This is a genomic window from Paraburkholderia sp. SIMBA_054, from assembly GCF_046534875.1.
In the GTDB taxonomy this organism is placed as follows: domain Bacteria; phylum Pseudomonadota; class Gammaproteobacteria; order Burkholderiales; family Burkholderiaceae; genus Paraburkholderia; species Paraburkholderia hospita.
Window position 1 is genome coordinate 1 of sequence record NZ_JAWRXV010000007.1, and the last position, 230686, is coordinate 230686.

Below are 230686 nucleotides of genomic sequence, written 5' to 3' on the forward strand. Positions count from 1 at the left end.
CTTCCCGGGCAAAAATCGAGAATGTACGCAGTTCACCCCGAAGTTAACAGGGGTGCCGTCACTACCGTTGCGCGTAATCGTCAGATCGGCGCGCGGTACACCGATTTATGCAACAACGCCACCTTCGGCCGTCAGTACTCATTCTCGACCGACTACATCGGCGCGAACTACACGATGGGCAGCCAGACGCCCGCCGGCAACTACGCGTATCACATCAACGATCTCGACCAGTTGACGTCGAGCCGTATCAACAACGCAGTGAAGTTCAGCAGCGCGAACTTCGCGGGCCTCACGTTCGGCGCGATGTACGGCTTCTCGAACTCGACGCAGTTCGCCGGCACGCCGACCACGACGGGCACGGGCGGCGCGCAAGGCTCGTCGAGCACGTACAGCTTCGGCGCGAACTATGCGACGGGTCCGTTCGGCATCGGCGCGGCGTACACGAACATCCGCTTCCCGAACGGCGCGACGCCGGCGTTCAGCGTGAGCATCGCGAACGTCAACACGCTCGGCCTGCGCGACCTCGAAACCTTCGGCATCGGCGCGCGCTACGCGATCGCTTCCGGTCTCGTGTTCGCGAACTGGACGCACACGAAGTTCGAGCCGCTCACGGGCGAATCGTCGAAGCTGAACAACTATGAAATCGGCGGCCGCTGGGGCTTTACGCCCGCGCTGTCGGCTGGCCTCGGCTACACGTTCTCGAAGCTCGATGACCGCTTCGAAGGCAAGTGGCATCAGATCAACAGTTCGGTCGACTACGCGCTGTCCAAGCGCACCGATGTCTACCTGCTGGGGATCTATCAGAAGGCTTCGGGCAGCAACGTCGTGGCGGGCCGCAACGTGCCCGTGCAGGCTGAGATCGGCTCGTCTTCGTCGTTCATCGGCAATGCGGGTGCGAACACGCAGTTCGTGACGCGCGTCGGTCTGCGTCACCGCTTCTGATCGTGTGATGGTCGCCGCTGCGCCGAAGGCGCGCGGCCACATCAGCGCATCCAGTCTCCAATCGCGGTACCCTTACGGGTTTTGACCGACCCACAAAGGACCGCGATGTCTGCTTTTCCCTTCGACGCCGTGTTATTCGACTGCGACGGCGTGCTCGTCGATTCGGAAACGATCACCAACACCGTGCTGGCAGCAATGCTCGGCGAACTGGGCTGGTGTCTGACTGTCGACGAAGCGATGTCGATCTTCGTCGGCAAGACCGTGATGGACGAGGCGCCGCTGATCGAAGCGAAAACGGGCGTGCGTATCACGCCCGCCTGGCTCGAAACGTTTCGCGAGCGCCGCAACGCTGCGCTCGAACGTGAAGTGACGGCGATCGAAGGCATTGTCGAAACCGTCGCCGCGTTGCATACGCGGCTCGATGGACAGATCGCCGTCGCATCCGGCGCGGACCGCGTCAAGCTACGCTTGCAGCTCGCGAAAGCCGGCCTGCTCGACGACTTCGAAGGACGCATCTTCAGCGGGCAAGAGACGCCGCGCAACAAGCCGCACCCGGACGTTTATCTCGCCGCAGCCGCGGGACTCGGCGTCGATCCTTCGCGTTGCGCCGTGATCGAAGACACCGTGACGGGCGCCACGGCAGGCCGCGCGGCGGGCGCGACCGTGTTCGGCTACAGTCCCAGTGAAAAAGGCCATAGCTCGAAAGAAGCGTTGAGAGCCGTCGGCGTCGCCGACGTGTTCGAAGAGATGGCGCACTTGCCCGCACTGCTGGCGGGCTGGCAACGCTGAACGCCTTTGCGTCGACGCGTGCCCGCGTCGCGCACGGCAAGCTCAAAGCATTTCAGCTTCTTCGAGATTCGCGCCGAAAAAGAAACGGCTCAGCTCACGCGTCAGCTCGTTGAGGATCGCCATTTCCGGTTGCGTGATCTTGTGGACGGCCTGCACGTCGGTCCAGTCGCCGTAAGCGAGCGCGACCGTGGTGTCGTTGGCCTTCACGGGCAGCAGCACGAACGCCTGCGCATCGGCGAGATGCGCCTTGAACCAGTCCGGCAGACGCGCTTCCATACGCGGCTCGCGCGCGTTCTCGATGAAGATGCCGACGGGGTTCGCAATGGCCAGATGGAACACGTCGGGCTGGAATCCCGCGCCGAAATTGAGCGTCGGCAGCATGCGTTCCATGTCGGGGCCGAAACCGATGCGCGCGTGATAGCGCGCGTCGGCCTGGCGCACGAACACGAGCGTGCGCGACATCGACAGGCCCGCCAGAATGGTTTCGGAAGCGAGCGTCAGCACGGGCAAGAGCGCCTTGCTCGACGGCAGCGCGCGCAAGTCTTCGAGACCTGCCGAAAGACGTGCCTGCGCGGACTTCCCGGTGCGCACGATCGCATCGGCATGCGCGCGCAGTTCGGAAATCTCCTGCATCAGCCCTTCATTGCTTTCTTCGTCGATCAACGCGGCGCTCAGGGCGTCGAGCCTGCCCGCATCGATCCTCAGCGCGTCGCTATAGAGGCTCGCGAGTTCGGCGAGGCAGCGTTCCAGTTCGTCGCCCGGCGGCTGGGTGACAAGCAGGTTGGCCACTTCCGTCGAATAGCTGTTGACGGCCCGCAGCCAGCGCACATGCTCCGAGAGCGGCTCGTCCGATCCCGCGCCGATGGCCTGCATCCCCGCCGAGATCGTTTCCGGCAGGCGCCAGCGGCGCGCCGCCTCGCTGCCAATGTCCTCGAAGCTCACGCCGAGCAGTTGCGCGCACGCGTCGCTATCGTCGATCTGGTCGGTCGCCGCCGTGCGGCGCAGCCGGTCCCATTCGCTTTCCAGATAGAACGCCACCAGTAGCCTGCCCACCTGACGCATCAGCGCGCACACCACAGCTTCTTCCGCCACGCGCAGATCGACGCCTTCCGTGATGCGCCGCGCAACCGTTCCGCATAGCAGCGCGCGGTTCAGTTCGAGCTTCGCGTCGATCCGGTGCGGCGCGCTGTGATGAAAGTGATCGACGATCTTCATCCCGACCACGAGATGGCCGACGGTATCCATGCCGAGCACCATCAGCGCGCGGGTCACGGTGGTGATATTGCCGCCGAATGCGACATACATCGCCGAATTGGCGAGCCGCAGCACCTTTTGCGTGAGGCCGACATCCGAAAGCACGACCTGCACGAGCGACGTGAAGTCCAGATCGTCGTTATTCATCGCCGACACGGTGGTGCGCAGCGCCTGTGAGAGCATCGGGAAATCCCCGCGCTCGCTCATGCGCGCCCACAGTTTTTCCAGCAGTTCGGACTTGACGACGGGGGACATCTGATGGTGATGGAGAACAGATACGTTGAAAGACAACCACAGTACCCGTGATTAAAACACAACCCGTCGTCCATCATCGTGCCGGCAAGTCTCAGACAGCCTGCAAACCGTCGGCCTGTTGCGTGATTGCGCATCGATTGCGCATTATTTCGAAGTCTTTCCGTGTCTCCATTGCGCGACATTCCACCCTGGCCGGGCGCCACAAGCGGCTTTCAACGCCCTATGAGCCATCAGATATCGACGCCTGACGCGACGATCATCGCGCCCGCATTACCCGGAGGCGTGCCGTTCGCGCGCGGGCAGTAAACGGTTTCGCCTGCAGCGATCGTGCGGCCCGTCAGCACGCATTGTCCGGCCCGGCGCGCGATGTTCACGCGCCATGTCTGATAGCCGTAGTGACCCGTGCGCGCGTCGCACCATGAAACCGTCAGCGTCTGCGCGGTCGGCTTGTCGAGCACGCGCACGGTCGGCTGGCTTCGCCCGTCCCAGCATGCGGCCGAGCGCGGCCTGCGCCGCGCCTGGCGCGGTGGGCGCGGTGGGCGCGGGGTTTCGACGGGGTCCGGCGTGACGTCGAAGTTGCGGATCGCCACAACAGTCCGGCACCAGACATCGGCATGCTCTTCGATCCAAATGCGCTCTGACATGATTAATTCAACACGTGATGAATATCGAGATCGTAGCGTCGCCGGGCACGCGTGTCAAACGAATGTGCCGCGAGGCCCACTTCCGCCCCCGTCCGGGCGCTCGGTTAAACTCCCACCTGATCTGACGATCGGCAGGCTGATTCGAATGAAAGATGTGACGGCAACAGCAGAACCCCAAAAGGACAAGAAACGCGCGCGCGGACGCCCGGCGTCGAGCGCATCGGTTGGGCCGGACGCGATCCTGCGCAATGCGCGCAGGACTTTCGGCAAACGGGGATTCGAGGCAACGAGCGTGCGTGAGATCGCCCGCGACTCAGGCGTCGATGCGGCACTCGTCGCACATCATTTCGGGTCGAAAGAGACGTTATGGCTGGCCGTCGTCGAGCAGATCGCCGGGCAGATGGCGCCGATGATCGACGCAACGTCAGCGTTGCGGACCGCGCCGCTGGGCGCGAAAGCGCGCGTGGAAATGGCGGTGGCGAGATTCATCGACGAGGTGTTCGACGACCCCGACGTCGGCATTTTCTTTTCGACGGCGGCGACGGAAGAAGGCGAGCGGCTCAATGTGCTGATCGAGCGGCTGGTGCGCCCTTATCACGACGTGATGGTGCCGTTGTTCGCCGACGCGGCGCGGCAAGACGAACTGAAGGTCAAGGACGCGGAGCTGCTGTTTTTCATGCTGCTGAACGCGATCAGCAAGACGGTCGCGTACAGCCATCTGATGCTGGCGTTCTCGTCGCTGCCGCAGCATGAGAAGAAGTTCAAGCGCATGGTGCTGGAGACGGCGCTGGCCATGCTTGCCTAGTCGATCCGCGTGGCGGCGCGACGAAATTGACGCAGTGCGGATCGAAGCCAGCAGCGTTCAGACGGCGGCCGCGCGGCGCGCCTGATACAGTATTTCCCGTTCGAGCAGATCGAGCAGCGCGATGATCCGCTGCCGTTGCGTCGTCACCAGATCGTAGGTCTGCGCGAGTTTGCGCAGGCGCTTCGCCCAGTATTCGTAGTCGAGCTTTGACACGTCGTCCGTTTCGGTCCGGCGAACCACGTACTGAACCATTCTTTCCAGATGTTCCAGCTCCACGTCTGCCAGGCTCGCTGAGCGCAGCGTCCCGACACCCGTCGGCGCGTCCATTCTTGTTACCGCCATGTTGGCCCCCGATCTTCACCCGTAGCTGCCCGGCAGGCCGCGCTCGACTGTCCTCGGCGACAGCGGAGCGACGTCATCGCGCGCACGGTGCCGTCGATCTCCATGACGCACCGCCGCGCGACCTGTCCGGTTCTTTTCGAACAACGATAACCTCGCTTGGCGGCGAGGCTTTACCGTGCGTCTCAGTTGGGCGCGCGGGCGGTAGAAATCTGACGCGGCGTTACGTCAGCGCAGGCAGGAAAAGGTGTATCGCAAACGATTGCGCCAACTACGAAGTCCGCTCGACAGCGAACTTTCTATACGGCGCGAAGCGCGTATCGCCATGCAGCGCGGAGAAGACTTCGATCAGATGATCGGTGAAAAGCCGCACCTTCTGCGACGGCTGTGCGCCCTCTGGAAAAACGGCATGAATCGGCGCGGGCGGCAGGCGGTAGTCGTCCAGTACCGTGACCAGTTGTCCCGATCGCAGCTCCGGCTCGCAAAGCCATTGTTTCCCCACCGCAATTCCGAGGCCTTCGCGGGCGCAGGCAATCACGCCCTCCGCCGCGCCAACGAATATGCGCGCGCGGACCTTGATCGAGACGGGAATGCCGTCGTGCTCGAAGGTCCACGTTTCGTGCGACGGGCCCAACGGGCCTGTGACGATGTCGTGCGCGGCGAGGTCGTCCAGCGTGGCCGGGATGCCGCGCTCCTTCAGATAGGCGGGAGAAGCGACCAGCATGCGCGGCACCATGCCGATCTTGCGCGCGCCGAAGCCGGAATCCTCCAGCTCGCCGAAGCGGACGGCGAGGTCGGCGCCTTCGGCGATCAGATCCTGAATGCTGTCGGATGTCAGAAGCTCGATGCGCAACGCCGGATGCGCCTTCAGGAACACAGGCAGGCTCGGAATCACCGTGCGCACGCCGACGATGGCCGACGTCGCCACGCGCAGCACGCCGCTCAGGCCGCCGACATGCCGCGCTTCGTCGTCGGCCTCTTCGAGTTCGCGCAGCAGCTTGCGGGCTCTAAGCAGGAACGCTTTGCCTGCCTCCGTCGGCACGATGTTGCGCGTGCTTCGCAACAGCAGCGTCGTGCCGAGACGCGCTTCGAGCTCGGAAACGATCCGCGACACGGAAGGCTGAGACAGCCCGAGTTCGCGCGCCGTCGCGGAGAAGCTGCCCGTTTCGGCAGCGCGCACGAACACATGCAGTTCCTGGAATCGATCACTCATTTGCTTCACGAATAGGTGTTGTTCGCCGCGAGCCCGTAGTGCGGCACGCGCGGCTCGTACATGATGCCACCAACGGCCTGGCGGTTCAGTTCGACGGTTCGGACGCACTCCGCTGCTGGCGCACTCATTCAGGATCTGCAAAATGAACGATCGTATCTATCCAGCTCAAACCACGGCACTCGTGCTCATCGACGTGCTGAACGACTTTCTCGCCGATGACGGCAAGCTGCACGCGTCGATTGCACCCATGCTCGACAAGACAGGTTTCGTGGCGCACGTCGCGCAACTGCTCGAAGGCGCGCGCGCAGCGGGTGTGAAGATCATCTTCGCGCCGCACGGCACCGACGATCATAGTTTCGACGACATCAAGCATGTCCATCCGCGCATGCAATGGGCGCTCGCCAATGAGGTGCTGCGCAAAGGGACTTACGGTGCGGACTTCTACGCGCCGCTGCGTCCGCGTGAAGGCGAAATCGTGGTGAGTCATCACCGGATGTTCGACTCGTTCATCGGCACGGATCTGGAAGCGCAACTCCGGGCGAACGGCATCGAGAAGGTCGTGCTGGCCGGTCTGACATCGCAGACCTGCATCGAAGGCACCGGCCGTCATGCGCTTGAAGCCGGCTTTCACGTGACGTTCATCACCGACGCGGTCGCCGACTTTACGGAAGCGGCGCACGAGGCCGCGCTGTCGATCTCGTATCCGACGTTCGGCCACGACGCAATGACCGTTACCGAGTTTCTCGAAGCCGTCGATTCCGTCGCCGCGTGATTCGCGGCATGACAAACCGCGTTGCCACGACCGTGGCAGCACGTTCATCCGTTGCCCGATCGCGAATCCCGGACGGGCATCTCTCCACCAGGCGACATGTATTCGACAACCACCATGGAAGAAGTCACGATCGCAATCGTATTTCATAGCGGCTTCGGCCACACCGCGCGTCAGGCGCAGGCCGTCGGCGCCGGCGTCGCGCAAACGCCCGGCGCCAGGGCGTTGCTGCTGAGCGTCGAGCAGGCGCAAGACGAATGGGCCGCGCTCGAATCCGCCGACGCGATCGTCTTCGGCGCGCCGACGTATATGGGCAGCGCGTCGGCAGCGTTCAAATCGTTCATGGACGCAAGTTCCGGCGCGTTCTTCAAGAGCGCGTGGAAAGACAAGCTGGCGGCCGGCTTCACGAACTCCGCATCGCGATCGGGCGACAAGCTCGCGACGTTGATGCAGTTCGCAATCTTCGCTGCCCAGCACGGCATGCATTGGATCAGCCTCGGCTTGCCGCCCGGCAACAACAGCACGCGCGGCAGCGAACAGGACGCGAACCGGCTGGGCTTCTTTCTGGGCGCGGCCGCCCAGTCGAACGCCGACGAAGGCGCGGACGCCGCGCCGCCGCAAGCCGACCTGGACACGGCACGACACCTTGGCCAACGTGTCGCGCAAGCGGCCATTCAGTTTGCGCGCGGACGGGCCGCGTCGCGTGAATTCGAAACCTTGTCACACGAAGGAGAACCGTCTTGACGGCTTACATGATTTTCACGCGCGAAAGCACGCAGGACCAGGCGGCGCTCGACGCATACCGCTCGAAGGTGCGTGACACCTTCGACGGATACACGCACAAGGTGCTCGCCGCGAATGGCACGCAACAGGTGCTGGAAGGCGATCCAGCTGAAGCGACCGTCGTGCTCGAATTTCCGTCGCTCACGGCGGCCCGCGCCTGGTACGACAGCGATGCGTATCAGCAAGTCGCGCAGCACAGGCTCACAGGATCACGTCACCGTGTCGTGCTGATCGAAGGACTTTGAAACGGCAGCGCCGTCACTTCGCTGCAATGCAAAAAGCCAGTAACCCCGACGTCACCTCGTCGATGATCTGCTTCATCTCCGGATACGGCGGATGGAACGGCGTCGGATTGTCGGGGCTGCCCCATTCGATCGTATACGAGAACACCTTCGCCTTCTTCGCATCGACGATGTGACGGCTGAATGCATAGTCGTCGGACGTGCCCGCCGTCGGATACAGGCTCATCGACTGCTCCGTCTTGTAGACGCGGCCGCGCGAAGCCTTGATCGCGTCGCGCATTTCGTGCGCGAGATCGACGGCGATCTTCTTGTCCGCTGTCGCGATGTACTCGCGATACGCCTTGTCGTTGGCAATGCCGCGCTTGCCGTCGTACGCGGCATTCTGGAAGTTCATGTCGGGGTGACCGCTCTGGTTCTCGTCGTCGCCCCAGTTGTACAGAATGTCCTCCGAATAGCTGTGCAGATCGACGAAATAGCGGATGTTCGGGTAGGTGTCGAACATCCACACGGCGTTCTTCGTTTCCGGCTCCGATTCGGCGGCGGGACCGATATACACCTCGTAGTCGCAGGGATCGGTGGAATTGGCGATCGGACTTTCGGGATCGAAGTACTGCGGGAAATTCCACAGAAAATTGTAGTTGCGGTTGATATCGACGCCGCAGCATTGCGGCTTGCTATGCCCCGCAGGCGCGGGCCGGCGGTTCTTGCGCCACATCGACTCGGTCGACATGCTGTAGTGGCGGCCATCGGGATTCGCCTGCGGAAACACGTACAGGTCTTTGCTTTCGATCACATGCTTGATGTCCGCCGCCTTGAACGTACGGCTGCCGATCTTGATCGGTTTGTGCGTGGTGTACGCGTTGGCGAGCAGTTGCACGAAATGGATCAGGATATCCGGGCTTCCCCATTCGCGCGCGTGCACGCCGCCAAGGAAATAGATGCCGGGACGCCCCGCTGCGCTGCCTTTGCCGATTTTCAACGCGTGGCAGCTGCGCTTTTCCCAGGTTGGATGAGGCAGCTTGATCAGCTTCGTGAACGCATCATTGGGCGCATTGCTTGCGGCGGCAAGCGCCGCCTCGATTTGCGCAACATCGAGATAGCCGGTTCCCGCCGCGACGGATAACGCATCCAGCGCGTGCGGCGCGGCCAGTTGCGCGCGCGTCTCGGCCTGGCGCACCTTGCCTTGCGCTTCGGCGTCCTCCAGCCGTTCGACCTGGTAGCCGTCCGCTTCGAGCGCCTTGATCTGCGCATTGGTGGCGTGCGCGTCGACGCGATAGCCGCCGTGGACCTTCTCGATCGTATGGCGCGCGACCGTAACCTTATGCTTCGTCACGAGATCGGCCAATGCGGCCTGATCTTTTCCTGTGATGCGTGCGTGGTAGCGGGACATGTTCGTTCTCCGGTCAGACGGGCCGGTCCAGACGGTCCGGTCCTTCTAACCGAGAACGGCGGACGCGGCGGACATTTCAATCGTCCCGCCGCAGCCCTTGCGCTTCACTTCAGATCGACAGTCACGAAACTGCGTGCATGGTTACGCTGGATCAGCAGCGCCGCCTTCTTCCCCGCCTTCGCCGCGAGCGCCGCCAGTTCATCCTGCGATGCAACCAGCGTGCCGTTCAGCGACAACACCACATCGCCCGGCTTGATGCCGGCCGTGCCCGCCGTCCCCGACACGTCCTCGACCATCAGCCCTTCGGCGAGGCCCGTCGAGCGCCGTTCGTCGTCCGTCAGCGGATGCATGCTGAGGCCGAGATGATCCAGCGGCCCGACATCGCTCACGCCCGTGCTCGCGTATTGCGCCGATGGCGTCAGGTTAACCATGATCGTCATCTGCTTGCGATTACGAATCAGCTTCACAGGGACTTTCGTGCCCGACTGCGGCACCGCATCCTGATCGGTGAGATCCGCGCTGTGCTCGACGGGCTTGTCGCCGATCTGCACGATCACGTCGCCGGGCTTCAGCTTGCTCGTGGCGGCGGGACTGCCGGGCTCGACGGCAATCACCAGTACGCCCGCCGCGCGCGGCAGACCGAACGCGCCGGCAAGGCCCGGATCGACGTCCTGCACCTGCATGCCGAACGCACCGTGCGCGGCGTCTGCGTCCTGAGACTTTGACTGCGCCTGCAACTGCGCGCGCACCTTGTTTGCCATCGCGATCGGGATGGCAAAAGTCAGACTCTGGAAACGATCGCCGTCGGCGTAAACCTGCACGTGTATGCCGACCACTTCCCCCGCGCGATTGAACACCGGGCCGCCCGAGTTGTCGGGATTCAATGCGCCGTTGGTCTGGAAGAACGGAAACGTCGTGCCATCGGACAGCGTGCGGGACGTCGCGCTGACGATGCCCGCCGTCACCGTGTTCTGATAGCTATCCGGTGAGCCGATCGTCAGCACCTGTTCGCCGACGCGCACCCGCGTCGAATCGCCGAGCTTGACGACAGGCAGCTTCGTCGCTTCGATCTGGATCACGGCGACATCGCTTGGGCCATCGACGGCGACGACTTTTGCCTTGAACTCGCGCCGGTCAGTGAGGCGCACCGTCACGTCATCGGAGCCGTCGACGACATGGGCCGTCGTCAGAATCAAGCCGTTGGGGCTGACGATGAAGCCCGAGCCCACACCCGACATTGCACGCGGTGAGCTGCCCTGCCCGTCTTGCGACTGCGGCATGGCCTGCCGGAAGAACGCGAACAGCGGGTCGTCACCGTCGATCGCTTCGGAGCTCGCGCCCGAAGCGGGCGCCGGCGACGCAGCTGGCGCCGGCTGCGTTGCCACCGCCAGCGCCTTCTCCGGCAGGATCGCGCGGATGTTCACGACGGCGGGTCCGTAGCGCTCGACGATTGCCGGGAAGTCGAGCGGCGCGCTCGCATTCCCGGGCGCCATTCGCTTCTCTTTCACTGGCGCGGACGCAGGCGACGGCGCGGAAGCAGGCGCAACATGCGGTGCTATCGCTTCGGCGTTGGCGTAGGGGTATCCGGTGAGGCAGGCCGTTGTCACGGCGGTGCAAAACCAGGTGCGGAATAGAGTTGAGTGAAACACAGCGCACCTCCATGGCGTTAGTTATGCCTGGCACTGTGAAGACATTATTTAGCGCGTGGCGGCCGGCGACTGTGACATAGCACACCGAAGAGTTCGAAAAGAAAGAGAACCCATCCGGCCGACGCAAACCATATCGCATCGCAATCCAACCGCGAGCGCAGACGGATGCGATCGACCCTCGATGTCTGTCTGGGTGGATCGAAGTCGACGTGAGATTCAGTTGCATGTTTGCCCGCAATGGACAATCAGGGACGCGAACGGTTGACCCGTTCGTCCTGATTCATTTATAGAAAGCGGGCAGCAAAATTGCAGCGAGTACAAATCCTGGCGTGCGCCGATGGTGGCTCTGCCGGTACGCTGGTAGTCCGCGCTGATAGTTCGCGCTGGCAATTCGACAAGCGTTAGTCGCTACGCCGTCGTGACGCGATTACTGTCACGCAAAACGCGTCATCCATTTGTGTCAGTTGTGCGTCGATGATGCGGGCGGCCAAACGCTCGCGGCAGCGCATGTTCGAAAACGCTCATGTCCGCTGCTTCGCGTTTCGACTTCGAAAGTCGAGGCCGCCCGCCTGCGTGTTTCGTCAGCTACGCGCGCCCATCATGTCGACGCCGACAACGCCTGCGCGACGCCCTCCGCCGTCGCCGCCGACAGCGTCCATCCGTGCAGCGCCGGCTCGATCGAACGGATTTCGTCTGGCGTGACAGAGCGCCGCTCGAGCCCGCCTTCGCGCAGCAGCGCGTTGACCTTCAGCGCGGACTCATACTCCTTGCGCGCCGCGTAGAAGTGCAGGATGCCGCGCCGTTCGAGATCGAAGTCGATGCCTTCCCGCGCTGCAATGCCGAACAGATGTTCGCGCGCGGCAATGGCACGCCGCACCGTCTCGATCGTGTTCGCGCGGTAGTGCGGAATCTGCCGCGTGAACATCCAGCGCAGCCCCTTGATGATGGTGGCGCGGCTGTTCCAGACTTCGGCGTTGCTCGCCGACAGTTGTCCGCCGTTGGTAAACGAGGTTTCCATCGCCGCGTAGCGGTGACGCTCGAAGACGGTGACGCGATAGCCGCGTTGCGCGAGGGCGTTAGCGGTCGTGACGCCGGTGATCCCGGCGCCGATGATGGCGATTCGTGAGATGACATGGTCCAGTGTTCGTTGAGCATCGCCGGCCGCGCTTCGTGCTGCTGCCGGCGCCGATGCCCCATCTGTCCATGTACCTGAGCGTTTCGCCCGCGCGCCGCGAATGGCGTGGGCTCCCCTTCGGTGGGCGCGCGTGGCGCCGCTCTCCAGATGTTCCGGCTGCACGGTCCTTTTGCCTGAGAGTTTCCGGGGCGGTTGCTCCGTCGGCGTCGTCGCTGGGGACGATCTCTCCCGTGCTGCGTGGTGGAACAGTGCGACCTTACCGAAGCAAAAAGAACCGGGCAAGCCCCCAACTTCCGGGCAACGATCCACCGTGGGTTCAGTCCGCCGTCAGGTCGGCGCGCGGCGCAGCCGGGGAGAAACCTCTTCGGAAGTATTCGATCGTGAAGTCCACGAAGGTGCGCACTTTCGCCGACACATGGCGCCGGCCGGGATAGACGAGCGACAATTCCTTGAGACCGTTGGTCACCCGATACTCAGCAAGGACACGCAGCAACGCGCCGCTCGCAATGTCGCCGACGACGTAGTCCTCAGGCAGGATAGCGAGACCCATGTCGGCGAGTACCAGTTGCCGCAGCATGATCATGCTATTGACCCTGCACACGGAGTCGAGATTCAAGGTCTCCTCGCGACCGTCGGCGCTCGCGAATGACCACTCGGTTCCATGCATATCTCGCGAAGGCGCGAGGAAACTGTGCGATGCAAGCTGTTCGAGCGAGGTCGGCGCGCCGTGCCGTTCGATATAGCCGGTAGACGCGACCACGATGGGCCGCACCGACAGCACAGGACGCTTCACCAGCGTGCTGCCGTTCACCTGCCACGATGCGACGATGCCGACGTCGAACCCGTCTTCGACGAGATCGACGGACTGATGCAATAGCGTGACGTCCAGCTTCACCTTCGGATGACGTATCCGGTAGCGGTGCAGCAAAGGCGCTAGCGCCGCGAGTGAAAACGAGGCCGCCGCCGCGACCTTGAGCGTGCCCGTGGGCTCGCCCGCTTCTTCTGTCACGGCCGATTCCATCGAATCCAGCAGCTCCAGCAGTTGCTGGCACCCCCTTGCATAGGCGCGGCCCGCTTCCGTCAGCGAAACGCTACGCGTCGTGCGATTGACGAGGCGCGCATTGAGATGCGCCTCCAGCAGCGCCACATAGCGCGTCACAACAGCATTTGACAGATTGAGACTCGACGCAGCGCGACTGAAAGAGTTGTTCTCGGCGACTCTTAGGAATATTCGTATTGCCTGCAGCTTATTCAGCATGAGCAACAGAAATAAAACAGATTAGACATATATATCAACATTAAACTACCTTACCCCATTTAAAGCCGCAGTTTCAGCCAACATAAATACGATTATCACCCATGGAAACCCATCATGTAGCACCGTCACAACATATTATCAAACAAGCACCATTCACGACTTAAATATCGAGATGAATTTCATTTGAATATACATCGCCTTATCATTAAACATTAATTTTATTTCGAATTACTAAAAAATAGTTTTCAATTATTAAACATAACGAAACATCGACTTACCTCTATAGTTCGCCCTGCGTGATCGATGTGTGCCGTGAATTTGCAAAAGCTACGCACCGCGGCTATCTCGCACACGGAAGACAGCACATTCATTCAAGTCGTCAGGCTTAGTACGGAATACGAACATGAAAAAAACCACCTTGATTTTCGCGGCTGCTTCAGCGGCCTTTGCGGGTGCGGCGCACGCGCAGAGCAGCGTCACGCTTTATGGCCTCGTCGACGCGGGCCTGACTTACGTGAGCAACGAAGCCACGCGCAATTCGCCCATCACGCCGAATGGCTTGAATGACGGCAAGGCAGTGTTCGGCATGACAAGCGGCAATGTGCAGCAAAGCCGCTGGGGCATGCGCGGAGTGGAAGATCTGGGCGGCGGCCTGAAGGCCGTCTTCAACCTCGAAAGCGGGTTCAACGTGAACAATGGCAGTCTGGCCAATAACAATGCGTCCAATAACAGCCTGTTCAACCGCCAGGCGTACGTCGGACTGTCTGCTATCGATTACGGCACGCTGACCCTCGGCCGCCAGTACGACTCGGTCGTCGATTACCTGGGCCCGGTCTCCGCGGCCGGCACCTGGGGTGGCACGTACTTCGCGCACCGCGGCGATAACGACAACCTGAACAGCACGTTCAGCATCAGCAATTCGGTCAAGTATCAAAGCGTGAACTACGCTGGGGCTTCGTTCAACGCGCTGTACGGTTTCTCAAACTCGGCGAACGGCTTTGCGAACAACCGCGCGTATAGCGTCGGTGCTGGCTATGAGTACGCCGGTGTGCATTTCGCAGCTGCCTATCTGCAGATTCAGGGGCTGAATTCCAACAACAGCTCGGGCGCGATCCAGAACCTTCCGACCTTGGCGATGACAAACCTTCCGGGTCTTCAGAATCAGCGTACCTGGGGTCTTGGCTCGAATTATGAAATTGGACCGTTTACGCTCGGCGCGCTGTTCACACAGACCCGCTATCAGGACAACATCGGCGATTCTTCCGTGCGTTACAACAACCACGAAATCCACGCCCGCTATAGCGTCACGCCTGCGTTGAGCCTCGGCGCGGCTTACACGTACACGCAAGGCTTGCGCAGCACGCCGCGTACGTCTACGACGAGCAACAGCTCGGCTCACTGGAACCAGTTTGGCGTGCAGGCCGACTACGCGCTGTCGAAGCGCACCGACATCTACGCTGAAAGCGTCATGCAGATCGGTGCAGATAATCAGGTCGGCGCGAACGTGACGCAAGTCAACGGCACTTCGGAACCCTCCACGAGCAAGAGCCAATACGTCGTTTCGGCAGGTATCCGGCACCGCTTTTGATCGATTCACCAATCTTTAAGAGTCTTCTCTGGTCTCCGCCAGTTTTAACCGCCCCTTTCAGGGGCGGCTTTTTTCTTTTGGACAAGCAACCGATAACTGGATGAGGTATCTCGAAGATGAACGCAAACTTTAAAGAGCGCGGCGCGAAGTTGAGACTGACTCAGATCGTCGCTCGGTGTTGACGCTCACCGCATTCACCTGGGAACTCCCGCCGTCGTACGCAGCGACTGCCCCTGTGCCCGCGACGCAGGCTGACTGGCCACGCAACTTTGAAGCGAGTGGCGAGCATGTCGAGATGTATCAGCCGCAAATCGAGAAGTGGGACGGCAATCGCATCTCGGGGCGCGCTGCAGTTGCCGTCGGCAAGGCCAACGGAACGCCGACCTTCGGCGTCGCGCATTTCGCCGCCAATGCCTATATCGACAAGCCATCGGGACTGGTCCGTCTGACTGCTATCCAGATCAATAGCGTCGAAGTCCCAACCGATGCGAGCCTCGCTGACAGCGTTCGTCGATCGTTGCTCGCGCGGCTGCCGGAAACGGGCATGAGCGTGCCGCTCGACGAACTGCAGACGAGCTACGCGGCATCGCAAGAGCTGTCGCAAACGATGCGCATGCCGGTGAAAAACGACCCGCCACAAATCGTGTTCGCCACGCAGCCTACCGTGCTCGTGCTGGTCGACGGCGAGCCTGCGTGGCAAAACGTCGGACGCACGGGGTTCCAGCGCGCGCTGAACAGCCGCGCGCTGCTGATGCGTGAGGCCGACGGCACGCTGTATCTGCATGCGGCCGGCTACTGGTTCAACGCGCGCGATACGAACGGACCGTGGAGCGTGCTCGCAACGCCGTCGCAAACGCTGTCGAATGCCGCGAAGCAGTCGTCCGCAAGAAACGCCGCCGACCCGATGCTACCCGCCAGCGGCAAGCCAGCTGCACAGGCGCCCGCCCTGCTCGTCGCGACGCGTCCGGCAGAGCTGATCGTGACGGACGGTCCCGCGCAGTTGAAGCCCGTCGACGGCACGGGACTGCTGACCGTCACCAATACCGATCACGCCGTGTTCGTGAATCCCACGACGAACCAGTACTACGTGCTCGTGTCGGGGCGCTGGTTCCAGGCCACGACGACTAACGGCCCCTGGGCTTACGTTCCGGGCAATCAGCTTCCTGCAGACTTCGCGAAGATTTCTCCGAACGATCCGAAGGCCAATGTGCTGGTGTCCGTGCCGGGCACGCCTCAAGCGAGAGAAGCGGCGATTGCTGCCTCTATTCCGCAGACGGCCTCGGTATCCCGTCAGAAAGCCTCCACCACCGTTTCGTACGACGGCGCGCCGCGCTTCGAGCCGATCGCGGGCACGCCGCTGCGGTATGCGGTCAATACAGCAACGCCCGTGATCGAAGTCGACTCGACGCATTTCTACGCCGTAGCTAACGGCGTCTGGTTCGTCTCGATTTCGCCGATGGGCGGCTGGACCGTCGCGACCGACGTCCCGCCCGTGATCTACACGATTCCCATCAGCGCGCCGCTGCACTACGTGACGTATGTCCACATCTATTCGGTGACGCCGGATACCGTCGTCGTCGGCTATACGCCGGGGTATCTCGGGGTCGTCGTCGATGCGCAAGGCACGGTCGTCTACGGCACGGGTTATGTGTATCCGCCGTATGTCGGCGCGTATTACTACGGCTACCCGCAGACCTATGGATACGGCGCGAGTTTCGCGCTGGGCGCGGCAGAGGGCTTTGCGTTCGGCTTTGCAGCGGGAGCCATCTGGGGATGTGCGTCGCCTTACTGGGGACCGTATTGGGGCGGCGGATACTGGGGCGGCGGCTGGAACAACGTGAATATCAACCAGGCGAATTCCTACGGCCGCTGGGGCCAGGGCACCGTTACGCACACGGCAGGCTGGAATGCATGGACGGGTACGCAATGGCGCGGCACGGCGGGCTCGGGCTATAACCCCGTCACGGGCGCGCACTTTCAGGGCGCACGCGGGGCCGCGTTCAATCCGTATTCGGGCAACTATGCAGCCGGCCGGCAAGGCTCGTTCGCCAATCCCACCACCGGCCGAGAAGGCGCGGGTCGCGGCGGTATCGTCGGCAACCAGTACAGCGGCAACTATGCGGCTGGCCGTCAGGTCGCCGGCTACGACGCCCGCACGGGCCGCGCTGGCGCTGCTGAGTTCGGCGTTTCCGGCAATGCGCAGACGGGGCAATATCAGACCGCCAGCAAAGGCATCGTGACCAACCAGTCGCGAGGCAATGCCGTTGCCTGGAACAACGGCGACGTCTAGGCGGGACACGACGGAAATGTCTATCGTCGATCGGACGGCGGGTCGTGGGAACAGCACACGTCGAACGGCTGGCAATCGGCCCAACCGGACGGCAGGGTCGGCAGCGATCTCGACCAGCAGCGTGACGCGCGCACGACGGGCGAGCAGCGCTTCAGCCAGCATGCCGGCGGATTCGGCGGAGGCGACGGATTTGGCGGCCAGCACTTCGGCGGATTTGGCGGGGGTAACGGATTCAGCGGCGCGCATTTCGGCGGCGGGGGATTCCACGGCGGGCGGCGCTGAGGGTACGCGGCGGCATTTCGGCGCTGCGGTGTTTCTGCGCTTCGGGCGTGGGCGCGCACAAAACGCGCCTCGCCCGTTGCGTCAGCAGTCGGGACATAGCTCATGCAGTGCTGCATGATAGAGTTTGCTGAACGCGTCACCGTCGGGCGTATCTTCGTGGACACGCCCGCTCCCAGCACCTGATCCGTCATTGCGAGGCCGAGCATGGAGACGAAACTGACCGCCCACCTGCCCACCGTCGATATAGAAATTACGCGACGCAAACTGCCCGACCGCAATGCGGAGAGCGTCGCGATTCACATTACCGCCGTACCATCGGTCGAAGCCGCCGCGCGGTGGTTTCTGCAACCGGATCTTTTCTCGCTCGCGTCGCCGCTGTCGATGTTCTCGATGTGGTCGATGTGGATGCGGGCGTGGCAGCCGTGGGTCCCGTCGATTGCTGCGCCCGCTCAGCCATCTCAGGAGCCTGAGAAGCGGCTCACGGATGACGCGGCATCCGCGCCGCGTGGTTGAGCTATCGCGCGTCGCCGCGCGCGTGACGCGGCATTGGCGGATTCCACGCGAGGAGGATCGAACATGCGCGCAATGGTTTTCGACGGATCGCGTCCCACGCTGTCCGAACGCGAGTTGCCCCAGCGAGCGCCATCAGCGGGAGAGTTGCTGATCGACGTGCTGGCATGCGGCGTGTGCCGGACCGATCTGCATGTCGTGGATGGCGAATTGAGCGAGCCGAAACGGCCTGTGATTCCGGGGCATGAAATCGTCGGCCGGGTCGCGGCGCGCGGCGCGGACGTAACGGCATTCGATATCGGCGATCGTGTCGGCGTGCCGTGGCTTGGCAGCACGTGCGGCGTCTGTCCGTATTGTGCGAGCGGCCGCGAGAACCTCTGCGACGCGCCCGGTTTCACCGGCTATACGATCGACGGCGGCTACGCCGAACAGGTGATCGCCGATCACCGTTATTGCCTGCCGTTGCCCGAGCGCTACGACGACGCGCAGGCTGCGCCGCTGCTGTGCGCCGGTCTCATCGGCTACAGGACGCTCAGCATGGCAGGCGACGCGAAGCGCATCGGCATTTATGGCTTCGGCGCGGCGGCGCACATCGTCGCGCAGGTCGCGCGTCACCAGGGCCGCACGGTGTACGCGTTCACGCGACCCGGCGACGACACCGCGCAACAACTCGCGCGTAGGCTCGGCGCGACATGGGCAGGCGGCAGCGATGACGCGCCGCCCGAACCGCTCGATGCCGCGCTGATCTTCGCGCCCGTTGGCGCGCTCGTGCCGGCTGCGCTGAAGGCGGTCGTCAAGGGCGGTATCGTCGTGTGCGGCGGCATTCACATGAGCGACATTCCCGCGTTTCCGTATGCGTTTTTGTGGGGTGAACGCCGCGTCGTATCGGTTGCGAACCTGACGAGAGCCGATGGCGCAGCGTTCATGAAGATCGCCGGCGACACGCAGCTCGATATCGAAGTGACGCGCTATCCGCTCGCTGACGCAAACCGCGCGCTCGACGATCTACGCAGCGGGCGGCTGTCGGGCGCGGCGGTGTTGATGATGCGCTGAGTGCGGCGGGTTCGAACGCCGTCAGAAGATCGACCGCCCTGTGTAGGTGGTCAACCACGCTAAAGCCAGCACGATGGCGCTATGCCAATAGATACTACGTAGCTCGACCATAAGAACGACATCGACTTATGGAAAAGCCACGTGTGTTCAGCTACTTACGGTTCTCCAGCCCAGGCCAGGCCAGGCAGCGGAACATCTGTTGCGCGACAGACTGAGCCTGCCGTTCTGTATGCCGCTGACCACGGCTTCACGCTCGACGCCAGCCTAAGTTTGAGAGACGAAGGGCTTAGTGCCTACCACCAGAAACACGTGACGACGGGCGCGCTCGGGCTTTTTCTGCGAGCCGTCGAGGACGCCAAGGTTCCACCCGGAAGCGTGCTTATCGTTGAGGGCCTGGATCGCCTGAGCCGGGCCGAGCCGATCCTCGCACAAGGCCAGCTTTCGGCCATTCTCGGAGCGGGAATCCGGGTTGTGCCCGCCGCGGACGGCCGCGAGTACAGCCGTGAGATCCTGAAGAAAGATCCAATGGGGCTCGTGTACAGCCTGCTCACCATGATTCGGGCGCACGAGGAATCCGAGACAAAGTCAAAGCGGGTCAAGGCGGCGATTGTAGCTCGGTGCAAGCAATGGCTCGCCGGCACCTATCGCGGGTCCATAGGCGCACCGCAGACTGACCCCGCATGGGTCTCGCACACCTGACGGCTTCACTCTTCACCCCGAACGAGCCGCCGCCGTCGAACTCACGCTGTGACGACGACAAACTCTCTGCCAAGCACACTATGAGGGACGCTTCAAACACGAGCGCGTTATCGTGCCACGTATCCCTCGACGACCCTGCGAAATGGCTTATACGTCAGCGAATGCGCGCACGGTCCAACAGTTCTTCCAGATAACTTCTCGCTAGCCTTGCATTGAGCGCTACCTTGTCCACCAGGTCCACGCGCTCGAAGTAGGTCAATTTACTTTTGCCGGCGACACGCGTAATCACTGGCACGAAGTCATTCGGATAATCCAGCAGTCGAAGGATATCAACCTCAGACGCGCGTCTCAGATCGGCGATGCGTATGGGTTGTTGCAGCATGGCATCGCCAAACCGTCGGCGCAGCCTTTCCGCGGTGAGATCCACCTTGGTTGCCCGTTCATTAATGTGATTGCCTATCGTGTCTTTGAACGCACGAGCCCACTCAACCACCAGTTGGTCGATCCCGACTGCCATGTCGTCGTTTATCAAGTGTCGGCCCTGCATCGATGTCAAAAACGTGCTCGTCGCGATCACTGGTGGCTCGAGCGTCGTGAGAATCGCGTTGATGGAGAGTTGACCGACGAAGCGTTCGTCGCGGAGGACAGAAGAATCATGCACCGCCGCAGTGGATTGTTCCGGGTTGTCGGTTGGCCGTGAATCGACCACCAGAATGCGCTGCACATGGGTGAAACAGCTGGCAAGCGCTGCAATCAGGTAAAGACGCGTCGACCACCAACTCGTGGCGAGGTCGATTTTCAAGGCGCGCCCGATGTCGCCCGCGGCGATGATCGCATTCTTGATGCCTTCTGCAGCCGAACTGTCGCTCGCCACTCCCGCCTCCGAGGGAAGCAACTGCGCTTCTTCCAGATTGAGCTGACGCGTGAGTCCCGCCATCGTCACCGCTGTGCCGACACGCGCTTCCAGGTCTGTCGGCGTGGTGAACCACGAGACGATCCGTTCCAGTTGGAGCTTCTCCCGGAGGGCCCGAATCTTTTTGGTGTTCGGCTGCGCTTGCGGCCGCGCGGCATCGAAGCCATCGATCAATTGCGGCGGCCACGGATATTGCTCGTCGAGCAGAAAAGCCATGACCGGGATTTCGCGCTCCAATGCGCGGAGATACTCGAAGTGCGTAATCGACGTCTCACCGTCCGCGATCGAGTCGGCAGAGGGCACGTTGTCCGTTTTATTGCCCTTGCGTTTGGACCCCGCACCCGGGACGTAACCGTAGCGCCACCCGAATAGCCCCACATAGGCATCGCTGCGGTCTACCATTTCCAGGACCTTGTTGAGCGGCGTGGAAGCTGCCGCGACCAGGTCCTCCATCGCGAGCACCTCGTGGCCGAGCTGTCTCAGGACGCGGATCGCCGCGGCGCGATGTTCTTTCAGATCCTCGAACGAGGACGACACGAAGATGCGCACAGTCCCTCCGTCTGCCTGCTCCCCGCCGCTTGTCTCCTAAAGGCGACGGCCTTTTGCAAGGGTAGGAGAAATATCTGTTCCGCGCTTGTCGACAATCGGCGCGGCGCTCCAATTGGAGCCAAAGGTGGTTGATTCAGATCATTGACCGTGTGCCCAGCGTACGATTTGTTCCGCTTTCTGACGGCACGCAAGCTTACTGTCAGATTGTGCATGCGGGTGGACCTGGCGCCAAGCGTGCCTATCAAATCTTCCCGCCGAGGCGGCGCAGGAAATTCTGGCTGGGTTGCATATTCGCGTTCGCCTGCACGCGCAACCGTGTCTCAAGGCGAAGGTCCGTTACCTGCCCTGAACGGTCTTCCAAATGATCGTGCAAGGACGAGAACAAACGGCTGGAATGGGCCGCGTCCAGAAATTCATCGCCGACCGGCACCCTGCGACTCAGCAATGGAGCAGGCTTGACACGCCTTCCCCCTTTGCTGCGCGGGCGCGCGTCCCGTTTCGGCTGGGTTTGTCAAGGCGAACCTCGCCAGATCAACTTAATCGTGGCAAAAACACAAACCGCATTTTTTGCTCAGAATAGTCCGCAAACGATTGCTTATACTCTCTGCATCTCGTTGTCCGAAGCGCATGGTATGCCGCAGGAATGGCTCGAATATCTTCAGCGACTTAGCTGGAACTCCCCGATGGCTTCGGCGTTGGCGTCAAGCGCGATCGGTTCCGTCATCACGCTCGCATGGATCTCTGCAAGAGGTGTCTGGGAACACAGGTCCCAACGACGCGATACTGCGCTAGAACTGGCGCTGTCGCTGGAGAGCTATGCCCGAACATGCCGGACGATGATGCATAAAGCCGCTTGGGCGGCGGCGGTGCCGACCGGCTCGATGAGCCGTGAAGTGACCAGGAACGTGTCCGTCGCAGCCTTTGCCTATCCAGACAAGCTTCGATGGAACGTCCTGAGCCGCAAAGTCGTTTCTGAACTCCGCGAATATCCGGCCACGGTGCACGCCACTCGCGAGTATGTAGAAGCATTCCGGGAATTCGGTGAGCCCATCGACCTTTGCAGTCTGGTTGAATACGAATGTGCAAAGGCTGCAATGACTGCGTTAGCACTTGCCCGGACCACGCGTCGACGGCACGGCGCCGCAAGGTGGAAACCCGGCGCCAAAAATTCAGCCATGGAGCGTGAACTGTCTGACTTCATCGAGACCGCTGAGGAAGAACGCAAGGCGTTGCTCCAGCGTCGAGCGGAGTCTGTGATTAGTCGGCGAGCTGACACACAGGGATTCAAAGAGGCACTAAGAGGCGTTAACAAAATGAGTTCTTCAGTTTTCGCCAACAGATTATGCAGCAGGCGAGTTTCATGAAGGCTTCGTGGATAAATGCAAGACGTTCGAAGCGGATGCGCAGTCTTCGGAAGTTGTGAAGCCACGAGATGGTTCGCTCGACGACCCAGCGGGTTTTACCAAGGCCGCTGCCATGAGGCTGGCCACGTCGGGCGATTTCAGTGGCGATGCCGGCTGCATGTAGCGGGCGCCGGTATTTGTCGTGATCATATCCCCGGTCACCCTGAACGATGCGGGGCTTCGAGAGCGGCCGACCGCGCTTTCCAGCGATGGGCGGGATGGCGTCAACCAAGGCGTGAAGCTGGGTGACATCGTGGCGGTTGGCGCCGGTGAGAATTACCGCGAGCGGGATGCCCTGCGCTTCGGTAATGAGGTGATGTTTTGAACCAGGTCGCGCGCGGTCGGTGGGATTGGGTCCCGTTTTTGACCTGCGCCCACCGCGCGGATGGAGGAGGAATCGACAACGACGCGGGACCAGTCAATCTGTTCGGCCTCACGCAACCTGGCGAGCAAGACTTCGTGCAGCCGGTCCCAGACACCGGCGGTCTGCCAGTCGCGTAGACGGCGCCAGCAACTCATGCCACTGCCGCAACCCATCTCGCGCGGCAGCAGGTCCCAGCGCAGGCCTGTCTGCAGGATGAACAGGATGCCGGTAAGCATGGCCCGGTCATCCAGTGGTTTGCGTCCGGGATACCGTGAACGGCGAGGTTTGGGTGGGGGCAGCAAGGGTTCAATGAGTGCCCACAACTCATCATCGAGTATCGGTTTGGCCATGGCCTCCTCGTCATCGAAACAATGTTGAGGTTAACAGCAATCGTTGGAAGTTAACAGACCCAAGCAATCATTTTGTTAAGGGTTCTAAGCACCTGACGCCACCCACACTAACGGAAAAATCAACCCGTCGGGCGCAGCGCGACCCACTTCCGCCGGTCGCTCGGTCAGGCATTCAACGGCAGCTAACAGATGCGGACCTGACGTCGAAACGAGCGACCCGCTGAGCGCGCCCGGTTGCCAATGCACACAACGCCTCTGTGGTGCCCCAATACTCAGCGTTTGAGATCGCCTCAAGCTCAACTAGCGATGGCTCGAACCCGCCGTGATGCTGCACGCATTCGTCGACACTTCTGTTTTTCCAACCAATGCAACGACTCCTGCACGACCTCAGGTGGGACTTCGTTGAATGACGCGCTGCGAATCAGGGTCTCACTTGCGGCAATGTCGTTGAACTGTCCCAGCTTGTTTTGCACGGACGTCAATTGTTTGATCGTGCGACCGTGCCCGCCTTTGATAAAGGGTTGAAAAAACTCGAGCAGATACCTCAACTTCTTGCCCGCCTTTCGAACATCGTGAAGATTTTCCTCGTGGGCGGTCTCGCTGCGTGCTGCGCGCCTGCTTCGCTTTCGAAGTGCGCGCTGAGCAAGACGAACCCGCGCCTCGGCGAACGCTCGAACAGGAAGATCGTTGCAACGCGACTGCAGCGTAGTTTGCGCGCGAAGCAAGACATCGTTCAAGAACACCTCGACATCGTCGCTTTTGATCATCGTCTGGCTATGCACCACCGCCTGTGCGCGCTTCTCGCGTGCTGCGGCCACGAGCAGCGCGATCGATGCGCGTGACTCCTGGGCGGATTTCAGGAGACCGTTTGCGATATCCCAATCACGCGTTCCGCCTGCCAAGGCAGCAAGACGCTTGAATTCTTCGGTGGTTTGTGCGGTCGCTTCCTCTCCGAGATAAGGGGAGTACGCCCAGTACAAAGCACGAAGCTTTCTGAAGGCGACTCGAAGCTGATGAAACCCCTCAGCATCGCTCTGCGTGGACAGCTCTCTCGCCCTTTGCACTGCTTCCGCTACCACCGGCGTCGCCAGTGATGCGAAGGTACTGGCGATAGAACTCGATTTTGAAAGTGATGAACCGGGCGGCCGCCGGTCAACTTTGAAGCGATTGTTTAGCCGCGGCAAGGGCCAGTCACCATCCATATCCATTTCAGCCTCGAGTCGGACAAAAATACATTTGCCCGGACCTTACCATACTCATCTCCGAGCGCCCGCGCTCTTCGTGACGTTTCAATGACATGCCTTTAAAGTGTGGCGCGTACGCCTCCCGCGCTTCGCGAAATCGCCGTGCTTCCGCTGTTTTGCATTAGGATGCCTGGTTACGTCATGCACTGCCCGATACGCTCGCGCATCGGGCAGTGCATGAAAATTCCTGGAACATACGTGGGAGTTCGTCTTGAAGAAACGCGCCACCGTGGTCTGCCGCAGAGGCAAGCGAATCCTCCTGGTCGCACGTAGTGAATCAAAGTGGGCTTTGCCGGGCGGGATCCTCAAGCGTGGAGAACATCGCTCGGACGCCGCGCTTCGAGAACTCAAGGAAGAAACGCGGCTTACCGGGAAGTCAGCCAAGCATCTCTTCGACTTCCGTGGCAAGCAGAAGCACCATCACGTGTTCTCCTGCGAAATCCCGAATCGCGCCAAAGCTCGCCCGAGTAACGAAATATCCAGGTGTCGCTGGGTTCACCTCGACGACATCGCTCGCCTCATGACGAGCGGCCCGACGACCAACATCGTGAAGCTCATGAGTCAACAGCGCAGGAAGTAGCCTCGTTTTCGAGATGGATAGCACGCAGCCAACCGCGTGCAGAAGTCGCGTCTCGTCCACGGGTCGTTCGGCCATGGCAGCTAGGCCGCGCTTCCGGCGCTGTGCAAGCTGGCCGGAAAACTCGCATGAGCCTCGTTCTGGATTCGACTCGTCGCACAAGATCAGAAATTAACCATTTCGCAACCAGTTCCGGACTCGTGACTCCATATTCCGCAAACTTGATTTCACTCCCGTAATAGACAATCACACTGCCACTCATTATGCGATACCGTCCCTGGCGATTGACGCCGTCAACATCAATTCTGATTTCCCGCGAAATTTCATAATCAAATTGCAGGCAGACGCGATTCCCATATAAGTTCGTAAAGGCTGAACTTGTCGAATCGACTGATTCAAGTCAAGGCGCACGCAGCCCAGGCAAGTCGAATTAATATGCGATTACTTAAGGAATAGCCTCTCCGGCACCGACTCAGTGCCCACTTCGCAAGCTCTGCCGCACACGTCTCTCAGCAAACAGAGCCACATAGTCCAAAATTCGCGCTTCCTTGCTGTACTCGGCCCATGCCTCCTGGTACAGCCTTAATACCATCTCCATCGGAGCGAGGGTGTCAGCGGCAAATGCCTTGACGATGTTCTCAACGGCAGCCTGGTTCATATCGCACTCCTGGCGTTGAAGGTGACAGAGACGACTTGCGCGGGACATCCATTAGACGGGGATGCATTTCGGATCGCCAATTAATTTAGCCTATCCACTGCAACGGTCTGGTTGACCAAGATTCGTCTGGCTACAGCCTGCCGATTTCCATACAATCAAATCGATTTACGCGCGCCGGTACGGACCGACTTCCGCTTGTCATTCTGCTTCACGGATCCGGCGGCATTTCGGGGTATATCGTCGAATGGGAGCAGGAATTGCTCGCGATGGGCATTGCTACCTTTGTTGTAGACAGTTTCACAAGCCGTGGCATCGCTAATACAACGAATGACCAGGCCCAGCTTGGTCGCCTTGCACAAACCGAGGACGCATACCGTGCATTGGCAGTGCTCGCAAGACATCCCAGAATCGACCCGGCGCGCGTCATTCTGATGGGATTCTCCAGAGGCGGCCAAAACGCGCTCTATTCGAGCCTGACGCGTTTTCAACGAATGCATCTCTCCGCGTCTGGCGCCCGGTTTGCTGCGCATATCGCGTTCTATCCTGACTGCACCTACACCTATCACGACGACGACGACCTTGCTGCGCCCGTGCGCATATTTCACGGAGGCGCTGATAACTACAACCCCATTGGGCCATGCCGCGCCTACGTCGAGAGAGTAAGAGCCAAGGGTAAAGATATCCAGATTACGGAGTATCCCGGAGCAAGCCACGTCTTCGACGGGAGAGCATACAAACCGCCCGTGTCGATTCCGCAGGCCCAAACGACACGGAACTGCGCGTGGCAAGAAGGGGACGGCGGACAGCTTTTCAACGCGAAGACAAGACAACCGTATTCCTACAGCGACCCCTGCGTCGAGCGTGGAGTAACCATCGCTTATGACGAACAAGCGGCAATGGAAGCCCGAAAGGCCGTTGCAGAATTCATTGCTGCCACGCTAAAACTTCGCAAGGAGTAACTGCGCGACGATGCCCCCATGAAGTCGCCTATCGAAAGTGAGGTTGACAGATGAGCGGCAGCAATCACGGCACAGGCGGAACTGGACGCCGAGCGTCAATCTTCTCACCTCGCTCAGCAACCGGATCCACCTGCCGGCGAAACGCCCACGGATGCCTTGAAAGCAGAACCCGCGCTGGCTGCAGCCACACCGAGATAGGCTTGCTCGCGACTGGCTTGCGTCGTTTTACGATGTCGACAATCGGCCCATCCGCTGACTCAGCGGGTAGTGCAGCCGTCTGAGCATCCTGGCGATCTCAGGCAACCATGTCGTGCGCGGAGTCCTGGTCATCGCGATCCCTCATCCATGTACGTCTGCCCAATTTTTAAGTTAACGCCTTGTCGCGACAAAACCGTCAAACGTAGTCTCATTCGCGTTCGGGACTGTGTCAGCGAGAATCATGTCAAAGGCGTTCTTCGGTGTGGCGTCGCCGCGTTGGAGCGGCCGGAATACGGGGTCACCGCGCCGCACGGGCTTGCCCGTCAGGCCGCAAATACCATCGGTGCGGGCAAAGCCGGCGCGCCACGTCTGGTCCACATAACGACCGAGTGTCGAATCGCTCCACGAAACCAGAATCGTGCAGGTCGTTTGCCACTCGATGCGGCTGATGGACGAAGCATTGGCCATTGCGGACCTCATTGAAGTACAGCTTTTGAGCAAGCGGTGAGCGACGGGTTCTTGAATTGGCTCGACTGCAGATACAGAACGGCTGTGCAAGCCACCGACGATCTGAACCCATGGATCGGCTCTGTTCACGTGGATCCTTAGAAAGCTGCGGCGTTCTACACCCTTGTTGTCGTTTGCTCAAACGTGTTATCACGAACAGCTCGATCGCATGAGATCGAGTGTCGCGCGAAAGAATTTGTGCAAAGGCGACGCGTCTCGTGGCCTGACAGCTTCACGTCCGAGCCCACGCCGGGAGCAGACATTGACCTAAATTCACGCCAGGCGAAGACGCAGCGCATTGGCGATGATCGAGAGTGAGCTGAGGCTCATGGCCGCAGCGGCTAACATCGGACTGCGAAGCAGTCCGAACGTTGGATAGAGCACACCCGCCGCCACCGGCACGCCAGGAATGTTATAGACGAAGCCAAGAGCCAGGACTTCGAGATATGGGTTGCCCTGCAAAGCGAGGCTGGTGCGATCCATCCGACAACCGCGCCAGCCAGCAGGCGGCGACCCGGTGCCCCCTGCTTGCTCCAGGGATCTGGATCAGGGCGCCAGATGGGCCTTGATCTCGGCCGATATCTGACGGATCGCAGCCTGGGGCTCGGGGTCGGTCTGGATGCCATTCAGCAGGACGAAGTCGTGGATCATCCCGTTGTAACGGGTAGCAATCACGGAAACCCCGGCCTCCTTGAGCTTGCGGGCGTAAGCCTCGCCTTCGTCGCGCAACGGGTCGTTCTCCGCGGTGACGACCAGAGCCGGCGGAAGTCCTTGCAGCTGCTGCAAGCTGGCGCGCAGCGGCGAGACATAAGGGTTGTTGCGCGCCGCTGCATCCGGTGCGTACAGATCCCAGCCGTACTTCATGAAGGCGCGGGCGAGGAATCGCCCCGTGCCGTATTCATGGTAGGACGCGCTGTCCACGCTGGCGTCGGTCGCCGGGATCATCAGGACCTGGTAGCTGATCTTGGGGCCGCCGCGGTCTTTGGCCATGAGCGTCAGCGCCGCGGTCATGTTGCCGCCCACCGAATTGCCGGCCACTGCGATCCGGCTGCCGTCCGCGCCGAATTCGTCGGCATGGGTCGCCACCCACTTCAGCACGGCGTAGGACTGATCGAGCTGAGTGGGGAAGCGCGCCTCGGGAAGGGAGGTGTACTCAACGAACACGCCGATCTGGCCAGAGTTGACGACCAGGTCCCGCAGCAGTCGCTGATGGTTCTGGAAGTTCCCGACGATCCAGACGCCGCCGTGAATGAACAGCAGCACGCCGGGCTTACCGGTAATCTGCTCGGGTTTCATGATATAGATTTTCACGGCTTGACCATCCTGGGTGATGGTCTGCTCGGTCGTGTTGACTCCCGACATATCGACCGGGGTCTTGTTCTGAAGGCCGGTCAGGATCTCTTGCGGCTTCGGCTGGGGGAGTTCCCAGAACGGGCTCGGGTCCTTGTTGATCTCATGCAGGAAGGCGCGAACCTGGGGATCGATCCGAGGGTCGGTGGCGGCGTCCGGGGCGGCAAAAACGGTTTGCGTCATGAGAGCTGCTCCTAGGGTTATTGTTGCGAGTAAAAACACGAGCTTCATGGTCATCCTCTCCAAGGTTTGTTTGGAGTGATGCAGTTTGCTCGGGAGAAGGAGGCGCCCGCTTCTGTCAAATGACCAGTCCGATGACAGATCGGCCGTCAACCTGCGGGGTTTTCAACGTCGGCAAGAATAGAACCCAGTGAAGCGCGGGATGTAATCCCGGTCTTCGCAAAGATCTGGTGGAGGTGATATCCAACAGTTCGGTGAGACAGGTACAGCCTGATACCAATTTCCTTGTTAGAAAGCCCTTCAGCAGCGAGCTGCGCGACGTGAAGCTCCTGTGGGGTCAGCGTCTCCCATATACGCTCCGTTCGCCGACGGCTGGATTCGCCGGAAGCACGCAGTTCCTCGCGCGCGCGGTCGCTCCAGGGCGAAGCACCGAGCGCATCGAAGATATCGCGAGCCTCACGCAACGGAGCTCTCGCGTTGGCCGACTTACGCTGACGACGCAGCCACCCGCCGTAAGCCAGGAGAAGGCGTCCTCGTAAAAACGGCCAGTTCTTCGCGGCCGGCCCAAGGCCTTGCAGGAATAATGGCTCGGCGTCTGCAGGCGCGGCGAGCAGCGCCTTGCCATACAGCAGCATCGTCTCGACCCACGGCACCGGCACCGGAGCCGAGACACGCTCCACCTCCTCGATCACGGCACGGGCCGCCTCCGCATTGCCGGAAAAGACGCCGGCTTCCACGAAATCTGCGAGTGCGAAGAACTGAAGGCCGGAATTGAACGCCGGATCGGCAGGGGCGAAAAGGCGCCGCAGATGTTCGTACGCCTCCCAATGCCGGCCCGCGCCAATAGCCGATATACCTCGCGCGATCTGCAACATCGCCAGCAAAAAACTGGCGCCGATGGAGAGAACCAGGCGTTCCGCCTCCGCCGCATGGGCTTCGGATTGCTCCAGATTGCCTTGCATTCCTGCCAGCCTGGCTTTCACGATCGTGGCCGCGGCGATCCACGGGATCCCACCTGTCTCTTCGGCGAAGCGGACGGCTTCCTCGACCTCCCTCATCGCGCTCGTCCAGTCGCCGACCTCCATCTCGGCCCAGCCTTGCGCGAAAAGTACGCGCGCGAGGTCGCTGAGCCTCCCCTGTTCTCGCAGCGCGGCGCTGGATTCGGAGAGAAAGCTTACGCCGAGGTCGAAGGCGCCAATGACATTGGCCGTGCTGCCGAGGACTCGCGCAACGGCAGGATCGCCATCTCTTGTTTCAGAAAGGCGCTGGAACTTGACGCGCAAGTCGCCTCCGAGGCGAAGCGGTTCGACGTAGGCGGATATGGCTACCAGGCGCGGGTCCGTCTCCGGCAACTCAAGCCGGCTTGCAGCAGCGAGAACCCTCGTGCGGAGTTCGTCGCTTGCGCTGCTCCACCAGCAGCGTTGCGCGGCGCGCAACAGGAGATTGCTCGCCAGATCTTTCGCGCCGGCGGCGTGGGCCTGAGCGGCGAAGCCAATCAAAGCCGGAATCTTCGCGGAATCATTGATTGCCGGAGGCCGGCTGATCTCTCGACACCAGCCGACCCGTACCGGAGCGAGCGGATCAGATTCGTCCACATCGGCCTGACGCAGCAGACGCTCCAACAGTTCCGGCTGACCCAGATCGGCGGCAAGCTCGGCAGCCCGCAAAAGCCGGTCGCTCCTGGCTTTCGCCGTGCCGCTCAGTCGCGCTGCGTTTTCAAGTACCTCGATTGCCATGGCCACAGCGCCCCGCCGCAGCGCCCGCGCCGCCATCCGATCGTAGTCGTCCGCGAGTTCGTCGTCGGATCCGATGGTTGCTGCCGCACGATGCCATAGCCGACGATCCAGTTGATCCTGAATGATCGCCGCGAGCGCAGCGTGAATTCTTTGGCGCGTCGCCAGATCGGCCGCCTGATGCATCGCGGAGCGAACGAGCGGGTGCCGGAACCGTACCTCCGTTCCATCGATCTCGATTAGCTTGGCGGCGATCGCTGGCGCCAGCGCATCGATTCCCGCCCGCTCACCCAGCACGGCTTCGCCGGCGGAGAGGATTTCGTGGAGCGATGTCCCGTCGTTTTCCGCCGCCACAAACAGCAGAGTTCGAGCCGCATCCGGAAGATCGGACAAACGACTCGAGAAGGCGCGCTCCAGGCGTTCCGTCAGAGGAAGCCACGGCGTATCTTGAGCCTGCGCGACCCGCTCGCCGCGAGGCAGTTCGAGAAGCGCCAAAGGATTGCCCGATGCCTCTTTGAGAAAGCGGCTGCGTAGGTCGGCCGAGAGGTCCTGGGCGTGGGTATCCAGCAGGCGCTCGGCATCGGGCTCGTCAAGTCCTGAAAGTCGCAGCCTTAGGGTGGAGGCGTCGCCGAGCGAACGGTTAAAGTCATCGCGCATGGCCACCAGGAGAACGACGGGGTCCGAACTCAATCTGCGCGAGATGAAGGCCAGCACCTCATAGGTTGCCTGATCCAGCCATTGGGCATCGTCAGCAACGAGCAGGATAGGTTTGCGGGTTGCGCTTTCGGTCAGGAGGGTCAGCGTCGCGAGCGCGACCAGAAAGATATCCGGCGCCCCTATGTCATCGGACGTGCCGAGGGCCGCCAGCAAGGCGGATCGCTGACGAGGGACGAGGCTCGCCGCCCGCTTCATAAGCGGGCGCAGTGCCTGTTCAAGTGCGGCGAACGGCAAATGGACTTCGGCCAGGACGCCGGCCATCGTTAGTACGGAGACCCCGCGTTCACTGGCTCGATGCCTGGCGACCTCGAGCAGCGCAGATTTCCCGATCCCAGGCTCACCGCTGATAACGAGTGTCGATCCACCTCGATCGATCCGGTCGATCAGATGATCGATCAGAGCAATGTCCTGCTCTCGACCCTGCAAAACGAGGGGCGCAGATTGGGTGGCATCCGTGCGCCGCTCCGGCGGCGGCGAGTATGCCTTTTTCGTCCGTTTGGCCATCCCACAACCGTCGCAGAGGTGCCGCCAAGCCTATGTCAAGCACTCGCACATCCTACCATCTGCCGGGTCGGGGGTGCCCCTATGTGATTCGTCAGCGGTAGGGGCGGAATCCGGTTGATGGAGGTTGCCGTCACGCGGCATGGCGAACACCACCTCGTACCGTCGCCGGGCAAAGGCGATGTGCCTGATGGTGGCGCTTGTGCGTGCATCAGGCGTGCAACTTCGCCGGCAACCGTGGTCGCATTGATTGCGCAAAGATGCGAGCTGCTTGACTAGACGCGGCATACCGATGGTTGCTGGCTGAGTACCCGATACTGCCACTACTACCACAGCCTGTGCGCTAAGCGCCTGAACGATTTCGACAGTCAGAGTCTTGCCCATGCGAGGTTCGAGTTTGTTGAGGCGGTTGGAGCGTGTTTTTTCGCCGGTCGTATGGTGAGCCAGGCGAGCTGTTCATCAGCAAGTCGAAGTGAGCGCAGCGTGGCGACGCAGGTGATACAGGACAAGCCGCCCATTGGTGCTCATCTCCTTGCAGGGTTGCCCGCTTCCGAGTTGAGCGATGCACTGAAGCAAATCAGGGAGCTGCAGCGCTTGCTGGGAAAGAAAGCCACGGAGAACGAGATTCTTCGTGAGGCGGTGGAGGTGTCCAGCGTGGTGTCGGAATTTCGATCACCCGCGCATGGTAGAAGGCTCGCAAGCCGGCGTCGAAATCCTGACCACGCCAAACTGTGATGAGTTCTGGATCGCGATCGAGTTGCTGTAGGTGGCGTTGGGCACCTCGACGGTGTTGCCGACGGCCGGCAGCTTACCGTCGACACCAGGCGTTCGCTTGTCCGACCACACGACGTCGTAGACCTTCTCCTGCAATTCGCCCCGCCGGTCCAGCCAGCCCTTGACAACCTGGATGCGGTCGCGATTGGCGCCGATCGAATCGTTGAGTGGCGGGTTGCGCACGGCTGACGCTGTGAAAGAGACGAGGCAATTGCGGTCGCCCTGATGGAAACCCGCGGTGCCTGTCGAGTCTCCCGCCGGGATCGCCATGAACATGAACGTCGGGGCTACGTCGTTCGCCGGGGCCGGGCGCTGCCCGGGACGTAGTTGATTTGACACCCAGTGACCGCTAAACACCCCTCGGAACGGAGTGCGTGCCTTTGCTACACCTGGACCAAAGTAGCATATCAGCAGCACGCCGCCAGTCATAGACTAGGATATCAGGGAGCTTGTCGGTGGCTACTGCCGCGCGCGGTGTGGCAGATGATTGGTTCCCCATGCAGATGCCCACATCATTGCATCATTGCGAACTGGAATGCGATGTCCGGCAGTCACGCACGCAACATGCAGCCGGGAGGACTCCATCGTGAGACTGTCCGGAGCACGGATACCATGCGTGCTGCTTCTTTACCGGCCCGCGGTGAAGCTTCAGCGTTTCAAAGGAGCCGTCCATGACGAACGCAAAATTTCTGATCATCGCCGCCCTGGTGGCCGTGGCGCCTGCAGCATGGGCGCAGCAGGAAGCCAACGTGCAAATGTCGAAAGCGCCTGGCACGGCAACCATCAAGGGAACCACGAGGGTGACTGCCACGGTTCAGCACATTGATCCCGCCACCAGGACCGTTTTACTAAAGAGCCCAAACGGCAAGGTCGTTGAGGTGCAGGTGGGGGACGAGGCACGGAACTTTGACCAGCTCAAGGTCGGCGACGTCGTTACAGCCGTCTACCGGGAATCACTTACCCTGAACCTGAAGAAAGAAGGTGACGGCATCACTTCGGTCGAAGAGCATCCATCGATGGAGCGCGCGCCTGCTGGCGGCAAGCCCGGCGGCACCTTGGGCCGGGAAGTGAAAATCGTGGCCAACGTCGTCGCGGTCAACCCAAAAAGCAGGACAGTCACGCTGAAAGGTCCCAAGGGCAACACACTAGACCTGAAAGTGGAGGACCCTGCACAGTTCGCTAACATCAAGAAGGGTGATCAGGTGGAGGCCGTGTACACCGAAGCCCTCGCGATTTCCGTGGAGCCGGCTGTCAAGAAGTAGATGCGCCGCCCGGTCGCCTCAATGTGCGGCGGCCGGAACGATTGGCAACTGAGGGTAAGCAGGCCAACTGGCTCGCCACCGTGCCCGGCAATCGCTACTTCGCCATCCTCAGGCTCTACTGCTCAAGTTTGGGCCCCGGAGCGGCAACGTTCAAGTATCTGCAATCGCAGCGCCCTTCTTACTCCCCGCCCCTCTCTCCGAGTTCAAGCAAAGCGTCCAGCGCCCGCTCAAAAGCGCCCGTGTCGCCCGTTGCCGCCTGCATTATCAGTGTTCCCTGCAACCGCGCAATCCAGTCTCCCGCAAACATCCTGGCGCGCTGTGACGGCATGCCGCTTTCCTCGGCCAGTGAGGCAATCGCATCGATCCAGAGTTCGAATGCGGCACGCAAGCCGGCAGTTGCCTCCAACCTCACTGTGGAGGTTGCCAGTTGACCAAGCACGCAATGCGCGCGTCCACCGGCATAGATCTGATTTAGCAAAGCCACGATCTTGCGCAGGCGCGCTTTCAGCGGCAAAGAACTTCTCGCCACCTTGGCGATTTCGTTGTCGATTACGGCAGTGGCTCGATCAAGCACCGCCTCCGCCATCTGCAGCTTGCCGTCCGGAAAATGATGATAAAGGCTCGATTTGCCAAGGCCGGTCGCACGCGACAAGTCGCTGAGCGACGCCCCGTCGAAGCCGTGCTCCTGGAAGACTGCGAACAACCGTTCGACTATTTCATCCTTCGAAACCGTAGCGGCAGGCATCATACGCTCCAAAAAATACGAACCGATCGTTCGGTTCAATTCATTCATTCGGAGTATAACAGTCCAAGAAAAATTTGACGAAACGCGATTCGCCGCCTATTGTACCGATCGTTCGGTTCAGTCAATCTTGTGCCGCACCCGCCCGGATATCCCGCCAAACTGGAGGTTGTCATGTCTGCTACGCCCACGTATCAAACCGTCTCTGTTGCTGATCGTCGTACGGGTTCAACCATCGATGTGTTCTATCGTGATGCCGGACACAAGGACGCTCCCGTTGTTCTTTTGCTGCACGGCTTTCCGACCTCGAGCCACCAGTATCGCGGGCTCATCAGCCGGCTTGCCGACAAATACCGTGTGGTGGCCCCCGACCTGCCCGGCTTTGGTTTCTCCGGTGCACCTGAAGCCAACACCTTTGCCTACACGTTCGACCATCTGGCCGAAGTGGTCGAAAGCTTCACCGATACGATTGGGCTGAATCGCTACGCGCTTTATGTGTTTGACTACGGCGCCCCCGTTGGCTTTCGACTGGCTGCGTCGCGGCCGGAGCGCGTGAGCGCGCTGATTTCACAGAACGGCAATGCCTACGAGGAAGGTCTCAGTGAGGGCTGGAATCCGATTCGCGCTTACTGGGAAGCGGCAACGGACGAGAACCGCAACAACCTCCGCGCGTTCCTGAAGTCCGAGACGACGTCGTTTCAGTACACGCACGGGGAGTCGGATACATCGCTGATCGCCCCCGAGTCGTACACGCTTGACCAGCATTTCCTCGATCGGCCGGGCAACGCCGACATTCAACTCGATCTGTTCGGCGACTACAAATCGAACGTAGCGGCGTATCCCCGCTTCCACGAATACTTCCGTACGCATCGTCCGCCGACGCTGGCTGTCTGGGGAAAGAACGATCCTTTCTTTCTGCCCGCTGGCGCTGAAGCCTTCCGCCGCGATCTTCCGGAAGCCGAAGTTCACTTCGTCGACGCGGGTCACTTCCCGCTAGAAACGCATCTCGACGAAGTCGCGGCAATCATCCGGGCATTTCTGGCCCGGACCGTGGATTCGGCGCAAGGCGCGGCGCTGTTCGGAGACCTCGGAGAAGCATCGGCACCTGCCGAGGCGAAAGAATTGCTCGACGGCATGCGTGGCGTGTTCGGCTTCGTGCCTAACCTGGGCTACGCGATTGCGGCCGAACCGTCGGTGCTTGGAGCCTATATCGCGATGCTCCAGTCGCTTGGGGCAAGTTCGCTCGACCCGGTCGCACAGCAAGTCGCAATGGTCTCCGCAAGCCGCGCAAACTCTGCGGATTACGGCATTGCCGTGCATGCAACGCTCGCAGCCAAACTGGGCGCATCGGCCGACGTCGTCCAGGCACTGCGGAACGGCGGCACGATTCAGGATCCCAGGCTGGAAGCCGTGCGTCGCTTTGCTGCCGCAATCGCGACGAACCGGACGCAGGTATCGGACAGCGACGTCAATGCCCTGAAAGCCGCGGGATTCGATCAACGCGCGATGGTGACCATAGCATTGGCTGCCGCCGCAAAGACACTCGTGAACACGGTTGCTCATCTGGCGCGGCCTGAAATCGACGCCGCTTTCCGCGCCGACTAATCCGACAACAAAAAGCCTGACGGGACGGTAGCGTAACTGCCGTCCCGCGATTGCCCATCGCGATGCATCGCGAGCAGCATGGACACGACATTGACCAGCGCCTGCCCGATTCGACCGACGGTGATCCATGCTGGCCAGCGCGCTCCAACTTCTGACGTTGCTACTCGTCCCGCACGCCCCGCCTGTCGGTCGCACTCGATCTGCGTCGAAAAGCGGTCGGATCCATGTCGTGCATTGCGTGAAACGCCTGAGAGAAGTTACTTCGGCTCGAAAAGCCGACCATCCTTGCGACCTCGGCGACGGGAACATCAGTCGTCGCCAACAATTCCGCAGCCTTGCGCAGCCGCACGACTTTCAACATGGCCATCGGCGGTTGCCCGAACGCCTTCATGAACTGGGCAGCAAATGCCGAACGGCTCATTCCGGCGATATCGGCTAGCCGTTCCACTGACAACGGCGATGCCAGGCGCTCGAAGATCGCTTCAAGTGCCGCTGCGAGTCGTTTGTCGGCAAAGCCCGCGGCCCAAGGAAGGTCGGCGCCGCCACTATCGATTTGCCGCCGCATTACCATGATCAGACACTGCTTGAGCAGTGCTTCGACCAATGCGCGTGAACCCAGCCCCGGACGAGCGCATTCCGCGAGCAGCAATACGAATTGATCCTTTAAGCCTGACTGCGTGTCGAACTGTGCGATCAGCGGCCGGCGCATCGTCCTGAACGGGTCGCCGCCATAGTTGGTATCCAGCTTGACTTCGCCGCACGCCGTCGCGATGCCTGCTTCGCCTCCACCGACCAGGATCGTCGGGATCGTTTCCCGCGAAGGCCATTCACAAAGACGCCCGTGATTCGTCTCACCAACGGGCGACGTACTGTCGCTTTCGATCCGGTAGCCGATTCCCGGCGGCAACAGCACGAAGCTGTGCGGAATCAAAGCCACGCGCTCGCCGTCTTGCGTCACCAACGCACCACGCCCTTCCATGCAGTAGTGAAGACTGGCCGTCGCGCAAGCGTCGAAGCGGGCACTCCAGCCATCGCGTATATCGCAAAGCGTGAAATTAGCCACGCCAATGTCGAGCGCTGCCAGAAAGCGTTCCAGAACTGGAAGCCCGAAGAGGAGATGGTTAGTCATGGACGAATTCGAACCAAGTCGAGACCACATGGAACATGGACTTCTCTACTATTTGCCTGTAGACCTTTGATAACTGGAGAAAAGCATGTTCGACATGAAACATCTTACACGACTGAAGAAGCTGGACGAAAACGCACCGGAAGCCATGAAAAGTTTTTGGGCATTTGAAAAACAGGTCTTTGAAGACGGCGCTTTGAGCGCGCAACAGAAGCAGCTCATTGCGGTTGCCGTCGCGTTGACGACGCAATGCCCCTACTGCATTGAACTGCACACTAAAGCTGCTCGCGACGCCGGCGCTAACGATGCTCAACTGTCCGAAGCTACGCTTGTAGCTGCGGCCATCCGTGCGGGCGGTGCCGTGACCCACGCTTCGCATCTCTTCAAAAACTAAGCCCATACGAGAGTCCGGTCTGGACCGGACTCTCGACCTCTACGGATAAACGAACACGCGTGACCGACTCCAACGACGTTCGAACCCGGACCTGGTTCAATGCGGCTGAAGCGGTATGAGTCGATGCGCGTATCCGGTCCCGACACGGCAGTGAACCGTTGCGACACGACGCGCGCAAGGTGACGTGCGATCGCATGGCTGAACGTCGTCACTTCGTCCCAGTTGCGCTTTCCGGAAAGCAGGACAACGATATGGACTTTCCCGCCGCTCGTCTTGCAGAACGATGCAGCACGGAATCTGCGCCCCGCGACTTCGCGTTTGTTGAGTCTTCGCGATATGTGCGGCCGTGATTTGACGTTCGGCTTGCTGCAATCGACAAGCGGCGTCCCGCGCCGAGCTTGGTTTCGTCAATTCCTGGTGCTTACGCGTTTTGACACGCTCTGGGCCGTTCCCAGAAAAGTCGCCAGCCACTCAGGTTAGCGGCGCATAGGCGCGAGTTTTTGCTCATTTCGCAGGCGTCGCCGAGAGCGCTTCGAGCCCGTTCCTCGAAATCGCAGACGCCGCGTCCGGCGACGACAGATAATGGATCAGCGCCTCTGCGCCGGCCGGATTTTTCGCATTGGTGCCGATTCCCCCGGAAAACACCGTGTACCTCTGCACCTCTGCGGGCAAACTGCCGACCACCGTCACCCGTTTCACCGATAACAGTTCGACGACCTCCTGAATTCCGATCTCAGCTTCTCCATTCGCAACGGCATCGGCGACCTGCGCGACCGGAAGCATGCGGCTCTTGCTCTCCATCGGCCCCGCGATGCCGAGACGCCGAAACAGTTCGCCGCCGACATAGACGCCGCTCGGGCTGTCCGGATAGACGATCGACTTCGCTGCGAGCAGCGCTCGCCGCAATGCGTCGGCCGAGCTGATATCCGGCTTGGGCGTCCCCTCGCGAACCACCATGCCGATTGCTGAGCGTGCGAAGTCCACCTTGCTGTCAGGCAAGACCTTGCCGGCATTGATCTGTTCGTCGAGTACATAGCCAACCACGATCAGCACGTCGGCCCACTCGCCGCGCGTAAGCCGCACAGGGATCGCATTCGCGGCCGTACCCACCGCGGGCCCCCAAACGGTGATTAGCTTACGCCCGGAGGCCTCCTCGAATTGCGGGCCCAGTTCGCGATAGGCCGATGCAAACCCGCCCGAGATCATCACCTTGACTTCGTCTGCCAATGCGATGCCGCTACCCAGTAGCGCGCCCACTACGCAGAATGCAAGTGCGCGAATCCTCAGCTTGCGCTTGGCCACGGCCCCGCCCCAATCTCGATCGGATGACCCCGTCCGGACATGCATCGTGTCCGGATGCCAGTCATCATGTTAGCCGGCATCGCGGCAGCAGGCCTGCTTTATCACGGCCACCGCTTTCCAGCAGCCGTTTTCAGCTGCGCCGTGCACTGGTATTTCCAGTTTCAGCCAGGCCTTCGCGACCTCGAAGCGTTGCTGTTCGAGCGCGGGGTCGTCGTCAGCTTGAATCGATTCGACGCTGGTGCGACAAATTCGGCGCGGGCTTTGCGCGTCGAGGTCGGCCCCAGCAATACTACGTCGCGAACAATTTAACGTGACAGTGCCTGTTGAACGGCTCGCTGTGAACAATAATCGTATGCGTGTTACAGGCGATACGGTTGGTCGCGCGACTTTGTGCGTAACATGAACTTCCGTGCGCGTAACATGGTGCAGGCCCGCGAATGACGGGAGCCTGACTGCAGCGCCGGGATTGACGCCATCGAGTGTTTCATCATGCATACCAGGGTGCGCGCGACGTCTGCCTTTCGTGCGGCGGCGACCACGCCAAGGGGCGTGGCGATGGTCGCTGCGCAGCCAACGTCCGGTTGGCGTGGCTGGGCCGTCTCGCCGTGCAATGCCTTGCTCGCAGTGGCCTGCGCGCTGAGCGCGGCACCGGCCGCGCTCGCCGAGACACCCGCCAATGCGGCCGGTCCAGCGGGCGCCGCGCCCGCCGTCAACAGCGCGAGCCAGCCCGAACCCGCCATTTCACCGAGCGACGCCGCCGTACGCCAGGTCGTGCTAGGCATTGTGAGCTTCACGCACTGGCCGACGCCGCCAACCCGCCTGCGCATGTGCGTGACGGGCCGCCCCGACTACGCCCACGGTCTGGTCGACACGCTGCAGGTCGGCTCGACGCCGCTCGACGTGCAGCGCATCGGCTTTGGTGACCCCGCCATCGGCGCACGCTGCGACGTCGTCTATTTCGGCTATCTGAGCGACGATGAGAGAGAGCAGATCAGAGCCGCCGTGGTGGGCCACCCGGTGCTGACCATCTCGGAACACAACCCGTCCTGCACCGTCGGCAGCATGTTCTGCCTCAATGTCGATGGCGAACGCGTCACCTTCGAGATCAATCTCGACGCCGTGGCGCGCAGCGGCGTACGGGTTCACCCGAATGTGCTCGGGCTCGCACGGCCGGCGCTGACGCCATGAGACAGCCCGCCGCCCCCGCTTCCCCTCCGCGCCCGACGCTGCAGAGCGTGTTGCGCCGCGCGCACCTGCGCCTCGCGTTCGTCGCCATCGCGATGGCCGCCGTGTCGTTGATCCTCGTCGCCGTGATCGCGCTACGTGCTTATGCCGGCAACAATCTGAATCTGCTGGTCCGCTCGCTCGGCTATACGGTCGAGGCAGCGCTGGTATTCGGCGATCGCGTCGCGGCGGCCGAGGCGATCGGGCTGATCGCTAACAAGGAGGACGTAGCCGAGGTCATCGTCACAGATGGCAAGGGCTTGCCGTTCGCGGCGTGGCAGGCGCCCACCGGAAGTGCGATCGCAAGGCTCGAGCGGGACGTCGCTGACATTGCCTTGCCCGGGCCCGTGACCACACTGGTGCTGCACGATGGCATCGTCGTCGGTCAGGTCGAAGTGCGCGGACAGGGTCACCAGTTCTTCGGCTTCCTGCTCGGTGGCATCGGCGGTATCCTGGCCTGCCTTGCCGTCAGCGTGCTTGGCGCCTATGTCAGCTCGCAGCGCCTGCTGCACAGTATCGTCGCGCCGCTGCGCGCGCTGGCCCGCGTCGCCCACGCGGTGCGGCGCGAGCGCGCGTTCGGGCAGCGGGTCGAGCCTGCGGCGATCGCCGAACTGAACGAGCTCGGCGACGACTTCAACGCCTTGCTCGACGAATTCGAAGACTGGCAAAACAACCTGCGCGAAGCAAACTTGGCGCTCGAACACCAGGCCAACCACGACGCCCTCACGGGTCTACCCAACCGCGTTCAGTTCGAGTCGCGCCTCGCGAGCTCCCTCAGCGCGGCCGCGGTCACGGGCCAGCGGGTCGCTGTGCTATATCTCGACTGTGACCGTTTCAAGGAGATCAATGACTGCCTCGGCCATGAAGCCGGCGACGTGGTGCTGGTCGGCATCGGGGCGCGGCTGCGCACCCAGTTGCGCGAGATCGATCTGGTCGCGCGCCTCGGTGGCGACGAATTCGCCGTGATGTTGGCGCCAATGCGCGAAGCGGCAAGCGCCGGCCGTATCGCCGAGGGCCTGCTGGCCAGCATGGCGCCGATGATCGTTTTGCCCGATGGCCGCACGGTGGCCACCATGATGAGCATCGGCGTTGCGCTATATCCCGATCATGCGTGCGACGCCGTCGGCTTGCTGCGCGCCGCCGATGCAGCGATGTACCGGGCCAAGCGCGCGCGACCTGGCTCGTGGCAGTTTGCCGAAGGCGTCGCCGGACCGGCCTGAAGCCAACGCCTGGCGTAGCAGCCGGGATAACGGATGGGTTCGAAAGAGCGCATGCAAGGCGGACGCACTCAAGGGGAATGGGATGATGAGACACTGGTTTCCTGCAAACATCTGGCGGATGTCCATTGGGAGCGCAATGCTTCTGTGCATGCTGCTCGAGGGCTGCCAGACGCAGACGCAGCCGCAGCCGCTTTACCGCGGACTGACTCAGACGCAAGTCAACGCGCTCAAGTCGGAAGGATTCCACGAGACCGACGAGGGCTTCGAGCTCGGCTCGAGCGAACCGATCCTGTTCGACTTCGACCGATACGACCTCAAGCCGGACGTCCGCCGGATCGTCGAGCGGATCGGCCACACTCTCGTGTCGGTCGGCGTCGTCAGCGTCCGCGTCTACGGCTACACCGACGCAGTTGGCACGAACGCCTACAACTTCCGGTTGTCCGAGCGCCGTGCCGAGACAGTGGCGGCCGAACTCGTCGACATCGGCCTTGCTCCCGGCCGTGTCTACGCCATCGGGAAAGGCAAGCGCGACCCGGTGGGTGACAACCGCACGGACGCGGGCCGGGCCCAGAACCGCCGCGCGGCGATCGTCGTCTCGCCGCCTTGAGCCGGCGCGGCTTTCTGTTCGATTATGTCAGTCGAGCATCGGCATGCAGACCGTTTCGACATCACGAACAAGAAGCTTGCAAAAAGGCGTCGGTGCCATACATGCACGGAAAGTACGATCACCGCCTAGAAGCGCTTTTTGACAAAATAGCCCCGTCTAGAAGAACGGAGATTCGATCGAGTGCCCTGAGGTGACGGTTACGCGCAAGTTCTTTTGGCCGCGCTCGGGAAGTTCTCCTATCCTAGAAAGCGGTCCGCGCTTTTTTGATGGGTTTCCGTGTGCGCGGCCGCCAATGGGACGGAGGTTGGCTGCCGGCCCACAGTGCATCGAACATCCGTTCCAATGGTTCAGGTGAGCGTGACTTCGGGCGCATGAAAACCTTGGCATCGACGACGGGGAGCAGGAGTCAGAGATGGCGCGCCGCATACTTTTTGTCCCCTTTATCAAGGCCCCAATCGTCGGTGGGAGACCCGGCCGTGCCTACGTCAACAAGAACCTGGGTTGGATCAACAGCTACAACGCTAAAGAAGTAAAAAAGAAAGCGGTTCTGGAGGGGGCCGTGGCCCACGACATTCACGAGTGCTGGTATATCCCCCGCACGCCGAACTCCATGATCGCATCGCTCGGTCCAGACGATCAGCTCTATATTCGCGGTCACAGCCTGATCGGCCTGGAAGGGATATTTGATGAGGCCACCAAAGACGAACAGGGCAAGCCGATCCATCAGTCGAAGATGGATCAGGAACTGTTGGTGAAACTCAACGAGGGCAACGACACTGGCACGAAGAAACTCGCATTTATGCTGAAGGCGTCCGACGTTGTCACCCGTCTGTTCGAAAGCGGCCTTCGACAAGATTTCTCCGGTACGATCAAGTGCTACAACTGTCACAGCGCCGAGGGCGAACAAAACTTCGCCAAAGCACTTGAGAAGGCGCTCACTGAGCGCGGCTATAAGAAATGCCGCATCTATGGCTACACGGGCGCGCTGTCGTCGATGTATGACGGCGAACACAAGACCAGCACTGACCCGAATGGACGCGCGCGTGATGCAAGAGTCGAGATCAAACGAACCTGACCGGGTGCCAACCAGGTCATTATGCCGACATCACTTCCGCTGCCAATCGAGATCAACGGATGGCGCTTGGTCGGCCTTATGAAAAACGGTTTGTCGCAGTAAGGCGCACGGCGCGAACAAGGTTGATATGCGAAGTACTGCGTATGTTGCGAGGTCGTAGAATTGAACAGAAACGGACCGACGGGTTCCGCTCGCGCACGTCCTTTTCGTGCATTTTCTGGCGGTTTGCACGAGAAAATGCTTTCAGATCAACCAGTTGAAAATTCGTCAAGTTGCAAAAGCGTGTGAGGCCGCTCAGCCTTGCTAGAAGCGTCTTCGTACGCCGTTACCGACAGAAAATGCATGAAAAGCACGAATACCCCCAATGGGCACTTTAGTCGCAGCGTGTTCGATAATATCGCTTACGATCGACTGAATGCGACGCAAGACGAGGTCCTTGCCGCGCCGCGGGCTATTCGAGTTCCTGCAACTGCTGATGCAAAACCTCTACCCGTTGCAAATGTGCGTTACCTCGTTCGCGCAAACGTTCCGCAACTAGCGAGCAAAGCAGATTAACCAGAGACGCGACTCCGGCCACGCTGTCGAACATCATCATGCCGTCGGTGTGGCAGCGGATGACCCAGCGCGCAAGACGCGCCGGCTTGCCCGCGATGACATCCGACACGTAAAGCGTGCTAATGCCCGCATCAGCGAGCGCCGCCATCGCAAGTTCGATAGCGGGCACGCGCCGGCGTAATCCAATCACGATAGCGAGATCCTTCGCTCCGAGATCGCCGATGTATTCCGCTAGCGTGTCGCCCGGCGCGGGCAACACGGTCACGTCGCTGCGCACTTGCACGAGCTCCCGACGAATCATCGTCGCAATGGTGTGACTGTGCCGATATCCGATAATGACCACTCGGCGCGCGCTCGCGATGCCGCTAACCACTTCTGCCAGCATCTGCCTGTCAAGAGAACGGTAAGTGTTTGCGAGATTGGTCACCTCGTGTTTTAGATGCGCTTCAATGACTTCATCGAGACCGCCTTCCGACTCCTTCCTTCCGCGCTCCTGCAAGTAGAGCGGCGAACCGCCCATCAGCGCGGCTTTTGCCGTTTCGCGTGCGTCGTCGTAGGAGGCATAGCCCAGCTTCTGGAAGAACCGCGTGGCCGTGGCTTTTGATACCTGCGCGTTCGCTGCAAGCTCCGTCGCGGTCTGCATGGCGAGTTGTCCCGGCGCGCTGAGGATAACGTCAGCGAGACGTTGATCGATCTCCGACAACTGGTCATAACACTCCGCGATACGGCTCTCGATCGAAGCCGGACGCTTGTTTTTCTTCGCCTGTGATGAAGCCATGAATGTTCGATAGATGCAGGAATAAGGGGAAAGCTCACCGCGGTGCAGATCCAGCACCACGCCGGTGCACCAAGACCGCCTTGCACGTTTGCCGAGCAGTCACCGCGTTCGCTGGCCTCTCCATTCTGTCACAGCAGCGCCGCGTTTTGAAATGGATGTTTCTCATCTTTCCTTTAAGAATCACTTGTTTCCATAAACTCCACTCAGAAACTATCGTTTCTTGACAAACATTGGTACGGATCCTGCCTTATATGCAGCGTCGAAAATCGAACAAACCCTCTCCACGGAGTCTGATCCGATGTCACTGCCGCGCCTTTCCCGTCTCGCGCTCACCGCCCTCGTTCCAGCGGCCGCGCTGCTTCATGCCTCCACGTCGAAAGCCGATACACTCGACGATATCAAGAGCCGCGGCAAGATGATCGTCGCCATCGACCCGACATTTGCGCCGTACGAATACACCGACGCGAATAACAACATCGTCGGCTACGATCCGGCCATTCTCGACACGGTGGCGAAGCGTCTCGGCGTGAAGATCGAATATCAACGCATGGCGTTCAGCGGCATCATTCCTGGCCTGCTATCGCATTCGTTCGATCTGGAAGGCTCCGCGCTGAACGTGACGGCGGAACGAGCGAAGCGTATCGCGTATGTGGTGCCCACCAGCAAGACTGCGAATGGCGCACTGGTTCGCTCGGATTTCTCGAAGATCCCTTCGAATCCGACACCGGAATCGCTCGCGGGCCTGACCGTCGCGGTCAAGTCCGGCAGCGCGCCCGAGACAATCATCAAGCAGTTCAACGAAACACTGAAGACCAAGAACCTCGCGCCGATCAATATCTTGAGCGTGGACAGCGTGGACCAGACCGTCGCCGCAGTCATGACTCGCCGCGCCGATTTCCTGTTCGACGACCTGACCGTTCTTGCGGGCGTCATCAAGCAGAACCCCGGCAAGATGAAGCTAACCGGCGAACTCGGTCCTTCTCAATGGATTTCGCTGGCTACGCGCCCCGAAGACACACGTCTGAACAAGGCGATCAACGACGAAATTCTCGCGATGAAGAAAAGCGGCGAACTCGCGCGCCTTCAGAAGCAGTATCTCGGCGTAACGTTCGATACGCCGTCGGCCGATTTCATTCCTGCACAGTGAGACGCATCGGCATGAGCAATCCCATATTCGAGCTGACCGTGAAAGCCGGTCACGGTCGCGCCTTCGAAGTAAAGGCGGGCCAATTCCTGACTATCACCGACGTCGAAGGCCAGCAGGCCGCGGACTTTGTCGCGGTTACATCATCCGACAAGAGCGAAAAGCTCTCGCCCACGCATACGCGCCGCCAGTTGCGTTCGCTGTTCTTCAATGTGGGCGACGCGCTGTATTCGTCGCTCGGCCGTCCGCTGTTGCGCGTGGTCGAAGATACGGTGGGTGTGCACGATGCCAATGTGCCTGCGTGCGACGACACCCGCTTCACTGTCGACTTCAACGTGACCGGGCATCGCAACTGTCTCGACAACATGCATTCCGGGCTCGCGCTGCATGGCCTTTCACCATTCGATGTGCCCGAGCCGTTCAACCTGTTCCAGAACGGTCCCGTAACCCCCGATCGGCGCATGCAGGTGACCGACCCAACCAGCAAGCCCGGCGATCACATCACGTTCGAAGCCCTCGAAGACCTGCTGTGCGCGGTGTCGTCCTGCCCGCAGGACATCATTCCTGGCAACGGCCTGCGCGTAACCGACATCGCGGTTTCAATCCACGCCGCTAATCCGTCCGCTCTCCCAACCGCATAAGCGCATCGACATTCATGCTTCTACTCAAAGCTCCCCCTGAACGTTCGCCACTGCCGCCGACCCGCGTCGTTGTGCCGGCAGGCGAAAGCCGCGCCATCAACGTGAACGCTGGTCAGATTCTGCGTATCGAAGCGAACGAAGCCGGCGCGACGGCGGCGATGTTCGCCTTCAGCCGCTCGAACCCGGATATCTACATGTCCGTGCATCACACGCGCGTGTTCAGCAACTCGTATGTCTTGCAGGCAGGCATGCGCATTGTCAGCAACCGGCGTCGCGCCCTGATGGTGCTCGGTAAAGACAGCATCGGCCGTCACGATCTGCTGCTGCCCGCGTCGACGACGGCGTTCCTCGAAGCAAATGGTTACGCGGGTCAGACCGGCTGCGTCGAATCGGTCGCGAAGGTCGTCGCCGAAGAAGGACTGACGCCGCCGAAGCTGCCCGATCCGATCAATCTCTTCATGCACGCCGATCTGCACCAGGACGGCAGTATCGAGCCGAAGGCGAACGCCACGCGTGCGGGCGATTTCGTCGCGTGCCGGGTCGTCGCGGACATGACGTTCGTCGTGTCGGCGTGTTGCACCGGCATCGCAGGCAACGACACGCCGGGCATGCTGGAACTCGCCACCGCCGAAGAACTGATAGAGCTCTAAGGGCGAGGACGACTGCATGTGGCTCGACCCTCAGGTCATTCAAAGCGTGCCGTCGCTGCTGGACGGCTGGATGCTGACCGTGGAGCTGACGCTGCTGGGCGCGGCAGGCAGTCTCGCGTGCGGGCATCTGGCGCTCGCGATGCAGTTGACGCGCATCGCGCCCTTGCGATGGCTCGCACGCCTGTACATCAGCTTTATGCGCGGCACGCCGTCGCTCGTGCAGTTGTTCATGGTGTTCTTCGCGTTGCCGCTGATCGGCCTCGGCGGTCGACCCATGCTGGCCGCCGCACTTACGCTCGGCCTGAACAGCGGAGCGTACACGGCGGAGATCCTGCGCGGCAACATGCGCGTCGTGGCGCGCGGGCAGATCGAGGCAGCGACCGCGCTCGGCATGGCGCCATGGCTTATCACGCTGCGTATCGCACTGCCGCAGATGCTCAAGGCGAGCCTGCCCGCGCTCGTCAACGAGTTCACGATCCTGCTGAAAACGACACCACTCGCCTCTGTCGTCGCCGTCACCGAACTGGTGTATGCCGGCCAGATGGTGATCGCGCGCATCTATACGTCTACTCAGATCATGCTGCTCGTGAGCGTTGGATATCTCGCCGTAGTGCTGCCAGTGATCTGGCTCGGCAGGCGATTGCGGCAACGTGCATCTTCGACGATGCGAGGCACATGAGATGACTTTCGATCTTGCTGTACTCACCGCTTACGTGCCCGCCTTGCTGCACGGGTTCGTCGATACGATCTGGCTGTGCGTTCTGAGCGGCGCGCTGGCCTGCGCACTCGGCATCGCGCTCACGGTCGGTCAACGGCGCGGGTCGCGCCTGCTCGTCGTGCTGATCGATGGTTATGTGGCGCTCACGCTCGCGTTGCCACTGCTCGTGCTGCTATACGTGACGTTCTATGTGCTCCCCGACTTCGGTCTGATGCTTCCCGCCTCGGTGGTCGGCGTACTCACGCTCGCGATCTACTATGCCCCCTACGTCGCGCAGGTGATTCAGGCCGCTATCGACGCCGTGCCTGCGGGAACGATCGAAGCAGGCGTCGCGATCGGCATGTCGCCGCTTGCGATCGGGCGCCGCATCGTCGCGCCACAGGCCCTGCCCTTACTGCTGCCCACGCTGACCGGGCTGATGATCGGCCTCTTCAAGGACTCGGCGCTCCTGTCCGTCATTTCGGTGCACGAGCTCATGTTCACCGCCAAGGGCGTCGTGTCCGATACCTACGCGCCGCTCGAAGTCTATTTCGCCGTGGCGCTCGTCTACTGGGCGACAACAGCCACGCTCAATCATGCGACCCGGCAGTGGGAACACCGGCTCGCGCTTGCACACGGCGTCGCGCTCGAACGGTAAATTCCGATGAAACTCAACGCAGCCCCTGCCATACGCGCCCGCGACATCGTCAAGTCGTTCGGTGCGCAACGCATTCTCGATGGCGTCAGTCTCGATGTCGCACGAGGCGAAGTCATCTGCATCCTCGGGCCGTCTGGTTCGGGAAAATCCACGCTGCTGCGCTGCCTCAACTGGCTCTCGCCGCCCGATGCGGGTGAGGTGTGGATCGGCGATGAGCGCGTCGGCATGCGCAATGCGTCCGTGCCGCGGCCCGAACGGGAGATTCGCGCGCAACGCAGCCGCATCGGCATGGTGTTTCAAAGTTTCAATCTCTGGCCGCATATGAGCGTGCTGGAAAACGTGATGGAAGGTCTGCTCTCCGTCAAACGCATGACGCGCCTCGACGCGAGCGACGTTGCCGTGGAAGCATTGCGACGGGTCGGCTTGTCCGGCAAACACACAGCGATGCCCGGGAGCCTGTCGGGCGGTCAGCAGCAGCGCGTTGGCATCGCCCGCACGCTCGCGATGGCACCGGAAGTCATCCTCTTCGACGAACCGACTAGCGCGCTTGATCCCGAACTCGTCGGCGAAGTGCTCGCGGTGATGCGCGGCCTCGCCGACACGCAGACGACGATGATCGTCGTCACGCACGAAATCGGCTTCGCACGCGACGTGGCCGACCGCATCGTCTTTATGGACGGTGGCAAGATCGTCGAAATGGGACTGCCCGCGCAGATCATCGATCACCCTTCGTCGGCGCGTCTGCGCCAGTTTCTTCACCGCTTCACACCGCACGGATCCCACTCATGACTTCTTCTCCTACACCCATCACTGTGCCCGCCGGACACGGCAAGGCGGTCCGTCTCAACGCAGGCCAGGCGGTGCGCGTGATCAACACGCACGGCACACAGGTCGCCGATTGCTGGGCGTGGAACGCCTACGATCTCGCCGAATACATGTGCATGGAGACGACGCGCGTCTGGAACCAGCGCCTCAATCCCGTTGTCGGAGACAGCTTCGTCACCAATCAGCGTCATCCCATCCTCACTGTCGTCGAAGACACGACGCCTGGCGTGCACGACACCTTCATGGCCGCCTGTGACCGCAAGCGCTATCAGTTGCTCGGCGTGCACGGCTATCACCGCAACTGCTGCGACAACATGTTCGAAGGCATGTTCGAACTCGGCGTGACGCCACCGCGCGCCAATCTCGCGTCGTTCAACATCTTCATGAACATTCGCGTGCAGCCGGACGGCATCACTCTGCATACGCTGCCAACCGTAACCAGACCCGGCGAATACATCACGCTGCGCGCGGAGATGGACTGCTTTGTCGCGTTTTCCGCGTGCCCGCAGGACATCGTGAAGATTCAGGGACAAGGCGACAACACGCCGAAGCCCGTCGATATCGTCGTGCTCAGCGATTTCCACTCCGACTTGCCCGGCACGCAAACCTGGGTTCCGCAAGCCTGACAACCCGCCATCGCCAAACATGCCAATCCCAACAGTCGATGTCAGCGCGCCTGCCGTCGCGCGCATACCTTCGACCTGAACGCAGCGCCCGTCGTGACGCATGCGCGCTTCAACATCTTCCGGGACGAGGGCGTTTTGCGCCTGAAGCTGATCGGCGTTGCGGTGGGCCAGGCGCAAAGCGACTTGCGCTGCGCGGTGCGCGCCTGGTGGACGTCCTGCAACAGACGGATAAATAGCTCCGCGCTGGGCGCAAGCTGGCGGTCTTCGACCTTGATCAGCGCGAAGACCGACGTATAGCTGAGCGGCTCGGCATTCGCGACCGGCGCGAAGGGGTATATCGAATGCAGCGCGCCCGCATAGTGCGTCGGGAGGAATCTGCGCGCAGCCACGCTGGGCGGCCCGGCGGCTCGCACGCCCGTGCTGATAGCCGGTGGGAGCGTACAGTTGACTCAATTGGCCCCGTTCGTGCTTGCATGAGGTGCAGGAGGACACGCCATGTACCGAGCCGCTTTCGTCACGCCTGAGATGTTGCTGATCGAATGTTCGATGGCGCAATCGCCCGAAATGACGAAGCACGGGTTCGCTAGCGCTGCGCAGCAACTGCGAGAACTGAATCAGACCGCGCTTGCCTTCGTCTTGCGACTGACGTACACGCTCTGCGGACTCCGATAACTACATCTTCGCCCCGACGGTGCGCCGCCCTTGCCATACTCCCAACTGGTGCATCGCCACGCGCGGCGGTGCATTCGCATCTCTTCACTTCTCCTGTTTCGGTGCACACGGAAACGCCCAGCAGCCGGCACATCGGAGAGGCACCGGATAGTTCTATCGCATCTGTTCGATCACGCCGGACTTCACCGCGACTCCCTCCCGAAGTACGTTGCGAATTTTTTTAATAGATCGCGCACCATCTTTACTTCGGCCAGTTCCCGCTTGACCCGCCCGAGCTCAGCTTCGATCTCCGTTAACGGCTTTTGATGTTGACCTACACGCTCCAGCTTGCCGGCCTTCGCAGCACGCACCCAGTTTGCCACTGTCTTCATTGATATCGACAGCCGACCCGCAGCCTCCGATACGCCAACGCCCTCGGTCATTGCAAGCTTCACCGCCTCTTCACGGAATTCCTTCGTGTAGACGGTTTTGGGGATTCGGTTCATGTATGCCTCCATTCCTGAAATTTCCGGAATGTTGGCTTCCGCTTTTTCCGGGCGGCCTCACCTCTTCGCGCAGCCTGTGCTCGGAGCGAATGCCTAGGCAGTAGCCCACGATCAGCATACGGACTATCAACTCTGGATCGACCGAGGGACGCCCCGTATGGCTATAGAACGGTGCGAGGTGCTGCCGCAGATCGTCAGCGTCAAAGAAGCGGTCGATCCCGCGCAGCAGGTGGTCGAGCAGAGCAGCCAACAACCGAAGGAATACCTGCACGTCGCGCCTGATCAGCAGCCTCCCTAATACGTGAAACGTACGCAGGTGAGGACCGGCTTCATTACGCTATGGAATAGTGTCTATGACTCTACACACATAGATGGGTTATTTTGGCGGGTCTAATGTCGTTGCACGAAGTTGGTTCGCAATATCCGTTGTCTCAACCACATCAGGAATCCGCTCCATTGCTGGGAAATCGGTAGATCGGTTGACATTGGGAGAATTGAAATCTCATGCCCGTAACGATGGCAGCAACGCCTTCCGCTCGAATCCACGCATTAGACCCAGCCTGCCGCCAGAAAATGAAAAGCTAGATGTTAAAAAGTATTTCGATAACCCGATCAATCGGTCGCATACAAACCACTGCGATCATTTAACTGGGTACATCCCTATCTATCGATGAGGTATTCGACTTCTGTAAAAGCTTCATCGTCTGGACAACCGAATTGCAAGATAACCTGAGCCGGGATCATGACTTTCTCAGACATCAAAGCTGACGCAACAACCACGAACGGATGGCGTTTCAAACTTGGAATGGGCCTCTTTGTCTCCGCTTTTGCGTTGTTGCCAATCGTACCTATCGCCGCTTCTCTCGGCACACCCGCACCAACCATGGCTGCTCTGACGGGGATCATTCTCGTCGCGAACAAGGTTCTGCTTATGACTTGTGTGGCTGTGATGGGCAAGCCCGGATTTCAACGGCTCAAGGCGACCGTGATGGGCTATGTAAAACGTTTGGCCCCAACGAGGACTGGTGGCTCTGCCCGCCACCTGAGCAGGCTGATGAAGTCTGTCACGAACCGGGGACGCAGACGCGCTCAGCAGCGCGTTGATTCAGATGACAGCGCCGCATAAATGCCACCAGTGATAGGTAGTTGAGGCAGACCCGCATGCTTTGCACGTTGCAGGATATCTCAATGGAGTCACTCACCGTGCGCTTTGCTAGCTAGCGTGTCGTAATTCAATGATGTCAGGTTAGTCCACTTCCCCAGATCCCCGAGGCGACTCAATCGCCGCGTTGTCTAACAATTCTCCGGGCAGCTTTGACGTCTCCATTCGGAATTGGCCCACAAACTTATCTAACGCATAGTCACAATCTCGGCTACCGCGGGCGGCATGGTAAAAGGTCGACCGACCGGTGAAGTGAAATAACCGCGCCGAACAAGGCCATTCGCAGTAGGGTTTGACTGGCACTTTCGCATTCGCGCGGGCGGTGCATCGTATTGAATAACTCGATCGATATAGCGTCGACGTGTGCTTCGGCTAGCGTGCCGTCTTCACGAAGGTGGAGTTGACCGGGAGAAGAATCGAGTCCGCGAAGTTCGAAAAGATCGGCTTCATTACGATGGGTAATAGTATCTATGACGCTGAGCCCGTAGAGAGATTAATTTGGCGAGCCTAATGTAGTTGAACGGCATCACTCGCAGTATGCAGCGTCCCAACTGACGGCAAGTCCGCTGCAATGCACGGAAATCCGTAGGTCGGCTCGACATCAGGAGAAGCGGAATGTCATACGCGCTACGACAGCATCATGGCTTACCCGGTGAACTCAAGCGCGAACACGCCCTCTTTTCCGGCATTAGTCCGCCGTCGAGCAGCCTCCAGTCAACCCCTCTCCCTAAGGCGGAACCGCGATCCACGATCAGCACGACTATCGAAGGCGAACACAAGCAGGCCTTCACACGAATCAAACCCTTTCGGAATGGCACGCCTAAAGGCAGTTATGGGATTGCCGTTGCGCGCTTGACCGGATTGGAATCCACGCCGATGTCGACTTTTCCGTGGGGTCTCGGCCATCAAAATGTTGAGAAGTCTTTTGTTCACACTCCGCGCCTCCCGTTGGCGTAACCATACGTGCTCGCATAGGCGTTCCGGGTCGATGGGCAGACATATGCGCCACTAACGCGCTCCGTTTTTCCATCCCGCACAAGGAAACTCATCAATAGCGCCGTTCGAAGTCGGACGGGCGCAAAGGGGAAGTTATGCCTTTTTTCGAGTTTGGCGGCTGTTGTCGTTCGATAGGTGTCACCCTGCTGGCGAGCGCCATGCTTGCGTCAAGCTGGACAACGACCACGCATGCCACGGAAGGCGGCGGGAGCAACTATCCCGTCGGCGTGAACACGCTACTTTCGGGCGTTCAGCCTCCGCCGGGCAGCCACATCTATGTCTATCTGCAGGCATACGAGGCAACGACGCTCGAAGGCAATAACGGAAGCCCGACCGCCAGCGTATCGGAGTTCTCACTGCACGCGCAGGCGGCAGCTTTCAGACTGTCCCATGTCTGGCGGGATGTAACGTTCCTCGGTGCAACCCTCGAGTCGCGGACGAATATTCCATTTGTGAATCTCGATCTGCACTTCGACGCGCACACGCCGAAAGGTACGGTCTACAAAAGCGGCACAGCGACCGGATTGTCGGACCTGACTGTCGGGCCACTCTTCCTCGGATGGCATCTCGGCAACCTGCATCAAATCCTGGGCCTCGAGTTCTTCTTGCCGACGGGCAGTTACGACACAAGCCGGCTCGTGAACCCGGGGCGGCACTACTACTCGATGCAGCCGAACTACGCCGTCACGTGGATGCCAGTGCCGAATGTGGAGTTCAGTGCTCGTGCGCTTTACAGCATCAATTCCGTCAACCACGCAACCGACTATCACTCGGGGAACGAGTTTATCGTCGACTACAACGCCGGGTTTCGCTTCACTCCGATGTGGCAGATCGGGGTGAGTGGCTATTTCTATAGACAGGTGACAGACGATACACAGCACGGTCAGTCGGTAAATGGCAACGGGAACCGCGGAGAGGTTCTTGCTGTGGGCCCGTCGATCGCCTACGGCACACGTAAGTTCTCTGTGGCGCTCAAGTACCAGCGCGAAATGATGGCTCGCAATCGGCCCGAAGGGAATCGGATCTGGCTGCAGATGTATATGCCTTTTCAATAGACGTCGTCCTGTCGTCGATCGACGGGGTCTGGCCTTCGCGATCGCAACATCACGCAATCCGTCGACTGCTCGTCATGCAGGCTCCGCTTCATTCCGCGACGGAATAGTGTCTATGAGGCTGCATCCGTAGAGTTAGGTGTTTGATCGGTGTACTGTAGATCAGACGAAACACCCGAAATATCTCGTCGTAGATCGAATACGATGAGCGCCCCCACCGCCCGGATTTTAGGCTATTTGCCGTTCCACCCGATCGACCTGAGAGAGGAGTTATTTCCCCAATGTGTACAACTTATTTGATCCATGCGAGTGCGCTTATGCGCTCTGTTAAGTCATCCCCGACGCGCCCTGAAATGGAGGTGACCTCATGGCAGTCGCGCTGATCACGGGAGCCAGTCGAGGCATTGGTGCGGTCATTTCGATGACTCTGGCCCAGCAAGGGTACAAGGTGGTTGTCAACCATCGTGCCAGTGCACCGCATGCCGAAGACGTCGCTGCGACGATCGTCGCGGCAGGCGGAGAAGCCATGGTGATCAAAGCCGACGTCACCGAGCCGAACGATGTCGCCGCCATGACCGACGAAATCAATCAGCGATGGGGCGGAGTCGACGTTCTCGTGCACAACGCGTTGACGCCGTATGACGTCACTTCATTCGCCAACCTGAACTGGGAACAACTCGGCGGTAAGGTCGACACTGAACTGCGCGCCGCCTTCCTGTCAACGAAAGCGGTTGTGCCCGGAATGATTTCTCGCGGCCACGGGCGGTTGATCTACCTGAGTACTCTGCTATCGCGTCGCCCACGCGACGGGATGATTACGTTGGGCACGGCCAAGGCTGCCTTGGACCAGTTCGTGCGATACGTCGCATTGGAGCTGGCCCCTAACGGCATCACCGCCAATCTCGTCGCGCCGACCACGGTGGAGGGCGCTACTTCAGCCGGGCTGATCTCCGCTGAACGGCTGAAAGCGATCGCCGCATCTATCCCGATGGGACGGCTTGCCCGTCCAGACGAGGTCGCCAATACAGTGGCGTACCTGGCAAGTGATGCGTCGGGCTTCACCACTGGCCACTACATTCCCGTAAGCGGTGGCTTTGGAATGGAATGACCTTGAAGAGCACCCGGATCGTATCCGAGGCTCGAAAAGGAACGACTTCTCCGATCCACCTGTTTGACCTGACAGAGGTGTTAATTGCCAATGCTCTCGATTGACCTCACTTATGTAGGGGCTGGTATTCACGAGGAACTGATCGCACACGTAGCCGATCAAGAAGGATATTTCGAAGATGAAGGTGTTCGCGTCGCGCTCCGCGACGGAGCCGTCTGGAATACCGAGCGCGTGCGCGCCGGAGCAACCATCGGTCTCGGCCGCGCACTGATCTCGCGGATGACCAGCGGCATCCAATGGACCGCCCTGAGCGTCAACACGCACCGACCGCTCTTCTGGTTCGTCGGCGCCAACGGCGTGAAGTCAATGGAAGATCTCCGAGGCCGTCGACTGGCGGTCCACGGACCACGTACTGCTCCTGGGGTTTTCGCGCGGATCGTGTTACGCAAGCACGGGCTGGATCCCGACCGGGACGTCGAATGCGTGGAGCGAATCCCAGGTGACTATCAAATGGACCTGCGACGCCTTCGCGACGGGTCGATTGATGCGGCGTACGTGGGCAGCACCTTATCGGCTGAACAGGTGGTCCAGGAGGAAGGTTTTTCGCTGCTGTCCTGGGTGGGCGACCATTTCCAGATTCCCACCGTTGGACTCGCCGTGGACCCTTCGCGCATCTCGCTCGACGATCCAGCTTTGCAGGCGTTGGTACGGGCCTATAAACGGTCGCTCAAGACGATCGCCGAACAGCCCAGTCTGGCCATCGAACATATCGCCTCGATGTTAGGCCGACTGACTCACGCTGAAGCGGAGCAACACTACGAGCGCTACATCCGGCCACATTTCACCACTGACGGCCGGGTGGACCTCAAGGTTGCCAAAGAAGGCGTTGCTGCCGTTGCCGCTGAACTCGGTGTCTCTGCAGGTACCGCCGACCAGATGTATCTGTCGACCTTATAAGCGGGCCGTTGCATCGATCTGGAATGCGTGCAGTGCCGTCTCATGAAGCTATTTCCGGCCTGCACGCCCCCGCAATATAGACTCAGCAGAGAATTTTGCCCAGCCGCGTTAATGCGTTCGACTTGGCTGGGATCTTAGTCTGGTTGGTTCATTTCGAATAAACCAGAAAGAATTTGGCGTGACCGCCAAACGCACGCGCGGCTCTGACGTTACGGCTTTTCCTAGGGCGAATTATCCAACGAAGCGGACGTGAACATCTTTTATCTTCACGTCCATGTATCGAAGGAATAGTGTTTATTCCGCTAATCCGTAGATTCCTCCAAAAGAATCGATAACAATAAATTCCAGTAACAGAAAGGAAAACAGTCACCCGAGTAACCTTCCATCTGGAGACGCGGTATGCCTAGCAAGCAGAAAACCCAAGAGTCAGAACCCGGCTTCACAATTGCCGCGCGGCAGGCAAATCTTCCGGAAACAGAATTCACCGAAGTAAGCGCGACTGAGATGAGAGACGCGCTTTCCAAGGCAATCACTCCCGTGACTGTCCTCGCTACAGACGGCCCGAGTGGGAGAGCTGGTGTCACCTGCTCTGCCGTCTGCTCGGTTTGTGACACGCCGCCAACTATCCTGGTTTGCGTCAACCGCAATAGCTTCACCAACGGTGTAATCAAAGCGAACGGGATACTCACTGTGAACTGGCTGAGCGCCGATCAAAGTGAACTGTCGCAGCTTTTTGCCGGGGTCGGTGGGTTATCGATGCCAGAACGGTTTGCGAGAAGTCAATGGGGAACGCTGGCGAGTGGCGCACCTTACTGCAAAGAAGCAATGATGACGCTCGACTGTCGTGTTGCAGATGCCATTGAAGTTGGAACGCACAGCCTTATTTTCGCGCGCGTCATTGCAACCACGAAGGCAGATGAGCGTCACCCCCTCGCTTACTATCAGCGCGCCTACGCAACGACCCACCCCGCAACACTTTAACCAGTCGTTTTCATTTAAATACTCGAAGGAGAAAACCATGATCCGAACCGGTCGTCAATACCTCGAATCGCTGAATGACGGGCGTCAAGTCTGGGTTGGAAACGAAAAGATCGATAACATCGCTACGCATCCGAAAACGCGTGACTATGCGCAGCGTCATGCAGATTTCTACGATCTGCATCATCGGGCCGATTTGCAAGACGTCATGACCTATGTCGACGAAAATGGCAAACGCCGTTCAATGCAATGGTTCGGTCATCACAACAAGGACCAGCTCCGTCGTAAGCGGAAGTACCACGAGACGGTGATGCGCGAAATGGCTGGCGCATCTTTTCCCCGAAGCCCCGATGTGAACAACTACGTCTTGCAGACGTACCTCGATGATCCCACGCCATGGGAGACCCAATCTATCGGCGCGGAAGGTCACATCAAGGCAAAAAACATCGTGAACTTCGTCAATTTTGCGAAGGACAATGATTTCAATTGCGCGCCGCAATTTGTCGATCCGCAAATGGATCGCTCCAACCCCGAAGCACAGGCTCGCTCGCCGGGTCTGCGTATCGTCGAACAGAACGAGAAGGGAATCGTTGTCAACGGTATCAAGGCAATCGGCACTGGCGTCGCCTTTGCCGACTGGATCCATATCGGCGTGTTCTTCCGTCCGGGTATTCCCGGCGAGCAGGTTATTTTCGCGGCGACGCCCGTCAATACAAAAGGGGTGACGATCGTTTGCCGTGAAGGCGTCGTGAAGGATGATCCGATCGAACACCCGCTCGCCTCCCAAGGCGACGAACTCGACGGCATGACCCTTTTCGAAAACGTCTTCATTCCGTGGACGCATGTCTTCCATATCGGCAATCCTGAGCATGCGAAGCTTTACCCGCAACGTGTGTTCGATTGGCTGCATTACCATGCGCTGGTTCGTCAGATGGTGCGTGCAGAACTGATGGCAGGACTGGCTGTACTGATCACCGAGCATATCGGAACCAACAAGATTCCGGCCGTCATGACCCGCGTTGCGAAACTGATCGGGTTTCACCAGGCGATGTTAGCCCACGTCATCGCGGCCGAAGAGTTGGGCTTCCATACACCTGGAGGACACTACAAGCCGAATATTCTGGTCTACGACTTTGGCCGCGCGCTCTATCTGGAGAACTTCTCGCAGATGATCTACGAGCTGGTCGATCTTTCCGGACGCAGTGCACTGATCTTCGCCAGCGAAGACCAATGGAACGATGCAACGCTTAATCCGTGGTTTGAACGCCTGAACAGCGGCCCCGTTGGCAAGCCGCATGACCGCGTGCAGATCGGCCGTGTGATTCGCGACCTGTTCCTGACGGACTGGGGCAGCCGCCTGTTCGTTTTCGAAAACTTCAACGGTACGCCGTTGCAAGCCATTCGCACCCTCACCATGCAACGCGCCGAATTCTCGGGGTCGGGCCCGTACGCAAAGCTCGCTCGCAAGGTTTGCGGAATCGAGCTGGAATCCGATGCCAACAGCGATTACAAAGCGACTGCCGACTACGCGAAAGCGCTCGATTCGGCACGACATCAGGAATCGCTGGCACTCAGCGGCACCATGGCCATCTGACGCATTGGCAGCCTGCGTTCGTTAGCTGCCTGCGCCGGAACCGATGGAAGTACCGTGCTTTCGCACGGTACTGTTTCTCTCCAGAGAAGGTGACAAACTATGGTTGAAGAGAACTTTTTGGACCGTGTGTTTCGCAAGGGTCGTAGCCAGAACGGATGGCTCGACGAACCGGTATCGGACGAACAGTTGAAGCAGGTTTACGAACTGATGAAGTGGTGCCCCACTTCAGTCAATTGTTCACCGGCGCGAATCGTTTTCGTACGTAGTGAGGCTGGAAAGGCGAAACTGAAAGACGCTTTGAGCCCAGGGAATATCGAAAAAACCATGACTGCGCCTGTACTCGCAGTCGTCGGCTATGAGACGCGGTTCTATGAGGAGTTGCCAAGACTCTTTCCGCATAATCCTGCGGTCAGGGCCTGGTTCGAAGGCGAAGCAAAGATCGGGTTCGCAGAAACTACTGCCTTCCGCAATGGAACCTTGCAAGGCGGATATCTGATCGCAGCGGCGCGTGCGGTCGGCCTGGACTGTGGTCCGATGTCCGGTTTCGACAATGCAAAAGTCGACGCCACGGTGTTTGCTGGCACATCGATCAAGTCGAACTTCATTTGCGGCCTTGGTCGCGGGGACCCTTCCAGGTTGTTTGCTCGCAGCCCGCGGCTCTCTTTTGAAGAAGTCTGCAAGGTAATCTGATCCGCTGTTAATGACGCGTATGGGAGTCTTCCATGATAGTCATCTCCGATCCAGGTGAGTTAAATCTGTCCGGGTCGGCCGTGTCGATCGGGATGTTCGATGGCGTTCACCGTGGACACAGGCGTGTTTTGCGGAACCTGCGAGATCAAGGATCGGTCTTGCAGATTCCCACCGTTCTCGTCACGTTTGATCCTCACCCGCTTGCCACGTTGCGTCCTGAGTCGTGCCCACCGCTCCTATCCACGCTTGATGGTCGCATGGATCTGTTAGCGTCCACCGGATGTGTCGACTACTGCGTCGTTCTGAGATTCGATCGACGGCGAAGTACCGAATCGGCGGATGATTTTGTACGGGGAACGTTGGTTGACCGTTTGGGCATACGCTCATTGATCGTCGGCGAGAATTTCGCGTGCGGCAGTGGTCGACAAGGGAATATCGCGTACTTGCGCAATCTCGGCGATCGCCTGGGATTTGAAGTACGCCCCGTGCCGCTCCGGTCGACTACCCGCATTGAGAACGGCGTGCATTGTTCTTCGAGCGAAACACGAAGGCTAATCCAGCAAGGTGATATCGCTGGCGCAAATGCAATGCTGGATCGCCCGCATGAGTTGTCCGGGACGGTGTACGGCCCGAATGAATCTGCTTGCCGCGTGATCGACCTCCTGGTTCCCCGCGATATGTGTTCACCGCCGTCGGGAGATTACGCTGGAACGGTGAGAAAGCACAATGCTGCGGCGCCATGGATTGGCGCGATCTTGCAGGTTCGAGGACAACATCCATCTGTTGGTGCGCGCACGCTGCGCCTGCTTGTTGAGAAGGACACGGAAAGCGCGCCCGGTGACGCGATGACCGTCCGATTTCACGACACAGCGAGATCGGCTACGAGCCGCTTCGCATTCGCCAATATGGCCTCTATGTGACGAATCCAGGTGAGAACAATCATGAACAACTTTACCTATACGAGCCGTCCGCAGCGAGTTGTCTTTGGCGTCGGCGCTCTAGCCCAGATTGAAGCGGAAGTCGATCTACTTGGCGCCCGTCGCGCACTCGTGCTCGCCACACCTGATCAGCGTCGGGATGCCGAACGAATAGCGGAGATGCTCGGACCTCGCGTCGCCGGCGTGTTCGATCGGGCGACCATGCATGTACCCGTTGAGATTGCCCGCGAAGCACGCGATCTTGCGCGCCGTCTCGATGCCGACTGCGCAATAGCAATTGGCGGTGGGTCGACGACAGGACTTGGAAAAGCTATTGCACTCGAGTCTGACTTTCCGATTCTTGCCGTTCCGACTACCTATGCGGGTTCCGAAATGACACCGATCTACGGCATAACCGAAGCGGGGTTGAAGAAGACCGGCCGCGATATTCGTGTGATGCCAAAGACAGTGATCTACGATCCCGAACTCACGTATTCGCTGCCAGTTTCGTTGAGCGTTAGCAGCGGGATCAATGCGATCGCTCACGCGGCCGAAGGTCTTTACGCCATAGACGCCAATCCGATTACAAACCTGATGGCGGCCGAGGGCATTGCCGCCATCGGACGATCGCTACCGCTTCTGACACTCGACGCTGACAATGCGGAAGTTCGGCGTGCGCGCTCGGACGTGCTCTATGGTGCGTGGCTGTGTGGATCCGTGCTAGGGAACGTCAGCATGGCTCTGCATCATAAACTGTGCCATACGTTAGGCGGCACTTTCAACCTGCCGCACGCAGAAACTCACACCATTGTCTTGCCACATGCACTTGCCTATAACGCAATGGCCGCCTGCCGTTCAATGGAGCGCATCGCTGGCGCGCTAAATGGCAACAGCGCGCCGCAAGCCACTTTCGATCTGGCGAAAATGAATGGCGCACCTCTGGCACTGAAGGATATCGGAATGAAAGCCTCGGATCTCGACAAGGCATGCGCGATCGCGCTGGAGAATCAGTATCCCAACCCTCGTCCGCTAGAGAAAGTGGCGATAAGACAATTGCTACAGGATGCGTACGAAGGTGCACGACCGCCTATCTGATCGCACGATGCACGGCATAAGGCACTGTTTAATTTAGACGTCTCGTTTGATCAACAGCACTCAACATTGAGAGACAAACATGCGCAACCTCGACGAACACACCGTGACGCAAGCAGTGGTCGATCTCTTATCCGGCACCCCCGATCCTCGCCTGAAGTTGATACTCGTCCGTTTGATCACTCATTTGCATAACTTCGCGCGGGAGGTCGAACTGACTGAAGAAGAGTTGCTTGAAGCGATCTTGTTTCTGACGGCGACAGGGCAGAAATGTAGCGAAAAGCGGCAGGAATTCATCTTGTTGAGCGACGTCCTCGGGTTATCGATGCTGACAGTTGCGATGAACAACAAAAAGCCAGAGGGCTGTACGGAATCGACTGTTTTCGGACCGTTTCATGTAGAGGGCGCGCCCGTGTATGACAATGGTGCCGATATTGCCAACGGCGCGGTGGGTGAACCTTGCCTCGTACGCGGTACCGTGAAGGATCGAAACGGCGTACCCATTGCTGGGGCAGAGCTGGAAGTCTGGCAGGCCGACGCAGAAGGAAACTACGACGTTCAGTATCCGGATCTGAAGACCCATCAAGCTAGAGGTGTGCTCAGATCGCGACCGGACGGAAGTTTTGAGTTTCGTACCGTTGTCGCTGTCGCCTACCCTATTCCCGTCGATGGTCCAGTGGGTGACTTGCTGCGTGCAACCGGACGCCACCCGTGGCGCCCCGCGCATCTTCATTTCATGATCAAGGCGAAACAGTACCAGACGTTGGTTACACACGTGTTTCGTAACGGCGACCAGTATCTGGATTCCGACGCTGTTTTTGGCGTACGACAAACATTGGTGGCCGACTGGATCAGGCAGCCCGACGGAGGCTATACATTGAATTACGATTTCGTCTTGAACCCGGCAGACTAAGGCAACGCGCAGAAGCGGCATTCCAACAGATAGAAAGCCTCGGTTTCAGGTCTGCATCAGATTTCTGTTCGATGCAGACCCGAACGCGTTCACGCTTTACGCCGGTGTCGAAAACAGCTTGCGAAACACATTTCGGAGCCATTGATTGCCGGGCTCAAGGTGGCACCGATCGTGCCAATACTGTGCGATCTGAAGCTTGGGCAAAGAAATTGGTGGCTCGACCAATTGGAGGTCGAGGTCGCGGCTCATTGTCACCGCGAGCGTCTTTGGCACAGTCGCGATTACGTCGGAGTGTTTCGTGATTTGTGCTGCCGAGGTAAATACGGGAACGCGACATACGATATTTCTGCGCGGCACCTCCGACTCAATGATCCGCTCAATTGACAGGTGCTCGTGCCCAGTGCCCAGCGCGGACACGAGCGCGTGCTTCTCAGCGACAAACTGTTCTTTGCTTGGATGCGCACCTATCCGCGGATGGTCTTTGCGCACCAGGCTGACGTACGTCTCGGTCCACAGTGGCAGACGCCGAATACCCATGGTCAGCGAAGGGAAGGAACCGATCGCCAGATCGACGAGCCCCGATTCGAGCCACAAATCCAAATGTTGTGCATCGCACGGAATCGACTGGACGCATATGCCAGGCGCTTCAGAAGCCAGGTAGTTCAACAGTGTCGGGAATATCTTCACCACACCCGCATCTATAAGAAAGAAACTGAACTTTCGCGTAGACGTTTTTGGATCGAATGACGCATGCTCCGAGCGCAGCGTGCTCACTTTCTTTAGTATCGTCCTCACGGGTTCTGCGAGTTCAAGCGCCTTCGGAGTGGGCTCCATCCGCAGTGCGACACGCACAAAAAGCGGGTCTCCAAAATACAGCCGCAGTCGCGCCAGCGTTTTGCTCAACGCAGGCTGCGAAAGATTCAGCACACGCGCAGCCTTGGTCAGGCTATGTTCGGCCAGCAACACGTCGAATACTTGCAAGTGGTGGAGGTCGAGGTCGACATCACCTTCATTTCTTTGCGGAATAGTGTCCATGCGGTAGCGGTCCCGTCAGAGCTAATTTGGCGAGTCAACTGTATCTGATTCAAAAACCGCTGCCACTCGGAATATTCACCGACTTACAACAGCTACTGGGAAATCATTCTTGCCCGGAAAGCGCGCGAATCTGGCATCTGCAGATGCGGCCATGAACACTATGAACCTCTAACGCAAATGACCATGTCATGCAAGCCCAGTAGTTCGAATACTGGCATTGCCGACGCCGACTCGATGCCTCGTCTTCACTTTCTCGATTTACTTCGCGTCAGCCATTCCTTCGACGCCGATGCTTGGTGACCTTCGCCGCTCCCGTCAACGGTGTTCTCGCTCATCGGTCGGACTGTTCGAAAATGTCGAGATCGGCAAAGAGAACGGCAGCGCAAGAATCATCAACAACATCAGTGAGACGGCGCGACGACTGCGCGAAGCGGTGATGATTGCGGCGCCGGAAATCGGAACGCTTACTGACTGATCACGACAGTCGTGCGGCGTCTGCCGCGCCCAACGTTGCTCACTCGCGGGCGGCAGCAGATCCGCGGTTGGCGGATCGTCCGATATTCAGCGACTAAGCTGCTCGGACTTCACTGAACTTTGATGTGAGATTTTGCGCGCGGATGGGGGTGGACGCATCGCGAAACTCTCCCCCAGACTTCGCGGAAGTTTGATGGCGAACTCGTTGACGATATTCGCTAGGGTTGGTATCAAGCCTCCTTGCGAATATCGCCCGCATTTGACTACTGCTGTGGAACCCACATCGATACGCCACCGTTTTTAGAGGCAGATCGGTCTCCCCCAGCAACTTGCGCGAGAAATCAATGCGGATCTGCTCCACGAAGGCTGACGGCGTCATATTGGCGTGTTTTGCGAAGGTCCGCGAGAACGTGCGCCGACTGACGCCTACGGCGTCAGCCAACTGTTCGATAGACAGCTGCTCGCTGATGTTATCAGTGACATAGCGCAAGACCTTCGCGACGACGGTCTCCTCCTTCGGGCCCACAGCCAGATAGGGACTGTATTGCGACTGTCCACCTTCACGGCGTATATATACTATCAGCCGCTTCGCAATGCGCAGCGCAATCTCGTGACCCCAGTCCTCAGACACCAGAGCAAGACAGAGGTCGACGCCCGCCGCAACGCCTGCAGAGGTGAAGAGATTGCCGTCACGAACAAAAATCTTGTCGGGCTGAACGTAAGCGTCTGGAAACTGTAGCGCGAGGCGGTCTACGTCATGCCAATGCGCGGTCACCTCTTTGCCGTCGAGCAGTCCGGCGTGTCCCAAAAGGAAAGCGCCATTACAAACCGATCCAAAGCGCGCGCAACTTTCCGACTTCGTCCTGAGCCACTGGAGAAAACTGGTCGGAGGGCATAGATCGGGAAGTCTCGGGCCGCCCGCCACGAGGAGCAGATCGGGCTGATCCTCATATTGCAGGTAATCGATCCCAACCTTGAGTTCCAGACCATTGGAGCACCGGACGCTCTCAGAATGCATCCCAACGAGCGTGATTTCGTACTGTTGATCCCGCGGCAGGAACGCATTCGCCTCGGCAAACACATCCAGTGGCCCTGCAACGTCCAGCGCCATTACCCCTTCGAACACGACAATCGCTACCTTCATGGCTTGAAATCCTTGTCGGCAGCGACATTCGACATCATCGCGTTGCTTTTTCCTATCGAATCGTGCTCCATACTGCTACGCCCTCCAGTCTGATTTCCGCCGTACGATTATTGGCAATATATCTGCAAAGTCAGATAAATGAAAGCTCGTTTTCTGGTATTGTCAATTTCAGGAATCGGGAAGTGGTTCGCGCACATGCGCCACGCAGACACGTTGGCAAAATCACGGAACGTCGGCGTCGATGCACCAGGACAGTCCTCGCGCCCGCGCGCCCTATCACCGCGTGCGATGGCTCTTCACGCGCGGTATCTGGGCGCTGCATGCCTGACGGCGTCCCACCTTCATACGAAGCATCCAGTCTTCTGGGTCTACAGGTTATCCCAGTACGGAGGCGACCCGATTGCCTTGACAAGAAAAGCAGATACTTCGCGTACCTTATGGGAGCGCAGTCTGTTCTCAGGCGAAAGAATTTGAATGTACAACTCTTCAGCCGACGCTGAGATATCCCAGTCTGTCAGCAAGCTCACGAGTTTCCCGTCTTTGAAGCTTGTCGGAGCGAACAGCCAGCTCGGAAAGAGCACGATTCCCCGTCCTGCCAAAGCAGCCGCAACCAGCGCCTCTGCATTGTTACTTCGCAAGGAGCCGCTCACATCGAGCGACTCGAAGTTCTCTTTGGAGGAGCGCCTGAAATACCATCTCTGCGATCCCTGCTGCCCCTTGTACAAGAGACAATTGTGCTGCATGAGGTCTGCCGGGGTCTGCGGAATACCACGCCCTGCGAGGTATTCAGGACTCGCGGCAATCCGGTATTGGTGGGCACTCACAACTTTACCTATCAACCCCGAATCCACCAGCCGCCCTACCCGAATCGTCACATCAGTACCTTCTTGCACCGGATCGATGAAGGCATCCGTGAGCGTAAGTTCGACCGACAAGTCCGGATATAAGCCCTGCAGTTCGTTGACCAGCCCGGCAATATGCAGCCTGCCAAGCGCTTCTGGCGCATTGATCTTTACTAATCCCCGGATACCGGTACCCCGGTTCGCGAGTTGGTCCGCCGCGCTATCCAGCAACTCCACGGCCTCACGTACCTGCGTGTAGTAGCGTTGCCCTTGCTCGGTGAGCCTGACCGCACGCGTGCTCCGATAAAACAGTTGCTGTCCCAGTTCTTTTTCCAACGACGCAACAAATCTCGACACTGATGACGCAGGGACCTCAAAGTGCCGCGCGGTGGCGAGAAAACTGCCAGTCGTCGAGACCATCAAAAAATAGCGTAAGGCCTGGAGGTTCATGGGTGTCTCTTAGCGATGAAGCGGCCCGTTCCCCTGAAGACGCCTGCCGGGGCTACGGGTAGCACCGCGTCAGTCCGCGCGAGTCTCTGAGAGCTGGACTGTCCCGGACTCATCCGCAAGCGAACCGCAGGGCAAATGGGACCAAAAATGCTGTTTCGACAAAAAAGATTTGCTGCCTCGACGAATTGTTGCAGATATCACATTCACCTACCATCCTCTTCGTCAGGTTCCTCTCCATGCGCTCCCGGGTTTTGCGATGTACACGGGGTTAGAAATCCAAACGTCACGGCGCCGTGTCTATGCAGCATTGCTCCGTAGCTTGCAGTCTCCCCGTCATTACGATCAATCATGCAGGTCCCCCACACGATGAACAGCCTCTTTGAAACCTTCGATCTCCATGGCATGGCTCTCAGGAATCGTATCGTCATGGCACCGCTTACGCGCTCACGTGCCCGCCACGACATCGCGGACGAGCGCATTGCGCTCTACTACACGCAACGAGCCACCGCCGGGTTGATCGTCAGCGAGGGCACGCCAATATCTCGCGAGGGGCAGGGATACCTGTTCAATCCCGGCATTTTCTCCGCAGAGCAGATTGCCGGATGGCGATTGACCACCCAGTCCGTCCATTCCGTCGGCGGAAAGATTTTTGCGCAGATCTGGCATGTTGGCCGGGTGTCACATCCGTCGATCTTTCAGGACCGGCAACTGCCTGTGAGTGGATCGTCGAAGCGCGCAGTGGGTGCAGCGGCTTTTGGATATGACGACAAGGGAAAGCCTGGCTTCGTTGAACCGCCCGCCCCTCGTCAGCTCGAAACCAGCGAGATCGCACGAGTCGTGGAAGAGTTTGCACAGGCTGCTCAGAACGCGATCGAAGCAGGCTTCGACGGCGTAGAAATTCATGGAGCAAACGGGTACCTGCTGGAGCAGTTCATGAACCCGCTTGTCAATGATCGAACCGATCGCTACGCCGGAGACACGATCGGCAACCGGTTGCGTTTCGTCCTTGAGGTGATCGATGCGGTCGTGCAACGGATCGGCGCCCAGCGTGTGGGTATCCGCATCTCTCCGTATGGGAAGCTTTTCGACATGCCTCTCTATGAAGAGATCGACAGTACGTACACGGAACTTGCCGAACAGATCGGCCAGCGAAAGCTTGCCTATCTCCATGTCATGAATCAGTCGGGGTTCGCTCGACCGGATAACGTCATAGAAACCGAGGGCGCGTCAGGGTTCAATGGGTTGCTGCGGAAAATGAAACTCCATCTTTCACGTACTGCGCTCGTTCTGGCAGGCGGAATGACGCGGGAACACGCCGAGCAGATGATCGAAAGCAATCTCATTGACCTCGCTGCGTTTGGGGCTAGCTTTGTTAGCAATCCAGATCTCGTCGCCAGGCTTCAGAACGGTTGGCCGCTGACACCCCCTGATCCCGACACTTTTTACGGCGGTGGTGCGGAAGGCTACATCGACTACATGCCTTATACAGCCAGTTAGTTTGCGCTGCCGGGTATCGCCATCGCAAGAGGCGCCATGTCGAGAGCGCCCAGCATGCAAGTTCGCTTACTGCTGACCATCTCGCTCCCTGACGAATTGACCTGTCGTGCGGGCTTAACCGCTTGCCTGCACGGCGAGGCATCTCGTTTCCACGTTCAATGGACGCCAAAAAAACCATCGTTCCGTGTGGCGTCAAAGTCAGACAAATACATTCTCGGAGTAAAGCATGAGCACATCACAGAAGGTTGTCGTCGTTACCGGTGCATCGCAAGGAATTGGTGCCGATGTCGTCAAGGCATTTCGCAAGCTCGACTACCGCGTCGTCGCAACCTCACGTTCGATCAAACCATCAGAAGATCCGAACATTCTGACCGTTGCCGGCGATATCGGCGACCCCGAAACCGCTCAACGCGTCATTTCGGAAGGCGTCGCGAAGTTCGGCCGGATCGACACGCTGGTGAACAACGCCGGCATTTACATCGGCAAGCCTTTCACGGAAAACACCAGGGAAGACTATGCCGCTGTCACGAATGTGAATATTGCGGGCTTCTATTACATCACGCAGCTTGCCATCGCCGAAATGGAAAAGCATTCGAGCGGCCACGTGGTCAGTGTGACCGCAAGCGTCGTGGATCAGGCGATCAGCGGCGTGTATTCGGTGCTGGCAGCGCTGACAAAGGGTGGTCTGAACGCCGCCACGAAGTCACTGGCGATTGAGTACGCAAAGAAAGGTATTCGCGTCAATGCCGTAGCGCCGGGGGTGATCAAGACTCCAATGCACCCGTCGGAGTATCACGACATGCTCGATGGCCTCCATCCACTGGGCCGCATGGGCGAAATGAGCGATATCACGAACGCGATCCTGTTCCTTGATTCGGCACCGTTCATTACGGGAGAGATCCTGCACGTCGACGGCGGCCAGAGTGCAGGCCGTTAAATAACACGAGGTTCAGCGGCCGCTATAACTTCCTTGTTGCGTTGCGACCGCTCGCCACTCGAATCAGGATAGATATGGACATCCCCACTTGCGACTCATCCGTAAGCGCGTTTGACGGTATCCACACGGTCTCGCCAGCGCTTGAACGCTATACGACTGACGTCCTGCTGGGCGATCTGTGGAAGCGCCCGCAATTGTCGCCACGAGACCGCAGCATCGTGACGCTGTCCGTGTTGATTGCGCGCAATCAGAGCGCCGAACTGCCGTATTACGTCGATCTGGGGCTCGATAGCGGCCTCGAACCTGGCGAGATTTCCGAGCTCATCACGCACCTCGCGTTTTATTCGGGCTGGGCCAATGCGCTGGCAGCCGTGAAGGCAACGAACCCCGTCTTTGAACGACGCGCAATCGCTGCAACCCAGCTGGCGCCTGCCTCCGTCGATCTTCTTCCCATCGACGCGGCAGCCGTCTCACAACTCGAGACCGCAGCGCAGAACTTCGGTGCGGTGGCGCCGGGACTTGTGCAGTTCTCTACCGAGGTACTCTTTGGCAACCTGTGGCTGCGGCCAGGCCTCGCGCCGCGAGACCGCAGTCTCGCGACGCTCAGTACGGTGGTTGCCACGGGGCAGTTCCCACAATTGGCCAGTTACATCAGCCGGGCCATGGACAACGGATTAACCCGGGCGCAGATGGCGGAAGTGATGACACAACTGGCGTTTTACTCGGGTTGGTCCAGCGCCTTTACGGCACTGCCAATCGTGAAGGATGTCTTTGAGAAGCGGCCCCGGCAATCGTGAGACTCATGTCTATGAGCCGTTTGCCGAAAGGCAATCCAATAACCTTTATCGAAGTGACTAAAATGACACCTGGTGATATTCAGGAAATCAAGGCATTAAACGCAAAATACAACTTCTCGATCGACGAAGGCGACGCTGAAGCATGGGCAGGTTGCTTCACCACCGACGGAGCCTTCAATGCTGCGATCGAGGGAGAAACACCAAAAGGCACCGAGCAATTGAAGGCTTTCGTTCCTACGGGCATCGCAACGTTCGGGACCATGTATCACCTCACAACCAACGAGATTATTTCGGTCGACGGTGAAAACGCCCGTCAAAAGTGCTATCTCCAGTTCTTCACGAAAAAGGACGGTGCCATTGACGGCTACATTTGCGTCTATGACGATTGGCTCAAGCGCGAGAACGGCGCCTGGAAGTACAGCCGTCGAGACGTGATATCAAAAGACAGATTTAGTCATCTGGAAGTTTGATGCAGCGCATACCAGAAACCTTGACGCCTGTTGGAGTGGCTATAAAACGCGTGACTGCATAGGATTACGCTCAACCTTTAGCTCGCGATCAGCGACGGCACCTTGCATGATGCAATTGTTCGCAATCGTTGCGGGGATCGCTCCTGGCCGAAACCGGAAGGGCGCTCTCCTATGTCAGAAACTGCGCTAGAACAGCGATGCTTCGCGAGGATCACGTGTGGGAGGACGCGAAGTAACGGCCGCCCTTGCACCGCGCGTCGTCGAGCGTCGCATGTTCGATGTCGATATAGAGGTGCCGAAGCCTCACCGGTGTAGAACTCTGCGGGAGCAAACCCGTCGCGACGCCTGAAGGCAACATCCGCGCCCCAGCTTCGATCTGGACCACATGTACGACACCACGGGCTGCGCACGCACTTTGTTTCAGCGTTCGTCGGCTATCTCGGTCATGGTGAAGCCGCATCCTCGATCGAGCCCGCTTCGCAGAAAGGACCCTGTGGACGGGCCGATTCTGGCCAACGCGTCCGGCTTGAGCCGGACGCGAGCGGCGCATCATTTACCGGACCTGCCATCAACCGGCCGTCTGGTTACCGGATCAGGAGTCCGCCAGCGTCGCCTCAATACCCTGCACTGGTGCCGGACTCGATGTTGCCTCTTTAGCACGCTCCCTGGCGGGCGAGCGGGTTCGCCGCGCGCCTGTTTTCCCGTTTCGTTGAAAGACACGTACACCGGGTTGAAGATCGCGAAGTATCAGGCTGGAGTTAGCGAGTCCGAGCTTGCCAGCTCAACGCGCCCTTTTCCCTTTCGCTTCGCACGATACAACGCTGCGTCAGCGCGACTTATCAGGTCGCTGAGCGTATCGTCAAAACCGCATTCGTCGATACCTGCACTGAAGGTCCATCGAGGCTGATCTTCTTGTGTTTTGCTAACGCCGGCTGACGACAGAATGGATTCAATCAGTCCAGCCGCCTGTTCCCGTCCGGTCTGTGGAAAGAAAATTGCAAACTCTTCACCACCAAGTCGCCCGAAAAGGTCCGTACGTCGAAGCTGCCGGGACACCTCGATGGCAAAATTCTGCAGGACGCGGTCGCCAGCAGGATGCCCGTAATGGTCGTTGATGACCTTGAAGTCGTCGAGATCAATGATGGCAACCGAAAGCAGCGAACGGTCGGAAAGAGAGCCCTTCAAAAGCTCTCCCCCACGTAACAGGAGCTCACGTCTTGCAAGCAGACCTGTCAGCTCGTCGACTGTTGCGAGGCGTTGCGCATGATCCACGAGACTGTCGTTCACCAGCATCACGAGGCCGATTGACAGCAGTAGCAGCGAAAGGATGCCCGCTGAAATGAAGGCGATATTCCATGCCGACGGCTCCAGAACCCTCGCCGTGACATTTGCGAAGAAAATGCACTGAACGACTCTCGACGCATGTACCACCGTGCCTGCAGCCGCTCCCACCAGGACCACCCAATGACCATACTGACGCCGACGCGACGTGCGGGAATTCCAGATGGTCCAGCCCACGGCCATCCGTGTATAGCCGAGCAGACCGGACATCACGGCTGCTCGCGCGTTCTCGTTGGGCGAAAACATGGTCCAATAAAAAACGGCGCCGACCGACACGGCCAGGCCAAGGTGCTCGTATCGCCCGATCGTCGGCCGGCCGGCAAAGCGACGACAGCCTTGCAAAATCAGCACCGCAGCCGTGAGGACACACGAACACGCAGTGAGTACGATCGGTGGCGGGTAATTACCGCGCCTTGAAACGAGTATTCCGAATGCCACAAATAACATGCAGTGCGCGGCGAGCCATCGGTCAAGACCTGCAATGCGATGACGCGCGAGGCTGCCAAGTACGGCAGCGCTTGCGATGCATGACACCATGGCGAAGACAAGAAGGACGTCAGTGCTGGACATTGGTCTGCTTACGTTGTTGTTAGCCTCAGCCTGTCGTTCAGGAAACGCCGCAGGGCTGTGCACAGGCGATCTCAGTGAAGCTTTCGGAATCGCTCCCCGGATGGGGACCGCCAAAAGAAGCACGTCATTGCTCATCGAGCGAAACCCGCTTGTTCGCTAGGACGCTCGCCCATCAGCGATTGCAGTCGTGTCTCTGAGACCGACGCATTTTATCTCGCGAGCCAGTTTGGAGGCGGTGTTTCTCGATGAGGATGAGCGCACTCAGCTGGAAGCTTGTTGTAGTAACCGTAATCTTGATGTTGTAAGGAAGGCTGTACCTCTCATGCCCCGGCCTGTCATCAGCCCATTCATATCTGATGCATTCACGGGAAAGAAGCCCAACGGGGCAGATCTGCGCGCGGTAGTGAAAAAGGCTTGTGAACGTCGTATGGGTTACGTTTCGTCGTGGTAAAGAAACTGCACCACCGGAAAACCCACTACGTCCAGCCGGGCGAATCCGTTCATTGGCAAACGGCGCGATGTCTTCGGGCCGCTCCAGAAGATACCCCTTCCGGTTCTGAAAGATCTCACTACGGAGTGGCTGCTCCGTCGATGATGGGAACGTCGTCTCGGCCCCCGCATTGCGAGCGACCTGACTCGCCCGGATCTCGAGGTTAGAACCGAATTAACTCCTGGAAATCCTCACCTTTTGCTGGTTCTGATAGCCGGGACAAATGACAGGTGCCTGCCCGCTTCCTGAATCTACCGAGCCCGGTGGCGTTGCAGGACAATCATTTGAGTGCATGTTTTAAGGCATTTTCTTGACACACCGACGATCTGAACCTCCTCCTCACCCAATTCTTCCGCGACCGATCAGATTCATGATCTGAACAGACGCAGGAGCGCATCGCGAAGGTCCGATACGTCCAGCACGTGCTGCGCACGCGTGAACGCGACGTAGAGCAGCCGCAGCTCGTCCTCCTCCACAGTCAGGCGACCATCGACGTATTTGAACAGAAAATCGTTGATGACTTTCACCCGCTTCCATTCGAGGCCCTTGGCCCGGTGCACCGTGGATATCACGTAATCGGCCTGCGCTTCAGGCGTAATCCGTTGTGCCAGCGAGCGCAGATAGCCGGTTCCGAATTCATCGACAATCCGCACGATGGGAAGCAGATCGGCGCCGGCCGCGCTGCGAGCGAAAGTCTGTGCATCGTCCCACGTCTCAAACAGCGAAAAGGCTGCAGGTCTGTAGGCCCGCCGCCCCGCAATCAACCTGTCGGCCCCATCTGCATACGCAACAATTTCGGTGGGACTCATGCGGATTGACGGTCGGTGGCCCGCCTCCACGCCTGCGGCCAGATGCCAGATGCCAGATGGCTGACACATTCTTGCGGCAAAGGATGGCATCAACGGGTGGAGCGATCATCGGGTCTTCGACGATGATCGAGCCGATCGTGCCCTGGCCGCGAACGGCTGTCTGCTCGCCCAGCAGCCCGAGTAGCCGGCTGGCGAGCGTGGCGAACGTGTGACCGAAACGGAAGGACTCGGTCAGCGCGTGTTGGGGTGCATCGATCTGCGCCATGGCGTTCACTGCGCCACGCCATTCGTATATCTGCTGGTACGGGTCACCAACGTAGACGATCTGGGCATGTGGCTGCCGGTTCAGAAGCCACAGCATCACGCCATCGCTGTCCTGCGCCTCGTCGAAGAGGATGAAGTCGGATTCGATGCGCGGGTGCCCTTGCGCCCAGACCTTCAGATAGACGTCGGGAATGATGGCGCTGCGGCCACGCGGGTCCGTGCTCTCACTCCACAGGCGAGCGACATAGGGGCTCAGTCCTTCCCGCAGCCAGTCGGCGGCTTTATCGTCGATCTTCTCGTCGACGGGAACATGGATAGCCTTCGGCGCGTCGTCAGCCGAGCGGCAGAACCTGCCCAGTCCATCGACAATCATGCGACCGAGCTCGAACGGTGTGAGTTCGACGGTTTTTCCCGTCACGAGGGGCACCTCTACCGGACCGATGCCATAGCGAGCAGCAAGTTCGTGAGGCGGCTCCGCGGGGTGGTTCACCCGCGCGGCAAGCGCGGGCGCCACCGATCGGTAGGCCAGCGAGTGGACGGTTCCGGCCATCACGTTGGGCGGAAAGCCGCGCCGCGCGTGCTCTGCAATCTCGCGGTTAAACGCCAGATAGATGCCACGCTGATGGGCGAGGCGGTTTGCGACAAGCCGCAGTGTCGAGGTCTTGCCCGCACCCGCGTACGCCTTGATCTTGAGATTGCCGCCACCGGCGACAGCATCGACGATCGCCTGCTGTTCAGGTGTCGGTCTTATCAAACGAGCCATTTGCAGTTCGGGAGCAGATGAACCGACAGTCTACGCGGAACGCAAAGGCCGCAACTGCAATGCGCTGCGCCGACCGGCCAACCACGGCGTCCAGCGAACTGGACAGAATACGGTCCGTCCGTGGCGTAGTCGTCCCGATCGTCGCGGACGTGTTGCACATCGGGTGAGAGTCCCGCGGCGCTCATTCCTCGAACCTGCCGCACATTGCCGTCCCCGGTCTGTCCGACGGACGTGTGATCGATGGCAGCCGCGGTGGCAACAGCGCCCGACTCCTGAACCATGCGTGCGTCCCGATCTGCGAGGCCAGCGCGATCGGTGATGATGTGCGTGGTTGACACGCAATTTCGTCAGGCTCTGTGTATATCGCCACGCAGAGCCGGCCCGTCTTGCGCTGATGCCCATACCCATCCACGCTGCGCAGCCTGACCTTCAATGACGCGTGCTCGAACGCTGGGATTCAAGGATCTCAGCGAGCACGGCTGCGACCGTTTTCGATGCTAGCGTCGTTCTCACGGTTTCGTGAATCGAATCGTACACGTGGCTCAACGTCGAGCCGATACCCCGCCCGACAGGGCAAGCCTGGCTCGGTTGCGTCGGGTGCAACCCGAACTGGCTGCCCTCTTCCAGCGCGTCGAACACATCGAGCAGCGAGATCTTTTCAGCGGGCCTGGCGAGGCGCCAACCCGCATTGATGCCGCGATAGCTTTGCACAAGCCCAGCTTTAGACAGGACGCCGAGCGTCCGTCGGATCACAACGGGATTGGTCTTCACGCTCGCGGCGATCCGCTCGGAGGTGACGGGGTCATCAGGATGATCGCGTGCGACGAGCGCCATCCAGGCCAGAATGTGGGTTGCCACCGTAAGACGGCTATTGGCGCTCATATCACAACCTAATTCAATTCAGATATAACTATATTAGTTACATCTAAATCTGTCAAATTGCCTTCGGACCGTACCCGTTTCCCGTTGCCGACAGCAAACATTGATGCGCCATGCTCGATTCCGGGTTCGATTCGACCCTGAACTGCACCAAAACATTGTTTCCGACCGAAAACCACCATTCACGCCACCCGCACGTAAAGGAACATCGGTCTATTGCGAAATTTGAATCTTGTCGGTACGATTCGACTCGACTACGATGTAACAACATTAGTTACATCAAGGCGGGTTGTAATGCGTGGATATGGGATGGCAATTGCTCGCCAACCGCGCATTGCCGCATCTCATTGAATATCCAGACGAGGTTCACGCAATGTCCACACTCTTCGATCCGATCCAGATCGGCGCACTGAAACTGCCGAATCGCATCATCATGGCACCGCTTACCCGCATGCGAGCCTTCGACGAACGCGCGCCCGGTCCACTCAACGCGCAGCATTACGCGCTGCGCGCGAGCGCTGGGCTGATCATCACTGAAGCCACGTCCGTGACGCAGCAGGGTGTTGGCTACCCGAACACGCCGGGCATCTGGAGCGAGAAGCAGGTCGAAGGATGGAAGAAAGTCACCTCGGCGGTTCACGCCAACGGCGGCCTGATTGTGTCGCAACTGTGGCACGTCGGCCGCGTCTCCGACCCGGTCTACCATCACGGGCAAGCGCCCGTCGCTCCGAGCGCCATCGCCCCGGAAGGCCATGTAACGCGAATTCGTCCAATGCGCGCTTATTCGGTGCCGCGCGCGTTGGAGACGGATGAGATTCCCGGCATCGTCGAAGATTTCCGGCGTGGCGCAGAGAATGCGAAACGTGCCGGTTTCGATGGCGTCGAGCTGCATGCGGCGAATGGCTATCTCTTTGATCAGTTCCTTCATGACGGCTCGAACGAACGGACGGATCGCTATGGCGGCTCGATTGAAAACCGCGCACGCTTTCTTCTCGAAGCCGTCGACGCGCTGCTCACCGTGTGGCCCGCCAATCGGGTCGGTGTGCATCTGAATCTGATGTCGAGCTCGTATTCGATGCACGACTCGAATCCGCGCGCGCTGTTCCGCTATGTCGCCGAGCAACTGAACGCACGCCACATCGCGTTCATCTTTGCGCGCGAGTCGCTCGATCGTGGCGATCAGCGCATCGGGCGTGACGTGCGGCGCGTCTTCAATGGCGCGTATATTCTCAACGAAGGACTGACGAAGGAAAGCGGGGAGCAGGCTATTCAACGCGGAGAAGGCGACGCTGCGGCATTTGGACGTCCCTTTGTCGCCAATCCCGATCTGGTGGAACGATTCCGACGCGGCGCGGCGCTGAATGCGATCAACCCGGAAACGATCTATGCGGACGACGAAGCGGGCTATAACGACTACCCGTTGCTTGGTGAAATCGCTGAAGCCGCGGGCGGATAGAAGTCCGCGGAACAAAAGAGGTAACTGCTTGAACGCGCAAAGGCGCGGCCCGTCCCGCATCCAGTTGACTGCCGATCGACGTGTCCGCGCCGGGGTTCTGATGTGATGGACGACTCCCGCTAAACGGCGAGAGATTCATGCCAGAGTGGGCAGGTCGTGATGCCCACGGAAAAGGAGCGTTCATCATGAAGATAGCAACTGTTGGACTGGATCTGGCCAAGAATGGGTTGCAGCTTGACGGAGTGGATTCGCAAGGTCGCCTTCTTGTGCGCAAGTAGTTGAGACGCACAGAAGTACTCCGGTATTTCGCGAAGCTTGAACCGTGCGTGGTCGGCATGGAAGCGTGTGGCCCACGACTTCAACAGCTTGCTCACGGTACTGTCAATTCGTCTACCCGCCAAGCCGAACGCCTGTCGTATTCGTATTCGCTTTAGAGCGTCGTGCCGACATCGACAAATCGACGACACGGCGCGTGGACTCACCGTGCGCGGCGCCATGCACATCAAAAAGACGCGCACGCATCCGTCAGCACGAGGCCGACTGCCTGTTGACGGAACCGCTTGATGTACTCGCGGCGAATCTCGCCGAGATAATCTAGCGTGTCCTGCGTGCCCGTCGCGACGATATTCACGACGAAGCCATCTTCTCGCACGACGTGCCGCGTGTCCCTGTCTAGCCATTGACCCTGCGTGTGCCACGTGGTGAAGCCGCCGGGAAAGCGTGGTGTCACGACGTCCGCGAGAAACTGCCTGATCTCCGCGTCGGAAACGGGACGTCCTCCCTTCACGTCGCGGCCGAAGAACAGGTCGGCGGCGATTTCCTTCGTGCCATTGATTTTGCCGCACAGCGATTGTGCCGAACGCGCTGCATCCGATGCGCCGACAACTGCTGCGGCACCGCCGGTCGCAACGTCGCCGCCGGGTCCGTTCGCAGCCGCGCCAATCTGCATGGGATGACTGCTCACCTGGCAAGCGGTAAGCGTAACGAACGACAACGACGCAGCGAGCATCCTGGTCCGGAAAGTCTGCATGGTGATTTCTTTTCGAAATGAGCTGTTCAAAGTGCCGACGGGGCAGCTGGTGGATTCAACCGATGGACGCAATAGTTTGCTGGAACCGTGGGGCTGGCGTTCGTAGTCCAGCGTCTGTCTCGGACGCTCGTTCAATCGCGTCTCGCCTCGGCGACGCTGACAGGTCGCCACAGGCGTTTCAACCAAAACAGAACAAAATTACATTAACAACCACTGCCAGACCATCGATATTATTTTTGGAATTGCTGCCTGCAGCCCTATACACCGGCGGGCATGCCGGCGCGCCTCATGCGTGCCGCCCCCGATTCCCGCACGCATCCGTTTCGATGCATCCGTCGCAACCTGCGTGCGTTAGCGTCGGCTAAACCCTCCCGCGCCAGCGGCTCGCGGGTTCGGGTGAGCGTCTTACGAATCGCATAAATCAAATAATTTCGCGTGAGACATGCAGTTCACACAGGAGGCAATATGCATATAGGCGTTCCGAAGGAGATCAAGAACCACGAATATCGCGTCGGCCTCACGCCGTCATCCGTGCGGGAGATCATTGCACACGGACACAAGGTCAGCGTGGAGACGGGTGCGGGCAGTGGCATCGGCGCATCCGACGATGCGTACAGAACAGCAGGTGCAGAAGTGCTGCCTGGCGCCGAGGCGGTCTTTGCGGCCGCCGACATGATCGTCAAGGTCAAAGAGCCGCAAGCTGTCGAGCGCGCGATGCTGCGCGACGGACAGGTTCTCTTCACCTACCTGCACCTCGCACCCGACCCGCAGCAGTGCGCCGATCTCGTGAGAAGCAAAGCAGTCTGCATCGCGTACGAAACCGTCACTCAGCCCGCTGGCGGACTGCCACTGCTTGCGCCGATGTCCGAAGTCGCGGGGCGCATGTCGATTCAGGCGGGAGCGTTTTGCCTGGAGCGCGCTCACGGCGGCAAGGGCATCTTGCTCGGCGGCGTGGCGGGCGTGCCGTCCGCGAGAATCGTCATTCTCGGCGGCGGCGTGGTCGGCTCGAACGCGGCGCAGATCGCCGTCGGCACGGGTGCGCAGGTCGTTGTGATCGACCGCAACGTCGACGTGTTGCGGCGCATGGACCGCCTGCTTGGCGCGCGCGTGATCACCGTGTATTCGAATCAGGACAACATCGAACAACACGTGCTCGATGCCGACCTCGTGATTGGCGGTGTGCTGGTGCCCGGCGCGGCCGCGCCCAAGCTGGTGACGCGCAAGATGGTCGAAGCGATGCGTCCGGGTTCCGCGATCGTCGATGTCGCCATCGATCAGGGCGGATGCTGCGAAACAGCACGTGCCACGACGCACGCTGAACCGACGTACAAGGTCGGCGAGATCGTGCATTACTGCGTGGCGAACATGCCGGGAGGCGTGCCGCGCACGTCCACCTACGCGCTGAACAACGCGACACTGCCTTTCGTCCTGCAGATCGCGGACAAAGGCTGGCGCAAGGCGCTCACCGACGACGAGCATCTCCGTCGCGGCCTGAATGTGGCGTTCGGCGCGGTGACCTGTCCTGAAGTCGCCGAAGCACTTGGCTACGCTTGTGAAGACGCAGGCGTCGTCGCCGCTGGATAGTCCAGAGATGAAGCTCGGTTATCGAACGATGGTGGCGACCGCTGGCCGTCGGTGGTTCGCTGCCGTTCGGGCAGACGACGGGCACGGGCCGCCTCGTCCGTGAAATCATCTTCGGCAGTATCGATCGGGAAAAAGGGACGATCAACGCGCAAACGTGCCCAGCCCTTCCGCGTTGTAGTACTCGAGCGTCACCTGATTGCTCAGGAACGACACCTTCGAAATCGTCCCAGGTGCAGCGTTTTCGTTGACGAGCGTGAACGTGAAGGTATCGCCGTCCCAGTGCGACAGCGGCAAGCGCAATGGCGTTGCGCCGATCGTCAAAAGCAGCGATCCGCCCGCGTCGCTGATCTGCGCTGGCCCGTAGTAGTCGTTGTTGTAGGTGCCCGTGTACGTGGAAAGCGCGCGCGCCGGGAATGGCGACACGGGCGGCGCTACGCCGACGAGCGAGCCCGCTGGCCTGGCGAGACCGGCTAACGCGTCGTTATAGAGCTTGAACCAGTCGCGCTGGATCGAGCCGAACTGCACGAGATCGAAGAACTGCGCGGTGAGCGTTTCGGGAACGCCGATCGGCCAGCCATTGGTGAGCACCACGATTGCGCAGCCCGTCGAAGGCACCACGACGAAGTTCGTCGCTGCTCCCGCGCCGAATGCGCCCGAATGGCTATAGCTCGCACGGCCCGCCGCCGTCGTGCCGACGTTGAAGCCGAAGCCATAGTAGCTCGCGCTCTGCCCGTTGCCCGCCGGGGCCGTCTGCGATTGCGGGCTGATCGCTGCATTGAGCGCCGTCGCATCGACGAGGCGATTGCCGTTGAAGACACCGTTGCCGAGCATCATGGCGAGCCACTTCGCCATGTCGTTTGCAGAAGAGCTGACGCCGCCAGCAGGCGATTGCGCGTCGGGCATCGAACCGAGGCCGATCACCCATTGGCCGTTGCGCTTCACGTGGCCGGTGGCCCGGTTCGCGCGCGCAATGAAATCGGCGTAGCGCGAGCTCGTGCTCGCCATGCCGAGCGGCTGATAGAGCGTTTGCTCCGACAGGGTCGCCCAATCGACGCCCGCCGCCGATGCCACTGAAATCGCGCCCGCTGTCAGACCGAAGTTCGTGTAGGCGTACGAGCGGCGAAACGGCGCAAGCGGCAGAGAGCGCAGGCGCTGCAAGATCGTCGTCTGGTCGTAGCCCATGTCCTCCAGCAGATCGCCCGCGTGATCCGGCAAGCCCGAGCGGTGCGAGTACAAGTCGCCGATGGAGACTTGCGCGCTCACATCCGCGTCCGACAGCGTGAACCACGGCAGATGCGCGCGCACGGGCGTGTCCCATGACACCGTGCCGATGCCGATCTGATGCGCGACCACCATCGAGCCGACCGGCTTCGACAGCGACGCGATCTGAAACACCGTGTCGGGATCGACGGCGAGTCCCGAACCAAGGAGCCGCGTGCCGAAGCCCTTCGCGTAGACCGTCTGAAGATTGCGCACGACGGCGACCGACATGCCGGGCACGCCTGTGGACGTCATCAGGTTGTTGGCGAGCGTGTCGAGTTGCGCGATGGCGGCATCGATCTGCGCGCCGGGTACGGGTGCTTCCGCGTTAGCGCTATTGCTGCCGCTGGCCGAATCGCTGGAGCCGCCGCACGCAGCGACGGCCCCGCACATCGCGGCGCCGAGAAAGCGCCGCCGTCCTTGCCCTGAGGTCATGCCACATCTCCGGATGACTGCTGCCGCGGTCGAAGGGTCGTGCCGACGCCGCTGTCGTGCTCGCCGCGCCCGGCTTTCAGTTATAGATCATCGCCGAACGGAGTTGAAAGCCCAACGTTCGAGTAGGCTCGACATTTTGGTCCTCCTCACTCGAGCAGGCGTGGCCAATTTGTCGGTTCAAGTCACGGCTGTGCTGATTGTCTTTCGTTCTTTCTGCAGTTCATTTTGGGCTGCATCGTCAAAATTGATGAGCATAAAGGGGTCAGGCAACGCAGGGTGCCGCCGATCTCCGGAGCTCTTATCGGCGCACTGTCGGGATCAATCGGTCTCGCATGGCACACGCCAAACCTGAGCCAATTTGGAGACGTCCATCGTCAATCGTCTGGTATCTGGCGGAAACACGCACCACGAGCCGTCTGCGTGTCGAAAAAAGATAAGTTCAAGCGTGCCGGCAGAACGTGTGGCCTCGACACGGACGCACCTCCACTGTTTGCATCGGATGTGCCTGGATCGCGTGACTCGTGCGCGTGCATTTGACCCGGCACCAAACCATTTCTCCACCACTGATCGCAAGGATCCTTCACGGAAACTCATCGCCCACCTCCATGCGCCACGATTGACTGACACTTACCCGTAATCCGTAACCGCTGCGGAGTTAGGAACGTCTTGCGTCCACAACGGTACGTTTGCGAAAAAAAGCCCGGGAATACCGGGCAAAAGGCTCGCGCTCTCACACGCGAACATCGGAGATGCATGCGCGCTCTGAAGCTTTCCGCCGCTCTATGCCACGCTTCGTCGTGGTAACGTGCGATTCGCCTTTTCGTCCCATCGTCGACTGCTCAGCCGGGCGGCTCGTATCGCGTGATCAAAATTTTCGTCCGTCGCAACGTGCCTGTGATCGACACTCACCAACCAGCTGCCGTCAGCAAGGCACCAACGGATACGACGCTCCTCGACCAGGCCTGCAAACCATCGCCAAATGTCTGCGTCCTCTGCATTGACCGCATTCGCGGCGTTTTGCCGGATCTGAGTTGAGATATCCAAAGGCTCCTCCTTCAGTGAAAGGGCTGAAATCTCAAGGAGTTCAGATGCCGGCTACCAGCTCTGGCACGACCGCAAACAGATCGCCGACGAGGCCATAATCTGCGACGCTGAAGATCGGCGCTTCTTCGTCCTTGTTGATTGCGACGATCACCTTCGAGTCCTTCATGCCAGCCAGATGCTGGATCGCGCCGGAGATGCCGACCGCGATGTAAAGCTGCGGCGCGACGATCTTGCCGGTTTGACCGACCTGATAGTCGTTCGGCACGTAGCCAGCATCGACGGCTGCGCGCGATGCGCCCATTGCCGCGCCGAGCTTGTCGGCCAGTGGCTCCAGCACTTTCGTGTAGTTCTCGCCGCTGCCCAGACCACGACCGCCCGACACAATGACATGCGCCGACGTCAGTTCCGGACGATCCAGCTTCGTCACTTCACGGCTCACGAACTGCGAGATGCCCGTATCGGCTGCCGCTTCGATCTTCTCGACCGATGCGCTGCCACCTTCCGCTGCAACCGGATCAAAGCCCGTCGATCGAACCGTGATGACCTTGATGGAATCTTGAGATTGCACGATCGCAATCGCATTGCCAGCGTAGATCGGGCGCTCAAAGGTATCGGCCGAATCAACTGCCGTGATGTCGCTGATCTGCGCGACGTCGAGCTTCGCCGCGATACGCGGTGCGATGTTCTTACCGTAAGCCGTAGCCGGCGCGAGGATGTGCGAGTAATCCTTCGCGATGTTCAGCACCGTCGCCTCGACGTTTTCCGCGAGGCCTGCTGCCAGTTGCGGCGCGTCAGCGAGCAGCACCTTCGCCACGCCTGCCACCTTCGCAGCCGCTTCAGCCGCGCCTTGCGCGTTGTGACCCGCCACCAGCACATGAACCTCGCCACCGACGGATGTGCAAACTGCGTGCGCGGCAGCAACCGTATTGAGCGTCGCTGCCTTCAGCGCCGCGTTGTCGTGTTCAGCAATTACCAGAATCGTCATTTCATTCGTCTCCGCGTGTCCGTAGATCAAAGCACTTTGGCTTCGGTCTTCAGCTTCTCGACCAGCGTCTTCACATCGGCCACCTTCAAGCCAGACGAGCGCTTCGGCGGCTCGCTGACCTTCAGCGTCTTCAGACGTGGCGTGACATCGACGTCAAGGTCTTCGGGCCTCACGATTTCGAGCGGCTTCTTCTTCGCCTTCATGATGTTCGGCAGCGTCACGTAGCGCGGCTCGTTCAGGCGCAGATCGGTTGTGATGACTGCGGGCAACGTCAGCGACAACGTTTCCGCACCACCATCGACTTCACGCGACACCGTCGCCTTGCCATCCGCCACCACAACCTTCGATGCAAACGTCGCCTGCGGGAGATTCGCCAGCGCAGCGAGCATCTGGCCCGTCTGATTGGAATCGTCGTCGATGGCCTGCTTACCGAGAATCACCAGTTGCGGCTGTTCCCTGTCGACCAGCGCCTTGAGCAGCTTCGCCACAGCCAGCGGCTGCAGGTCTTCACCCGATTCGATCAGGATCGCGCGGTCCGCACCGATCGCCAGCGCCGTGCGCAGCGTTTCCTGACATTGCGTCACGCCCGCCGACACAGCGATCACTTCCGTCGCCACGCCCGCTTCCCGCAGACGCACGGCTTCCTCGACGGCGATTTCGTCGAACGGATTCATCGACATCTTCACATTCGCGATGTCGACGCCCGTGTTGTCCGACTTCACGCGGACCTTCACGTTGTAATCGATGACACGTTTGACTGGCACCACAATTTTCATGAGCATCCTCCAATCAGGTTGGTGACAAGTTTGCTCACTACCGCCGGTAGACGGAATTCGCCATTCACAAACGGCGCGTTTCAACGACTCGAACGCTTTTAAGCCCAATCACCAGAGACAGAATCGTTAACCTGAAGCTAACCACGCCTTCCGGAATCACAAATTGAGTGAATGGTGTCGCCAGGGCACGCTGTAATGCATGACGACGCGTCGATACAACAACTGACGTCGCGTCCCTTTTCAACTCATCAACGTGATTTCGACACCATGTCCGTTACCTGGCCTGAAGCAATCTTCGAGCATTTCAAAGCCGCTGATGTGCGGCAAGTCGCGTATGTGCCTGACGCGGGACACAAACGCCTGATCAACCTTTGCGAAGAAGATGCGGAGATCCACGCCGTTTCGCTTACTACCGAAGAAGAAGGCGTTGCCATGATGGGCGGCGCCTGGGTCGGCGGGCAACGTGGCGTACTGCTTTTGCAATCGAGCGGTGTAGGCAACTGCATCAACATGCTTTCCCTGCAGCACGAATGTCGCATGCCCATCGTCATGCTCGTCACCATGCGCGGCGAGTGGGGCGAATTCAATCCGTGGCAAGTTGCGATGGGAAAGTCGACGCAGGACGCACTCGAGTCGGCAGGTGTCTACGTCTACCGCGCCGACGATGCGGACGACGTCGCGGAAACCGTCCAGGCAGCGCTGAACTTCGGCTACAACACCTCCCGTATGGTTGCCGTCCTCATCGGACAGCGTGTGATCGGCACCAAGAACTTCAAAAAGTGAGTACAGACATGACACAGCAGACGAAGCCCTTGAACCGTCGGCTGGCGGTGAAGCGGATCCTCCGCGATCGACAGCAGGACGTCCTTGTTGTAACGAGCCTCGGCAATCCGACGTTCGATGTCGCCGCCGCCGGCGACACCCCTCAGAACTTCTATCTATGGGGTGCAATGGGCGGTGCCGTGACGTTCGGCCTCGGCGTCGCGCTGGCACAACCGAAAAAGCGCGTCGTCGTATTCGTCGGCGACGGTGAAATGATGATGGGCCTCGGGTCGCTCGCGACGGTCGGTGTCGACAAACCGTCGAACCTGTCCATCGTCGTCATCGATAACGAACACTACGCCGAAACGGGAATGCAACTGGCGCACGCCGGGCGTGGCGTTGACATCACCGCCATCGCGCGCGCGGCAGGCTTCGAAAACGCGGCAACGATCGAACGCGAGCGAGAACTCGAGGAGTTCGTCGACGTCATTCTGAAAGCCACGGGCCCGGTCCTGGCAACGGTCAAGGTTGGCACCGATCCAGAACCGACCAGCCTTCCCCCGCGCGACGGCCCATGGCTGCGCAGCCGCTTCCGTGAAGCGTTGCTCGGAAGCGCCGCACACGCGAGTCAGTAAGTTCTGGCGGTAGCGCCTATCGCGGGGCGGGCCAGCGTACGCTGCCCGCCTTTTTCCGTTCCGGTTCAATTTTTTCGAGCCTGTACAATCGGAGTCAACGTGACCTAGACGCTGACTCCATGCCGCCCCCGAAGGTCTTCTCCGATATGTTGGTTGAGGTACTGAAACAACTGGACAGGCAGCCCGATTTGCTGGCACGCGTGTTCGATTGCTTGCCGGATGTCCTTTACTACATCAAGGACGCGGAGGCGCGCTATCTCTCGTTCAATCAAACGCTGATCGAGCGCAGCGGCCTTCAGCGCGACGAAGTAGTCGGGAAGACTGCCGACCAACTGTTTCCGGTAACGGGTGCGAGCACGAATGCACAGGATCTCGGCGTCATCGAAAGCCGTGCACCCATTCTTGAACGGCTGCGTCTTTACTCGACAGCGTCAGGACATCGGTACTGGTGTCTCAGCTCCAAATTCCCCGTTCTCGACGACCGCGGACACGCTATAGGCTTGATTGGCATTTCCCGCGATCTGCCGAGGCCGGACGAGCGTCATCACGGCTACAGGCGCTTGCAGGCCTATCTCGAGTATCTTGAGGGAAACCTCGGACAGAACATTCTCGTCAGTGAAGTCGCCGAGCGTGCGTCGATATCGGTCGACACGTTGGAGAGGCTTTCGCGCGAAGTCTTTCATCTCACGCCAAAGCAGATGCTCATGAAGCTTCGCGTCGATCACGCATGCAAGCTTCTTGAGACAACGGACCGCAGCATTACGGATATTGCGGGCGAGTGCGGATATGCCGACCATAGTGCATTCACCCGGCAATTCAAAACGGCCACGCACCTCACACCCCGGCAGTACCGGAACGTTCGAGGGCGCGGCCTGAACCCGCACTGATGTGCGGGCTTCCGTCAGTAGACGCCCTCTTCGACGATCAGATTGCCGGAGGACAGTCGAGCCGGCGACAACGACGACAGGTCAATGGTGCGGAACTCGCCAAAGCCAAGCAATTCCGCCATGCCTCGTCCTACGCCGGGACTATGCATCATGCCGTGACCGCTGAATCCTGCTGCCACGTATGAGTTCTCCGGCCCCATCTGCCCGACGAGGCCGTTATGGTCCAGGTAGTTGTACTCGTAATAGCCTGCCCAGGTGTGTTCGATACGTAATGCCTCGAACGCAGAGATTCGTTCCGCCAGAGCCGGCCAGATGATCTCTTCGAATTCGGCAAAATTCGCATCGAGCGGCAAGTCGTCAAGGTCCTGTTCAGCAGTTGGCGATACGATACAAAGAAAGTGATTCTGCTCGCGACGCAGATAAACGCCTGACGTATCGATCAGGATCGGGAGATCCGCTATCGGCGTCGGGCAAGACACGACAAAAGCAGAGCGCCTTCGCGCACGCACAGGCAGCTCAACGCCTAGCGAGCGAGCCAACGGCGCACACCACGCACCGGCCGCATTGACAAACACATCCCCTGCGATCTCCCTGCCGTCGGACAGTTCGACGTGCGTGATCCGCTCGCGCGCTGTTCGATACCGAACAGCTTCTCCAGTCACGAAGTGAACCCGCGCTTCGCGTGCACGATTGCGGAACCATTGCATGACGCTATAACCGTCGAACCACCCTTCTCCGCCCAGTCCTTCGACGGCGTAGGCCAGGTCGTCGGCGTTGATCCAGGGGTAACGTTCCTTTAGGGCATCGGGCGTGTATTCGCGCAGGTTCACGCCGAGCGACCTGGAGAGCACACTGCGCCGCCGCAGCGCTTCTTCCTGTTGCTCATTACCGAGGAACAGGTATCCGCAGTCCACGAGATCGACGCCCGCGCCATACCGTGTCTTTTCGCGCTCGCACGTTGCGAAGAACTCGTAGCCGAACTGCGACAACTCGATGCAAACCGGCGTAGAGAACTGTTGTCGAATGGAACTCGCCGAAAGCGCCGACGAGGCTTTCTGGTAGGTGGGGTCTCGCTCGATGACCCAGATTTCCCGATCAGCGGATTGCTGGCTCAGGAAGTAGGCGATGGAACAGCCAATGGCGCCGCCGCCGACAATTACGACACGTTCACTCATGATTTACCTTTAACCGCACGAATGACCTTCGGTAGCCACCGTGATGCAGCAATGGTTCAGGCTGTCACAGCCTCAAGGGATTCACACGCGGACCGGATTCGGCCGAGTGCCTCGTTCAATTCTTCGACCGACGCCGCATACGACAGCCGGAAATAGGGCGACAGCAGGAAACCCGAGCCGGACACCACTGCGACATTTGCATCCTCAAGCAGATACAGGACGAAGTCCTGATCCGTGGTGAGCAGCTTTCCGGTCGCAGTGCGACGGCCCAGCACGCCGTGGCAACCCACAAATGCGTAGAACGCGCCTTCCGGTTCGTGCACCCGCAAGCCCTGGATCTCGCGCAGCCCGTTCACCACGCGATTGCGTCGCTCATCAAACGCTGCCAGCGACGCTGCCACGAACGACTGGTCGCCCGTCAGGGCCTCCAACGCAGCGTACTGCGACACAGAAGACGCACTCGTGATGATTTGCCCCTGCACGAGGTTCATGGCCTGGATCAGCGCCTTCGGTGCGGCTGAATATCCGATCCGCCAGCCCGTCATCGAATAGACCTTCGAGACACCGTTGATGACCAACGTTCGGTCGTAGAGGTCGGGCGCCACGTTCAGGATGTTCACAAACGGCCGCGACGTGTAGACGAGTTTCTCGTAGATGTCGTCAGACAGCACCCACACATGCTCGTGACGCCGCAGGACTTCTGCGAGCGCCTGTAGTTCTTCAGCCGAATACACTGCGCCCGTCGGGTTTGACGGCGAGTTGAGCATCAGCCATTTAGTCTTCGGCGTGATCGACGCCTCCAGTTGTGCCGCCGTCAGCTTGAAACCGGATTCTTCGCCGCAGGTCACAACGACAGGCGTCCCTCCGGACATCTTGACGATCTCCGGATAGGAGACCCAACACGGAGCGGGAACGATCACTTCGTCGCCGGCGTTCAGCGTTGCGAAGAAAGCAGCAAAGATCGCCTGCTTGGCGCCTACCGACACACTGATTGCGTCGGCCGCATACGCAAGGCCGTTGTCGATCTTCAGCTTCGCTGCGATAGCTTCACGTAATTCCCGCGTACCGGCTGCTTCCGTGTAGCGGGTCTTTCCGTTCCGCATCGCCCTGATAGCAGCTTCCTGGATGTTCGCGGGCGTGTGGAAATCCGGTTCACCCTGGGACAGGGAAATCACATTCTTTCCAGCGCGGCGCAGTTCGGCCGCCTTCGCCGCCATTGCCATTGTTTGCGCGGGCGCAATCTGGCCAATGCGGTCTGCGATGAAACCCATTCTCGTGTTTTCCGTTTGTGAGTGACAAGAGACGTGTGCTCGGAGCGCCATAGAAGCGACGCTCCGACTTTCGCCTGTGATTACAGGCGCTCGGCGACTGCCTTCATCTGCAGGAATTGCAGCAGATAGTCAGGACCACCCGTCTTGGTGTCGGTGCCCGTGAGGTTGAAACCGCCGAATGGCTGAATGCCAACCAGCGCACCCGTGCACTTGCGATTGAAGTACAGATTGCCCACGTGGAAGTCCCTGCGTGCACGTTCGATCCGCGCGCGGTCGTTCGAGAACAGTGCCCCCGTCAGTCCATACACCGTGTCGTTGACGACGGCCAGTCCTTCCTCAAAGTCCTTCACCCGAATCGCAGCGACAAACGGACCGAACACCTCTTCCTGTGCAATGCGTGCTTTCGGCAAGACATCGCCGAAAATCGTCGGTTCGATAAGGTACCCAGCCGCGCCTTCGACAGCCTTGCCGCCTGTGAGCAGCTTGCCCTCGCTGCGACCCACTTCGATGTAGGATAGTACCTTCTTGTACTGCAATTCGTTGCAGACCGGACCGAAACTCGGGTTGTCCTGCGCCTGCGCCACGACCAGTTCCTTCGCCTTTGCGACGACCTTCTCCAGCAACGCATCGTAGACGGAGTCGACCACGATCAGGCGCGAGCAGGCTGAACACTTCTGGCCTGAATAGCCGAACGCCGCCTGAATGACGGCTGCAGCCGCGTCGTCGAGATTCGCGGTTTCGTCAACGAGGATTGCATCCTTCCCGCCCAGTTCCAGAAACACGCGCTTGAACCACCGCTGGCCATCCGCGAGTTTCGCTGCCGACTCGTTGATCTGCGCTCCAGTTGCGAGCGATCCGGTGAAGTTGATGAAGCGCGTCTTGGGATGCGCGACGAGATAGGAACCGATATCGCGACCCGTGCCCGGAAGATAGTTCACAACGCCCGGCGGCAGACCCGCCTCGGCGAAGATATCGAAGATCTTTGCCAACGACACGATCGTGTCCTCGGCTGGCTTGCAAACGAGCGTATTGCCGACGACGATCGCGCCCACCGTCATGCCCGTCATAAGCGCCATCGGGAAATTCCAGGGCGAGATCGTCACCCCTGCACCCAGCGGAATGTAGAAACTTTCGTTCTCCTCTCCCGGGTAGTGGATCAGCGAACCCAAGCCACCCATGTGCTTCAGCGCCTGTCGGGCATAGTATTCGGTGAAGTCGATCATTTCGGCGACTTCGGCGCTCGCTTCGACATAGTTCTTGCCGATCTCGTAGACGAGCCATGCTTCGAGCTCGCGCTTGCGGCGGCGCATGATCGCGGCGGCCTTCAGCATCACCCGGCTACGGTCTTCCTGGGTCCACCGTTTCCACGATTCGAATGCCTGCCACGCAGCGTTGAGGGCCGCGTCGGCATGTTCTTTCGTTGCTTTCGCCGTATATCCGACGACTTCCGAAGGATTCGACGGGTTCGTCGACGTCAGCTTTTCCAACGTCTGAATCCGTTCGCCATTGACGATGAGCGGATAAGTCTGACCGAACTCGGCATGCACCTTTTTCAATGCCTGCTGCATCTCGGCCTTCGCGCTATCGGTGTCGTAGAGATCGAACGGCTCGTTCTTGTACGGCGCAATCAACATTGCATTCTCCAGGTTGAATGATTCTGGTCGCAGCGCTCGACGAGGCGCGCTTCCGTTCATTGATTGTCCCGGGCGAAAAACCAGTCGTCTTGATCTGCCTCCACGATTTTCTGCGGAAATTTGCACAGTCATAAAACAATGTACGAATACCACTCCCAATTAAACTGCGCCTGATAAGGAAAAAGTCGCCGCTATCCTGCTCGTACAAAGAATTAGGTATTGCGGTTTTTCGTCACTTGGTAGACCATGAAAAAGCAACGAGACTTTTCAGGACACGCAAAATGGGCATGCACTTCGATCTTGTCGATCTTCGCCTGATTACCTGCATCGCGGAGACCGACAGCCTGACGCGAGGAGCGGAACGGTTTCACATGTCGGTCCCGGCAGCGAGCACGCGCATCAAGAACCTCGAAGAGAGCATGGGCACGAAGCTGCTCTATCGAACGAGCCAGGGGGTCACGCTTACTCCGCCCGGACAGGCGTTCTTGCATCACGCGCGGCTCGTGCTGTCGCAACTTGAACAGTTGCGCGGTGACATGCAGGAATATGCGCGCGGCGTTAAGGGGCATGTCCGCATTTTCGCCAACACGACGGCCACGACCGAGTTCCTGCCGAATGATCTGAGGGACTATCTGGCGAGTCATCCTGACGTCAACATCGATCTCCGCGAGCGTCTGAGTCACGATATCGTGCGCGCCGTCAGCGAAGGCACGGCAGACGTGGGTATCGTTGCGGGCAATGTACGTCCCGAGTCGCTACAGACACTTCCCTATCGATCAGATCGCCTGATACTCGCTGTCTCGACCTCGCATCCATTGGCCGAACGTGAATCGACGCCATTTCGCGACGTTGCGAACTATGACTTCGTCGGGTTGCCCGAGGCCAGTGCAATCCACACATTTCTGATCCGTGTCGCCAGCGATCTGCATACGAAGCTGCACGTGCGAATCGAAGTTGGAAATTTTGAAGCGCTCTGCCGGATGATCGAAGCAAATGTCGGTATCGGCGTATTGCCAAGGTCTTCGGCCATACGCTACGCGAAGACCATGCAGATCCGTCTGGTCGAGATTGAAGATGAATGGGCAACCCGCGACCTGCTCATTTGCGTGCGCAGTCTCGATCTCCTCCCCTCGTTCGCGCGCGAACTTGTCGATCAACTGACCCAGAAGTGCGCTGGCACGGTGCAAGCCTGACATCAGCAACCAGTTAGGCTCTGCTTAAAGCCCCCTTCTCCACACACAAATTGTAGTCAGCGGTCCGGTGCGTCAATCTATTGTGACTGACGCTAAAGGACTGCAAATGCCCTCCAACAACGATCACCTGCGCTCATGGATCGGCCGCACGCAGACCGAGAGTGAGCTGGTCTCCCCTCGCCTTGCCCAACAGTTGGCCGCGACGTTGGACTACGAACGTGCGCCGAAGGCGGGGGAAACGTTGCCCCCTCTTTGGCACTGGGCTCTTTTTCCACATATCGCGACGCAATCGCATATCAGCGCAGACGGGCATCCGCAGCGCGGCGGGTTCCTTCCACCCATTCCGCTACCCAGGCGCATGTGGGCGGGAAGCCGGGTCCGGTTCGAGCGCCCCGTTGTGGTCGGTAGCCAGGTGACGCGCACGTCTCAGATTATCGACGTCGCGAGCAAGGACGGTCGAAGCGGAAAGCTGGTGTTTGTTCGCATCCGCCACGAACTCGAAGATTGCGAAGGGCCGCTCATCTCCGAGGAACAGGATGTCGTCTATCGCGAAGCCGCGGACGAGCCTTTCACGCCCGCGACAAGCCCGCTGGCCCCGGTCGAAACGACGTGGAGCCGGACGATAGTCCCTGACCCGGTTCTGCTGTTCCGCTATTCGGCAGACACGTTCAACGGTCATCGCATTCACTACGACCGGGCGTATGCAACCAGCCAGGAAGGTTATCCCGCACTCGTCGTACACGGCCCGCTCACCGCAACTCTCCTGGTCGATCTCGTGACGCGTAGTGCACCGGACGAGGACGTCGCATCGTTCTCGTTCAAGGCGGTGAATCCTCTTTTCGACAACGCACCTTTTCAGGTCTGTGCTGCGCGTCTGCCTGACTCGGACGAAGTCCGATTGTGGGCAGTCAATGAGGCCGGCGTTCTGTGCGTCGAAGCGACCGCAAAGCTACGGGCATCGGCAATTGCCCTTTGAACATTGATACGACAGGAGTAGACACAAAGTGACGCACACCGTTGACTCATACCAGGACATCCGTGAAGCCGTCCGCGACCTTTGCTCGAACTTTCCCCCCGAGTATTTCCGGAAGATCGACGAGGAGCGAGCCTATCCGGAGGCGTTCGTTCAGGCACTGACCGACGCCGGCTGGCTGGCCGCGCTGATCCCGCAGGAATACGGCGGATCGGGACTCGGCCTGACTGAGGCGTCGGTCATCATGGAAGAGATCAACCGCAGCGGCGGGAATTCGGGGGCTTGTCATGGCCAGATGTACAACATGGGCACCTTGTTGCGGCACGGTTCGAAGGAACAAAAGGACCACTATCTGCCGCAGATCGCTAGCGGCAAGCTCCGGCTTCAGTCGATGGGTGTCACCGAGCCGACGACCGGCACCGATACGACGAAGCTGAAGACGACCGCGGTCCGTCAAGGCGACCGGTACGTCATCAACGGACAGAAGGTCTGGATTTCGCGTGTCCAACACTCCGATCTGATGATCCTGCTGGCCCGCACCACACCCATCGACAAGGTCGCAAAGAAATCTGAAGGGATGTCTATCTTTCTGGTCGATCTGCGCGAGGCAGTTGGAAAGGGAATGACAGTGCAACCCATTCCGAACATGGTCAATCACGAGACCAACGAACTGTTCTTCGACAACCTCGAGATTCCGGCAGACAGCCTCATCGGCGAGGAAGGCAAGGGCTTCAAGTACATCCTTGATGGCCTCAATGCCGAACGCACGCTGATCGCCGCCGAATGCATCGGCGACGGGTACTGGTTCCTCGACAAGGTAACCGCGTACGTCAAGGAGCGTGTCGTGTTCGGCCGGCCAATCGGACAGAACCAGGGTGTGCAGTTCCCGATCGCCCGCGCATTCATCAACGTCGAAGCCGCGAGCCTCATGCGCTACAAGGCATGCGAGCTGTTCGACGCAAAGCAGCCGGCCGGCGCGCAAGCCAACATGGCGAAGTTGCTTGCCGCAGATGCCTCATGGGAAGCCGCCAACGCGTGCCTTCAGTTCCACGGCGGATTTGGCTTTGCCAACGAGTACGACGTCGAACGCAAATTCCGCGAAACCCGCCTTTACCATGTCGCACCGATCTCGACGAACCTGATTCTCTCGTATGTGGCCGAGCATCTGCTGGGACTGCCGCGTTCATTCTAAGGAGGCTGTCATGAAACCGCTGGACGGGGTCAAGGTCATCACGCTCGAGCATGCAATCGCAGCGCCGTTCTGTACGCGCCAGTTGGCCGACCTTGGCGCGCGCGTGATCAAGGTTGAGCGGCCGGGAGTGGGTGACTTCGCGCGTGCGTACGACGAAAGAGTGAACGGACTGGCCTCCCATTTTGTCTGGTGCAATCGTTCGAAGGAGAGCCTCTCTCTCGACGTCAAGGCGCCACAGGCTGAAGCCATCCTGGACGGTCTGCTCCGAGACGCCGACGTGCTTGTGCAGAATCTGGCACCTGGCGCCGCCGCGCGCTTGGGTCTGTCTTTCGAGGCACTGCACGACAGGTATCCGAAGCTGATCGTCTGCAACATCTCCGGATATGGAGCGGACGGTCCCTACCGCGACAAGAAGGCGTACGACCTGCTCATCCAGAGCGAATCGGGTTTTCTGTCAATTACCGGCGCTGCCGAATCACCTGCGAAGGCGGGTTGCTCGATTGCAGACATTGCCGCAGGCATGTACGCGTACACCAACATTCTCTCGGCACTGCTGCAACGCGCGAAGACGGGGCTGGGGCGCGAGATCGACGTTTCGATGCTCGAAAGCATGGTGGAGTGGATGTCGTATCCCCTGTACTACGCCTACGACGGCGCGTCACCACCTCCTCGCGCCGGCGCAGCTCACGCGACGATTTACCCGTACGGCCCCTTCCCGGCGGGAGACGGCAAGACGGTGATGCTCGGCCTGCAGAACGAGCGTGAATGGGCGGTGTTCTGTTCGAAGGTACTGCTCGACCCGGAACTCGCGATTGAATCACGCTTCAGCTCGAACTCGAAACGGGTAGCCGCTCGCGAGGCGTTGAGAGACATCATCTGCGCCGCATTCAGCGAATTGTCATCGGAGGAGGTAATCCGTCGGCTCGATGCTGCGCAGATTGCCAATGCACGGATGAACTCGATGGAGGACGTCTGGACGCATGAGCAGCTGAAAGCACGAGGACGCTGGACCACGGTCGGAACGCCGACAGGTGATGTTCCGGCGCTGCTTCCGCCAGGCATCGCTCATGTCGAAGCAATGCAACTGGGTGCTGTCCCGGCCCTCGGTCAACACACAGAAGCGCTCCTTCTGGAACTGGGCTATATGCCTGAAATGATCCGTGACCTACGCAATGCGGCCGTTGTTTGATGAAGTCATCTCGTCCGGAACCCTGACATGACCAATACCGAAATCCTGGCTGCCTTCGCAGCCAATCTGAAATACGAACAGATTCCCACGGAAGTCGTACGACGCACCGAAGACCTTTTTCTGGACTGGTTCGGCGCAGCGTTGGCGGGACGCGGCGCCCGCCCGGTGGAATCGATCCAGAAGCTCGCGCTGGATTTTGGCCCGCAATCGGGCCCCTGCGAAATCCTGATATCGAGCCGCACGACGAGCCCGCTGTTTGCGGCCATGGTGAATGCCGCCGCGTCGCACTTTGCAGAACAGGATGACCTGCACAACAGTTCGGTGCTGCATCCGGCCACGGTTGTGTTTCCCGCAGCATGGGCTGCGGCTCAGGCGTTGGGACGCAGTGGCAAGGAATTCATCGCGGCCTCAGTCGCCGGCTATGAGGTTGGCATCCGGGTCGGCGAGTTTCTCGGCCGATCTCACTACAAGATTTTTCATACGACCGGCACGGTCGGCACATTGGCCGCCGCAGCCGCCGTCGGCAACCTGCTTCGTCTTGACGAGGTACAGATGCTTCACGCTTTCGGTTCGGCAGGCACGCAAGCGGCCGGACTGTGGGAGTTCCTGCGCGATGCGGCCGATTCCAAGCAGTTGCATACCGCGAAAGCCGCAGCGAACGGGCTCCTCGCCGCCTACCTTGCAGCGGACGGATTCACCGGCGCGGAGGACATTCTGGAAGGCGTCAAGGGTATGGGCGCCGGCATGTCGGCGCAGACGGACCCGCAGAAGCTTGTCGACCGGTTGAGCGAGCGTTGGGCGCTCGTCGAAACTTCCTTCAAGTTCCATGCGTCCTGCCGGCACACCCACCCGGCCGCAGATGCACTTCTCCATGTGTTGAGACGCGAGAAGCTTTCTCCTGGCGACATTGAAACGGTCGTAACGCATGTGCACCAGGCCGCGATCGACGTTCTCGGACCGGTCACGGACCCGAAGACGATTCACCAGGCGAAGTTCTCAATGGGCACCGTCCTTGCATTGGCCGCCGAATACGGTCACGCGGGCGTTCGCGAGTTCGATGCGCACTACAAGGAAAACCGTATCGCGCAGTTCCGCGACAAGGTTTCCATGGTGCTCGATCCCGAAGTCGACACGGCCTACCCTGCGCGATGGATCGGCAAGATCACCGTCCAGACAAAGGACGGACAGACATTTACTGGCCGGATCGACGACCCGAAAGGCGATCCTGGCAATACGCTGACGCGCGCCGAACTCGAGCATAAAACCACTACGCTGGGTCTCTACGGCAACGCAGCCGCCGAGGAGGAAATCCAGCATGCGATCGCGTCGGTATGGTCTCTTGCCGATTGTCCCGTCGTTCCACGGCTGCTCCCCGAAGTCTCACTGGAGTCACAACATGGCTGATCTCGCCCCCCGTTCATACCTTTTTGTTCCGGGTAACCGGCCCGACCGGTTCGCCAAGGCGGCCGCGTCGGGCGTCGACGTGGTTGTCATCGATCTTGAAGACGCCGTCCCTCCCGACGAAAAGAAAGTGGCTCGCGCTGCACTCTCAGAATGGCTTTCCGCGAATGACACACCGATTGCAGTGCGCGTGAACGATGTCAACAGCGAGTGGTTTCGCGACGATATCACCCTGTGTCGTGCGCCCTCCGTTAAGGCAGTGATGCTGCCCAAAACGGAACGGATCGACGATATCTTCCTGTGCGAATTCGCCGGCAAGCCGACCGACATCCTGCCGATGATCGAGACGGCCCAAGGGTTTCGGAACGTCGTCGCGATCGCCCAACATCGCCTGACGACTCGACTCGTATTTGGCAACGTCGACTTCCAGCTGGATCTGGGCATCGACGGCGACGATGAGCAGCTGTTGTATTTCAGGTCTCAAATCGTGCTGGCCTCGCGTATCGGCAACCTTCTGGCGCCGGTTGACGGGGTCAGCATCACCCTCGACGACGCAGCGCAAATCGAACGCGACACGCTTCGCGCCAGGCGGTTGGGTTTTGGGGCCAAACTCTGCATTCATCCCAAACAGGTCGCAGCTGTCAATGCTGCCTTTGTCCCGACTGCAAAGGACGTGGAATGGGCCAGGAAAGTACTCGCTGCGGCAGCAGCGTCGCATGGCGCGGCTGTCGCTGTCGACGGCCGTATGGTCGATCGGCCCGTCATCCTTAAGGCTCAGGAAATTCTTGCTGAATCGCAGCGGCGCGTGCCTGTCGCGGCCTGACATAAGTGGAGCGTTCAAAATCATGCAGCAATTCGAAATGTACATTAACGGCGAATCTGTTTCCGCCTCCTCGGGTGAATGGTTCGATACCGAAAATCCGTTCACCGGCGAAGCATGGGCGAGGATTGCCAAGGGCAACGCCGCCGACGTGAACCGCGCGGTGGAGGCGGCTCATGCAGCGTTCAGCACTGGGCCGTGGGCGCAGATGACGCCAAGCCAGCGCGGTCTCCTGCTGCACCGTGTCGGCGACCTTATCGCACGGGACGCTAAGCGGCTGGCGGAACTGGAAGTACAGGACAACGGCAAGCTGATGGCCGAGATGTACGGGCAGTGTCAGTATCTTCCGCAGTGGTACTACTACTTTGGCGGTCTCGCTGACAAGATTCAGGGCGCGGTCATCCCGCTCGACAAGAAGGGGTACTTCAATTTCACGCGCAATGAACCGCTCGGCGTCGTGGCGGCGATCACGCCGTGGAACTCGCCTCTGCTCCTCGCGACCTGGAAGATCGCTCCAGCTCTGGCTGCGGGCTGCACTGTCGTCATTAAGCCCTCGGAATTCACTTCGGCATCCACGATCGAGTTCGCGAAGCTGTTCACCGAAGCGGGCTTTCCGCCAGGCGTCATTAACGTCGTCACCGGCTTCGGCAAGGATGTGGGCTCTCCGCTCGTTGAACATCCGCTCGTGAAGAAGATCACGTTTACGGGCGCGGACTCGACGGGACGCGCCATTAACGAAGCCGCTGCGCGTCAGTTCAAACATGTCAGTCTCGAACTGGGCGGCAAGTCGCCGAACATCGTGTTCGAGGACGCAGACCTTGAAGACGCCGTGAACGGCGCCGTATCGGGCATTTTCGCCGCGACCGGCCAGACGTGCATCGCGGGCTCGCGACTGCTATTGCAGGACAGCATCTACGATGCCTTCGTCGATCGGCTTGTGACGCTCGCTCGCACCGCCAGGATGGGCAATCCATCGAAAATGGATACGCAGGTCGGTCCGGTGACGACGCGCCCGCAATATCTGAAGGTCCTGTCTTATATCGAAACCGCGAAGGAGGACGGGGCAACGCTGTTGCTCGGTGGCAAACCCGGCACAGCACCTGAATGCGGCCGCGGCTGGTTCGTCGAGCCTACGATCTTTGGTGACGTGAAAAACAGCATGCGAATCGCTCAGGAAGAAGTATTCGGCCCGGTGCTTTCTATTATCCGGTTCAAGGATGAAGACGAAGCCGTTGCCATCGCGAACGATGTGCGGTTTGGCCTGGGTGCCGGCGTGTGGACCAAGGATATCGGTCGATCCATCCGGGTAGCAGAAAAGATCCAGGCTGGCATGGTTTGGGTCAACAGCTACCGCGCTGTCAGCTACATGTCCCCATTTGGCGGCTATAAGGACTCCGGCCTCGGGCGCGAGAACGGCATCGACGCGATCCGGGAGTATCTGCAGACCAAGAGCGTGTGGATCAACACCGGCGTGAAGACTGCAAATCCGTTCGTCATGCGATGAAACGAAGTGCTCGACGGCGTAGCGACCGTTGAGCCGCAACATTCCGATAACGCCCTCGTTGTTCACACAACCGGGGCATTGTCATGTTCAGCCAGGCGCATCCTGCGCCAGATGCAGCGCCGTGCGCTGCGCTCATGCTTTCAACGCGACCGATCAAATGTGTCCCGCTCCCCTTATGCAAGATTGCCCGCTCGACAATCCTTTCCTCGAAAGTCTCGGCGTGCACCTCTGTATGGCGCGACGGCTATGCGGAACTGACAATGCCGATCGACGCAACCAAGCTTAACCGGCAACACGTTCTGCAAGGCGGTGCAATCGCCACCTTGCTGGATGCGGCCGCCGGCTACGCGGGAATCTTCTCGATGCCGGGAGAAGTCGAACAGCACGCATTTACCCTGTCTCTGACGACGAACCTCCTCGACAAGGGTCAAGGGCACCACGTTAAGGCGATCGGCATGCTGGAGCTGGAGCGAAACGGAAGGTCGATCTTCTTTGCGCGCGCCGAAACGTGGGTCGATGACACGCTGCTTGTTGCAACCGCCCAAGGGACGTTCAAGTACGTAGGTGCCCCGCGCTAAGCACCTCTTCAAGGCGCTGTGTGGCGCATATCCGACGTGATCATTCTGGGGAGCACGACCAGTACGGCATACGGCCAAATAAGGCCTTTACCACAAGGCAGCAAGCAACAGGATGGCGGGATCGATTCGAACCTGGTCCGCTGAATCACTGCTGGGCGCATAGAGTTCACGCTCAATCCCGGCCAGCGGATTGAACACGGCGGCGCAGCAAGCCTTCAGTTTTTCCCCGAAAGACACAGCCGCACTACTGTCGATTACATTTGAGCGAGGGGCTGGGTGCGACGGACGCATAAGTTGCTCTCTTCAGAAAGGGGGACCATCGATACTCAGATCGCCCCCCTTTGTTCCGCTGTGCGCGCCGGAAGGACTCAGCTCTTGATGCCCTTGCTCGCGTTAGCGCTCGCCTGGCGAACTTCAAGCGTTACACCTGCACCTCTATCAGCGGTGTTGAAATAGGTAAATCCGCTGCGATCGTCGAGTCGCCCCGATCCAAGAAGAGGCAAGCCAGCGTCGATTCCCTGTTGCTGAGCCGCGTCTACGCTGTCAACCGTGAATCCCAGGTGGAAGACGCCTTCGCCCCGTGCGTCGAGAAAGCGGCGCTGCGGTGTATCGCCCTGCCCCGGTTGGCACAACTGGATTTGCACGTTATCCAACGTCGCAAACTTGTAGCGCATCTGCAGAAACGCTTCACGGTTATAGCCGTTGAGTTCATATGCATCCATCGGCGGGAAGTCTTTCCACGGGCCCACACCCGCAGATTCATAGAACGTTACAGCTTTTTCTATATCGCGCACGACGATGCAAACATGGTGCAACTGCCGGAAAATGCCAAGGTCTTTCATACGTACCCTCACCTTCAGTTAACCACAACAACCGCACGCGCAAATGACGCGCGCGCCCCCGGCAATGACCAGTTCAACCGGCACTTGCGACCTTGCGGGTGAATTCGTCAGCCGCGTCATCGTGTGCCTGCCCTGCGCCAGGATTCCATTGAAAACCCGAGCGTGCGATCACACCGGGCTTCAGACGTTGGTCCGGACCGTAGTCAGCGAACGGATGGAAGAACAGTGGCTCGGTGTTCTCGATTTGACGAAGACGCGTCGCATAGGAGTCGAGATACGCCTGACGCTCGTCCGCCGACACCCGCGACGGCATCCACGATACGTGTGGAGGCAGGACGTCGAAACCGAGGTAGCGGAAGATCCCATTGTGAATCGGCCAGAGAATGTGATTGATCGCTCCGTCGACGCCGTCGGGCTCATACAAGCTGGAGGCAGTGCCCGTCGTCGTCGATACCATCGCTTGCTTACCGTTGAACATCCCCGTGTCGTACTTGCGGCCCGTCGCATAGGCGAACCCACGCGTCATCACGCGATCCACCCAGCCCTTCAGGATGGCGGGCATGCCGAACCACCACATCGGATACTGGAAGATCACCATGTCGCACCAGAGCAGCTTCTGCTGTTCCGCGTGAACATCGGGTGTTGGCGGTGTCGACGTCGTGAACATATGTTCCTGTTCGGCCGAAAGATCGAGGAAATCGTCGTTCAAACGGTCGCCTGTGAAATCGTCGACGTTCAGGTCCGCGCGCCAGTTCAGCTTGTACAGATCGCTGACCTGAACTTCGTGACCGAGCGCCTCCAGTGTCGCGACGGCAGTATCCTTGAGCGCGCCGTTGAACGACTTCGGTTCGGGGTGTGCAAATACGATGAGGACTTTCATCCGATAACTCCTGAATTTCTTCGCATTGAAGGCGAGCCACTAACGCCCGTCTTCCTCCGTGTTCCTCGCCGAGGATGGCTCCCCGCTTTTCGAGCTCGTCGCGTAGCGACGACGTCACCTCTTGATCGTTATTCTGCACTGTTCACTGCTCTCCGGCTTGAACTGGTTCAAGGCCGGTGCTGCGGAATTCTGCACAATCGATCACCGAGTGCAGGGACGGAAAATCACCCAACGCTTTCTTCATGAGACGTATGAGGATTCGATGGCGATACGGATATCCGCCGGATACTCGCCTTCCCCTGCCGCGCGGTCAGGCTGCGTCCAGCTGAGCCGTATCACCCTCCAGATAGGCTGCGCGCACCGCAGGGTTGGCAAGTAACTCGCTTCCCGAACCTTCCAGCGCGATCTCCCCATGCTGGAGAACATATCCGCGATGGGCTACGCGCAATGCGTGGTGAGCATTCTGTTCAACCAGCAGGATCGTCATGCCCATCTGCTCGTTCAACTCCTTCACCACGGAAAAGATCTTGCGGATGAAGAGCGGGGCGAGTCCGAGCGACGGCTCATCAAGCAGCAGCAATCTCGGGTGCGACATGAGCGCCCGTCCGATGGCCAGCATCTGCTGCTCTCCACCCGACAGGGTCCCCGCACGCTGCGAGGCTCGGCTCTTCAGGATCGGAAACATCTCGTACATCCGATCGAGATCCTGCGCAGTCGTGCGCCGATCCGCAGTACAACCCATCAGCAGGTTCTCGAGGACAGTCATCCGCTGGAAGATGCGACGCCCCTCAGGCACCACGGCAATGTCCAGCCTCCCAATCGCATGTGATGGAAGCTTCGTTATATCCTGCCCCTCGAACAGGATCCGGCCACCGCTCGCGCGCGGGACACCGAAGATCGAATTCATCAGCGTCGATTTTCCGGCACCGTTCGCACCGATCAGGGTGACGACTTCGCCTTCGTTGACCCGGAGGTTAACGCCGCGCAACGCCTGAACGCTTCGATAGTGCGCACTCAGATTCTGAATTTCAAGCATGAGCGGACCTCTCATGGGGCATCAGTTCGTCCGACGATGAATCATCGTCTTCGCCAAGATAGGCACTGATGACGTCCGGATTGGATTTGATCCCGGCCGGGCAACCTTCGGCGATCTTCTTGCCGTGATTCAGAACCACGATGTGATCGGAGACTTTCATGACAACGCTCATGTCATGCTCGATCAAAAGGATGCCGATGCCCTGCTCTTTTGCGAGCGACCTGAGAAGCGCCGTCAACTCCGCGGATTCGCGCGGATTCAGCCCTGCAGCCGGCTCGTCAAGGCAAAGCAGGATAGGACCAGCACACATGGCACGCGCAATCTCCACCCGGCGTTGTACGCCGTAGGGCATATCGCCGGCGGCCTTTTCGGCCACATCCCGTACACCAAGCCGCCCCAGCCACGTCAAGGCGTTGTCAATCGCCTGTTCACTCGCACGCCGGTACGATGCCAGCTTGAGTGCGCCCGCGATCGAGAAGCGTGAGGCCTCCTGCAGAGTATTGTGCTGAGCGACCATCAGGTTTTCGAGCACCGTCATACGAGGAAACAGACGAATGTTCTGGAAGGTGCGGACAACCTGTGCAGTGCGCGCCACATTGACGCTGCGCATCGCATCCAGACGCAGTTCGCCACGTCGCGGATGAGACAAGGTGAGCGCGCCTCGTGTCGGCCGATAAAAGCCAGTCAGACAGTTAAAAAAGGTTGTCTTTCCTGCGCCATTCGGACCGATCACCGACGTGACCTGAGCCGCATACGCGTGCATCGAGAGGTTCTCGATTGCGCGCAAACCGCCGAATTGCATGGTCAGGTTTTCAACACGAAGCAAAGGACGATCGATTGTCATTGCTTTGCCTCCGACGGCACGTTGACGGTGGCACGACGGTGGCTAATCAACCCACCCGGCCGCACGATCATGATCAGCACCATCGCCACGCCGAACGCGAGCATGCGGTATTCTGAAAAGTCACGTCCGAGTTCGGGCAATACCACCAGGACGCTTGCGGCAAACACGACGCCGAGTTGACTGCCCATACCTCCGAGCACCACGATGGCCAGAATGGTGGCCGATTCTGGAAACGTGAAGCTCTCCGGCGAAATAAACCCCTGACGCGCAGCGAAAAACACGCCAGCGAATCCGGCAAGCATTGCGCCCGTCGCGAACGCTGAGAGCTTGACGTTGGTCACGTTGATGCCCATCGCCTTGCAGGCGATCTCGTCCTCGCGCACGGCCTCCCACGCGCGACCGACCGGCAGCCGTCGAAGTCGGTTGACGAGCAGGCTGGTCAGAAGCGCCAGTCCGAGGATGAGGTAGTAAAGAAATACAACTCGCTGTCCCGGGGTGTAGTCGATGCCGAACACGCTGGCAAAGGTTGGCCCCTCGCCGGAGGCAGCCATTGGCAAACCGAAAAACGTCGGCTTCGGAATCGACGAGATGCCGTTTGGCCCGCCTGTAAGGTCGCCCCAATTCACCAGCACCAGGCGGATGATCTCCCCGAAACCAAGCGTGACGATTGCCAGATAGTCGCCGCGCAGCCGCAAAGTCGGATAGCCGAGTACCATCCCGAACAACGCTGCAAGGGCACCAGCAACCGGGAGCGCCTGCCAGAAGCCAAATCCGAAGTGCGTCGACAGAAGCCCATAGGTATACGCACCAACAGCATAGAAAGCGACGTATCCCAGGTCTAGCAGCCCCGCAAGACCGACGACCACGTTCAACCCCCAGCCCAGCATCACGTAGATGAGTACCGTCGTAGCTGTATCGACCACATATCTGTTACCGGCAAACAATGCGGGCAGCAGAACGGCGAACGCGACACATCCTGCGCCCAGCCAGGCGAGCGCACCGTTACCCACGACACCTGGAGCGGGCCGTGTCGATGCCCGCCGCTTCGGGGCAATCTTGAACCGGTGCATCACAGTCTGGAGAGCGAACCGCCCGGCAAACGCGATCGCAATGAACGCGGCCAGCAGCGGCCAGCGAGTCTCGACCTGCAATCCGTGCATTCCATCCCGTGTCGTCAGGCCAAGCAACGGAAGACCAATCAGACCGGCAACAACCGATGCCCACAGGGCATCGCGTATCCTCAGTGACAGGTCAGATTCTTTCATCATGGTTGCGCTCATTACACTTTCTCCACTTCCGGGCGTCCAAGCAAACCTGAGGGACGAAACATCAGGACTACGATCAGGATGACGAACGTCGCGACGTCTTTGTACTCGGGCGAAAGATAAGCCGCCCAGAATGCTTCGATGAGTCCAATGATGACGCCGCCAAGCATGGCTCCCGGTAGCGAACCGATGCCTCCCAGGACTGCCGCGGTGAACGCCTTGATGCCCGCCTGGAAGCCGATCGAGAAGTCCACTACACCGTAGTAGAGCGTCACCATCACGCCAGCGACCGCTGCCAGGCCCGCACCGATCATGAAAGTCAATGCAATGATTCTGTCGACGTTGTAGCCGAGGAACTGCATCATGCGCTGGTCCTGTTCGCACGCACGCTGCTGCCGGCCGAACGAGGTTCGGTTGATAAAAAGCGTGAACCCGCACATCAGTAAAACCGTTACGGCGACGATCAGGATCTGCGTGTAAGAGACGTACGCACCGTGATGACCTTCCGCTGCAATCAGATTCACGCCACCCGTCACCAGCGGCTGGATCGACTTCACCCGTGCGCCCTGTGTGATCTGCACTGCGTTCTGAAGGAAGATGGATATCCCGATGGATGAAATCAGCGGTGCCAGGCGGCTCGAACTGCGCAGCGGACGATAGCCGACGCGCTCCACCGTCCAGCCAAATGCCGATGTGAGTGCGATGCAAACGACAAGCGTGATCGCGATACTCGCGACCACCGACGATATGCCGGAACTCGCCACCAATGTGAAGCAGGTCACGGCAATGAAAGCGCTGACCATATAGATGTCGCCGTGCGCAAAGTTGATCATGCCGATGATGCCGTAGACCATCGTATAGCCGATCGCAATCAGGCCATAAATGGCACCCAGGGTGATACCGTTAATCAATTGCTGCAACGCCTGGCTCATGTCTACTCCGGTGAGGCTTGTTCGGAGGCGGTGCAACGTACACGCACCGCCGTATTTCATGGCAGTCCAGGCGCTTACTTGTTCACGTACTCATAGTTATTGCCTTTCCATCGATAGACGACGTAACCGGGGCTTTTGAGGTCCCCCTTCGCGTCGAAGTCGACCGGGCCCACCACCGTGTTGAAGCTCGCGTTGTGCAGCTGCTTGACAACAGCCGCGTAGTCCGTCGAGTTCGCACGTTTTGCAGCGTCGGCAAAAACCTGCATGGCAGCGTACGAATACAGCATGTAGCCTTCAGGTTCGATCTTTTGCGCCCGCAATGCTTCTACGACTTTCGCTGCAGCGGCGTTCTTTCGCGGGTCTGGCGGGAAGGTAAAGATGACCTTGTTGATTTCGGGTCCCGCAGCATTGACCAGCTCGTTGTTGGTCAAGGTATCGCCGCCGATCAGCGCCAGCTTCAGGCCCGCCTGGGCGGCCTGCCGCAGAATCAGCGCAACCTCCTGGTAGTAGCCACCGTAGGCAAGAACCTCGACGCCGTTTGCCTTGAGCTTGCTGACGAGGCCCGAGTAGTCCTTCTCTCCCGCGGTGATCGACTGGCGTAGTACGACGGGGGTCTGTTTTGCCGAAAGTTCCTTGGCGATTTCGTCAGCGAGCCCGCCGCCATAGGCGGTCTTGTCGTCGACGACGGCAATCTTCTTCCCCTTGAAATTCTCAGCAATGTAGTCGCCCGCTACCTGCCCTTGCTGATCGTCCCTGCCGGTAATACGGAAGATGCCCTGGATGCCGCGCTCGGTAATTTTCGGGTTAGTCGAAACGGTCACCTGAGGAATCTGAGCATCGTTGTAGACATCCGATGCGGGCAACGTCGAGCTGGAGCACCAGTGTCCGTCGACGAATGCAACTTTCTTATTCACGAAGCTATTGGCGACCGAGACAGCCTGCTTCGGATCACATACATCGTCGCCCACGACCAGATCCACTTTCTGGCCAAGCAAGCCGCCGGCCGCGTTGATGTCCTTCACAGCCTGCTCGGCGCCTTTTCGGAACTGCTCGCCGCCCGACGCATATTCGCCCGTCATCGGACCCGCAACCCCGACAACGAGGTTTGCACACGCGGCAACTGACCAGGTCAGTGCGAGGCCACCCAACCCGATCCCCGCAACTACGTTCATTGAATGCTTCAGGCCGTTCATTCCCATCTCCAAGTGCTCGCTTTCGACGCGGAAACGATCGGTGCTTACTTCGATCGCCTCCTGTGGGGCCTCGTTAATCACGAGGTTGCCTGGAGGTTGCCGAAGCCAAAATTCATCCGGAATTTGATTGTGCGAAAGTTGGGATTAGGCCGTGGTTAATGATGCGAAATCCGTTTGCCCCATCGCGGAAAACTGCACATTTGGGCACTAACGCTGCCCGTCGGGGGCATCTCTCAAGCTGTTAGTGAAAACCCCAAGACGCTGTGCCGGCGGAGGCATTGGGAGCGTGCGGGATGCGATGCAAATGAAACTTCCTTTCGCCGAGGACTCAGATGCACGTGACCGCGAGTCGTTTTGGTGGTCGCTGCGGGAAATAAGAGGTGCTGTCCTGCATGCGGCCGGCAGTGTGGTTGAAGGAGGCCACTTACACTTAAGTCACCGCCCTTGAGCGGGACAACCACGACGATCATCCATCGAACTGGCGCGCTACACGCGACAGGCCGTCCGGTTTATGACGGTTGGGGGCAGAGGCTGGTCGGGTAACCGAAGGGCTATGTGTCGACGGCGCCCGTATCCGATGAGATCGACGACGCTGCAGCAAAAGGCAATGGCGTCGGCTAACTAGAGCGAACCGGCCGCTCGAATGACCGTGTGGCGGTTATGGCGAACGACGCCTTCTGGGGCCGAACCCGGCCACCGGAGATGGCGTGACGTTCGCCTGCTCGTCGTCGTGTGGCGCAGAGAAACAGGCGTAAATCGCTTTGTGAATCGCTTACGCTGCTTCCGGCTGCTCCGCCAGATGCAAGCCGTCGCGGCTCGTCTTGTGCGCGTCGATCAACCGGTAAACCGTTTCACCCGGCACCGTCTCCGATTCGAGCAACTGGTCGGCAATGGCTCGCAGCACGGGCTCGTTGTCGCGCAGCAGCGCATAGCATGCGTCGCTCAGATCCTTGAGCAGGATGTTCGCGTGCTCGATGGCGCCCTTCATCTGCAAACCCGCGTATTGCGCAGGCAGCGCAGCCAGGCTGAACAGATTGCCGTCCGCGTTGAAGCCGAACTTCGACACCATGTCCAGACTGATGCGCGAGGCTTCCTGCAAGTCCGACGCGGCACCGCTCGACGCTTCAGAGAACATCAGCAACTCGGCATTGCGCCCGCCCAGCAGCACCTGAATCTCGTTGCGCATTTCGGTTTCGCGGTACAGGTGCTTGTCCTGCGTCTTCGTGATCAGCGCGACGCCCAATGCGCCGCCGCGCGGCAGAATCGTCACTTCTTCGAGGATGCCCGTGTCAAGCAGGGCCGCAACGAGTCCGTGTCCGGCTTCATGAACGGCAATACGGGTGCGCTCTTCTTCCGTGAGCGCACGTTCCGCGCCGTTCACATCGCCGATACGTGCAATCTTGATCGCTTCGACGAAATGCTTCGCGGCCACTGTGTTGTCGCCCGCCTTGCGTGCGACAAGTCCAGCCTGATTGACCACCATCGCGAGCGTCGCGGGCGACAGGCCCGTGGTCAAACGCGCGAGCTGATTGAAATCGATATCGTCCGCCTTCGAGGTCAGCCGCTCCGCATAGAAGCGGATGATATCCGCGCGATCTTCGAGATCGGGCAGACGCACCTGCACCGTGCGGTCGAAACGGCCAGGACGGCGCAACGCTTCGTCGAGATTGTCCGGGTGATTCGTCGCCGCGACGATAATCACGCCCTCGTTCGATTCGAAGCCGTCCATCTCCGCGAGCAACTGGTTGATGACGCGATTGCTCTCGGCTTCGACGGGCCCGCCGCCCGTATCGGTGCGCTTCGCGAGGCCATCGGCTTCGTCGATGAAGATGACGGTCGGCGCGTTCTTGCGCGCGAGTTCGAACAGATGCTTGACCTTCTGAATGCCGACGCCGTAGTACTTCGCGCTGAAATAGCTGCCCGTGATCGAAATGAAATTCGCGCCGCACTCGCCCGCGAGCGCCTGTGCGAGACGCGTCTTGCCGACGCCCGGTCCACCCGTCATCAGGATGCCGCACGGCGCGCGCACACCCATTCCCGTGAACTGTTTCGGATTGGTCAGATAGGCCTGGATGTCGGACAGCGCGGCCTTCGCCTCGCCTGCGCCGATCACGTCTTCGAATGAAAGCGCCGGCGTTCTTTCCAGCAGACGCGCGCCGCTCGTCATTTCGCGGCGCATGAACCACACGAGTCCGCCGATCAACAGCAGCGGCAGCAGTACGCTGATCGCGTCACGAGCTTTGTCGAAAGCATCCATCCAGCGCGCGGAGCCCGTGTGAATATCGGCGTCCGGCAGATACACCATTTGATACGGCGTATGCGCGTCCGCTTTCATTTCGCCCAGCAGCAGCGCATTCGAGAAGGCGCCGTTGTGATCGGTGACGTAGTACTTCGCTCCATCTGCCGTCGACACGAGAATCGCATTCGGACTCACGCCGACTGCCGTGACGTTGTGCTCGCGAATGTCGCGCAGCATCTCCGACGCATCGCGCTCCTGATGTGTCCACGCCGTCGTGTCCTTGCGCATTTCGCTCGCGACGCCCGTCAGTACCGGCGAGCCTTGCACGTTACGCTGATCGTGACGCAGATGCAGGAACGTCACGAGCGCCGCGAAGGCCGTCGCGGTCACGCCAAGCATTACATAGCGGCCGTAGCGCGACCAGAACGTGTTCTTTGCCGGTTTCATCAGTTGATTCCTAAAACGGGCCACATCGTGGCCGACGCGCATTTGCGCGGACAAAATAAAACGGAGCACGCGCGCGCGATGCGCGTAACGGGACTGGATTGGAATGTGGCCGCAGCCGCGAACGAGGAAGGGACCAGTTCTTTCGTGCAATGACGTCGGTAAAAAAGACACGCTTATGCGTCCCTCTTTCGACCGCTGTGTGTCTATCGCATTATGCCCAGGCTTATGCCATTTCCAAAACGGTAGAAAAGGGCGTATTTAAGGGCTGATTCGCGCAATCGAACCGATTGGCCTTATAGAAGGCGCATTGCGGGAAGAAGTACCAATTGATGTTTGGATGGCAAAACACTTTTATCTTCGCAAGGCAGCGAAGACACATCACGCGGACGTTGCATCCGCGACAGGGTCGGTCATACGAAGATCGGGCACAGGCAAACCGGAAGCGGCCCGCCTGTGCCCGAGACAGCGTCAGCGTCTCACGACACCCATGAGCAACGTGACGATAAAGATGACGAGGAACAGGACGAACAGGATCTTCGCGATGCCGGCCGCTCCCGCTGCAATCCCGCCGAAGCCGAATACAGCAGCGATCAGCGCAATGACGAAGAAAACCAAGGCGTAATAAAGCATGTTCCGACCTCCGTTGCTTGAGTTGTGGTCCCGGGCTGCTTGCGCGGCGACGTCCAACCACTTGAGCAAGCCGTGTACCTGACAGTGAGCAACGGAGTCTCGAACGTACGAGCCGGAAACCTACGCAATGGCGGCAACCGCCGCGCGCAAACCGAGCAGATAGCTGTCCACGCCGAACCCGCAAATCTGGCCCTTCACGATCTCCGCGAAAACCGATTGATGGCGAAACGGCTCGCGCGCATGAATGTTCGACATATGAATCTCGACGACAGGGACGGTCAGTATCGCCAGCGCATCGCGGATCCCGTAGCTGTAGTGCGTCCACGCGCCCGCGTTGATCAGAACGGCGTCCGCGCCGTCAGTGAAAGCCTGGTGAATGCGCTCGCACATGTCGCCTTCATGGTTGGTCTGATAGCTTTCGACCTCGACATTCAACTCGCGCCCCAGCGCCTGCAAGGCACCGTCGATTTCCGCGAGCGTCACCGTGCCGTATTGCGCCGGATCGCGCTTGCCGAACATGTTGTGATTGATCCCATGCAGCATCAGTACTTTTTTCATGTGTCCTCCGTTGGTTCGAGATCAGAGCATCAGACCGTCGCGCGGACTCGCGTATCGATGATCGCGCCGGTTCGAGCCGATTCCGCGATGGCTTCCGTAATGCGCAGGTTTTGCAGGCCATCGCGCACGGTGACGAGCGGCTGCGCGCTGCCTTCAATCACGTCGCAGAAGTGATCCAGTTGCCGCTCGAGCGGGTCCGTTCGCTCGATGCTCGCAGTGGACACCTGGAACGGCTTCCACCACGTGCGCTCTTCTTTAGTAGCGTAGGTCTTCAGGCGCATCGTGGGCACCGACAATGAACCCATGTCGCCCGCGATCACGTAGCAGTCTTCGTCGTCGTAGGACGCATAGCTCTTGTTTTCCTGCGAGGTCTGTTCCCAGCTACGCGGCGAAGCCGCCGTGTCCGACAACAGAAACGTGCCGAGCGCGCCATTCTCGAAGCGCAGATTGATCGCCACCGTATCTTCGACGGCAAACCCGCGCGCCGCGTTCGACGCGAACGCCTGCACCGCGACGATCTCGCCGCACAACGAACGCAGATTGCCGATCTCGTGAATCATGTTGATGAGAATCGGGCCGCCGCCCGCCTCGCGCCGCCACGGCGCGGCGTCGAAGTATTCGTCGGGTTTGAAGAACACGGCGCTGCCCATCACGCCGACAACCTTCCCGATCCGCCCTTCCCCGATGATCTCGCGTGCCTTCGCGAGAATCGGGCTGTGCGCGCGATGATGGCCGACCAGAAGCGGCACGCCGGCCTCATCAGCCGCGGCGCGCAGGCGTTCGCCTTCATCAAGGGTATGCGCGACGGGCTTCTCGATCAGCGCGGGAATGCGCGCGCCGATGCATTCGAGCGCCTGCTCGACATGCAACTGGTTCGGCGTGGCAAGCACCACGCCATCGGGACGGCTGGCGGCGAACAGTTCGCCGAGCGTGCGAAAGAGCGGCACGTCGACCTGTTTCGCCACTTCCTGCGCGGCGGGACCCGGATCGACGATTGCAGCCAGGCGGCAACGCGGACTCTGCTGGATCAGTTCGATGTGACGTCGGCCGATAAGCCCGGCGCCGGCGACGGCAAGCTGCATTTGTCTCATGATTTCGTCGTGTTTAGCGCCCAGGGATTGGACGTCTTCGTGAATTGAGACTAGATTACTCGTGCCGATCACCAACACAATGCAGCCGAATGGAAAATCATCATGCGCTATTAGCCAATAATGACGGCTTCCTGCGCGATCTTCAGTTGTTCTGCACCGTTGCCCGCCGGGCGAGCTTCATCACCGCGTCGACCGAAATGGGCATCTCGCCTTCGCACGTGAGCAAGCGCATCGCGTTGCTCGAAAAGAGTCTAGGCGTGAAGCTCTTCTTACGCACGACCCGTCGCGTCAGCGTAACGAGCGACGGCGAAGCGGCGTTCCAGTGGGCGCAAAAAATCCTCGACGACGTGCAAGGCATGTCCGACGCGTTCGCCGGGCTGAAGAGCGATCCGCGCGGCGTGATCCGCATCAGCACGAGCCTGCGCCTCGGCCGCGACCACGTATCGCCGATTCTCATGCTGTTGAGAAAGCGCTATGCCGCGCTCGAAATCTGGCTCGAACTGCTCGACCGGCGCGTCGATCTCGTCGGCGAAAACTTCGATATCGACGTGCGTGTCGGCAACATCCAGGAGCCGCATCTGATCGCGCACAAGATCGTCGACAGCGCGCGCATCCTGTGCGCGTCGCCTGCCTATCTGAAGCGCGCGGGGACGCCGCGCACGCTCGCCGATCTCGCGCAGCACGATTGCCTGCTGTTTCGCGATCGCGACCAGCGCTTCGGCGTGTGGCGCCTGACGGGGCCGGACGGCGAGAAGTCGGTCAAGGTCACAGGCCCGATCGCGTCGAATCACAGCGACATCGTGCAACGCTGGGCGCTCGAAGGCTATGGCGTGATCATGGCGTCGATCTGGGACGTCGCATCGAGCCTGGAATCGGGCGCGCTCGTGCGCGTGCTGCCGCAACACCAGCAACCCGCCGATGTCTGGGCCGTGACGTCGGCGCGCGCGTCATCGTCCGCGAAGATTCGCGTGTGCGTGGAGTTTCTGAAGGAACAGTTGACGCGTGGACCTTACGCGTTGAAAACGCGCAGCGTGGCCGGGTTTTGACAGAAACGTGCGGTGCAGTTTTCAGCGGCCTCAACCCGCCGAACGCGGCGCAGGCCCTAGCCTCTCGGCAACAGCCGCACACGCGGCGCGCAGCGGCTCGACATAGGTTTCCAAAGGCGTGTCGTTGCGCCTGAATAGCGGAATGCTCACGCTGATGCACGCAATGGGCAAACCGTCCGCAGCACGAATCGCGCATCCATAGCAGAAGATCTGCGGTTCGTTTTCCTCGCGGTCTTCCGCATAACCGCGCTCGCGCGTCTCATCCAGTTCGGCGCGCAAGGCATCCGGTTCGACGATCGTATTGGCCGTGAAGCGCGTGAGCGTCAGACCTTCGAGCAGCGCATCGCGCGCCGCATTGTCCAGCGCGGCGAGATACGCCTTGCCGACCGAACTCGAATACAAGGTCACGCGCGTGCCGATACGCGACGCCATGCGCACCGCGTGCGGGCTTTCCAGTTTCTCGATGTAGACCATCTCGCTGCCGCTGCGCACGGCGAGGTGCACGGTTTCCTGCGTCGCGTCGCGCAGCGCCTGCAACGCATCCGCCGCCGCGACGCGCACATCCGAGCGTTCCCAGCTGCGGCTGGCGAGCGTCATCAGGCGCGGCCCCAGCTCGAACGTACCGCCGCGCAGACTCTCGACGACCAGCCCTTCGGCCATCAACGCGCCGACGATCCGATACACCGTCGGACGCGGAAAGCCGCTCGCCGCCGCCAGTTGCGGCACGCTGGGCGCATCCTTCGCATCGGCGATCAACTGCAGCACCGACATGAACTTCGAAAAGGCGGCGGTGCCTGTGGCGCGTGCGGCTTCGAGCGCATCGGCGGCGGGTGTCGGCATGGTCGTTTGATGAACGTGAAAGGCGACGCGATTATAGCGAGGCGCGGCGCCGTGCCATCACGCGACCAGATATCCGCCGTCGACGGGCAGCACGGTGCCCGTGATGAACGACGCGCCCGGCGAGCACAGAAACGCGACGGCCGGGCCGATGTCGTCGGGCGAACCCCAGCGTCCGAGCGGCGTGCGATCGAGTATCGCCTTCGAACGTTCGTCGTTCTGCTGCAGCGACTGCGTCAAAGGCGTGGCGATCCAGCCCGGCGCTACCGCATTCACGCGGATGCGGTCGGGCGCGTACGCGATGGCGAGCGACTTCGTAAGTTGCGCGACGCCGCCCTTGCTCGCGCTGTAGGCCGGTACCAGTCCGCCGCCGAAGAAGCTCAGCATCGAAGCCGTGTTGACGATCGCGCCGCCCTGCGCGCGCAACAGCGGCCGCGCCGCCGCGCACGCTCGCATCGTGCCCGTGAGGTTCACGTCGATCACCTGCGCGAATACTTCGGGGTCGAGTTCGTCGCCACGGCGGATCACGCCGGCGCAATTCACCAGCATGTCGAGCGAGGTCAACGACGCAAACAGCGCATCGACACTCTCTTTCGATGCGACGTCGAGCGGCACCGCTTCGATGCCATCAGCAGCGAGCGCGCTGCGTTGCTCGTCGGTCGGCGCGAGTCCCGCCGCGATCACGCGCGCGCCGAGCGCCGCGAGTTGCCGCGCGATGCCCGCGCCGATGCCTTGCGTGCCGCCCGTGACGACGGCCGTTTTGCCTGCAAACAGATCGTGTTGAAACGTCATATCGATTGATGAAGTTCAGGAGTGAGTCATGCGGGTTTCAGCTGTCGCGCCCTCGTCCGCGCGCTCGGCGACCGGCACGCGCACGACGAACATGTAGACGAGCGCCGCCGCGAACGCGACGCCCGCGCTGATCAGAAACGCGTTGACGAACGAATGCGTCTTGTCGACGACCACGCCCGTGATGAACGGCGCGAACGATCCGCCGAAATAGCCGCCGAAGTTCTGGATGCTGCCCAGCGACGCCACCAGGTGCCGCGGCGCGGCCACGCTGACGAGCGCCCATGCCGCGCCGCTTGCCAGGTTGACGAAGTACATCGCCAGAGAGAGGTACACGATTGCGAGCGTCAGCGTCGGCGTGAACGCGGCGGGCACCGTGAACACGGCCGCGCCGATCAGGCCGCAGCAGATCGGCCACTTGCGGCTGCGGATCGGCGCCATGCCGCGCGCCATCAGACCATCGGCGACGAAACCGCTCGACAGCATGCCGAGCGTGCCGAAGATGTACGGAATCGACACGACCCAGCCAGTCTTCGCGATGGTCAGATGCCGTTCGTGTTCCAGATACGCGGGCAGCCACGTCAGATACAGCCACACCATATAGATCACGCCCATGAAGCCGAAGATCATGCCCCACGTCGTCGCGTTGCCGAACAGGCCGCGCCATTCGGCGAACGTCATCTTGCGTTCCGCGCGCGCGAGCGGCTCTTCTTCCGTCAGATGCTTCACCTCGTTCGGTTCGAGGGTGATGTCGGCGCGATTGCGATAGATCAGGTACCAGCCAATCGACACCGCAATCCCGAGCACGCCCATCACGACGAACATCCAGCGCCAGCCGAACGACAGCAGCAGCACGGTGAGAATGGGCGGCGCGAGCGCCGGTCCGATCGTCGAGGACGTGGTGAAAATGCCCGTCGGGCGACCACGTTCGCGCAGCGCATACCATTCGCTGACGACTTTCGCGCCCGCCGGAAATTGCGGCGCTTCGCCGATGCCGAGCGCGATGCGCGCCGCGAGAAACTGCGGCAACGTATGCACGAGGCCGCCGCACAGCTGCGCGCACGACCACACGAACATGCCGAGGCCGAGCATCACACGCGCGCCGAAGCGGTCGAGCATCGCGCCGACGGGAAGCTGCGAAAACGCGTACGCAAACGAAAAGGCCGACAGCAGCAGCCCCATTTGCGACGCCGACAGACCTAGCTCGCCGCTCACCGAATGATTGGCGATCGACAGCGTGCTGCGGTCCAGATAATTGACGATGCCCGCCAGCGTCAGGAACGTTAGCGCGATCCATTGAATGCGCCTGAGGCGCGGTGATTTTGCTTGCATGTGTATGTCTCCTCCGTTGCTCTTGTGAGTCTGTGTGGAAGTTACTGCGTGAATGGCATGGGGTTGCCGGTGAATCAGTAAGTGGCGCGTCCTCCGGAAAGATCGAATACCGCGCCCGTGCTGAACGTGCATGACGACGAGCAGAGCCACAACGTCAGTTCAGCGACTTCGCCCGGCTCGCCGAGACGCTTCATCGGGCTTTTGTCGATCATCGTCTGCACGTGCGCCGGTGACATCTGTTCGAGCAGCGACGTGCGCACGGCTGCGGGTGCAATGGCGTTGACGAGCACGTTGCCTTGCGCCAGTTCCTTGCCAAGCGACTTCGTCAGCACCAGCACGCCCGCTTTCGCAGCGCTGTATGCTGACGCATTCGGCGTGCCCTCCTTGCCCGCGAGCGACGCGATGTTGACGATGCGCGCATCGCGCGCGCGGCGCAGCGTGGGCACCAGTTGCCGGCACACGTTGAACGTCCCTTTGAGATTCACATCGACGATGCGCGACCATTCGGCAGGATCGTATTCGTCGAGTGGCATCGTCGGTCCCGCGTAGCCCGCGTTATTGACGAGCACGTTGACGCCGCCGAATCGTTCGAGCGTCGCCTGCGCGGCGCGCTCTACTGATGCGATTTCCACGATATCGACTGCAAAACACGCGATGCGCGGGCTATCAGCGAATGAAGCATCCGTATCGCGATCCCACACGGCCACGGATGCGCCGCAGTCCGCGAGCCGGCGCACAATCTCCGCGCCGATCCCGCGTGCACCGCCCGTCACGACGGCCACCGCGCCCGTGAAGTCGTACGACGCGCGGCGCAATTCGAAAGGAGCATTCACCGCTCACCTCACGAACTGGTCGACATAGTTCGCGCCGAGTCCGACGCGCTCGTAGTGCGCGCGGCACATGTCGAGCTTCGTAAATACGTCTTCGTAGCCGGTGTAGTTACCGTATGGATCGCAGTAGTACATGACGCCGTTGACCTGGAAGTACGTGATCATTTCTTCGACGTCTTCGGGTACATAGAGCGTATGCGTTTCGCCCGGCGGCTCGAAGACGTAGCTGCCTTCCGTCGCAATCCAGTCGTGCTCCAGATAGCGCCAGCGTCCTTTGAGCACCATGCCATGCACGGCCTGCGGATGACGATGGCGGCTCAGCACGCCCGACTTGCGCACGCGCAGCAGATTCATCCAGTAACCGCTCGACACGTTCAGACACAGCGGCCGGAACGAGACGTTCTCTCCCTGCGGCACCCACACGCGTTCATCCTGCGGAATCGCCGATTCGACGACGATCTCACGCAGCGCTTCGGGCGGATTGGGGAGCTGATAAGGCGTCATCGCATCGACGCCGTTTGTTGGGGCTGTCATTGTGTCTCCGAAGATTTAGTCCATATTATGGACTTGAAAATCGTATTGTGGACACAATGGTCGGACGGATCGAAAGCGGTGTCAAGCGTTGATTACGCGATAGCGCACGCGCGCAGAAAAGAGAAAACCGCTGGTCAACAAAGCGCTCAAGCCGCGCTTTCCGTCGCGCCGCCGACACGCGTTTCCAGAAAACGCAGCAGCGCTTTCACCTTGCTCGAATGACGGCGGTTGGGCAAATACGCGGCATACACGACGGCCTCGTCGTTCTGCGGTGTCACATTGCAGTCCGCGAAGAGGCGCATCAGACGCCCGGCGTTGATCTCGTGATTGACGAGCCAGTCCGGCAACAGCGCCAGCCCTTGCCCGGCGAGCACTGCTTCGAGCAGCATCTCCAGGCTGTTCGAAATGAGCCGTCCGCGCACATCGATACGCTCATGCTCCGCGCCCCGGCTAAACGTCCACACCTGGCGCGCGCGATAACTGCCGCCATACGCGATGCGCAGACATTCGTGTTCGGCGAGCGCGGCGGGCGTCGGCGGCGTGCCCGCGCGTTGCAGATAGTCGTGGCTCGCAACGATGTAGCGCGGATTGTCCGCCAGCTTCTTCACGACGAGATTCGGATCGCGCGTCAGCATGCCGATTCGCACGGCGACATCGATGCGATCGAGCGCCAAGTCTGCGTAGTGATCGGCAACCACGACATCGAGCGCGACGCGCGGATATTCGGCGAGAAACGCGGCGAGATGCGGCGCGAGCTGCACACGGTTGTATGCGGACGGCACGGTGATACGCAGCGCGCCGACGGGCGCAGCGCCGCTGTCGAGAATGCTCTCGTCGGCCTCGGCGAGATCGTCGAGTACCTTCGATATCTGCTCGACGTAAGCGGTGCCCGCATCCGTCAGGCTGACCTTGCGCGGCGTGCGCGTGAGCAAGGCTGTGCCGAGCGATGCTTCGAGCGCATCCATGAGCCGCGTCACCGACGACGTCGCCACGCCGAGGCGCTGCGCGGCCTTGGCGAAACCGCCCGCATCGGCGACTTCGAGCAGTGTGTTCAACGCGAGCAATTTGTCCATGCGGGCGATTATGCCCACGAAGACGATTGCGCTCCACGCAACGGACGTTTGCACTCAGCGCCTATTCAAACAGTGCGTTACAACGGCTAATCTGTGTTGGTGGCAGCCGCGTTGTGTCTTTGGTGCTTCCAGTGTTGCCTTTGCGTGGCGCACGCTGTGGGGTTTGCTTGTGGGTTTGCTTGTGGTTTCGCTGGCATCCGCGGTTTGTTAGCGTGCTTCACGCGTCGCCCCTGTGCGGGGCGGCACCTACTTTTCTTTGCCGCCGCAAAGAAAAGTAGGCAAAAGAAAGCGGCTAACACCGCCAATTCTAGTTCTTGCCTGAGGGCCCCCAACCGGTCTTACGCTTCACACGGCGGCATCTTTGTTTGCGTGCGTTGCCAACGCTTCGAATGAATGCCTCACCCACTTCAAGCACCCGCGCACGAGCTAACGGCAGCGAATGGCATGTGCCGCCCAGGTGGCAAACTGTGTGTAGGTTGTCGCGTCGTATAGCTTGGCGCTCTTACATGGTGGAACGCGTACGCTATCGGTCCGAAGTGAGGCGTGCGGGTCACTACGACCTACACACAGTTTGCCACCTGGGCGGCGGTGGAATATCCGGCACGGCGTGCGGCGACGCGGGCGCGCGAAGCGGGTGAGGCGCACGGCGAGAGCGCTGGCAACGAACGTAGGTCACGTGGTTGCCGGGTGAAGCGTAAGAACCTTCGGGGGCCCTCAGGCAGGAAGAAGAGTTAGCGGTGTTAGCCGCTTTCTTTTGCCTACTTTTCTTTGCGGCGGCAAAGAAAAGTAGGTGCCGCCCCGCACAGGGGCGACGCGTGAAGCACGCTAACAAACCGCGGATGCCAGCGAATCCACAAGCAAACCACACAGCTTGCGCCACGCAAAGGCAACACTGGAAGCACCAAAAACACAACACGGATACCAGCGCAACGGCCAGATGCCACCGGCGCGTCATCCGATTACGCAAAGCTTGCACACGCACCGAATACACGCCATGCGCAGCGTTCACTGCAATTCGCTATGCTGCAAGGCAACACTGAAACACAACACGCAGCGCAAGCATTCAGGTCATAGCCAACCATTGGCTAAAGAAAAAGGAGTCAGCATGTCCAGCAGTTCCTCGACGCTCGCACGCAGCGACACAGCCACCGGGCTAACACGCGGCCTGATCGCGCTATTCGCATTCAGTTGCGGCGCGATCGTCGCCAACCTGTACTACGCGCAACCGATCACCGAACTGATCGCGCCGTCGATCCACATGTCGAGCGGCATGGCGAGCCTGATCGTCTCGCTCACGCAGATCGGCTACGCGCTCGGCCTGTTCTTTCTCGTGCCGCTCGGCGATCTGCTCGAGAACCGCAAGCTGATGATTGCGACGGCGCTGGTATCGATTGCGAGCCTCGCGGCTGCGACTTTCACGCACGCACCGGGTGCTTTCCTCGCGGTCTCGCTGCTAATCGGCTTTAGCTCCGTGGCGGTGCAGATATTGATTCCCCTAGCCGCGCATCTCGCGCCGGATGAAACGCGTGGACGCGTCGTCGGCACGATCATGGGCGGGCTTCTGCTCGGCATTCTGCTGTCGCGGCCCATTTCGAGCATCGTCGCGGGTCATTTCGGATGGCGTGTCGTGTTCGGCTCGGCTGCCGTGCTGATGGCGATCGTCACGACCGTGCTGGCTCTGACGATTCCGAAGCGCCAGCCCTCGCATCAGGCGACGTATCCTCAACTGATCGCGTCGCTCGGCCATCTGATTCGCACGATGCCTGTGCTGCGTCATCGCGCGCTGTATCAGGCATTGATGTTCGGCTCGTTCAGCCTGTTCTGGACAGCCGTGCCCGTCGAGTTGACGCGCCATTACGGGCTGTCGCAGACGGCGATCGCCGTGTTCGCGCTGGTCGGCGCAATCGGCGCGACGTCGGCGCCCATCGCGGGCCGGCTCGCCGACGCGGGCCACACGGTGCGCGCGACGCTGATCGCGCTGGTGGTCGGCGCGCTCGCCTATACGCCTGGCTTGGTCCATCCGGCGTGGGGCGTTGGCGGTCTCGTCGTGACGGGCGTCGTGCTCGACTTCGCGGTGCAGATGAATATGGTGCTCGGCCAGCGCGAGATTTACGCGCTGCACGCCGCGAGCCGCAACCGGCTGAACGCGCTGTATATGACGAGCATCTTTGTCGGTGGCGCGATCGGTTCGGCGCTTGCCAGCCCGCTCTACGATCACGGAGGCTGGACGCTGGTGGCAAGCGTCGCGACGGCGTTCCCGGTGATCGCGCTCGCGCATTACCTGGTGATCGGCCGGCCGCATGCCGCGGGCCACGCATGAAGATCTGAACGGCCTCTCATTCGACAGCCATAAACAAAAACGGCGCGAACCGGCTCAACTGATCTGCCGGTTCGCGCCGCTTTGCTTGCAGCGCGTGCGTTGCTTGTGAGTCGCCTATGCGCTTATTCGTGCGCGCCGAGCGGCTGAGGCAACGGCCCTGCGTCGTCCTCCTCCATCCGCGCGCTCTCGCCTGCTTTCATCCGTGCGCGCTTCGACCACGTCGCCGTGAGAATCGGCACGAGGATCGCGGTGACGAGGCACGCGGTCGCGACCATCGCCGTCGCTGCCGGCACAACCGGCTTGAAGTGCGGAATCATCTCGCCGATGATCGACGGATTGGCCACCGCCGCACCCGCCGTCGATGATGCCGCGAGGCCCGCCGCGCCATTGCCACCCGCGATATAGCGGTCGGCGAGAATCAGCGGAATGCCCGTGATGACGATCACGCCCAGCCCGAGCAGCACGCCCGGAATGCCACTCTTGACGATCACGTTCAGGTCGATACCGTTGCCGAGCGCAAAGCCGAAGAACGGAATCAGCGGCACCACGCAGCGGCCGAACAGTTCGCGCAGCGCGCTATCCAGATTGCCGAGCGTGAAGCCGATGACAAACGGCAGCACCGCGCCGACGAACAGCCGCGGCTCGAAGAACGCGACGCCCGTCGCGCCGAGAATGATCATGCTGACGAGCGGCCCCGATTCGATCGACATCAGCACGAACGCGCCCGCTTCTTCCTTCGTGCCGTATTGCTGCATCACGGCGGCATAGAGGCCGCCGTTGGTCATGTCCATTGACGTCGTGATGGCCAGCACCGAGAGCCCGGCGAACAATCCTGTCTTGATGCCGTCGATAGGCAGCAGCGACGATGCGATGATCGTCGCGAGCCACGCGACCAGCATCTTCGTGACGAGCAACGTGCCCGACTTGCGCAGCACGGTGCCCGTGGCGCGCAGATCGATGGTTGCGCCCATGCAGAAGAACCACACGGCGAGAATCGGCACAGTGCCCGTGATCAGGCCGTTCGTGAACGACCCAAAGTATTTGCCGGCGCCGGGCGCGAACGAATGTACGCAAGCGCCGAGCAACAGCGGTATCAGCATGAGACCGCCTGGTACGCGGTCGATTGCCTTCTTCAGTTTCATGTCTCCTCCATACGACGCCAGGCCGGTGATGGGAACGGCGGAAAGGTCCGGTATGGTCCGGCTACATCCACCTGTCCGCGGACTATAGCATCGACAAAGGAACGATGTTCCGGTTTTGTTAGCGTCGAGATTAATCGTTTACCCTGCTTTAACAATACCTCTCCCGGAATATGGATATTTGACATTTTCTTTATTTCGGACCGGCGTTCCGATCATGCTAGACTGCGCGCACAATCAACCCGGACGCGGCGTCCAGCGTGCCGCCCAGCAGCGGAGGAGACATGGAAGTCAGGCAGAGCATCAACAGCGAATACGCGAAGACGCTCGACACAACCGGCCTCAGAAAAGAGTTTCTGGTCGAGAAGGTGTTCGAACCGGATGCGCTTGCGCTCACGTATAGCCATATCGACCGGATCATCGTTGGCGGCGCGTTCCCGCAGACGCGCGCCGTCGAAGTGCCCAGCTCGCTCGGTAAATCGATCGGCGTCAGTTATCTGCTGGAGCGGCGCGAACTCGGCGCGATCAATATCGGTGGTGACGGTTGGGTCGAGGCGGATGGCAAGCGCTTTGCCGTGCGCAATGAGGAAGCGATCTATGTCGGCAAGGGCACGCAGTCGCTGACGTTCGGCAGCGACGATCCCGCGCATCCCGCGAAGTTCTATCTCAACTGCGCGCCAGCGCAGGCCACGTATCCGACGCGTACCATCACGCTCGCCGAAGCATCGCCGCAAACGCTCGGCGATCCCGCGACGAGCAACCGTCGCACGATCTACAAGTTCATCGTTCCCGAAGTGCTGCCCACCTGCCAGCTGTCGATGGGCATGACCAAGCTCGAACCTGGCAGCCTCTGGAACACGATGCCTTGCCACACGCACGAGCGGCGCATGGAGGTGTATTTCTACTTCAACGTCGCCGACGATGCCGCCGTCTTCCACATGCTCGGCGAGCCGCAGGAGACGCGGCATATTCTCGTGCACAACGAGCAGGCCGTGATCTCGCCGAGCTGGTCGATTCACTCGGGCGTCGGCACGCGGGCCTATACGTTCATCTGGGGGATGATCGGCGAGAACCAGGTGTTCAGCGACATGGACCATCTCGCCGTGCGCGATCTGCGCTAATGCAACGCAGGTTTTCATCGAACAGGAATCGCGCATGACTATGCATCCTTTGCATCCTCCGCATCCCTTCGATCTCGGCGGCAAGGTCGCGCTCGTCACGGGCAGCAACACGGGACTCGGCGCGGGCATGGCACGCGCGCTCGCGGCCGCGGGCTGCGACATCGTCGGCGTGAGCCGCTCGGACGACAGCGACACCGCGCAACAGGTGAAGGCACTGGGCCGCCGCTACGTCGGCGTGAGCGCGGACCTGTCGAACATCGCGCCCATCGACGACATCGTGCGCGCCGCGCTCGAAGCCTGCGGGCGCATCGATGTGCTGGTGAACAATGCCGGCATCATCCGGCGCGCGGACGCGCTCACGTTCAGCGAGGACGACTGGGATGCCGTGATGAACGTGAACCTGAAGAGCGCGTTCTTTCTTGCGCAGGCCGTCGCGCGTCATTTCGTCGAGCAGGACAAGCGCGGCAAGATCATCAACGTCGCATCGATGCTGTCGTTCCAGGGCGGCATCCGCGTCGCGTCGTACACGTCGTCGAAAAGCGGCATGCTCGGACTGACGCGCCTGCTCGCCAACGAATGGGCGGCGCGCGGCATCAACGTGAATGCGATCGCGCCGGGCTACATGGCGACATCGAACACGGCGGCGCTGCGCGACGATGAGCAGCGCAACAGCGAGATCGTCGCGCGCATCCCGGCGGGACGCTGGGGCACACCCGACGATCTCGCGGGCCCGGTTGTATTTCTCGCGTCGGTGGCTTCGGACTATGTGCATGGCCACACGCTCGCCGTCGACGGCGGCTGGCTTGCGCGGTGATGTGATTTGATGTGAATTGCGCGGCGCACGCGGTATATTTCGGCGATCAGCAACATCGTTGTGGAAAGACGCTGCGGGCAACCGCTGCGCAGACACTATGGCAGCCATCGACAAACTCAAGACCACGGCCACCGCGCCCCGCAAGCGCGCCGCCGCCCCGCTCACGTCCGACGTGGACGCCGCCGATAAGGGCGAATCGCTGTCGTCGATCGCGCGCGTGTTCGCGATCCTCGGCGCGATTGGCGACAGCGGGCAGATTGGCATCAGCGAGCTATCGCAACGGCTTTCGCTATCGAAGACGACTGTGCATCGCGTGCTGCAAACGCTGAAGGCGCTTGGGTATGTGACGCAAGAGGTCGAGACCGAGCGCTATCACCTCACCATCCGGCTGTTCGAACTCGGTGCGAAGGCGCTGGAAAGCGTTGATCTCGTGCGCGAGGCTGATATCGAGATGCGGCGCATTGCGGGCGCGACGCGTGAGGCCGTGCACCTCGGCACGTTTGACGAAGACGCGATTATCTATATCCACAAGATCGACGCCGATTATGGGCTGCGGATGCAGTCGCGCATCGGGCGACGTAATCCGTTGCATAGCACGGCGATTGGCAAGGTGTTGCTTGCGTGGATGGAACCTGCTGAAGCGCGCGAGGTGTTGTCGCATATCGAGTTTCGCAAGTCGACTGCGAAGACGCTCGCTTCTGCCGATGCGGTGATGAGCATTCTGCCGCAGGTGCGGGCGCAGGGTTATGGTGAGGATATCGAGGAGCAGGAGGAAGGCTTACGATGCCTGGCTGTGCCTGTGTTTGATCGGTTTGGGCGTGTGATTGCGGGGCTTTCTGTGTCGTTTCCGACTATGCGGTGTGGGGCTGATACCAAGTTGCACTATGTGGCTTTGCTCAAGGCTGCGGGGGCTGCTGTGTCGGCAAGGCTCGGGTATCGCGAGCCGACGCAGGAAGCGGCTGAGATCACGCATCCGGGCTGACACTGAAGGTCAGCTTTTTTGTTGGATGCGCCTGCGCGGCGCGGGCGGTTCCGTTTTTTTGCCTTCGCGAGGCGGGGTTTTGCTGCGCACGCGGTTTGGCTTTTTTGGGGTTTGCGCTGGCATCCGCGTATTGCTTTCGTGCTTCAAGCGTCGCCCCTGTGCTTTTGCCTCGGCGCTGGCATCCGCGTTATGACTTACCCCTTCACGCGTTGCCCCTGTGCGGGGCGGCACCTACTTTTCTTTGCCGCCGCAAAGAAAAGTAGGCAAAAGAAAGCGGCTAACACCGCTAATTCTTGTGTTTGCCTGAGGGCCCCCAGACGGTCCCACGCTTCACACGGCAATCACGTGACTCATGTTCGTTGCCAACGCTCTGAATTGACGCCTCACCCGCTTCACGCGTCCGCGTCGCAACACGCCGTGCCAGATATTCCACTGCCGCCCAGGTGGCAAACTGTGTGTAGGCCGTAGCACCGCACACTCCTCACTCCGGACCGACAGCGCATGCGTCCCACCCTGTAAGAGCGCCAGGCTATACGCCGCGACAACCTACACATAGTTTGCCACCTGGGCGGCGGAAACCATTCGCTGCCGTTAGCCGGTGCATGGGAATGCGAAGTGGGTGAGGCGCTTAGTTCGCGCGTTGGCAACGAGCGCCAACAGAGATGTTGCCGTGTGAAGCGTAAGACCCTTTGGGGGCCCTCAGGCAAGAAGAAATGTTGGCGGTGTTAGCCGCTTTCTTTTGCCTACTTTTCTTTGCGGCGGCAAAGAAAAGTAGGTGCCGCCCCGCACAGGGGCAACGCGTGAAGGGGTACGTCATAACGCGGATGCCAGCGCAGAGGCAAATAAACCAAACAGCGTCCGCAGCAACCACCGCCTCGCGAAGGCGAAAAAAACCAAACCGCCCGCGCCGCGAAGGCGCAAAAAAAACTCACCGCGGGGAACCCCGCAAATACTCCCCAAGAAAATCAACAAACGTCCGGAGCTTCACGGAAAGCTGATTACGTTCAAGATAAATCGCATGAATATCCGCCCCGGGCAGCGCCCAATCGACCAAAAGCGGCACGAGCGCGCCCCGCTCCAGATACTCCCCAATCTCCCACTGCGAACGCACAACCACACCACGCCCTTCCAGCGCCCAGTGCAGCACTGCACTGCCATCATTACTCGCTAGCGGCCCATCGACCTTCACAGTCTCCACGCGCTTGCCGCGCGAAAAATGCCACGTCCCATAAGCCGACTCATTCTCGCGCAGCACAATACACGCATGCCGCGTCAGATCATGCGGCAGCAAAGGCGTCCCATGACGCTTCACATAGTCGGGCGACGCGCACACGATGCGCCGGTTCTTCATCAACAAACGCGCATTGACACGCGCATCAGGCACCTCGCCAAACCGGATGCCAAGATCAAAACCCTCTTCCTGCAAACTCATCGGCCTATCGGTCAGATGAAGCTGAATCTTCATCGACGGAAAACGCGCAACGAAATCAGAAATCGCAGGCGCAATCCGCGCACGACCGAAACCGAACGAAGCATTCACACGGAGCAGCCCCGCCGGCTCAGCGCGGCTACGCGTCACCAGTTGTTCGAGTTCCTGCAGCTCGTCGAGTATCCGCGAACCGTTCGCGAGATATAGCTCGCCTTCCGGCGTCAGGCTCAGACGCCGCGTCGTGCGGTTCATCAGGCGCACGCCGAGCCGCCGTTCGAGTTGCGCCAGGCGCTTGCTGACAGCCGGCGGCGTCACGCCAAGCTCGCGCGCCGCCGCCGCCAGATTGCGATGCCGCGCGACCAGCGCAAACAGATTCAGATCCGAAAAGCCGTCCATTTTCACTGTCTCCCAACGTCCGTCACGATTCGTTCCTTTAAGTTACGACCGGAATGCATTTGCGGAAACCCTATCGCTCAAGGCATCAATTAGACTCGATTCAACCTTGGGAGACAACGATGTTCGAAGGATTCACGGATGCGTCGGCACACATCGACGGCATCACGATTCACGCAATCAAGGGCGGACGCGGTCCCGCGCTGCTGCTGTTGCACGGCCACCCGCAGACGCATGCAATCTGGCACAAGGTCGCGCCCACACTGGCCGCCCACTTCACCGTGATCGCCGCCGACCTGCGCGGCTACGGCGACAGCGGCAAGCCGCAAGGCGCGGCGGATCACGCGAACTACTCCAAGCGCCGCATGGCGCTCGATCAGGTTGAATTAATGCGCGCTCGCGGCTTCGCGTCGTTTGCGGTGATCGGCCATGACCGCGGCGGACGCGTGGCCGCGCGCATGGCACTCGATCACCCCGACGCCGTCGAGCGCCTCGTCACGCTCGACGTCGCGCCGACGCTCGCGATGTACGAGAAAACCTCGTTCGATTTCGCCCGCGCTTACTGGCACTGGTTCATGCTGGTGCGTCCCGCGCCGTTTCCGGAGACGCTGATCCGCGCGGACCCGGACCTCTATTTGAAGCAGACGATCGGCGCGCGCAGCGCGGGCCTCGCGCCGTTCACGACCGAAGCCTACGCCGACTATCTGCGCTGTCTGTCCGATCCCGCTACCGCGCATGGCATCTGCGAGGACTACCGCGCGAGCGTCACGATCGATCTCGAACACGACCGCGCGACGCTCGCCGCGCGTGAGCAGATCACGTGCGACTTTCTCGCACTATGGGGCGCGCAAGGCGTGATCGAGCAATGCTTCGAGCCCCTTGCGGAGTGGCGACCGTACGCACCGCAAGTCCAAGGCGAAGCACTGCCCTGCGGCCACTACATCCCGGAAGAAGCGCCGCAACTTTTCCTGGACCGCGTGCTGCCCTTTCTTGGCGCGTGACTCCAACACAAAGGAACCCCACATCACCATGTCGAAACGAACCCTCTACCAGAAGCTCGTCGAGTCACATCTCGTCTCGCGCATCGACGAACAAAACGTGCTGCTGTACGTCGATCTGCATCTGATGAACGAGTACACCAGCCCGCAGGCCTTCAGCGCGCTCGAAGCGCGTGGCCGCGCGGTGCGCAGGCCACGGCAGCAACTCGCCGTCGTCAGCCATATCATTCCGACTCACGCCGAAACGCCGCGCGTGATCCGCGACGCCAAATCGCTCGTGCTCGCGCAGAATCTCGGCCGCAACTGCGAACGCGCCGGCATCCGCCTGCTCGCTGCGAACGATCCGATGCAGGGCATCGAGCACATCGTCGCGCCCGAGATGGGACTCGTGCGGCCCGGCATGGTCGTGCTCTGCGGCGACAGCCACACGACCACGTACGGCGCATTGGGTGCGCTGGGCTTCGGCATCGGCACGTCCGAGGTCGAGCATGTGCTCGCGACGCAAACCCTCGTCTATCGGCTCGCGCAAACCATGCGCATCGTGATCGACGGCGCGTTGCCTTATGGCACGTCGTCGAAAGACGTCGTGATCTGGCTGCTCAGCCGGATCGGCGCACAAGGCGCGCGCGGCTATGCCGTCGAATTCGCGGGATCGACCATCGCTTCGCTATCCGCGGAAGCGCGCATGACCTTGTGCAACATGACCGTCGAAGCCGGCGCGCGCGCCGCGCTGATCGCACCCGACGCGACCACTTTCGACTATGTGCACGCGCATGCCAACACGCTCGACGAAACAGCGTGGCAAACCGCCCTCGACGACTGGCGCACCCTTCGCTCCGACGACGACGCGCACTTCGACGCCGAACACCGTTTCGACGCGCGCGACATCGCGCCGTTCGTCACGTGGGGCACGAGCCCCGACCAGGCCATCGCAATCGATGCACGCATCCCCGGCGAAGCCGAACAGCCTTCGCGGGAAGCCGCCGCGTCGCTGCGCCGCGCGCTCGACTACATGGGACTCGAAGCACAACAGCCGCTGGCCGGCACGCGGATCGACCGCGTCTTTATCGGCTCGTGCACGAATGGGCGTATCGAAGATCTGCGCAGCGTCGCGCAGATCGTTCGCGGCAAGCACGTCGCGCAAGGCGTGCGCGCGATGGTGGTGCCCGGCTCGGGCAGCGTGCGCCGCGCAGCCGAACAGGAAGGCATCGCGCAGACGCTGATCGACGCCGGCTTCGAATGGCGCGAGCCGGGCTGCTCGATGTGCCTCGCGATGAACGACGACATGCTCGACGAAGGCGAGCGCTGCGCATCGACGACGAACCGCAATTTCGAAGGACGCCAGGGACGCGGCGGCCGCACGCATCTGATGAGTCCCGCGATGGCAGCGGCAGCCGCGCTGACCGGCTGCATCACCGACGTCCGCACACTGGAGGCACACGCGCAATGAACCGCTTGACGATCATCGAAGGCACGGCAGCGCCGTTGCCCATCGACAACCTCGACACCGACCAGATCATGCCGAAGCAGTTCCTGCGCATCGTCGACAAGGCTGGTCTTGCAGATGGATTGCTGTACGACCTGCGCTTCGATGCGCAAGGCGTGCCTCGCACCAACTGCGTGCTCAATCAGCGCGCCTGGGACGGCGCGCGCATCCTGATCGGCGGAGCGAACTTCGGCTGCGGATCGAGCCGCGAGCATGCGGTGTGGGGCTTGCAGCAATACGGCTTTCAAGCCGTAATCGCGCCGAGTTTCGCGGAGATTTTCTACTCCAACGCGATGAACAACCGGCTGCTGCTCGTGCAACTCGAACGCGACGCAATCGATGCACTCGTGCAGGCTTCGACCCAAACGCCTGAATCGAAGCTGCGCATCGATCTCGAACGGCAAACCGTGACGGCTGCACACGGACAGACCTACACGTACCCGCTCGGCGCGCGCCATAAGCAAATGGTGATCGAAGGAATGGATACGATCGATCTGACGCTCGCGTCCCTGCCCGATATCGAAGCGTTCGAGCGCGCGCATTTCGCGCGGCGCGCATGGGCACAAGTCCTATGAAAGCCGCGCCGCCATCGCCATAGCGGCTTCGACAGCCGCACCACCCTTTCACGTTCAGACACGCCGATTCCCTTCCGACTGCAGAAGGGAACGGCCCCGCTTTGCCCCGAAAAACGGAGGAGACATGAAGCGCAAACCGTTCTACAAGGTTCTTTATGTACAAGTGCTGTTCGCCATCGCGGCGGGCGTGCTGCTCGGACACTTCGCGCCGCATGAAGCCGTCGCGCTGAAACCGCTCGGCGACATGTTCGTCAAACTGGTGCGGATGATCATCGGGCCGGTGATCTTCTGCACGGTCGTGACGGGCATCGCCGGCATGCAGGACATGAAGAAGGTCGGACGCGTCGGCGGCAAGGCGCTGCTGTATTTCGAGGCCGCGTCAACGCTCGCGCTCGCGATCGGTCTCGTTGCCGCACACGTGCTCAAGCCAGGCAGCGGCTTCAACGTCGATCCGGCGACACTCGATGCGAGCGCCGTATCGAGCTACGCGGCGCAGGCCGCGCATGGCGACGGCATCGTCGCGTTCGTCATGCACGCGATCCCCGAGACCTTCGCTGGCGCGATGACGCAAGGCGATATCCTGCCCGTGCTGGTGATCGCGATGCTGTTCGGCTCCGCGCTGGCCGTGCTGGGCGACAAGGCCGCGCCCGTGACCAACCTCGTCGAGACGCTGTCGAAAGCGTTCTTTCGCATCGTGCATATGATCACGAGCCTCGCGCCCATCGGCGCGTTCGGCGCGATGGCGTTCACGATCGGCCGCTACGGCATCGTCTCCCTGCTGCCGATGCTCAAGCTGATCGGCTCGTTCTATCTGACGGCGGCCCTGTTCGTCGCGATCGTGCTGGGCGTGATCGCCCGGCTGTGCGGCTTCAGCCTGTGGCGCTTCCTGGTGTATATCCGCGACGAGCTGCTGATCGTGCTCGGCACGTCGACGTCCGAGGCGGCGCTGCCTCAGCTGATGGAAAAGCTCGAACGGCTTGGCTGCCCGCGCGGCGTGGTCGGGCTCGTCGTGCCGACGGGTTACTCGTTCAATCTTGACGGCACGAACATCTATATGACGCTCGCCGTGCTGTTTCTCGCGCAGGCGACCAACACGCACCTGACCGTCACGCAGGAAATCACGCTGCTGCTGGTGACGATGCTGACATCGAAAGGATCGACGGGCGTGACGGGCGCGGGCTTCATCACGCTGGCCGCGAGTCTGTCCGTCGTGCCGACCGTGCCCGTCGCGGCGATGGTGCTGATACTCGGCATCGACCGCTTCATGTCCGAGTGCCGCGCGCTGACGAATATCGTTGGCAACGGTGTGGCGACAATCGTCGTGTCTGCGCGGGAAGGCGGTCTGGATCGCGACGCGCTTGCCGCCGCGCTCGGACGCCGCGCTGACGCCCACGTTGACCCACACTTCGGGACATCGGCCGCAGCGCAGAGCACCGATATCGAAAAAGCATAACCTCGCGTTTTTCCTCATCACACAAATACTGCGCAATGTGCGCTACATCGCATCCGGCCGGGTCGATTGCTGGCAACTTTATTCACATCATGTTGATCGTGCGGACGACGCGATGCGCGTCCGCTACTCGGGGTCGTCCCTGGTAAAGGCGTGCAGCATGGGTGTATGTCAGGTTCCGGCGGGAGGCTGATTCGCATGCGGTCAGCACCGGACACGCGTACAGAGTTGTGTTTGCCGTGTATGACCACCAGCGAGGTAACAACCATGAGAATCAGCACATTGCTCGGGTCTGCGGCGTTGACCGTGGCCTTCGGGCCAGCCCTTCTGTCCGCCGCTGCGTGGGCTGACGGGCCGCGGTCAGCCTATGACAATGGCGGCGCAAACGAGGCTTCGCTCGATCCAGGCGAAGAGCAGATGACAGCCGACGAGGAAAACAAGGCACGCCTGAAGGATCTGAGCGACGCCTATCACAGCGGCTACAACGCCCGCGCGAAGGAGGATGCCGACACTTACGCTTCGTTGCGCGAGCAGTTGAAGCGCACGTCGAAGGCCAACGTGCAGCAACCGCCGCCGTTGCCGTCCGACATGCCCGCCGACGACAACGCGCAGGTGCGGCGCGTTAATCAGCCGCGCGTCGCGCAACGGCAGTTGCAGGCGCAAGCAGCTTACGACGATGACGATGCCGCGCCCCTGCAATATGCCCCCGCGCCGCCGCCCCGTCCGCGCTACCGGCCCGCGCCTGTCGTCTATACGCAGCCGCCGATGTACGAGGGCCCTTCGCCGGAAGAGATGCAAACGGTGGTGTTCCAGCCGTATCAGCCGCCGCCCGTGCAGTACGTGCCTGTCTACCACCAGCCTGTCTACGTGAGCCAGCCGGTCATGCCGATGCAGTATGCGGCGCAGGTGCCGGCGTACCGCCCCGGGTATTACGGCTACCGCGGTTACGGCTGGTAGTACGAAGCAGAGTGTGTTGTCTGCATGCCGCGCCTTCGCAAGAAGGTGCGGCATGCGCACGTCCATGCGCAGCGCCCCTATCCATCACCAGCCAAACTTCGCCTCGACGCCCACATAGTCCGCATTACGCGCACCCAACGCGCGTATCGAATCGCCGACTTCGAAGTGCACCGCTTCCAGGGCGAGCGCGACATTCGAACTAACGAGCCAGTCGGCGCGAACCTGCGCGTACATGCCCGTCCAGCGCGTGCCCTTGCCTGCCGTGCCCGGCACCACGGCCGAACCCTGGCCGTAGACGGCATCGGCTGTCGTCGCGCGCCACTGGAAGCCTAGCGCCGTCAACAGCGTGACCTTCGGCGTCACCTTGAAGGTGATCGACGGCTTCACGTGGATCAGGTTGCTATAACCCGTGTAGCCCGCCAGCGTGAAGTAGTAGCCGTTGGGGAACAGCGGGTTGAAGGTTCCGACGCGTCCGTCACCCGGATGCCGGTCGCCCGATGCGCCGTCCACCTGCAAGCCGAGCCGCGGCGAGCCCGCCACGGTTGCAAACGTATAGCCGCTCAGCACGCCGAACGCCCACGCGCCGATCGTATCGTTACCGACGTGGCCCGTCTGCAGCATCGTTTCCGCGTCCCAGTCGAACGGCGCGACCTTGCCCGCGTAGCGCACGTCGAACACGTCGCGATGTTCGGTGCCCGTGGCATCGATAAAGTGCGCGTTGTCGCGGTTGTAGCGCGACCAGTACGCGGACAGATCGCCCGGCCCTGTGTTTGCGCGCTCGACGCGTACGCCGCTGAACGTCAGATGCCGATTCGACACGTCGTCGAAAGCCGTGACGTCACGGTACTGCACCGGCTGCGTCAGGTAGCCGATGAAGCGCCATTTGTCGATCTCATAGTCGGCCCACAGCGCGTCATATGCCTGGCGCACGTTCGGGCCGTCGCGCACCGACACGAAGCGCTGCAAGTCGAACGCCATCTCCTGGCGGCCGACGCGCGCCTTGAACGTTCCGCCGCCTACGCCATAGACGAACGCGACGAACGCCTGCTCGATATCGAGCGGATTCTTGTCGACGGGTGTGACGGAATCCTTGCCGAAGGGACGTGCGTCTTCGAGCTGAAAGAACGCCTGCACATGCTCGCCGATGTGGGCGTCGGCATGCACCTGCGCGCGCTGGATCACGTAGCTGTCGGGCCGCGCGCTGCCGAGACCGAACAGCGGCGTGTTGTTCAACTCGAAGCGCTCGCGCAGGGTCGCGCCTAGCGACAGATATGTCGACGGGTCACCGCCGAGGGGTATGTACTTCAGCGCATCGAACGGCTCGCGCGGCACGCACGGCAATGCCAGAACCGACCAGTCCTCCTGCCAGCGGTTGAACGACAGCGGCGACGGCCGCTTCGCGGTGCATTGCGATGCGTCGGCTGCGCTTGTTTCCGCCGTGCCTGTCTCTGCCGTGTCGGCGGCGAGCGCGTTCGCGCCGTCCGCCAGACTGCACACAGCGAGCGCCGCGCAAGCGGCGGCTCTCTTCGCGCTTTTGATTGAACGACGCACCGTCACTTCTTCGCGTCGTGAATCTCGGCGACGTAGCCGCCAGGAAATTCGACCATCGCGCTGCGCCCTTCGACCGTGCTGCTCGCGGGCGACAGCACCTTCACGCCAACGCCTTGCGCCTTTGTGAGCGTCGCGTCGAGATCGGCGACCTGATAGCCCGTCGTCTCGCGGCCATACGGATACGGCAGCTTGCCGTCCGTCACGAACACGAGCATGTTGCCGAAGCCCGACGCGATACGCACGCGCCGGATCGTGTCTCCGGGCCGGCCGATTTCGCTGCCATCTGCACGGCGGTTATCGGAGACGACCTTGCCATGCGAGAAGCGCACGAAACGCTTGACGAAGTTGTCGGCCGCCTGCACGGACACGTAGACGCGATTGTCGGGCACCGTTTCGAGCAGACCATACGAAGGCGCCTTCGTGTGCCAGTAGAGCTGCATGTAAAGACCGCCCGGCCACTGGATGACAGCATCCTTGCCAATCGGGTCGTCGAACGTATCGACGATCACATCGGCGCCCGCTGCGCGCGCGGCGCGCACGGCCTTGTCGATATCGGTGACGAGATAGCCGGTGCGCTCGCTGCCGAACGGATACGGAACCGGCGTCTGGAACGCGAACACCGACAACATGCCGACAGGCGTCTGCACATATTGCGAGGCCGTCTTGCTCGGCGTCGGCGTGACCGTGAACACGGCGCGCGGCGAAGCCTTGCCGCCGAACGTCGCGACGAAGCTGTCGACGAATGCGTCGATGTCCTGGTTCGACACGTAGACGTGCGTTGTGTCGTACTGCGGCCCGACGGACACGACGGGCGCGCCCTTGCCCACGTTCTGATGGTCGGCTTCCGCGAAGGCGGGCGAACCGGCCAGCGTCACGCCGAGCGCCGCAATCGACACGACAGCCGCGCGCAACAATCGATACATCTTGACGGTACTCATGAAAACACTCCTTGCTGGTAATGGTTGCCGCCGCGTCTCGTCTTGACGCGCGGCGCGATCAGGTTTGCGCCGGCGCTGCGCCCGTGCTTCTCGACAGCGCGGCGAGCACGCACAACGCGGCGAGCGGCAACAGCAGCGCCCAGAACGACGCGAGCAGATACCCGGCCGCACCCGCGCCCGCGCCAATCGCAAAACCGGCGACGGGCGGCAACGTGCGCCACAGGCGACTGCGCGCCGCCTGCCGCGCTTTCGCGTCAGCGGGTGAAAACAGCAGATCGAACACGTCGATCACGGCTTGCGTGACGTTGCCCGTCATCACCGTGTTCGCGACGACTGAGCGTGCGGTCAGGCGGCCATGCGCGTTCTGCACGCCCATCGCTGCCGCGCCGAGCAGGCCGCAGGCAATCGTCAGCGGCGCGTCGGAATCGGTGATGGGCGCGGCCAGCACGCCCGCTGCCATGAAGCCCGTCAGCAGTGCCGCCTGCAGCACGTACAGTGCGCAGGCGCGCACGCCATGTCCGCGCGCAAGCAACTGGTTGTCGAGCACACGCGCGACCACGATGCCCGCGACGAACGCGGGAAACGCGAGCCACTTGATCAGCAGCCCCGTTCCCGCGCCCGCGAGGCCCGAGCCAATCAGAATGAAATTGCCCGTGACGTGCGCGGTGAAAAGGCCAAACAGCGCGACGAAGCCGAGCGTGTCGACATAGCCCGCGATGGTCGCAAGCCAGGTGTCCTCGCCGGGTACGTGATCGAGTTGCGCTGCAAGTTGCGCCTCCGCGCCCGTGCTCACTGGTCCTTGCTGCATGACGGAGTCGGCTTGTTGCTGGCGACGGAGGGCACGCTTTGCGTTTGCGCGTCGGGCGTGCGTATCTGCGCCTGCACGAACGGAATCGCATGCTCGCCGATCACGATGCCGAGCAGTCCCGCGAGCGCGATCAGCGGCGGCGCGGGCGACTGCACGCGCACGAGGTAATACAGCAGGCCGACCACGAGGCCAGCGCCCAAAGAAATCAGGTATGACATGGTTTGCTCCTTCGTTGCGTCACTCGTCCGCCCGCGGCGAGCCGAGAATCAGCGCGGGCAGCGATGCGTGCGCGGCCTCAGTGGCTGCAATCGCAAGCGGCGTGTGCGGAATGCACACGCCTGCGACTTCCACGGGCCGCGTCGCGCGTTCATTCGACACGATCGATTCCATCGCCTGCGCTCACGCCTGTCGTTGCCCCGACGCATGCGGCCGCAGCGTAAGCCGGTAACGACCCGCGCCGCCGATCGCAATGGTGCCGAACAGGATCAGCAGCATCCACGCGAACTGCCCCTGATCCAGCGTCCATTCGCGATGCACGAGGCCGAGCGCAATCACGCTGACCAGCATGATCGGCAGCGCGGCGAGCCGCGTCGCGATGCCCGCGATCATCAGCAGCGGACACACGACTTCCGCGAAGATCGCAAAGGCCAGCGTCAGCGTCTTGCCGAAATGCAACGGGTCTTCGATCGCGTCGAGCTGGCTCGCGTAGTGGAGTGCCTTCGGCAGTCCATGCACGAGCAGCACGAGCACGCTCGCGGTGACGCGCAGAAACAGCAGCGCGGCGTCGGGTGCGGAAAAGCGGTTCATTGCGTGCGTGCACCTCAGAATGCAAAGCAGCTGCAACCGAGCGCGCCCCAGAACGAGTTCGCGTCGCCCGCAGGCACGTTGCTGCGCCAGGCCCATCCATGCGCGTGACGATGCACGCCGCACAGGTTCACGCACGCGTCGTTGCACGATCGCTGCAGCGGCGCAGCGGCGGGACGGTAGCGCGCGTAGCCGCCATACTCCGCGACGGGCGACCACGTCGGGCTGACGGGCAGCGCAGGCGGAGCAAACGTTTCGAACTCGTCGGCGGCATAGACGACGCGGCCGTTGACGACCGTCAGCACCGAGGTCAGATGCTTGATCGCGTCTTCATCGACGGTGAAGTAGTCATCCGACAGCACTGCGAAATCCGCGAGCTGGCCCGGCACGAGTGCGCCCTTGCGCGTCTCGTCGTTCGAGAACCACGCGCTGCCGACCGTATAGCGGCGCAGCGCTTCCATGCGGTCGAGCCGGTCTTGCGCCGCGTACATCGGCGTGCCGCCCACCGTGCGTCCCGACACCAGCCAGAACAGCGACACGAACGGATTGAAGCTCGCGACGCGCGTCGCGTCCGTGCCCGCGCCGACGGGCAGCCCCGCAGCCAGCATCTGCCGCACGGGCGGCGTGCGCGCAGCCGCTTCCGCGCCATAACGCGCAATGAAGTACTCGCCCTGATAGGCCATCCGGTGCTGGACCGCGATGCCGCCGCCAAGCGCGGCAATCCGCTCGATATTGCGCTGTGAAATCGTCTCGCAGTGGTCGAAGAACCAGCGCAGGCCCGCGAACGGCGTGTCCTGATTGACGCGCTCGAACACATTGAGAAAGCGTTCGATCGATTCGTCGTAAGTCGCATGCAGCCGGAACGGCCAGCGGTTCTGCACGAGCAGGCGCACGACGGCTTCGAGTTCGCTTTCCATCGCGCCCGGCAGATCGGGGCGCGGTTCCAGGAAGTCTTCGAAGTCGGCGGCGGAGAACACCAGCATTTCGCCCGCGCCGTTCACCTTCAGGAAATCGTCGCCGTCGCCGGGTTTCGTGACCTTGACCCACTTCGCGAAGTCTTCGATTTCCTTCTTCGCGTTCTGCGTGAAGAGGTTGTACGCGATACGCACCGTCAGCTCGTTGCGCTTCGCGAGTTCCATGATGACGGCGTAGTCGTCGGGATACGCCTGATAGCCGCCGCCCGCATCGATCGCGCTCGTCACGCCGAGGCGGTTCAGCTCGCGCATGAACTGGCGCGACGAGTTCATCTGGTCATCGAGCGGCAGCTTCGGACCTTTTGCGAGCGTCGCGTACAGCAGGCCCGCATTCGGGCGCGCGATCAGCATGCCCGTCGGATTGCCGCGCCGGTCGCGCTGGATTTCGCCGCCCGGCGGATTCGGCGTATCGCGGTCGTAGCCGACGGCGCGCAGCGCCGCTGCGTTCAGCAGCGCGCTGTCGTAGAGATGCAGGATGAAGACGGGCGTATCCGGTGCAATCGCGTTGATCTCTTCGAGCGTCGGGCCGCGCTTCTCCGCAAACTGAAATTCGTTCCATCCGCCGACCACGCGCACCCATTGCGGCGCCGGCGTACGCGCAACCTGCGCGCGCAACATCTCGAGCGCATCGCGCAGCGACGGCACGCCATCCCAGCGCAACTCGAGATTGAAATTGAGGCCGCCGCGAATCACGTGAAGGTGCGAATCGTTGAGACCGGGAATGACCGTGCGGCCCTTCAGGTCGATGCGGCGCGTCGAATCGTTCGCCCATTGCATCATGTCGTGATCGTTGCCGCTCGCGACGATCTCGCCTTTCGCGACGGCGAGCGCCGTCACGAACGAACGCTTGTCGTCCTGCGTCGCTATCTTGCCGTTGTAGATCACCAGGTCCGCAATGCGGGCGGGCTGAATGGGTGCGGTCATCGTCGCTCTCCGTGAATCGTGGTCAGGCGCAATTCGCACGCGACGTCAGTGACGCCGCGCGCGAATCAAAACAGAAAAATGCTAGAGGCAATAAAGCCCGATCAGCCCAAATCAGCCTGCCTCGCTCGCGTGCTCGCCGAGAATCTGCTTCGCGTAGCGCACGCCGATGCCGTATGCGCTGTGCGCCTTGAAGATGTCCATGCAGCCTTCGTACGTTTCACCGCGCGCCCAGTCGCGTTGCAGTTCGCACATGAATTGCAGCGAGTTCATCGGCACGGCGCCCGCCTGGACGATGCGTTGCACCGCGCGCTCGTGCGCTTCTTCCGTGATGTCACCGCATGCGTCCGTCGGCACGTAGATTTCGAAGCCTTCGTTCAACATCTGGATGGTCGGGAAGGTCACGCACACTTCCGTCCACAGGCCCGCGATCACGATCTTCTTGCGGCCCGTTGCCTTGATGGCGTCACGGAAGCCCTTGTCTTCCCACGAGTTCATCGACGTGCGGTCGATCGGCTTGATCTCCGGAAACACCGCTTGCACTTCGGGCAGCAGATGGCCGCTGAACGAGTCGGCGGCGATCGTCGTCAGGATGGTCGGCACGTTGAAGAGCTTCGCGGCCTTCGCGAGGATCTGGACGTTGTGCAGGACGGTTGTGCGCTCGTGCGAGTGCGTGCCGAAGAACATCTGCGGCTGATGGTCGATAAGCGCGAGCGCGCACGTGTCGGGCGTCAACAGTTCATGTGCCATGAGTAGCTCCATTTCGCAGGCATGCGAGAGACCCGCACGGTTGCCTGAAGGCAGCCGTGCTAGCGTCCGGTTAGTGGATGAATCCAGTCGACGTTGCATCGGCTATGCGGATGCAAACGGTTTCCCCCCGCGGCTTAGGCGCGAGTTTCACAATGCCGTGCGGGCATTTCGACTTGCGAGAAGATTAGTGACGGGCGGACTTAAAGTCCTGATGCGCGCCTTAAACGTTATTAAGCAACGTTATTAAGTGACATCAATAAGTGACATTAATAAGTGACGTTATTAAGCGCGAGACTGAACGGAAGCAACACGCAGCGATGCGCGCGCGGCCGACGCATCGCGCGCAACGGTACGTTCGACGCCGTTGCGCTGTTCCCAGTCGAGCGATGTCGCGAACCAGCGTTGCGCGTCGTCGTGACGACCGAGCTTGCACAGGACGTCGCCCTTGATTCTGCACAGCTCGGCGTAGTACCAGCGCTCGCCATTGTCGTCGGCGTGGCGCAGTGCGTCTTCAATGATGGTGAGTGCTTTCTTGTCACGCGACGCCTTCATCAGCGCGACAGCGAGCTGCCCCTGCAACGGCGAAAGCTGCGCGAGATAGCCCGTTGCGCGCAGCGTGGAGATCGCGCTCGTCAACAGCTCTATCGAATCAGCTCCCGGCGTTTCGAGTGTCGCGAGCCATGCGTCGTAGCACGCGCAGCATGCGCTCCAGATCGTGAAGCCAAAACGCGTCGACAGTTCATGTAGCACGTCGATGCCATGACGCGCGGCCGCGAGATCGCCATTCAGCAGCGCAATCGGCACGAGCGCTTCGACGAGCACATAGCAGATGACGATTTCATGGTCGTACTGCGCGGCCGAATCGAAGCAGCAAGCGGCGAGATCGTACGCCCCGCCGCGCTCGCCTTGCACCCACCGCACGCGCGCCAGCGTCGCGCGCGCGGCGATGCCATGATCGACGCGAAAGCCCGGCGTGTGCCAACGGCTCAGCGGCTTTTCTTCGTACGCTTCGATCATCCGCTCGAGCAGTTCGCGTGCGCGCGGCTGGTCGCCCGCATAGTGCAGCGCGATCCCTTCGACGCGCCCCGACAGCACGACAAGCGTTGCATCGCCGTTGCTACGCGCGTGATCGCCAAAACGGCGCGCGAGCATCAGCGCATCGCGCGCGCGTCCGCTGTACTGATGCCAGTTCCACACGCCCCAGCGCGCCCGCGATGCATAGTCGGCATGACCGGCCTGCATCGCCTCGTTCAGCACGAGCGTCCATGCTTCGCGCGTTTCCGTCAGCGGACCTTCCGTATAAACGAGCGCGGCGGAGAGCGCCGACATGAGCCGCAAGTGTGCTTCGACAGCGACGCTGCCACCTTCTTGTGCATCAGAAGGAACGAAGTGCAGCGCGGCGCGCGCACGGCTGCAACATTCTTCGACCAGCGACAGCTCATATAGATAAGGCACGGTGACAGCCGCGAGCGCAATGCCCGTCGCGTGATCGCCACGTTCGCCCAGTGTCCAGTCGAGCGCGGTTCGCAGGTTGCCGAGCTCGCGCGTGAACTCGCCAAGCCATTCGACGACGGGCCGTTCGTCCCAGCGCTTCTGCGCCGTTTCGAGCATCTGCAGAAACAGCACCGCATGCGCGCCCGCTGCGCGGATGCGCTCGCCATTGTCGTCGAGTTGCTGCAAAGCGTAGGCGCGCGTCGATTCGAGCAAACGGTAGCGATACGACGAGCCTTCGAAATCCGTCGTCAGCAACGAGCGCGATACGAGACCGCTCACGGCATCGAGCGCTTCCATGCGCGTGAGCCCCGCGTGCTCCGCCATCGCGCAAGCGGCGTCGAGCGTGAAGCCGTTGACGAACATGCCGAGCCAGCGCAGCAACTTCTGTTCGTCGCAGCTCAACAGACGGTAGCTCCAGTCGAGCGTCGCCTTGAGCGTCTGATGGCGCGGCAAGGCCGTGCGCCGGCCGCCCGTGAGGATGCGGAAGCGGTCGTCGAGATGCTCGGCCAGCAGGCCGATGCCCAGCAACGCCGCGCGCGACGCAGCCAGTTCGAGCGCGAGCGGAATGCCGTCGAGCCGGCGGCACACTTCACCCGTCAGACGAATGCTGGTTTCGTCGAGCGAAAAGTGCGCGCCATCGGCTTGCGCGCGTGCCAGAAAGAAACGCACGGCGGCCGTGCGCAACACATCGGTGCCGGGATCGTCCGGCGTCGGCACGGACAGCGGCGGCACCTGATAGACGATTTCGTCGCGCACGCGCAAGGCTTCGCGGCTCGTCGCCAGCACGCGCATGCGGCTGCCCGCGCCCGTCAGGGACTCCGCGATGGCGGCCACGATCTCCAGCACCTGCTCGCAGTTGTCGAGCACCACCAGCGCATCGCGGTCGCGCCATTCGGCAGCGATCTGCGCAAGCGCGGTGCGGCTCGCGGAAAGCCGGCTGCCCATCGCGAACGCGAGCGCGTCGAGCGCCGACGGCGCATCGCTCACGGCCGCGAGCGGCACGAACACGACGCCATCGGCGAACGCGTGCTGGATCGCATGCGCGACTTCGACCGCGAGGCGCGTCTTGCCGATGCCGCCTGTGCCTACGAGCGTCACGGCCTGATGCGCGCGCAGTGCGGCCGCCACGCCGTCGAGCGCGTCCTGCCGGCCAATCAGCTCCGGCATGCGGGCGGGCAAAGGCTGACGTGAAGGTCGCGCGGCGTCAGCGCCGACTGATGCATCCTCTTGCGCGGTGGACGGCACATTGGCGCCGTCGCGCGCGTCGACGTCGTCATGCATGACCAGACGGTAGCCACGGCCGGGCACCGTGCGCAGACGCTCGCGCTCGTCGCCGAACGCACGGCGCAGCGCGGAGATATGAACCTGCAGATTGTTCTTTTCGACGACCGTGGTCGGCCAGACGACGCGCATGATCTCGTCTTTCGATACGAGTTCGCCGTCGGCGGCGATCAGCAACGCGAGTATGTCGAACGCGCGGCTGCCGATCGGGACCTTCTGCCCATCGAGACGCACTTCGCGATGATCAAGTGAAATCTCGAGTTGACCGATCTTGATCGTCATCATCTGAAGAGGTGATGTTGAGGACTGTGGAACTCACAACGGCCGTTACGCAACGTTGAAAGACTCACACTATACGATGCCATATCGACATGAGCTGTGACGATTGCAGCCATGACGGCACGAAACGACCAACGGGACCGACTGCAAAGCAGTGTACAACGAACAAAAGCCGCCCGGCATGCCTGACGGGCGGCGTTCTCGATGCTTTGCTTCATGCACGCCGATGAGCGCGCCGCGAATGCCCGGATGGTTACTGCTTCAGGAACGACAGCAGGTCGGCATTCACCTGCTCGACATGCGTGCTGCACATGCCGTGCGGCGCGCCTGCATAGACCTTCAGCGTCGCGTTCTTCACGAGCTTCGACGCCAGCTTCGCCGAAGCGTCGATGGGCACGATCTGATCGTCGTCGCCATGCAGGAAGAGCGTGGGCACGTCGATCTTCTTCAGGTCATCCGTATAGTCGACTTCGGAGAACTGCCTGATGCACTCGTACTGGCCTTTGATCGAACCTGCCATGCCCTGACGCCAGAAGTCCTGGATCAGCCCTTGCGAGACCTGCGCGTCGGGACGGTTGAACCCGTAGAACGGCGTCGCGAGATCGAGGTAGAACTGCGAGCGGTTGGCGGCGACGCCCGCGCGAATGCCGTCGAACACGGACATCGGCAGACCGCCCGGATTGTCCGCCGTCTTCAGCATCAGCGGCGGCACGGCGCCGATCAGCACGGCCTTCGCGACACGCTTCGAGCCATGACGGCCAATGTAATGCGCGACTTCGCCGCCACCCGTCGAATGGCCGACCAGCATCGCGTTCGTCACGTCGAGCGCATCGAGCACGGCGGCGAGATCGTCGGCGTAGGTGTCCATGTCGTTGCCGCCCGAAGCCTGGCCTGAACGGCCATGTCCGCGACGGTCGTGTGCGATCACGCGATAGCCCTGGTTCACGAGGAACAGCATCTGCGGGTCCCACGCATCGGCGGACAGCGGCCAGCCGTGCGAGAACACGACGGGCGTGCCCGTGCCCCAGTCCTTGAAGAAGATGTCCGTGCCGTCCTTCGCCTTCACGAAGTTGTCACGCTGATTGTGCGCGCTCATTCATTGTTCTCCGTCGTTGCGTCGCATCGCGCACGCTGGCGCGGCGCGGGTCTGGTGTCAGAAGAGACGGAGCTTAGCGAGGTCCGCAGTCAAAGTCCTTATGCGCGGCTTAAACGTCCTGAACGGAACCTTGCGCGCTTGATGGAATGAATGCTTCAGCAGGCGCGCGTCGCACTCGCGAGCACGCGTCTGCGGAGATTAATAAATTTTCAGGCGGATTCAAACCCGGGTGATCGTGCTCGTCAAACGCCGTTGGCCATCGCTGGCTGGCCGCTGTCGGCATCGAGTGACGGACGCGTGTCATGCGTCAGATGCAGAAGCACGGCAAGCCGTCTGATATCGGGCGCGCTCGATTGCAGGTCGACGCGCTTCGACACGTCGGCCAGCAGCGATGCCGCCCGCGCCGTCTCGCCGCGTTCGAGCAGATGGTCCGCGAAGTTCAGCACGGCGCGCAGTTCGAGCATCGGCGCATGCTGCTCTCTGGCCGTCTGCATCGCGTCGAGCAGATGGCGGCGTGCTTCCGTTTCGAACTCGTCGGCCATCGACGCCCGCCCGTTCGACTGGATCACGCGCGATTGCTCCAGCGTCGTCACGCCCATCACGCGCTGCAGTTCAGCGATGAAGAAATGCTCGCCATGCGCGTTGCAGAACTCGAGCGCCTCCTCGAGCTTGAGGCGCGCTTCGGCGATGCGCCCCGTTCTCGCCATCGCTTCCGCGCAAATGGCGATCACGGGCGTCAGCACTCGCCGGAAGCCGCACGACAACAACCGTTGCAGCGCGGGTTCGAGCTTTGCCAGGCCGGCGTGCGGGTGTCCCTGCAGAATGTCGAGGTGTCCCGCGTGGCACTCGCCGTACGCCTGCCATATCTCGAAGCGATTCAACGCGACCTGCGATCGCAGCACTGCGAGATAGCGCGCTGCCATTTCGAGCTCGCCGCATTGCAGCGCCAACGGCACGGCAGCGACGGCGAGCACGTGACTCAGCGAAGGCTCCAGCATGTCAGGCCGGATCGAATTGACGACGTTCTCGACCAGTTGCATCGCCCGCTCGGGATGCCCCTGCATCCACACGATCCGCGCAAGCGTGCCGTTGCCGAACGTGAACGGATCGACGGCAACGCCAAGGCTGCCGGGCGCGATCGGCCCGAGTTCGGTCAGCGCGGCGATCGCCCGCTCCAGCCGCACGCGCGCCTGTTCGTGCTCACCAAAGCAATGCAGCGACACGGCGATCATCTCTGCCGCGAGAATCTGCTGCCATGGCGTGCCGCAGCGTTCGGCAAAGGCCTGGAAGCGCGTCGCGAAGCGGAACGACGCGTGAATGTCGGACGATGCGAGCATCGAGTTCCATGCGCCCCACAGCGCGCGCGCCTCGAACGCATCGTCGCGTGCCTGGCGCGCGAGCACCAGCACGCGCTTCCACAACGGGCCCGCCTCGCGCACCGCGCCGCCCGTGTGCAGCAAGGTCGACGCATACGCGGAACACAGGCGCATTTCACACAGCGTATCGACGGAACCGGGCGGCAGTGCATCGAGCGCGGCCAGCGCGCGGCCCGAACGTTCATAGCATTCGTGCAGCAGCGGACCTTGCAGCAGCGTCCCCACCAGCGAGCCCGCCAGCGCGACGCCGAGCGCGGGATTGCCGCCCGGCGAGAAAGCCCATTCGAACGCGGCGCGCGCGTCGTCGAGCGCAAGACGCGGCTCGGTGTTAGCGAGGCCCTGCGCAGCACCGCTGACCGACACCTTGCCGTGCTCGATCCGCTCCTGCAGATAGTGCATGTGACGGGTCGCGATGCGCTGCAGCTCGCCCTCATCGCGCAGCTTCTCCATCGCGTACGCACGCGTCGATTCCGTCAGCCGGTATTGCGCAATGGCGCCGCGGAACTCGACGCTCAACAGCGACTTGGCGGCCAGTTCGCTCAGGCTCGAAATGACGGAGGCGATCGGCATGTCCGGCTCGGTCGCGACTGTGCAGACCGCGTCGAACGTGAAGGCGCCGGCGAAGAAACCGAGCCGCCTGAACAACATACGCGAAGTCGTGTCGAGCAGCGCGTAGCTCCAGTCGAAGGTCGCGCGCAAGGTCTGATGGCGCGGCAGCGCGGAACGCAGCCCGCCCGTCAGCAGGTTCAGGCGGTCGTCCAGACGCGAGGCCACGCCTTCGACGCCGAGCGTCGCCACGCGCGCGGCAGCCAGTTCAATGGCAAGCGGCAAACCTTCCAGCCGCCGGCAGATTTCGCCGACCAGACGGACCGCGTTTTCATCGGCGCCGCATTCGGGCGCAACCGATTTCGCGCGCTTCAGGAACAGTTCGACGGCCGAATGCGCGAGGATCGCGTCGGTGGATGCACCGCTCGCGGGCACTGTCAGCGGTTCGACGCGAAACACGGACTCGGCCCAGATATGCAGCGGCTCGCGGCTCGTCACGAGCACGCGCAGCGCCGGATTGCGCGCGGCCAGTGCTTCGACGAGACTCGCGACCACGTCGATCACGTGCTCGGCGTTGTCGAGCACGAGCACACACGGCGCGGCGGCGATCACGTCGGCGAGACTTTCCTGCGTCAGGTATTCATCGGATGCATCAATCCGCAATGCGCCCGCCAGCGCCTTGAGCACGGTGTCGCGCGTCGAGGCTTTGGCCAGTTCGACGAAGCACACCGGCTCGTTGACATGGTCGCCCACGGGTTCGCGCATGGCCCGCGCGACATGGACGGCCAGACACGTCTTGCCGATACCGCCCGCACCGACCAGCGTGACGACGGACGCATGGCCAAGCCGCTCGACGATCTGCGCGACCTCGCCCTGACGCCCAACCAGCGTCGTGGCGCAGGCAGGCAGCCCGCCGCCATTCGCGAGCGGTCCGCCCTGCCGTTCCGGCGCGCGCGCGTGACGGTTCTCCGACACGAGCAGATAGCCGCGCCCCGGCACAGTCTTGATGAGTTCGCGGTCCGCGCCGAACAGCTTGCGCAACGCGGCGATATGCACCTGCAGCCGGTTCTCCTCGACGATCGAGCCGGGCCACACGGCATCCATGATGGCGTCCTTCGACACGATGCCGCCGTCCGCGCGATACAGCACCACGAGAATGTCAAAGGCACGTGCGCCGATCCGCACCGAGCGGCCGTGCTGACGAATCTCTCGCTGTTCGAAGTTGACGAGCAATGTGCCAATCTGAATCATGGCCGCCTCCAGGAAACGCTGTGCGCGGGTTCGATTGAACGATGGGGTGCACCTGGTTGAAGGTCGAAGATCGGGTGCGTCAAGTTTTCGCTATGTGCGTGGGTATTGCGTAGTTATCGCGTGGTTGTCGGCTTGCGCGCATCGCGCCGCGACGTTGCTCAAAGATTGGGCTGTGTCGATCACGCAAAGGACTGGCTGAAAGAGGATATACGTCCGAATTGTAAACAGGCTGTAACGGCGTGTCTTGAATAATAGTGACCTGATATGAATTTGTGCGGTCTTTTTTACCGTTATGAGGATCACATCACATCCTGGCGCATAGGCAGCAAGTCAAGGCCCGAACGGCGGCAAATTCCGCCAGAATACGGCCCCTCTTGAATCAAATGAATCAACCTGCGATAAAACATAAACGCGGCCAGCCTGTTTTGAATATTTATCGCCAGTCGCTTCCGTGTAAACTGGCCGGATTATGTTTCGCGCGCAATGCATGAATTGAGGACGTTGCTCATGTCGACTTACGCACATCCCGCAGCAGCCGCGCCACCCAAGCCGAAGGACGCGCTCGGGTGCGTGTCGAGCAAATTACGCAAGGACATTGAATTAGATATTGGCGACATCCGTTTCTATCGCAAGTGCATGGATGAAGCGCATCTGGATCGCGTCGCCATGCCGGCATGCGACCGGGGCTTTCTGGTCGGCATATCGCTGAACAGCGGGCATCGGCGGAATATTTTTAACGGTGAGCGACTCATCGCGAAACGGTTTGAAGCGGATTCGATTTATATCCGCGATTTCTCAGAAGATTATCGCGCTGATCTATATGGGAATTTCGACTTCGTGCTGGTCGAATTATCGCGTGCATTCTTCACACGACTCAGCGACGAACTCGGCGGGCCCGGCATCGACGGGCTGACCTGCGCGGTCGAACAGAAAGACCCTGTGCTCGGTCATCTCGCGCGTGCGCTGGACAGCAATCTCGCCCACTACGGCGCCATCGATTCGCTGTTCGCCGAGCAGATGGGCGTGATCGTCGGCACGCACCTCGCGCAGCGCTACGGCAATCTGCGCGATCGCCGGCCGCGCGCGAAAGGCGCGCTGTCTCACGTGCATGAAGCGCGTGCCAAAGAATTACTGATCGAGCGGTCGCGGCAAGGCGCGTCCATCGCCGATGTCGCCAGCGAATGCAACCTGTCGCGCGGCTATTTCATCCGGGCGTTTTCCCGCGCCACCGGGCGCACGCCGCATCAATGGCTGCTCGAACAACGCATCGGCGAAGCGCGGCAACTGATCGAAGCCACCGAGCTGACGCTGACGGAAATCGCGAGCTTCTGCGGCTTCGCGGACCAGAGCCATCTGAACCGCCTGTTCCTGAAGGCGACGGGCACGTCGCCGGGCGCCTGGCGGCGCGCAGCCGGGCGTTAGATCGCCGCCCTTAAGGAAGGCACTTAAGACGGCACCCGCTTGCCGGGCAGCAACGTGACGGTGCATGTCATGCCCGCCGCGAGGTGCATCCCCGCCGGCACGCTGTCGAGATGCACGCGCACGGGCACCCGCTGCGCAAGCCGCACCCATGTGAAGATCGGGTTCACATTGGCCAGCAGGTCGTTGCCGCTGGTCGGATTGTCGCGGTCGGCGATGCCGCTCGACAGGCTGTCCACGTGCCCCTGAATGTCGACGCCGCCCGACAGCAAGCGCACCACGGCGCGGTCGCCGACATGCACGCGCGGAATCTTGGTTTCCTCGAAATAGCCGTAGACCCAGAACGAGTGCGCGTCGATCAGCGCCATTCTTGCCGCGCCCGCCGTCGCGTAGTCGCCCGGCCACAGGTTCAGGTTGGTGATGTAGCCGTCGGCGGGCGCTCTCACCACGCTGCGCGTCAGATTGAGCTGCGCCGTCTGCTGCTCGACGACGGCGGCTTTATATAGCGCCTCGGCCGCGCTATAGGCGGCGATATCGGCGCGGTAGGCGGCATCCGACTGGTTCGCAGCCGACGCAGCATCTTCGCGGCTTTCGTCGGAGATCACGTCGCCTGCGAGGTTCGCGCGGCGCGCCGCCTGCTCGCGCTTCATCTGGTCACGCGACGCGCCTTCCGACATCTGCGCCTTCGCACGCGCCATCTCGGCCTGGGCCCGCGCGATGTCGGCATCCGCCTGCGCGACGGCGTAGTTGAAGCGATACGGGTCGAGCACGAACAGCACGTCGCCGCGATGCACGAACTGGTTGTCCTTCACGCGCACTTCGCTGACGAGCCCCGACACGTCGGTCGCAACGTCGATCACGTCGGCGCGCACGCGGCCGTCGCGCGTCCATGGCGAGTACATGTAGTTGACCCACAGCAGCCGCACCAGCACCAGTGCGATCAGCAGGATCGTCACCGTGAAGAGCGCGCGCAGGAAGGATTGCGGTTTGATCGTCATGTTGTTGTGCAAGCGGTTTCAGGTCGACAAGGCGCGCGTCGTTCATCATTGTTCATGGCCGCGTCATCCACGTACCAGCAGCGAGACGCCGCTGAACATCGCGGCGAACAGCGCCACCCGGAACAGCCCCGGATGCCATGCATACCGATAGACGCCAAGCCGCGCGAACAGCAGATCGAGCATCACGAACACAACGACGCAACCGATCAGCACAGGCAGCAGATACGGCACGAGGAACGAACAGAATTCAATCTCAGCGGGCATTGTCAGGCTCCATGGCAGCGCGGTCGGCCGCCGTCGCGGCGAAACCGCCGCCCAGTTCTTTCATCAGCAGCGCCCACGCGTCGAGCCGTTTGGCCTCGACGTCGGCGAGCCGCTCTTCCTGCTCCTGCTGCGCGTTCTGCGCCGCGAGCACATTCAGAAACTCCGTGATGCCGTTGCGATAGCCCGACTCCGCGAGCCGGTAGGCGTCGCGCGCCGCATCGAGTGTGCTTTGCGTCGACGCCTGTTGCTCATCCAGCGCGTGCAGCGACGTGACCTGCGCCGCGACGCCGCGCATTGCATCGACGATGGCCGCGTTGTACGCATCGACAGCGGCGTCGCGGTCCGACACGGCCACGCCGTACTCGCCGCGCAGTCGGCCGCCATCGAAGATCGGCAGCGAAATGGCCGCGCCGAGGCTATGGCCCGCGCCGTTGCTGCTCAACAGGTTGAAGAATCCGCCGAAGGTCGCCGCCGAGCCCAGAGACGCTGTCGCGAGCAAATTGATGTTCGGATAGAAAGCCGCATGCGCCGCCGCCATGTCCTTTTCATTTGCAAGCACGCGCCAGCGCTGCGCGACGATATCGGGCCGATGGCCGATCAGATCGACGGGCAGCGACGCGGGCAACGCGATCGGCACATTCAGCGCGAGCGCCGGGCGTTTCAGCGTATCGCCGTAGCCGGCGCCCTTGCCCGCGAGCGCGGCGATATCGATGCGGCTCAACGCGAGCTGCTGCTGCGTTTCCTGAACCTTCGTCACGCTCATGGCCGCTTGCGTCGTGGCCTGCGACACGTCGAGACGGCTGCCGATGCCCGCTTCGAGGCGGGCTTTCGCGATATCGAGCGTGTGCTGTTCCTCTTGCTGCACGGCCTGGTCAGCGTCGAGCAACGCGTATTGCAGCGCGAGCTGCACGTAGGCGCGCACCACGGCGGTCTGCAGTTCGACTACGGCGAAGCGGTCGTCGGCTACCGAGGCCTGCACGGCATCGAGCGCGCCTTCGCGGATCGCGCGGTTCTTGCCCCACAGATCAAGGTCGTACGAAAGACCCGCCATTGCGCTGTTGTTCCAGACGGTCGTGCCGCCCGGCGGCGCGGGCGTCGTATAACGCGCGAAGCGCTGGCGCTCGAAGTTGCCCGACGCGTCGACTTGCGGCAGCTCGGCCGCGCCTGCGACCTGCGCCTGGAATCGGGCGTTGTCGATGCGCGCCTGCGCTTCCTTCAGGCCCGGATTGCCCGCCGTCGCGTCCTTGACGAGCGTGTCGAGTTGCGGATCGTTCCATTGGCTCCACCAGTCATCGGTGGGCCAGGCGGCGTCCTGGCGCGTCGTGCGGATCGCGTTGCCGGGATCGAGCGAGGCCGGATTCAGCTCCGTTTCGTGCGGACGAATGCCGCCGGCATTGATGCACGAGCAAAGCAGCACACACAACGCCGCCGTCGAGAGCGCGCGGCACGCACGGTTCAGGAAGGAGACGCGCCGCTTCATGCCGACGCTCCGTTCGCAGCCGCCGACGTCTGCCACAACGGCAGCGTGTCGTCCTTCAACATCAGCTCCGTGAAATGCATGAGCCGGCGCATCCGCTTCGCGATCAGCGCATCGGCTGTTGAGTCGTCGAGATCGACGTTCGGCAGCGCGCGTTTGGCCTGCTGCGTCGCGCTCATCGCGCGGTCTCGCGCCTCTGGCGTCGCGGCGGAAAACACATCGGCCATCGCGTCGAGCCACTCGTGTTGAAGCGTACGCCAGTCCTTGGGCAAACGTGCTGCCACGCGCGCCGTGTCCTTGCGTATCACGATCATCGCGCGCCCGACTTCCAGCGCCGCGAACGCCGACGCGACGAGACGCGTCTGGTCCACGCGCTCCCCGGCAGGCGCCGACGCGATGCGCATGATGAAGCCGCGCATGCCCGACTCGAAACGATGCGAGAGTTCTTCCAGGTCGTCATCGCGCGCGGACTTCGTGACGAGCGAGCGGATCTGCTTCAGGTACTGCCGCGAAATCCAGTCGCCCGCCAGCGGCACGATGGTCGAGAACGCGACGGCGGCTGCGGCGATGCCGAGCGACAGACCGAAGGCCGTATCGAGTAACTGGGCGGGATGGTACGTAACGGGGTTCGCGATGTTGACCGTGTAGCAGAAGAACACGCCGAAGCCGAGACCAAGTGTCGCGGTTTTTGGAAACGTATTCAGGTAGCTGCTAACGACGATCGGGAACGCCATGCACGCCGCGAGCAACGCAAAACTGTCGAATAACGGAAACACAAAGAACGCGATGAAGAAGCCGGCGATCGCACCCGCAACGCAGCCGCAAAACATCTGCCAACTCGCGACAACAGGATCGGGCGCGAGCGTGAACAGCGCGCTGACGATCGCGACGGAAACCAGCGCGCTTGATCCGCCGACCCAGCCTGACGCCAGCCACATCGCGCCCACCGACAGCACCGCCGCCGCCGCGCGCATGCCGTTCAGGATGGCCGCCGCGCGATTGGACGTGGCGCGCGTGCTGTCGATATGCGTGATCAGACGCAGCACCGATTGCTGCCAGGGCCGCTGATCGACGCGGCGCGCTTCTACGAAACTGCGGCACAGTTCGCGCAGATTGCCGACGAAGCCGTGCAGCGCCGCGCCCGTCATTTCGATGAAGACGCGCTGGCACGCGGGTTCGTCTTCCAGTTCTTTTAGCGCGGCGGCGACGCGTACTTTCAGCGAGCGCTCGAACTCGGCAAGCGGGCCCGACAGCGCATCGACCTGCAACTCCGGCGACGCGCCCGGCGCAATGCCCATCGGCACGATAGCGAGAAGCGACCCGATCAGTTCATTGGCCGCGCGCATCGCGCGCGAGTTGGCTTCAACGGATGCCTGCGCGATCACCTGATGCAGTGCGTGCACCGACGCGAGCGTATCCACAAAGCTCGTATCGAGCTTGATGAACGCATGATTCTGCAGCCGGATCGACGGGTCTTCGAACACGGCGCCGACGCGCAGGCTTTGCACGTTCGCTCGCTCGCGCAGCAGATCGAGCATCGTGCCGAAGCCGTCCTTCGGCAGCGCCGCGCCGAGCAGCGTATGAATGGCCCCGAACAGATGACCGAGATTGTTCCTGCTCGCCGCGTACAGATCGGGCGCCACGCGGCGCGGCAGAATCAGCGCGCTGACGAGACTCGCGCATGCCACGCCGATCACCACCTCGCTGATCGTATAGACGAGGTTGTCGAACACGCCATAAGGATTCGACAACGTGGGCAGCGACGTGATCGCGGTCGCGTAGCCCGTTAGCAGAAATCCGTATGACTGGAAGTTGCGGAAGTACGACGAGCCGAACACGCACAGCCCGATCCACGCAGCCAGCACGAGCAGAAAGAGCAACGACGCCTGCGAGAACAGCGACACCAGCACGAGCCCCGCGAGACTGCCGCACACCATGCCGAGACCACGATAAAAGCCGCGTGCGATCACCATGCCGCTTTGCTGGAACATCATCACGACGATGCACGACACCATCGCCGTCCCAGGCCCGCGCAGTTCGAGACGCATGCACAAGCCCATCGCGAGCGTCGCGGCAATCGCGACCTTGGCGACATGCCTGAAGCGCGGATAATCGTCGCTCCAGTATTGCCTGAGTTCGTCACGCCATCGCGGCCATGCCGCGATGCCTGCATCGAAGTTCATAGGGGTGTCCGTGTCTTGCTGGGTCGGTACGGTATCGGCGGCGCTTCGCAAAAAAGCGCGCAATACGCGTACGGTGAAGGCTTTGAGTCTGCGTGAAACGGGGTCGTGTCGATTGCCGAATCGCACGTTCATGCTTGCAGTGAACCAACATTCGGATTCACGTATTGCGCGAATGCGAACGCGCCTTCATGCTATGAGCGATAACGCATTCACACACTCCTCACGACGCCATTCATGAACCTCTCTTTTGAAGTCCTGCAAGCGCTCGATGCAATCGATCGAACCGGCACGTTCGCAGCCGCAGCGGAAGAACTGCACAAGGTGCCGTCGTCCTTGACATATCTGATTCAGAAGCTGGAAGTCGATCTCGGTGTGAAGCTGTTCGAGCGCACGGGCCGCCGCGCGAAGCTCACGCATGCGGGCCGCGTCATCGTCGAAGAAGGCCGGCGTCTGCTCGAAGCCGCGCGCGAACTCGAACAGAAAGCGAAGCGGATCGAGCATGGCTGGGAATCGGAACTGCGCGTCGCCATCGACGAAATCATTCCGTTCGATCTGATCTGGCCTCACGTCACCGACTTCTACAAGCTCAATCTCGGCACCCGGCTGCTGCTGTCGAAAGAAACGCTCGGCGGCACATGGGACGCGCTGATCACGCGGCGCGCGGACCTCGTCGTCGGCGCGGCGGGCGAACCGCCGCCCATCGCGAACCTCGTTGCAAGGCCGATCGGCTCGTTACAGCATGCGTTCGTGATCGCGCCCAGTCATCCCCTCGCGTCGGCTGCCGAGCCGTTGACGATGGATGCCGTCGCGCGTCATCGCGCGGTCGCGATCAGCGACACGTCACGCAAGCTCACGCCGCGCACCATCGCGCTCGCCGCCAATCAGGAAGTGCTGACAGTGCCGACGCTCGAAACCAAGCTTGCCGCGCAGATTCGCGGGCTTGGCGTCGGCACGGTGCCCGAATGTATCGCCGCGGGGCCGTTGAATCGCGGGCAACTGGTGCGCAAGGAAGTGTCGGGGATGCGCTCGGTCACGCACTTCTATCTGGCGTGGCGCGACGACGAAGCCGGCAAGGCGCTGCGCTGGTGGGTCGATCAACTCGACCGGTCGGACCTGATCGACGACGTCGCGCAACGGCTCGTGGCAATGAGTTGACGCGTCGAGTGATGCAGGGCGCTATGCGTATTTTCGCAGCCGCGTAGCGCCCGAGCCTCTGCTCCCCGCCTCGGCATGCCGTCGCTCGCAGGACGTGCCGGCAGCGATCTGCACCAGCCCTTTCACCTGCATCAACAGTCGCCCCGCAGCCTCGAAGTCGTCGAAATCGCGGCCTTCGCATACATTCGTGCAAGCCGATTGAAGCAATTGCGCGGCCTCGGTCGCCCGGCCTTGCGCGTACCAGAGTCGCGCAAGACTCGTCGCCGCGCGCAATTGCAAGGAGCGCGCGCCTTGCGTCGACGCTTCTTCGAGCGCGGCCATGAACCATGTCTCGGCGTCGCGGACAGCGTCACTGTTGTTTTCACTGGCCGCGTGGTTCACCAACGACAGCTCGCCGCGCAAGCGCCGCAATTCGGCGATGAACCAGTGATCGCCCGCGAGTTCGCAACGTGCAAGCGCGCTATCGAGAACCTGCTTCGCTTCATCGCGACGTCCCGCGCGCATCAGCGCGACAGCGTATTGCGCGGCGAGCATCGCGAACGGCGCGCCGAATTTCAGTGCATCGAGTTCCGCCAGCGCCGCGCGAAAGTCATCCAGTGTTTCCGCCGATACATCGTCGAGCGAACGCAGCCACGCGTCGAAACCGCGGGCGCTGGCCTGCCAGATGTGCAGGCGCGCGCGAGCGGACACGTCGCGCAACACAGCGATGCCGCGCCGCGCGCTGTCGCGTTTGCCCGACAACAGCGCGAGCGGCACGAGCGATTCGACCAGCACGTAGCAGACGACCATCGCCTGATCCTTGCTGCACGCTTCGATCACCGCGTCTTCCGCGAGTGCGAGCGCCTGGTCGCGCAGACCTTGCAGCCACAACACGCGCGCAAGCGACGCGCGGCTCACGAGCAGTTGATCCGCGAAATGTCCAGCCGGTGCGCGTGCGTTCAGACCGCCGCCGACTTCGAGCAGTTGCTCGAACGAAAGACGCGCGCAACGCTGATCGCCCGCGTAGTGCGCAGCGACGCCCATCAGCCGATAACCCAGAATGGCGCTTCTCAGATCGGCTGCATCGGCGACGAAGGCCGCGTGACGCCGCGCGTATTCGAGCGCATCGTGCACCGAGCCCGACGTTTGACACGCATTCCACAAGCCGCACAACGCGCGCGCCTCGAACGCTTCATCGCCCGATGTGATCGCCGACGCGAGCACTTCTTTCCAGATCGCATGCGTTTCCGCGTTGGGGCCGTGAACCAGCACGAGTGCCGCACCCAGCGCCGCGAGAAGCCGCAGCCGCGCGCGCGGGCGTGGCGACGCATGCGCGGATTTGTCCGCCGGCGGAATGGCAGCAAGCGCGCGCCGCGCCCACGTGCAGCACTCGTCGATCAGCGACAGCTCGTAGAACAGAAAGACGGCATTGACGGGCAGCGTTTCGCGCAATGCTTCGTCGCCGTCTTCGGACAGTACCCAGCCGAGCGCCGCACGAACCTCGTCGAGCAGCGCGGGAATCCCGCTGCGCCAGCGTTCGCCAGCGCATTGACCTGCTGCGCGCGCGTTGCCGTCGATCACCGTGGACAAATAACGCGCGTGATTCAACGCGACAGCGCGGCGCTCGCCGTTGTCGTCGAGCTTCTGCCGCGCGTACATGCGTGTCGTTTCGAGCAGCCGGAACGACGCGGTGCCCGGCCCGGTGCTCGCGACCACCAGCGACTTTTCGACCAGCGCCGCCATCGCCGCCACCACATCGAGTTCGCGCGTTTCATGATCGTTCGCGATCGCAATCGCGGCTTCGAGCGGAAAGCGGTCCGCGAAAATGCCGACACGGCGCAAGGTCTTGCGTTCGGCTTCGTCGAGCAGCGCGTGGCTCCAGTCGAGCGTCGCCTTCAGCGTCTGGTGGCGCGGCAACGCGGTGCGCGTGCCGCCCGTCAACATGCCGAAGCGGTCGTCGAGATGCGCGGCCAGCGTGTCGATACCGAGCAGCGCGGCGCGGGCCGCAGCAAGCTCGATTGCCAGCGGAATGCCGTCGAGCCGCCGGCACACCATGCCCGTCACATGCAGGCTCGCGTCGTCGGCGGCGAAGCGGGCGTCGATCGCACGGGCGCGCATCAGGAACAGGCTCACGGCGCTGCAGCGGCGCACGCGCGGTGTATCGTCGTTCGGCTCGGGGACGTCGAGCGCGGGCACCCAGTACAACGATTCAGACGGAATGCGCAACGGCTCGCGGCTCGTCGACAGCATGCGCAAGCGCGGACATGCGTTCAGCAGATGGTTCGCAAGCTGCGCGGCCACGTCGATCACATGCTCGCAGCCGTCGAGCACGATCAGCATGCGCCGCCCGCCGATCACCTCAACGATGCGCTCGCGCGTCGAACATCCGCTTTCGGGCGGCACGCCGAGCACGGATGCCATCATCGCCAGCACGCTGCTCATGTCGGACGCCGAACTCAAGGACACGAAATAGACGCCGCCCGGCGCGTGCTCCAGCAGGCGGCGCGCGACCTCGATCGCGACGCGCGTCTTGCCGATGCCGCCCGAGCCGACCAGCGTCACGTGACGCGCGCTGCGCAGAACGGTACTAACGTGCGCAGTCGCTTCGTCGCGGCCGATGAGCACGGAGCCGCACGCAGGCAGATTGTTCGGCACGGCGCTTTGCGCGAGCATGTGATGCGCGTCGTGCAAAGGCGCGCCTTCATCTTCGTGCTGCACAGAGGAAGCAGAACCTATGAGCCGATAGCCGCGCCCCGCAATCGTCTTGATGAGGTCGCGGCTGTCGCCGAGCAGCTTGCGCAGCGCGGACATGTGCACCTGAAGGTTGTTGTCGCCAACTACCGAGTCTGGCCACACGCGTTCCAGAATCGTTTCCTTCGACACCAGGCCGCCCTGCGCCTCGATCAGCAGTTCGAGTATGTCGAACGCACGACTCCCGATGCGCACGGTCATGCCGTCGACGCGTGCTTCACGGCGCGCGAGGTCGATGTCGAGCGGTCCGACCCGGGTCATGAGCGGAGCGCGCAGGCATGCGCACGCAACGCTTCACGGCACGCGCCGCTGAGTCGTAGTCGAAAGGAATCGCGGATAGAGCAAGACACAATGCGTAGCATGCTGCATACCGAATGATGTGCTTGGCAGTCTAGAACGGCACGGCTGATGCATGGGTGGAAAAATCCGAACGATCTGTTCAAAAAATTTGAAGTCGTTGCAAGGGCATTCATTGCGAGGGTCCGGCATGGAGCCCTCATCAAAGCGAAGGCGTGTTGGCGATGCATAGACCTCGTCGCTTTGGCGCGGCGTCGTCGTTGGCGAGCACCCGTTGGTACGTCGCCCGATCCTCGCGGACACGCGCAAGACCGGGAAACGCGATGTGCGCAGCCGCGACGAGATCGCGCCGCGCGCAACGCACGAAGACGGATCATTGATGTTCACTCACTCGCTGCGACATGCGTCGAAGCATAGCGAGTCTGTCGAATCGCGGCCGCTAATTGTTGTTAAACGTTCTGTGCAGCCGCGTGGCAATGCGCGAGATAAGCATGAATCTGGCTGACGACGGCCGCGCCATCGCCCACGGCGGACGCCACGCGCTTGGTCGATTCGGAGCGCACGTCGCCGACCGCGAACATGCCGGGCAAGCTGGTTTCGAGCGGATAGTGAATGCCAGTACCGGCTTGCGTGTGCGAGCGCCGCGCGAAGCCCGTCACGACGAAACCGTGGCTATCCAGTTCGACGCCGCTCGACATGAGCCAGTCGGTCTTCGGATCGGCGCCGATGAAAAGGAACAGGTGACGCGTTTCAATCGTCTCGTCGCCTTCTTCTTCGCGCCGCACATGGACGTGCGTCAAGCCCGCCTCGTCGCCTTCGAGCGTTTGCAGCGTACAGCGCGTGCACACCGAGACGTTCGGCAACGAGCCGATGCGGTCGATCAGATACTTCGACATGCTCGCATTCAGGTCCGCGCCGCGAATCAGCACGCGAATGCTGCGCGCGAAGTTGGCGAGAAACACGGTGGCCTGGCCCGCGGAATTGCCGCCGCCGATCAGCACGATGTCCTGCCCCTTGACCAGCTTGGCCTCGATGGGAGACGCCCAGTAGTAGATGCCGTTCCCTTCGAACCGATCGAAGCCCGCGACGCCCGGCTTGCGATACGCCGCGCCGCTCGCGACGACAACCGTGCGCGCATTGACGCGCTGACCGTCGAGCAGCGTCAGCCCGTGAATGCCGTCTTCGCTGTCGACGCACGTGACCTTGCCCGGAATCGCCAGATGCGCGCCGAACTTCAACGCCTGCTGGAACGCGCGCGCGGCGAGCGCCTGGCCCGAGATGCCCGTCGGAAAGCCGAGGTAGTTCTCGATCCGCGAACTCGCGCCCGCCTGCCCGCCTGGCGCGCGCTGGTCGAACACGGCAACGGACAAACCTTCCGTGGCCGCATACACGGCGGCGGCCAGTCCCGCCGGACCCGCGCCGACGATCGCGACGTCATACACATGCGAGCGCTCGAAAGTCGGCACGAGGCCGAGGCACGACGCGAGCTGCGCTTCATCGGGTGCGCGCAGCACGGAGCCGTTCGGGCAGAACACCAGCGGGAAATCGTCGGGGCCTGTCGTGATGCCCGCGAGCAGCGTGACGGCCTCGGCGTCGTGACGCGCGTCGATCACCATCGCGGGATACGCGTTGCGGCGCAGGAAGCCCTGCAACCGGACGAGGCGCGCATCGTCGCCATTGCCGACGATGATCGGCCCGAGCCCCTGCTCGATCAGCCCCAACCGGCGCAGAATCAGCGCGCGCATGATGTGCTCGCCAAGTTGCGCGTCGGCGACGATCAACGCGCGCAGCTTGTCGGGCGACACCACGAGCGTTTCGCAATCGGTCAGCGCGATGCCGTCGATCAACGCGGGCTTGCCTGACAGCTGCGCCATCTCGGCCATGAAATGGCCGTCGTCGTGCTCGGTCACGAGCGTCGAGCGGCCGAAGCTGTCGCGCGAACAGATTCGCACACGCCCGTGCAACAGCACGAACAGCCCCAGTGCGATGCGCCCGGTTTCGAAGATCAGCTCGCACGCCTTGAACGACATCGGCTGCGCGAAGCGACGCAGGCTCGCGATCTGCGCAGGGGACAAGCGGGGAAACATCTGATGCTGCCGGAACTCCAGCGACGAATACGGCATCGCCAGATCCGGCGCGCCCGCATCGGGCTGGGTGGACAGAAGATCTGGAGGGTTGATCGCCGGGGTATTCATTACTTTGCTTTGCCTTGACTGAATGTGTTGACGCGAGCGGCCGCTAGTGGGGCCACTCCGATCCCAGCACCAGCCCGCAAAAATTCAGGCGCCGGTAGTCCGGGTCCCATCTGTCGAGCACGTCCGCGTTGACCGTGCCGAACGTCGTTTCGGGCCGATGCTCCATGCCGCACGCGTACGCCTCGATCAGTTTCGTCTTGAAGCCGCGTTCGCGCGGAAACGCCTGCACGATGTCATCGCGCTGCTGCGCCATGAACTCGTGATAGCGCGCGCCGCGCACATCCATGTGCACGCCGGCGCTGAGCAGCGCGACGAGCGGCGACATGTGTTCGGGAATGCCCGGCGTGGTATGCAGCGCGATCGCGGTCCACACTTGCGCCGCCTCGGATTCGTCGGCGCGATGACTGCGCAGAAACTCGCGCGCCGCGTTTGCGCTGTCGATCTCGAAGCGGTTCGGCGAATGGCTATACCGCTCGTTCAGCCCGACGTTGTGAAAAAGCGCGCTGACGTACAGCAGTTCCATATCGAATGCGAGCGCGTCCTTGCAGCCTATCAACGCAGCGAACAGAAACACGCGCAGCGCGTGATGCAACAACAGCTCGGGCTCGATACTGCGAACATGCTCGAAAGCCGCGCGAGCCAGCACGCCGTCGGGAATGTCGACGCCAGCAACGTTCTTGTTCATGTTGACTCCTCCGCGCCGGATAACGCCCGGCCATGTGCTCCAATGCACCTTGCAGCGTAGCAATGCGGAGTGAAGAATACTTTGTCGATGCATTAAAAAACCTGAATACACGCGATGAAATTTGCGTGCTTCAATGCCGGATTCCCCTGTTTTTTAGCGCCTGCCATGCTCACAGCATTGCGCGGCGCGTGCCGCGAAACACCTCGCGTTTCTACTAAACACATTGCTGCTGGCCGTGTAGGCGGATGCGTCGCGCGCGGTTTCGCCCTTTAAATTTCCTGAAAACGACTCGTTGCGAGGCGCACGAAGCATACGCCTGCCGCCGCTCGCTTTTGGTTGCGTCCAGCGCAATGCGGGATTGCAGCGTGGACGGATTCATCAAGCTGCGCGCAACGGATCAGGTATCCGCATCGAATCATGCCCGCCGCCCTATACCAACGTATGAGGCCCTGACTACTTGGATTAAGCAGACGTCCCAACGTACGATGGTTCATTCCGTCGCCTCGGTCTATCTTTGTCTCAAGCGGCAAAAAGTCGTATTCCGCACAAGACAAAACGGATTAGACAGCACGAGGTGAACGGTTCCATGGACAAGATCTTGAGCATGCGTATTTTCTCGCGCGTCGTCGAGTCGGGCAGCTTCAGCGCGGTGGCAGACCACATGAACTGCAGCACGGGCAGTGTGTCGCGCGCCGTGTCGTCGCTCGAAGACCATCTGCACGCGCGACTCCTGCAACGTACGACGCGCAAGGTTTCGCTGACGGAACCGGGCGAGCGCTACTACCAGAAGTGCAAGAAGATCCTCGCCGATCTGGAAGACGCCGAAGCCGAAGCGGGCGATGCGCATACCAGCGCGCGCGGCACGCTGCGGATTCACTGCGTGACGGATCTGGGCCTCGCGCAACTGACGCACTCCATTCTCGAGTATCGCAAGCGCTTTCCGACCGTCGCGGTGCAATTGAAGTTTCTGCCGCGCATGGCGAATCTGCTCGAAGACGAAGTGGATGTGTCGATCGTCGCCGCGCCGACGCTGCCCGACTCGCGCAACGTCTGCAAGCTGATCGGTCACAGCGAGCGCGTGCTGGTCGCCTCCCCTGCCTTTCTTCAGACGCATCGGATCGAAACGGCGAGCGATCTCGACGAGCACGCGCTGACGCCGATGCCGTTCCGTGTCGAGCCGAACGGCCATCCCGTGAAGCTCAGCCTGGTGAAGCCGGCGGGACAATCGACGGGTCAGGAAGGCGCCGGCCAGTTCGCGATCAACGACACCGAGGCGATCCGCATTGCGACGCTGGCGGGCGCGGGCGTCGCGGCATTGCCGGTGCACTGCGTGATAGACGACATTCGTAATGGAAGGCTGCTTCAGTTATTCCCCGAATCGCGCCTTCAAAATACGAGCGTTTTCGCCGTTTATTCAAGCCGGCATCATATCGACGCGAAGATCAAGACCTTCATCGACTTCATGACGTCGCATCTGAGAGAGGCGCTCGACGCCCGCCTTTTAAACGAGCACCAACATCAAACCTTCAGCCGTGTAGCGCGCGTAATGGAGAATGCATGATGCGCACCATCGCCTTTCCTTTTTTCCGACCCAGCTATGCGGTTGCCGCATGTAGCGTTGCCTTGGCTGCGACCTGTGCGTATCAGGCGCCGGGCATAATGCAGGCGATTCTCGTGGTCGGCGCGAATGCGCAATTGCCGCTCGAGCGTCTGGCCGCCGAAGCCGGCAAGCCAACGCCCGTGTCGGCTACGGATGTTTCATCGCCGTGGAAGGAACATGTGCCCGCGCGAGCGCGGCCTGCGATGCAAAAGCTCGACAGTTTCGGCGAGCCGCTGCGCGACCGGCATGCGCATCGTGGCATGTATGGATACCAGCGCAGCGTGACCGATTACAAATACTGGACGTAACCTCACAGTTCATTTTCGCGCTTAAAAAAGCGGGCGATTTGTGTCAGACAAATCGCCCGCTTTTTTTTTCATTCGTGATGAACGACGCTGTTCGCTTCTTCATTGGCTGACCGCTAAAACAAGGCACCAAACGAATCGCTCGCGGGCTTAATCACCTCGCAACCGGTCAGGCAACTCCGTGTGGAAATAAAACCAGCGGGCAAACAGACAAGACGCTTTGTTTCCGTGACCCGATCATTCGCTCAATGACACTGGTTCGACTGGACAGGAAACGGAAATGGGCAAAAAAAAGGTGATCCGCATTTACAGCGACCCCGCAGGCGGTTGGGGCGCGCTCAAGGCAACGGGCGAAGCGCTGACGCTTCAAGGCATCCCCGTGTCCGGCGCAAAGACGCTGCTGCACATGAACCAGCCGCAAGGCTTCGACTGTCCGGGTTGCGCATGGCCCGACCCGAAGCACACGTCGTCGTTCGAATTCTGCGAGAACGGCGCGAAGGCCGTCGCGTGGGAAGCGACCGTGAACCGCTGCACGCCGGAGTTCTTCGCCGCGCACAGCGTTTCCGAGCTCACCGCATGGGACGACTACGACCTCGAAATGGTCGGCCGCCTCACGCATCCGATGGTCTATGACGCCATCACGGACCGCTATGCGCCCATCAGCTGGGAAGATGCCTTCGCGCTCGTGGGTCGCCATCTGAACGCGCTCGACCATCCCGATCAGGCCGATTTCTATACGTCGGGCCGGGCGTCGAACGAAGCGGCGTTTCTCTACCAGTTGTTCGTCCGCGAGTTCGGTAGCAACAACTTTCCCGACTGCTCGAACATGTGCCACGAAGCGACGAGCGTCGGCTTGCCGCAATCGATCGGCGTGGGCAAAGGCACGGTGCTGCTCGAAGACTTCGAACACGCCGATGCGATCTTCATCTTCGGGCAGAACCCCGGCACCAACAGCCCGCGGATGATGAGCGACCTGCATTCGGCGTCGCGTCGCGGCGCGAAGATCGTGTCGTTCAATCCGTTCCGCGAGCGCGCGCTGGAGCGCTTCGCGTCGCCGCAAAATCCCGTCGAAATGGCGACACTAGGCTACACGCCGATCAGCACGTTCCTGTATCAGGTCAAGGTAGGCGGCGACGTCGCCGTGCTCAAGGGGATGATGAAGGCCATCGTCGAAGCCGACGACGCCGCGCTTGCCGCCGATAAACCGCGCATCCTCGACATCGAATTCATCCAGGGCCACACGCACGGCATCGATGCGCTGCTCGACGATCTGCGCGCGACATCGTGGGATGCGGTCGAACGGCATTCGGGTCTGTCGCGCGCCGATATCGAGAACGCGGCGAACATCTACATGCAGGCCGAGAATGCGATTCTCGTGTACGGCATGGGCATTACGCAGCATCATCGCGGCACGGAGAACGTCCAGCAGATAGCAAATCTTGCGCTGCTGCGTGGCAACGTCGGCCGCGAGGGCGCGGGCATTTGCCCGGTGCGCGGACATTCGAACGTGCAAGGCAACCGCACGGTCGGCATCACCGAGAAACCGAACAAGGGCTTGATTGAAGGCATCGAGCGCGCCTTCGGTTTTCGCCCGCCGACCAACCACGGCAACGACGTGATCGCAACGCTCGAATCGATGATGCGCGGCGATGCAAAAGTGTTCATCGGGTTGGGCGGCAATTTCGCGGCGGCGATTCCCGACTGGGTACGCATGCAGGAAGCGATTCGCAAGCTCGACCTGACCGTGCACATCGCGACCAAGCTCAATCGCAGCCATCTCGTGCACGGCAAGGAAGCGCTGATTCTGCCGTGCCTCGGCCGCACCGAAATCGACATTCAGGCGGGAGGCCCGCAGTCGATCACCGTCGAAGATTCGATGTCGATGGTGCACGCGTCCGCCGGCCGCAACGAGCCCGCGTCGCCGCATCTAATGAGCGAGCCGGCCATCGTCGCGGGCATTGCGCGCGCGACGCTCGGCGAGAAGTCGCGTGTGCCCTGGGAGCAGATGGTCGCGAACTACGACCATATTCGCGATGCGATCGAAATCGTGTTCCCGATTTTCCAGGCGTACAACGAGCGCATCCGCGTGCCGGGCGGCTTCCATCTCACGTCGAGCGCGCGCGAACGCGTGTGGGATACGCCGACGGGCCGCGCCAATTTCCTCGTCTTCAAAGGGCTCGACGAGAACCCGTGGCACGACGATCCCGACGCGCTGTGGCTCACCACCATGCGCAGCCACGACCAGTACAACACCACGCTCTATTCGCACTCGGACCGCTATCGCGGCGTGTTCGGCCAGCGCGACGTCGTGTTCATGAATCAGCACGAGCTGCAAAAGCGCGGGCTGCATCCGGGCGAGCGCGTCAATATCGTCGCGCTCTCGACGGATGGGATCGAACGCGTTGTCCGCAGCTTCAAGGTGGTCGAGTATTCGCTGCCCGACGGATGCTGCGGCGCGTACTACCCGGAGGTAAATCCGCTCGTGCCGCTCTACGCGTTCGATCCGCAAAGCCGCACGCCCTCGTACAAGTCGGTGCCCGTGAAGATCGTGCGTGCCGCCGCCGTCGGCCCCGACTCCGCAACGCGCGCCATCGTCGTGCAAGCTGCGCCGCAAGCCGAGGAGGCCAGCCATGCTTGATCATGTTGCCAACCTGTCGCGCGCGCAGTTTGCGATGACGGCCATCTTCCATATTTTGTGGCCGATCCTGACCATCAGCCTGTCCGCGTTTCTTTTCCTCGTCGAAGCGCTGTGGATCAAGACAGGCGACGTGATGTTGTACCGTCAGGCGCGCTTCTGGAGCAAGCTGCTGGTGCTGAACTTCGCGGTCGGCGTGGTCAGCGGCATTCCGATGGAGTTTCAGTTCGGCACCAACTGGGCAGGTTTCTCGCAGTATGCCGGCCAGTTCATCGGCAACATTCTCGGTTTCGAAGGCGCGATGGCGTTCATGCTTGAAGCGGGTTTCGTCGGCGTGATGCTGCTCGGCTGGGGCCGCGTGCCGCGTGGCGTGCACCTGTTTGCGACGGGCATGGTCGCGCTCGGCTCCAGCATCTCGGCGTTCTGGATCATGGTCGCCAACTCGTGGATGCAGACGCCGGCGGGTTATGCCGTGGTCGACGGCAAGATCGAGGTGACCAACTATCTGGCCGCGATCTTCAATCCCGACATGGTGTGGGGCGTGTCGCACATGTGGGTCGCGGCAATCGAAACGGGCATGTTCGTGATCGCGGGCATCTCCGCGTACAACCTGTTCCGCAGGCGCCACCCCGACTTCTTTGCGCGCTCGTTCAAGATCGCGCTCGCCGTGCTGGTGATCGCTGCGCCGCTGCAGGTCTGGCTCGGCGATTCCAGCGGCGTGAGCGTGTTCGAAACGCAGCCCGCGAAGGGCGCGGCCATCGAAGGCCACTGGCACACCAATGCGCCCGGCACGGGCGCGTCGTGGTCGCTGCTCGCGTGGCCCGACAAAACGGCGCAGCGCAACGACTGGTCGCTGGAAGTTCCCGGCATGCTGAGCGTGCTCGGCACGCACTCGCTGCACGGCCAGGTGAAGGGCCTCACCGACTTCAAACCCGAAGACCAGCCGCCGATGCTCCCCCTGCTCTACTACGCGTTCCGCGTGATGGCGGGCATCGGCTTCTGCTTCATGCTGCTGTCGTTCTGGACCGTCTACGCGCTGCGCAAGGCGCGCGGCAGCCTCGATGCGCTGCTCGCGCGCCGCAAGCTGCTGCTCGCGTGGGTGTTGTGCATTCCGCTGCCTTACGTCGCCGTCGAAGCGGGCTGGATCGTGCGTGAAGTGGGACGTCAACCGTGGGTGGTGTATGGGCTGCTGCGCACGAGTCAGGCGGCATCCACAGTCGCGCCCTCGTCGATCTCGCTGAGCATGGTGATGTTCTTCGCGTTCTATGTCGTGCTGCTCGTCACGTTCTTCGTCCTCGCGCGCCGCTGGCTGCGCACGGGCCCCGATCTGACCAGCGTGCCGCCTGCGATCGTCACAGCGGACGCTGCGCGCACCGCGACGACGAAATCCATTTCCGGCTATTGATGCCGCGTACTCCGCTCAAGAGGTTGCTTCATGGATAGCTCTACACATTCGTTGCTGGCCTACGTGTGGTTCGGCCTGCTCGGCCTGATGCTGGTCTTCTACGTCGTGACCGACGGCTTCGATCTCGGCGTCGGCATTCTCAGCCTGCTGCGCACGCGGCGTGAAGATCGCGACGTGATGGTCGAGTCGATCGGCCACGTCTGGGACGCGAACGAAACCTGGCTCGTCGTGCTCGGCGGCGGACTGTTCGGCGCGTTTCCGATTGCGTACGCGCAACTGATGCAGGATCTCTATCTGCCCATCATGGGGCTGATCGCCGGGCTCATCATGCGCGGCGCGGCGATCGAGTTCCGCCACAGCGTCGACCATGGTCCGCTGTGGGACAAGGTGTTCGGCATCGGCAGTCTCGTCGCCGCGCTCGCGCAAGGCGTCGTGCTCGGCAAGATCATCACGGGTCTCGTGCCGGGCGAGATGAGCCAGGGGTTCATCGTCGTGGCGGCGATCGGCGTGGTCGCGGGCTATACGCTGCTGGGCGCGACGTATCTGGTGAAGAAGACGGTAGGCATGATCGAGCAATGGTCTCGGCGTCTCGCGCTGCTGAGCGCGATGCTGACGGTCGCAGCCGCGCTGCTGCTGACCATCGCGACATGGTTCTTCAGCGATGTCGGCCTCGAGCGCTGGACGCAGCCGGGCGTCATGCATGTGCTGATCGCGCTCGGCCTCGCGGCGGCGCTCGCCTTCGCGTTCATCGTGGCGTCGCTGTACATGGGCGCGTCGCGCGGGCCGTTTCGCGGCGCGGTGACGCTGTTCATTGTGTCGTTCGTCGGCCTTGCCGTCAGCCTGTTCCCGGACTTCGTGCCCGGCAAGCTGGGCATCGTGCAGGCGGCTTCCGATTCGCACACGCTCGCGTTCATGCTGGCCGGTATCGGACTGATCTTCCCCGTGATGATCGGCTACAACCTGTACCAGTACTACATCTTCCGCGGCAAGGTCATTGGCGAAGCGCACGCGGGCGAGTGACGCTTTCTATGTTCGACGATGCGGCCACGCTTCAGGCCGCGTCGGCCTCACATTCCTGGAACACCGTCATGTCCCATTCCTACGCCTTCGTCGACGCAATACCCGCCGCGCAGTTCAGGCCTTTCAGCGAACATGCTGTCGAGGATATTTCGTCGCACCTGAACCCGTTGCTCGCCGATGTGTTCGCGCTGTATCTCAAGACGAAGAACTTTCATTGGCGCATGTTCGGTCCGCAGTTCCGCGACTGTCATCTGCTGCTCGATGAACAAGGCGAGCGCATCTTCGAAATCACCGATGCGATTGCCGAGCGCGTGCGCATGATCGGCGGCACGACGCTGCATTCGATTAGCGATATCGCGCGCCTGCAACGACTCGCCGAAAACGATGTACCCGCCGCGCCGCCGCAACAGATGCTCGCCGAGCTCCGCGCGGACAACCTGCGGCTCGCGGCCTTCATGCTGAGTGCGCACGCGGCCTGCGAAAAGCATCACGACATCGCGACGGCCAGCCTGCTGGAGAACTGGATCGCCGACGCGCAGCGGCGCGCGTGGGTTCTCCTCGAAGCGATGCGTTAATCAATCGCCGGGCGCGCGAGCATCAACCTTTCCAGCCTTCGAGAAAGTCGACCAGAATCCGGTTGACGATCTCCGGCTGCTCTTCATGCGGCAGATGCCCCGCGCGCGGAATCGCGTGCGTCACGACATCACGCGCCATGCCCTTCCAGACGTTCTCCATGTCGAACATCTGCCCCACCGCATAGAACGCCTCACCCCACAGCGCGAGCGTCGGCGCTTCGATCAGCACGTCGGCATCTTCCTTGTCCTGCGCAACGTCGACGGCGTTCGCGCGATAGTCCGCCATCGCGCCGCGCACCGCGCCGGGCGCCTCGTACGCGCGCACATAGGTTTCGAATGCCTCGCCCGAAATCGCGTTCGGGTCATAGCACCAGTCCGAGAAGAAATGCCGCAGCCACGCGCGCTCCTTGCCTGCAATCAGCGTCTCCGGCAGGTCGGGCACCTGATGGAACAGAAAGAACCAGTACGCGCGCGCGATCTTCGCATCGATCGCTTGCGCGACGATGCGCGTCGGCACGTTGTCCATCACGACGAGACGGTCCACCGCTTCGGGATGATCCTTCGCAAAGCGCGTCGCCACGCGCGCGCCGCGATCGTGCCCGACGAGCGCCACACGTTCGATCGACAGTTCGCTCAACAACGCGCGCAGGTCGTTCGCCATGGTCCGCTTGTCGTAGCCGCTCGCGGGCTTGTCGGTTTCGCCGTAGCCGCGCAGGTCCGGCGCGATCACGCGATAGTGCTGCGCGAGCGCGGGAATCTGATGCCGCCAGGCGTGATTCGTTTCGGGAAAACCGTGCAGCAGCACGACGGGCGCGCCTTCGCCTGCTTCGACATAGTGCTGGCGAATGCCGTTTGCAGTGACCGTATGATGCGTGAGGTCGATCGTGTTCGTCATGACTGATTCTCCAATGGTGATCCGGTCGATGCCGGTTGAGAATCAGTCTATTGAGCAGGCCGCCTGTGATTAAGCCAGGCGCGGGGATAAAGATACTTGATAGCGCTGCGGGTAATCGTATTGATTCAGGCCCGTTTCGCGGCCGGCTCGACCGCGCGGCTCAGTGCGTCGATACGTGCGCGGGCGTCTTCCAGCGCGGGCGTCAACGTCGAACGCAAATGATCGAGCAAGGTGCGGACTTTCGCCTCCAGATAACGCCGCGAAGGATACACCGCGTACACCGTGAACGGCTTGAGCCTGTACTGCGGCAACACGCGTACCAGATTGCCGGTGACGAGATCCTCGACAACCGAATACGTCGCGAGCGTGCCGATACCCGCGCCGTCCAGCAACATTGCGCGCATCACGTCGGGCGCATTGACCTGGAGCGGCGCATGCGCGAGCGTAATGACCTGAGTGTCATGCGCGCTTTCGAGGTGCCATTCGTCGGGCGGCGAAACGGGTGTTTCGAGTTTGAGCAGCGTATGCGCGGCGAGGTCGTCGGGTGTGAGCGGCATGCCGTGCTGCTTCACGTAGCCGGGCGAAGCGACCATCAACGACCACGCTGAACCGAGCGACTGCGCGACATAGGCGGAATCGGGAAGCTGCGTCGCCGAGATCAGCGACACGTCGTAGCCGTCCTCGACCAGATTCGGCATGCTCTGCTCGATCTTCAGCTCGACGGATACATGGGGGTACGCGCGCTGGTAGCTGACCAGCGCCGCCGCCACCGTGCTTTGCGCGAGACCCGGCGCGCAATGCAGCCGCACCTTGCCCGCCGGCGACACGCTCGCGTTGCGCGCCTCGTCCGTTGCCGCATCGAGGTCCGCGAGGATCGCCTTCGCGCGTTCGTAGAAGCGGGTGCCCGCTTCCGTCAGCGACAGGTGGCGTGTCGTGCGATGCAGCAGCGCCGTCTGCAACTGCTCTTCGAGCGCCGTGACCGCGCGCGAAATCTGCGCAGCCGTTACGTCGTTCTCTTTCGCGACCGCTGTGAACGAACCCGTCTCGACCACCCGGGCGAACACGCGCATGCTGCCGACGATATCTGCCATTCGCTGACCCAGGCAAAGTGACTATCCCGTCTCGCACGACACGCCCGTTCCCGGCCGCATCGCGCCCCAAGGCGGGGACTATGCCATATGCGCCGCGTCATTCGCATTGCAGGGGACATCGCGTGCCGCCAGCATGGCACGATGCGCGCCGTTCAGAGGGTGTCCGCGTCGCGCAGGACGGACGCCAGGATCATCGCATCGCCATTGACGGGCGTGGGCCGCGGATTCGGCTTGTACACGGCGTCGCCGGGGCGGATGGCCTGGCCGCTCATCGCGCAGAAGCCCGGCATGCGGGCGCGCGCCATGCGCCAGACCTGATCGCCGAAGCAGCCGCGTGTCGAATCGCGCCACGCGATGGTGGCTGTCGACGGCGTCGGGCGATCGATCAGCGTCACCTGCGCGCCCACGGGCTCATCCGTGCTGCGCGTCTTGTGACGCGGCTGCGCTGCGGCGTCCGCGACGGCCATCAGGCGCGAAGTCGTCCCTAGCAGACCGATGGTCTGGGTCCATGGGTCCATCACGTTTGCGTTTGCCAGCATGTCGAAACTCCTGTGGAAAGCGATCGGTTCGGGCGAGGCTTGTGGACTGTCTGAAGTACGGGACGGCGCTTTAGCGTGCGTCGCTGGTCTTCTCTTTCCAGCGATGCGGCGTTTCGCCGACAAACTTCTTGAACACGGTCGTGAAGTGGGCCTGGGAGCGGAATCCGCAGCTCAGCGCGACATCCATCACGTTGTGCTTCGATGTCACGAGCAGATGCTGCGCATGCTCGACTCGCCGGCGCAGCAGATATTCATGCGGGCGCACGCCCGTTGCGCGGCGGAATTGCGCGGCGAAATGCATGCGTGTGAGGCCGGCACTCGCCGCGATGTCGGCAAGCCCAATGGGTTCGGCAAGATGGGCTTCGACGAACTCGATCACGCGGTTCATGCGCCACTGCGGCAGCGGCGCGGCTTCGCGCGAACGGCGGGTCGCGCCGGCGAAATGACGCCCGACGATATGCGACACGATCGCGAGGCTGACGCTGTCGGTGAACATCTTGCCGAGCGCGGCGTCGTTGCTCTGCGAGACGGCCAGCGCCTGGCCCAGACGCTCGAGCACGGGGTCGCGGATCAGGTCGGGATCGTCGAGCACGATGTCGGCGTCGCGCGAGTGCTGGAACAGGTCCTGATAGCACTCGGCGAGCACCTGCTGCGACACGAACAGGTGGAGCACGTCGGCGGACGACGAGAACACGGCTCGGGTCGGCACGCCGGGCGCGGTGACCTGAACGGCACCTGCCGTCAGACGGCCGTGTACGAGCCTGCGTCCGGCGTGATCGAAGGTGAGCGCCGCGCACTTCAGATTCAGGCCGATACAGTGATCGGCGACACTGCCTTCGTTGGACACTTCGAGCGGCGCGTCGCCGCCGTGGGTCCAGCGCATGACGATTACGTTATCGCGCTGCGTCGCGGCGTCGTACGCGGACGCGTTCATGTGGCGCCATTGCTGTTCGGCGACGATGGGGGATGCCTGGCGGCGCGACACGACATCGGCAAGCGGAGCGGGCAGGTCGATCAGTGTGGTGGTCATGGCAGGTTCTTCCGTTTTCAGTGATTTGATTGCGGCGCAAATAACGCTGCCGCGATGGAATCAAAGTTAAACGGATGGGCCTGGCGCGACTAGCCGTACATAGGGTTGCCGGTGCAGTCGAATGGTTGCGTCAACCTATATGAAGGTTTAATACCGGTTGGGGCGCGCGAGGCGCGGGATTTGTTGTTTTGGGCGGCGCGGCTGGGTGGGGGTTTTGGGTTTTCTTCGCTTGCAGCCGCGTTGTGGTGGATTGCCTGTGGGTTCGCTGGCATCCGCGCTTTGCCTTCGTGCTTCACGCGTTGCCCCTGTGCGGGGCGGCACCTACTTTTCTTTGCCGCCGCAAAGAAAAGTAGGCAAAAGAAAGCGGCTAACACCGCCAACTCTAGTTCTTGCCTGAGGGCCCCCAAAGGGTCTTCCGCTTCACACGGCAACGTCTTTGTTAGCGCGCGTTGCCAACGCTCCGAATGAACGCCTCACCCACTTCAAGCACCCGCACAAGGGCTAGCGGCAGCGAATGGTTTGTGCCGCCCAGGTGGCAAACTGTGTGTAGGTTGTCGCGACGTATGGCTTGGCGCTCTTACAGGGTGGAGCGCGTGCTATCGGTCCGAAGTGAGGCGTGTGTGGCGCTACGGCCTACACACAGTTTGCCGCTATAGAACGTCGGAAATTTGATGGGGCATGTTGAGACGCGGGTGCGTGAAGCGGGTGAGGCGCACCGCAAGAGCGTTGGCAACGAACATGGGTCACGTGGTTGCCGTGTGAAGCGGAAGACCCTTTGGGGCCCTCAGGCAAATACAAGAACTGGCGGTGTTAGCCGCTTTCTTTTGCCTACTTTTCTTTGCGGCGGCAAAGAAAAGTAGGTGCCGCCCCGCACAGGGGCGACGCTTGAATGGCAGACATCGTAGCGCGGATGCCAGCGAAACCACGGGCAAACCACCATAACGCGAATGTCAGCAAAAAACACAAGCAAACCCAAACCAACGTCGAAGACAAACAAAAACCTCAAGACCCGCGCTGCGTCCGCGTCGACGCCCCCACCTCCAACGACTTAACCCCCAACGCTTCCGCCTTAAGAACAAAATCAGCCAGCGACCGGGACTCCATCTTCTTCATAGCCTGCCCGCGATGAATCTTGACGGTAATCTCACTGAGGTTCATCTCAGCAGCAATCTGCTTATTCATAAGCCCACTGGCAACAAAAGCCATCACCTCACGCTCTCGCGGCGTCAGCGACTCATACCTTTTCCGCAAATCAGAAACCGAACGTTCGGACTTTCTCCGCTCCTCGTCTTTAGCGAGTGCAGTCGCAACCGCATCCAGCATGTCCTGATCCCGAAACGGCTTCGCCAGAAAATCCATCGCGCCAGCCTTCATCGCCTTCACAGACATCGCAATATCGCCATGCGCGGTCATAAAGATAATCGGCACATGCACATTGCCAGCAGCGATCTGCTCCTGCACAGCGAGCCCGCTCTGCCCCTTCAGCCGCACATCGAGAATCAGGCAACTGGGAATATCAGGCTTGTCCAACGACAAAAACTCCTGCGCAGACCCAAACGCCTCAACCCGCAAACCCACCGACCGCAGCAGCATCGTGACGGCCGCGCGCATCGAATCGTCGTCGTCGACGACATAAACGATCGACTGATTCGGGTCGTTCATTTCATCACTGCTCATCGCACGTTCCTTTATCGATCGGCAATACGAATTGCATCGTTGCGCCCTGTCCTTCTTCAGACTCGGCCCAGATACGCCCGCCGTGCGCCTCGACGATGGACCGGCAGATCGACAGCCCCATGCCCATGCCGTCCGTCTTGGTCGTGAAGAACGCGTTGAAGAGCCGCCCCACGTTCTCCTCGCTGATGCCCGTTCCCGAATCTTCGATGGCGACCTGCCCATAATGCCCGTCCACGAGGCTCGTTGCGATGCGCATGCGCCGCGCCCGTCCCGTCATGCCCGCCATCGCCTGCACGCCATTCATCACGAGATTGATGACCACCTGCTGAAGCTGCACGCGGTCACCGCATACGAGCGGCGGAGGCTCCGCATAGCAGGCTTCCAGCTCGACCCGCGCGGCGTCCAGCTCACGTCGCACAAGCTCGATTGATTCTCTCACGATACCGTTCAGATCGAGCACCGCCTGGCTCGGATCGCGCTTCTGCGCCATCGAGCGTATCTGGCGGATCACGTCGCTGGCGCGCTTCGCGTCGCGCACCATCTGGCTGATCGACTGGCCGACTTCGCCGAGATCGGGCTTCGCGCGGTTTAGCCAGCGCGTCGCGGCGTCGCCCGCAGTGACGATCGCGGCGAGCGGCTGCGTGACTTCATGCGCGATCGACGCAGCGAGTTCGCCAAGCATCGTCACGCGCGTGACATGCGCGAGTTCCGCCGTCGAGCGGTCGAGCGCGTCCTGCGCGAGCTGGCGCTCCGTCACGTCCATCAGCGCACCCACGTATTCGATGCTGGCCGACTGCGGCACGGCCAGATGCGCGACGTAGTGTACGTACTTGATCCGCCCGTCGGGCATCTGCAGCCGGTGTTCGTTGTCGATGTACGGCGCGCCCGACAACGCCGATTCGTACGCTTCGCGCACCAGCGCGAGATCGTCGGGATGCGTGCGCGCGAGAACCAGCTCGATGCCCGGCGTGTAGTCAGGCGAATACTCGAAGATCCGGTAGACCTCGTCGGACCACCACATCGCGCCCTCGGGCAGGCGCGTCGCGATGCTGCCCGTGCGGCTCAGGCGCTGCGCGTCGGACAGGAACGCCTCGCTGCGCTCCAGCGCCTGCTCGGCCTGCTTGCGCTCCTCGATGTCGGTATTGACGCCATACCAGCGCAGAATCTGGCCGTTCTGATCGCGCAGCGGGTCCGCGCCGATATGCATCCACCGGTACGAGCCATTGCTCTGGCGGATGCGTGCGACGTTCTCGAACGGCTTGCCCGTGGCAATCGCGCCGCGCCACGCCGCGTGCATCGCCGGCCAGTCATCGGGATGCACAATCGACGTCCAGACGTCGCCGCTGCCGCCCGTCAGCGTGATGCCAAGCTCGTTCCAGCGGCGGTTGATGTAGCTCAGTTCGCCATCGCGCGACGAACTCCAGACCATGCCGGGAATCGCGTCGATGGTCGCGCGCAGGTCTTCCTGTTGCCGCTGCAACTCGGCTTCCATGCGCTTGCGCATCGTGATGTCGTTGTTGGTCGCCAGTATCGCGCGCGGCTTGCCTTTGTCGTCGCGCCACAGCGCGAAGCGGCTCGACACGATGACGGTGCTGCCGTCGCTGCGCACGCGCTCCAGTTCGCCTTCCCAGCGGCCCTTGCGCACGACCTCGTCGCGCAGTTCGTCGATGGGAATCGATGAACTGGTGCGCGTCAGTTCGTGGATGCGCTGGCCGATTGCCTGCTCGGTCGTCCAGCCGTACAGTTCCTCGGCGCCCTGATTCCAGAACGTGATGCGGTCGTTCATGTCGTAGGCGACGATCGCGTCGTGCGTGAGGTTCAGTAACTGGATCTGCTCCTGCAGCCGCACCGTGTTCGCCTGGTTGCGCAACGCGAGAAACGAAGTCGTGCCGATGGCAAGCAGGCTCACGATGCCGCGCGCAATCGAGCCGCCCGAATAGTTCTCGTCGTGCGACATCAGGAAGGCTATCACCGTCAGCGCCGCGCACGCGCATGCCGTTGCGATCGTGGCATGCCGCAAGCCCGTCGACGCGACGAGCAGCACGACGACCACATAAAGCACGGCAATGGCGATGTCGAGCGGCGTCAGCGCGTCGATCACGAACACGATCACGCCGACGATGCCCGCAAGAGAAAAGAGAACGCGCGCGTCGCGAGCCGACGTCATACCTGCGCCCTGACGGAACATCATGACGCCCCGTGAACGCGCGGTATTGCTGTGGAGTGGAATGGACGGCACATCTTCGGCATAGGCGTTCCTCGCGAGCGCTTGTCTGCGGCATTTATTAGCGGCGCTTCTCTGCCGCATTTGTCAGCGGGCGGCGCAACCCTGATTCGCGCCGCCACACGCGTCGCTCGACAGTCGGACATCCAGCAAGCCGGCCCATTTCGATCCGGTAAGGATTCTATCCGAATAGCTCAATAACCCGCGTCATAGGGCCGCGGCGCGGCAACCCGCGCCGGCCTCATTCGCCCTGCGAGCCGTCGGGTTCCAGCCGCGCGAGGCAGCGTGACACTTCGGCGCCGTCGACAGGTTTGGTCAGCACGCACATCGCGCCCAGGTCGAGTGCCTGGCGGCGCACCGCGTCGGAAGCGAAAGCGGAGATGAAAATGATGGGCTGCGTCACGCCCATGTCCAGCAGATGACGATACATGTCGAGACCGCTCATGCCGGGCATTTGCACATCGGAGATGATGCACGCGACCTGGTCTACGTCGGATGCAAGGAACGCCTCGGCCGATGCGTACAGCCGGACGTCCCAATCCAGCGAACGAACAAGGCTAGACATCGCGGTGCGGACGGATTCGTCGTCGTCGATGACTGAAGCGATCGGATGGTTGTGCAAGCGACTTTCCTCGGCCGTTGGGTTACGACGGCACGGTTCTGCGTAATGCCGTTCAAGATGATTCCATCTTATGGGAATCGCCCCGCCGCGAGAATCATATGTAGGTATAGTTCTGACCCTCCGCGCGGCCTCGGGCCCCGCCCGTCAAGCCCGGCCGGCCTGCCTTACGGCGGATTCCAGCCTGCTGCCGTGCGTTTCGGAACCCGCGCGTGCCTTGCGGAAACCCGCTTGCGCCCGGCCTCCCTACATTGTCGACGTCGCGGGCAAACGCCCGGCTCAACCCATCGCGACGGGATAACCGTCTTTTTGCAAACGAGGAAAAACAACGTGTCCGCCGTCATTGAACATCTCGAAGGCGAAGCGCGCGAGCGCCTGATTGTCTGGCTCACACGCCGCATGCAGGAGTGCAATATCACATTGGAAGCGCTGCAACATGCGCTGCAGCAGGATATCGACGAAGCGAAACGGATCCGCTACCGCGATGCGTGGGGCAATACGTGGACGGGCGACGGCGAGCACCCGGAATGGCTGCGCCGCGCAGTGGCGGCGGGGCAAAGCGTCGATCACTTTCTGTGCGAGTGACGCGAATGGCCAGCATGACGCGAACGACGCGAATGCGACATCTCGCAGGTCCTTAAGCGTCTCTTCATCTTGCCGTCCGTATCATGACGACGGTTCCTGTGTACCCCCTCGTAACCACGGGAACCGATTCAGCCGACGACGACGTCGGCTTTTTTTCGCGCCGATCCAGACGCGCGGCGGCTGGCGCGCTATGCGTGGCGCTCGGGCGGCACAGCCCCCGTCAGCACGTCCAGCACATACTCCTTGACCAGCGCGCGCACGTCGCCCGACGTATTGCCGAACTCGGCGCCCACCAGGGTTTCCCCGTCCTTCGTGCGGCGGTTGCGCGCGATGCAGTTCAACGGCGCCGTGCGCACGCGGCCGGCACGCGCGAGCGGCAGCGAGAGCTTGAAGTGCTCGCCAGGCGCGAGCGAATTCGAGTTCGCGTTCACCAGCAGGCCGACGCCCGCGGCGCTCAGATCGACTGCGCGGACTTCCGTCCCCGCCATGGGCCGGTCGTTTTGCGAGAGGCGCGCCGTCACGTCAATGCCGACGCGCACATGCCGCCGCAGCGCACGTGAGCGGACTTCCGTGGGGTAACGCAGATAGAGCACGTCGAACGGCGTCGTATGGCGGCCGATGACTTCCGACTCGAACGCATGGCGATAACGCCCCGCGATGAACTGCCCTTCGACAGCCTCGCCCGCCGCGAACGCGGGATCGACGCCCGCGCCCGCGAGCAGCAGGCTGACGTCGTCGAGCGCGCCGACGAAGCGGGTGCGCGAGGAAATGGCCGGGCCGTTTGCCAGCGTGATCACGAAGTCTTCGGGGATACAGCCCGACACGGGAAATGGACCCACGAGCGTCTGGTCTTCATGGCCGCGCCGCGCGCGCCCGGCGGACGCGGGGGTGGTGTCCGCGTCCTCAGGTGTCGCGTCGTCGCGGCGCTCGCCGGTGAACGGATGCCTGAACGGCCCTTGCGCGAAGAGCCGCTCGCATTGCATCGCGCTGTGAACGATGTGCCCGCGCGCCATCAGCAGCCTGCCGTCCGCCGTGTAGACGGAAAACGGCAGTGGAACGCCGATCGTGACTTCCCGTTGCGACAGCGGCACCAACGGCATGACTCGTTTTCTCCTCTCGAATTTTTTACCGCATCGCATTCGTGCAGTGCGCGCAGCGCGTGCAGGCAGCAAGTATGCACGACGTGGCCGCCCGGACCAACCTGGCAAACGTTTGTCTGACTCGATTGTTTGGACAGACGCATGCAAAACGCCGTCGCGCGCAACGCCGGACCCGCAAAGGTTGGTTTCCAGCGGCTCAAGAATCTTCGCGGCGGCGCGTCCCTATAATGGCCGCCATTACCGGCGTTTGCGTTACTGCGTTTCGCGTGCTATCACGGGACAACCCGCCCGCCTATTGCACAGGACAATTCGACATGACTACCCAGGCACTCACCTCCGGCATCGATCACGTTGGTCTCGCCGTGCGCGATCTGAACCTGACGCGCGATTTCTTCGTCGAATGCCTGCACTGGAAGCAGGTCGGCGAAAAGCCGGACTACCCCGCCGCGTTCGTGTCGGACGGACACGTGATGCTGACGCTGTGGCAAGTCACCAATCAGGCAGGGCTCGTGGCGTTCGACCGCAAGACCAACGTCGGCCTGCATCATCTTGCGTTGCGTGTCGGCAGCGAAGAGGCGCTCAACGAGATTTTCGCGCGCGTCTCGCAGTGGCCCGGCGTCAAGGTCGAGTTCGCGCCGGAGAACCTCGGCGCTGGACCGAAGCGTCACACGATGATCTATGAACCCGGCGGCATCCGGCTCGAGTTCGACTTCGATTCGCGCCTGAAGGCGGCTGGCTAAGCAGCGCATCGCGCTCGCCAACCCCTGATCCATGACGGGCAGAAAAGGCCACGGTGATGAGCTATCACCGCGGGTGATACCCCTATCAAAACAAACCGCGCGTTCTCCTCGTGATCTGTTGCTAGAGTGATGCCAGTGCAGTTGGGCAGCAACAGAGCAGAGGTTGAGCATGGACCAGCTTTACATGTTGAGGGCGTTCGTCTCGGCGGCGCAGCATCAGAGTTTCAGCAAGGCGGCGACCTCGCTGGGCGTGACGACTGGCTCCATTTCGAAGGCGATTGCGAAGCTGGAAGCTTCCATCCAGACGCGCGTGCTCCATCGCACGACGCGCTCCGTCACGCTGACGGAAGAAGCGCAATCCTATTACCTCAGTTGCTGCCGCCTGCTCGAAGAACTCGACGAAGCGAATCGCCGCATCATGCGCGAGCGCGAAGTCGACAGCGGCAAGCTGCGTCTGGTGATTCATCCGATGCTGGTGAGCGAAACGTTCTCGCAGTTCCTGTCCAGTTACCGCGCCGTCGCGCCGAACGTGAACCTCGTCGTTTCCGTCGACGAAGGCGCCGTCAATCTCTATGACGGACAGTTCGACATGGCGATGCTTCCGCCGCATCAGGTCGAGCAGTCGGCTGTCATTCGCAGAACTTTGTTCAAGTCGTCGCGCTCGCTGGTCGCATCCGCCGATTATCTTGCGCAACGCGGAACGCCGCATTGCGCGGCGGACCTCACCGAGCACTTTCTGCTGTTGCCGTCCCAATCGCGCCAGCGAAGCACGAACTACGTGCAGGTGATCGAAAACGGCGCGCCTGTGCAGGTGATTCCGATGTCGTCGATGGACGGCAACGACGTGCTGTTACGCGCGGCCGCGCTGGCGGGCGCTGGCATTGCGGAGTTACCGGAAGCGATGGCGCGGGAAGATGTGGCGATGGGCAAGCTGGTGCCCGTGTTGCCCGGCTGCTCGATCTCGGATAGCGAAGTCGAAATTTGCCTGTTCTATTCGCATCGGGAATTGCTGCCCGCGCGCTTCAGAACGTTTGTCGACTTTTGCACCGAGTTCTTTCGTCTCAACAGCGCACGGCGGCGGGCGCCCTTGCTGGAAGCCCAACCGCAGGCTGCTTAAGCTACTGACTTAGGCTGCCGCCATCACAGGGCCGAGACGCGAGCGCGTCACTTCGACGAATGCCTGCATCGCGCTCGAAACGTAGGCGTCATGCCGGCGAATAAAGAGCGTAGCGACCTGCGCCTTCTCTGGCGGCAACGAATGAAGCGCGACGATATCCTGTTCCGCCGCGCTCGACACAACACCGCGCGGCAACAGCGTCACGCCGATGCCCGCCGCGACGCACGCGATGATCGCATCGAGCGAACCGAATTCGAGCGGCGTGGCCGTCACGATGCCCATTTCCGCCAGCAGCGCTTCCAGCCGCTGACGATACGAACAACCCAATCTGAACACGATGGTCTTGAGGTCGGGCACGGCGCGCAGCGCATCCATCGAACGCAGGTTGCGCGGCGTCACCAGCACCAGTTCTTCCTGAAAGATCATCTCGGCATGCAGCTCCGGATGTTCGACGGGGCCTGCGACAAACGCGCCATCGAGTCGGCACGCGGCGACCTCTTCCGTCAGGCTGCAACTCGTGCCCGTAGTCAGAGAGAGGCGCACTTGCGGATAGATTCTGGCGAAGTTGCTCAGTATCGGCGAAAGGCGCAATGCGGCCGTCGTTTCGAGCGTGCCTAAAGCGAGCGCGCCGGCGGGCGGGCCGTCGTCGAGCGCTGCGAGCCGCGCGTCCGCAAGCAGTTTCGCAATGCGCGCCGCGTACGGCAGCATGCGTTGCCCAGCGGGCGTCAGGCTGACGCCGCGCACATGGCGCTGAAACAGCGCGACACCGATTTCCCGTTCGAGAGACCGGATTCGCGCTGTCACGTTGGACTGAACGGTATGAAGTTCGGCAGCCGCCCGGTTCATGCTGCCTTGACGGGCCACTGCCTCGAACACCTTGAGGTCGGCGACATCCATGCTGTGTACCTCGATGAGATCGACAAGGCCTGGATACTGTCATCACAGGCCCGCACTGCGCTGCGGCGCAGGTCGATCGTCATCCTACACCAAAGCCGGATTGTGCATCGGCGCGCTGATCACAGCCATTGCTTCTGGCAAGGCCTCAACCCGTCTTTTGGGCTTTGAATTCCTCGCCATTGATACGGCTCGATATGCTGATGTTCTCGCGCGGATGCTCATGCAGGATCACATTGATGATCTTCGGGTCGGAACCGATCGCGTCGTGCGTGACCTGAATGATGTCGCGCATCAGTTGCTCGCGGCGCGCCGGTGTCAATCCAGCGGCGATATGGCATTCGATAAAAGGCATGCTGATACTCCTGCGATGTTTATTTGAGGCGGCTGATCAGTTCTTTGTCGTTGGCTGCGCCTTCCACGTATTCGGGAAGATGCTCGCCATGCTCGACGAAGTTGATACCCCTGCCCTCGCGAAACACAATGAAGATGTCGTTCTTCGTTTCGCCTGTCGCCTCGCTGACCACACGCAGCAGACCCGCTGCAAGCTGACGTTTCTGTTCGTCCGTTCTACCGTATCGCATGTCACATGAAATCAGGGCCATTCGAATCTCCTGTATGCCTGAATCAATTATTGAATTCCCGGATGCTTTGCCGGGTACACCGCTTCTCGATTGACTTTCGTGAGGAGTTGCATCAACTCAGAGATCTTGTGTTCTTCGAGCCTGGAAACGAGATCGACGATCTGGCCACGCAGCGTTTCGTCCGCATAGGGCTCGCTGAGCCAGTTGAATTTTTCGACAGTCCGCTCCCAAGTGAACGGATTGTCGAGACCGCCTTCAAAGCCCACATGCTCCTTCGACACCACACGGCCATCGCGGCAGCGAATCGTAACGCGCGTATTCAATGCCTTCGGGTATTGGGCCGAAAAGGCGGCGTCGGGACGTATCGTGACTTTCTTCAGCAGCGCTTGCGCGTCGGCTGCCTGGACACGCGCGGGTTCCAGTTGAGCGGGACCGACCTGATCGTCGAGCAAGGCAGCGGCAATCAGATACTTGAGGTTGTAGTCGGCCTGCTCTTTCGTTTGCGGATCGTCTTTCGCACCGAAGCCGCCACCGCCCGCGATGTCATAGCCCATCTGGAAGATGTCGCAAACCACATCTTCGACGTCGCCGCCCGTTATGCCGTGCGCGCGCTTGAGATCCAGCGTGGCTTCGAGCACGGGCTGACCGTGAATCAGCGAGCAGTACTTCTTCATCACGGTCTGATGGACCACCTCCAGCCTCGAATCTTCCCAATCCACTTCGACCGGCTGATCGAACATGCGCACGAGTCCGTTCGGTCCTTCGAAAAGACGTAGCGGCCCCGTAAAACCACGCTTCGCAAGCGACGCCGAATAAACCGCTCGCATGCAGGTTATGCCGGGCGAAAAGCCCTTCCAGTACGACACGGGTTCGGAGTGAACGCAGGAGAGCGAGATGTTGTCGACGGTGGCGATGGCGATCGCATGCGCGATTTGATCCGCGTCGAGGCCAAGCAATTTTCCCGAAGCGGCCGCTGACGAAATCGCAAGTTGAATTGCGTGGTTGAAACCCTTTGCCATGACGGGAACGATTGCCGTAATGCGGCAGCCGATCTCATACGCAACCGCGAGCGCAAGCATGAACGATTCGCCGTCCGCCGATGCATGCTCGGCGGCGGCCAGTATCGCGCCGAAGTTGTCGCTCGGATGACAAAGACCGCCTGGCGACATGTAGCTGTCGAGCAGGTCCACGTAACGCACGAGCGCCGAGTTGTACAACGCCGCCTGATCCGGAGAAGTCGAGCCGCCGCCAATCAGCGTACAGGTGCCGCCGCTGCGATATTCGTCGAACTGCTCCCGGAGCGCCTTGAAAGGCGAGCCTGGCAATGCGGCGATTGCACACCCCAGGCTATCCAGGATGTTTCGCTTCAGCAAGTGCCGGGTCTGCGGCGTGAGATGACTGACGTGCGCAACGTCGGCAAACCGCCCGATACGTTCGACAGCGGTAAGAGTGCTCATGGCTTGAAGGTCTCGCGTGAAGAACGGGTGACTCAATGTCGCACCGCTCACTGCGGAGATCAAGCGAAGGGTTTGGATACCGCTATCTGTTGCGCTGATAGTGACGACGCATTTTCAGGCATTACTTTTCGCCTACAAAACGCTACACAGGCGATGTACGGCAGACACAAATCAGATACATGCACACGTTTCAATCTTCCGACGCTTATCCTCGAAGAGATTGATTATCGTGTCAGAAGATTTATCTAATCGCCGCCGCTTTATGTTCGCAGCCGCAGCAAGCGTCGCAACGTTGACGACGCTCGGCAACATGCCGCATGCGCTTGCTGCATCGACTCGCGACGCCTCAGCGTCCGCAACGCCGCTAACAACGCTTCCTGTACGCCAGGTTCGCACGGATCTGCTCGACATCGGCTATCACGAAGCGGGACCCGCCGAAGGCCGCCCCATCATTCTTCTCCACGGCTTTCCGTACGACATTCACAGCTACGTGGACGTCGCGCCCATGCTCGCAGCGCAGGGCTTTCGCGTAATCGTGCCGTATCTGCGCGGCTTCGGAACGACGCGCCTTCTGTCAGCGGATACGCCGCGCGCCGGTCAGCAGGCGGCCGTCGGCCAGGACGTGATCGAACTGATGAATGCACTGGATATTCCCGAGGCTGTGCTCGCCGGATACGATTGGGGCGGACGCGCGGCTTGCGTCGTCGCCGCTATCAAGCCTTCGCGCTGCGTCGGCCTTGTTTCCGTGAACAGCTATCTGATCCAGGATATCTCCAAAGCGGGCGCGCCGCTGCCGCCTGGCATCGAACGCGGCCTCTGGTATCAGTACTATTTTCAGACCGAACGTGGCCGTGCGGGACTCGAAGCCAATCGACGCGAGCTTGCGCACATTCTGTGGAAGAACAATTCGCCGACGTGGCATTTCGACGAAGCGACCTTCGAGCGTTCGGCGAAAGCATTCGACAATCCGGACTTCGTGGATATCGTCATCCATTCATACCGGCATCGACTTGGCCTTGCAGCGGGCTATTCGCAGTACGATGAGATCGAGAAGAAGCTCGCATCGATTTCACCCATTACGGTTCCGTCAATCACACTGGACGGCCTCGCGGACGGCGTGATCCCTGCCACCGATGGCCGCGCGTCAGCAGCGAAGTTCACCGGCCCGCGCATTCACCGACAGATTCCGAACGCGGGCCACAACCTGCCGCAGGAAGCGCCCAAAGCTTTCGCCGATGCCTGCGCGGAACTCGCGCGCAGCGGCAAGTGGAGAACCTGAGCTTTATCGTGCAACGCGCGCCGATGTTTTCCGGCGCTTTTGCTGCACGCCGCTTGCCGTCATCAGATCGCACTGAACGGGATGAGTGATTTCCGTTGCAAGCCCGCCCGCGAGAAAGAAGAAGATTGCCAAAAGCCGTTTCATGATTGCCTCCAACATTGATTCACGCCTTTGTTATAGCGCAGAACATGCGCCCATTTGTGTCCCAATGTATCGAAGCACCCCACTGATACAAGACGATTCAAACACGCGACACGGCGACACAGCAGAGATACGCGAGGACGTTCAAATACAGCCATGTCTTCCAATCAAAGGACGCTGACATGTTCTCCCGAATCAAAACCCTGACTACCGTCGTTGCCATTGCCGCCGTTGCCGGGCTGGGTGCAATGGTCGCCAACAGCGGCGCCGCGACGGCCGTTCCTGCCGAAAACAACCGCGCTGCGCCGGAATTCGCCGGAATCGATCAATGGCTGAATTCACCGCCTCTGACCATGCAGCAATTGCGCGGAAAAGTCGTGCTCGTCGATTTCTGGACGTACACATGCATCAACTGCGTCAATACGCTGCCGCATGTCGAGAAGCTGTATCAGAAGTACAAGGATCAAGGCCTTGTCGTCGTCGGCGTGCATACGCCTGAATACGCGTTCGAGCGCGAGACGAAAAAGGTCAAGGCGGCGATTGCCGAATACGGGCTGCATTACCCCGTCGCGCAGGACAACCAGTACGCGACGTGGAACGCTTATGGCAACCAATACTGGCCGGCCGTCTATCTGATCGACAAGCAGGGGCACATCGTCTATAGCCATTTCGGCGAAGGCGATTACGACAAGACGGAAGCAGCCGTCCGCGAGCAACTGGCGCGTGCGGGTTGATGTTGGCAGACGTGGCTAAAGCGCGGCGTGTGTGCCGCGCCATCCGCTCAAAATGCGCTGCGATACGCGTACAGACCCGGCAGGCCGCCCGTCATCAGGAACACGACCTTCGAGCCTGGCGCGAACGTTTTGCTTCTAATGTCGTGCAGCAGGCCCGCGAACGCTTTCCCGCTATACACAGGGTCCAGAAGCAGGCCTTCGACGCTCGCCAGAAGCCGCACGGCTTCACGCATCGCGTCGGTGGGAATGCCATAGCCTTCACCGCGCTGCCCGCCCTCAACGATCACGCTCGCGTCGGGAAGCACCGCATCGGGCCGCAGCAGCGCAAGCGTTTCCTTCGCCTTCAATCGCGTATTGGACAAGGTGTTCTCATGCGTCGCCAGCACGTTATGCGAGACGACACGCGTCGGGTCCTCGCCCATCGCCAGCAAGCCGGCGACGAGACCCGCCTGCGTGCCGCCGCTGCCGTTGGGCACGTCAATGCGGTCGAACGAAACACCCAGCGCGCGCGCCTGTTCGAGAATTTCCACCGCACACGCCGCATAACCAAGATTGCCGACAGCAGACGAGCCGCCCAGCGGCGCGAGATACACCTTGTGTCCGGCCTTGCGCAGCTCGTCCGCGCGGTTTTGCGCGAACGCCATCGCATCGGCATTGCCGGGCAGATCATGAATGCGGGCGCCGAGCAGCTCGTCGAGCAGCACATTGCCGTTGTGGACGTAATCGTCGTCTTCGCGCGGCACCATGCGCGTCAGCACGACCTCGCAAGCAAGGCCCGCACGCGCCGCCGCTGCGGCCGTGAGCCGCGCGTGATTCGACTGGCGCGCGCCCACCGTGATGACCGTGTCCGCGCCCTGCGCGAGTGCTTCGCCCAACAGGAACTCGAGTTTCCTGAGCTTGCTGCCGCCACCGCCGAGTCCCGTGACGTCGTCGCGCTTGACGTAGATATCCACGTCGCCGAGCAGCTTGCTCAAGCGGCTGAGATGCTGGATCGGCGTGGGCCCTTCGATCAATGCGTAACGAGGAAAGGCGGTGAGATCGAGAGCGGGTGCGTTCGACATGCGGAAATCTCCAGGTGTTCGGCGTCGTTTGTCGCGCAAATGTTAACGCATCGCCGCGTGCTTCGCATGCCGCGTTCAACGGCCATCAATCCCCGAAAATATTGAACATCAGGAAACAATCGATGAACACATTATTCGCGTTTGCACGCGCCTTTGCGGGCTCATGGCCCGGTTTTCCGCTCTCGCTCTCCCAATCCAGCGAGATTATCGAGTATCACGCCATTCCGTTTTTACATATATATCGCACGCGATTTACTCGCAACCGATTGACAAATTCCTAGACCTCAGTATCATCTCGCATGTGATTCCATCGTATGCGATTTAGTTATCCTGACCACCTGACTGTCACACCACCGGAGATGAATATGAAAAGCACTCGCGCAGCACTCGCCGCCACGTTCGCCCTTTCGCTTACTGTCCTCGCCACCAGCGCGCATGCCGGCTCCGAGCAGGCCAAGCCTCAAGAAAAATGCTTTGGCGTGTCGCTCGCCGGCAAGAACGATTGCGCAGCCGGTCCCGGCACGAGCTGCGCAGCCACGTCGAAGGTCGACTATCAGGGCGACGCGTTCGTCATGGTCGACAAGGGCACCTGCACGACGATCAAGACGCCGAAGGGCTACGGCGCGCTGAAGGCGAAGTCATGATGCTGCACTCCCAAACCCGCGACGCGCGCGTTTCCCGCTCGTCCCTCGCGAAACAGGGCGGCGTGTCGGAACTCCGCGCAGCCGTCACCGAGCGCCTGTCGGGCGCGCTTTCGCCTTCGCTACTGCTGCTGGTGGCGCGCTTCGGTATCGCAGCAACCTTCTTTCTGTCGGGACGCACGAAAGTAACCGGCCTGCTGACGATCAAGCCGTCGACGTATGCCCTGTTCAGCTCGGAATACGCATTGCCGCTGATTCCTCCGGAGCTGGCCGCGCACCTCGCCACGTATGCGGAGCACCTGTGCCCGATCCTGCTCGTGCTCGGATTGTTCACGCGCTCCGCCGCGTTGGTGCTGCTGGGCATGACGGCCGTGATCGAGATCTTCGTCTATCCCGACGCATGGCCGACGCATCTGACCTGGGCAGGTCTGCTTCTTCCGCTGATCGCGCATGGCGCAGGCAAATGGTCGATCGATCATCTGCTGGGCCGCTCGCGCACCGCGGACTAACCGAACCCTCGTCACCCGATATCCACAACACGGCCCGCGTGGCCTCCATTCGAAAACACTATGCGCATTCTTTCGACTTTGACCCTCGCCGCGGCAGCGCTCGCCGTTTCAGGCGCAGCATTCGCCGCAACGCCGGACGCGCCGGCTGGCGTGAAGAACATCGTGATCGTTCACGGTGCGTTCACCGACGGCTCCGGCTGGCGCGCGGTGCATGACATCCTGATCCATAAGGGCTACAACGTCCGCATCGTCCAGCAACCGATGACGACGCTCGCAGAAGACGTCGCCGCGACCAACAACGCCGTCATCGGACAGACAGGCCCTGTCGTTCTCGTCGGCCATGGCTACGGCGGCTCAGTCATCACGGAAGCGGGCGCGCGTCCCAAGGTGAAGGCGCTGGTCTACGTCGCCGCGTTTCAGCCCGACGTCGGCGAAAGCGTGAATCAGCTCGCTGGATCGATGCCGAAGCTCACGGACGGCGTGCAGAAGACCATCGACGGTCACTACTACTTCGACCCCGCCAAATACGGCACGGACTACGCCGGCGATCTCGTGTCGAACCGCACCGACTTCATGGCCGTTTCGCAAGTGCCCGCCACCGTCGCCGACTTTGCCTCCGCGCCGTTCACGGTCGCATGGCACAACAAGCCGACCTACGGCATCGTCGCGACCGACGACCGCGTGATCAACCCCGACCTGCAACGCTGGATGTACAAGCGTGCGGGCTCGAAGGTCACGGAAGTGAAGGCAAGCCATGCCATCGAAATTTCGCAGCCTGAAGCCGTCGCGAAGGTTATCGAAGAAGCCGCGCTGCACGCGAAATAAACGCAAAGCCATTTTCCCAATCGCATTTCACTCAACCCACCATGGAGCAACCATGAACAGCACCGTCAAATCCCGCGTCAGCTTCGCTGCAGCCGCAGCTCTCCTCGCCATCGCATCGGCAACCGTCGCGACCTCCGCGAGCGCCGCCACGGGCGAGCAACCCGGCCGCTGCTACGGCGTCAACGCATGCAAGGGCCAGGCGCTGTGCGCGACGGCTCACAACGACTGCAAGGGCCTCAACAGCTGCAAGGGCAAAGGCGTAGTCGTGAAGACGCCGAGCGAATGTCTGTCGCTGGGCGGCACACTGACCGAGCCGAAGTAAGTCACGCTAGCGTTGGCCCGGCTATGCGTTGCCGGGCCAGTCCATTCACCGACACTCCGCAGCCGGGTACGCCTCATGCTCTCTCCCAATCCCCGCTTTGCAGGCTATGGCCTTGGCCTGCGCAAGGAACACTATCGCGACTTCCTGGAAACGAACGTTCCCGTCGATTTCGTCGAAGTCATTTCCGAGAACTTCATGGTCGAAGGCGGCCAGCCGCGCGACATTCTGCGGCGCGTGCGTGAGAAGCATCCCGTCGTGCTGCATGGCGTGTCGATGTCGATCGGCTCGGCGGATGGCATCGACCGTGACTATCTGCGCCGGCTGAAGTCGCTCGTCGACGAGATCGAACCGCTGTTCGTGTCCGATCATCTGAGCTGGTCGCGTATCGGCCGCTTCAATTCACACGACTTGTTGCCCGTCCCTTATACCGACGAAGCGCTCGACACCGTATGCGCGAATATCGACATCGCGCAGAATGCACTCGGGCGCCAGATGCTGTTCGAGAATCCGTCCAGTTATCTCGCGTTCGACGGCGCCACGATGACCGAGTGGGAATTCATTTCCACGATGTCGAAGCGCACCGGCTGCGGCCTGCTGCTCGACGTGAACAATATCTTCGTGAGCGCAACGAACCACGGTTTCGATGCGCTCGCCTATCTCGACGGACTGCCTGTCGATCGCGTGCATCAGATCCATCTCGCAGGACACTCGCAAGGCCGCGATCTGCTGATCGACACGCACGATAGCCCCGTGTGCGATGAAGTCTGGGCACTCTATGAGAACGCGATGGCGCGGCTCGGTCCCGTCGCGACGATGATCGAGCGCGACGGCAACGTGCCGCCGCTGAACGAACTGCTGAGGGAACTGTGGATCGCGCGCAAGCTCGGCGCTCATGCGCAACAGGACGCACAGGTCACACGCGACACGCGCATTGCGGAGGCCGCATGACACTCGCCGCGTGGCAACAGGACTTCCGCTCGTGGCTTACGGATGCATCGGAAGAAGCCGCCCGCCGCGTCGGCGGCGATGCATCACGCGGCCTGTCCGTCTATCAGAACAACTATCGCGGGCAATTGATCGAATGCCTCGAGCATTCGTTTCCACAGGTACGGACGTTGCTTGGCGAGGATGCGTTTCTGCATGCCGTCGTGACCCACATCAACCACCATCCGCCGCACGCGTGGACACCTGACGCGTACGCATACGGTTTCGGCGACACGCTGAGCGTGCTGTTCCCGCACAACCCCGACGTGCACGAGCTCGCGTGGATCGAGAATGCGCTGGCCGAAGCCTTCGTTGCGCATGACGCGCAGCCGCTGCCGCTCGACGCCCTCGCTTCCGTCGACTGGGACGCGGCACGGCTGCGCTTTGCGCCGTCGCTCAGGCATCGCCCCGCCACGACGAATGCCGACAGCATCTGGTCCGCCCTATCCGCCAACGCCGAGCCGCCCGAAAGCGAAATGCTCGACGAACCGGGCGGCCTGATCGTCTGGCGGCGGCAGTTCGTGTCGTGCCTCAAGCGCGTCGATGCCGCCGAGTACGAAGCGCTCCTTCATCTGCAGGAAAATGAAAGCTTTGCAACACTATGCGATCTGCTCGTCGAGCGTCTGGGTGACGCGGATGGCGTGGCGAAAGCGGGTGCGCTGCTGGCGGGATGGCTGGGCAGCGAACTCATCGTGGGTGTGGAGAGCGTTTGACAGTCGCTAGCTCTCCGCCCATTCCTCAACTACGATCGAGGGGAGCAAGATGCCGATTGTCACAATTCAGGTTACGCGAGAAGGGACGAAACCCGGCGCGGATTGCGTGACGGCCGAAGAAAAGGCGCGACTCATCAAGGGCGTGAGCCAGGTGTTGCTCGACGTGCTGAACAAGCCGCTCGAATCCACCTTCGTTGTGATCGAGGAAGTGCCGACGGATAATTGGGGCTGGGGCGGTCTGCCTGCCCTCGAGTATCGAAAGCTCAAAGCAGCGAAATCAGCCTGACCTGCAGTCTTCCAACAACGCGTAGCTCTTCAACGAAGGAGTTTGCCATGTCGCTCGAAAAGGCGCTTTACACTGCTCACGCAACCGCAACGGGAGGCCGCGACGGCCGCGCGACGGTGCCCGAAGCCAACCTTGAATTCAAGCTCACCACGCCAAAGGAACTGGGAGGAAAAGGCGGTGACGGCGCGAACCCGGAGCAGCTGTTCGCCGCCGGTTACAGCGCCTGCTTTATCGGTGCGATGAAATTCGTTGCCGCACGCGATAAGATCGCGATCCCCGCAGATGCGTCGATCGACAGCAGCGTCGGGATCGGGCCGATTCCAAATGGGTTCGGCATCGAAGTCGAGATGAAAATATCATTGCCGGGTATGGAGCGCGATGCCGCGCAAGATCTGGTCAACAAGGCTCACATCGTGTGCCCATATTCGAATGCGACGCGCAATAACATCGACGTGAAGCTCACGCTCGTCTGACGCATCGATTCGTGCCTCAAATTGCTGGCCGCCGTTTAATCGCGCGGCCAGCAATACGTTATTGCGAATTTCAACGGCACTTCGCAATACGCATTCAGTCCAGCGACTCCGTCACCACGGACGGGCTATGCGAGTCCATCCAGTCGTATGAATCGCTGAAATGCGCCCATGCCCAGTTGCGCGGGACAGCAGCAGCTTGTGCGTTCTCGCTCGATACTGCTTCGATGCGCGTGCGTACGCCTGCGCCGCTATGGTCGTCGATATTCCGGAAGTTCAAAGATTCGCGCTTCATTGCCTGATCCTCAGTAGAGCCTGTGGCGACGTCGAATTTGAAACGTCGGCCTATGAACGTAGGGTAAACCTCCTGACGGAATCATCAACCGGGCTGCGCAGAATTCACAGTTTTCAAATCGGGAACAATGCGTGCTATCGCGTCGATTGACTGCATCGTCAAACATCAGATCAAAGCGCACAAACAAAAACAGCCCTTCTAAAAAGGGCTGTCTGGCTTGGGTTAAAGCGTGTTACTTCGCGGTCGGCATCGCGAATTCGGCGCCCTTCTCGATGCTCTCCGACCAGCGCTGCATGATCGACTTCTGCTTCGTATAGAAGCGCACGCCTTCTTCGCCGTATGCATGCGTGTCGCCGAACAGGCTGCGCTTCCAGCCGCCGAAGCCATGCCACGCCATCGGCACCGGAATCGGCACATTGATGCCGACCATGCCGACTTCGATACGGCGGCCGAATTCGCGCGCAACATGACCATCGCTCGTGAAGCACGCCACGCCGTTACCGAATTCGTGCGCATTGATCAGCTCGACGGCTTCCGTGAAGTCCTTCACGCGCACGCAAGCAAGCACCGGCCCGAAAATCTCTTCCTTGTAGATGCGCATTTCCGGCGTCACGTTGTCGAACAGCGTACCGCCCGTGAAGAAGCCGTCTTCATGACCCGCCACCTTCAGACCGCGGCCATCGACGACGAGCGTCGCGCCTTCCTTCACGCCCTCGGCGATATACCCTTCGATCCGCTCCAAGGCCTGCCGCGTGACGATCGGACCCATTTCCGCGTCCGGCTCCATGCCGTTCTTCACGATCAGGCTGCGGGCCCGTTCGGCGAGTCGCTCCACGATCTTGTCAGCCACGTCGCCGACCAGCAGCGCAACCGAGATCGCCATGCAACGCTCGCCTGCCGAACCGTAGCCGGCACCGACCAGCGCATCGACAGCCTTGTCGAGATCGGCGTCGGGCATCACCACCATATGGTTCTTCGCGCCGCCCAGTGCCTGCACGCGCTTGCCGTGCTTCGCGCCCGTTTCGTAGATGTAGTTCGCAATCGGCGTCGAGCCGACGAAGCTCACGGCCTTCACGTCCCGATGCGTGAGCAATGCATCCACGACAACCTTGTCGCCCTGCACGACATTGAACACGCCGTCGGGCAAACCTGCCTCTTTCAACAATCCGGCCATGAACAGCGCCGCCGACGGGTCACGCTCGCTCGGCTTGAGAATGAACGTATTGCCGGCCGCGATCGCGACGGGGAACATCCAGCACGGCACCATGCACGGGAAGTTGAACGGCGTGATGCCCGTGACGACACCCAGCGGCTGACGCATTGTCCAGTTGTCGATGCCCGTCGAAACCTGTTCCGTGTAGTCGCCCTTGAGCAGTTGCGGAATGCCACACGCAAATTCGATCACGTCGATGCCGCGCGCAACTTCGCCTTGGGCATCGGAAAATACCTTGCCGTGCTCTGCCGTGATGATGGCCGCGAGTTCGTCGTGGTGACGGTTCATCAGTTCAAGAAAACGCAGCATGACGCGTGCGCGCTTGATGGGCGGCGTGTCGGCCCACTTCGGAAACGCAGCCTTCGCGCTCGCGACGGCTGCGTCGACATCGGCGGCCTCACCGAGCAGCAGCTTGCGGGCCCGGGCACCCGTGGCCGGATTGAAGACGGCCTGGCTACGGCTTCCCGTTCCGCTGACGCGCTCCCCGTGAATGAAATGTCCCACGTCTGCGCTGTCGGTAAAGGCTTGCATGTCTCGGCTCCTTCGTGATTGGCTTGAGAAGCAGTGTAGGAAGGTGCGGACGCGCTGGAAAGAGGCTAACATTGAAATCAATGTTAGCCACCGTGAACAATGAGTGTATGGATACGCAAAATATCGCAGAACTCTGGACGCATCTGCACTGGCTCACCATGCTCGCCGAACAGGGAACGTACACGGCGGCCGCGGCGCGCCTGGGCGTCAGCAAAGCGGCAATGAGCCAGCGCATTTCCGAACTGGAGCGCGCTGCGGGGATTTCGCTGGTGCAGCGCACGACGCGCAGCGTCCGGCTGACGGAAGCCGGCCAGCAGCTCGTCGACAGCACGCGCGGGCAATATGCGCAGATCGCCGCCAGCTTCGCGCAGGTCCGCGAGCTGTCGGGCGTGCCGCGCGGGCTCGTGCGCGTGACGGCGCCTGTCGCGTTCGCGCGGCAGCAACTGGTGCCGAAGGTGCCCGAGTTTCTGGTGGCCAATCCCGAGGTTCGGGTGCAACTGGAGGTGTCGGACAGGCTCGTATCGCTCGCCACGGAAGGCTTCGATCTCGCGATCCGTCACAGCGCCGAGCCGCCCGATACGCACGTCGCCTGGAAGCTTTGCGACACGCATTCCGTGATCGTCGCGACGCGCGCCTATCTGCGAAAGCGCGGCACGCCCAGGTCACCGGAAGAACTTTCTTCTCACGATTGCCTTTTTTATCCGCGCTCGTCGGGCGAACCGATGTGGTCGTTCGAGCGAAAGGCGGCGCGAAAGGCAGGCACCCGACCCGTCACCTTGCCCGTCAACGGACAGTTCTCCGCGAACAACAGCGAGACGCTGCGCGACGCGGCGCTCGAAAGCCTGGGCATTGCGCTGCTGCCGGACTTCACCGCGCAGGCCGCCGTGCAGGCTGGCAAGCTGGTCGTCGTGCTGCCGGACTGGCGCGTGACGGGCGCGTTCGCCGAGCAGCTTTATATCGTGCGGCCTTATGCGTCGCATGTGCCGCGTGCGGTCGGGCTGTTCGTCGGCTATTTGCGCGAGCGCTTTTCGGATGGTTTTCCTGTTTGAACCAGCCTTGATCCGTAAATAAACGATATGGACCATTAGTTGGCCCATATCGCCCACTCAAAACGTAGTGGGAAAAGTGCTGGCGGTGGAGACGCCTGCAAAACGAAACCCGCTTATCGGTACTTTCCCGCGAGCGCCGACACCTTCTCGATGTTCTGCGGCGTGATGAATCCCGGACCCGAACTGATATTGCGCGCCTCGTAGACAGGCTTTAGTCCATAGTCCTGCAGCCGCTTCATGAACTTCGGGTCCTTCTCCAGTTCATTGCGAGCCTGCGCGACGTCCGTGTTGTGATTCTTGTGCATGATCGCGAGCATCGCGACGGGAATATAGCCCTGCAAATACGGCTGCTGATCGGTGCAGAACTTGATCGTGCCGTCCTTGATTCCCTTGGCGACGTCAGAGTCGATATCGAAGGTTGCGAACCAGATCTTGCCCGCGAGCCCCATCTTCGTGACGGCACGAATGGTCGGATCAGCGGAAGTGGGCCCGAGCGTCAGCACGCCCTGCGTGTTCGGATGCGCGCGCAGATAAGCGCTGACTTTCGATTCGATATCCGTCGGATCGGTGCCCGCGTCGAGAACCGAGGTTTTCATATCTGCGCCGATCGCTTCGGCAAATCCGCGGCAGCGCTCGAATGACAGCGGGTTCGTCGCATAGTGGTTCACGCACAGAAACGTCTTGATGCCGTCGGCCTTGGCGCGCTTTCCCGCCTCCTTGCCCGCGAGGTACTCGGGCTGTCCCACATGCAGCAATGCGCCAAGATCGGCGCTCTGCTTCTCCGTGCCCGTGTTGGCCGTGACGAACGGAATGTTCTTCGCTTTCAGACGCGAGACGGAGCCTTTGAGCAGATCGAAGTCAGCGATGGTCGTCACCACGCCGTCGTAGTTGCGCGCGGCAGCCTGATTCACGAGTTGGACCATATCGGCGATATCGCCATTCGGCGGGTTGCGATAGTCGGTCTGCACGTTGAAATCTTCATCGGCCTGCTTGATACCGTTTTTGACGGTGTTCCACCATGCATCCGAATCCGGCGCATGCGTGATGAAATCGAAATGCGCTACAGGCCCCGCATTCGCATCGACATGCAGGCCCATGCTCAGGACCGCTGCGGCGACGCAAAGCGCCTTCATGACGGGTAATCTCATCGCTGTCTCCATGTTTGTGGCTGCCGGCGTCTCGCGCCGGCAGTTTGCTGCGTTGCCTTGCTCGATCAGTCGGCGGCGAGGCCGATAAATACGTTGCCGTCTTCCGTCTTCACGGGATATGTGACGAGGTTCACGCACACGGGCGCGCCCTTCGCGGCGCCCGTCGGGATCTGAAAGCGCCCCATATGCATCGGGCACTCGATCACCTCGCCAAACACAAAACCATCGGCGAGCCGCGCCGTTTCATGCGTGCAGAGTCCCGCTGTAGCGTAGAACCCCGTGGCCGTGTGATAGACCGCATACAGCTTGCCTTCGTGCTCGAACTCCATCACGTCTTCTTCGTCGATGTCGTCGCATGCGCAGACCTGATGCCATTGCAGAATGTTCATTGCGTGCTCCGTTCGTGTTCAGCGTGGCTGGGCGACGAGTGCTTCGTCGTCGGAGGGTCGCGCCTGCGTGGCGGGCGTCTTGCCCGGCACGCGCGGCGTGATCATGTAGTCCGGGTCGTGCCGCTGCATGCGCAGGAAGTACACAATCTCGCTCCAGGCGCTGAACAGTCCGTCGTAAGCAGGCGGCAGGTCCGCCTCGATCGCTTTGCGCAATTTCGGCAGCGCGTGAAACGGCACGTTCGGAAACATGTGATGCTCGACGTGATAGTTCATGTTCCAGTAGAGCAGTTGGAGAACGGGATTGAGCCGGATGGTCCGCGTCGAGAAGCGGTGGTCGAGTTCGTTCTCGCGCAGCCCCGTGTGCTGCGTGATGGCCAGCAGTTCGTGCAGCCATGCGCCATACGCACGCGGCAGCAGAAGAAACACCGCGGGCAGCCAGCTATGCGCGACGATCGCCCACGCAACCACGCCGACATATAGCGCGAGGACGATCCGCGAATTCCGGCACATCGCGCGATATTCGATCGGCGGCACGACGGCTTTCGCGCTGCGCGACACGATGCCGAGGCTGTGCAGCACGATGTTGCCCAGATGATGGATGCCGTGCGAGACGCGCAGAAAATCGGTCGCGAGCTTCAGATAGTTCGGCGGCCGCTTCACGGCGATTTCGACATCGGCGGGCACGGTTGCCGTCAGATGCGTGTACGTGTGATGTTGCGCATGCGACCAGCGGCTGTAGATCTGCTCACGCCACGTCATGAAACAGATCAGCCAGTGCACCGACGCATTCAGCCATTCGCTGCGAAACGGCGTGCGATGGCGCAACTCATGTTCCATCGCTTCGGCGAACGCGTAGATCGTCCCGTAAAGCAGGAACGCAGGCACGCACCACCACGTGCCGAGCGACAGCCACGCGAGCACGCCGCTGCCTGCGACCATCGCGAGAAAGCCGCTCAGGTACAGGAGCGCGTCGCGGTCGTTGCGGCGCGTGAGTTCCTTGAGCACCTTGCGGTCAAGCGGGCATTTGTACCAGTCGTCCATCGTGATTGGTTTCGAGTTGTCTTTCTGTGCGGACATGCATGGCTCCTGATGCTGGCTTGACGGTTTCGCTCGGGCGGTGTTTTGCCTGAGGCAGTGATCATCGTTGAGTGCATTTAAGACTCGTAATGAGCATTCGTCAAAACCATTTATGCCTCATTCTGAGCCACCAAGGGTAATCCATGATCCTGATGGCGTGACAATACAATGCCGTTAATTGATGCCTCACACAAACGCCTCAAAATGAGTCAAAATCGACCCAATGCAATTACTCGACCCGCCGCGCGAGGACCCGCGATGAAAAACAAGCCGACGCTCAAGCAACTCATGGAGATCACGCAGCTCAGCCGCGCGACGATCGATCGCGCGCTGAACGACAGGCCTGGCGTGCACCCGCGCACGCGCCATGCGGTCGAAGCCGCGTTGAAGCAGCTAGGCACCGGTCCATCTGCAAGGTCAGCCGTTCGCGCGAAGCAGGCCGCTTATGATTTCCGGCTGCTCGCGCAAGCAGGCGACGCGTTCACCGACGAGTTGATCCGAACGGCAATAGCGCTCGAAGCCGAGTTCGAGGCGAACGGCGTGCGGCTTGAAGTGGAGAAGTGCGTCGGGGCATCCGACGAAGAAGTCGCGGCCCGTATCCGGCAGGCGACGGCGGAAGTGGACGGCATCGGCATCATCTGCACGAACACCGCGACGACGTCATCGGCGTTGCGCGAATGCATGGCGGTGGGCAAACCCGTTGTCACGCTGATCACGGATGTGGACGCCGACGCGCGTCACACATACGTCGGCGTCAACAACCGCGCGGCCGGACAGTCGGCGGCCTTTTTACTCGGACGGCATCTGCAGGCGCATGCGTCGCCCGATGTCGCCGTGATCGTCGCGACGTTTTCGTACACCTGCCACGAGGATCGCGAGATCGGCTTCCGTTCGCTATTGCGCCAACGGTTCCCGCATGTGAATCTGGTCGAGGTGATCAAGGGCGCCGATTCCGGCGCGGCGACCTACGAAGCGACGACCCGCTTCCTGAAGGCGCATGGCAAGCTCGACGGCATCTACAACGTCGCGGGTGGCAACGAGGGGCTTGCCGCCGCGCTGCGCGAACACAATCTGACGGGCCGCACGCTCTACGTGACGCACGAGGTCAACCGCATCACGGAGCCGCTGTTGCGTTCCGATGCGATCGACTATCTGCTGACGCAGGATATACGCCTCATGCTGCGCACCGCCGTCGATCATCTGAAGGGTGCGCGCGAAGGCGCGGCCGTGCCATCGCATGCCATCATTCCGATCGAGACGTACTCCCGCTATTCGCTGTATTGAACGCAGGCGCGAGACCGAGGTGCTCGAGCATGCGTCCAAACGTTTCGAGCCGCTCGTTACATACGCGCCGACATCGACATTGCGATAGTCATAGAAGCCCGTCTCATCGCGCAAGCCTTTGCGTGATGCCGCCATGTTGCCGCTGACGATCTCCGCAGGCAGGAACCGATCGCCCTTCTACTTTGCGAGGTAATGCGACGCGTAATAGAGAATGTCGCAGCCGCCCCAATCGATAAACTCGAGCAAGCCGAGCACAGCGAAGCGCAGGCCGAAGCCCGTGCGTATCGCCGTGTCGATATCTTCGGCGCTCGCGACGCCTTCTTCGACTGGTCTTTACGCCGCTGTCGCCGACTTCAACCGGAACGCCGCCACCGATTCATCGAGCTGCCGCCCCTGATCTTCGAGCGAGCGCGACGCGGCAGCCGCCTGCTCGACCAGCGCGGCGTTCTGTTGGGTGACGTCGTCCATCTGCGTGATCGCGAGGTTCACCTGCGCGATGCCGCGGCTCTGCTCTTCGGAGGCCGCCGCGATCTCGCTCATGATCGCCGTCACCTGGCCGACGGCCCGCGTCACTTCCGTCATCGTCTCGCCTGCCTCGCCCGCCAGCGACGAGCCATCTCTGATCCGGTCGACCGACGCGCCGATCAGTTCCTTGATCTCCTTCGCGGCGCTCGACGAGCGTTGCGCGAGACTGCGCACTTCGCTCGCGACGACCGCGAAGCCGCGGCCATGCTCGCCGGCGCGCGCCGATTCGACCGCGGCGTTGAGCGCGAGAATATTCGTCTGGAACGCGATGCCTTCGATGATGCCCGTGATATCGGCGATCCGGTTCGAACTCTGGCTGATGTCGGTCATCGTCGACACCACGCGCTCGACGGCCTCGTGGCTGCGGCGCGCCACGTCGGAGGCGTCGCTCGCGAGCGTGCTCGCCTGGCGCGCGCTTTCGGCGTTCTGTTTGACGGCGGCCGTCAGCTCTTCCATGCTCGCCGCCGTTTCTTCGAGCGCGGCCGCCTGCTGCTCGGTGCGCGCGGACAGATCGGCATTGCCCGTCGATATCTCGCCTGTCGCCGTGCGCAGCAATGCGCTACTGTCGCGGATGTCGAGCAGCACGCCGTTCAGCTTCTCGACGAACGCGTTGAACTGCTCGGCGAGCACACCGACCTCGTCGTTGCTGCCTACGGGCAGACGCCGCGTGAGGTCGCCGTCGCCCGATGCGATGTCCTGCATGCTGTTCGACAGCTGGCGCAGCGGCGCCGTCAGACGACTGCCGAGCGCCGTCGTCAGCGCGAGCGCGACCAGCAGCACGACGAGACCCACGACAATCAGCATCGCGCTCAGCCGATTGGCCGACGCCATCATTTCCGCATGCGGAATCAGGCCGATGTATTTCCAGCCTAGTTCCGGCGACGTATAGACGACGGTGTCATACCGCGCGCCGCCGATATCGACGGACAGCGTGCCGTTCGCCATCGCCGCGAGGTCGCGATAACCGTCGCCGAGATCCTTCAGCGCCTTGAAGTTGTGTGCGGCGTCGTGCGGGTCCACCAGCACCGTGCCGCTGTCTTCGACGACCATCAGATAGCCCGTTTCGCCGAAACGCACCTGGCCGATCATCTTCGCGAAGCCATCCAGCGAGATATCCATGCCGAGCACGCCGACGGGCTTGCCTTGGGCGTTCTGGATCGAGCGCACGAAGCTGATGATCACGTTGTTGTCGCCGCCCGAATTCGCGTAGGCGGCCGTGCGCCGCACGCCGCCCGCTGCCTGCATGCCCTGCACGTACCACGGACGCTCGCGCGGATCGTAGTGATCGCTCGTGAATTTGCCTTTCGGCCATTGCACGTAGCCGCCCCATTGCGTGCCTACGTAGACGTAGCGCAGATCGGGATGGCTGTCGCCGAAGCGTTGCAGCAGGTGAAAGATATCCGTCTCGACGCCGCCATTCGTGTCGGGCGTCATCTGGCCGCCGTGCGTCAGGTAGTTGGTGACGGACGTGTCCGCGGACTGTACGAGCGGCAGGTCCGACAGAAACACAACGTTGTCGTGGATGCGCTTGAAGGTCTCGCGCAGACTGCTGTCAATCTGGCGAATCTGGCCTAGGCCCGCGTCGTTGAAGTTGTCGACGGCCTGGCGGCGCACGTTGAGCGTCGCGTATAGCGTGATGGCCAGTATCGTGGCCGCGAGCGCCGCGCCGAATATGAGGCTCAGTTTGACTGCGATGGAGCGCATGCCCATGCGGGGTTCCCTGTGCGAATGCGTTGATGAATGAGTTGATCAATCGCCTATTACGGAACACTCGCGCACAATCTGAACGGAGTGCATTTTTTATAATTGACTCGATGGAAGGTGGTTTTTTGGTTTGCAACGGCTTTTGATTTGGGTTTTGGCTGGTATTTGCGGTTGAGCCTTCCGGGCGCGGGCGTTGCCAGTCGGTGTTTTAGCCTTTGCGCTGGCATCCGGTTTGAGCCGGGCGGTGTGTTTGCCTTTGCGCTGGCATCCGCGTTTTGCCTTCGTGCTTCAAGCGTTGCCCCTGTGCGGGGCGGCACCTACTTTTCTTTGCCGCCGCAAAGAAAAGTAGGCAAAAGAAAGCGGCTAACACCGCCAACATTTCTTCTTGCCTGAGGGCCCCCAAAGGGTCTTACGCTTCACACGGCAACGTCTTTGTTCGCGTTCGTTGCCAACGCTTCGAATGACCGCCTCACCCACTTCAAACACCCGAACAAGAGCTAGGGGCAGCGAATGGTTTGCGCCGCCCAGGTGGCAAACTGTGTGTAGGTTGTCGCGTCGTATAGGGTAGCGCTCTGACAGGGTGGAACGCGTGCGCTATCGGTCCGAAGTGAGGCGGGTGTGGTGCTACGACCTACACACAGTTTTCCACCTGGGCGGCAGTGGATTATCTGGCGCGGCATGTGGCGACGCGGGCGCGTGAAGCGGGTGATGCGGTCATTCGAAGCGTTGGCAACGAGCATGAGTCACGTGGTTGCCGTGCGAAGCGCGGGACCGGTTGGGGGCCCTCAGGCAGGGAGAAGAATTAGCGGTGTTAGCCGCTTTCTTTTGCCTACTTTTCTTTGCGGCGGCAAAGAAAAGTAGGTGCCGCCCCGCACAGGGGCGACGCTTGAAGCACGAAGGCAATACGCGGATGCCAGCGCAGAAGCAAAAGCAAAAGCAAAAGCAAAAGCAAAAGCAAAACCCGACCACCAACGCTTCCGCTACGCAAAACGCATCCCCCGCTCCCTGCGATGAACCAAAAAAAAGCGCTACATAGTGTCCTTGAGCGAGCGCCTTGCAAGCGTGTATAACCGTTGAAACAGCGATTCGCGCATCCATGCAGCATGCATAGACACACCGTGCACACATCACACCGAATCGCGCCCGCATGCGCCACCCGCGAAGAATGGAGCTGCTCACGATGAACGCCAGCCAGGACCGACAGATCGACACCAGCGAAACCGCCACGCAGCTCAACCACGAGCGCCTGGCAAACGCACGTTTGCGAAAACTGATAGACGCGCACTCCCGAATCGCCGCTGCGAAGCTCGACCTCGACCGCTTTCTGTCGCTCGTCACCGACTCGCTGCTCGAACTCGTGCCTGCCGCGCATGGATCCGTGGTCGAATGGGTCGATGGCGACGAGATGGTGTATCGCGCGTGCAGCGGCACCATCGCGCATCACATCGGCTTGCGCCTCAAACGCATCGGCAGCCTGTCGGGTCTGTGCTCGCTCGAAAAGCACTTGCTGTACAGCAGCGACACATCGGACGATCCACGCGTAGATGCCGCCGCGTGCAAGCGCGTGGGCGCGACGTCGATGGTCGTCGCGCCGCTGCTCTATCAGTCCGAAGTCGCGGGCGTCGTGAAGCTGATGGCGAGCCGCACCGATGCATTTTCCGCCGACGACATCGAGACGCTCGAACGGATCACGTCGCTCGTCGCGTCGGGCATGGCGCATCAGCGCGTGTTTGCGGAGAACCGCGCACTGATCGAGCAGAACACCATCACGATCGCCCGGCTGCGCACCGAGATCAGCCTGCGCGAAGCGGCCGATAGCAAGCTCGAAGCATCGCTGCGCCGCCGCCGTCTCGTGCTCGACACGACGCACGACGCGTTCGTGTGCACCGACGCCGACGGCGTCATCATCGAATGGAACGATGCCGCGACGCGCACATTCGGCTATGCGCGTGACGCGATGACGGGACGCCCGATACTCGACACGCTGTTTCCGGCGCGCTGCAAGGCGCGCTATGCCGAACTGGACGTGTTCAAAAGCGCACCGGAACAGAGCGCGCAGACCCCCTCGCATCGCAGCCGCACGGAGCTGATCGCGCGGCGCATCGACGGCAACGAGTTTCCTGCTGAGCTGTCCGTGTGTCCCGTGCAGTTCGACGGCCATACCGAGCTCGCGTATTTCATTCGCGACGTCACCGAGCGTTTCAACGCGCGGGAACTCGACAAGCGCTTTCGCGTGCTGGTCGATGCGATCAAGGACTATGCGATCACGATGCTCGACTCGCACGGTCACATCATGACGTGGAGCGCGGGTTCGACGCAGGTGATGGGCTACACGCCGCATGAAGTGATCGGCCAGCCGGCTGCCCTCTTCTACACACCCGAAGACATCGCGGTGGGCCGGCCGCAACGCGATCTCGAACTCGCCGCGCGCGAAGGCCGCGTCGAAATGGAAGAGTGGCGCGTGCGCAAGAACGGCACGATCTTCTGGGCGAACATCATCACGACGGCCTTGCGCGATCCGAACGGCGCGCTGCAAGGCTTCGCGAAGATCACACGCGACATGTCGCGGCGGCGGCGTCTCGAAGAACTCGAGGCGTCGAGCCAGCGCATGAGCCAGTTCCTCGCGCTGCTCGGACACGAACTGCGCAATCCGCTCGCGCCACTGCGCAACGCCGTCAGCATGCTGCAACTGAAGACAGCCGATCATCACGCGTTCGTGCCCGAGCACGAACTGATCGACCGGCAACTGTCACATCTGACGCGCCTCGTCGACGACCTGCTCGACGCCGGGCGCGTCACGTTGGGACGCGTGCAGATCGAGCCGAAGCCGGTGTCGATGCAGGCCATCGCGCAACTGAGCATCGAAGGCAGCGCGCCGTTGCTCGCGGCGCGCGAACAGACGCTCGATGTGGTGCTGCCCGACACGCCGATGACTATCAAAGGCGATCTCACGCGGATGGTGCAGGTCGTGCAGAACCTGCTGAACAATGCATCGAAATTCAGTCCGGCGGGCGCGTCGATCAGCTTGCAGGTGTTCCGCTCGGGCCGTCTGCTCGCGATCCGCATTCACGATTCCGGGCGCGGCATCGATCCCGATGCGATCGATGCGATCTTCAATCTGTTCGTGCAGGAAACGCCGACGGAAGAACAGGCTGACAAGAGCGGTCTCGGCATCGGGCTGACGCTTGCGCGCGCCATCGTCGATCTGCATGGCGGTCATATCGAAGCCCACAGCGAAGGTCGCGGCAAAGGTAGCGTGTTCACCGTGTGGCTACCCGAGTTCAGTCATCCGATCGCCGCCGAAGCCGTGCGCGAAGAAGCGCCGCTGCCCTCGCAGCCCGTCGATCTGAAGGTGATGGTGGTCGACGACAACGTCGATTCCGCCGACAGCATGGCGACGCTCGTGCAGGTGCTCGGCCACGAAGCGCACGCGGTGTACGACGGTGCGGCCGCCATCGAACTGGCGCAGACGCTGCAGCCGCATCTCGTGCTGCTCGATCTGTCGATGCCGAAGATGACGGGCTTCGAAGCGTTGCCGCGTATCCGCAAGGCGCTTGCGGCGCCAGGCACCGTGATCGCCGCGATGACCGGGCTCGGCACCAGTGAAGACCGCGCGAAGACGGAAGCGGCGGGCTTCGATCTGCACCTGACCAAGCCCGTCGATCTGCCGGAACTGGAGAGCGTGTTGCAGATTGCGGTCACGCATGTGCGCGATTGATGTGCACGACCAGGCGCACGCTTACCGATCCTTCCGAAAACTCAAGAAGCAAGTCCTGGGGACGTTAGCGAAGACAGTAACTTCATTCGAGGATCGTACGTGGATACAGTCAACCCTGAACTCATTGCGCGGCTCGTGCGGATCAATCCTGTCGTCATCGTCAATGGCGAGACGTCGCGCTCGCTGCGCTACCACGGCAAGCGCAACGTGCGCGCGCTGATGGGCTTTCTCGGCACGCATCGCGATATGCGCGCGCTCGTCTACAGTCATTCGGCAAGCGGCCGGCAGATGTGGCTCGACGTGCAGACGGGACGCGTGTCGCAGTTACCGGTGTTGCTGCCGAACTGAGCGGCGCGCTACTCTCCGCTATCCGTTGATCGATACGCCGTCGCGTCATGGACACGCACGACGGCGTGCCACTGCCTCCATCCAAGCCTTAATGGTGGCCGGCTATCAGTGCTCCTGGCGGATGCCAGGTTATGCAGGGGTGAAGACGATTGCCCCCCGGTTTTCCGCTTGAGCAAACACTCTCGTGAAGCGGTACGTCTGCCCGTCGATACTGAGATTATTGAGGCCTGACTGCGTCGCCACCAGTATCGCGTCCGACAGTTCACGGTGAATGGTCCCGCAGCTCGCCCATTCCTCTTTCGGTGCGCTCACGTCACCGAGATACAGCCTTGCGTCTTCGACGCCTGTGCGCAGCATGATCAGGCTGAGCGCCTTGTCGAGCGCACGCTCGAGATATTCGGACAACGTCGATAGTGCTTCCACGTCTGGCGGGAGTTTGGCGGAGTTCGTGGTCATTTTTTGCCCCAGTGCTTTAGCGTGGTTGCGCTTTTACAGCATACAGCCCTCGTTCTCCCCTGCACAGTCCACGCAGTGATGCGAAAAATACCGGCATCCGCCTCTGAGCGCTTGAATCGAGTCTACTGAGGCAGCAAACGCCCCACCTAGGTGCGTTTTTCTGATGCGCGCATAAGCGGGACACCCTCCGCCAGCGCGCCGGACTCTCGCTTTCTACACGTCTTTTAGAAAACGATTAACCTACTGAACACCAATCCGTCCCCACAGAAAACGCCATCCTGCCGCGCATCCATGAAAACACGTACTAGCCAAGCAGCGACAAACCACCTATTCTTGGAAAAACGTTTTCCCAACGTGACGGAAAAATGCCCGCGCAGCCGCCCAGCGCGCGACGCATCCCGCACCGGCGCTCGTCGCCGGCCATGAATAAAGACGCGGCGCGACGAGCGATGCCGCGAACGGAGACATACATGCAATCTGCCGTCGTCGGCGTCGTGCGATCTGCCAGCCGCTTCCGCTGGACCGTCTGCGCGCTGCTCTTCTTCGCGACCGTCATCAACTACATGGACCGGCAGATTCTCGGTCTGCTCGCCCCCGTGCTCCAGCACGAAATCGGCTGGACGCAGGTGCAGTACGGCCGCATCGTGATCGCCTTCTCCGCGTTCTATGCAATCGGCCTGCTGGGCTTCGGGCGCATCGTCGACTGGCTCGGCACGCGCATTTCCTACGCGGCCGCGATGCTGGTCTGGAGCATCGCCGCGATGCTGCACGCGGCCGTCGGCTCGGTGACGGGCTTCGCGATGGTGCGGGCTCTGCTCGGCATCGGCGAAGGCGGCAACTTCCCGTCCGCGATCAAGACCACGGCCGAGTGGTTTCCGCGCCGCGAGCGCGCGCTCGCAACGGGCATCTTCAACTCGGGTGCGAACATCGGCGCGGTGTTCGCGCCCGCGATCATTCCGCCCATCGCCGTGCTGTACGGCTGGCGCGCGGCGTTCATCATCATCGGCGCGATTGGCATCGTGTGGCTGGCCGTGTGGCTCGTCGTCTACCGCCCCGCCGACCGTAGCGACTTGGAGGAAGCGGACGATACGGGCGACGACGCCGACGCGCTCGACGCCCGCAATGCGAACGCCCCCGCGCCGGGCTGGAGCCAGTTGATCCGCAAACGCCAAACGTGGGCGTTCCTGATCGGCAAGTTCCTGACCGATCCCGTCTGGTGGTTCTACCTGTTCTGGCTGCCGAAGTGGCTCAACGAGTCGCGCGGCATGGACATGCAGCACATCGGCTTGCCGCTCGTCGTCATCTACGCGATCACGACGGTTGGCAGTATCGGCGGCGGCTGGATTTCGTCGACATTGCTGCGTAAGGGCTGGACCGTGAATGCCGCGCGCAAGACGGCGATGCTGATCTGCGCATGCTGCGTGCTGCCCATCGCGTTCGTCTCGCAAGTGGACAATCTGTGGGTTGCCGTCGGCATCGTCGGTCTCGCAGCGGCTGCGCACCAGGGCTGGTCGGCGAATCTGTTCACGACGGCATCCGACCTGTTCCCCCGCCGCGCGCTTGGCGCCGTGGTTGGTATCGGCGGGATGGCGGGCTCGGTCGGCGGCGTGCTGTTCTCCGAAGTGATCGGCCAGGTGCTGCAACGCACGGGCCACTACTGGGTGCTGTTCGCGATCGGCGCGCTCGCTTACCTCATCGCGCTCGTCGTCATGCACCTGCTGACGCCGCGCATGACGCCCGCGAAGCTCGATGCGTAATCCGGCATGCCGCGCCGCGTTGCGCGGCGCGCGTGCCGCCGCAATATGCGCGAGGCGCGCGAGTCGATCGTCAGCCGCAAGCGGCCGTCGACTCGCGCACGATCAAGCGCGGCTCGAACATCGAATGCTCGGCCTCTGCGTGGCCTGCGAGTCCGTCGATCAGCTTCTGCATCGCCAGTTCGCCCATTTTCTCGCTTTGAATATCAACGGTAGTCAGCGCGGGCGCGGCGTACTCGCCATACGGCACGTTGTCGATGCCCGTCACGGAGACGTCGCGCGGCAGCTTGAATCCGAGCGACGCCGCCTCTTTCATGAAGCCGAGCGCGATCAGATCGTTGTAGCAGATCACCGCCTGCGGCCGCTGCGGCCCGAGCATCACGCGCGAGCAGGCCTGCTCGCCCGCCTGCGCAGTGGGCGCATGCGCGTCGTGCACGTCGAGCGTGAGGCCGGCTTCGTCGAGACATTCGCGCGCGCCGCGAATCCGCTCGTCGTTGATGCGCGCCTGGCCAAAGCCGAGATACGCGATATGCCGGTGCCCGAGGTTCAGCAGATGACGCGCGAGCATGTAAGTGGCGAGCCGGTTGTCGATGCCGACGCTCGGAATCGGCAGGCCCGGACTGCGCCGCAACAGCACGAGCGGCTTGTTGAGTTCGAGCATCCACTGCGATTCTTCGTCGGGCATCCGCGAGTTGACGATCAAACCGTCGACACGTTGCGCCAGCGCCTCGATCAGCGAACGCTCGCGCGCCTGGTTTTCTTCGGTGTCGACCAGCAGCAGCGTGTAGTCGTGCTGCAGCGCGACGCGGTTCGCGCCCTTGACGACGTTCGTGAAGTGCGGATTGCTGATGTCGAGGATCGCGAGCCCGATGGTGCGCGTGCGGCCCGTGATCATCGAGCGCGCAAGCGGGTTCGAACGATAGCCGAGCCGCTCGATCGCTTCCTTGAGCCGCGCTTCGACGGGGGGAGAGAAACGCTGCGCGCCGTTGATGTACTTGGAAACGGTCGCGACCGACACGCCCGCGTCGCCAGCGACATCGCGAATCGTTGGGGAAACTTTTTTCATCCGGAAGGTAACGTTTTCTTTTGCCGTGAGTGGATTGTCGCAGAAAACACCTGCAGTGAAACCTGTTCGCCGACCTCTCGCGGCTTGATGAATCTGGCGATTGACGCACAGCCGGCGTCGCCTTTATAGTTGGAAAACGTTTTCCTTATTTTAGGTTATTTCGAAGGATTAGCAATGAACGAGACATCTGCTGGGTCGCGCAAACCGTTCCGCCGCCTGTTGCTGACGGGCGCGGGTGGCAATCTGGGCCGCCAGCTGCGCGATGCGCTGGCCGCCTGGGCCGACATCGTGCGCGTGAGCGACATCGTCCCGGTGAGCGCCGCGGCTGCGCACGAGGAAGCGAGCGTCGTCGATCTGGCGGACCGTGACGCCGTGATGCACATGGTCGAAGGCGTCGATGCGATCGTGCATCTGGGCGGCATTTCGATCGACGCGCCGTTCGACGATCTCATCGAAGCGAACATCCGCGGCACGTACAACCTGTACGAAGCCGCGCGCAAACATGGCGTGAAGCGCGTCGTGTTCGCCAGCTCGAATCATGCAATCGGCTTTCATCCCGTCACCGAAGTGCTCGACGCCGACGCGCCGCAACGCCCCGACAGCCTGTACGGCGTGACGAAATGCTTCGGCGAGTCGCTGTCGCGCTACTACTTCGACCGCTTCGGCATCGAGACCGTGTGCCTGCGTATCGGCTCGTCGTTCGAAGAACCGAAGAATCCGCGCATGCTCGTCACGTACCTGAGCTACCGCGACTTCATCGAACTCGTGCGCTGCTCACTGTTCACGAACCGTGTCGGCCATGCCGTCGTGTATGGCGCGTCGGACAACCCCATCAAGTGGTGGGACAACACGAAGGCGAATTTTCTCGGGTTCCGTCCGCGCGACAGCTCCACGCAGTTCTCGGACCGCTTCCCCGTCACGTCGCCGACAGCCGAATACGACGACCCGGCGCAACGCTTCCAGGGCGGCATGTTCGTGCTCGGCGAACCGATGGAGCGCAGCGCTTAAGCAGGCGCTTCACGCCGCATGGCGCGGCAGGAGCAGCATGAGCGGCAAAAACGCTCCACATCACGCGCGATGCCGCCCCATTGCCTGCATCGCGCCTGACGCCAGCGCATCCGCTGGCGAATTTTTTTTCGCACCCGCAATGAATTGCCGGCACAGTTTCGCAACGTGTACCATGTGACCTAGGGCAAAACCCTTGGAGATGATCATGGACAGGCATGCAGTACATTACCGGCGCCACGTCATCATCCCACTTGCGTCCGTGGGCACTCGCGGATACGCGGCCAGCGTGTTCGTCACCGGCCCCAGCGGACGGCGTAAAGCCTTTGGCATCCTCGGCTACTTTTCTTCCGAGGAAGAGGCGATCCAGTACGCGACGTCGTGCGCAAAAGCCCGCATCGAAGGCAATCGGATGCCGGGTTTGCCGCGCAAGTTCAGTGCTATCCGGCACTGGTTCCTGCGTCATGGCATGCGCCGCCAACAGGGACTGTTCGCACCGAATCCCTGGGAATGATCAGACGTTAGTTGTGCAATCGACGCGCCGTCAGTAGCGCGCGTCCTCGACACGCAAACTAAACCGAAGCGTTCGATAATCGGAGAAGCTTCGACTCGCCGCGTTCATGCGCCTGGCGGTCATTGTCCCTTTGGGAAGCGCGATTCTCTGCTTATTGCTCGCCTGTTTCCACTCGTCAGGCGTGCCAATTGCTGGCATTTGTCTGACTTAAAGCCGCGAGCCGTCGATGATCGACGCCCGCGTCGATCGAAAGACCATCAGTATGATGACCACCCGAAAGATTTTGATGATTCTCGCCGGGCTCGTGCTCGGCGCCGCCTTGACCACGTACCTGATGCTGCTTCAGGCGGACCGCCGTGCAACGGCCGAAGTCAAGGCCGGCATGGATGAAACCGTGCGCCCTGCCGCCGTCGATTCGCGCGTCAGCGAAAGTCATATGACGGAAGGCAGTATTGGCCAGTCGACGCCGTCGCGCGCAATCACGAAGAGCGCCGCCGTCGAGCAGCAGCCGATCGTTCCCGCTCCCGCTCCGGCAGCACCCGCGCCGATGAAGGCCGCACCTACGCCAACGCCCAGCGCTGCCGTCACACAGAGCACTGAGCAGGCGAAGCCGGCGCCGTCGACGGCCGTCGCATCGGTGAACGTGCAGAACGCGGGCGCGCCGAAAGTGGTGCCAGCACCAGCACCTCGCGCGCAACGCGGACGCGAAAACCTGGACCGCCGTGCGGCAGCGAATCAGGGCGCGACGCCGGAAACGGACGAACTGGTCCGGCAATCGGCGAAGCTCGATCCTTCGTTGCCGCCTCCGACGTCAATGCCAACGCAGACGCCCTCCACGGCGAGCACAGACCCGCGCAGCGCGTCTCGCGGCGCGTATCAAACGGGGGCTGCGCAAACCGACCAGTTGGTGCGCGATTCGGCGAAGCTCGATCCTTCGCTGCCGCCGCCGAACATGTCGGCCGTTCGCGCCGCGACGGAACAACAGCAACGGGCGATGAAACCCGGCGCCGGTTCGAACCCTATCGCCGCAGCGGCGACGGACCAACTGGTCCGCGATTCCGCCAAGCTAGACCCCTCGCTGCCGCCGCCGAAATAACGCGGGTTATTCACGCAAAGCACAACGGCGCCGCTGCTCTCGCAGCGGCGCCGTTGTTTTTACTTTCGTCCTATCAATACCGGCTTAGACGGGGAAGTCCGTGGATGCCGACAGCGTCTTCCAGGCTTCCGTTTCCGTCGTCACGTATTCGTTCTTCTCCGCGATCGCCTTCAGCGTATCGGTGCCGAGCGGAAGCCGCAGCGGCGGCGTTTGCGCATCGACGAGCGTGACGAGCGCGGTCGCCAGCTTCTGCGGGTCGCCGGGCTGGTTGTGATTCATGCCGACCGCGAAGCGGCGCACGTTGCCCGACGTCTCATCGTAGTCGTCGATGATGTCCTTGCCGACGATCAGCGACGACCCATCCAGGAAGTCCGTGCGGAAGTAGCCCGGCTCAACCACGGTCGCGTGGATGCCGAGCGGCTTCAACTCCGCATGCAGCGCTTCCGTGATGCCTTCGACAGCGAACTTCGTCGAGCAATACACGCCAAAGCCCGCCCCCGAGCGATACCCGCCGATCGACGACATGTTGATCACATGCCCCGAGCGCTGCTTGCGCATAACGGGCAGCACGGCGCGCGTCACATTCAGCAGACCAAAGACGTTGGTGTCGTACATGCGGCGCACGTCAGCGTCGCTCGATTCCTCGACCGCCGCCAGCAGGCCGAAGCCCGCATTGTTGATCAGCACGTCGATCCGGCCGAACTTCTCGACGGCAGCCTCGACGGCCGCTTTCGCCTGCGCTTCGCTGGTCACGTCGAGCGCGACGGGCAGCAAGGCCGGCGACTCGCCGAGCCGCTCGACAATTGCGGCGGCATTGCGGCCCGCAGCGACGACGGCATTGCCGTCCGCCAGCGCCGCTTCGGCCATCAGCGCGCCCAGACCGCGCGAAGCGCCCGTGATGAACCAGACGCGCTTGAACTGTTGTTTCGTGACGTTGCTCATGATCGTGTTCCTACGTTCGTGGTGAGAGTGAAACGAAGAATAGGACGTCCGATTCGCACAAACTAGCCGTCAATTGCTAGACTGATAATCAACTTTTATTTGCTAATCGGGAACAGCCGATGAACGAGGTCCGCGCCATTTCGATCTTTGTCCGCGCCGCTGCCGTCGGCAGCCTGCGCAAGGCCGCCGTCGATCAGGGCATCTCGCCTCAGGCGGCCAGCCACGCGGTGATGCAGTTGGAAAAGTCGCTCGGCGTGCGGCTGTTTCATCGGACCACGCGCAAGCTGAGCCTGACGGAGGAAGGACAGCGGCTGCTGCAAAGCGTCGAGCCGGCGCTCGCCACGCTGTCGTCGGCAATCGACGACGCGCGCCGCGCCAAAGACGAAGTGGCGGGCCCGCTGCGTGTGAGCGCGCCGATGGCGCTCGGGCGCGCGGTGCTATGGCCGTCCGTCCTCGAATTCGCCGCGCTCTATCCCGAGGTGCAACTGGACGTGCGCTTCGACGATCACTTCACCGATCTCGTCAGTGATCGCGCCGACGTCGGTTTTCGCGGCGGTTCGCCGCCATCGGGCGGCACGATTGCGCGGCGGCTGCTGCCCATCCAGTTGATCGTGTGCGCGTCGCCGGCGTATATCGAGCGTCACGGCAAGCCATCGACGGTCGATGAACTCGATGCGCATCGCTGCACGGGATACCGGCGCGCGAACACCGGCAAGCAGGCGCCGTGGGAATTTCTGATCGGCAATGAAATCGTCTATCGCGACGTCGCCGCGACGCTGTGCGCGAACGATATCGACGCGGAAACGGACGCGGTGCTGGCGGGTCTCGCAATCGGCCAGCTAGGCAGCTTCTCGGCCGTCTCGCATATTCGTAGCAAACGGCTCGTGCCTTTGCTGACGCAGCACATGACGCAGCGCGAATCGATCTACATCTACTATCGCCATCGCACCGAACAGCCGCTGCGTGTGAGGACGTTCATCGACTTCATGATCGAGCGGCTCGCGGATAACAAGGCCTTCTTTCTCGAGCCTGCGGAATTGCGCGCCTGACGCGTGAACCGTGCGTGACTACCGAGCGCAAAGCAATTGCGCGCCCGTCCGCATGATGCGGACGGGCGCGCGCCGTCATACGAGAACGACGTTACTCCGTCTTGTTACGCGGCTTCAGCTTGCCCTGATAACGCAGCGTCGGACGAACCGTTTCTGCCTGCGGCGTCACCAGCACCTGACGGCGCGCCATCGCGCTGACCGGCGGCGTGATCGAGCCGATCGTCGTAGCGCGCGAAGGATTGGCCAGGCCCGAATTCACGAGCATCTTCGCTTCCATCTGCAGGTTGGTCAGCAACACGGGATCGGTCAACGCGCTGCTCTGCGCGAGCAACTGGCTCCACGCGTTGTCGCCATAGTTCGTCACGTAGTAATCGAGCCCGCTCGGGTCCGCGACGACTGCTGAGCAGCCGTTGACGCGCACCTGCATCTGCGTGTCCTTCAGCGCAACCGTCTTGCGCCGCGCGAGACCTTCACCGTAAGCGAGCGTCAACGGGACCGTCCATTGAATGCCCGGATACAGATTCTGGTTCGGATACGGCGACTGCTTGAGCGTGACGACCGTCTGATTGCTCGTCAGATCGCATTGCGTATCGAGCGATACCAGCGGCACACCCGTTTGCCGCACGAAGCTGTCACCGATGGCGACCATCGGCTCGCCGCTCACCTTCGCCAGCTCGTCCCACAGACGCTTGGGCGTCGAGTTGCCGAGTGAGTAGTCGGCCAGATACGACTGCAGGCCCCTGCGCATCACGCCATCGCCGAGATAGTTCTCAAGCATCTTCAGCACGATGCCGCCTTTGTCGTACGTGAACGGACTAGCGCTCAACACGAAATCATTCGATGCCCAGTCGTTGAAGTTCGGCTGCACCGGGAACGATGTGTTTCGCAGGTCGCGCGACATCACCGCGTACTTGGTCTTCACTTCGTCGACCCAACTGAAGCGATCGGGGAAAAACAGAATCTTCGTCTTGTTCTCGAAGTACGTCGCGAACGATTCGTTCATCCACACGTCGTCCCACCAGTCGAGCGTCACGAGATCGCCGAACCACTGGTGGGCGGCCTCGTGCGTCAGCACCACCACGCCATAGTCGGACATCGGCGTGCCGGGCGGCGGAAGAATGTCGTCGGCGAATTCGAGAATGGCGCCCCAGTTCTCCATCCCGCCAAAGTTCAGGTCCTTCTGCTCCTTGAACGCATCGTTCGCGGCGATCGTGTCGAACTTCGTGAGCGGCAGCGGGATGCCCGTGTAGCGGTAGTAATAATCGAGCGCCTGCTTGGTCTGCTGCATCGCGGGCACGGCCCAGTCGCGCATGCCGGGCGGCGTGAAGATCCGCAGATGCAGATTCTTGCCGTCCTTCAACGGGCTCGTGAAGTCGTCTTCGAGCGTATCGAACATACCGCCGCCGAAGAACAGCAGGTATTGCGGCATCGGCGGCGTCTTGTCGAACGTGACGCGCTTGTAGCCGCTGTCCACATTGACGGACGGCTTCTCCGCGGCATTCGACACGACGCGCCAGTTCTGCGGCACTTCCGCCGACACCTCATACGTCATCCGGAAAGCCGGCTCGTCCCAGCCCGGGAACCATTGGCGCGCAAGGTTGGTTTCGCCTTGCGTGAGGATCGCGCCGCTCGTCGTGCCGTCCGTCGACTTCAGATCGACGCGGAATACGCCTTCCGCCGCGGAGCAGCCGGGATACGGATCGTCGCCGCAACTGCCGCCTGTTTTCGTGGCGGGATCGTCGTAGGTCTTGAAGTTGATGATGCCCGACCACTCCATATGCAGCGAATAGTTGCCGGGATGAATCTGGCCGCTGACGGGCCGCAACTGATAGAAATCGCCGTCGTCCTGCGGCGTCGCGATCAGCTGGATGTTACCCGGCTGCAGCGTCGTCTTGCCGTTGACGAACTTGATGCGATGCCCGGCAATGACGATCTGATTGATGTTCTTCGTGACCTGGATCTCGACATCGGCGCGGCCGTCGAACGCGTTCAGATCCGGGTTAGGCCGGAACCACAGCTTGTAGTTGATCGGCTTCACGGTGTCGGGCAACTCGACGGGCGGCACCGATTTGTTGATCGACGTATCGGCGACTATAGGCGACTCCGGCGCCGCGAGCGCAGGTTGCGACGCCGGTGCCGTCGCACCCACCTGGGCGGACTTGCTCGAAGCCAGACCTCCATCGTCTCCACCACCACATGCACTCAACGCCAGTGTCGCAGCCAGCAACAGGCACTGCGCCTTTAACCGAAAATATGGTCGCATGGTTCGTCCTATCGGATAAAGCAGCTCTGGAAATGTGTGGTTATGCGTCTCTATTTATTATTAAAAATCACGAAAAAAGGTCTCCCCCACGCGCTTTAAGGCGAATGAAAGAATTGCAATAAACAGACGAAAACAGGCCTCAGCCCAATTCGCTGATATTTACATTTTTAGAACGTGAACTAGAGAAAAAATTACGGCATGACAACGACGCGCGGCGAACGCCACGCGCACAGACTCGCAGGGCTGACCACGCGCGCGATAATAATTTGATGCGCCCGTTTTGAATGACTGTCAGCTTACGATGGACGGTAGATTAGTTGGGCAAACGTCAGCGTGTCAACTTCCATTACAAAATATTTCTCGAATATTTCTACTATGCGTGATGAGTAAAATCGATTTGGAACGTGTTCTCGTATTGGCATTTATTTCGCATAAGCGGACATACGGGTTTTCCATAAAAGACATAAGTCGATTCTCGCCTTTATTTCCTGAATCCACTAATTCGTCGAAATAGTCATTAAAGAACCGCATTCCAACGAAGGGCATGCAAATCAATTGATCAGTAATGCCATTCGAATGGACTACGTACGCTGATGCGTGAATCTGCTGATTGCGGCTGGATACCTGATCGTCTTTGCGCCGCGCCGCCTGCTGCTTTCAGCCGTGCGCCGCGCGCTCAGGCATGGGCAATTGCATATCGCGTATCAACCCGTGGTCGAGATCGCCACGCGCCGCATGACGGGCGTCGAGGCGTTGATACGCTGGACACATCCGAAATGGGGCGCCGTGAGCCCCAGTGCGTTCATGACGGAAGTGGAAAGCAGCAGCCTGCTGGCGAGCGTCACCCTCTTTGCGCTGCAACGCGCGACAGAGGGCATCACGCAAAAGACGGACATCCGCCCATTGCGCGTCGTCGTCAACATCGCGCCAATGGATCTGGAGCGCAAGGAATTCGTCGCGGACGCACGAAGCGCTGCGCAGCCTGGGCATCCCGTTCGGTCAAGGCTATTTCTACCAGCGCCCCGTGCCCGTCTCGCAACTCTTCGTAGATACCAGCCGCAACCCGCTCACGACGAAAACACGCGTCACGCCTTGAGCATTTCAGGCGTAACGCGTGCGCTTCACGTTCAAAGGCCGAGATCGCTCAAGCTGGGGTGATCGTCGGGACGACGGCCCAGAGGCCAATGGAACTTGCGCTCCGACTCCTTGATCGGCATGTCGTTGATGCAGGCAAAGCGGCGTTGCATCAGACCGTCTTCGCCGAACTCCCAGTTCTCGTTGCCATACGAACGAAACCAGTTGCCCGCGTCATCGCGCCATTCATACGCGTAGCGCACCGCGATCCGATTGCCACCGAACGCCCACAACTCCTTGATCAGTCGATACTCGAATTCCTTGCGCCATTTGCGCTCCAGAAACGCCTGCGCCTCGGCGCGGTTGTTCGCGAACTCCGCGCGGTTGCGCCACTTCGTATCGAGCGAATAGGCAAGCGCGACTTTCGCCGCATCGCGCGAGTTCCAGCCGTCTTCCGCGAGGCGCACTTTCTCTGTGGCCGTTTCCAGTGTGAACGGAGGAAGCGGCGGGCGAATTTCCTGTTGTTGCGAAGACATGTCGACTCTCCTTTTACGAGGTCTGTTGCTGTGCTTGGGTTCGTGCAGGACTGAGGAAATCAGAACGGCTTGGTCGGCAGATACTTGCCGTTGAGCGTGATGATTGCGCGCTCGCCGCCTTCAGGATCCGGCACCTTCTGAATATCGAGCTTGAAGTTGATCGCGCTGATGATGCCGTCGCCGAACTGCTCGTGAACCAGCGCCTTCAACGTCGTGCCGTACACCTGCACCATTTCGTAGAAGCGATAGATGGTCGGATCGGTCGGCACGCCTCCGGGAATGCTGCCACGCACGGGGATGGTCTGCAGCAGACGGACGGCGTCGTTGTCGAGACCGAGACGCTCGGCAACCAGTTTCGCCGCCTTCTCCGGCAGTGCGTGCTGGCCAAGCAGCGCGGCCGTCGTGTATGCGACGCTCAGGCCCGTGCCTTCGTTGATCGCTTCGAACGTCAGGTTCTTGCGCGTCTTGGCGTCGATGATGGTTTCGGTCAGGGCTTCGCGTGCGTGCGGGGTGGTTTGCGATTGGGTCATGGTGTTGCTCCTTGAATGAGTGAGGCAGGGAATAACGACGAGGCGAAAATCAAAACGCTGCGACACATTCCTCACGCGTCGCGTTGACATCCGGATGCTCGGCCAGCGAAACGAACTGACGTGTCGTGCTGTCGAGTGCATCGATGGAACCGGATTCGATGTCATAGACCCAGCCATGCAGCTTCAGGCGGCCCTGCGCGAGCGCCAGCGCCACGGACGGATGCGTCTTGAGATTGATGAGTTGCGCGATCACGTTCTCACGCACCATCGAGTCGATGCGTTCGCGCTCGCTTGCATGATCGCGCGATTCGTTGACGAGCTTCGCCGAATCGGCGTAGCGCAGCCAGTTTGCGACGGCGGGCATGTGATCGAGGCACTTGCACGTTGCAACCGCCGTCATCGCGCCGCAATCCGAATGGCCGCAGATCACGACGTCGGTGACGCCCAGCGCGGCCACCGCATACTCGACCGTGGCCGACACACCACCCGGCTCCGGCCCGAACGAAGGCACGATGTTGCCGGCATTACGGATCACGAACAGGTCGCCCGGTTCGCGTTGCGTGACCAGTTCGGGCACCATCCGGCTGTCCGAACACGAGATGAATAGCGTTCGCGGCGTCTGGCTGGTAGCCAGCTTGCGGAACAACTCTTTGCGCGCCGGAAAGACGTCGCGCTGAAACTTCAGAAAACCGTCGATGATCTCTTGCATGATTCGCTCCATTCCGTCGCTCAGTGCGTTGGGTTGCGTTGCGCTGCGTTGAACAAAGAATGGACGCGATCAGCCATAGTGTCCAAGACCGGTTTATGATTGTGGCTATAGGCATAACCAATAGTTACCCGACAGGGGCAGACATGCTGCTACGTCATATCCGCTACTTTCTGGCCGTCGCCGAGCACCGCAATTTCACGCGCGCCGCCGAGGCGCTGCACGTGTCGCAGCCCACGCTGTCGCAACAGATCAGGCAACTGGAAGACACACTGCGCACGCAGTTGCTCGACCGCTCGGGTCGAACGGTGCAACTGACGGATGCGGGCGTGGCATGGATGCGCTATGCAAAACTCGCGCTACAGGATCTCGATGCGGGCGTGAGAGCCATTCACGATGTCGGCGAGCTGAGCCGCGGCAATCTGCGTCTTGCCGTCACGCCGACGTTTACGGCATATCTGGTGGGGCCCGTCATCGATCGCTTCTATGCGTCGCATCCCGGCATCGCGATCGAGATTCAGGAAATGACGCAGGACCAGATCGAAGCGCAACTCGCCGACGACAAGCTCGATGCCGGCATCGCGTTCGAGCCGGTGTACGCAGCGGAAATCGAAAGCCAGCCGCTGTTTCAGGAGACGCTGAGCCTCGTGGTCGGCAGCGGCCATGCGCGCGCGTCGCGTCGCAAGCCGCTTTCCGCGCAGGATTTTGCGAAAGAACCGTTGGTGCTGCTGAACAAGGCATTCGCGACGCGCCGCTATATCGACGAGTATTGCGCGCGGCATCGCGTTCGCCCGCAGGTTGCCATCGAGGTGAATTCGATCAGCGCGATCGTCGAGATCGTGCGTCACGGCCAGCTTGCGACCGTGCTGCCCGACGGCATCGCGCGCGAGCATGCCGAACTGCAGCCCGTGCCGCTCGATCCGCCGCTGCCCGCGCGCACGGCCGCCCTGCTGCAGCGTAAGGACGCGTATCGCACGGCGGCGAGCAAGGCGTTCGTGCAGGTGTTGATGGAGAGTCTGAAGCGCTGAAAGCGCCTGATAAAACGCTACGTGTCGATCTCTTCGCCCTGGGCATCGCGCGCGGCGATTTTTAGTTGGCGAAGCTTGTGATACAGCGTCTTCTTCGGCATGCCGAGCGCCTCGCTCGCTTCCGCCACGTTGCCGTGGTGACGCCGCAGCATGTCCTCGATCAGCCTGCGCTCGAAATACGCAAGCTGATCGGCGAGCGTGCCGCCCTTGACTGTTGTGCTACCGCCCTCGGACAGCAGGCTATCGCCCGTGAGACCGAGCACGAAGCGGTCCGCGACGTTCTGCAACTCGCGCACGTTGCCGGGCCACGCGTGCGTCATCAGCTCCGAAACCTGCGAAGCCGACACGACAGGCGCCGGTTGTCCGAAGCGGCGCGCGGCCGCCAGCACGAAATGCTCGAACAGCAACGGCACGTCTTCGCGGCGCTCGCGCAACGGCGGCAGTTCGATCTGCGCGACGTTCAACCTGTACAACAGGTCCGAGCGAAACCGTCCGTCGGAGGAAAGTGCCGTCAGATCGGCCTTGGTCGCAGCGATCACCCGGCAATCGACGGAAATCGACTCGTTCGCGCCGAGCCGCTCCAGCGTGCGTTCCTGCAGCACGCGCAGCATTTTGATCTGCAGCGCGACCGGCATGGTTTCGATTTCGTCGAGAAAGAGCGTGCCGCCGTGCGCCCATTCGATCTTGCCGACACGCTTCTTGATCGCGCCCGTGAACGCGCCCGCTTCGTGCCCGAACAACTCGCTTTCGAAAATCTGTTCCGGCAGGCCGCCACAATTGAGCGCGACGAAGTGCTTGTCGCGCCGTCCGCCAAAGTCGTGCAGGCTGCGCGCGATCAACTCCTTGCCAGTGCCCGTCTCGCCCGTGATCAGCACCGACACCGACGTGTCGGCGAGCCGCAAAATCTTCTTGCGCACTTCGGCGATCGCCGGCGACTTGCCGAGCACCAGCGCCTCGATGCCCTGCCAGTTGTCGAGCGCCGCCCGCAAGCCCTGCACCTCAAGCGTGAGGCGCCGCTTCTCGACCGCGCGCGCGACGCGCCCCGCGATATGGTCGGACGAAAAAGGCTTCTCGATGAAGTCGTACGCGCCGACCTGCATCGCGCCCACGGCCGTCGAGATATCGGCATGCCCGCTAATCAGCACGACAGGGATCTGCGAATCGATCGCCATCACCTTGTCGAGCAGCTGCAATCCGTCGATGCCCGGCATTCGCACATCCGACACGATCACAAGTGGCGCACCCGGCGCGACTTCGGCCAGCGCCTGCGCCGCCGATTCGAACGCGCTGACGGGAAAGCCCGCCAACGCCACGGCCTGCTCGACGCCGAAGCGGACATTCTCATCGTCCTCGACGACGAGCACGCGAATTTCATCTCCCATGAACCACCCTCTGCGACGTTGCCGCCGCGAATTCGATAGTGAATTGTGCGCCGCTGTCTGCAAGATTCGCGGCGGAAATCTTCGCGCCGAAACCCTCGACGATACGCGACGAGATGGCGAGCCCGAGGCCCAGGCCTTGCCCGCGCGGCTTGGTCGTCACGAACGGCTCGAACAGATGCGCGAGCACGTCGGGCGCGATGCCGGGGCCGCTATCCGCGATAGTGAACAGCACGCGCTCGCGCGCGTCGGGATCAGCGGCAGCAATCGTAATCACGCGCTTCGGTTCGTTGCGCACGGCGTCGAGCGCGTTGCCCAGCAGATTGACGATCACCTGCTGCAACTGGCTCGATTCCGCCCATACCGTCGTGCCCGCCGGAATCTTCACGTCGAGTTGCACGCCTTCGTCGCGGATGCGCGCTTCGTAGATGAGCCGTGCGTGCGCGACGGCTTCGCTCAGCGCCACCGCCACCCGCTCGACATCGGGCTTGCGCGCGAAGGTCTTCAACTCGCCCGTCAGCACGGCCATGCTGTCGACGAGTTTCGCCACACGCTCCAGATTCGCCACCGCCTGCGCGGGCTGATTGCGCTCGAAGAACGTGCGCGCGTTGTCGCACAGCGTGCGGATCGCGACGAGCGGCTGGTTCAGCTCGTGCGTGAGGCCCGCAGCCATCTGCCCGAGCACGGCGAGCTTGCCCGCATGCACGACTTCCTGCTGCGAGTCGCGCAGACGCTGCTCGGTCCGCTTGCGCTCGACGATCTCCTGCTTCATCCGTTCATTGGTTTCCACGAGCGCGGCGGTGCGTTGTGCGACGGTCATCTCCAGCCGGTCGTTCGCGAGGCGCAGCGCGTCTTGCGCCTTGAGCTTTTCGGCAATCGTGCGGCGTCGCTGGGTCGCGTACAACGCATACAGCCCGGCGATCAGAAACGCGCCCGTCACGAACGCGAGCGCAATCTGCTGCTGACGCCGCGCGGCGGCAACGTCGAGCAGCACCATGATCGAGTCGCCCGCTTGCGGCGCGGTCCGCGACATCACGAGAAACTGCGTGGTGCGGCCCGCGCGCCGCCAGTCGGGAAAGCGCCCGAGCCACGCCGTGCCGTCCCAGTCGGCGACCCGCCGATAAAGCAACGCATCGACGTTGCGGCCCGCGTATTGCCGCGAAGCCTGAATATCGCGCTGCTGCTGCGCGGTGATCGGCCGGAACGCGGTGAACTTCCACGCCGGCACCGTCGAGATGACGATGACCCCGTTGCCGTCGATCACCACAGCCGCCTCGCCGGGCGTGCGCCATGCCGCTTCGAGCGCATCGACACTCAGCTTCACGGCCGCCACGCCGATCGGCTTGCCTGCGTCGCGCACGGCGCTCGAGAAGTACAGGCCCGGCATGCCCGTGTTCGTGCCGATGCCGAAGAAGCGCCCCGCGCCGTGCGCGAGCGCGTCGTTGAAGTACGGCCGATAGGAAACATTGGTGCCGACGAAGCTGAACGACTGGTTCCAGTTGCTCGCGGCGATCACCTCGCCTTGCAGGTCGATCACATCGACGGCGAGACTGCCCGCGTCGTCGCTGACGGCTTCGAGATACGTGTTGACCTCGTGCAGCAGTTCGGGCGAAGCGCGCGAGCCTGCGCCCAGCAGCGCGCGCACGCTATCTTGCCGCGCGACGATGGCGGGCATCATCTCGAAGCGGCCCAGCTCGCTTTTCAGGCTGGCGGCGTACAGGTCCAGCCGATGCGCGCCGACTTGCGCGAGCGCATCGATCGCGCGGTCCCACGCAAATTCGACGGCCGCGGCCGCCGCGCCGAGATACAGCGCGCCAGCAGCGGCCCATGCCCACAACGGTATGCCTCTTATTCTCACGCGCACATTCAACCTCATCGATGCCCGACGCCGTATGCCGGCTTGCGCTGGACTCGCGCACGGCACCTTATACGAAAACGGGCGGCGCAAGCTGATCGCGCCGCCCGCCGCCGCGCCGCATCGGGCGCGGACGCGTCAGCCGAAATGCGCGAGCAGGATCAACGTCAGCGTCACCACGATCGCGCCGCCGATACGCGTCGCGATCTGCGCGAACGGCATCAGCGTCATGCGGTTCGCCGCCGTCAGGATCGCGACGTCGCCCGTGCCGCCCTGGCCGCTGTGGCAGGCGTTCACGATCGCGGTGTCGATAGGGTACATCTTCAGGAAGCGCCCAACCACAAAGCCCGTGCCCATCAGCGTCGCCACGGTCACGACGATGGTCACGATATTGGCGAACGTGAATGCGGCGATCAGCTTGTCCCACGGCGTCATCGCGACGCCGATTGCGAACAGCAGCGGATACGTGACAGCCGTCGAGAAGAACTTGTAGACAACGAACGCGCCTTCCTGCAACTGCGGCGAGACCGCGCGCGCGAGCTTCACCAGCACCGCGAGGAACAGCATTGCGACGGGCGCGGGCAGACCGAACAGATTGCGGCACATCAGGCCGAGCAGGTAAAGCGTGATCGCGGTGATGCCGGCGGCGGCAATATGCGTGACGTCGATATGGCCGCTGATTTCTTCCTTCACCGGGTCCATTTCATCCTTCTCGCCGACCTGCAGACGCCCGTTGCCCGTCAGATGCGGAAGACGCTTGCCGAGCATGTCGAGTGCGCCGGCCAGCACGATCGCCGTCAGGCTGCCGAGCATCACGGGCGGCAGCACCTGCGCGAACAGCTCGCCCTGCGGCAGATGCATGATTTCCGAATAGCCGATGGACAGCGGAATCGCGCCCTCGCCGACGCCGCCCGCCATGATGGGCACGACGATATACAGCAGCGTATGGCGCACGCCGAGTCCGAACATCGCGCCGACCGCCGTGCCGACGATGGCCGCCGCAATCGAACCGACCGCCAGCGGCACGAAGATCTTGATGAAGCCCTGGATCAGCACGCGCCGGTCCATGCTCAAAATGCTGCCGACGATGATCGACGCAATGAACAGGTACAGGAAGTTCGTCTGCTTGGTGAACTCCGTCGTCAGGTTGAGGACGGGTTTCGGCAGCAGGTGATAGTACGTGAGCGCCGACGGCACGAAGGTCGCGCAGATCGCGGCAGCGCCGATATTGCGCAGGATGGGCAGACGCTTGCCCAACTCGGCGCAGGTGAAGCCGAAGAACGCCAGCACGGCGATCGCCATCGAAATTTCGCCGGGCACCTTGCCGGTTACGGCGAAGCCCGTGATCAGCGCAAGCAGGATGAAGTAGACAGGCAGCGGAATGATGCCGATCCGGTATTCCATCAGCTTCCACCAGCCTTCCGGCCAGAAGCGTGCTTTGGTGGCGGGTTGCTGCGCGGGCGCCGGCTGCGAAGGGCCGTGGGCGTGAGAAGTGGTTTGCAAAGCATGTCTCCTTGATCTGGATGCGCGGGTGGCACCGCTTGTCTATGGCCGTGGCCAGTGGACGCCTATAGCGCAAGGGTCATGCCAGTTTTTCGCCAAGGAGAGATTATTTAAATCATTGATTTATAAAGCGTTTTATAGACCGACAAACAAGCGCTGACGATGCCGTTCTGAGACCTCAGAATCGGCCCGGATACGCAGGCTGAGAGTTCAGCCATTCGCTAGAATCGCGGCATCGCTCGATTGGGGAAAACCATGCAGGACACATGGCAGTTCCAGATCCGGATCACCGTTTCAGACGAACGGGCTGGCGCGTTGCGCGCCGATCCTGCTGCGCAGTCATACGCGCCGCTGCATGACGTGCTGAAACGGCACCGCGCGGAATTGAAATGCCAGTTCGACGCATTCGCCGATTACGTCAAGGAAGCCGAAGAGGCCGGGACGGCTGCGTACCCGCTCTATGACTGGACGCGGCAGACCATCGAGAACCCGGAAAAGAAAGCGAAGTATCTGCGCTCCTTCACCGTGTACGTCGAAGGCGAGCAGATCTATGCGAAAGAGACGGCCGACTCGCTCGAAGCAGCGCTCTCGTCGCTGGCGCTGGACCGTGCGTCGGGCATCGAACGCGTGTTCAAGTACGACACGAATCCCGCTCATAACCCGCAGCCGCCGCAATCGGGCGGCAAAGCGCAATAGCCGGTCCGCCGCATCCATCGTCTGAAGGACGCCGGCGAACCGGCCACCGCAGCGCACACATCACACCAACGCGATTTCGACGTCGATATTGCCGCGCGTCGCCTTCGAATACGGGCACGTCTGGTGTGCCGCATCGACGATCTTCTGCGCGACATCAGCGCTCACGCCCGGCAGGCTCACATTCAGACGCGCCTGCAGGAAGTAGCCGCCCTCGCCCGTGCCGAGGTCGACTTCGGCGTTCACATTGGTATCGGCGGGCAGCGTCACTTTCAGATCGCGCGCCGCCAGTCCCATTGCGCCAATGAAACACGCCGACCAGCCTGCCGCGAACAGTTGCTCGGGGTTCGTGCCCTTGCCGCTCGATCCCGGCGGCGAAAGCTGGATATCCAGCCGGCCGTCCGAGCTGCGCGCCGCGCCTTCACGGCCGCCCGTAGTTTGCGTCTTGCCTGTGTACAGGACGTTATCGATTCTTGCCATGATGTTCTCTATCCTCTGTTCGCCGATTAGTGATGCTTGAAGGTCGACAGGCCGAACTCGCTCGAAATGGTGCGGTGACCCGACTGAACGGTCTGGGTCGCTACGCCACCCATATCGTCGTTGGCGGCTGCATTGCGGCCTGCGTCGGCAACGATGGCGCTGGGACCTTGCTGCGACACGGGCGCGCCCTGCAGCGGGTTGTAATGCGGCGCCGGGCCGTAGCCGCTCGCGAAGGCCGAAGTGGACGCTGCTACGCCAAGGGCAAACCAGACTGCGACTTTGAAGAACTTGTTCATGTTGAACTCCGCCAGGTAGAGGCACCCGCCTAAGGGCGCCATAACTTTAAAAATTCCGTGGATCACGCCTCTCCGACGTCACCCACCTCTTTAAAACGCACACGATTGCATCGCGTACGACACATTCTACGTTCAAATTTTTTCCTGTCAAGCGCGATTTAATCGTGTGCGATGTATTTGTCGAGAAAAAAGCCGGAAATCCGGCTTGATGACGCGCCTGGCACGGAGAACTGGCGCGGCAAGCCCCGCCGCGCCCCGTCAGGCGGCGCTCAGTCCTGCTCGCTCACCGCCTTGATCAGGTTGTTGCGCAGCGTGACGATGGACCTCTGCATCTTGGAGAACTCGTCGGGCGCGAGGCCGCAAGCCTCCACCAGGTCCATGCCGAACGCCTTTTCGCGCAGCTTCCGGCCGGCCTTGGTCAGGCTGACGCGGACCTGGCGCTCGTCTTCCGGATCGCGCTGGCGCTCCAGATAGCCCATCCCTTCGAGCTTCTTCAGAATCGGCGTGAGCGTGTTCGATTCGAGAAACAGTTTCTCACCGAGACTGCTGACGGTCTGATGGTCCTCTTCCCACAGCGCAATCACGGTGATGTATTGCGTGTACGTGAGTCCCAGTTCTTCCAGAATCGGCTTGTAAGCCTTGCCGAATGCCAGGTTCGCCGAGTAAACGGCAAAGCACAGGAAGTCGGCGAGCTTCGGGTTCGTGTCTTCTGCCTTGGCGGTGGTCTTCATTTGCGTCCTCGTTGGCACGAGACGGATGTCTCTACAAGAACGCATTATACATCGTGTGCGATTTAATCGGAAATGCTTGACATTACATAAAGGTTGCGGGCAGGCGCCCGCCCGCTTCAGTACACATCCCGCACGTAGCGCCGGTCCTTAGTCATCGCGCCAACGTATTCCTCCGCGCGCTCCGCGCTCAGCCCGCCGTGTTGCACGACCACTTCCTTCAACGCGGCATCGACGTCCTTCGCCATCCGGCTCGCGTCGCCGCACACGTAGAAGTGCGCGCCCTCTTCGAGCCACGCCCACAGTTGCGCACCCTGCTCGCGCATCCGGTCCTGCACGTAGACCTTGTCGGCCTGATCGCGCGAGAACGCCAGATCGAGCCGCGTCAGCAGTCCGCTTTGCTGCATGCTTTCGAGTTCGTCGCGATAGTAGAAGTCGGTTGCCGCATGTTGTTCGCCGAAGAAGAGCCAGTTGCGCCCTGTCGCGCCGCGTGCGCTGCGCTCGTGCAGGAAGCCGCGGAACGGCGCGACGCCCGTGCCCGGCCCGACCATGATCATTGGCGTGTCGCCGCTGCGCGGCGGACGGAAATGCGCGGACTTTTGCACGAAGACAGGCACGCTGACGTCGTGCGCGCGATCCGCGAGAAACGTCGACGACACACCTTTGCGGTTGCGCCTGCCATTGTTGTAGCGCACGGCAGCCACCGTCAGATGGACCTCGCCCGCATGCGCCTTCGGGCTCGATGCGATCGAATAGAGCCGCGGCTGCAGACGCTTGAGCACACCGAGCAACTCGCTGGCCGACAGATCGGCGGGAAACTCGTGCAGCACGTCGGCGAGCTGCTGGCCCCACAGCCATTGCTTCAGATCGGCCTTGCGCTCGTCGGCGAGCAGCTTCGCGAGCGCATCGTTGCGGCTGCGCGATGCGATCAGTTGCAGCGCTTCCGCGCTCGGCCGCGCGATTTCATAGTGCCGCGCCAATGCCTCGGCGATCCGCATGTCGCCGACACCTGTCACATGTACCGACGCATCCGCCTTCACGCCCGACAGATCGATCAGTTCGTCGACGAGTTCAGGGCAGTTTTTCGGCCACACGCCCAACGCATCGCCCGCTTCGTATTCGAGGTTCGAATCGCCGATCGCCAGCGAGAAGTAGCGCGTGTCCTTCGTGCCATTGCGATTGAGGCGCAGATTGTCGACGAGCCGCGACTGGGCGGGACTCGTCTTCGACGGCGTCGCGCCCGGCAGCACGGAGGGAATCACGCCTTGCGCGGGCACTTCATACAGCAACGCGTCGTCGGCCTTGATCTTTGCGATCACGGCTTCTAGCCACTTGTCGGCGGCCGGCTGAAAATCCGTGTCGCAATCGACACGCGCATGCAACCGCTTCGCGCCCAGCTCGGCGAAGCGATCGTCGAGCTTGCGGCCGTGGCCGCAGAACTGGTCGTAACTGGGGTCGCCGAATCCGAGCACCGCGTATTGCTGATCGACGAGGCGCGGCGTGCTGTCGGCCTGCAATGCGTTCCAGAAGCTCTGGCCGTTGTCGGGCGCGTCACCGTCGCCGAACGTGCTCGTCATCAGCAGCACGTATTTGCTCTGCGCGAGCGCGGCGACGGGCATGTCCGCCATGCACGACATGCGGATTTCGAAGCCGGACTCCATCAGTTGCGTCGCGTATTGCTCGGTCAGCGATTCGATGTTGCCCGTCTGCGATGCCCACAACAGCGCGACCTTGGGCCGTGCGTGTGCGATGCGCACAGCAGGCCCGCCGACCGCTGCGGGTTGCGTAACGGACGTCAGCGCCATGCCGGATTCCGGCGCACGGCTGAAAAGACCCGCGAGCATGCCGTCGAACCAAAGCCGCGCATTCGCCGACAGCGGCGCATTTGCAGGCAACGCGGGCACGCCCCGTGCCTCGCCCTGCGACGAACGCAAGCCGCTGATAAAGCCCGCCATGTAGAGCCGCGCCGTGTCGTCCAGCGTCGGCGCGGGCGTGTCGGTGATGCCGAGCATGGCGGCGAGAGCGTCGATACGGGACATATCCAGTTCCTGTGGCTGACGGACCATCGCGATGGGCATTTCCTTCGCGACGGCCGGTGCTTCTTCAGTGTCGTGTGGCAGGGCTTCGACGACATCGGCTTCGACGCGCGCCAGCGCCACCGCGCAGAACTTCAGCTCGGGCTGCTGCGAGATCGCGTCGATTGCGTCGCTCGTCACCGCGTTGATGCACAGGTCGTCGCCATATACGTCGTTCCAGTGCATCGGCGCAAAGCAGTTGCCGGGGCGCACGCGCTCGGTGACGATGGCGGGCAGCACGGCGCGTCCCCGGCTCGAGCGCACTTCGACGCGGTCCTTGTCGCGCACGCCAAGCGACGCGGCGTCTTCCGGATGCAGTTCGACGAAGGGCGCAGGGTTCAGACGGTTGAGCATCGGCACCTTGCCCGTCTTCGTCATCGTGTGCCATTGATGTTGCAGGCGGCCCGTGTTCAGCACGATCGGGAATTCCGCGCCAGGCATCTCGGCGGGATCGACATGCGGACGAGCGAAGAACAACGCCTTGCCGCTCGCGGTCGGAAACACGAGCGCGGGGCGCGTGCCGTCGGGCAGCACTTTCAGCGTCTGGCTCACGCCGTCGTTGAGATAGCGCAGCGGGTTGCGGTCGGATGGGGCATCGGGCGCGCACGGCCATTGCAGCGGCGTCTCGCGCAGACGCGCGTGGCTCGCGCCGCGCAGATCGTAGCCCGTCTTCGGGTTCGACACGCGCGCGATTTCATCGAACACCTCGGCCGCCGATCCGTACGTGAACGCATCCGCAAAGCCCATCTCGCACGCGACGCGCGCAATGATCTGCCAGTCGGCGAGTGCGGCGCCGGGCGGATCGATGGCCTTCTGCATCAGCGTCATGTTGCGCTCGGAATTGATCATCACGCCTTCCGCCTCGGCCCACAGCGCGCCGGGCAGCAAGACGTCGGCGTAGCGATTGGTCTCCGTGTCGAGGAACGCGTCCTGCGCGATGACCAATTCAGCGGCCTGCAATCCGGCAATCACGTTCTGCCGGTTCGCGACGCTCGCCACCGGGTTCGTGCAGATGATCCAGCACGCCTTGATGTCGCCTGCCGCCATGCGCGAGAACATGTCGACGGTGCCGTTGCCGAGCTTCGTCTTGAGCGTGCCGCGCGGCACTTGCCACAGGTCTTCGATGAACGCGCGGTCTTCTTCGACCAGTACGGAGCGCTGGCCCGGCAAGCCCGGACCCATGTAGCCCATCTCACGCCCGCCCATGGCATTCGGCTGACCCGTCAGCGAGAACGGGCCGCTGCCGGGACGGCAGATCTTGCCCGTCGCCAGATGCAGATTGCAGATCGCGTTCGTGTTCCAGGTGCCGTGCGTGCTCTGGTTCAGGCCCATCGTCCAGCAGCTGATCCACTCGGGCGCGTCGCCGATCCATTGCGCGGCCTGGCGGATGTCGGCCTCGGGAATGCCCGTGAGCGCGGCGACTTTTTCCGGCGTGTAGTCGTCGAGGAACGCGGGCATCGTGTCCCAGCCTTCCGTGAACTCGCCGATGAAGCGCGCGTCGGTACGGCCATTCTTATGCAGCAGATGCAGCAGGCCATTGAGCAGCGCGAGATCGGTGCCCGGCTTGATCTGCATGAACAGATTCGCTTTGTCCGCCGTCGTGTTGCGGCGCGGATCGACGACGATCAGCTTCGCGCCCGCCTTCACGCGATCCATCATGCGCAGAAAGAGGATCGGGTGGCAGTCGGCCATGTTCGCGCCGATCACGAAGAACAGGTTGGCCTTGTCGAAATCCTGATACGAGCCGGGCGGGCCGTCCGCGCCCAGCGATAGCTTGTAGCCGCTGCCCGCGCTCGCCATGCACAGCCGCGAGTTCGACTCGATATTGTTGGTGCCGATAAAGCCCTTCGCGAGCTTGTTCACGAGGTACTGCGCCTCGATCGACATCTGCCCCGACACGTAGAACGACAGCGCGTCGGGACCATGCTCATCGAGAATCGCGCGCAGACGGCGGGCGGTATCGGGAATCGCGAGATCGGCGGGAACGGGAATCGGATCGGCGTCGCGCGTGCGCCGCTCGAACGCGCTTTCGAGACGGCCCGACTTGCGCAGCGCGACATGCGCCGACTGACCTTTCGTGCAGAGACGCCCGTAATTGGTCGGATGATCCTTGTCGCCGGAAATCTTGACGACCTGCCCCTCCTCGACGTGCAGCACCATGCCGCAACCGACGCCGCAGTATGGACAAACCGTCTTGATGTTCTCGCACGCCATCGTCAGAGCCCGTTCAGTAGATTACGCCGACACCCACACGTGTCCGTCTTCGACGCGCGCCGCGAACGCGCTGACGGACTTGTCGGGCGCTTCCAAGCATTCGCCCGTGCGCAGATCGAAGTGATGCTTGTAGATCGGCGAAGCGACCACGATGCGATCGCCGAGGCTGCCGATCAGTCCGCGCGACAGCACGGCCGCCTGCGATGCAGGGTCGAAGTTGTCGATGGCGTACACGCCGCCGCGCTCGCCTTCGACGCGAAACACGGCGACCTGCTCGCCATTGACGAGCGCGCAGACGCCCGTGTTCGGCACGATGTCGTCGAGCGTGCAGATGGACGTCCAGGTGGTCGGCAAACGGTCGTTGTTCATGTCGATCTCCGTTCTATCGGTGAGTGAGTGACGTGGGTGCTTCTGGTCAAACCGTTTCCGCGGTTTCTGTCGATTGCGTCGACTGCTCGACGACGACGGGAATGCGCACGGGCCGCTGGCGCTCTTCGGGCATGGCGGGCCGGATCTGACCGCGCGTCGGGACGAAACTGACGTTGTCGTCGGCGCTGTCGCTGTTGACGAAGTGACGGAAGCGCTTGCGCGTTTCGGGGTCGGTGACGGCCTTCTTCCACTCGCATTCGTACGTGTCGACCACGTGCTGCATTTCCTCTTCGAGTTCCGCCGCGATGCCGAGCTTGTCGTTGATGACAACATCGCGCAGATAATCCAGTCCGCCTTCGAGGTTCTCGCGCCACACGCTGGTGCGTTGCAGCCGGTCGGCCGTGCGCACGTAAAACATCAGGAAGCGGTCGATATAGCGGACCAGCGTTTCGCGGTCCAGATCCGAAGCGATCAGTTCAGCATGGCGCGGCTTCATCCCGCCGTTGCCGCACACGTAGAGATTCCAGCCCTTTTCCGTCGCGATGATGCCAACGTCCTTGCTTTGCGCCTCCGCGCACTCGCGCGTGCAGCCCGACACCGCGAACTTGATCTTGTGCGGCGAGCGCAGACCCTTGTAGCGGTTCTCGATATCGATCGCGAGGCCAACGGAATCGTCGACGCCATAGCGGCACCATGTCGAGCCCACGCACGATTTCACCGTGCGCAGCGACTTGCCGTACGCATGGCCCGATTCGAAACCGGCGGCGATCAGCTCTTCCCAAATCAACGGCAACTGTTCGACGCGCGCGCCGAACAGATCGACGCGCTGCCCGCCCGTGACCTTCGTATAAAGACCATATTTCTTCGCGACCTGACCGACTGCGATCAACCCGTCCGGCGTCACTTCGCCGCCCGGCATGCGCGGCACGACGGAATACGTGCCGTCGCGCTGGATGTTCGCGAGGTAGTAGTCGTTCGTGTCCTGCAGGCTGGCGTGCTCTTTCTTCAGCACGAACTCGTTCCAGCACGATGCGAGAATGCCGGCGACGGCGGGCTTGCAGATATCGCAGCCAAGGCCGTGGCCATGCTTGTTTAGCAGCGCGCCGAAAGTCTCGATGCGCTCGACGCGAACGATGTGATACAGCTCCTGACGCGAAAACGGAAAGTGCTCGCACAGATGATTGTTGACGGCGAGACCTTGCTTCTTCATCTCGGCCTTCATCACCTGCGTGACGAGCGGCACGCAGCCGCCGCATGCCGTGCCAGCCTTCGTCGCGCCCTTCACGTCGCCGATGGTCGTCGCGCCGGCGCAAACGGCTGCGCAGATCGCGCCCTTCGAGATGTTGTTGCACGAACAGATCTGCGCGCTTTCGGGCAAAGCATCGACGCCGAGTGCGGGCTTCGCGTTGCCGTCCGCTTGCGGCAGGATCAGGAATTCCGGCGACTCGGGCAACTGGATGCGGTTCAGCATCATCTGCAGCAGCGTGCCATATTCGCTCGCGTCGCCGACCATCACGCCGCCGAGCAGGAACTTGCCACAGTCGGACACGACGAGCTTCTTGTAGACCTGCTTGCGCTCGTCGCTGAACTGATAGGTGCGGCTGCCCGCCGTCGCCGCGTGCGCGTCGCCGAGGCTCGCCACATCGACGCCCATCAGCTTGAGCTTCGTGCTCATGTCAGCGCCCGCAAACGCGGCCTCCTGTTCGCCGAGCAACTGCTTTGCCGTCACGCGCGCCATTTCGTAGCCCGGTGCAACGAGCCCAAAAATCTGGCCGTTCCACAGCGCGCATTCGCCGATCGCGTAGATGTCGGCATCGCTAGTGCGGCAATGATTGTCGATCACAATGCCGCCGCGCGGGCCCACTGCGAGGCCGCTGGCGCGCGCGATCTCGTCGCGCGGACGGATGCCCGCGGAGAACACGATCATGTCGGTGTCGAGATGCGTGCCATCGGCGAACTGCATGCGGTGCGTGCCGTCTTCGCCGTCGACGATTTCCAGCGTGTTCTTCTGCGTATGCACGGTCACGCCGAGTTCTTCGATCTTGCCGCGCAACACTTTGCCGCCGCCGTCGTCGACCTGCACGGCCATCAGACGCGGTGCGAATTCGACGACATGCGTTTCGAGGCCCAGGTCGCGCAATGCTTTCGCGCATTCCAGACCGAGCAGGCCACCGCCAATCACGACGCCCGTCTTCGAGCGCGCGCCGCATTCCTGCATCGCTTCGAGGTCTTCGATCGTGCGGTAGACGAAGCAGTCCTTGCGATCTTTGCCCGGCACGGGCGGCACGAATGCATACGAGCCGCTGGCGATCACAAGCTTGTCGTACGAAAGCGTTTCGCCCGTCGAGGTCGTCACCGTGTGCGCGTCGCGATCGATCGATACGGCCTTCGCGTTCAGCCGCAGCACCATGTCGTCGCGATCGAAGAAGCCGGGGGCGACCAGCGACAGATCGTCGGCGGACTTGCCCGAGAAGAACTCTGACAGATGCACGCGATCGTAGGCGGGACGCGGCTCTTCGCACAGCACGGTAATGTCGAGGCGCGCCGTGGCTTGTTCCGCGAGGCATTCGAGCAGTTTGTGGCCGACCATGCCGTGGCCGATAACGATGACTTTCATGTCGCCGATCCTGTCAGAGAGGGGATTCATTGATTTAATTCGTTGCGCCGAGTGCGGCATCGCGGGCGGTGTGTTCGGCGGAGAAGCGCACGGCGATCGCGCAGATCGCGGACGCGCTGACGAAGCCGCCGAGCGTCAACAGCGTTTGATGCAGGTCGCCCATGCCCTTCGCCAGAAAGCCCGCTGCCACCGCGCCGACATTGCCGCCCGCGCCGACGATTCCCGCCACGCCGCCGAGCGCCTTGCGATCGATGAACGGCACGAGCGCGTAGGTCGCGCCACACGCCATGTGCGTAAAGAGACCGAACAGCAGCATCGCGATCACGGCGAGCGCCGCGTGGTTTGCCTGCGAGAAAAGCAGCAGGCCGACGCCTTCGCCGGCGATCAGCGCGAACAGCAGCATCGAGCGCGCAGAGAGCCCACGGCG

The 230686-nt window shown here is 61.4% G+C and carries 207 protein-coding genes, 11 pseudogenes and 1 riboswitch (1 of these 219 cut by a window edge); of the genes and pseudogenes, 102 read left to right on the forward strand and 116 right to left on the reverse strand.

Features of this window, described 5'->3' with window-relative positions; translation table 11 throughout:
* Together SB822_RS10185 and SB822_RS10190 are read left to right on the forward strand one after the other, a co-directional pair.
* The coding region (locus tag SB822_RS10185; protein WP_410854578.1) for a porin at positions 1–942 on the forward strand (942 nt) is incomplete at its 5' end.
* A gap of 105 nt (positions 943–1047) precedes the next feature.
* Entirely contained in the window at positions 1048–1731 is a 684-nt protein-coding gene (locus SB822_RS10190) for an HAD family hydrolase (protein WP_007732610.1), read from the forward strand.
* Between the two features lie 42 nt (positions 1732–1773).
* Here SB822_RS10190 and SB822_RS10195 read toward each other — a convergent pair whose 3' ends face one another.
* On the reverse strand, positions 1774–3240 hold the full coding sequence (locus SB822_RS10195; RefSeq protein ID WP_007579359.1) for an HDOD domain-containing protein: 1467 nt from the start codon (positions 3238–3240) through the stop codon (positions 1774–1776).
* Between the two features lie 230 nt (positions 3241–3470).
* Positions 3471–3884 carry a DUF3331 domain-containing protein gene (locus SB822_RS10200; RefSeq protein WP_410854579.1) on the reverse strand — a complete coding sequence of 138 codons (414 nt, stop codon included), beginning with the start codon at positions 3882–3884 and terminating at the stop codon, positions 3471–3473.
* A 145-nt stretch (positions 3885–4029) separates the two neighbouring features.
* On the opposite strand from SB822_RS10200, the gene SB822_RS10205 reads away from it, so the two are divergent.
* A complete protein-coding gene (locus tag SB822_RS10205; protein ID WP_007579356.1) occupies positions 4030–4689 on the forward strand; it encodes a TetR/AcrR family transcriptional regulator in 660 nt (219 codons plus the stop codon).
* A gap of 57 nt (positions 4690–4746) precedes the next feature.
* Here the strand turns inward: SB822_RS10205 and SB822_RS10210 are convergent, their stop codons facing one another.
* The 3 genes from SB822_RS10210 to SB822_RS10220 all read right to left on the reverse strand — a co-directional run bounded on the left by SB822_RS10210 (position 4747) and on the right by SB822_RS10220 (position 6369).
* Positions 4747–5031, reverse strand: a complete 285-nt coding sequence (locus SB822_RS10210) for a hypothetical protein (protein ID WP_410854580.1) — start codon at positions 5029–5031, stop codon at positions 4747–4749.
* A 268-nt stretch (positions 5032–5299) separates the two neighbouring features.
* On the reverse strand, positions 5300–6241 hold the full coding sequence (locus SB822_RS10215) for a LysR family transcriptional regulator (RefSeq protein WP_079493621.1): 942 nt from the start codon (positions 6239–6241) through the stop codon (positions 5300–5302).
* 5 nt (positions 6242–6246) lie between these two features.
* Positions 6247–6369, reverse strand: a complete 123-nt coding sequence (locus SB822_RS10220; RefSeq protein WP_256211283.1) for a hypothetical protein — start codon at positions 6367–6369, stop codon at positions 6247–6249.
* A 14-nt stretch (positions 6370–6383) separates the two neighbouring features.
* Between SB822_RS10220 and SB822_RS10225 the strand changes: the two genes are divergently transcribed.
* The 3 genes from SB822_RS10225 (at position 6384) to SB822_RS10235 (ending at position 8038) form a co-directional block, all read left to right on the forward strand.
* Positions 6384–7013 carry a cysteine hydrolase family protein gene (locus SB822_RS10225; protein ID WP_410854581.1) on the forward strand — a complete coding sequence of 210 codons (630 nt, stop codon included), beginning with the start codon at positions 6384–6386 and terminating at the stop codon, positions 7011–7013.
* Positions 7014–7127: 114 nt separating this feature from the next.
* Positions 7128–7754: a flavodoxin family protein gene (locus SB822_RS10230; RefSeq protein ID WP_410854704.1), complete on the forward strand. Its 627-nt coding sequence runs from the start codon at positions 7128–7130 to the stop codon at positions 7752–7754.
* A complete protein-coding gene (locus tag SB822_RS10235; RefSeq protein WP_410854582.1) occupies positions 7751–8038 on the forward strand; it encodes a DUF1330 domain-containing protein in 288 nt (95 codons plus the stop codon). Before SB822_RS10230 ends, SB822_RS10235 begins: the two co-directional genes overlap by 4 nt.
* Before the next feature lie 13 nt (positions 8039–8051).
* Here the strand turns inward: SB822_RS10235 and SB822_RS10240 are convergent, their stop codons facing one another.
* From SB822_RS10240 to SB822_RS10255, 4 genes and pseudogenes are all read right to left on the reverse strand, one after another.
* A complete protein-coding gene (locus SB822_RS10240; RefSeq protein WP_410854583.1) occupies positions 8052–9425 on the reverse strand; it encodes a M14 family metallopeptidase in 1374 nt (457 codons plus the stop codon).
* Positions 9426–9529: 104 nt separating this feature from the next.
* On the reverse strand, positions 9530–11074 hold the full coding sequence (locus tag SB822_RS10245) for a trypsin-like peptidase domain-containing protein (protein WP_039900097.1): 1545 nt from the start codon (positions 11072–11074) through the stop codon (positions 9530–9532).
* Between the two features lie 658 nt (positions 11075–11732).
* Positions 11733–12203, reverse strand: a pseudogene (locus tag SB822_RS10250) (FAD-dependent oxidoreductase); the annotation flags it as partial.
* 157 nt (positions 12204–12360) lie between these two features.
* Positions 12361–12450: riboswitch (glycine riboswitch) on the reverse strand.
* Positions 12451–12525: 75 nt separating this feature from the next.
* Positions 12526–13467, reverse strand: a complete 942-nt coding sequence (locus tag SB822_RS10255) for a LysR family transcriptional regulator (protein WP_114223406.1) — start codon at positions 13465–13467, stop codon at positions 12526–12528.
* A 403-nt stretch (positions 13468–13870) separates the two neighbouring features.
* Here SB822_RS10255 and SB822_RS10260 point away from each other — a divergent pair, with 403 nt between their 5' ends.
* The 5 genes and pseudogenes from SB822_RS10260 (at position 13871) to SB822_RS10280 (ending at position 19889) form a co-directional block, all read left to right on the forward strand.
* The gene (locus tag SB822_RS10260) at positions 13871–15055 is read left to right on the forward strand and encodes a porin (RefSeq protein WP_410854584.1); all 1185 of its coding nucleotides are present in this window, start codon (positions 13871–13873) and stop codon (positions 15053–15055) included.
* A 175-nt stretch (positions 15056–15230) separates the two neighbouring features.
* Positions 15231–17627: pseudogene (locus SB822_RS10265) on the forward strand (carbohydrate-binding family V/XII).
* 204 nt (positions 17628–17831) lie between these two features.
* Positions 17832–18140 carry a hypothetical protein gene (locus SB822_RS10270; RefSeq protein ID WP_007579341.1) on the forward strand — a complete coding sequence of 103 codons (309 nt, stop codon included), beginning with the start codon at positions 17832–17834 and terminating at the stop codon, positions 18138–18140.
* Between the two features lie 63 nt (positions 18141–18203).
* Complete coding sequence (locus tag SB822_RS10275) at positions 18204–19190, forward strand: zinc-dependent alcohol dehydrogenase family protein (RefSeq protein WP_410854585.1); 987 nt, start codon at positions 18204–18206, stop codon at positions 19188–19190.
* A 141-nt stretch (positions 19191–19331) separates the two neighbouring features.
* Positions 19332–19889, forward strand: coding sequence for a recombinase family protein (locus tag SB822_RS10280; protein WP_410854586.1), 558 nt, complete (start codon positions 19332–19334; stop codon positions 19887–19889).
* A 154-nt stretch (positions 19890–20043) separates the two neighbouring features.
* On the opposite strand, the gene SB822_RS10285 is transcribed toward SB822_RS10280, so the two are convergent.
* Positions 20044–21351: a DUF4062 domain-containing protein gene (locus SB822_RS10285; protein ID WP_410854587.1), complete on the reverse strand. Its 1308-nt coding sequence runs from the start codon at positions 21349–21351 to the stop codon at positions 20044–20046.
* Positions 21352–21592: 241 nt separating this feature from the next.
* Complete coding sequence (locus SB822_RS10290; protein ID WP_086914307.1) at positions 21593–21781, reverse strand: hypothetical protein; 189 nt, start codon at positions 21779–21781, stop codon at positions 21593–21595.
* Between the two features lie 25 nt (positions 21782–21806).
* Here SB822_RS10290 and SB822_RS10295 point away from each other — a divergent pair, with 25 nt between their 5' ends.
* Positions 21807–22715, forward strand: coding sequence for a hypothetical protein (locus tag SB822_RS10295; protein WP_410854588.1), 909 nt, complete (start codon positions 21807–21809; stop codon positions 22713–22715).
* Here SB822_RS10295 and SB822_RS10300 read toward each other — a convergent pair.
* A protein-coding gene (locus SB822_RS10300; RefSeq protein ID WP_094297401.1) for an IS5 family transposase occupies positions 22657–23468 on the reverse strand; the annotation gives its coding sequence in 2 pieces (ribosomal slippage) (positions 22657–23120 and positions 23120–23468; 813 coding nt in all). The genes SB822_RS10295 and SB822_RS10300 overlap by 59 nt on opposite strands.
* 296 nt (positions 23469–23764) lie before the next feature.
* The gene (locus SB822_RS10305) at positions 23765–24676 is read right to left on the reverse strand and encodes a CHAD domain-containing protein (RefSeq protein ID WP_410854589.1); all 912 of its coding nucleotides are present in this window, start codon (positions 24674–24676) and stop codon (positions 23765–23767) included.
* Positions 24677–24923: 247 nt separating this feature from the next.
* Between SB822_RS10305 and SB822_RS10310 the strand changes: the two genes are divergently transcribed.
* Positions 24924–25292 (forward strand): NUDIX hydrolase, encoded by a 369-nt coding sequence (locus tag SB822_RS10310; protein WP_410854590.1) that lies wholly within the window; start codon positions 24924–24926, stop codon positions 25290–25292.
* 469 nt (positions 25293–25761) lie between these two features.
* On the opposite strand, the gene SB822_RS10315 is transcribed toward SB822_RS10310, so the two are convergent.
* Complete coding sequence (locus SB822_RS10315; RefSeq protein ID WP_410854591.1) at positions 25762–25947, reverse strand: DUF3562 domain-containing protein; 186 nt, start codon at positions 25945–25947, stop codon at positions 25762–25764.
* Positions 25948–26096: 149 nt separating this feature from the next.
* On the opposite strand from SB822_RS10315, the gene SB822_RS10320 reads away from it, so the two are divergent.
* Positions 26097–26906, forward strand: a complete 810-nt coding sequence (locus SB822_RS10320) for a dienelactone hydrolase family protein (protein WP_269138830.1) — start codon at positions 26097–26099, stop codon at positions 26904–26906.
* Positions 26907–27275: 369 nt separating this feature from the next.
* Here SB822_RS10320 and SB822_RS10325 read toward each other — a convergent pair whose 3' ends face one another.
* The 6 genes and pseudogenes from SB822_RS10325 to SB822_RS10350 form a co-directional block, all read right to left on the reverse strand.
* Complete coding sequence (locus tag SB822_RS10325; protein ID WP_410854592.1) at positions 27276–27572, reverse strand: DUF3331 domain-containing protein; 297 nt, start codon at positions 27570–27572, stop codon at positions 27276–27278.
* 312 nt (positions 27573–27884) lie between these two features.
* Complete coding sequence (locus tag SB822_RS10330) at positions 27885–28094, reverse strand: hypothetical protein (protein ID WP_079493671.1); 210 nt, start codon at positions 28092–28094, stop codon at positions 27885–27887.
* A gap of 63 nt (positions 28095–28157) precedes the next feature.
* Positions 28158–29144, reverse strand: coding sequence for an alpha/beta hydrolase (locus tag SB822_RS10335; RefSeq protein ID WP_410854593.1), 987 nt, complete (start codon positions 29142–29144; stop codon positions 28158–28160).
* A gap of 146 nt (positions 29145–29290) precedes the next feature.
* A complete protein-coding gene (locus SB822_RS10340; RefSeq protein WP_410854594.1) occupies positions 29291–32095 on the reverse strand; it encodes a helix-turn-helix transcriptional regulator in 2805 nt (934 codons plus the stop codon).
* Positions 32096–32247: 152 nt separating this feature from the next.
* A pseudogene (locus SB822_RS10345) lies at positions 32248–32577 on the reverse strand (hypothetical protein); the annotation flags it as partial.
* A gap of 277 nt (positions 32578–32854) precedes the next feature.
* Positions 32855–33295, reverse strand: a pseudogene (locus tag SB822_RS10350) (DUF3604 domain-containing protein); the annotation flags it as partial.
* A gap of 242 nt (positions 33296–33537) precedes the next feature.
* Here SB822_RS10350 and SB822_RS10355 point away from each other — a divergent pair.
* On the forward strand, positions 33538–34128 hold the full coding sequence (locus SB822_RS10355) for a hypothetical protein (RefSeq protein WP_410854595.1): 591 nt from the start codon (positions 33538–33540) through the stop codon (positions 34126–34128).
* Positions 34129–34306: 178 nt separating this feature from the next.
* On the opposite strand, the gene SB822_RS10360 is transcribed toward SB822_RS10355, so the two are convergent.
* Complete coding sequence (locus tag SB822_RS10360; protein WP_410854596.1) at positions 34307–34921, reverse strand: TetR/AcrR family transcriptional regulator; 615 nt, start codon at positions 34919–34921, stop codon at positions 34307–34309.
* Between the two features lie 123 nt (positions 34922–35044).
* Between SB822_RS10360 and SB822_RS10365 the strand changes: the two genes are divergently transcribed.
* Positions 35045–36475, forward strand: coding sequence for an alpha/beta fold hydrolase (locus SB822_RS10365; protein WP_410854597.1), 1431 nt, complete (start codon positions 35045–35047; stop codon positions 36473–36475).
* A gap of 160 nt (positions 36476–36635) precedes the next feature.
* Here the strand turns inward: SB822_RS10365 and SB822_RS10370 are convergent, their stop codons facing one another.
* Positions 36636–37604: an AraC family transcriptional regulator gene (locus SB822_RS10370; RefSeq protein WP_079493684.1), complete on the reverse strand. Its 969-nt coding sequence runs from the start codon at positions 37602–37604 to the stop codon at positions 36636–36638.
* A gap of 85 nt (positions 37605–37689) precedes the next feature.
* Between SB822_RS10370 and SB822_RS10375 the strand changes: the two genes are divergently transcribed.
* On the forward strand, positions 37690–37995 hold the full coding sequence (locus SB822_RS10375; RefSeq protein WP_079502744.1) for a carboxymuconolactone decarboxylase family protein: 306 nt from the start codon (positions 37690–37692) through the stop codon (positions 37993–37995).
* On the opposite strand, the gene SB822_RS10380 is transcribed toward SB822_RS10375, so the two are convergent.
* A complete protein-coding gene (locus SB822_RS10380) occupies positions 37992–38333 on the reverse strand; it encodes a hypothetical protein (protein ID WP_410854705.1) in 342 nt (113 codons plus the stop codon). The two genes, SB822_RS10375 and SB822_RS10380, sit on opposite strands and share 4 nt — an antisense overlap.
* Before the next feature lie 166 nt (positions 38334–38499).
* A complete protein-coding gene (locus SB822_RS10385) occupies positions 38500–39342 on the reverse strand; it encodes a molybdate ABC transporter substrate-binding protein (RefSeq protein WP_410854598.1) in 843 nt (280 codons plus the stop codon).
* 21 nt (positions 39343–39363) lie between these two features.
* Between SB822_RS10385 and SB822_RS10390 the strand changes: the two are divergent.
* From SB822_RS10390 to SB822_RS10410, 5 genes and pseudogenes are all read left to right on the forward strand, one after another.
* Positions 39364–39575, forward strand: a pseudogene (locus tag SB822_RS10390) (hypothetical protein); the annotation flags it as partial.
* 211 nt (positions 39576–39786) lie between these two features.
* Entirely contained in the window at positions 39787–40485 is a 699-nt protein-coding gene (locus SB822_RS10395; RefSeq protein WP_410854599.1) for a YfiR family protein, read from the forward strand.
* Positions 40482–41741, forward strand: a complete 1260-nt coding sequence (locus SB822_RS10400) for a diguanylate cyclase domain-containing protein (RefSeq protein WP_079502741.1) — start codon at positions 40482–40484, stop codon at positions 41739–41741. The genes SB822_RS10395 and SB822_RS10400 overlap by 4 nt, the downstream gene beginning before the upstream one ends.
* Positions 41742–41826: 85 nt before the next feature.
* Positions 41827–42348, forward strand: coding sequence for an OmpA family protein (locus tag SB822_RS10405; protein WP_086918468.1), 522 nt, complete (start codon positions 41827–41829; stop codon positions 42346–42348).
* Positions 42349–42760: 412 nt separating this feature from the next.
* Complete coding sequence (locus SB822_RS10410; RefSeq protein ID WP_410854600.1) at positions 42761–43423, forward strand: hypothetical protein; 663 nt, start codon at positions 42761–42763, stop codon at positions 43421–43423.
* Positions 43424–43874: 451 nt separating this feature from the next.
* Here SB822_RS10410 and SB822_RS10415 read toward each other — a convergent pair whose 3' ends face one another.
* Positions 43875–44756 (reverse strand): MurR/RpiR family transcriptional regulator, encoded by an 882-nt coding sequence (locus SB822_RS10415; protein ID WP_410854601.1) that lies wholly within the window; start codon positions 44754–44756, stop codon positions 43875–43877.
* 298 nt (positions 44757–45054) lie between these two features.
* On the opposite strand from SB822_RS10415, the gene SB822_RS10420 reads away from it, so the two are divergent.
* Genes SB822_RS10420 through SB822_RS10450 form a run of 7 tightly spaced genes read left to right on the forward strand, consistent with a single transcriptional unit; the run spans position 45055 to position 49997 of the window.
* Positions 45055–45903 (forward strand): transporter substrate-binding domain-containing protein, encoded by an 849-nt coding sequence (locus SB822_RS10420; RefSeq protein WP_114223417.1) that lies wholly within the window; start codon positions 45055–45057, stop codon positions 45901–45903.
* A gap of 11 nt (positions 45904–45914) precedes the next feature.
* Positions 45915–46541 (forward strand): DUF1989 domain-containing protein, encoded by a 627-nt coding sequence (locus SB822_RS10425; RefSeq protein ID WP_007738112.1) that lies wholly within the window; start codon positions 45915–45917, stop codon positions 46539–46541.
* A gap of 14 nt (positions 46542–46555) precedes the next feature.
* Complete coding sequence (locus SB822_RS10430) at positions 46556–47191, forward strand: urea carboxylase-associated family protein (RefSeq protein WP_079502737.1); 636 nt, start codon at positions 46556–46558, stop codon at positions 47189–47191.
* A 16-nt stretch (positions 47192–47207) separates the two neighbouring features.
* On the forward strand, positions 47208–47870 hold the full coding sequence (locus SB822_RS10435) for an amino acid ABC transporter permease (protein ID WP_410854602.1): 663 nt from the start codon (positions 47208–47210) through the stop codon (positions 47868–47870).
* Between the two features lies 1 nt (position 47871).
* Positions 47872–48546, forward strand: a complete 675-nt coding sequence (locus SB822_RS10440) for an amino acid ABC transporter permease (RefSeq protein ID WP_086918448.1) — start codon at positions 47872–47874, stop codon at positions 48544–48546.
* Positions 48547–48552: 6 nt separating this feature from the next.
* Positions 48553–49335 carry an amino acid ABC transporter ATP-binding protein gene (locus SB822_RS10445; protein ID WP_079493713.1) on the forward strand — a complete coding sequence of 261 codons (783 nt, stop codon included), beginning with the start codon at positions 48553–48555 and terminating at the stop codon, positions 49333–49335.
* Positions 49332–49997 (forward strand): DUF1989 domain-containing protein, encoded by a 666-nt coding sequence (locus tag SB822_RS10450; RefSeq protein WP_086918447.1) that lies wholly within the window; start codon positions 49332–49334, stop codon positions 49995–49997. Before SB822_RS10445 ends, SB822_RS10450 begins: the two co-directional genes overlap by 4 nt.
* Before the next feature lie 41 nt (positions 49998–50038).
* Here SB822_RS10450 and SB822_RS10455 read toward each other — a convergent pair whose 3' ends face one another.
* Positions 50039–50386, reverse strand: coding sequence for a hypothetical protein (locus SB822_RS10455; protein WP_410854603.1), 348 nt, complete (start codon positions 50384–50386; stop codon positions 50039–50041).
* A 106-nt stretch (positions 50387–50492) separates the two neighbouring features.
* Between SB822_RS10455 and SB822_RS10460 the strand changes: the two genes are divergently transcribed.
* Complete coding sequence (locus SB822_RS10460; RefSeq protein WP_007738118.1) at positions 50493–50669, forward strand: hypothetical protein; 177 nt, start codon at positions 50493–50495, stop codon at positions 50667–50669.
* 156 nt (positions 50670–50825) lie between these two features.
* Here the strand turns inward: SB822_RS10460 and SB822_RS10465 are convergent.
* Positions 50826–51154 (reverse strand): annotated as a pseudogene (locus SB822_RS10465) (transposase); the annotation flags it as partial.
* Between the two features lie 58 nt (positions 51155–51212).
* Positions 51213–51389, reverse strand: a pseudogene (locus SB822_RS10470) (transposase); the annotation flags it as partial.
* Between the two features lie 507 nt (positions 51390–51896).
* On the opposite strand from SB822_RS10470, the gene SB822_RS10475 reads away from it, so the two are divergent.
* The 10 genes from SB822_RS10475 to SB822_RS10520 all read left to right on the forward strand — a co-directional run bounded on the left by SB822_RS10475 (position 51897) and on the right by SB822_RS10520 (position 62613).
* Complete coding sequence (locus SB822_RS10475) at positions 51897–52280, forward strand: transporter suffix domain-containing protein (RefSeq protein WP_410854604.1); 384 nt, start codon at positions 51897–51899, stop codon at positions 52278–52280.
* A gap of 1127 nt (positions 52281–53407) precedes the next feature.
* Positions 53408–54367, forward strand: a complete 960-nt coding sequence (locus tag SB822_RS10480) for a transporter (protein WP_007738123.1) — start codon at positions 53408–53410, stop codon at positions 54365–54367.
* 364 nt (positions 54368–54731) lie between these two features.
* Positions 54732–55472, forward strand: a complete 741-nt coding sequence (locus SB822_RS10485; protein ID WP_410854605.1) for an SDR family NAD(P)-dependent oxidoreductase — start codon at positions 54732–54734, stop codon at positions 55470–55472.
* 90 nt (positions 55473–55562) lie between these two features.
* Positions 55563–56429: an ABC transporter substrate-binding protein gene (locus tag SB822_RS10490; protein ID WP_410854606.1), complete on the forward strand. Its 867-nt coding sequence runs from the start codon at positions 55563–55565 to the stop codon at positions 56427–56429.
* A 399-nt stretch (positions 56430–56828) separates the two neighbouring features.
* Positions 56829–57410 carry a flavin reductase gene (locus SB822_RS10495; protein WP_007579288.1) on the forward strand — a complete coding sequence of 194 codons (582 nt, stop codon included), beginning with the start codon at positions 56829–56831 and terminating at the stop codon, positions 57408–57410.
* Between the two features lie 37 nt (positions 57411–57447).
* Positions 57448–59001 carry a 4-hydroxyphenylacetate 3-hydroxylase N-terminal domain-containing protein gene (locus SB822_RS10500; protein ID WP_410854607.1) on the forward strand — a complete coding sequence of 518 codons (1554 nt, stop codon included), beginning with the start codon at positions 57448–57450 and terminating at the stop codon, positions 58999–59001.
* Between the two features lie 99 nt (positions 59002–59100).
* On the forward strand, positions 59101–59691 hold the full coding sequence (locus tag SB822_RS10505; protein ID WP_091788537.1) for a malonic semialdehyde reductase: 591 nt from the start codon (positions 59101–59103) through the stop codon (positions 59689–59691).
* Positions 59692–59723: 32 nt separating this feature from the next.
* Positions 59724–60611, forward strand: a complete 888-nt coding sequence (locus SB822_RS10510) for an FMN adenylyltransferase (RefSeq protein ID WP_410854608.1) — start codon at positions 59724–59726, stop codon at positions 60609–60611.
* 21 nt (positions 60612–60632) lie between these two features.
* Positions 60633–61703: a maleylacetate reductase gene (locus SB822_RS10515; protein ID WP_410854609.1), complete on the forward strand. Its 1071-nt coding sequence runs from the start codon at positions 60633–60635 to the stop codon at positions 61701–61703.
* 79 nt (positions 61704–61782) lie between these two features.
* Positions 61783–62613 (forward strand): dioxygenase, encoded by an 831-nt coding sequence (locus SB822_RS10520; RefSeq protein WP_079493727.1) that lies wholly within the window; start codon positions 61783–61785, stop codon positions 62611–62613.
* A gap of 96 nt (positions 62614–62709) precedes the next feature.
* On the opposite strand, the gene SB822_RS10525 is transcribed toward SB822_RS10520, so the two are convergent.
* Positions 62710–63648, reverse strand: a complete 939-nt coding sequence (locus tag SB822_RS10525) for a LysR family transcriptional regulator (protein ID WP_007579278.1) — start codon at positions 63646–63648, stop codon at positions 62710–62712.
* A 217-nt stretch (positions 63649–63865) separates the two neighbouring features.
* On the opposite strand from SB822_RS10525, the gene SB822_RS10530 reads away from it, so the two are divergent.
* A complete protein-coding gene (locus SB822_RS10530) occupies positions 63866–64123 on the forward strand; it encodes a hypothetical protein (protein WP_007579275.1) in 258 nt (85 codons plus the stop codon).
* Between the two features lie 93 nt (positions 64124–64216).
* Here the strand turns inward: SB822_RS10530 and SB822_RS10535 are convergent, their stop codons facing one another.
* Together SB822_RS10535 and SB822_RS10540 are read right to left on the reverse strand one after the other, a co-directional pair.
* On the reverse strand, positions 64217–65266 hold the full coding sequence (locus SB822_RS10535) for a GlxA family transcriptional regulator (RefSeq protein WP_007579273.1): 1050 nt from the start codon (positions 65264–65266) through the stop codon (positions 64217–64219).
* 368 nt (positions 65267–65634) lie between these two features.
* Positions 65635–66558 carry a LysR substrate-binding domain-containing protein gene (locus SB822_RS10540; protein ID WP_410854610.1) on the reverse strand — a complete coding sequence of 308 codons (924 nt, stop codon included), beginning with the start codon at positions 66556–66558 and terminating at the stop codon, positions 65635–65637.
* 348 nt (positions 66559–66906) lie between these two features.
* Between SB822_RS10540 and SB822_RS10545 the strand changes: the two genes are divergently transcribed.
* The 4 genes from SB822_RS10545 to SB822_RS10560 all read left to right on the forward strand — a co-directional run bounded on the left by SB822_RS10545 (position 66907) and on the right by SB822_RS10560 (position 70259).
* Entirely contained in the window at positions 66907–68055 is a 1149-nt protein-coding gene (locus SB822_RS10545; RefSeq protein WP_410854611.1) for an alkene reductase, read from the forward strand.
* Between the two features lie 226 nt (positions 68056–68281).
* Complete coding sequence (locus SB822_RS10550) at positions 68282–68992, forward strand: SDR family NAD(P)-dependent oxidoreductase (RefSeq protein ID WP_079502719.1); 711 nt, start codon at positions 68282–68284, stop codon at positions 68990–68992.
* Between the two features lie 74 nt (positions 68993–69066).
* Positions 69067–69789 carry a carboxymuconolactone decarboxylase family protein gene (locus SB822_RS10555; protein WP_410854612.1) on the forward strand — a complete coding sequence of 241 codons (723 nt, stop codon included), beginning with the start codon at positions 69067–69069 and terminating at the stop codon, positions 69787–69789.
* Positions 69790–69794: 5 nt separating this feature from the next.
* Entirely contained in the window at positions 69795–70259 is a 465-nt protein-coding gene (locus SB822_RS10560) for a nuclear transport factor 2 family protein (protein WP_410854613.1), read from the forward strand.
* Positions 70260–71006: 747 nt separating this feature from the next.
* On the opposite strand, the gene SB822_RS10565 is transcribed toward SB822_RS10560, so the two are convergent.
* Together SB822_RS10565 and SB822_RS10570 are read right to left on the reverse strand one after the other, a co-directional pair.
* Positions 71007–72170, reverse strand: coding sequence for a diguanylate cyclase (locus SB822_RS10565; protein ID WP_410854614.1), 1164 nt, complete (start codon positions 72168–72170; stop codon positions 71007–71009).
* An 858-nt stretch (positions 72171–73028) separates the two neighbouring features.
* Positions 73029–74496 (reverse strand): annotated as a pseudogene (locus SB822_RS10570) (UvrD-helicase domain-containing protein).
* A gap of 206 nt (positions 74497–74702) precedes the next feature.
* On the opposite strand from SB822_RS10570, the pseudogene SB822_RS10575 reads away from it, so the two are divergent.
* A pseudogene (locus SB822_RS10575) lies at positions 74703–74822 on the forward strand (SET domain-containing protein-lysine N-methyltransferase); the annotation flags it as partial.
* 103 nt (positions 74823–74925) lie between these two features.
* On the opposite strand, the gene SB822_RS10580 reads toward SB822_RS10575, so the two are convergent.
* Positions 74926–75378, reverse strand: coding sequence for an Rrf2 family transcriptional regulator (locus SB822_RS10580; protein WP_007738145.1), 453 nt, complete (start codon positions 75376–75378; stop codon positions 74926–74928).
* 370 nt (positions 75379–75748) lie between these two features.
* Between SB822_RS10580 and SB822_RS10585 the strand changes: the two genes are divergently transcribed.
* Positions 75749–76831, forward strand: a complete 1083-nt coding sequence (locus SB822_RS10585) for an alkene reductase (RefSeq protein WP_079502713.1) — start codon at positions 75749–75751, stop codon at positions 76829–76831.
* Between the two features lie 502 nt (positions 76832–77333).
* On the opposite strand, the gene SB822_RS10590 is transcribed toward SB822_RS10585, so the two are convergent.
* Positions 77334–77861 (reverse strand): DUF3574 domain-containing protein, encoded by a 528-nt coding sequence (locus SB822_RS10590; RefSeq protein WP_410854615.1) that lies wholly within the window; start codon positions 77859–77861, stop codon positions 77334–77336.
* Between the two features lie 465 nt (positions 77862–78326).
* Between SB822_RS10590 and ald the strand changes: the two genes are divergently transcribed.
* Positions 78327–79445, forward strand: a complete 1119-nt coding sequence (gene ald / locus SB822_RS10595; protein WP_114223432.1) for an alanine dehydrogenase — start codon at positions 78327–78329, stop codon at positions 79443–79445.
* A gap of 141 nt (positions 79446–79586) precedes the next feature.
* On the opposite strand, the gene SB822_RS10600 is transcribed toward ald, so the two are convergent.
* The 3 genes from SB822_RS10600 to SB822_RS10610 all read right to left on the reverse strand — a co-directional run bounded on the left by SB822_RS10600 (position 79587) and on the right by SB822_RS10610 (position 83945).
* Positions 79587–81140 carry a serine hydrolase gene (locus SB822_RS10600; protein WP_410854616.1) on the reverse strand — a complete coding sequence of 518 codons (1554 nt, stop codon included), beginning with the start codon at positions 81138–81140 and terminating at the stop codon, positions 79587–79589.
* Positions 81141–82224: 1084 nt separating this feature from the next.
* On the reverse strand, positions 82225–83169 hold the full coding sequence (locus SB822_RS10605; protein ID WP_410854617.1) for an electron transfer flavoprotein subunit alpha/FixB family protein: 945 nt from the start codon (positions 83167–83169) through the stop codon (positions 82225–82227).
* 26 nt (positions 83170–83195) lie between these two features.
* The gene (locus SB822_RS10610; protein ID WP_410854618.1) at positions 83196–83945 is read right to left on the reverse strand and encodes an electron transfer flavoprotein subunit beta/FixA family protein; all 750 of its coding nucleotides are present in this window, start codon (positions 83943–83945) and stop codon (positions 83196–83198) included.
* Between the two features lie 195 nt (positions 83946–84140).
* Here SB822_RS10610 and SB822_RS10615 point away from each other — a divergent pair, with 195 nt between their 5' ends.
* The 3 genes from SB822_RS10615 to SB822_RS10625 all read left to right on the forward strand — a co-directional run bounded on the left by SB822_RS10615 (position 84141) and on the right by SB822_RS10625 (position 86229).
* A complete protein-coding gene (locus SB822_RS10615; RefSeq protein ID WP_007749193.1) occupies positions 84141–84728 on the forward strand; it encodes a thiamine pyrophosphate-binding protein in 588 nt (195 codons plus the stop codon).
* An 8-nt stretch (positions 84729–84736) separates the two neighbouring features.
* Positions 84737–85342 (forward strand): thiamine pyrophosphate-dependent enzyme, encoded by a 606-nt coding sequence (locus tag SB822_RS10620; RefSeq protein WP_007579253.1) that lies wholly within the window; start codon positions 84737–84739, stop codon positions 85340–85342.
* Positions 85343–85461: 119 nt separating this feature from the next.
* Positions 85462–86229 (forward strand): helix-turn-helix domain-containing protein, encoded by a 768-nt coding sequence (locus SB822_RS10625; protein WP_007579252.1) that lies wholly within the window; start codon positions 85462–85464, stop codon positions 86227–86229.
* A gap of 14 nt (positions 86230–86243) precedes the next feature.
* On the opposite strand, the gene SB822_RS10630 is transcribed toward SB822_RS10625, so the two are convergent.
* The 3 genes from SB822_RS10630 to pruA form a co-directional block, all read right to left on the reverse strand.
* Positions 86244–87404 (reverse strand): NAD(P)/FAD-dependent oxidoreductase, encoded by a 1161-nt coding sequence (locus SB822_RS10630; protein ID WP_410854619.1) that lies wholly within the window; start codon positions 87402–87404, stop codon positions 86244–86246.
* Positions 87405–87460: 56 nt separating this feature from the next.
* Complete coding sequence (locus SB822_RS10635) at positions 87461–88675, reverse strand: pyridoxal phosphate-dependent aminotransferase (RefSeq protein ID WP_410854620.1); 1215 nt, start codon at positions 88673–88675, stop codon at positions 87461–87463.
* A gap of 80 nt (positions 88676–88755) precedes the next feature.
* Positions 88756–90309, reverse strand: coding sequence for an L-glutamate gamma-semialdehyde dehydrogenase (gene pruA / locus SB822_RS10640; RefSeq protein ID WP_410854621.1), 1554 nt, complete (start codon positions 90307–90309; stop codon positions 88756–88758).
* A gap of 281 nt (positions 90310–90590) precedes the next feature.
* Between pruA and SB822_RS10645 the strand changes: the two genes are divergently transcribed.
* The 8 genes and pseudogenes from SB822_RS10645 (at position 90591) to SB822_RS10680 (ending at position 99159) form a co-directional block, all read left to right on the forward strand.
* Complete coding sequence (locus SB822_RS10645; RefSeq protein ID WP_079502702.1) at positions 90591–91502, forward strand: LysR substrate-binding domain-containing protein; 912 nt, start codon at positions 90591–90593, stop codon at positions 91500–91502.
* Positions 91503–91608: 106 nt separating this feature from the next.
* Positions 91609–92478, forward strand: coding sequence for a MaoC family dehydratase N-terminal domain-containing protein (locus SB822_RS10650; protein WP_410854622.1), 870 nt, complete (start codon positions 91609–91611; stop codon positions 92476–92478).
* Between the two features lie 28 nt (positions 92479–92506).
* Entirely contained in the window at positions 92507–93667 is a 1161-nt protein-coding gene (locus tag SB822_RS10655) for an acyl-CoA dehydrogenase family protein (protein ID WP_410854623.1), read from the forward strand.
* A gap of 10 nt (positions 93668–93677) precedes the next feature.
* Entirely contained in the window at positions 93678–94856 is a 1179-nt protein-coding gene (locus tag SB822_RS10660; protein ID WP_410854624.1) for a CaiB/BaiF CoA transferase family protein, read from the forward strand.
* A 27-nt stretch (positions 94857–94883) separates the two neighbouring features.
* On the forward strand, positions 94884–96260 hold the full coding sequence (locus SB822_RS10665; protein ID WP_410854625.1) for an MmgE/PrpD family protein: 1377 nt from the start codon (positions 94884–94886) through the stop codon (positions 96258–96260).
* Positions 96253–97080, forward strand: a complete 828-nt coding sequence (locus tag SB822_RS10670; protein ID WP_079493816.1) for an HpcH/HpaI aldolase/citrate lyase family protein — start codon at positions 96253–96255, stop codon at positions 97078–97080. The genes SB822_RS10665 and SB822_RS10670 overlap by 8 nt, the downstream gene beginning before the upstream one ends.
* A gap of 22 nt (positions 97081–97102) precedes the next feature.
* Positions 97103–98581 (forward strand): aldehyde dehydrogenase, encoded by a 1479-nt coding sequence (locus SB822_RS10675; RefSeq protein WP_410854706.1) that lies wholly within the window; start codon positions 97103–97105, stop codon positions 98579–98581.
* 175 nt (positions 98582–98756) lie between these two features.
* Positions 98757–99159 (forward strand): annotated as a pseudogene (locus tag SB822_RS10680) (PaaI family thioesterase).
* A gap of 368 nt (positions 99160–99527) precedes the next feature.
* On the opposite strand, the gene SB822_RS10685 reads toward SB822_RS10680, so the two are convergent.
* From SB822_RS10685 to SB822_RS10735, 11 genes are all read right to left on the reverse strand, one after another.
* The gene (locus SB822_RS10685) at positions 99528–100001 is read right to left on the reverse strand and encodes a VOC family protein (protein WP_079502697.1); all 474 of its coding nucleotides are present in this window, start codon (positions 99999–100001) and stop codon (positions 99528–99530) included.
* Positions 100002–100074: 73 nt separating this feature from the next.
* Positions 100075–100881: an NAD(P)H-dependent oxidoreductase gene (locus SB822_RS10690; protein ID WP_079502696.1), complete on the reverse strand. Its 807-nt coding sequence runs from the start codon at positions 100879–100881 to the stop codon at positions 100075–100077.
* 310 nt (positions 100882–101191) lie between these two features.
* The gene (locus SB822_RS10695) at positions 101192–101917 is read right to left on the reverse strand and encodes an ABC transporter ATP-binding protein (protein ID WP_079493826.1); all 726 of its coding nucleotides are present in this window, start codon (positions 101915–101917) and stop codon (positions 101192–101194) included.
* Positions 101910–102761 (reverse strand): ABC transporter ATP-binding protein, encoded by an 852-nt coding sequence (locus SB822_RS10700; protein ID WP_410854626.1) that lies wholly within the window; start codon positions 102759–102761, stop codon positions 101910–101912. The genes SB822_RS10695 and SB822_RS10700 overlap by 8 nt, the downstream gene beginning before the upstream one ends.
* Positions 102758–104041, reverse strand: coding sequence for a high-affinity branched-chain amino acid ABC transporter permease LivM (gene livM, locus SB822_RS10705; protein WP_007578940.1), 1284 nt, complete (start codon positions 104039–104041; stop codon positions 102758–102760). Before livM ends, SB822_RS10700 begins: the two co-directional genes overlap by 4 nt.
* Entirely contained in the window at positions 104041–104958 is a 918-nt protein-coding gene (locus SB822_RS10710) for a branched-chain amino acid ABC transporter permease (protein ID WP_007578942.1), read from the reverse strand. The genes livM and SB822_RS10710 overlap by 1 nt, the downstream gene beginning before the upstream one ends.
* A gap of 74 nt (positions 104959–105032) precedes the next feature.
* The gene (locus SB822_RS10715; RefSeq protein WP_322790658.1) at positions 105033–106157 is read right to left on the reverse strand and encodes a branched-chain amino acid ABC transporter substrate-binding protein; all 1125 of its coding nucleotides are present in this window, start codon (positions 106155–106157) and stop codon (positions 105033–105035) included.
* Between the two features lie 766 nt (positions 106158–106923).
* On the reverse strand, positions 106924–108837 hold the full coding sequence (locus SB822_RS10720; RefSeq protein WP_410854627.1) for an AAA family ATPase: 1914 nt from the start codon (positions 108835–108837) through the stop codon (positions 106924–106926).
* Positions 108838–109305: 468 nt separating this feature from the next.
* On the reverse strand, positions 109306–109467 hold the full coding sequence (locus tag SB822_RS10725; RefSeq protein WP_007578949.1) for a DUF1328 domain-containing protein: 162 nt from the start codon (positions 109465–109467) through the stop codon (positions 109306–109308).
* A gap of 120 nt (positions 109468–109587) precedes the next feature.
* Positions 109588–110025: a type II 3-dehydroquinate dehydratase gene (aroQ, locus tag SB822_RS10730; protein WP_410854628.1), complete on the reverse strand. Its 438-nt coding sequence runs from the start codon at positions 110023–110025 to the stop codon at positions 109588–109590.
* A 29-nt stretch (positions 110026–110054) separates the two neighbouring features.
* The gene (locus SB822_RS10735; protein WP_410854629.1) at positions 110055–111116 is read right to left on the reverse strand and encodes a Gfo/Idh/MocA family protein; all 1062 of its coding nucleotides are present in this window, start codon (positions 111114–111116) and stop codon (positions 110055–110057) included.
* 89 nt (positions 111117–111205) lie between these two features.
* Here SB822_RS10735 and SB822_RS10740 point away from each other — a divergent pair, with 89 nt between their 5' ends.
* Complete coding sequence (locus SB822_RS10740) at positions 111206–112162, forward strand: LysR family transcriptional regulator (RefSeq protein WP_410854630.1); 957 nt, start codon at positions 111206–111208, stop codon at positions 112160–112162.
* A 30-nt stretch (positions 112163–112192) separates the two neighbouring features.
* Here the strand turns inward: SB822_RS10740 and SB822_RS10745 are convergent, their stop codons facing one another.
* From SB822_RS10745 to SB822_RS10770, 6 genes are all read right to left on the reverse strand, one after another.
* Positions 112193–113002, reverse strand: a complete 810-nt coding sequence (locus SB822_RS10745; RefSeq protein WP_079493845.1) for an IclR family transcriptional regulator — start codon at positions 113000–113002, stop codon at positions 112193–112195.
* A gap of 57 nt (positions 113003–113059) precedes the next feature.
* Positions 113060–113791, reverse strand: a complete 732-nt coding sequence (locus SB822_RS10750) for an SDR family NAD(P)-dependent oxidoreductase (RefSeq protein WP_079493849.1) — start codon at positions 113789–113791, stop codon at positions 113060–113062.
* Positions 113792–113806: 15 nt separating this feature from the next.
* Positions 113807–115120: an MFS transporter gene (locus SB822_RS10755; protein ID WP_007578955.1), complete on the reverse strand. Its 1314-nt coding sequence runs from the start codon at positions 115118–115120 to the stop codon at positions 113807–113809.
* 74 nt (positions 115121–115194) lie between these two features.
* Positions 115195–115953 carry an SDR family NAD(P)-dependent oxidoreductase gene (locus SB822_RS10760; protein WP_410854631.1) on the reverse strand — a complete coding sequence of 253 codons (759 nt, stop codon included), beginning with the start codon at positions 115951–115953 and terminating at the stop codon, positions 115195–115197.
* A 3-nt stretch (positions 115954–115956) separates the two neighbouring features.
* Positions 115957–116484 carry a 2,4'-dihydroxyacetophenone dioxygenase family protein gene (locus tag SB822_RS10765; protein WP_079502689.1) on the reverse strand — a complete coding sequence of 176 codons (528 nt, stop codon included), beginning with the start codon at positions 116482–116484 and terminating at the stop codon, positions 115957–115959.
* Positions 116485–116630: 146 nt separating this feature from the next.
* Positions 116631–117557, reverse strand: a complete 927-nt coding sequence (locus SB822_RS10770; protein ID WP_410854632.1) for a LysR family transcriptional regulator — start codon at positions 117555–117557, stop codon at positions 116631–116633.
* A gap of 1105 nt (positions 117558–118662) precedes the next feature.
* Between SB822_RS10770 and SB822_RS10775 the strand changes: the two genes are divergently transcribed.
* Positions 118663–119877 (forward strand): MFS transporter, encoded by a 1215-nt coding sequence (locus SB822_RS10775; protein ID WP_410854633.1) that lies wholly within the window; start codon positions 118663–118665, stop codon positions 119875–119877.
* 122 nt (positions 119878–119999) lie between these two features.
* On the opposite strand, the gene kdgT is transcribed toward SB822_RS10775, so the two are convergent.
* Complete coding sequence (gene kdgT, locus SB822_RS10780) at positions 120000–121019, reverse strand: 2-keto-3-deoxygluconate transporter (protein ID WP_079502687.1); 1020 nt, start codon at positions 121017–121019, stop codon at positions 120000–120002.
* Positions 121020–121300: 281 nt separating this feature from the next.
* Between kdgT and kduI the strand changes: the two genes are divergently transcribed.
* From kduI to kdgR, 3 genes are all read left to right on the forward strand, one after another.
* Complete coding sequence (gene kduI, locus SB822_RS10785) at positions 121301–122137, forward strand: 5-dehydro-4-deoxy-D-glucuronate isomerase (protein WP_410854634.1); 837 nt, start codon at positions 121301–121303, stop codon at positions 122135–122137.
* Between the two features lie 34 nt (positions 122138–122171).
* A complete protein-coding gene (gene kduD / locus SB822_RS10790; RefSeq protein WP_114223451.1) occupies positions 122172–122951 on the forward strand; it encodes a 2-dehydro-3-deoxy-D-gluconate 5-dehydrogenase KduD in 780 nt (259 codons plus the stop codon).
* A 97-nt stretch (positions 122952–123048) separates the two neighbouring features.
* Positions 123049–123933 (forward strand): DNA-binding transcriptional regulator KdgR, encoded by an 885-nt coding sequence (kdgR, locus tag SB822_RS10795; RefSeq protein ID WP_007578963.1) that lies wholly within the window; start codon positions 123049–123051, stop codon positions 123931–123933.
* A 928-nt stretch (positions 123934–124861) separates the two neighbouring features.
* Here kdgR and SB822_RS10800 read toward each other — a convergent pair.
* On the reverse strand, positions 124862–125758 hold the full coding sequence (locus SB822_RS10800; protein ID WP_114223452.1) for a LysR family transcriptional regulator: 897 nt from the start codon (positions 125756–125758) through the stop codon (positions 124862–124864).
* A gap of 119 nt (positions 125759–125877) precedes the next feature.
* On the opposite strand from SB822_RS10800, the gene SB822_RS10805 reads away from it, so the two are divergent.
* The 5 genes from SB822_RS10805 to SB822_RS10825 all read left to right on the forward strand — a co-directional run bounded on the left by SB822_RS10805 (position 125878) and on the right by SB822_RS10825 (position 131221).
* Positions 125878–126756: an alpha/beta fold hydrolase gene (locus SB822_RS10805; protein WP_410854635.1), complete on the forward strand. Its 879-nt coding sequence runs from the start codon at positions 125878–125880 to the stop codon at positions 126754–126756.
* A 28-nt stretch (positions 126757–126784) separates the two neighbouring features.
* Positions 126785–128203, forward strand: a complete 1419-nt coding sequence (gene leuC / locus SB822_RS10810; protein WP_410854636.1) for a 3-isopropylmalate dehydratase large subunit — start codon at positions 126785–126787, stop codon at positions 128201–128203.
* Positions 128200–128814, forward strand: coding sequence for a 3-isopropylmalate dehydratase small subunit (gene leuD, locus SB822_RS10815; RefSeq protein WP_410854637.1), 615 nt, complete (start codon positions 128200–128202; stop codon positions 128812–128814). Before leuC ends, leuD begins: the two co-directional genes overlap by 4 nt.
* Positions 128815–128938: 124 nt before the next feature.
* Complete coding sequence (locus tag SB822_RS10820) at positions 128939–130267, forward strand: dicarboxylate/amino acid:cation symporter (RefSeq protein WP_410854638.1); 1329 nt, start codon at positions 128939–128941, stop codon at positions 130265–130267.
* A gap of 264 nt (positions 130268–130531) precedes the next feature.
* The gene (locus SB822_RS10825) at positions 130532–131221 is read left to right on the forward strand and encodes a hypothetical protein (protein WP_410854639.1); all 690 of its coding nucleotides are present in this window, start codon (positions 130532–130534) and stop codon (positions 131219–131221) included.
* An 84-nt stretch (positions 131222–131305) separates the two neighbouring features.
* Here the strand turns inward: SB822_RS10825 and SB822_RS10830 are convergent, their stop codons facing one another.
* From SB822_RS10830 to SB822_RS10880, 11 genes are all read right to left on the reverse strand, one after another.
* Entirely contained in the window at positions 131306–132778 is a 1473-nt protein-coding gene (locus SB822_RS10830; protein ID WP_410854640.1) for an alginate export family protein, read from the reverse strand.
* A complete protein-coding gene (locus tag SB822_RS10835; protein ID WP_410854641.1) occupies positions 132775–133710 on the reverse strand; it encodes a glyoxalase in 936 nt (311 codons plus the stop codon). The genes SB822_RS10830 and SB822_RS10835 overlap by 4 nt, the downstream gene beginning before the upstream one ends.
* Before the next feature lie 58 nt (positions 133711–133768).
* Entirely contained in the window at positions 133769–134518 is a 750-nt protein-coding gene (locus SB822_RS10840) for a YoaK family protein (RefSeq protein ID WP_410854642.1), read from the reverse strand.
* Positions 134500–134736: a DUF1427 family protein gene (locus SB822_RS10845; RefSeq protein WP_007578979.1), complete on the reverse strand. Its 237-nt coding sequence runs from the start codon at positions 134734–134736 to the stop codon at positions 134500–134502. The genes SB822_RS10840 and SB822_RS10845 overlap by 19 nt, the downstream gene beginning before the upstream one ends.
* A 19-nt stretch (positions 134737–134755) precedes the next feature.
* Positions 134756–134896: a hypothetical protein gene (locus SB822_RS10850; protein WP_410854643.1), complete on the reverse strand. Its 141-nt coding sequence runs from the start codon at positions 134894–134896 to the stop codon at positions 134756–134758.
* 21 nt (positions 134897–134917) lie between these two features.
* Positions 134918–135325 carry a DoxX family protein gene (locus tag SB822_RS10855; RefSeq protein ID WP_007578982.1) on the reverse strand — a complete coding sequence of 136 codons (408 nt, stop codon included), beginning with the start codon at positions 135323–135325 and terminating at the stop codon, positions 134918–134920.
* A 14-nt stretch (positions 135326–135339) separates the two neighbouring features.
* Positions 135340–137220: an amidohydrolase gene (locus SB822_RS10860; RefSeq protein ID WP_410854644.1), complete on the reverse strand. Its 1881-nt coding sequence runs from the start codon at positions 137218–137220 to the stop codon at positions 135340–135342.
* Between the two features lie 111 nt (positions 137221–137331).
* Positions 137332–137967, reverse strand: a complete 636-nt coding sequence (locus tag SB822_RS10865) for a hydrolase (protein ID WP_007578987.1) — start codon at positions 137965–137967, stop codon at positions 137332–137334.
* Positions 137968–138249: 282 nt separating this feature from the next.
* A complete protein-coding gene (locus tag SB822_RS10870; RefSeq protein ID WP_410854645.1) occupies positions 138250–141027 on the reverse strand; it encodes a winged helix-turn-helix domain-containing protein in 2778 nt (925 codons plus the stop codon).
* Between the two features lie 247 nt (positions 141028–141274).
* On the reverse strand, positions 141275–142117 hold the full coding sequence (locus tag SB822_RS10875; RefSeq protein WP_410854646.1) for an alpha/beta fold hydrolase: 843 nt from the start codon (positions 142115–142117) through the stop codon (positions 141275–141277).
* 242 nt (positions 142118–142359) lie between these two features.
* The gene (locus tag SB822_RS10880; RefSeq protein ID WP_410854647.1) at positions 142360–145290 is read right to left on the reverse strand and encodes an ATP-binding protein; all 2931 of its coding nucleotides are present in this window, start codon (positions 145288–145290) and stop codon (positions 142360–142362) included.
* A gap of 507 nt (positions 145291–145797) precedes the next feature.
* On the opposite strand from SB822_RS10880, the gene SB822_RS10885 reads away from it, so the two are divergent.
* Positions 145798–146712 (forward strand): helix-turn-helix domain-containing protein, encoded by a 915-nt coding sequence (locus SB822_RS10885; RefSeq protein WP_007743199.1) that lies wholly within the window; start codon positions 145798–145800, stop codon positions 146710–146712.
* A gap of 23 nt (positions 146713–146735) precedes the next feature.
* Here the strand turns inward: SB822_RS10885 and SB822_RS10890 are convergent, their stop codons facing one another.
* From SB822_RS10890 to SB822_RS10905, 4 genes are all read right to left on the reverse strand, one after another.
* Complete coding sequence (locus tag SB822_RS10890) at positions 146736–147707, reverse strand: HlyD family secretion protein (protein ID WP_079503459.1); 972 nt, start codon at positions 147705–147707, stop codon at positions 146736–146738.
* Between the two features lie 63 nt (positions 147708–147770).
* Positions 147771–147971, reverse strand: coding sequence for a DUF1656 domain-containing protein (locus SB822_RS10895; RefSeq protein ID WP_007579001.1), 201 nt, complete (start codon positions 147969–147971; stop codon positions 147771–147773).
* On the reverse strand, positions 147961–149451 hold the full coding sequence (locus tag SB822_RS10900) for an efflux transporter outer membrane subunit (protein WP_410854648.1): 1491 nt from the start codon (positions 149449–149451) through the stop codon (positions 147961–147963). The genes SB822_RS10895 and SB822_RS10900 overlap by 11 nt, the downstream gene beginning before the upstream one ends.
* On the reverse strand, positions 149448–151631 hold the full coding sequence (locus SB822_RS10905) for an FUSC family protein (protein WP_410854649.1): 2184 nt from the start codon (positions 151629–151631) through the stop codon (positions 149448–149450). Before SB822_RS10905 ends, SB822_RS10900 begins: the two co-directional genes overlap by 4 nt.
* Before the next feature lie 234 nt (positions 151632–151865).
* Here SB822_RS10905 and SB822_RS10910 point away from each other — a divergent pair, with 234 nt between their 5' ends.
* Entirely contained in the window at positions 151866–152786 is a 921-nt protein-coding gene (locus SB822_RS10910; RefSeq protein ID WP_007579004.1) for a LysR family transcriptional regulator, read from the forward strand.
* Positions 152787–152807: 21 nt separating this feature from the next.
* On the opposite strand, the gene SB822_RS10915 is transcribed toward SB822_RS10910, so the two are convergent.
* From SB822_RS10915 to SB822_RS10925, 3 genes are all read right to left on the reverse strand, one after another.
* Positions 152808–155777 carry an ATP-binding protein gene (locus SB822_RS10915; RefSeq protein ID WP_410854650.1) on the reverse strand — a complete coding sequence of 990 codons (2970 nt, stop codon included), beginning with the start codon at positions 155775–155777 and terminating at the stop codon, positions 152808–152810.
* A 485-nt stretch (positions 155778–156262) separates the two neighbouring features.
* Positions 156263–158008, reverse strand: coding sequence for an FAD-dependent oxidoreductase (locus SB822_RS10920; RefSeq protein ID WP_410854651.1), 1746 nt, complete (start codon positions 158006–158008; stop codon positions 156263–156265).
* Between the two features lie 43 nt (positions 158009–158051).
* On the reverse strand, positions 158052–158693 hold the full coding sequence (locus SB822_RS10925; protein WP_410854652.1) for an HD domain-containing protein: 642 nt from the start codon (positions 158691–158693) through the stop codon (positions 158052–158054).
* A 586-nt stretch (positions 158694–159279) separates the two neighbouring features.
* Between SB822_RS10925 and SB822_RS10930 the strand changes: the two genes are divergently transcribed.
* From SB822_RS10930 to SB822_RS10955, 6 genes are all read left to right on the forward strand, one after another.
* Positions 159280–160254, forward strand: a complete 975-nt coding sequence (locus tag SB822_RS10930; RefSeq protein WP_079502670.1) for a LysR family transcriptional regulator — start codon at positions 159280–159282, stop codon at positions 160252–160254.
* Positions 160251–160601: a hypothetical protein gene (locus SB822_RS10935; protein WP_100215964.1), complete on the forward strand. Its 351-nt coding sequence runs from the start codon at positions 160251–160253 to the stop codon at positions 160599–160601. The genes SB822_RS10930 and SB822_RS10935 overlap by 4 nt, the downstream gene beginning before the upstream one ends.
* 277 nt (positions 160602–160878) lie before the next feature.
* The gene (locus tag SB822_RS10940) at positions 160879–163236 is read left to right on the forward strand and encodes an FdhF/YdeP family oxidoreductase (RefSeq protein WP_410854653.1); all 2358 of its coding nucleotides are present in this window, start codon (positions 160879–160881) and stop codon (positions 163234–163236) included.
* Positions 163229–164638, forward strand: coding sequence for a cytochrome ubiquinol oxidase subunit I (locus SB822_RS10945; RefSeq protein ID WP_410854654.1), 1410 nt, complete (start codon positions 163229–163231; stop codon positions 164636–164638). Before SB822_RS10940 ends, SB822_RS10945 begins: the two co-directional genes overlap by 8 nt.
* 30 nt (positions 164639–164668) lie before the next feature.
* Positions 164669–165658 (forward strand): cytochrome d ubiquinol oxidase subunit II, encoded by a 990-nt coding sequence (locus tag SB822_RS10950; protein ID WP_079493934.1) that lies wholly within the window; start codon positions 164669–164671, stop codon positions 165656–165658.
* A gap of 68 nt (positions 165659–165726) precedes the next feature.
* Entirely contained in the window at positions 165727–166233 is a 507-nt protein-coding gene (locus SB822_RS10955) for a Dps family protein (RefSeq protein ID WP_079494618.1), read from the forward strand.
* 22 nt (positions 166234–166255) lie between these two features.
* Here SB822_RS10955 and SB822_RS10960 read toward each other — a convergent pair whose 3' ends face one another.
* From SB822_RS10960 to SB822_RS10990, 7 genes are all read right to left on the reverse strand, one after another.
* Positions 166256–167128 (reverse strand): alpha/beta fold hydrolase, encoded by an 873-nt coding sequence (locus tag SB822_RS10960; RefSeq protein WP_079502667.1) that lies wholly within the window; start codon positions 167126–167128, stop codon positions 166256–166258.
* A gap of 125 nt (positions 167129–167253) precedes the next feature.
* A complete protein-coding gene (locus SB822_RS10965; protein ID WP_410854655.1) occupies positions 167254–168219 on the reverse strand; it encodes a LysR family transcriptional regulator in 966 nt (321 codons plus the stop codon).
* A gap of 152 nt (positions 168220–168371) precedes the next feature.
* Positions 168372–168758: a DUF3331 domain-containing protein gene (locus SB822_RS10970; protein WP_007579026.1), complete on the reverse strand. Its 387-nt coding sequence runs from the start codon at positions 168756–168758 to the stop codon at positions 168372–168374.
* Positions 168759–168828: 70 nt separating this feature from the next.
* Positions 168829–169788, reverse strand: a complete 960-nt coding sequence (locus tag SB822_RS10975; RefSeq protein WP_114223470.1) for a helix-turn-helix domain-containing protein — start codon at positions 169786–169788, stop codon at positions 168829–168831.
* A gap of 1002 nt (positions 169789–170790) precedes the next feature.
* The gene (locus SB822_RS10980; protein ID WP_007750123.1) at positions 170791–171465 is read right to left on the reverse strand and encodes a response regulator transcription factor; all 675 of its coding nucleotides are present in this window, start codon (positions 171463–171465) and stop codon (positions 170791–170793) included.
* Positions 171455–173656 carry a PAS domain S-box protein gene (locus SB822_RS10985; protein ID WP_410854656.1) on the reverse strand — a complete coding sequence of 734 codons (2202 nt, stop codon included), beginning with the start codon at positions 173654–173656 and terminating at the stop codon, positions 171455–171457. The genes SB822_RS10980 and SB822_RS10985 overlap by 11 nt, the downstream gene beginning before the upstream one ends.
* A 274-nt stretch (positions 173657–173930) precedes the next feature.
* Complete coding sequence (locus SB822_RS10990; protein WP_410854657.1) at positions 173931–174311, reverse strand: response regulator transcription factor; 381 nt, start codon at positions 174309–174311, stop codon at positions 173931–173933.
* A gap of 327 nt (positions 174312–174638) precedes the next feature.
* Here SB822_RS10990 and SB822_RS10995 point away from each other — a divergent pair, with 327 nt between their 5' ends.
* On the forward strand, positions 174639–174893 hold the full coding sequence (locus SB822_RS10995) for an H-NS family nucleoid-associated regulatory protein (RefSeq protein WP_007579036.1): 255 nt from the start codon (positions 174639–174641) through the stop codon (positions 174891–174893).
* Positions 174894–175081: 188 nt separating this feature from the next.
* On the opposite strand, the gene SB822_RS11000 is transcribed toward SB822_RS10995, so the two are convergent.
* Entirely contained in the window at positions 175082–175993 is a 912-nt protein-coding gene (locus SB822_RS11000; protein ID WP_410854658.1) for a PilZ domain-containing protein, read from the reverse strand.
* Positions 175994–176307: 314 nt separating this feature from the next.
* Here SB822_RS11000 and SB822_RS11005 point away from each other — a divergent pair, with 314 nt between their 5' ends.
* Complete coding sequence (locus tag SB822_RS11005; protein WP_410854659.1) at positions 176308–176733, forward strand: VOC family protein; 426 nt, start codon at positions 176308–176310, stop codon at positions 176731–176733.
* A 169-nt stretch (positions 176734–176902) separates the two neighbouring features.
* A complete protein-coding gene (locus SB822_RS11010; RefSeq protein WP_007734233.1) occupies positions 176903–177850 on the forward strand; it encodes a LysR family transcriptional regulator in 948 nt (315 codons plus the stop codon).
* A gap of 9 nt (positions 177851–177859) precedes the next feature.
* Here the strand turns inward: SB822_RS11010 and SB822_RS11015 are convergent, their stop codons facing one another.
* The 4 genes from SB822_RS11015 to SB822_RS11030 all read right to left on the reverse strand — a co-directional run bounded on the left by SB822_RS11015 (position 177860) and on the right by SB822_RS11030 (position 180785).
* On the reverse strand, positions 177860–178747 hold the full coding sequence (locus SB822_RS11015) for a LysR family transcriptional regulator (RefSeq protein ID WP_079493956.1): 888 nt from the start codon (positions 178745–178747) through the stop codon (positions 177860–177862).
* A gap of 145 nt (positions 178748–178892) precedes the next feature.
* Positions 178893–179099: a tautomerase family protein gene (locus tag SB822_RS11020; protein ID WP_007579041.1), complete on the reverse strand. Its 207-nt coding sequence runs from the start codon at positions 179097–179099 to the stop codon at positions 178893–178895.
* A gap of 19 nt (positions 179100–179118) precedes the next feature.
* The gene (locus SB822_RS11025) at positions 179119–179349 is read right to left on the reverse strand and encodes a tautomerase family protein (RefSeq protein ID WP_007579042.1); all 231 of its coding nucleotides are present in this window, start codon (positions 179347–179349) and stop codon (positions 179119–179121) included.
* 26 nt (positions 179350–179375) lie between these two features.
* A complete protein-coding gene (locus SB822_RS11030) occupies positions 179376–180785 on the reverse strand; it encodes an MmgE/PrpD family protein (RefSeq protein ID WP_410854660.1) in 1410 nt (469 codons plus the stop codon).
* Between the two features lie 262 nt (positions 180786–181047).
* Here SB822_RS11030 and SB822_RS11035 point away from each other — a divergent pair, with 262 nt between their 5' ends.
* Positions 181048–182064 carry an alpha/beta fold hydrolase gene (locus tag SB822_RS11035; protein ID WP_410854661.1) on the forward strand — a complete coding sequence of 339 codons (1017 nt, stop codon included), beginning with the start codon at positions 181048–181050 and terminating at the stop codon, positions 182062–182064.
* A gap of 3 nt (positions 182065–182067) precedes the next feature.
* Here the strand turns inward: SB822_RS11035 and SB822_RS11040 are convergent, their stop codons facing one another.
* A complete protein-coding gene (locus tag SB822_RS11040; protein ID WP_007734221.1) occupies positions 182068–182208 on the reverse strand; it encodes a hypothetical protein in 141 nt (46 codons plus the stop codon).
* A 179-nt stretch (positions 182209–182387) separates the two neighbouring features.
* Here SB822_RS11040 and SB822_RS11045 point away from each other — a divergent pair, with 179 nt between their 5' ends.
* Positions 182388–182939 carry a thioredoxin family protein gene (locus SB822_RS11045; RefSeq protein ID WP_007734220.1) on the forward strand — a complete coding sequence of 184 codons (552 nt, stop codon included), beginning with the start codon at positions 182388–182390 and terminating at the stop codon, positions 182937–182939.
* 47 nt (positions 182940–182986) lie between these two features.
* Here the strand turns inward: SB822_RS11045 and SB822_RS11050 are convergent, their stop codons facing one another.
* The gene (locus SB822_RS11050; RefSeq protein WP_410854662.1) at positions 182987–184000 is read right to left on the reverse strand and encodes a D-cysteine desulfhydrase family protein; all 1014 of its coding nucleotides are present in this window, start codon (positions 183998–184000) and stop codon (positions 182987–182989) included.
* A gap of 365 nt (positions 184001–184365) precedes the next feature.
* Here SB822_RS11050 and SB822_RS11055 point away from each other — a divergent pair, with 365 nt between their 5' ends.
* From SB822_RS11055 to SB822_RS11090, 8 genes are all read left to right on the forward strand, one after another.
* Positions 184366–184644 (forward strand): DUF2282 domain-containing protein, encoded by a 279-nt coding sequence (locus tag SB822_RS11055; RefSeq protein ID WP_007579048.1) that lies wholly within the window; start codon positions 184366–184368, stop codon positions 184642–184644.
* Positions 184641–185150 (forward strand): DoxX family protein, encoded by a 510-nt coding sequence (locus SB822_RS11060; RefSeq protein ID WP_410854663.1) that lies wholly within the window; start codon positions 184641–184643, stop codon positions 185148–185150. The genes SB822_RS11055 and SB822_RS11060 overlap by 4 nt, the downstream gene beginning before the upstream one ends.
* A 60-nt stretch (positions 185151–185210) precedes the next feature.
* A complete protein-coding gene (locus SB822_RS11065) occupies positions 185211–185975 on the forward strand; it encodes an alpha/beta hydrolase (RefSeq protein WP_007579050.1) in 765 nt (254 codons plus the stop codon).
* A gap of 52 nt (positions 185976–186027) precedes the next feature.
* Entirely contained in the window at positions 186028–186297 is a 270-nt protein-coding gene (locus tag SB822_RS11070) for a hypothetical protein (protein WP_007579051.1), read from the forward strand.
* Between the two features lie 75 nt (positions 186298–186372).
* A complete protein-coding gene (locus tag SB822_RS11075) occupies positions 186373–187245 on the forward strand; it encodes a DUF692 domain-containing protein (protein WP_007579052.1) in 873 nt (290 codons plus the stop codon).
* The gene (locus SB822_RS11080) at positions 187242–187994 is read left to right on the forward strand and encodes a putative DNA-binding domain-containing protein (RefSeq protein WP_410854664.1); all 753 of its coding nucleotides are present in this window, start codon (positions 187242–187244) and stop codon (positions 187992–187994) included. Before SB822_RS11075 ends, SB822_RS11080 begins: the two co-directional genes overlap by 4 nt.
* Before the next feature lie 49 nt (positions 187995–188043).
* A complete protein-coding gene (locus SB822_RS11085; RefSeq protein ID WP_007579054.1) occupies positions 188044–188280 on the forward strand; it encodes a tautomerase family protein in 237 nt (78 codons plus the stop codon).
* Between the two features lie 47 nt (positions 188281–188327).
* A complete protein-coding gene (locus tag SB822_RS11090) occupies positions 188328–188753 on the forward strand; it encodes an organic hydroperoxide resistance protein (RefSeq protein WP_007579055.1) in 426 nt (141 codons plus the stop codon).
* 94 nt (positions 188754–188847) lie between these two features.
* Here SB822_RS11090 and SB822_RS11095 read toward each other — a convergent pair whose 3' ends face one another.
* On the reverse strand, positions 188848–189045 hold the full coding sequence (locus SB822_RS11095) for a hypothetical protein (protein WP_007579056.1): 198 nt from the start codon (positions 189043–189045) through the stop codon (positions 188848–188850).
* Between the two features lie 232 nt (positions 189046–189277).
* Entirely contained in the window at positions 189278–190789 is a 1512-nt protein-coding gene (locus tag SB822_RS11100; protein ID WP_410854665.1) for a CoA-acylating methylmalonate-semialdehyde dehydrogenase, read from the reverse strand.
* Positions 190790–190896: 107 nt separating this feature from the next.
* Here SB822_RS11100 and SB822_RS11105 point away from each other — a divergent pair, with 107 nt between their 5' ends.
* On the forward strand, positions 190897–191838 hold the full coding sequence (locus SB822_RS11105; RefSeq protein WP_007579061.1) for a LysR family transcriptional regulator: 942 nt from the start codon (positions 190897–190899) through the stop codon (positions 191836–191838).
* A gap of 113 nt (positions 191839–191951) precedes the next feature.
* Here the strand turns inward: SB822_RS11105 and SB822_RS11110 are convergent, their stop codons facing one another.
* From SB822_RS11110 to SB822_RS11120, 3 genes are all read right to left on the reverse strand, one after another.
* Positions 191952–192986 carry a sugar ABC transporter substrate-binding protein gene (locus tag SB822_RS11110; RefSeq protein WP_114224055.1) on the reverse strand — a complete coding sequence of 345 codons (1035 nt, stop codon included), beginning with the start codon at positions 192984–192986 and terminating at the stop codon, positions 191952–191954.
* A 65-nt stretch (positions 192987–193051) separates the two neighbouring features.
* Positions 193052–193375: a non-heme iron oxygenase ferredoxin subunit gene (locus tag SB822_RS11115; RefSeq protein ID WP_410854666.1), complete on the reverse strand. Its 324-nt coding sequence runs from the start codon at positions 193373–193375 to the stop codon at positions 193052–193054.
* An 18-nt stretch (positions 193376–193393) separates the two neighbouring features.
* Positions 193394–194452, reverse strand: a complete 1059-nt coding sequence (locus tag SB822_RS11120) for a fatty acid desaturase (RefSeq protein ID WP_086916399.1) — start codon at positions 194450–194452, stop codon at positions 193394–193396.
* Positions 194453–194710: 258 nt separating this feature from the next.
* Between SB822_RS11120 and SB822_RS11125 the strand changes: the two genes are divergently transcribed.
* Positions 194711–195736 (forward strand): LacI family DNA-binding transcriptional regulator, encoded by a 1026-nt coding sequence (locus SB822_RS11125; protein ID WP_410854667.1) that lies wholly within the window; start codon positions 194711–194713, stop codon positions 195734–195736.
* Here SB822_RS11125 and SB822_RS11130 read toward each other — a convergent pair.
* Together SB822_RS11130 and SB822_RS11135 are read right to left on the reverse strand one after the other, a co-directional pair.
* Positions 195696–196069: pseudogene (locus tag SB822_RS11130) on the reverse strand (3-hydroxyacyl-CoA dehydrogenase family protein); the annotation flags it as partial. The gene SB822_RS11125 and the pseudogene SB822_RS11130 overlap by 41 nt on opposite strands.
* Entirely contained in the window at positions 196070–197971 is a 1902-nt protein-coding gene (locus SB822_RS11135; protein WP_410854668.1) for a methyl-accepting chemotaxis protein, read from the reverse strand. It abuts the pseudogene before it with no gap.
* Between the two features lie 1174 nt (positions 197972–199145).
* Between SB822_RS11135 and SB822_RS11140 the strand changes: the two genes are divergently transcribed.
* Together SB822_RS11140 and SB822_RS11145 are read left to right on the forward strand one after the other, a co-directional pair.
* Positions 199146–201683, forward strand: a complete 2538-nt coding sequence (locus SB822_RS11140) for a PAS domain S-box protein (protein ID WP_410854669.1) — start codon at positions 199146–199148, stop codon at positions 201681–201683.
* A gap of 99 nt (positions 201684–201782) precedes the next feature.
* Entirely contained in the window at positions 201783–202031 is a 249-nt protein-coding gene (locus tag SB822_RS11145) for a hypothetical protein (protein ID WP_007588826.1), read from the forward strand.
* Between the two features lie 129 nt (positions 202032–202160).
* Here SB822_RS11145 and SB822_RS11150 read toward each other — a convergent pair whose 3' ends face one another.
* A complete protein-coding gene (locus SB822_RS11150; RefSeq protein WP_039901535.1) occupies positions 202161–202487 on the reverse strand; it encodes a hypothetical protein in 327 nt (108 codons plus the stop codon).
* Between the two features lie 470 nt (positions 202488–202957).
* Here SB822_RS11150 and SB822_RS11155 point away from each other — a divergent pair, with 470 nt between their 5' ends.
* The gene (locus SB822_RS11155; protein WP_410854670.1) at positions 202958–204244 is read left to right on the forward strand and encodes an MFS transporter; all 1287 of its coding nucleotides are present in this window, start codon (positions 202958–202960) and stop codon (positions 204242–204244) included.
* 70 nt (positions 204245–204314) lie between these two features.
* Here the strand turns inward: SB822_RS11155 and SB822_RS11160 are convergent, their stop codons facing one another.
* The gene (locus SB822_RS11160; protein WP_410854707.1) at positions 204315–205418 is read right to left on the reverse strand and encodes a LacI family DNA-binding transcriptional regulator; all 1104 of its coding nucleotides are present in this window, start codon (positions 205416–205418) and stop codon (positions 204315–204317) included.
* Between the two features lie 63 nt (positions 205419–205481).
* On the opposite strand from SB822_RS11160, the gene SB822_RS11165 reads away from it, so the two are divergent.
* From SB822_RS11165 to SB822_RS11175, 3 genes are all read left to right on the forward strand, one after another.
* Entirely contained in the window at positions 205482–206315 is an 834-nt protein-coding gene (locus tag SB822_RS11165) for an NAD-dependent epimerase/dehydratase family protein (protein ID WP_007588822.1), read from the forward strand.
* A gap of 199 nt (positions 206316–206514) precedes the next feature.
* A complete protein-coding gene (locus SB822_RS11170; RefSeq protein ID WP_410854708.1) occupies positions 206515–206826 on the forward strand; it encodes a hypothetical protein in 312 nt (103 codons plus the stop codon).
* Positions 206827–207052: 226 nt separating this feature from the next.
* Positions 207053–207922, forward strand: a complete 870-nt coding sequence (locus SB822_RS11175) for a hypothetical protein (RefSeq protein ID WP_114223478.1) — start codon at positions 207053–207055, stop codon at positions 207920–207922.
* An 84-nt stretch (positions 207923–208006) separates the two neighbouring features.
* On the opposite strand, the gene SB822_RS11180 is transcribed toward SB822_RS11175, so the two are convergent.
* Complete coding sequence (locus SB822_RS11180) at positions 208007–208864, reverse strand: oxidoreductase (protein WP_114223479.1); 858 nt, start codon at positions 208862–208864, stop codon at positions 208007–208009.
* Positions 208865–208983: 119 nt separating this feature from the next.
* Between SB822_RS11180 and SB822_RS11185 the strand changes: the two genes are divergently transcribed.
* Positions 208984–209913, forward strand: coding sequence for a LysR family transcriptional regulator (locus SB822_RS11185; RefSeq protein WP_410854671.1), 930 nt, complete (start codon positions 208984–208986; stop codon positions 209911–209913).
* Between the two features lie 91 nt (positions 209914–210004).
* Here the strand turns inward: SB822_RS11185 and SB822_RS11190 are convergent, their stop codons facing one another.
* Positions 210005–212176: a M1 family metallopeptidase gene (locus SB822_RS11190; protein ID WP_410854672.1), complete on the reverse strand. Its 2172-nt coding sequence runs from the start codon at positions 212174–212176 to the stop codon at positions 210005–210007.
* 597 nt (positions 212177–212773) lie between these two features.
* Here SB822_RS11190 and SB822_RS11195 point away from each other — a divergent pair.
* Entirely contained in the window at positions 212774–213334 is a 561-nt protein-coding gene (locus SB822_RS11195) for an EAL domain-containing protein (protein ID WP_410854673.1), read from the forward strand.
* Here the strand turns inward: SB822_RS11195 and SB822_RS11200 are convergent.
* The 3 genes from SB822_RS11200 to SB822_RS11210 are packed head-to-tail and all read right to left on the reverse strand — an operon-like array spanning position 213304 to position 215025.
* Positions 213304–213786 carry a DUF1348 family protein gene (locus SB822_RS11200; RefSeq protein WP_007588815.1) on the reverse strand — a complete coding sequence of 161 codons (483 nt, stop codon included), beginning with the start codon at positions 213784–213786 and terminating at the stop codon, positions 213304–213306. The two genes, SB822_RS11195 and SB822_RS11200, sit on opposite strands and share 31 nt — an antisense overlap.
* A 59-nt stretch (positions 213787–213845) precedes the next feature.
* On the reverse strand, positions 213846–214316 hold the full coding sequence (gene cynS / locus SB822_RS11205) for a cyanase (protein WP_410854674.1): 471 nt from the start codon (positions 214314–214316) through the stop codon (positions 213846–213848).
* Between the two features lie 49 nt (positions 214317–214365).
* Positions 214366–215025: a carbonic anhydrase gene (locus SB822_RS11210; protein ID WP_086919538.1), complete on the reverse strand. Its 660-nt coding sequence runs from the start codon at positions 215023–215025 to the stop codon at positions 214366–214368.
* Positions 215026–215168: 143 nt separating this feature from the next.
* On the opposite strand from SB822_RS11210, the gene cynR reads away from it, so the two are divergent.
* Positions 215169–216050 carry a transcriptional regulator CynR gene (cynR, locus tag SB822_RS11215; protein ID WP_086919537.1) on the forward strand — a complete coding sequence of 294 codons (882 nt, stop codon included), beginning with the start codon at positions 215169–215171 and terminating at the stop codon, positions 216048–216050.
* A gap of 17 nt (positions 216051–216067) precedes the next feature.
* Here the strand turns inward: cynR and SB822_RS11220 are convergent, their stop codons facing one another.
* The 3 genes from SB822_RS11220 to SB822_RS11230 form a co-directional block, all read right to left on the reverse strand.
* Positions 216068–217432, reverse strand: a complete 1365-nt coding sequence (locus tag SB822_RS11220) for a sigma-54-dependent transcriptional regulator (RefSeq protein WP_007588809.1) — start codon at positions 217430–217432, stop codon at positions 216068–216070.
* Positions 217422–219305, reverse strand: coding sequence for an ATP-binding protein (locus SB822_RS11225; RefSeq protein ID WP_410854675.1), 1884 nt, complete (start codon positions 219303–219305; stop codon positions 217422–217424). Before SB822_RS11225 ends, SB822_RS11220 begins: the two co-directional genes overlap by 11 nt.
* A 117-nt stretch (positions 219306–219422) precedes the next feature.
* Positions 219423–220787: a 2-hydroxycarboxylate transporter family protein gene (locus SB822_RS11230; protein ID WP_007588807.1), complete on the reverse strand. Its 1365-nt coding sequence runs from the start codon at positions 220785–220787 to the stop codon at positions 219423–219425.
* A 255-nt stretch (positions 220788–221042) separates the two neighbouring features.
* Between SB822_RS11230 and SB822_RS11235 the strand changes: the two genes are divergently transcribed.
* Positions 221043–221483 carry a hypothetical protein gene (locus SB822_RS11235; RefSeq protein WP_114223481.1) on the forward strand — a complete coding sequence of 147 codons (441 nt, stop codon included), beginning with the start codon at positions 221043–221045 and terminating at the stop codon, positions 221481–221483.
* Positions 221484–221543: 60 nt separating this feature from the next.
* Here SB822_RS11235 and SB822_RS11240 read toward each other — a convergent pair whose 3' ends face one another.
* The 7 genes from SB822_RS11240 to SB822_RS11270 form a co-directional block, all read right to left on the reverse strand.
* Positions 221544–221960, reverse strand: a complete 417-nt coding sequence (locus SB822_RS11240) for an organic hydroperoxide resistance protein (protein WP_091781488.1) — start codon at positions 221958–221960, stop codon at positions 221544–221546.
* 26 nt (positions 221961–221986) lie between these two features.
* Positions 221987–222256 carry a hypothetical protein gene (locus SB822_RS11245; protein ID WP_007588804.1) on the reverse strand — a complete coding sequence of 90 codons (270 nt, stop codon included), beginning with the start codon at positions 222254–222256 and terminating at the stop codon, positions 221987–221989.
* Positions 222257–222525: 269 nt separating this feature from the next.
* Positions 222526–222987: a MarR family winged helix-turn-helix transcriptional regulator gene (locus SB822_RS11250; protein WP_114223483.1), complete on the reverse strand. Its 462-nt coding sequence runs from the start codon at positions 222985–222987 to the stop codon at positions 222526–222528.
* A 116-nt stretch (positions 222988–223103) separates the two neighbouring features.
* Entirely contained in the window at positions 223104–227273 is a 4170-nt protein-coding gene (locus tag SB822_RS11255) for a sulfite reductase subunit alpha (RefSeq protein ID WP_410854676.1), read from the reverse strand.
* Positions 227274–227294: 21 nt separating this feature from the next.
* Entirely contained in the window at positions 227295–227642 is a 348-nt protein-coding gene (gene nirD, locus SB822_RS11260; protein ID WP_007588800.1) for a nitrite reductase small subunit NirD, read from the reverse strand.
* 46 nt (positions 227643–227688) lie between these two features.
* Positions 227689–230259: a nitrite reductase large subunit NirB gene (nirB, locus tag SB822_RS11265; RefSeq protein WP_007737433.1), complete on the reverse strand. Its 2571-nt coding sequence runs from the start codon at positions 230257–230259 to the stop codon at positions 227689–227691.
* A gap of 34 nt (positions 230260–230293) precedes the next feature.
* Positions 230294–230686, reverse strand: partial view of an MFS transporter gene (locus SB822_RS11270; RefSeq protein WP_007737432.1) — the final stretch only. It continues 909 nt past the right edge of the window; the window shows 393 of its 1302 coding nt (coding positions 910–1302); the start codon falls outside the window, past its right edge; its stop codon occupies positions 230294–230296.

Excerpts from the sequence above, each read along its gene's own strand:
- SB822_RS10190 (WP_007732610.1), top strand. The coding sequence starts at position 1,048 with ATGTCTGCTTTTCCCTTCGACGCCGTGTTATTCGACTGCGACGGCGTG.
- SB822_RS10195 (WP_007579359.1), bottom strand. The coding sequence starts at position 3,240 with ATGTCCCCCGTCGTCAAGTCCGAACTGCTGGAAAAACTGTGGGCGCGC.
- SB822_RS10200 (WP_410854579.1), bottom strand. The coding sequence starts at position 3,884 with ATGTCAGAGCGCATTTGGATCGAAGAGCATGCCGATGTCTGGTGCCGG.
- SB822_RS10205 (WP_007579356.1), top strand. The coding sequence starts at position 4,030 with ATGAAAGATGTGACGGCAACAGCAGAACCCCAAAAGGACAAGAAACGC.
- SB822_RS10210 (WP_410854580.1), bottom strand. The coding sequence starts at position 5,031 with ATGGCGGTAACAAGAATGGACGCGCCGACGGGTGTCGGGACGCTGCGC.
- SB822_RS10215 (WP_079493621.1), bottom strand. The coding sequence starts at position 6,241 with ATGAGTGATCGATTCCAGGAACTGCATGTGTTCGTGCGCGCTGCCGAA.
- SB822_RS10220 (WP_256211283.1), bottom strand. The coding sequence starts at position 6,369 with ATGAGTGCGCCAGCAGCGGAGTGCGTCCGAACCGTCGAACTGAACCGC.
- SB822_RS10225 (WP_410854581.1), top strand. The coding sequence starts at position 6,384 with ATGAACGATCGTATCTATCCAGCTCAAACCACGGCACTCGTGCTCATC.
- SB822_RS10230 (WP_410854704.1), top strand. The coding sequence starts at position 7,128 with ATGGAAGAAGTCACGATCGCAATCGTATTTCATAGCGGCTTCGGCCAC.
- SB822_RS10240 (WP_410854583.1), bottom strand. The coding sequence starts at position 9,425 with ATGTCCCGCTACCACGCACGCATCACAGGAAAAGATCAGGCCGCATTG.
- SB822_RS10255 (WP_114223406.1), bottom strand. The coding sequence starts at position 13,467 with ATGCTGAATAAGCTGCAGGCAATACGAATATTCCTAAGAGTCGCCGAG.
- SB822_RS10260 (WP_410854584.1), top strand. The coding sequence starts at position 13,871 with ATGAAAAAAACCACCTTGATTTTCGCGGCTGCTTCAGCGGCCTTTGCG.
- SB822_RS10270 (WP_007579341.1), top strand. The coding sequence starts at position 17,832 with ATGGAGACGAAACTGACCGCCCACCTGCCCACCGTCGATATAGAAATT.
- SB822_RS10275 (WP_410854585.1), top strand. The coding sequence starts at position 18,204 with ATGCGCGCAATGGTTTTCGACGGATCGCGTCCCACGCTGTCCGAACGC.
- SB822_RS10305 (WP_410854589.1), bottom strand. The coding sequence starts at position 24,676 with ATGGATATGGATGGTGACTGGCCCTTGCCGCGGCTAAACAATCGCTTC.
- SB822_RS10315 (WP_410854591.1), bottom strand. The coding sequence starts at position 25,947 with ATGAACCAGGCTGCCGTTGAGAACATCGTCAAGGCATTTGCCGCTGAC.
- SB822_RS10325 (WP_410854592.1), bottom strand. The coding sequence starts at position 27,572 with ATGGCCAATGCTTCGTCCATCAGCCGCATCGAGTGGCAAACGACCTGC.
- SB822_RS10330 (WP_079493671.1), bottom strand. The coding sequence starts at position 28,094 with ATGGATCGCACCAGCCTCGCTTTGCAGGGCAACCCATATCTCGAAGTC.
- SB822_RS10335 (WP_410854593.1), bottom strand. The coding sequence starts at position 29,144 with ATGACGCAAACCGTTTTTGCCGCCCCGGACGCCGCCACCGACCCTCGG.
- SB822_RS10340 (WP_410854594.1), bottom strand. The coding sequence starts at position 32,095 with ATGGCCAAACGGACGAAAAAGGCATACTCGCCGCCGCCGGAGCGGCGC.
- SB822_RS10355 (WP_410854595.1), top strand. The coding sequence starts at position 33,538 with ATGACGAACGCAAAATTTCTGATCATCGCCGCCCTGGTGGCCGTGGCG.
- SB822_RS10360 (WP_410854596.1), bottom strand. The coding sequence starts at position 34,921 with ATGAATGAATTGAACCGAACGATCGGTTCGTATTTTTTGGAGCGTATG.
- SB822_RS10365 (WP_410854597.1), top strand. The coding sequence starts at position 35,045 with ATGTCTGCTACGCCCACGTATCAAACCGTCTCTGTTGCTGATCGTCGT.
- SB822_RS10370 (WP_079493684.1), bottom strand. The coding sequence starts at position 37,604 with ATGACTAACCATCTCCTCTTCGGGCTTCCAGTTCTGGAACGCTTTCTG.
- SB822_RS10375 (WP_079502744.1), top strand. The coding sequence starts at position 37,690 with ATGTTCGACATGAAACATCTTACACGACTGAAGAAGCTGGACGAAAAC.
- SB822_RS10385 (WP_410854598.1), bottom strand. The coding sequence starts at position 39,342 with ATGCATGTCCGGACGGGGTCATCCGATCGAGATTGGGGCGGGGCCGTG.
- SB822_RS10395 (WP_410854599.1), top strand. The coding sequence starts at position 39,787 with ATGCATACCAGGGTGCGCGCGACGTCTGCCTTTCGTGCGGCGGCGACC.
- SB822_RS10400 (WP_079502741.1), top strand. The coding sequence starts at position 40,482 with ATGAGACAGCCCGCCGCCCCCGCTTCCCCTCCGCGCCCGACGCTGCAG.
- SB822_RS10405 (WP_086918468.1), top strand. The coding sequence starts at position 41,827 with ATGAGACACTGGTTTCCTGCAAACATCTGGCGGATGTCCATTGGGAGC.
- SB822_RS10410 (WP_410854600.1), top strand. The coding sequence starts at position 42,761 with ATGGCGCGCCGCATACTTTTTGTCCCCTTTATCAAGGCCCCAATCGTC.
- SB822_RS10415 (WP_410854601.1), bottom strand. The coding sequence starts at position 44,756 with ATGGCTTCATCACAGGCGAAGAAAAACAAGCGTCCGGCTTCGATCGAG.
- SB822_RS10420 (WP_114223417.1), top strand. The coding sequence starts at position 45,055 with ATGTCACTGCCGCGCCTTTCCCGTCTCGCGCTCACCGCCCTCGTTCCA.
- SB822_RS10425 (WP_007738112.1), top strand. The coding sequence starts at position 45,915 with ATGAGCAATCCCATATTCGAGCTGACCGTGAAAGCCGGTCACGGTCGC.
- SB822_RS10430 (WP_079502737.1), top strand. The coding sequence starts at position 46,556 with ATGCTTCTACTCAAAGCTCCCCCTGAACGTTCGCCACTGCCGCCGACC.
- SB822_RS10435 (WP_410854602.1), top strand. The coding sequence starts at position 47,208 with ATGTGGCTCGACCCTCAGGTCATTCAAAGCGTGCCGTCGCTGCTGGAC.
- SB822_RS10440 (WP_086918448.1), top strand. The coding sequence starts at position 47,872 with ATGACTTTCGATCTTGCTGTACTCACCGCTTACGTGCCCGCCTTGCTG.
- SB822_RS10445 (WP_079493713.1), top strand. The coding sequence starts at position 48,553 with ATGAAACTCAACGCAGCCCCTGCCATACGCGCCCGCGACATCGTCAAG.
- SB822_RS10450 (WP_086918447.1), top strand. The coding sequence starts at position 49,332 with ATGACTTCTTCTCCTACACCCATCACTGTGCCCGCCGGACACGGCAAG.
- SB822_RS10460 (WP_007738118.1), top strand. The coding sequence starts at position 50,493 with ATGTACCGAGCCGCTTTCGTCACGCCTGAGATGTTGCTGATCGAATGT.
- SB822_RS10475 (WP_410854604.1), top strand. The coding sequence starts at position 51,897 with ATGACTTTCTCAGACATCAAAGCTGACGCAACAACCACGAACGGATGG.
- SB822_RS10480 (WP_007738123.1), top strand. The coding sequence starts at position 53,408 with ATGCCTTTTTTCGAGTTTGGCGGCTGTTGTCGTTCGATAGGTGTCACC.
- SB822_RS10485 (WP_410854605.1), top strand. The coding sequence starts at position 54,732 with ATGGCAGTCGCGCTGATCACGGGAGCCAGTCGAGGCATTGGTGCGGTC.
- SB822_RS10490 (WP_410854606.1), top strand. The coding sequence starts at position 55,563 with ATGCTCTCGATTGACCTCACTTATGTAGGGGCTGGTATTCACGAGGAA.
- SB822_RS10495 (WP_007579288.1), top strand. The coding sequence starts at position 56,829 with ATGCCTAGCAAGCAGAAAACCCAAGAGTCAGAACCCGGCTTCACAATT.
- SB822_RS10500 (WP_410854607.1), top strand. The coding sequence starts at position 57,448 with ATGATCCGAACCGGTCGTCAATACCTCGAATCGCTGAATGACGGGCGT.
- SB822_RS10505 (WP_091788537.1), top strand. The coding sequence starts at position 59,101 with ATGGTTGAAGAGAACTTTTTGGACCGTGTGTTTCGCAAGGGTCGTAGC.
- SB822_RS10510 (WP_410854608.1), top strand. The coding sequence starts at position 59,724 with ATGATAGTCATCTCCGATCCAGGTGAGTTAAATCTGTCCGGGTCGGCC.
- SB822_RS10515 (WP_410854609.1), top strand. The coding sequence starts at position 60,633 with ATGAACAACTTTACCTATACGAGCCGTCCGCAGCGAGTTGTCTTTGGC.
- SB822_RS10520 (WP_079493727.1), top strand. The coding sequence starts at position 61,783 with ATGCGCAACCTCGACGAACACACCGTGACGCAAGCAGTGGTCGATCTC.
- SB822_RS10525 (WP_007579278.1), bottom strand. The coding sequence starts at position 63,648 with ATGGACACTATTCCGCAAAGAAATGAAGGTGATGTCGACCTCGACCTC.
- SB822_RS10535 (WP_007579273.1), bottom strand. The coding sequence starts at position 65,266 with ATGAAGGTAGCGATTGTCGTGTTCGAAGGGGTAATGGCGCTGGACGTT.
- SB822_RS10540 (WP_410854610.1), bottom strand. The coding sequence starts at position 66,558 with ATGAACCTCCAGGCCTTACGCTATTTTTTGATGGTCTCGACGACTGGC.
- SB822_RS10545 (WP_410854611.1), top strand. The coding sequence starts at position 66,907 with ATGCAGGTCCCCCACACGATGAACAGCCTCTTTGAAACCTTCGATCTC.
- SB822_RS10550 (WP_079502719.1), top strand. The coding sequence starts at position 68,282 with ATGAGCACATCACAGAAGGTTGTCGTCGTTACCGGTGCATCGCAAGGA.
- SB822_RS10555 (WP_410854612.1), top strand. The coding sequence starts at position 69,067 with ATGGACATCCCCACTTGCGACTCATCCGTAAGCGCGTTTGACGGTATC.
- SB822_RS10560 (WP_410854613.1), top strand. The coding sequence starts at position 69,795 with ATGTCTATGAGCCGTTTGCCGAAAGGCAATCCAATAACCTTTATCGAA.
- SB822_RS10565 (WP_410854614.1), bottom strand. The coding sequence starts at position 72,170 with ATGTCCAGCACTGACGTCCTTCTTGTCTTCGCCATGGTGTCATGCATC.
- SB822_RS10580 (WP_007738145.1), bottom strand. The coding sequence starts at position 75,378 with ATGAGCGCCAATAGCCGTCTTACGGTGGCAACCCACATTCTGGCCTGG.
- SB822_RS10585 (WP_079502713.1), top strand. The coding sequence starts at position 75,749 with ATGTCCACACTCTTCGATCCGATCCAGATCGGCGCACTGAAACTGCCG.
- SB822_RS10590 (WP_410854615.1), bottom strand. The coding sequence starts at position 77,861 with ATGCAGACTTTCCGGACCAGGATGCTCGCTGCGTCGTTGTCGTTCGTT.
- ald (WP_114223432.1), top strand. The coding sequence starts at position 78,327 with ATGCATATAGGCGTTCCGAAGGAGATCAAGAACCACGAATATCGCGTC.
- SB822_RS10600 (WP_410854616.1), bottom strand. The coding sequence starts at position 81,140 with ATGACCTCAGGGCAAGGACGGCGGCGCTTTCTCGGCGCCGCGATGTGC.
- SB822_RS10605 (WP_410854617.1), bottom strand. The coding sequence starts at position 83,169 with ATGACGATTCTGGTAATTGCTGAACACGACAACGCGGCGCTGAAGGCA.
- SB822_RS10610 (WP_410854618.1), bottom strand. The coding sequence starts at position 83,945 with ATGAAAATTGTGGTGCCAGTCAAACGTGTCATCGATTACAACGTGAAG.
- SB822_RS10615 (WP_007749193.1), top strand. The coding sequence starts at position 84,141 with ATGCATGACGACGCGTCGATACAACAACTGACGTCGCGTCCCTTTTCA.
- SB822_RS10620 (WP_007579253.1), top strand. The coding sequence starts at position 84,737 with ATGACACAGCAGACGAAGCCCTTGAACCGTCGGCTGGCGGTGAAGCGG.
- SB822_RS10625 (WP_007579252.1), top strand. The coding sequence starts at position 85,462 with ATGCCGCCCCCGAAGGTCTTCTCCGATATGTTGGTTGAGGTACTGAAA.
- SB822_RS10630 (WP_410854619.1), bottom strand. The coding sequence starts at position 87,404 with ATGAGTGAACGTGTCGTAATTGTCGGCGGCGGCGCCATTGGCTGTTCC.
- SB822_RS10635 (WP_410854620.1), bottom strand. The coding sequence starts at position 88,675 with ATGGGTTTCATCGCAGACCGCATTGGCCAGATTGCGCCCGCGCAAACA.
- pruA (WP_410854621.1), bottom strand. The coding sequence starts at position 90,309 with ATGTTGATTGCGCCGTACAAGAACGAGCCGTTCGATCTCTACGACACC.
- SB822_RS10645 (WP_079502702.1), top strand. The coding sequence starts at position 90,591 with ATGGGCATGCACTTCGATCTTGTCGATCTTCGCCTGATTACCTGCATC.
- SB822_RS10650 (WP_410854622.1), top strand. The coding sequence starts at position 91,609 with ATGCCCTCCAACAACGATCACCTGCGCTCATGGATCGGCCGCACGCAG.
- SB822_RS10660 (WP_410854624.1), top strand. The coding sequence starts at position 93,678 with ATGAAACCGCTGGACGGGGTCAAGGTCATCACGCTCGAGCATGCAATC.
- SB822_RS10665 (WP_410854625.1), top strand. The coding sequence starts at position 94,884 with ATGACCAATACCGAAATCCTGGCTGCCTTCGCAGCCAATCTGAAATAC.
- SB822_RS10670 (WP_079493816.1), top strand. The coding sequence starts at position 96,253 with ATGGCTGATCTCGCCCCCCGTTCATACCTTTTTGTTCCGGGTAACCGG.
- SB822_RS10675 (WP_410854706.1), top strand. The coding sequence starts at position 97,103 with ATGCAGCAATTCGAAATGTACATTAACGGCGAATCTGTTTCCGCCTCC.
- SB822_RS10685 (WP_079502697.1), bottom strand. The coding sequence starts at position 100,001 with ATGAAAGACCTTGGCATTTTCCGGCAGTTGCACCATGTTTGCATCGTC.
- SB822_RS10690 (WP_079502696.1), bottom strand. The coding sequence starts at position 100,881 with ATGAAAGTCCTCATCGTATTTGCACACCCCGAACCGAAGTCGTTCAAC.
- SB822_RS10695 (WP_079493826.1), bottom strand. The coding sequence starts at position 101,917 with ATGCTTGAAATTCAGAATCTGAGTGCGCACTATCGAAGCGTTCAGGCG.
- SB822_RS10700 (WP_410854626.1), bottom strand. The coding sequence starts at position 102,761 with ATGACAATCGATCGTCCTTTGCTTCGTGTTGAAAACCTGACCATGCAA.
- livM (WP_007578940.1), bottom strand. The coding sequence starts at position 104,041 with ATGAGCGCAACCATGATGAAAGAATCTGACCTGTCACTGAGGATACGC.
- SB822_RS10710 (WP_007578942.1), bottom strand. The coding sequence starts at position 104,958 with ATGAGCCAGGCGTTGCAGCAATTGATTAACGGTATCACCCTGGGTGCC.
- SB822_RS10715 (WP_322790658.1), bottom strand. The coding sequence starts at position 106,157 with ATGGGAATGAACGGCCTGAAGCATTCAATGAACGTAGTTGCGGGGATC.
- SB822_RS10720 (WP_410854627.1), bottom strand. The coding sequence starts at position 108,837 with ATGAAACCGGCAAAGAACACGTTCTGGTCGCGCTACGGCCGCTATGTA.
- SB822_RS10725 (WP_007578949.1), bottom strand. The coding sequence starts at position 109,467 with ATGCTTTATTACGCCTTGGTTTTCTTCGTCATTGCGCTGATCGCTGCT.
- aroQ (WP_410854628.1), bottom strand. The coding sequence starts at position 110,025 with ATGAAAAAAGTACTGATGCTGCATGGGATCAATCACAACATGTTCGGC.
- SB822_RS10735 (WP_410854629.1), bottom strand. The coding sequence starts at position 111,116 with ATGAGACAAATGCAGCTTGCCGTCGCCGGCGCCGGGCTTATCGGCCGA.
- SB822_RS10740 (WP_410854630.1), top strand. The coding sequence starts at position 111,206 with ATGGAAAATCATCATGCGCTATTAGCCAATAATGACGGCTTCCTGCGC.
- SB822_RS10745 (WP_079493845.1), bottom strand. The coding sequence starts at position 113,002 with ATGCCGACACCCGCCGCCGATGCGCTCGAAGCCGCACGCGCCACAGGC.
- SB822_RS10750 (WP_079493849.1), bottom strand. The coding sequence starts at position 113,791 with ATGACGTTTCAACACGATCTGTTTGCAGGCAAAACGGCCGTCGTCACG.
- SB822_RS10755 (WP_007578955.1), bottom strand. The coding sequence starts at position 115,120 with ATGCAAGCAAAATCACCGCGCCTCAGGCGCATTCAATGGATCGCGCTA.
- SB822_RS10765 (WP_079502689.1), bottom strand. The coding sequence starts at position 116,484 with ATGACAGCCCCAACAAACGGCGTCGATGCGATGACGCCTTATCAGCTC.
- SB822_RS10770 (WP_410854632.1), bottom strand. The coding sequence starts at position 117,557 with ATGGACAAATTGCTCGCGTTGAACACACTGCTCGAAGTCGCCGATGCG.
- SB822_RS10775 (WP_410854633.1), top strand. The coding sequence starts at position 118,663 with ATGTCCAGCAGTTCCTCGACGCTCGCACGCAGCGACACAGCCACCGGG.
- kdgT (WP_079502687.1), bottom strand. The coding sequence starts at position 121,019 with ATGAAACTGAAGAAGGCAATCGACCGCGTACCAGGCGGTCTCATGCTG.
- kduI (WP_410854634.1), top strand. The coding sequence starts at position 121,301 with ATGGAAGTCAGGCAGAGCATCAACAGCGAATACGCGAAGACGCTCGAC.
- kduD (WP_114223451.1), top strand. The coding sequence starts at position 122,172 with ATGACTATGCATCCTTTGCATCCTCCGCATCCCTTCGATCTCGGCGGC.
- kdgR (WP_007578963.1), top strand. The coding sequence starts at position 123,049 with ATGGCAGCCATCGACAAACTCAAGACCACGGCCACCGCGCCCCGCAAG.
- SB822_RS10800 (WP_114223452.1), bottom strand. The coding sequence starts at position 125,758 with ATGGACGGCTTTTCGGATCTGAATCTGTTTGCGCTGGTCGCGCGGCAT.
- SB822_RS10805 (WP_410854635.1), top strand. The coding sequence starts at position 125,878 with ATGTTCGAAGGATTCACGGATGCGTCGGCACACATCGACGGCATCACG.
- leuC (WP_410854636.1), top strand. The coding sequence starts at position 126,785 with ATGTCGAAACGAACCCTCTACCAGAAGCTCGTCGAGTCACATCTCGTC.
- leuD (WP_410854637.1), top strand. The coding sequence starts at position 128,200 with ATGAACCGCTTGACGATCATCGAAGGCACGGCAGCGCCGTTGCCCATC.
- SB822_RS10820 (WP_410854638.1), top strand. The coding sequence starts at position 128,939 with ATGAAGCGCAAACCGTTCTACAAGGTTCTTTATGTACAAGTGCTGTTC.
- SB822_RS10825 (WP_410854639.1), top strand. The coding sequence starts at position 130,532 with ATGAGAATCAGCACATTGCTCGGGTCTGCGGCGTTGACCGTGGCCTTC.
- SB822_RS10835 (WP_410854641.1), bottom strand. The coding sequence starts at position 133,710 with ATGAGTACCGTCAAGATGTATCGATTGTTGCGCGCGGCTGTCGTGTCG.
- SB822_RS10840 (WP_410854642.1), bottom strand. The coding sequence starts at position 134,518 with ATGCAGCAAGGACCAGTGAGCACGGGCGCGGAGGCGCAACTTGCAGCG.
- SB822_RS10845 (WP_007578979.1), bottom strand. The coding sequence starts at position 134,736 with ATGTCATACCTGATTTCTTTGGGCGCTGGCCTCGTGGTCGGCCTGCTG.
- SB822_RS10855 (WP_007578982.1), bottom strand. The coding sequence starts at position 135,325 with ATGAACCGCTTTTCCGCACCCGACGCCGCGCTGCTGTTTCTGCGCGTC.
- SB822_RS10860 (WP_410854644.1), bottom strand. The coding sequence starts at position 137,220 with ATGACCGCACCCATTCAGCCCGCCCGCATTGCGGACCTGGTGATCTAC.
- SB822_RS10865 (WP_007578987.1), bottom strand. The coding sequence starts at position 137,967 with ATGGCACATGAACTGTTGACGCCCGACACGTGCGCGCTCGCGCTTATC.
- SB822_RS10870 (WP_410854645.1), bottom strand. The coding sequence starts at position 141,027 with ATGATGACGATCAAGATCGGTCAACTCGAGATTTCACTTGATCATCGC.
- SB822_RS10875 (WP_410854646.1), bottom strand. The coding sequence starts at position 142,117 with ATGAGCGCGCACAATCAGCGTGACAACTTCGTGAAGGCGAAGGACGGC.
- SB822_RS10880 (WP_410854647.1), bottom strand. The coding sequence starts at position 145,290 with ATGATTCAGATTGGCACATTGCTCGTCAACTTCGAACAGCGAGAGATT.
- SB822_RS10885 (WP_007743199.1), top strand. The coding sequence starts at position 145,798 with ATGTCGACTTACGCACATCCCGCAGCAGCCGCGCCACCCAAGCCGAAG.
- SB822_RS10890 (WP_079503459.1), bottom strand. The coding sequence starts at position 147,707 with ATGACGATCAAACCGCAATCCTTCCTGCGCGCGCTCTTCACGGTGACG.
- SB822_RS10895 (WP_007579001.1), bottom strand. The coding sequence starts at position 147,971 with ATGCCCGCTGAGATTGAATTCTGTTCGTTCCTCGTGCCGTATCTGCTG.
- SB822_RS10900 (WP_410854648.1), bottom strand. The coding sequence starts at position 149,451 with ATGAAGCGGCGCGTCTCCTTCCTGAACCGTGCGTGCCGCGCGCTCTCG.
- SB822_RS10905 (WP_410854649.1), bottom strand. The coding sequence starts at position 151,631 with ATGAACTTCGATGCAGGCATCGCGGCATGGCCGCGATGGCGTGACGAA.
- SB822_RS10910 (WP_007579004.1), top strand. The coding sequence starts at position 151,866 with ATGAACCTCTCTTTTGAAGTCCTGCAAGCGCTCGATGCAATCGATCGA.
- SB822_RS10915 (WP_410854650.1), bottom strand. The coding sequence starts at position 155,777 with ATGACCCGGGTCGGACCGCTCGACATCGACCTCGCGCGCCGTGAAGCA.
- SB822_RS10920 (WP_410854651.1), bottom strand. The coding sequence starts at position 158,008 with ATGAATACCCCGGCGATCAACCCTCCAGATCTTCTGTCCACCCAGCCC.
- SB822_RS10925 (WP_410854652.1), bottom strand. The coding sequence starts at position 158,693 with ATGAACAAGAACGTTGCTGGCGTCGACATTCCCGACGGCGTGCTGGCT.
- SB822_RS10930 (WP_079502670.1), top strand. The coding sequence starts at position 159,280 with ATGGACAAGATCTTGAGCATGCGTATTTTCTCGCGCGTCGTCGAGTCG.
- SB822_RS10935 (WP_100215964.1), top strand. The coding sequence starts at position 160,251 with ATGATGCGCACCATCGCCTTTCCTTTTTTCCGACCCAGCTATGCGGTT.
- SB822_RS10940 (WP_410854653.1), top strand. The coding sequence starts at position 160,879 with ATGGGCAAAAAAAAGGTGATCCGCATTTACAGCGACCCCGCAGGCGGT.
- SB822_RS10945 (WP_410854654.1), top strand. The coding sequence starts at position 163,229 with ATGCTTGATCATGTTGCCAACCTGTCGCGCGCGCAGTTTGCGATGACG.
- SB822_RS10950 (WP_079493934.1), top strand. The coding sequence starts at position 164,669 with ATGGATAGCTCTACACATTCGTTGCTGGCCTACGTGTGGTTCGGCCTG.
- SB822_RS10955 (WP_079494618.1), top strand. The coding sequence starts at position 165,727 with ATGTCCCATTCCTACGCCTTCGTCGACGCAATACCCGCCGCGCAGTTC.
- SB822_RS10960 (WP_079502667.1), bottom strand. The coding sequence starts at position 167,128 with ATGACGAACACGATCGACCTCACGCATCATACGGTCACTGCAAACGGC.
- SB822_RS10965 (WP_410854655.1), bottom strand. The coding sequence starts at position 168,219 with ATGGCAGATATCGTCGGCAGCATGCGCGTGTTCGCCCGGGTGGTCGAG.
- SB822_RS10970 (WP_007579026.1), bottom strand. The coding sequence starts at position 168,758 with ATGCTGGCAAACGCAAACGTGATGGACCCATGGACCCAGACCATCGGT.
- SB822_RS10975 (WP_114223470.1), bottom strand. The coding sequence starts at position 169,788 with ATGACCACCACACTGATCGACCTGCCCGCTCCGCTTGCCGATGTCGTG.
- SB822_RS10980 (WP_007750123.1), bottom strand. The coding sequence starts at position 171,465 with ATGAGCAGTGATGAAATGAACGACCCGAATCAGTCGATCGTTTATGTC.
- SB822_RS10985 (WP_410854656.1), bottom strand. The coding sequence starts at position 173,656 with ATGATGTTCCGTCAGGGCGCAGGTATGACGTCGGCTCGCGACGCGCGC.
- SB822_RS11000 (WP_410854658.1), bottom strand. The coding sequence starts at position 175,993 with ATGCCGTTGGTGCCGCTGTCGCAACGGGAAGTCACGATCGGCGTTCCA.
- SB822_RS11005 (WP_410854659.1), top strand. The coding sequence starts at position 176,308 with ATGACTACCCAGGCACTCACCTCCGGCATCGATCACGTTGGTCTCGCC.
- SB822_RS11010 (WP_007734233.1), top strand. The coding sequence starts at position 176,903 with ATGGACCAGCTTTACATGTTGAGGGCGTTCGTCTCGGCGGCGCAGCAT.
- SB822_RS11015 (WP_079493956.1), bottom strand. The coding sequence starts at position 178,747 with ATGGATGTCGCCGACCTCAAGGTGTTCGAGGCAGTGGCCCGTCAAGGC.
- SB822_RS11020 (WP_007579041.1), bottom strand. The coding sequence starts at position 179,099 with ATGCCTTTTATCGAATGCCATATCGCCGCTGGATTGACACCGGCGCGC.
- SB822_RS11025 (WP_007579042.1), bottom strand. The coding sequence starts at position 179,349 with ATGGCCCTGATTTCATGTGACATGCGATACGGTAGAACGGACGAACAG.
- SB822_RS11030 (WP_410854660.1), bottom strand. The coding sequence starts at position 180,785 with ATGAGCACTCTTACCGCTGTCGAACGTATCGGGCGGTTTGCCGACGTT.
- SB822_RS11035 (WP_410854661.1), top strand. The coding sequence starts at position 181,048 with ATGTTCGCAGCCGCAGCAAGCGTCGCAACGTTGACGACGCTCGGCAAC.
- SB822_RS11040 (WP_007734221.1), bottom strand. The coding sequence starts at position 182,208 with ATGAAACGGCTTTTGGCAATCTTCTTCTTTCTCGCGGGCGGGCTTGCA.
- SB822_RS11045 (WP_007734220.1), top strand. The coding sequence starts at position 182,388 with ATGTTCTCCCGAATCAAAACCCTGACTACCGTCGTTGCCATTGCCGCC.
- SB822_RS11050 (WP_410854662.1), bottom strand. The coding sequence starts at position 184,000 with ATGTCGAACGCACCCGCTCTCGATCTCACCGCCTTTCCTCGTTACGCA.
- SB822_RS11055 (WP_007579048.1), top strand. The coding sequence starts at position 184,366 with ATGAAAAGCACTCGCGCAGCACTCGCCGCCACGTTCGCCCTTTCGCTT.
- SB822_RS11060 (WP_410854663.1), top strand. The coding sequence starts at position 184,641 with ATGATGCTGCACTCCCAAACCCGCGACGCGCGCGTTTCCCGCTCGTCC.
- SB822_RS11065 (WP_007579050.1), top strand. The coding sequence starts at position 185,211 with ATGCGCATTCTTTCGACTTTGACCCTCGCCGCGGCAGCGCTCGCCGTT.
- SB822_RS11070 (WP_007579051.1), top strand. The coding sequence starts at position 186,028 with ATGAACAGCACCGTCAAATCCCGCGTCAGCTTCGCTGCAGCCGCAGCT.
- SB822_RS11075 (WP_007579052.1), top strand. The coding sequence starts at position 186,373 with ATGCTCTCTCCCAATCCCCGCTTTGCAGGCTATGGCCTTGGCCTGCGC.
- SB822_RS11080 (WP_410854664.1), top strand. The coding sequence starts at position 187,242 with ATGACACTCGCCGCGTGGCAACAGGACTTCCGCTCGTGGCTTACGGAT.
- SB822_RS11085 (WP_007579054.1), top strand. The coding sequence starts at position 188,044 with ATGCCGATTGTCACAATTCAGGTTACGCGAGAAGGGACGAAACCCGGC.
- SB822_RS11090 (WP_007579055.1), top strand. The coding sequence starts at position 188,328 with ATGTCGCTCGAAAAGGCGCTTTACACTGCTCACGCAACCGCAACGGGA.
- SB822_RS11095 (WP_007579056.1), bottom strand. The coding sequence starts at position 189,045 with ATGAAGCGCGAATCTTTGAACTTCCGGAATATCGACGACCATAGCGGC.
- SB822_RS11100 (WP_410854665.1), bottom strand. The coding sequence starts at position 190,789 with ATGCAAGCCTTTACCGACAGCGCAGACGTGGGACATTTCATTCACGGG.
- SB822_RS11105 (WP_007579061.1), top strand. The coding sequence starts at position 190,897 with ATGGATACGCAAAATATCGCAGAACTCTGGACGCATCTGCACTGGCTC.
- SB822_RS11110 (WP_114224055.1), bottom strand. The coding sequence starts at position 192,986 with ATGAGATTACCCGTCATGAAGGCGCTTTGCGTCGCCGCAGCGGTCCTG.
- SB822_RS11115 (WP_410854666.1), bottom strand. The coding sequence starts at position 193,375 with ATGAACATTCTGCAATGGCATCAGGTCTGCGCATGCGACGACATCGAC.
- SB822_RS11120 (WP_086916399.1), bottom strand. The coding sequence starts at position 194,452 with ATGTCCGCACAGAAAGACAACTCGAAACCAATCACGATGGACGACTGG.
- SB822_RS11125 (WP_410854667.1), top strand. The coding sequence starts at position 194,711 with ATGAAAAACAAGCCGACGCTCAAGCAACTCATGGAGATCACGCAGCTC.
- SB822_RS11135 (WP_410854668.1), bottom strand. The coding sequence starts at position 197,971 with ATGGGCATGCGCTCCATCGCAGTCAAACTGAGCCTCATATTCGGCGCG.
- SB822_RS11140 (WP_410854669.1), top strand. The coding sequence starts at position 199,146 with ATGAACGCCAGCCAGGACCGACAGATCGACACCAGCGAAACCGCCACG.
- SB822_RS11150 (WP_039901535.1), bottom strand. The coding sequence starts at position 202,487 with ATGACCACGAACTCCGCCAAACTCCCGCCAGACGTGGAAGCACTATCG.
- SB822_RS11155 (WP_410854670.1), top strand. The coding sequence starts at position 202,958 with ATGCAATCTGCCGTCGTCGGCGTCGTGCGATCTGCCAGCCGCTTCCGC.
- SB822_RS11165 (WP_007588822.1), top strand. The coding sequence starts at position 205,482 with ATGAACGAGACATCTGCTGGGTCGCGCAAACCGTTCCGCCGCCTGTTG.
- SB822_RS11170 (WP_410854708.1), top strand. The coding sequence starts at position 206,515 with ATGATCATGGACAGGCATGCAGTACATTACCGGCGCCACGTCATCATC.
- SB822_RS11175 (WP_114223478.1), top strand. The coding sequence starts at position 207,053 with ATGATCGACGCCCGCGTCGATCGAAAGACCATCAGTATGATGACCACC.
- SB822_RS11180 (WP_114223479.1), bottom strand. The coding sequence starts at position 208,864 with ATGAGCAACGTCACGAAACAACAGTTCAAGCGCGTCTGGTTCATCACG.
- SB822_RS11185 (WP_410854671.1), top strand. The coding sequence starts at position 208,984 with ATGAACGAGGTCCGCGCCATTTCGATCTTTGTCCGCGCCGCTGCCGTC.
- SB822_RS11190 (WP_410854672.1), bottom strand. The coding sequence starts at position 212,176 with ATGCGACCATATTTTCGGTTAAAGGCGCAGTGCCTGTTGCTGGCTGCG.
- SB822_RS11200 (WP_007588815.1), bottom strand. The coding sequence starts at position 213,786 with ATGTCTTCGCAACAACAGGAAATTCGCCCGCCGCTTCCTCCGTTCACA.
- cynS (WP_410854674.1), bottom strand. The coding sequence starts at position 214,316 with ATGACCCAATCGCAAACCACCCCGCACGCACGCGAAGCCCTGACCGAA.
- SB822_RS11210 (WP_086919538.1), bottom strand. The coding sequence starts at position 215,025 with ATGCAAGAGATCATCGACGGTTTTCTGAAGTTTCAGCGCGACGTCTTT.
- cynR (WP_086919537.1), top strand. The coding sequence starts at position 215,169 with ATGCTGCTACGTCATATCCGCTACTTTCTGGCCGTCGCCGAGCACCGC.
- SB822_RS11220 (WP_007588809.1), bottom strand. The coding sequence starts at position 217,432 with ATGGGAGATGAAATTCGCGTGCTCGTCGTCGAGGACGATGAGAATGTC.
- SB822_RS11225 (WP_410854675.1), bottom strand. The coding sequence starts at position 219,305 with ATGAGGTTGAATGTGCGCGTGAGAATAAGAGGCATACCGTTGTGGGCA.
- SB822_RS11235 (WP_114223481.1), top strand. The coding sequence starts at position 221,043 with ATGCAGGACACATGGCAGTTCCAGATCCGGATCACCGTTTCAGACGAA.
- SB822_RS11240 (WP_091781488.1), bottom strand. The coding sequence starts at position 221,960 with ATGGCAAGAATCGATAACGTCCTGTACACAGGCAAGACGCAAACTACG.
- SB822_RS11245 (WP_007588804.1), bottom strand. The coding sequence starts at position 222,256 with ATGAACAAGTTCTTCAAAGTCGCAGTCTGGTTTGCCCTTGGCGTAGCA.
- SB822_RS11250 (WP_114223483.1), bottom strand. The coding sequence starts at position 222,987 with ATGAAGACCACCGCCAAGGCAGAAGACACGAACCCGAAGCTCGCCGAC.
- SB822_RS11255 (WP_410854676.1), bottom strand. The coding sequence starts at position 227,273 with ATGGCGTGCGAGAACATCAAGACGGTTTGTCCATACTGCGGCGTCGGT.
- nirD (WP_007588800.1), bottom strand. The coding sequence starts at position 227,642 with ATGAACAACGACCGTTTGCCGACCACCTGGACGTCCATCTGCACGCTC.
- nirB (WP_007737433.1), bottom strand. The coding sequence starts at position 230,259 with ATGAAAGTCATCGTTATCGGCCACGGCATGGTCGGCCACAAACTGCTC.